218 protein-coding genes, 7 tRNA genes and 3 pseudogenes (2 of these 228 only partly in view) are annotated in these 227,688 nt (G+C 65.6%); 139 read left to right on the top strand and 89 right to left on the bottom strand.

Features of this window, described 5'->3' with window-relative positions:
* Positions 1–109, top strand: the 3' portion of a protein-coding gene (locus tag IWX78_RS01865; RefSeq protein WP_196832093.1) for a DNA-methyltransferase. 758 nt of this gene lie to the left of the window's left edge; only the last 109 of its 867 coding nucleotides appear in the window; its start codon lies beyond the left edge, outside the window; the stop codon is at positions 107–109.
* On the top strand, positions 106–1,032 hold the full coding sequence (locus IWX78_RS01860) for an LLM class F420-dependent oxidoreductase (RefSeq protein WP_196831677.1): 927 nt from the start codon (positions 106–108) through the stop codon (positions 1,030–1,032). Before IWX78_RS01865 ends, IWX78_RS01860 begins: the two co-directional genes overlap by 4 nt.
* A gap of 117 nt (positions 1,033–1,149) precedes the next feature.
* Here the strand turns inward: IWX78_RS01860 and sufU are convergent, their stop codons facing one another.
* The 7 genes from sufU to IWX78_RS01825 form a co-directional block, all read right to left on the bottom strand.
* The gene (gene sufU / locus IWX78_RS01855; RefSeq protein ID WP_196831676.1) at positions 1,150–1,599 is read right to left on the bottom strand and encodes a Fe-S cluster assembly sulfur transfer protein SufU; all 450 of its coding nucleotides are present in this window, start codon (positions 1,597–1,599) and stop codon (positions 1,150–1,152) included.
* The gene (locus IWX78_RS01850; protein WP_196831675.1) at positions 1,599–2,903 is read right to left on the bottom strand and encodes a cysteine desulfurase; all 1,305 of its coding nucleotides are present in this window, start codon (positions 2,901–2,903) and stop codon (positions 1,599–1,601) included. Before IWX78_RS01850 ends, sufU begins: the two co-directional genes overlap by 1 nt.
* 189 nt (positions 2,904–3,092) lie before the next feature.
* The gene (locus tag IWX78_RS01845; RefSeq protein ID WP_196831674.1) at positions 3,093–4,103 is read right to left on the bottom strand and encodes a LacI family DNA-binding transcriptional regulator; all 1,011 of its coding nucleotides are present in this window, start codon (positions 4,101–4,103) and stop codon (positions 3,093–3,095) included.
* A gap of 30 nt (positions 4,104–4,133) precedes the next feature.
* Positions 4,134–5,543, bottom strand: coding sequence for a GH1 family beta-glucosidase (locus IWX78_RS01840; protein ID WP_196831673.1), 1,410 nt, complete (start codon positions 5,541–5,543; stop codon positions 4,134–4,136).
* On the bottom strand, positions 5,543–6,439 hold the full coding sequence (locus IWX78_RS01835; RefSeq protein WP_196831672.1) for a carbohydrate ABC transporter permease: 897 nt from the start codon (positions 6,437–6,439) through the stop codon (positions 5,543–5,545). Before IWX78_RS01835 ends, IWX78_RS01840 begins: the two co-directional genes overlap by 1 nt.
* On the bottom strand, positions 6,436–7,587 hold the full coding sequence (locus IWX78_RS01830) for a carbohydrate ABC transporter permease (protein ID WP_196831671.1): 1,152 nt from the start codon (positions 7,585–7,587) through the stop codon (positions 6,436–6,438). The genes IWX78_RS01835 and IWX78_RS01830 overlap by 4 nt, the downstream gene beginning before the upstream one ends.
* 60 nt (positions 7,588–7,647) lie before the next feature.
* Positions 7,648–8,967 carry an ABC transporter substrate-binding protein gene (locus IWX78_RS01825; protein ID WP_334684501.1) on the bottom strand — a complete coding sequence of 440 codons (1,320 nt, stop codon included), beginning with the start codon at positions 8,965–8,967 and terminating at the stop codon, positions 7,648–7,650.
* 192 nt (positions 8,968–9,159) lie between these two features.
* On the opposite strand from IWX78_RS01825, the gene IWX78_RS01820 reads away from it, so the two are divergent.
* Positions 9,160–10,080 carry an amidase domain-containing protein gene (locus IWX78_RS01820; protein WP_196831669.1) on the top strand — a complete coding sequence of 307 codons (921 nt, stop codon included), beginning with the start codon at positions 9,160–9,162 and terminating at the stop codon, positions 10,078–10,080.
* 41 nt (positions 10,081–10,121) lie between these two features.
* Positions 10,122–10,802 carry an SGNH/GDSL hydrolase family protein gene (locus IWX78_RS01815; RefSeq protein WP_334684500.1) on the top strand — a complete coding sequence of 227 codons (681 nt, stop codon included), beginning with the start codon at positions 10,122–10,124 and terminating at the stop codon, positions 10,800–10,802.
* A gap of 2 nt (positions 10,803–10,804) precedes the next feature.
* Here IWX78_RS01815 and pgm read toward each other — a convergent pair whose 3' ends face one another.
* Positions 10,805–12,424 (bottom strand): phosphoglucomutase (alpha-D-glucose-1,6-bisphosphate-dependent), encoded by a 1,620-nt coding sequence (pgm, locus tag IWX78_RS01810; protein ID WP_196831668.1) that lies wholly within the window; start codon positions 12,422–12,424, stop codon positions 10,805–10,807.
* 41 nt (positions 12,425–12,465) lie between these two features.
* The gene (locus IWX78_RS01805) at positions 12,466–13,803 is read right to left on the bottom strand and encodes an alpha/beta hydrolase (protein ID WP_196831667.1); all 1,338 of its coding nucleotides are present in this window, start codon (positions 13,801–13,803) and stop codon (positions 12,466–12,468) included.
* Positions 13,804–13,994: 191 nt separating this feature from the next.
* Between IWX78_RS01805 and pheA the strand changes: the two genes are divergently transcribed.
* The 4 genes from pheA to gdhA all read left to right on the top strand — a co-directional run bounded on the left by pheA (position 13,995) and on the right by gdhA (position 17,590).
* On the top strand, positions 13,995–14,951 hold the full coding sequence (gene pheA / locus IWX78_RS01800) for a prephenate dehydratase (protein ID WP_196831666.1): 957 nt from the start codon (positions 13,995–13,997) through the stop codon (positions 14,949–14,951).
* 72 nt (positions 14,952–15,023) lie between these two features.
* Positions 15,024–15,605, top strand: a complete 582-nt coding sequence (locus IWX78_RS01795; RefSeq protein ID WP_196831665.1) for a hypothetical protein — start codon at positions 15,024–15,026, stop codon at positions 15,603–15,605.
* Between the two features lie 4 nt (positions 15,606–15,609).
* A complete protein-coding gene (locus IWX78_RS01790) occupies positions 15,610–16,080 on the top strand; it encodes a hypothetical protein (RefSeq protein WP_196831664.1) in 471 nt (156 codons plus the stop codon).
* 181 nt (positions 16,081–16,261) lie between these two features.
* Positions 16,262–17,590 carry an NADP-specific glutamate dehydrogenase gene (gene gdhA / locus IWX78_RS01785; protein ID WP_196832091.1) on the top strand — a complete coding sequence of 443 codons (1,329 nt, stop codon included), beginning with the start codon at positions 16,262–16,264 and terminating at the stop codon, positions 17,588–17,590.
* Positions 17,591–17,874: 284 nt separating this feature from the next.
* Here gdhA and IWX78_RS01780 read toward each other — a convergent pair whose 3' ends face one another.
* Both IWX78_RS01780 and IWX78_RS01775 read right to left on the bottom strand, forming a co-directional pair.
* Complete coding sequence (locus IWX78_RS01780; RefSeq protein WP_196831663.1) at positions 17,875–18,795, bottom strand: hypothetical protein; 921 nt, start codon at positions 18,793–18,795, stop codon at positions 17,875–17,877.
* Between the two features lie 274 nt (positions 18,796–19,069).
* On the bottom strand, positions 19,070–20,041 hold the full coding sequence (locus tag IWX78_RS01775; RefSeq protein WP_196831662.1) for a diacylglycerol/lipid kinase family protein: 972 nt from the start codon (positions 20,039–20,041) through the stop codon (positions 19,070–19,072).
* A 37-nt stretch (positions 20,042–20,078) separates the two neighbouring features.
* On the opposite strand from IWX78_RS01775, the gene serS reads away from it, so the two are divergent.
* The 6 genes from serS to IWX78_RS01745 all read left to right on the top strand — a co-directional run bounded on the left by serS (position 20,079) and on the right by IWX78_RS01745 (position 25,086).
* On the top strand, positions 20,079–21,344 hold the full coding sequence (gene serS / locus IWX78_RS01770) for a serine--tRNA ligase (RefSeq protein ID WP_196831661.1): 1,266 nt from the start codon (positions 20,079–20,081) through the stop codon (positions 21,342–21,344).
* The gene (locus tag IWX78_RS01765) at positions 21,341–22,141 is read left to right on the top strand and encodes an HAD family hydrolase (RefSeq protein WP_196831660.1); all 801 of its coding nucleotides are present in this window, start codon (positions 21,341–21,343) and stop codon (positions 22,139–22,141) included. Before serS ends, IWX78_RS01765 begins: the two co-directional genes overlap by 4 nt.
* 98 nt (positions 22,142–22,239) lie before the next feature.
* A tRNA-Ser gene (locus IWX78_RS01760) sits at positions 22,240–22,327 on the top strand.
* Between the two features lie 50 nt (positions 22,328–22,377).
* A complete protein-coding gene (locus tag IWX78_RS01755) occupies positions 22,378–23,619 on the top strand; it encodes an LCP family protein (protein WP_196831659.1) in 1,242 nt (413 codons plus the stop codon).
* 54 nt (positions 23,620–23,673) lie between these two features.
* Positions 23,674–24,906: an LCP family protein gene (locus tag IWX78_RS01750; RefSeq protein WP_196831658.1), complete on the top strand. Its 1,233-nt coding sequence runs from the start codon at positions 23,674–23,676 to the stop codon at positions 24,904–24,906.
* 88 nt (positions 24,907–24,994) lie between these two features.
* Positions 24,995–25,086, top strand: a tRNA-Ser gene (locus IWX78_RS01745).
* Between the two features lie 56 nt (positions 25,087–25,142).
* On the opposite strand, the gene IWX78_RS01740 is transcribed toward IWX78_RS01745, so the two are convergent.
* Positions 25,143–26,255 (bottom strand): tyrosine-type recombinase/integrase, encoded by a 1,113-nt coding sequence (locus IWX78_RS01740; RefSeq protein ID WP_196831657.1) that lies wholly within the window; start codon positions 26,253–26,255, stop codon positions 25,143–25,145.
* On the bottom strand, positions 26,248–26,871 hold the full coding sequence (locus IWX78_RS01735) for a helix-turn-helix domain-containing protein (protein WP_196831656.1): 624 nt from the start codon (positions 26,869–26,871) through the stop codon (positions 26,248–26,250). Before IWX78_RS01735 ends, IWX78_RS01740 begins: the two co-directional genes overlap by 8 nt.
* Before the next feature lie 104 nt (positions 26,872–26,975).
* Between IWX78_RS01735 and IWX78_RS01730 the strand changes: the two genes are divergently transcribed.
* The 11 genes from IWX78_RS01730 to IWX78_RS01680 all read left to right on the top strand — a co-directional run bounded on the left by IWX78_RS01730 (position 26,976) and on the right by IWX78_RS01680 (position 36,611).
* Positions 26,976–27,215: a helix-turn-helix transcriptional regulator gene (locus IWX78_RS01730; protein ID WP_196832122.1), complete on the top strand. Its 240-nt coding sequence runs from the start codon at positions 26,976–26,978 to the stop codon at positions 27,213–27,215.
* Positions 27,212–27,502, top strand: a complete 291-nt coding sequence (locus IWX78_RS01725) for a hypothetical protein (protein ID WP_196831655.1) — start codon at positions 27,212–27,214, stop codon at positions 27,500–27,502. Before IWX78_RS01730 ends, IWX78_RS01725 begins: the two co-directional genes overlap by 4 nt.
* Before the next feature lie 229 nt (positions 27,503–27,731).
* Complete coding sequence (locus IWX78_RS01720) at positions 27,732–28,514, top strand: helix-turn-helix domain-containing protein (protein WP_196831654.1); 783 nt, start codon at positions 27,732–27,734, stop codon at positions 28,512–28,514.
* A gap of 488 nt (positions 28,515–29,002) precedes the next feature.
* Positions 29,003–30,463, top strand: a complete 1,461-nt coding sequence (locus IWX78_RS01715; RefSeq protein WP_196831653.1) for a terminase large subunit domain-containing protein — start codon at positions 29,003–29,005, stop codon at positions 30,461–30,463.
* A gap of 24 nt (positions 30,464–30,487) precedes the next feature.
* On the top strand, positions 30,488–31,783 hold the full coding sequence (locus tag IWX78_RS01710) for a phage portal protein (protein WP_196831652.1): 1,296 nt from the start codon (positions 30,488–30,490) through the stop codon (positions 31,781–31,783).
* Positions 31,780–32,343 carry a hypothetical protein gene (locus IWX78_RS01705; RefSeq protein WP_196831651.1) on the top strand — a complete coding sequence of 188 codons (564 nt, stop codon included), beginning with the start codon at positions 31,780–31,782 and terminating at the stop codon, positions 32,341–32,343. The genes IWX78_RS01710 and IWX78_RS01705 overlap by 4 nt, the downstream gene beginning before the upstream one ends.
* Positions 32,340–32,735, top strand: a complete 396-nt coding sequence (locus IWX78_RS01700) for a DUF6093 family protein (RefSeq protein ID WP_196831650.1) — start codon at positions 32,340–32,342, stop codon at positions 32,733–32,735. Before IWX78_RS01705 ends, IWX78_RS01700 begins: the two co-directional genes overlap by 4 nt.
* Positions 32,735–33,160, top strand: coding sequence for a hypothetical protein (locus IWX78_RS01695; protein ID WP_196831649.1), 426 nt, complete (start codon positions 32,735–32,737; stop codon positions 33,158–33,160). The genes IWX78_RS01700 and IWX78_RS01695 overlap by 1 nt, the downstream gene beginning before the upstream one ends.
* Before the next feature lie 121 nt (positions 33,161–33,281).
* Positions 33,282–34,154 (top strand): phage major capsid protein, encoded by an 873-nt coding sequence (locus IWX78_RS01690; RefSeq protein WP_196831648.1) that lies wholly within the window; start codon positions 33,282–33,284, stop codon positions 34,152–34,154.
* Between the two features lie 2 nt (positions 34,155–34,156).
* Complete coding sequence (locus tag IWX78_RS01685; protein WP_196831647.1) at positions 34,157–34,477, top strand: hypothetical protein; 321 nt, start codon at positions 34,157–34,159, stop codon at positions 34,475–34,477.
* A gap of 1,378 nt (positions 34,478–35,855) precedes the next feature.
* The gene (locus IWX78_RS01680) at positions 35,856–36,611 is read left to right on the top strand and encodes a DedA family protein (protein ID WP_334684498.1); all 756 of its coding nucleotides are present in this window, start codon (positions 35,856–35,858) and stop codon (positions 36,609–36,611) included.
* Here the strand turns inward: IWX78_RS01680 and IWX78_RS01675 are convergent.
* Positions 36,606–37,166, bottom strand: a complete 561-nt coding sequence (locus IWX78_RS01675; RefSeq protein ID WP_196831646.1) for a TetR family transcriptional regulator — start codon at positions 37,164–37,166, stop codon at positions 36,606–36,608. The two genes, IWX78_RS01680 and IWX78_RS01675, sit on opposite strands and share 6 nt — an antisense overlap.
* Before the next feature lie 57 nt (positions 37,167–37,223).
* Here IWX78_RS01675 and IWX78_RS01670 point away from each other — a divergent pair, with 57 nt between their 5' ends.
* From IWX78_RS01670 to IWX78_RS01650, 5 genes are all read left to right on the top strand, one after another.
* Positions 37,224–38,291, top strand: a complete 1,068-nt coding sequence (locus IWX78_RS01670) for an SDR family NAD(P)-dependent oxidoreductase (protein ID WP_196831645.1) — start codon at positions 37,224–37,226, stop codon at positions 38,289–38,291.
* A 244-nt stretch (positions 38,292–38,535) separates the two neighbouring features.
* Positions 38,536–39,606: an extracellular solute-binding protein gene (locus IWX78_RS01665; protein WP_334684497.1), complete on the top strand. Its 1,071-nt coding sequence runs from the start codon at positions 38,536–38,538 to the stop codon at positions 39,604–39,606.
* A 106-nt stretch (positions 39,607–39,712) separates the two neighbouring features.
* Positions 39,713–40,726: an ABC transporter ATP-binding protein gene (locus tag IWX78_RS01660; RefSeq protein ID WP_196831644.1), complete on the top strand. Its 1,014-nt coding sequence runs from the start codon at positions 39,713–39,715 to the stop codon at positions 40,724–40,726.
* Positions 40,727–40,735: 9 nt separating this feature from the next.
* On the top strand, positions 40,736–42,541 hold the full coding sequence (locus tag IWX78_RS01655; RefSeq protein WP_196831643.1) for an ABC transporter permease: 1,806 nt from the start codon (positions 40,736–40,738) through the stop codon (positions 42,539–42,541).
* Positions 42,542–42,758: 217 nt separating this feature from the next.
* Positions 42,759–43,718: an LPXTG cell wall anchor domain-containing protein gene (locus tag IWX78_RS01650; RefSeq protein ID WP_196831642.1), complete on the top strand. Its 960-nt coding sequence runs from the start codon at positions 42,759–42,761 to the stop codon at positions 43,716–43,718.
* Positions 43,719–43,822: 104 nt separating this feature from the next.
* On the opposite strand, the gene IWX78_RS01645 is transcribed toward IWX78_RS01650, so the two are convergent.
* Complete coding sequence (locus IWX78_RS01645; RefSeq protein ID WP_334684496.1) at positions 43,823–44,221, bottom strand: DUF5997 family protein; 399 nt, start codon at positions 44,219–44,221, stop codon at positions 43,823–43,825.
* Positions 44,222–44,387: 166 nt separating this feature from the next.
* On the opposite strand from IWX78_RS01645, the gene IWX78_RS01640 reads away from it, so the two are divergent.
* From IWX78_RS01640 to IWX78_RS01625, 4 genes are all read left to right on the top strand, one after another.
* On the top strand, positions 44,388–45,497 hold the full coding sequence (locus IWX78_RS01640) for an AI-2E family transporter (protein WP_196831641.1): 1,110 nt from the start codon (positions 44,388–44,390) through the stop codon (positions 45,495–45,497).
* 9 nt (positions 45,498–45,506) lie between these two features.
* Positions 45,507–46,961, top strand: coding sequence for a cardiolipin synthase (cls, locus tag IWX78_RS01635; RefSeq protein ID WP_196831640.1), 1,455 nt, complete (start codon positions 45,507–45,509; stop codon positions 46,959–46,961).
* A 9-nt stretch (positions 46,962–46,970) separates the two neighbouring features.
* Positions 46,971–47,642 carry a GAP family protein gene (locus IWX78_RS01630; protein ID WP_196831639.1) on the top strand — a complete coding sequence of 224 codons (672 nt, stop codon included), beginning with the start codon at positions 46,971–46,973 and terminating at the stop codon, positions 47,640–47,642.
* Between the two features lie 166 nt (positions 47,643–47,808).
* A complete protein-coding gene (locus tag IWX78_RS01625; protein ID WP_196831638.1) occupies positions 47,809–48,573 on the top strand; it encodes a LysR family substrate-binding domain-containing protein in 765 nt (254 codons plus the stop codon).
* Positions 48,574–48,577: 4 nt separating this feature from the next.
* Here the strand turns inward: IWX78_RS01625 and IWX78_RS01620 are convergent, their stop codons facing one another.
* The 3 genes from IWX78_RS01620 to IWX78_RS01610 form a co-directional block, all read right to left on the bottom strand.
* A complete protein-coding gene (locus IWX78_RS01620; RefSeq protein ID WP_196831637.1) occupies positions 48,578–49,672 on the bottom strand; it encodes a VIT1/CCC1 transporter family protein in 1,095 nt (364 codons plus the stop codon).
* Positions 49,673–49,888: 216 nt separating this feature from the next.
* On the bottom strand, positions 49,889–50,422 hold the full coding sequence (locus tag IWX78_RS01615; protein WP_196831636.1) for a DUF5655 domain-containing protein: 534 nt from the start codon (positions 50,420–50,422) through the stop codon (positions 49,889–49,891).
* Positions 50,423–50,463: 41 nt separating this feature from the next.
* On the bottom strand, positions 50,464–50,916 hold the full coding sequence (locus IWX78_RS01610; protein WP_196831635.1) for a MarR family winged helix-turn-helix transcriptional regulator: 453 nt from the start codon (positions 50,914–50,916) through the stop codon (positions 50,464–50,466).
* Positions 50,917–50,964: 48 nt separating this feature from the next.
* Here IWX78_RS01610 and IWX78_RS01605 point away from each other — a divergent pair, with 48 nt between their 5' ends.
* Together IWX78_RS01605 and IWX78_RS01600 are read left to right on the top strand one after the other, a co-directional pair.
* Positions 50,965–51,201, top strand: coding sequence for a hypothetical protein (locus IWX78_RS01605; RefSeq protein ID WP_196831634.1), 237 nt, complete (start codon positions 50,965–50,967; stop codon positions 51,199–51,201).
* A 77-nt stretch (positions 51,202–51,278) separates the two neighbouring features.
* Entirely contained in the window at positions 51,279–51,662 is a 384-nt protein-coding gene (locus tag IWX78_RS01600) for an MmcQ/YjbR family DNA-binding protein (protein WP_196831633.1), read from the top strand.
* A 65-nt stretch (positions 51,663–51,727) separates the two neighbouring features.
* On the opposite strand, the gene mgrA is transcribed toward IWX78_RS01600, so the two are convergent.
* Positions 51,728–52,795, bottom strand: a complete 1,068-nt coding sequence (gene mgrA, locus IWX78_RS01595) for an L-glyceraldehyde 3-phosphate reductase (RefSeq protein WP_196831632.1) — start codon at positions 52,793–52,795, stop codon at positions 51,728–51,730.
* A 166-nt stretch (positions 52,796–52,961) separates the two neighbouring features.
* Between mgrA and IWX78_RS01590 the strand changes: the two genes are divergently transcribed.
* The 3 genes from IWX78_RS01590 to IWX78_RS01580 all read left to right on the top strand — a co-directional run bounded on the left by IWX78_RS01590 (position 52,962) and on the right by IWX78_RS01580 (position 55,158).
* Positions 52,962–53,034: transfer RNA gene (locus tag IWX78_RS01590), tRNA-Arg, on the top strand.
* Positions 53,035–53,213: 179 nt separating this feature from the next.
* Positions 53,214–54,431 (top strand): acetyl-CoA C-acetyltransferase, encoded by a 1,218-nt coding sequence (locus tag IWX78_RS01585; RefSeq protein WP_196831631.1) that lies wholly within the window; start codon positions 53,214–53,216, stop codon positions 54,429–54,431.
* Positions 54,432–54,639: 208 nt separating this feature from the next.
* The gene (locus IWX78_RS01580; protein WP_196831630.1) at positions 54,640–55,158 is read left to right on the top strand and encodes a PGPGW domain-containing protein; all 519 of its coding nucleotides are present in this window, start codon (positions 54,640–54,642) and stop codon (positions 55,156–55,158) included.
* 90 nt (positions 55,159–55,248) lie between these two features.
* On the opposite strand, the gene IWX78_RS01575 is transcribed toward IWX78_RS01580, so the two are convergent.
* The 3 genes from IWX78_RS01575 to IWX78_RS01565 all read right to left on the bottom strand — a co-directional run bounded on the left by IWX78_RS01575 (position 55,249) and on the right by IWX78_RS01565 (position 57,433).
* The gene (locus IWX78_RS01575) at positions 55,249–55,827 is read right to left on the bottom strand and encodes a hypothetical protein (protein ID WP_196831629.1); all 579 of its coding nucleotides are present in this window, start codon (positions 55,825–55,827) and stop codon (positions 55,249–55,251) included.
* A gap of 98 nt (positions 55,828–55,925) precedes the next feature.
* A complete protein-coding gene (locus IWX78_RS01570; protein ID WP_196831628.1) occupies positions 55,926–56,648 on the bottom strand; it encodes a FadR/GntR family transcriptional regulator in 723 nt (240 codons plus the stop codon).
* A 5-nt stretch (positions 56,649–56,653) separates the two neighbouring features.
* Positions 56,654–57,433 (bottom strand): SDR family oxidoreductase, encoded by a 780-nt coding sequence (locus IWX78_RS01565; protein ID WP_334684495.1) that lies wholly within the window; start codon positions 57,431–57,433, stop codon positions 56,654–56,656.
* 112 nt (positions 57,434–57,545) lie between these two features.
* Between IWX78_RS01565 and IWX78_RS01560 the strand changes: the two genes are divergently transcribed.
* The 3 genes from IWX78_RS01560 (at position 57,546) to IWX78_RS01550 (ending at position 59,782) form a co-directional block, all read left to right on the top strand.
* On the top strand, positions 57,546–58,364 hold the full coding sequence (locus IWX78_RS01560) for an SDR family oxidoreductase (protein ID WP_196831627.1): 819 nt from the start codon (positions 57,546–57,548) through the stop codon (positions 58,362–58,364).
* A 380-nt stretch (positions 58,365–58,744) separates the two neighbouring features.
* Entirely contained in the window at positions 58,745–59,167 is a 423-nt protein-coding gene (gene arfB, locus IWX78_RS01555; protein WP_196831626.1) for an alternative ribosome rescue aminoacyl-tRNA hydrolase ArfB, read from the top strand.
* Between the two features lie 120 nt (positions 59,168–59,287).
* Positions 59,288–59,782, top strand: a complete 495-nt coding sequence (locus IWX78_RS01550) for a MarR family winged helix-turn-helix transcriptional regulator (protein WP_334684494.1) — start codon at positions 59,288–59,290, stop codon at positions 59,780–59,782.
* A 57-nt stretch (positions 59,783–59,839) separates the two neighbouring features.
* On the opposite strand, the gene IWX78_RS01545 is transcribed toward IWX78_RS01550, so the two are convergent.
* Positions 59,840–60,622 (bottom strand): MBL fold metallo-hydrolase, encoded by a 783-nt coding sequence (locus IWX78_RS01545; protein WP_334684493.1) that lies wholly within the window; start codon positions 60,620–60,622, stop codon positions 59,840–59,842.
* Positions 60,623–60,788: 166 nt separating this feature from the next.
* On the opposite strand from IWX78_RS01545, the gene IWX78_RS01540 reads away from it, so the two are divergent.
* Together IWX78_RS01540 and IWX78_RS01535 are read left to right on the top strand one after the other, a co-directional pair.
* Positions 60,789–61,976, top strand: a complete 1,188-nt coding sequence (locus IWX78_RS01540; RefSeq protein ID WP_196831625.1) for a TerC family protein — start codon at positions 60,789–60,791, stop codon at positions 61,974–61,976.
* A gap of 103 nt (positions 61,977–62,079) precedes the next feature.
* Positions 62,080–63,060: an NAD-dependent epimerase/dehydratase family protein gene (locus IWX78_RS01535; RefSeq protein ID WP_196831624.1), complete on the top strand. Its 981-nt coding sequence runs from the start codon at positions 62,080–62,082 to the stop codon at positions 63,058–63,060.
* Positions 63,061–63,064: 4 nt separating this feature from the next.
* Here IWX78_RS01535 and IWX78_RS01530 read toward each other — a convergent pair whose 3' ends face one another.
* The gene (locus tag IWX78_RS01530; RefSeq protein WP_196831623.1) at positions 63,065–63,724 is read right to left on the bottom strand and encodes a histidine phosphatase family protein; all 660 of its coding nucleotides are present in this window, start codon (positions 63,722–63,724) and stop codon (positions 63,065–63,067) included.
* Between the two features lie 143 nt (positions 63,725–63,867).
* Between IWX78_RS01530 and IWX78_RS01525 the strand changes: the two genes are divergently transcribed.
* Positions 63,868–64,056 (top strand): hypothetical protein, encoded by a 189-nt coding sequence (locus IWX78_RS01525; RefSeq protein WP_334684492.1) that lies wholly within the window; start codon positions 63,868–63,870, stop codon positions 64,054–64,056.
* A 199-nt stretch (positions 64,057–64,255) separates the two neighbouring features.
* Positions 64,256–65,158: a DUF1206 domain-containing protein gene (locus IWX78_RS01520; protein ID WP_196831622.1), complete on the top strand. Its 903-nt coding sequence runs from the start codon at positions 64,256–64,258 to the stop codon at positions 65,156–65,158.
* Between the two features lie 90 nt (positions 65,159–65,248).
* Here IWX78_RS01520 and IWX78_RS01515 read toward each other — a convergent pair whose 3' ends face one another.
* The 3 genes from IWX78_RS01515 to IWX78_RS01505 all read right to left on the bottom strand — a co-directional run bounded on the left by IWX78_RS01515 (position 65,249) and on the right by IWX78_RS01505 (position 66,519).
* A complete protein-coding gene (locus IWX78_RS01515; protein ID WP_196831621.1) occupies positions 65,249–65,803 on the bottom strand; it encodes a hypothetical protein in 555 nt (184 codons plus the stop codon).
* A gap of 211 nt (positions 65,804–66,014) precedes the next feature.
* Entirely contained in the window at positions 66,015–66,191 is a 177-nt protein-coding gene (locus IWX78_RS01510) for a CsbD family protein (protein ID WP_196831620.1), read from the bottom strand.
* Positions 66,192–66,318: 127 nt separating this feature from the next.
* Positions 66,319–66,519, bottom strand: a complete 201-nt coding sequence (locus IWX78_RS01505) for a hypothetical protein (protein ID WP_196831619.1) — start codon at positions 66,517–66,519, stop codon at positions 66,319–66,321.
* 121 nt (positions 66,520–66,640) lie between these two features.
* Between IWX78_RS01505 and IWX78_RS01500 the strand changes: the two genes are divergently transcribed.
* Positions 66,641–67,258 carry a flavodoxin family protein gene (locus IWX78_RS01500; protein ID WP_196831618.1) on the top strand — a complete coding sequence of 206 codons (618 nt, stop codon included), beginning with the start codon at positions 66,641–66,643 and terminating at the stop codon, positions 67,256–67,258.
* Here the strand turns inward: IWX78_RS01500 and IWX78_RS01495 are convergent.
* Positions 67,227–67,994 (bottom strand): glycosyltransferase family 2 protein, encoded by a 768-nt coding sequence (locus IWX78_RS01495; RefSeq protein WP_196831617.1) that lies wholly within the window; start codon positions 67,992–67,994, stop codon positions 67,227–67,229. The genes IWX78_RS01500 and IWX78_RS01495 overlap by 32 nt on opposite strands.
* Positions 67,995–68,111: 117 nt before the next feature.
* On the opposite strand from IWX78_RS01495, the gene IWX78_RS01490 reads away from it, so the two are divergent.
* Together IWX78_RS01490 and IWX78_RS01485 are read left to right on the top strand one after the other, a co-directional pair.
* The gene (locus IWX78_RS01490; protein WP_196831616.1) at positions 68,112–68,354 is read left to right on the top strand and encodes a hypothetical protein; all 243 of its coding nucleotides are present in this window, start codon (positions 68,112–68,114) and stop codon (positions 68,352–68,354) included.
* On the top strand, positions 68,341–69,438 hold the full coding sequence (locus IWX78_RS01485; protein WP_196831615.1) for a YihY/virulence factor BrkB family protein: 1,098 nt from the start codon (positions 68,341–68,343) through the stop codon (positions 69,436–69,438). Before IWX78_RS01490 ends, IWX78_RS01485 begins: the two co-directional genes overlap by 14 nt.
* Positions 69,439–69,647: 209 nt before the next feature.
* Here the strand turns inward: IWX78_RS01485 and IWX78_RS01480 are convergent, their stop codons facing one another.
* From IWX78_RS01480 to IWX78_RS01455, 6 genes are all read right to left on the bottom strand, one after another.
* On the bottom strand, positions 69,648–70,169 hold the full coding sequence (locus tag IWX78_RS01480; RefSeq protein ID WP_196831614.1) for a methylated-DNA--[protein]-cysteine S-methyltransferase: 522 nt from the start codon (positions 70,167–70,169) through the stop codon (positions 69,648–69,650).
* Complete coding sequence (locus IWX78_RS01475; RefSeq protein ID WP_196831613.1) at positions 70,166–71,659, bottom strand: AlkA N-terminal domain-containing protein; 1,494 nt, start codon at positions 71,657–71,659, stop codon at positions 70,166–70,168. The genes IWX78_RS01480 and IWX78_RS01475 overlap by 4 nt, the downstream gene beginning before the upstream one ends.
* Positions 71,660–71,761: 102 nt before the next feature.
* Positions 71,762–72,208 carry a MarR family winged helix-turn-helix transcriptional regulator gene (locus IWX78_RS01470; RefSeq protein WP_196831612.1) on the bottom strand — a complete coding sequence of 149 codons (447 nt, stop codon included), beginning with the start codon at positions 72,206–72,208 and terminating at the stop codon, positions 71,762–71,764.
* The gene (locus tag IWX78_RS01465) at positions 72,195–72,518 is read right to left on the bottom strand and encodes a hypothetical protein (RefSeq protein WP_196831611.1); all 324 of its coding nucleotides are present in this window, start codon (positions 72,516–72,518) and stop codon (positions 72,195–72,197) included. Before IWX78_RS01465 ends, IWX78_RS01470 begins: the two co-directional genes overlap by 14 nt.
* A 179-nt stretch (positions 72,519–72,697) precedes the next feature.
* Entirely contained in the window at positions 72,698–73,723 is a 1,026-nt protein-coding gene (locus IWX78_RS01460) for an NAD(P)-dependent alcohol dehydrogenase (protein ID WP_196831610.1), read from the bottom strand.
* Entirely contained in the window at positions 73,720–74,466 is a 747-nt protein-coding gene (locus IWX78_RS01455; RefSeq protein ID WP_196831609.1) for a DUF4386 domain-containing protein, read from the bottom strand. Before IWX78_RS01455 ends, IWX78_RS01460 begins: the two co-directional genes overlap by 4 nt.
* 70 nt (positions 74,467–74,536) lie before the next feature.
* Here IWX78_RS01455 and IWX78_RS01450 point away from each other — a divergent pair, with 70 nt between their 5' ends.
* Positions 74,537–75,286, top strand: a complete 750-nt coding sequence (locus tag IWX78_RS01450; RefSeq protein WP_334684491.1) for a TetR/AcrR family transcriptional regulator — start codon at positions 74,537–74,539, stop codon at positions 75,284–75,286.
* 19 nt (positions 75,287–75,305) lie between these two features.
* On the opposite strand, the gene IWX78_RS01445 is transcribed toward IWX78_RS01450, so the two are convergent.
* Positions 75,306–76,151 (bottom strand): SMP-30/gluconolactonase/LRE family protein, encoded by an 846-nt coding sequence (locus tag IWX78_RS01445; protein WP_196831608.1) that lies wholly within the window; start codon positions 76,149–76,151, stop codon positions 75,306–75,308.
* A gap of 133 nt (positions 76,152–76,284) precedes the next feature.
* Here IWX78_RS01445 and IWX78_RS01440 point away from each other — a divergent pair, with 133 nt between their 5' ends.
* Positions 76,285–78,876, top strand: a complete 2,592-nt coding sequence (locus IWX78_RS01440; protein ID WP_196832083.1) for an excinuclease ABC subunit UvrA — start codon at positions 76,285–76,287, stop codon at positions 78,874–78,876.
* Positions 78,877–79,046: 170 nt separating this feature from the next.
* Here the strand turns inward: IWX78_RS01440 and IWX78_RS01435 are convergent, their stop codons facing one another.
* Both IWX78_RS01435 and upp read right to left on the bottom strand, forming a co-directional pair.
* The gene (locus IWX78_RS01435) at positions 79,047–79,751 is read right to left on the bottom strand and encodes a winged helix-turn-helix domain-containing protein (protein ID WP_196831607.1); all 705 of its coding nucleotides are present in this window, start codon (positions 79,749–79,751) and stop codon (positions 79,047–79,049) included.
* A gap of 545 nt (positions 79,752–80,296) precedes the next feature.
* Positions 80,297–80,929: a uracil phosphoribosyltransferase gene (gene upp, locus IWX78_RS01430; RefSeq protein ID WP_196831606.1), complete on the bottom strand. Its 633-nt coding sequence runs from the start codon at positions 80,927–80,929 to the stop codon at positions 80,297–80,299.
* A 113-nt stretch (positions 80,930–81,042) separates the two neighbouring features.
* Between upp and murQ the strand changes: the two genes are divergently transcribed.
* Both murQ and tadA read left to right on the top strand, forming a co-directional pair.
* Entirely contained in the window at positions 81,043–81,975 is a 933-nt protein-coding gene (murQ, locus tag IWX78_RS01425) for an N-acetylmuramic acid 6-phosphate etherase (protein WP_196831605.1), read from the top strand.
* 47 nt (positions 81,976–82,022) lie between these two features.
* The gene (tadA, locus tag IWX78_RS01420) at positions 82,023–82,508 is read left to right on the top strand and encodes a tRNA adenosine(34) deaminase TadA (RefSeq protein ID WP_196831604.1); all 486 of its coding nucleotides are present in this window, start codon (positions 82,023–82,025) and stop codon (positions 82,506–82,508) included.
* Positions 82,509–82,532: 24 nt separating this feature from the next.
* Here tadA and IWX78_RS01415 read toward each other — a convergent pair whose 3' ends face one another.
* From IWX78_RS01415 to IWX78_RS01390, 6 genes are all read right to left on the bottom strand, one after another.
* Entirely contained in the window at positions 82,533–83,378 is an 846-nt protein-coding gene (locus IWX78_RS01415) for a universal stress protein (protein WP_196831603.1), read from the bottom strand.
* Positions 83,379–83,401: 23 nt separating this feature from the next.
* Positions 83,402–83,980, bottom strand: a complete 579-nt coding sequence (locus IWX78_RS01410; protein ID WP_196831602.1) for an HhH-GPD-type base excision DNA repair protein — start codon at positions 83,978–83,980, stop codon at positions 83,402–83,404.
* Positions 83,981–84,046: 66 nt separating this feature from the next.
* Positions 84,047–85,000: an N-acetylglucosamine kinase gene (locus tag IWX78_RS01405; RefSeq protein WP_196831601.1), complete on the bottom strand. Its 954-nt coding sequence runs from the start codon at positions 84,998–85,000 to the stop codon at positions 84,047–84,049.
* A gap of 16 nt (positions 85,001–85,016) precedes the next feature.
* A complete protein-coding gene (locus IWX78_RS01400) occupies positions 85,017–86,231 on the bottom strand; it encodes an ROK family transcriptional regulator (RefSeq protein WP_196831600.1) in 1,215 nt (404 codons plus the stop codon).
* A 134-nt stretch (positions 86,232–86,365) separates the two neighbouring features.
* Positions 86,366–87,472, bottom strand: a complete 1,107-nt coding sequence (locus IWX78_RS01395; protein ID WP_196831599.1) for a Gfo/Idh/MocA family protein — start codon at positions 87,470–87,472, stop codon at positions 86,366–86,368.
* A complete protein-coding gene (locus IWX78_RS01390; protein ID WP_196831598.1) occupies positions 87,469–88,224 on the bottom strand; it encodes a sugar phosphate isomerase/epimerase family protein in 756 nt (251 codons plus the stop codon). Before IWX78_RS01390 ends, IWX78_RS01395 begins: the two co-directional genes overlap by 4 nt.
* A gap of 439 nt (positions 88,225–88,663) precedes the next feature.
* Here IWX78_RS01390 and IWX78_RS01385 point away from each other — a divergent pair, with 439 nt between their 5' ends.
* The 8 genes from IWX78_RS01385 (at position 88,664) to proC (ending at position 98,246) form a co-directional block, all read left to right on the top strand.
* Entirely contained in the window at positions 88,664–90,349 is a 1,686-nt protein-coding gene (locus IWX78_RS01385) for an ABC transporter substrate-binding protein (RefSeq protein WP_334684489.1), read from the top strand.
* An 88-nt stretch (positions 90,350–90,437) separates the two neighbouring features.
* Positions 90,438–91,427 carry an ABC transporter permease gene (locus tag IWX78_RS01380; RefSeq protein ID WP_196831596.1) on the top strand — a complete coding sequence of 330 codons (990 nt, stop codon included), beginning with the start codon at positions 90,438–90,440 and terminating at the stop codon, positions 91,425–91,427.
* Positions 91,428–91,436: 9 nt separating this feature from the next.
* Complete coding sequence (locus IWX78_RS01375; protein ID WP_334684488.1) at positions 91,437–92,396, top strand: ABC transporter permease; 960 nt, start codon at positions 91,437–91,439, stop codon at positions 92,394–92,396.
* A gap of 2 nt (positions 92,397–92,398) precedes the next feature.
* Positions 92,399–93,301 (top strand): ABC transporter ATP-binding protein, encoded by a 903-nt coding sequence (locus tag IWX78_RS01370; RefSeq protein WP_196832081.1) that lies wholly within the window; start codon positions 92,399–92,401, stop codon positions 93,299–93,301.
* Complete coding sequence (locus IWX78_RS01365) at positions 93,298–94,089, top strand: ABC transporter ATP-binding protein (RefSeq protein WP_196831595.1); 792 nt, start codon at positions 93,298–93,300, stop codon at positions 94,087–94,089. The genes IWX78_RS01370 and IWX78_RS01365 overlap by 4 nt, the downstream gene beginning before the upstream one ends.
* Positions 94,086–96,527 (top strand): glycoside hydrolase family 2 protein, encoded by a 2,442-nt coding sequence (locus IWX78_RS01360; RefSeq protein WP_196831594.1) that lies wholly within the window; start codon positions 94,086–94,088, stop codon positions 96,525–96,527. Before IWX78_RS01365 ends, IWX78_RS01360 begins: the two co-directional genes overlap by 4 nt.
* Positions 96,508–97,383 carry a LacI family DNA-binding transcriptional regulator gene (locus IWX78_RS01355; protein ID WP_196831593.1) on the top strand — a complete coding sequence of 292 codons (876 nt, stop codon included), beginning with the start codon at positions 96,508–96,510 and terminating at the stop codon, positions 97,381–97,383. Before IWX78_RS01360 ends, IWX78_RS01355 begins: the two co-directional genes overlap by 20 nt.
* A gap of 17 nt (positions 97,384–97,400) precedes the next feature.
* Positions 97,401–98,246, top strand: a complete 846-nt coding sequence (proC, locus tag IWX78_RS01350) for a pyrroline-5-carboxylate reductase (RefSeq protein WP_334684487.1) — start codon at positions 97,401–97,403, stop codon at positions 98,244–98,246.
* Between the two features lie 84 nt (positions 98,247–98,330).
* On the opposite strand, the gene IWX78_RS01345 is transcribed toward proC, so the two are convergent.
* Positions 98,331–99,002: a potassium channel family protein gene (locus tag IWX78_RS01345; protein ID WP_196831592.1), complete on the bottom strand. Its 672-nt coding sequence runs from the start codon at positions 99,000–99,002 to the stop codon at positions 98,331–98,333.
* The gene (locus tag IWX78_RS01340; RefSeq protein ID WP_442929199.1) at positions 98,995–100,437 is read right to left on the bottom strand and encodes a TrkH family potassium uptake protein; all 1,443 of its coding nucleotides are present in this window, start codon (positions 100,435–100,437) and stop codon (positions 98,995–98,997) included. The genes IWX78_RS01345 and IWX78_RS01340 overlap by 8 nt, the downstream gene beginning before the upstream one ends.
* Positions 100,438–100,508: 71 nt before the next feature.
* Between IWX78_RS01340 and IWX78_RS01335 the strand changes: the two genes are divergently transcribed.
* The 3 genes from IWX78_RS01335 to IWX78_RS01325 all read left to right on the top strand — a co-directional run bounded on the left by IWX78_RS01335 (position 100,509) and on the right by IWX78_RS01325 (position 101,431).
* Positions 100,509–100,946, top strand: coding sequence for an ArsR/SmtB family transcription factor (locus IWX78_RS01335; RefSeq protein WP_196831591.1), 438 nt, complete (start codon positions 100,509–100,511; stop codon positions 100,944–100,946).
* 84 nt (positions 100,947–101,030) lie between these two features.
* Positions 101,031–101,225 carry a helix-turn-helix domain-containing protein gene (locus IWX78_RS01330; RefSeq protein ID WP_196831590.1) on the top strand — a complete coding sequence of 65 codons (195 nt, stop codon included), beginning with the start codon at positions 101,031–101,033 and terminating at the stop codon, positions 101,223–101,225.
* 107 nt (positions 101,226–101,332) lie between these two features.
* A complete protein-coding gene (locus IWX78_RS01325; protein ID WP_003792170.1) occupies positions 101,333–101,431 on the top strand; it encodes a 30S ribosomal protein bS22 in 99 nt (32 codons plus the stop codon).
* A gap of 186 nt (positions 101,432–101,617) precedes the next feature.
* Here the strand turns inward: IWX78_RS01325 and IWX78_RS01320 are convergent, their stop codons facing one another.
* From IWX78_RS01320 to IWX78_RS01310, 3 genes are all read right to left on the bottom strand, one after another.
* Positions 101,618–102,379 carry a YidC/Oxa1 family membrane protein insertase gene (locus IWX78_RS01320; protein WP_196831589.1) on the bottom strand — a complete coding sequence of 254 codons (762 nt, stop codon included), beginning with the start codon at positions 102,377–102,379 and terminating at the stop codon, positions 101,618–101,620.
* Positions 102,380–102,447: 68 nt separating this feature from the next.
* Entirely contained in the window at positions 102,448–102,741 is a 294-nt protein-coding gene (locus IWX78_RS01315) for a DUF6412 domain-containing protein (RefSeq protein ID WP_196831588.1), read from the bottom strand.
* A gap of 58 nt (positions 102,742–102,799) precedes the next feature.
* Positions 102,800–103,231, bottom strand: coding sequence for a RidA family protein (locus IWX78_RS01310; RefSeq protein ID WP_196831587.1), 432 nt, complete (start codon positions 103,229–103,231; stop codon positions 102,800–102,802).
* 56 nt (positions 103,232–103,287) lie between these two features.
* On the opposite strand from IWX78_RS01310, the gene IWX78_RS01305 reads away from it, so the two are divergent.
* The 3 genes from IWX78_RS01305 to IWX78_RS01295 are packed head-to-tail and all read left to right on the top strand — an operon-like array spanning position 103,288 to position 104,308.
* A complete protein-coding gene (locus IWX78_RS01305) occupies positions 103,288–103,701 on the top strand; it encodes an SRPBCC domain-containing protein (protein WP_196831586.1) in 414 nt (137 codons plus the stop codon).
* Positions 103,702–103,742: 41 nt separating this feature from the next.
* Entirely contained in the window at positions 103,743–104,012 is a 270-nt protein-coding gene (locus IWX78_RS01300; protein WP_196831585.1) for a glutaredoxin family protein, read from the top strand.
* Entirely contained in the window at positions 104,009–104,308 is a 300-nt protein-coding gene (locus IWX78_RS01295; RefSeq protein ID WP_196831584.1) for a Dabb family protein, read from the top strand. Before IWX78_RS01300 ends, IWX78_RS01295 begins: the two co-directional genes overlap by 4 nt.
* Positions 104,309–104,344: 36 nt before the next feature.
* Here the strand turns inward: IWX78_RS01295 and aspS are convergent, their stop codons facing one another.
* Entirely contained in the window at positions 104,345–105,685 is a 1,341-nt protein-coding gene (gene aspS / locus IWX78_RS01290; protein WP_334684486.1) for an aspartate--tRNA(Asn) ligase, read from the bottom strand.
* Between the two features lie 105 nt (positions 105,686–105,790).
* Here aspS and IWX78_RS01285 point away from each other — a divergent pair, with 105 nt between their 5' ends.
* From IWX78_RS01285 to ccsB, 6 genes are read left to right on the top strand one after another with little or no spacing between them, the layout of a single operon-like run.
* Complete coding sequence (locus IWX78_RS01285; protein ID WP_196831583.1) at positions 105,791–106,426, top strand: histidine phosphatase family protein; 636 nt, start codon at positions 105,791–105,793, stop codon at positions 106,424–106,426.
* Between the two features lie 8 nt (positions 106,427–106,434).
* Positions 106,435–107,010: a TlpA family protein disulfide reductase gene (locus IWX78_RS01280; RefSeq protein WP_334684485.1), complete on the top strand. Its 576-nt coding sequence runs from the start codon at positions 106,435–106,437 to the stop codon at positions 107,008–107,010.
* Positions 107,011–107,018: 8 nt separating this feature from the next.
* Entirely contained in the window at positions 107,019–107,765 is a 747-nt protein-coding gene (locus IWX78_RS01275) for a cytochrome c biogenesis CcdA family protein (protein WP_196831581.1), read from the top strand.
* The gene (gene resB, locus IWX78_RS01270; RefSeq protein WP_196831580.1) at positions 107,749–109,431 is read left to right on the top strand and encodes a cytochrome c biogenesis protein ResB; all 1,683 of its coding nucleotides are present in this window, start codon (positions 107,749–107,751) and stop codon (positions 109,429–109,431) included. Before IWX78_RS01275 ends, resB begins: the two co-directional genes overlap by 17 nt.
* Positions 109,428–109,841 (top strand): DUF3054 domain-containing protein, encoded by a 414-nt coding sequence (locus IWX78_RS01265; protein WP_196831579.1) that lies wholly within the window; start codon positions 109,428–109,430, stop codon positions 109,839–109,841. Before resB ends, IWX78_RS01265 begins: the two co-directional genes overlap by 4 nt.
* 45 nt (positions 109,842–109,886) lie before the next feature.
* Positions 109,887–110,834 (top strand): c-type cytochrome biogenesis protein CcsB, encoded by a 948-nt coding sequence (ccsB, locus tag IWX78_RS01260; protein ID WP_196832077.1) that lies wholly within the window; start codon positions 109,887–109,889, stop codon positions 110,832–110,834.
* Positions 110,835–110,847: 13 nt separating this feature from the next.
* On the opposite strand, the gene IWX78_RS01255 is transcribed toward ccsB, so the two are convergent.
* On the bottom strand, positions 110,848–111,867 hold the full coding sequence (locus IWX78_RS01255; RefSeq protein ID WP_196831578.1) for an o-succinylbenzoate synthase: 1,020 nt from the start codon (positions 111,865–111,867) through the stop codon (positions 110,848–110,850).
* Positions 111,868–111,941: 74 nt separating this feature from the next.
* Here IWX78_RS01255 and IWX78_RS01250 point away from each other — a divergent pair, with 74 nt between their 5' ends.
* Complete coding sequence (locus IWX78_RS01250) at positions 111,942–112,847, top strand: 1,4-dihydroxy-2-naphthoyl-CoA synthase (protein ID WP_196831577.1); 906 nt, start codon at positions 111,942–111,944, stop codon at positions 112,845–112,847.
* A gap of 112 nt (positions 112,848–112,959) precedes the next feature.
* Positions 112,960–114,126 carry an AMP-binding protein gene (locus IWX78_RS01245; RefSeq protein WP_196831576.1) on the top strand — a complete coding sequence of 389 codons (1,167 nt, stop codon included), beginning with the start codon at positions 112,960–112,962 and terminating at the stop codon, positions 114,124–114,126.
* Between the two features lie 66 nt (positions 114,127–114,192).
* Here the strand turns inward: IWX78_RS01245 and IWX78_RS01240 are convergent, their stop codons facing one another.
* Positions 114,193–114,642, bottom strand: coding sequence for an Hsp20/alpha crystallin family protein (locus IWX78_RS01240; protein ID WP_196831575.1), 450 nt, complete (start codon positions 114,640–114,642; stop codon positions 114,193–114,195).
* Between the two features lie 181 nt (positions 114,643–114,823).
* On the opposite strand from IWX78_RS01240, the gene IWX78_RS01235 reads away from it, so the two are divergent.
* Complete coding sequence (locus tag IWX78_RS01235) at positions 114,824–115,813, top strand: 1,4-dihydroxy-2-naphthoate polyprenyltransferase (protein WP_196831574.1); 990 nt, start codon at positions 114,824–114,826, stop codon at positions 115,811–115,813.
* A 7-nt stretch (positions 115,814–115,820) separates the two neighbouring features.
* Here IWX78_RS01235 and IWX78_RS01230 read toward each other — a convergent pair whose 3' ends face one another.
* Positions 115,821–116,114, bottom strand: a complete 294-nt coding sequence (locus IWX78_RS01230; RefSeq protein WP_196831573.1) for a DUF4229 domain-containing protein — start codon at positions 116,112–116,114, stop codon at positions 115,821–115,823.
* Between the two features lie 88 nt (positions 116,115–116,202).
* Between IWX78_RS01230 and IWX78_RS01225 the strand changes: the two genes are divergently transcribed.
* From IWX78_RS01225 to IWX78_RS01215, 3 genes and pseudogenes are all read left to right on the top strand, one after another.
* Positions 116,203–116,619, top strand: coding sequence for a PLDc N-terminal domain-containing protein (locus IWX78_RS01225; protein ID WP_196831572.1), 417 nt, complete (start codon positions 116,203–116,205; stop codon positions 116,617–116,619).
* Positions 116,612–118,303 (top strand): 2-succinyl-5-enolpyruvyl-6-hydroxy-3-cyclohexene-1-carboxylic-acid synthase, encoded by a 1,692-nt coding sequence (gene menD, locus IWX78_RS01220; protein ID WP_196831571.1) that lies wholly within the window; start codon positions 116,612–116,614, stop codon positions 118,301–118,303. Before IWX78_RS01225 ends, menD begins: the two co-directional genes overlap by 8 nt.
* 45 nt (positions 118,304–118,348) lie before the next feature.
* Positions 118,349–119,050: pseudogene (locus tag IWX78_RS01215) on the top strand (PPK2 family polyphosphate kinase); the annotation flags it as partial.
* Between the two features lie 37 nt (positions 119,051–119,087).
* On the opposite strand, the gene IWX78_RS01210 reads toward IWX78_RS01215, so the two are convergent.
* Positions 119,088–120,371: an IS256 family transposase gene (locus IWX78_RS01210; RefSeq protein WP_196831569.1), complete on the bottom strand. Its 1,284-nt coding sequence runs from the start codon at positions 120,369–120,371 to the stop codon at positions 119,088–119,090.
* 68 nt (positions 120,372–120,439) lie between these two features.
* On the opposite strand from IWX78_RS01210, the pseudogene IWX78_RS16315 reads away from it, so the two are divergent.
* A pseudogene (locus IWX78_RS16315) lies at positions 120,440–120,610 on the top strand (polyphosphate kinase 2 family protein); the annotation flags it as partial.
* Between the two features lie 467 nt (positions 120,611–121,077).
* Here IWX78_RS16315 and IWX78_RS01200 read toward each other — a convergent pair.
* The gene (locus IWX78_RS01200; RefSeq protein WP_334684484.1) at positions 121,078–122,337 is read right to left on the bottom strand and encodes an isochorismate synthase; all 1,260 of its coding nucleotides are present in this window, start codon (positions 122,335–122,337) and stop codon (positions 121,078–121,080) included.
* Between the two features lie 111 nt (positions 122,338–122,448).
* Here IWX78_RS01200 and IWX78_RS01195 point away from each other — a divergent pair, with 111 nt between their 5' ends.
* Entirely contained in the window at positions 122,449–123,156 is a 708-nt protein-coding gene (locus IWX78_RS01195; RefSeq protein ID WP_196831567.1) for a demethylmenaquinone methyltransferase, read from the top strand.
* Positions 123,157–123,294: 138 nt separating this feature from the next.
* Positions 123,295–124,137: a pentapeptide repeat-containing protein gene (locus IWX78_RS01190; RefSeq protein ID WP_196831566.1), complete on the top strand. Its 843-nt coding sequence runs from the start codon at positions 123,295–123,297 to the stop codon at positions 124,135–124,137.
* A gap of 92 nt (positions 124,138–124,229) precedes the next feature.
* On the opposite strand, the gene IWX78_RS01185 is transcribed toward IWX78_RS01190, so the two are convergent.
* Genes IWX78_RS01185 through IWX78_RS01175 form a run of 3 tightly spaced genes read right to left on the bottom strand, consistent with a single transcriptional unit; the run spans position 124,230 to position 126,078 of the window.
* Entirely contained in the window at positions 124,230–125,081 is an 852-nt protein-coding gene (locus IWX78_RS01185; RefSeq protein WP_334684483.1) for a putative protein N(5)-glutamine methyltransferase, read from the bottom strand.
* The gene (locus IWX78_RS01180) at positions 125,078–125,656 is read right to left on the bottom strand and encodes a YdeI/OmpD-associated family protein (protein WP_334684482.1); all 579 of its coding nucleotides are present in this window, start codon (positions 125,654–125,656) and stop codon (positions 125,078–125,080) included. The genes IWX78_RS01185 and IWX78_RS01180 overlap by 4 nt, the downstream gene beginning before the upstream one ends.
* A complete protein-coding gene (locus IWX78_RS01175; protein ID WP_196831565.1) occupies positions 125,653–126,078 on the bottom strand; it encodes a VOC family protein in 426 nt (141 codons plus the stop codon). The genes IWX78_RS01180 and IWX78_RS01175 overlap by 4 nt, the downstream gene beginning before the upstream one ends.
* A 137-nt stretch (positions 126,079–126,215) precedes the next feature.
* On the opposite strand from IWX78_RS01175, the gene IWX78_RS01170 reads away from it, so the two are divergent.
* The 6 genes from IWX78_RS01170 to IWX78_RS01145 all read left to right on the top strand — a co-directional run bounded on the left by IWX78_RS01170 (position 126,216) and on the right by IWX78_RS01145 (position 133,348).
* Positions 126,216–127,775, top strand: coding sequence for an APC family permease (locus IWX78_RS01170; RefSeq protein ID WP_196831564.1), 1,560 nt, complete (start codon positions 126,216–126,218; stop codon positions 127,773–127,775).
* Positions 127,776–127,794: 19 nt separating this feature from the next.
* Positions 127,795–129,015 (top strand): saccharopine dehydrogenase family protein, encoded by a 1,221-nt coding sequence (locus IWX78_RS01165; protein ID WP_196831563.1) that lies wholly within the window; start codon positions 127,795–127,797, stop codon positions 129,013–129,015.
* A 32-nt stretch (positions 129,016–129,047) separates the two neighbouring features.
* Positions 129,048–130,115 carry a polyprenyl synthetase family protein gene (locus IWX78_RS01160; RefSeq protein WP_196831562.1) on the top strand — a complete coding sequence of 356 codons (1,068 nt, stop codon included), beginning with the start codon at positions 129,048–129,050 and terminating at the stop codon, positions 130,113–130,115.
* Positions 130,116–130,129: 14 nt separating this feature from the next.
* Positions 130,130–131,509, top strand: a complete 1,380-nt coding sequence (locus IWX78_RS01155; RefSeq protein ID WP_196831561.1) for an FAD-dependent oxidoreductase — start codon at positions 130,130–130,132, stop codon at positions 131,507–131,509.
* A 72-nt stretch (positions 131,510–131,581) separates the two neighbouring features.
* Positions 131,582–132,328, top strand: coding sequence for a hypothetical protein (locus IWX78_RS01150; protein ID WP_196831560.1), 747 nt, complete (start codon positions 131,582–131,584; stop codon positions 132,326–132,328).
* 6 nt (positions 132,329–132,334) lie between these two features.
* The gene (locus IWX78_RS01145) at positions 132,335–133,348 is read left to right on the top strand and encodes an alpha/beta hydrolase (protein WP_196831559.1); all 1,014 of its coding nucleotides are present in this window, start codon (positions 132,335–132,337) and stop codon (positions 133,346–133,348) included.
* 29 nt (positions 133,349–133,377) lie between these two features.
* Here the strand turns inward: IWX78_RS01145 and IWX78_RS01140 are convergent, their stop codons facing one another.
* Entirely contained in the window at positions 133,378–134,943 is a 1,566-nt protein-coding gene (locus IWX78_RS01140; RefSeq protein ID WP_196831558.1) for a PucR family transcriptional regulator, read from the bottom strand.
* 127 nt (positions 134,944–135,070) lie between these two features.
* On the opposite strand from IWX78_RS01140, the gene gabT reads away from it, so the two are divergent.
* The 7 genes from gabT to IWX78_RS01105 all read left to right on the top strand — a co-directional run bounded on the left by gabT (position 135,071) and on the right by IWX78_RS01105 (position 144,594).
* On the top strand, positions 135,071–136,417 hold the full coding sequence (gabT, locus tag IWX78_RS01135) for a 4-aminobutyrate--2-oxoglutarate transaminase (protein ID WP_196831557.1): 1,347 nt from the start codon (positions 135,071–135,073) through the stop codon (positions 136,415–136,417).
* Positions 136,417–137,868, top strand: a complete 1,452-nt coding sequence (locus IWX78_RS01130; protein ID WP_196832073.1) for an NAD-dependent succinate-semialdehyde dehydrogenase — start codon at positions 136,417–136,419, stop codon at positions 137,866–137,868. The genes gabT and IWX78_RS01130 overlap by 1 nt, the downstream gene beginning before the upstream one ends.
* An 8-nt stretch (positions 137,869–137,876) precedes the next feature.
* Positions 137,877–139,316: a gamma-aminobutyraldehyde dehydrogenase gene (locus tag IWX78_RS01125; RefSeq protein ID WP_196831556.1), complete on the top strand. Its 1,440-nt coding sequence runs from the start codon at positions 137,877–137,879 to the stop codon at positions 139,314–139,316.
* A 20-nt stretch (positions 139,317–139,336) separates the two neighbouring features.
* Positions 139,337–140,695 carry a flavin monoamine oxidase family protein gene (locus IWX78_RS01120; protein ID WP_196831555.1) on the top strand — a complete coding sequence of 453 codons (1,359 nt, stop codon included), beginning with the start codon at positions 139,337–139,339 and terminating at the stop codon, positions 140,693–140,695.
* Positions 140,696–140,802: 107 nt separating this feature from the next.
* Entirely contained in the window at positions 140,803–141,681 is an 879-nt protein-coding gene (locus IWX78_RS01115; RefSeq protein WP_196831554.1) for a universal stress protein, read from the top strand.
* 4 nt (positions 141,682–141,685) lie between these two features.
* Positions 141,686–143,227, top strand: coding sequence for an APC family permease (locus IWX78_RS01110; protein ID WP_196831553.1), 1,542 nt, complete (start codon positions 141,686–141,688; stop codon positions 143,225–143,227).
* 149 nt (positions 143,228–143,376) lie between these two features.
* Entirely contained in the window at positions 143,377–144,594 is a 1,218-nt protein-coding gene (locus IWX78_RS01105) for an APC family permease (RefSeq protein ID WP_196832072.1), read from the top strand.
* A 193-nt stretch (positions 144,595–144,787) separates the two neighbouring features.
* Here the strand turns inward: IWX78_RS01105 and IWX78_RS01100 are convergent, their stop codons facing one another.
* From IWX78_RS01100 to IWX78_RS01090, 3 genes are all read right to left on the bottom strand, one after another.
* Positions 144,788–145,714, bottom strand: a complete 927-nt coding sequence (locus IWX78_RS01100; protein ID WP_196831552.1) for an NAD-dependent epimerase/dehydratase family protein — start codon at positions 145,712–145,714, stop codon at positions 144,788–144,790.
* A 15-nt stretch (positions 145,715–145,729) separates the two neighbouring features.
* Positions 145,730–146,218: a YajQ family cyclic di-GMP-binding protein gene (locus IWX78_RS01095; RefSeq protein WP_196831551.1), complete on the bottom strand. Its 489-nt coding sequence runs from the start codon at positions 146,216–146,218 to the stop codon at positions 145,730–145,732.
* A 93-nt stretch (positions 146,219–146,311) separates the two neighbouring features.
* Complete coding sequence (locus tag IWX78_RS01090; protein ID WP_196831550.1) at positions 146,312–147,328, bottom strand: LacI family DNA-binding transcriptional regulator; 1,017 nt, start codon at positions 147,326–147,328, stop codon at positions 146,312–146,314.
* A 117-nt stretch (positions 147,329–147,445) separates the two neighbouring features.
* On the opposite strand from IWX78_RS01090, the gene IWX78_RS01085 reads away from it, so the two are divergent.
* From IWX78_RS01085 to IWX78_RS01015, 15 genes and pseudogenes are all read left to right on the top strand, one after another.
* The gene (locus IWX78_RS01085) at positions 147,446–148,348 is read left to right on the top strand and encodes a PfkB family carbohydrate kinase (protein ID WP_196831549.1); all 903 of its coding nucleotides are present in this window, start codon (positions 147,446–147,448) and stop codon (positions 148,346–148,348) included.
* Positions 148,349–148,433: 85 nt separating this feature from the next.
* A tRNA-Tyr gene (locus IWX78_RS01080) sits at positions 148,434–148,515 on the top strand.
* Positions 148,516–148,735: 220 nt separating this feature from the next.
* Entirely contained in the window at positions 148,736–150,199 is a 1,464-nt protein-coding gene (locus IWX78_RS01075; RefSeq protein WP_334684479.1) for a polysaccharide biosynthesis tyrosine autokinase, read from the top strand.
* Positions 150,196–151,398 (top strand): glycosyltransferase, encoded by a 1,203-nt coding sequence (locus IWX78_RS01070; RefSeq protein WP_196831548.1) that lies wholly within the window; start codon positions 150,196–150,198, stop codon positions 151,396–151,398. Before IWX78_RS01075 ends, IWX78_RS01070 begins: the two co-directional genes overlap by 4 nt.
* Positions 151,391–152,227, top strand: a complete 837-nt coding sequence (locus IWX78_RS01065) for a WecB/TagA/CpsF family glycosyltransferase (protein WP_196831547.1) — start codon at positions 151,391–151,393, stop codon at positions 152,225–152,227. The genes IWX78_RS01070 and IWX78_RS01065 overlap by 8 nt, the downstream gene beginning before the upstream one ends.
* Positions 152,224–153,330: a glycosyltransferase gene (locus tag IWX78_RS01060; RefSeq protein ID WP_196831546.1), complete on the top strand. Its 1,107-nt coding sequence runs from the start codon at positions 152,224–152,226 to the stop codon at positions 153,328–153,330. The genes IWX78_RS01065 and IWX78_RS01060 overlap by 4 nt, the downstream gene beginning before the upstream one ends.
* Complete coding sequence (locus IWX78_RS01055; protein WP_196831545.1) at positions 153,327–154,643, top strand: hypothetical protein; 1,317 nt, start codon at positions 153,327–153,329, stop codon at positions 154,641–154,643. The genes IWX78_RS01060 and IWX78_RS01055 overlap by 4 nt, the downstream gene beginning before the upstream one ends.
* A complete protein-coding gene (locus IWX78_RS01050) occupies positions 154,640–155,440 on the top strand; it encodes a glycosyltransferase family 2 protein (RefSeq protein WP_196831544.1) in 801 nt (266 codons plus the stop codon). The genes IWX78_RS01055 and IWX78_RS01050 overlap by 4 nt, the downstream gene beginning before the upstream one ends.
* 2 nt (positions 155,441–155,442) lie before the next feature.
* Positions 155,443–156,807: a lipopolysaccharide biosynthesis protein gene (locus tag IWX78_RS01045; protein ID WP_196831543.1), complete on the top strand. Its 1,365-nt coding sequence runs from the start codon at positions 155,443–155,445 to the stop codon at positions 156,805–156,807.
* A complete protein-coding gene (locus IWX78_RS01040; protein WP_196831542.1) occupies positions 156,804–157,769 on the top strand; it encodes a glycosyltransferase family protein in 966 nt (321 codons plus the stop codon). Before IWX78_RS01045 ends, IWX78_RS01040 begins: the two co-directional genes overlap by 4 nt.
* Positions 157,770–157,773: 4 nt before the next feature.
* Positions 157,774–158,418, top strand: a pseudogene (locus tag IWX78_RS01035) (acyltransferase family protein); the annotation flags it as partial.
* Positions 158,419–158,551: 133 nt separating this feature from the next.
* Entirely contained in the window at positions 158,552–158,992 is a 441-nt protein-coding gene (locus tag IWX78_RS01030) for an acyltransferase family protein (protein WP_334684478.1), read from the top strand.
* A 386-nt stretch (positions 158,993–159,378) separates the two neighbouring features.
* Positions 159,379–170,712 (top strand): PA14 domain-containing protein, encoded by an 11,334-nt coding sequence (locus tag IWX78_RS01025; RefSeq protein WP_196831539.1) that lies wholly within the window; start codon positions 159,379–159,381, stop codon positions 170,710–170,712.
* Positions 170,713–170,863: 151 nt separating this feature from the next.
* Positions 170,864–171,679: an inositol monophosphatase family protein gene (locus IWX78_RS01020; RefSeq protein ID WP_196831538.1), complete on the top strand. Its 816-nt coding sequence runs from the start codon at positions 170,864–170,866 to the stop codon at positions 171,677–171,679.
* Between the two features lie 96 nt (positions 171,680–171,775).
* Positions 171,776–173,113 (top strand): APC family permease, encoded by a 1,338-nt coding sequence (locus IWX78_RS01015; RefSeq protein ID WP_196831537.1) that lies wholly within the window; start codon positions 171,776–171,778, stop codon positions 173,111–173,113.
* A gap of 95 nt (positions 173,114–173,208) precedes the next feature.
* Here IWX78_RS01015 and IWX78_RS01010 read toward each other — a convergent pair whose 3' ends face one another.
* A complete protein-coding gene (locus IWX78_RS01010) occupies positions 173,209–174,075 on the bottom strand; it encodes an SDR family oxidoreductase (RefSeq protein WP_196831536.1) in 867 nt (288 codons plus the stop codon).
* 107 nt (positions 174,076–174,182) lie between these two features.
* Here IWX78_RS01010 and IWX78_RS01005 point away from each other — a divergent pair, with 107 nt between their 5' ends.
* Positions 174,183–174,587 (top strand): winged helix-turn-helix transcriptional regulator, encoded by a 405-nt coding sequence (locus tag IWX78_RS01005; protein ID WP_196831535.1) that lies wholly within the window; start codon positions 174,183–174,185, stop codon positions 174,585–174,587.
* A 6-nt stretch (positions 174,588–174,593) separates the two neighbouring features.
* On the opposite strand, the gene IWX78_RS01000 is transcribed toward IWX78_RS01005, so the two are convergent.
* The 4 genes from IWX78_RS01000 to IWX78_RS00985 form a co-directional block, all read right to left on the bottom strand.
* Positions 174,594–175,325 (bottom strand): VIT1/CCC1 transporter family protein, encoded by a 732-nt coding sequence (locus IWX78_RS01000; RefSeq protein ID WP_196831534.1) that lies wholly within the window; start codon positions 175,323–175,325, stop codon positions 174,594–174,596.
* 83 nt (positions 175,326–175,408) lie between these two features.
* Entirely contained in the window at positions 175,409–176,020 is a 612-nt protein-coding gene (locus tag IWX78_RS00995) for a TetR/AcrR family transcriptional regulator (protein WP_196831533.1), read from the bottom strand.
* Positions 176,013–176,846, bottom strand: coding sequence for an alpha/beta fold hydrolase (locus tag IWX78_RS00990; RefSeq protein WP_196831532.1), 834 nt, complete (start codon positions 176,844–176,846; stop codon positions 176,013–176,015). Before IWX78_RS00990 ends, IWX78_RS00995 begins: the two co-directional genes overlap by 8 nt.
* A gap of 431 nt (positions 176,847–177,277) precedes the next feature.
* Positions 177,278–178,978 carry a glycoside hydrolase family 13 protein gene (locus IWX78_RS00985; protein ID WP_196831531.1) on the bottom strand — a complete coding sequence of 567 codons (1,701 nt, stop codon included), beginning with the start codon at positions 178,976–178,978 and terminating at the stop codon, positions 177,278–177,280.
* Between the two features lie 279 nt (positions 178,979–179,257).
* Between IWX78_RS00985 and IWX78_RS00980 the strand changes: the two genes are divergently transcribed.
* The 4 genes from IWX78_RS00980 to IWX78_RS00965 all read left to right on the top strand — a co-directional run bounded on the left by IWX78_RS00980 (position 179,258) and on the right by IWX78_RS00965 (position 185,016).
* Positions 179,258–180,484, top strand: coding sequence for a sugar ABC transporter substrate-binding protein (locus tag IWX78_RS00980; RefSeq protein WP_196831530.1), 1,227 nt, complete (start codon positions 179,258–179,260; stop codon positions 180,482–180,484).
* 155 nt (positions 180,485–180,639) lie between these two features.
* Entirely contained in the window at positions 180,640–182,265 is a 1,626-nt protein-coding gene (locus IWX78_RS00975; protein ID WP_196831529.1) for an ABC transporter permease subunit, read from the top strand.
* Complete coding sequence (locus tag IWX78_RS00970; RefSeq protein WP_196831528.1) at positions 182,265–183,188, top strand: sugar ABC transporter permease; 924 nt, start codon at positions 182,265–182,267, stop codon at positions 183,186–183,188. The genes IWX78_RS00975 and IWX78_RS00970 overlap by 1 nt, the downstream gene beginning before the upstream one ends.
* A gap of 1 nt (position 183,189) precedes the next feature.
* Positions 183,190–185,016 (top strand): glycoside hydrolase family 13 protein, encoded by a 1,827-nt coding sequence (locus IWX78_RS00965; RefSeq protein WP_334684477.1) that lies wholly within the window; start codon positions 183,190–183,192, stop codon positions 185,014–185,016.
* Positions 185,017–185,082: 66 nt separating this feature from the next.
* Here IWX78_RS00965 and IWX78_RS00960 read toward each other — a convergent pair whose 3' ends face one another.
* Both IWX78_RS00960 and IWX78_RS00955 read right to left on the bottom strand, forming a co-directional pair.
* A complete protein-coding gene (locus IWX78_RS00960) occupies positions 185,083–185,634 on the bottom strand; it encodes a hypothetical protein (RefSeq protein ID WP_196831526.1) in 552 nt (183 codons plus the stop codon).
* On the bottom strand, positions 185,631–186,920 hold the full coding sequence (locus IWX78_RS00955) for a serine/threonine-protein kinase (RefSeq protein ID WP_196831525.1): 1,290 nt from the start codon (positions 186,918–186,920) through the stop codon (positions 185,631–185,633). Before IWX78_RS00955 ends, IWX78_RS00960 begins: the two co-directional genes overlap by 4 nt.
* A 107-nt stretch (positions 186,921–187,027) precedes the next feature.
* Here IWX78_RS00955 and IWX78_RS00950 point away from each other — a divergent pair.
* The 6 genes from IWX78_RS00950 (at position 187,028) to IWX78_RS00925 (ending at position 192,589) form a co-directional block, all read left to right on the top strand.
* Positions 187,028–187,099, top strand: a tRNA-Thr gene (locus IWX78_RS00950).
* Positions 187,100–187,133: 34 nt separating this feature from the next.
* Positions 187,134–187,207, top strand: a tRNA-Met gene (locus tag IWX78_RS00945).
* A 183-nt stretch (positions 187,208–187,390) separates the two neighbouring features.
* Positions 187,391–187,789 (top strand): TIGR03618 family F420-dependent PPOX class oxidoreductase, encoded by a 399-nt coding sequence (locus IWX78_RS00940; protein WP_196831524.1) that lies wholly within the window; start codon positions 187,391–187,393, stop codon positions 187,787–187,789.
* A 149-nt stretch (positions 187,790–187,938) separates the two neighbouring features.
* A complete protein-coding gene (locus IWX78_RS00935; RefSeq protein WP_334684476.1) occupies positions 187,939–188,961 on the top strand; it encodes a 3-oxoacyl-ACP synthase III in 1,023 nt (340 codons plus the stop codon).
* Between the two features lie 20 nt (positions 188,962–188,981).
* Positions 188,982–191,621 (top strand): alpha/beta fold hydrolase, encoded by a 2,640-nt coding sequence (locus IWX78_RS00930; RefSeq protein ID WP_196832070.1) that lies wholly within the window; start codon positions 188,982–188,984, stop codon positions 191,619–191,621.
* Positions 191,618–192,589, top strand: a complete 972-nt coding sequence (locus IWX78_RS00925; protein WP_196831522.1) for an NAD-dependent epimerase/dehydratase family protein — start codon at positions 191,618–191,620, stop codon at positions 192,587–192,589. Before IWX78_RS00930 ends, IWX78_RS00925 begins: the two co-directional genes overlap by 4 nt.
* Positions 192,590–192,708: 119 nt before the next feature.
* On the opposite strand, the gene IWX78_RS00920 is transcribed toward IWX78_RS00925, so the two are convergent.
* From IWX78_RS00920 to IWX78_RS00910, 3 genes are all read right to left on the bottom strand, one after another.
* Positions 192,709–193,941, bottom strand: coding sequence for an NAD(P)/FAD-dependent oxidoreductase (locus IWX78_RS00920; protein WP_196831521.1), 1,233 nt, complete (start codon positions 193,939–193,941; stop codon positions 192,709–192,711).
* Positions 193,938–194,138: a ferredoxin gene (locus IWX78_RS00915; RefSeq protein ID WP_196831520.1), complete on the bottom strand. Its 201-nt coding sequence runs from the start codon at positions 194,136–194,138 to the stop codon at positions 193,938–193,940. The genes IWX78_RS00920 and IWX78_RS00915 overlap by 4 nt, the downstream gene beginning before the upstream one ends.
* 73 nt (positions 194,139–194,211) lie before the next feature.
* Positions 194,212–194,715 (bottom strand): GNAT family N-acetyltransferase, encoded by a 504-nt coding sequence (locus IWX78_RS00910; RefSeq protein WP_196831519.1) that lies wholly within the window; start codon positions 194,713–194,715, stop codon positions 194,212–194,214.
* A 72-nt stretch (positions 194,716–194,787) separates the two neighbouring features.
* On the opposite strand from IWX78_RS00910, the gene IWX78_RS00905 reads away from it, so the two are divergent.
* From IWX78_RS00905 to IWX78_RS00885, 5 genes are all read left to right on the top strand, one after another.
* Positions 194,788–195,567 carry a sulfite exporter TauE/SafE family protein gene (locus tag IWX78_RS00905; protein WP_196831518.1) on the top strand — a complete coding sequence of 260 codons (780 nt, stop codon included), beginning with the start codon at positions 194,788–194,790 and terminating at the stop codon, positions 195,565–195,567.
* A gap of 82 nt (positions 195,568–195,649) precedes the next feature.
* On the top strand, positions 195,650–196,333 hold the full coding sequence (locus IWX78_RS00900) for a DUF937 domain-containing protein (protein WP_196831517.1): 684 nt from the start codon (positions 195,650–195,652) through the stop codon (positions 196,331–196,333).
* A gap of 60 nt (positions 196,334–196,393) precedes the next feature.
* Positions 196,394–196,840 carry an FAS1-like dehydratase domain-containing protein gene (locus IWX78_RS00895; protein WP_196831516.1) on the top strand — a complete coding sequence of 149 codons (447 nt, stop codon included), beginning with the start codon at positions 196,394–196,396 and terminating at the stop codon, positions 196,838–196,840.
* The gene (locus IWX78_RS00890; RefSeq protein ID WP_196831515.1) at positions 196,837–197,256 is read left to right on the top strand and encodes a MaoC family dehydratase; all 420 of its coding nucleotides are present in this window, start codon (positions 196,837–196,839) and stop codon (positions 197,254–197,256) included. Before IWX78_RS00895 ends, IWX78_RS00890 begins: the two co-directional genes overlap by 4 nt.
* Positions 197,257–197,261: 5 nt before the next feature.
* Complete coding sequence (locus IWX78_RS00885; RefSeq protein WP_196831514.1) at positions 197,262–198,386, top strand: UDP-N-acetylmuramate dehydrogenase; 1,125 nt, start codon at positions 197,262–197,264, stop codon at positions 198,384–198,386.
* Between the two features lie 226 nt (positions 198,387–198,612).
* Here the strand turns inward: IWX78_RS00885 and IWX78_RS00880 are convergent, their stop codons facing one another.
* From IWX78_RS00880 to aceA, 6 genes are all read right to left on the bottom strand, one after another.
* On the bottom strand, positions 198,613–199,812 hold the full coding sequence (locus IWX78_RS00880; RefSeq protein WP_196831513.1) for a pyridoxal phosphate-dependent aminotransferase: 1,200 nt from the start codon (positions 199,810–199,812) through the stop codon (positions 198,613–198,615).
* 2 nt (positions 199,813–199,814) lie between these two features.
* Positions 199,815–200,477 (bottom strand): winged helix-turn-helix transcriptional regulator, encoded by a 663-nt coding sequence (locus IWX78_RS00875; protein WP_196831512.1) that lies wholly within the window; start codon positions 200,475–200,477, stop codon positions 199,815–199,817.
* A 13-nt stretch (positions 200,478–200,490) separates the two neighbouring features.
* A complete protein-coding gene (locus tag IWX78_RS00870) occupies positions 200,491–200,931 on the bottom strand; it encodes a VOC family protein (protein ID WP_196831511.1) in 441 nt (146 codons plus the stop codon).
* Between the two features lie 75 nt (positions 200,932–201,006).
* Positions 201,007–201,963, bottom strand: a complete 957-nt coding sequence (locus tag IWX78_RS00865; protein WP_196831510.1) for a hypothetical protein — start codon at positions 201,961–201,963, stop codon at positions 201,007–201,009.
* Between the two features lie 116 nt (positions 201,964–202,079).
* On the bottom strand, positions 202,080–203,750 hold the full coding sequence (gene aceB / locus IWX78_RS00860) for a malate synthase A (protein WP_196831509.1): 1,671 nt from the start codon (positions 203,748–203,750) through the stop codon (positions 202,080–202,082).
* A gap of 50 nt (positions 203,751–203,800) precedes the next feature.
* A complete protein-coding gene (gene aceA / locus IWX78_RS00855; protein WP_196831508.1) occupies positions 203,801–205,126 on the bottom strand; it encodes an isocitrate lyase in 1,326 nt (441 codons plus the stop codon).
* Between the two features lie 134 nt (positions 205,127–205,260).
* On the opposite strand from aceA, the gene IWX78_RS00850 reads away from it, so the two are divergent.
* The gene (locus tag IWX78_RS00850; RefSeq protein ID WP_196831507.1) at positions 205,261–206,745 is read left to right on the top strand and encodes a helix-turn-helix domain-containing protein; all 1,485 of its coding nucleotides are present in this window, start codon (positions 205,261–205,263) and stop codon (positions 206,743–206,745) included.
* A 10-nt stretch (positions 206,746–206,755) separates the two neighbouring features.
* Here the strand turns inward: IWX78_RS00850 and IWX78_RS00845 are convergent, their stop codons facing one another.
* Positions 206,756–208,228 carry a four-carbon acid sugar kinase family protein gene (locus IWX78_RS00845; RefSeq protein WP_196831506.1) on the bottom strand — a complete coding sequence of 491 codons (1,473 nt, stop codon included), beginning with the start codon at positions 208,226–208,228 and terminating at the stop codon, positions 206,756–206,758.
* A 164-nt stretch (positions 208,229–208,392) separates the two neighbouring features.
* On the opposite strand from IWX78_RS00845, the gene IWX78_RS00840 reads away from it, so the two are divergent.
* The 4 genes from IWX78_RS00840 to IWX78_RS00825 are packed head-to-tail and all read left to right on the top strand — an operon-like array spanning position 208,393 to position 212,178.
* On the top strand, positions 208,393–210,132 hold the full coding sequence (locus tag IWX78_RS00840) for a dihydroxyacetone kinase family protein (protein WP_196831505.1): 1,740 nt from the start codon (positions 208,393–208,395) through the stop codon (positions 210,130–210,132).
* Positions 210,133–210,159: 27 nt separating this feature from the next.
* On the top strand, positions 210,160–210,618 hold the full coding sequence (locus tag IWX78_RS00835; RefSeq protein ID WP_196831504.1) for a ribose-5-phosphate isomerase: 459 nt from the start codon (positions 210,160–210,162) through the stop codon (positions 210,616–210,618).
* Entirely contained in the window at positions 210,618–211,427 is an 810-nt protein-coding gene (locus IWX78_RS00830) for a triose-phosphate isomerase family protein (protein ID WP_196831503.1), read from the top strand. The genes IWX78_RS00835 and IWX78_RS00830 overlap by 1 nt, the downstream gene beginning before the upstream one ends.
* Positions 211,428–211,443: 16 nt before the next feature.
* A complete protein-coding gene (locus IWX78_RS00825; protein WP_196831502.1) occupies positions 211,444–212,178 on the top strand; it encodes a GntR family transcriptional regulator in 735 nt (244 codons plus the stop codon).
* A gap of 71 nt (positions 212,179–212,249) precedes the next feature.
* Here the strand turns inward: IWX78_RS00825 and IWX78_RS00820 are convergent, their stop codons facing one another.
* The 4 genes from IWX78_RS00820 to IWX78_RS00805 all read right to left on the bottom strand — a co-directional run bounded on the left by IWX78_RS00820 (position 212,250) and on the right by IWX78_RS00805 (position 216,540).
* Complete coding sequence (locus IWX78_RS00820) at positions 212,250–213,617, bottom strand: MFS transporter (protein ID WP_334684475.1); 1,368 nt, start codon at positions 213,615–213,617, stop codon at positions 212,250–212,252.
* 225 nt (positions 213,618–213,842) lie between these two features.
* Positions 213,843–214,613 (bottom strand): SDR family NAD(P)-dependent oxidoreductase, encoded by a 771-nt coding sequence (locus IWX78_RS00815; protein ID WP_196831501.1) that lies wholly within the window; start codon positions 214,611–214,613, stop codon positions 213,843–213,845.
* 14 nt (positions 214,614–214,627) lie between these two features.
* Entirely contained in the window at positions 214,628–215,587 is a 960-nt protein-coding gene (locus tag IWX78_RS00810) for a 3-hydroxyacyl-CoA dehydrogenase family protein (RefSeq protein ID WP_196831500.1), read from the bottom strand.
* Between the two features lie 11 nt (positions 215,588–215,598).
* Positions 215,599–216,540: a sugar phosphate isomerase/epimerase family protein gene (locus tag IWX78_RS00805; protein WP_196831499.1), complete on the bottom strand. Its 942-nt coding sequence runs from the start codon at positions 216,538–216,540 to the stop codon at positions 215,599–215,601.
* A gap of 302 nt (positions 216,541–216,842) precedes the next feature.
* On the opposite strand from IWX78_RS00805, the gene IWX78_RS00800 reads away from it, so the two are divergent.
* The 6 genes from IWX78_RS00800 (at position 216,843) to IWX78_RS00775 (ending at position 220,325) form a co-directional block, all read left to right on the top strand.
* Positions 216,843–216,915, top strand: a tRNA-Trp gene (locus IWX78_RS00800).
* Positions 216,916–216,965: 50 nt separating this feature from the next.
* Positions 216,966–217,241 carry a preprotein translocase subunit SecE gene (secE, locus tag IWX78_RS00795; RefSeq protein WP_196831498.1) on the top strand — a complete coding sequence of 92 codons (276 nt, stop codon included), beginning with the start codon at positions 216,966–216,968 and terminating at the stop codon, positions 217,239–217,241.
* Between the two features lie 92 nt (positions 217,242–217,333).
* Positions 217,334–218,332 (top strand): transcription termination/antitermination protein NusG, encoded by a 999-nt coding sequence (gene nusG, locus IWX78_RS00790; protein WP_196831497.1) that lies wholly within the window; start codon positions 217,334–217,336, stop codon positions 218,330–218,332.
* A gap of 88 nt (positions 218,333–218,420) precedes the next feature.
* Positions 218,421–218,852: a 50S ribosomal protein L11 gene (gene rplK, locus IWX78_RS00785; RefSeq protein ID WP_121674022.1), complete on the top strand. Its 432-nt coding sequence runs from the start codon at positions 218,421–218,423 to the stop codon at positions 218,850–218,852.
* Between the two features lie 99 nt (positions 218,853–218,951).
* On the top strand, positions 218,952–219,641 hold the full coding sequence (gene rplA, locus IWX78_RS00780; protein ID WP_196831496.1) for a 50S ribosomal protein L1: 690 nt from the start codon (positions 218,952–218,954) through the stop codon (positions 219,639–219,641).
* Positions 219,642–219,794: 153 nt separating this feature from the next.
* Positions 219,795–220,325 carry a GNAT family N-acetyltransferase gene (locus IWX78_RS00775; RefSeq protein WP_196831495.1) on the top strand — a complete coding sequence of 177 codons (531 nt, stop codon included), beginning with the start codon at positions 219,795–219,797 and terminating at the stop codon, positions 220,323–220,325.
* Between the two features lie 18 nt (positions 220,326–220,343).
* Here IWX78_RS00775 and IWX78_RS00770 read toward each other — a convergent pair whose 3' ends face one another.
* Entirely contained in the window at positions 220,344–221,357 is a 1,014-nt protein-coding gene (locus IWX78_RS00770; RefSeq protein ID WP_334684474.1) for an NADP-dependent oxidoreductase, read from the bottom strand.
* Between the two features lie 166 nt (positions 221,358–221,523).
* On the opposite strand from IWX78_RS00770, the gene IWX78_RS00765 reads away from it, so the two are divergent.
* Positions 221,524–222,156, top strand: a complete 633-nt coding sequence (locus IWX78_RS00765; RefSeq protein ID WP_196831494.1) for a Pr6Pr family membrane protein — start codon at positions 221,524–221,526, stop codon at positions 222,154–222,156.
* 1 nt (position 222,157) lies between these two features.
* Here the strand turns inward: IWX78_RS00765 and IWX78_RS00760 are convergent, their stop codons facing one another.
* Positions 222,158–222,787: a YqaJ viral recombinase family protein gene (locus IWX78_RS00760; RefSeq protein WP_196831493.1), complete on the bottom strand. Its 630-nt coding sequence runs from the start codon at positions 222,785–222,787 to the stop codon at positions 222,158–222,160.
* A gap of 62 nt (positions 222,788–222,849) precedes the next feature.
* Positions 222,850–223,110, bottom strand: a complete 261-nt coding sequence (locus IWX78_RS00755) for a thioredoxin family protein (protein ID WP_196831492.1) — start codon at positions 223,108–223,110, stop codon at positions 222,850–222,852.
* Positions 223,111–223,177: 67 nt separating this feature from the next.
* Here IWX78_RS00755 and IWX78_RS00750 point away from each other — a divergent pair, with 67 nt between their 5' ends.
* Positions 223,178–224,020 carry an NAD-dependent epimerase/dehydratase family protein gene (locus tag IWX78_RS00750; RefSeq protein WP_196831491.1) on the top strand — a complete coding sequence of 281 codons (843 nt, stop codon included), beginning with the start codon at positions 223,178–223,180 and terminating at the stop codon, positions 224,018–224,020.
* 11 nt (positions 224,021–224,031) lie between these two features.
* On the opposite strand, the gene IWX78_RS00745 is transcribed toward IWX78_RS00750, so the two are convergent.
* From IWX78_RS00745 to IWX78_RS00730, 4 genes are all read right to left on the bottom strand, one after another.
* On the bottom strand, positions 224,032–224,481 hold the full coding sequence (locus tag IWX78_RS00745) for a MarR family winged helix-turn-helix transcriptional regulator (RefSeq protein WP_196831490.1): 450 nt from the start codon (positions 224,479–224,481) through the stop codon (positions 224,032–224,034).
* Complete coding sequence (locus tag IWX78_RS00740) at positions 224,478–226,193, bottom strand: MDR family MFS transporter (protein WP_334684473.1); 1,716 nt, start codon at positions 226,191–226,193, stop codon at positions 224,478–224,480. The genes IWX78_RS00745 and IWX78_RS00740 overlap by 4 nt, the downstream gene beginning before the upstream one ends.
* A gap of 162 nt (positions 226,194–226,355) precedes the next feature.
* Positions 226,356–227,027: an ABC transporter ATP-binding protein gene (locus IWX78_RS00735; RefSeq protein WP_196831489.1), complete on the bottom strand. Its 672-nt coding sequence runs from the start codon at positions 227,025–227,027 to the stop codon at positions 226,356–226,358.
* 26 nt (positions 227,028–227,053) lie between these two features.
* Positions 227,054–227,688 carry the final stretch of an ABC transporter permease gene (locus tag IWX78_RS00730; protein ID WP_196832066.1) on the bottom strand. The gene runs 808 nt beyond the window's last position, so the window shows 635 of its 1,443 coding nt (coding positions 809–1,443); the start codon falls outside the window, past its right edge; its stop codon occupies positions 227,054–227,056.

Raw genomic sequence — 227,688 nt, 5'->3', positions numbered from 1 at the left:
GCTGATCGACCAGAACCCCGAAGCGATCGCTGTCATGCAGAAGCGATTCGCCGACCTCCCCGTGGAGTGGCGAGAGATCCCACCCGCCGAGAAAGGATCCCCCGCATGAAGTTCCGCATCTTCACCGAGCCCCAGCAGGGCGCGAGCTACGACGACCTGCTCGCTGTCGCCCGGACCGCCGAGCGGCTGGGCTTCGACGCCTTCTTCCGGAGCGACCATTACATGCTCATGGGCGACCACTTCTCCGGGCTGCCAGGCCCCACCGACGCATGGACGACGCTTGCGGGACTCGCGCGCGAGACCACGAGCATCCGTCTCGGAACCCTCGTATCGAGCGTGACCTACCGCCCGCCGGGCATCCTGGCCATCCAGGTCGCGCAGGTCGACCAGATGTCAGGAGGCCGCGTCGAACTCGGCCTCGGCACCGGCTGGTTCGAAGAGGAGCATGCCGCGTACGGCATACCGTTCCCGCCGAAGCGATTCGGGATGCTCGAGGAGCAGCTCGAGATCGTCACCGGGCTCTTCGAAACGCCGGTCGGCGACGCCTACTCCTTCGAGGGGAGACACTATTCGCTCACCGATTCGCCCGCGCTGCCGAAGCCGGTGCAGTCACGCCTCCCGATCATCGTCGGCGGTGGCGGAGCGAAACGCACACCGGCTCTTGCGGCCCGTTTCGCCACGGAATTCAACCTGCCGTTCGTGCCGTTCGACGACGTCGCGGGCAAGTTCGCCGGCGTCCGTGCGGCGTGTGAAGAGATCGGACGAGACCCGCACCACCTCGTGTATTCGGCGGCGTTCGTCGCCGCTGCCGGCGCCGATGAGGACGAGTATGTGCGTCGTGCTGCCGCGATCGGTCGTGAGCCGGGAGAGCTCAGGCAGAACGGCCTCGGTGGCACGCCGTCTGAGATCGTCGACCGGATCGGAGCACTGCAGAACGATGGTGTCGAGACGGTGTACCTGCAGATCCTGGACCTCGCCGACCTCGAGCATCTGGAGTTGCTGGCTGCCGAGGTCGTGCCGCACTTCGCTTAGTCGCACAGCGCACGCTCGACAGGAGGTCGCGCTCAAACAACGCTGTTTTCTCCTGTCGAGCGTGTCTCTGAGTCGTTCGTTCCTGTTGAGCGTGACGACAGGGCGGGCGTCGTACCCTCAGCGAGGGTCGACCTGAGCCAGGTCGGCCTCGAGGGCAACCCACGCGAGCATCGCGCACTTCACGCGAGCCACGTACTTCGAGACGCCCTCGAGCACGATGGCGTCGCCGAGCAACTCGTCTTCGTCGTCGATCCCAGCCCCACGGGAGTGCATGAGCTCACGGAAGAGGGCGATTCGTTCCCGCGCCTCAGCCAGGGTGAGCCCTGGTGCCAGATCGTGCAACAGCGACGCGGATGCCATCGAGATGGAGCATCCCGCCCCCTCCCAGGTCACCGAGCTCACGACGCCGCCTGCCACGTGCAGCTGAAGCGTGATCTCGTCTCCGCAGGTCGGGTTCAGCTGGTGACTCGATGCGTCGGCCTGCTCCGCGAGCCCGAAGCCGTGTTTCTCCCGCGAGTGATCGAGGATCACCTGCTGGTACAGCCCCGCGAGATCTCCGGATGCCATTACTTCACCCCGAAGAACGAGCGGACGGCACCCATTCCGTCGATGACCGCATCGATCTCTGCCGTCGTGTTGTAGAGGTAGGCGCTCGCTCGGGTCGAGGCGGTGACGCCGAACCGGCGGTGCAGCGGTTGCGCGCAGTGGTGTCCGACGCGCACGGCGATGCCGCGGTCGTCGAGGAACTGGCCGACGTCGTGCGCATGGACCCCGTCGACGTCGACGCTGGCGAGGCCCGCGCGGTGTTCGCCCGCGGCAGGACCGAGCACGCGCACACCGGGGATGGCGCTGAAGCCGTCGACCAGGCGGGCGCCGAGCTCGGTCTCCCACGCTTCGATGCGATCGACCCCGACCGCGGTGAGATAGTCGACGGCTGCGGCGAGAGCGATCGCCTGCGACACCTTTTGTGTGCCCGCTTCGAACCGCTGGGGGGCGGGCAGATAGCCGGATGCTTCGAGCGTCACTGTCGTGATCATCGAGCCGCCGGTGAGGAAGGGCGGCAGTGCGTCGAGCAGTTCGGCCCGGCCGTAGAGCACACCGATGCCCGTCGGAGCGAGCATCTTGTGGCCGGAGAACACGGCGAAGTCCACGTCGAGTGTGGTGAGGTCGAGCACGCGGTGCGGTGCGGACTGGCACGCGTCGAGCACGACGAGCGCACCGACGTCGTGCGCCATCCGGACCAGATCTTCGACCGGGTTGATCACGCCGGTGACGTTGGAGATGTGGGTGAACGCCACGAGTTTGGTCTGTGGCCCGATCAGGCGCTCGGCGTCGTCCATCCGCAGCGTGCCGTCGTCGTTCACCGGGATGTGACGCAGCGTTGCTCCCGTGCGCGCAGCGAGTTCCTGCCACGGGACGAGGTTTGCGTGGTGCTCGCCCTCTGTGGTGACGATCTCGTCGCCTTCGCGGAGGACGAAGCGCGCGGCATCCGACCCGCCTCGACCGAGGCTGGCATTCGACATGCCATAGGCGAGAAGGTTGATGCCTTCGGTGGCGTTCGAGGTCCAGACGATCTCGTTCTCGCGCACCCCAACGAAACGGGCGACAGTGGCCCTCGCGTTCTCGAACAGTTCGGTGGCGTTCGCCGCGAGGGTGTGGGCGCCGCGGTGCACAGCGGAGTTGTCGTGCTCGTAGAAGGCACGTTCGGCGTCGAGCACGCTCGCAGGCTTCTGCGAGGTCGCGCCTGAGTCGAGGTACACGAGATCCCGGCCGTTGACCTGCTGCTGGAGTGCGGGGAAGTCGCGGCGGAGAACCAGGACCTCGTCGTCGGTCAGCGCGGTCCCGAGTTCGGTCGCATTCGGGTGGGGCATTGAGAACTCACGATCTGATCTGGCATGTGCGGCGATGTCTGACGGCCGATGCGCGTCAGCGTCCCCTTCGTTCAAGCAGGGGTCGCCGCCGGGTATTCCTCCCATTGTCCTCCGTCAACCTCGCGAGTTGCTGACTTTGGGGTGGTTCGGTGGTGCGAGGACCACCGCAAACCCAGCATCTCGCGAGGGTCAGGCCGACTCCCGCAGCACGAGCTTCGTCGGCATGATCGTCGCCTGATCGACGTGCTCCCCGTCGATCAGCCGAACGACGATCTCGGCCATCTTCGCGCCCATCTCGACCGGTGCCTGATTGACGGTGGTCAGGCTCGGCGAGACCGTCGCCGCGTAGGCATCGTCGTCGTACCCCACAACGGCGATGTCGCCGGGGATCGAGAGACCGGCTTCGCGGATCACCGCGTATGCACCGGCGGCGAGCTGATCGCTGAACGCGAAGAGTCCGTCGATCGGCACCCCGCGCGCGAGCAGGCGACGCATCGCCGCTGCCCCGTCGTCTGGCGAGTAGTCGCCATACTCGACGAGACCGTCGTCCAGACCGGCCGCCGTGACGGCATCCCGCCAGCCGACGAGTCGGTCGACACCCGGCGGCATGTCCTGCGGCCCGGCGATCGTCGCGATCGAACGGCAGCCGCGGTCGACGAGCCTCTGGGTGGCCAGCCGTGCCCCGCTCACGTTGTCGACGTCGACGTAGTGTCCGGCTGACGCATCCGGACTGATCGGGCGACCACCGAAGACGATCGGCAGCGCCTGGCCCAGGTGTGTGTACGAATGGTCGCCGGAGTGGTGCGAGACGACGAGCGCGCCGTCGACGTTGCCTCCGAGCAGGTATCGCCTTGTCTTGTCTGACTTGGTTTCGGATGCGATGAGCAGGTTGAGTGTGTAATCCGTGTCTGCGAGATAGATCGCAACGCCCTGCACGACCGAAGCGAAGAACGGGTCGGCGAAGACCTTGGCCGTCGATTCGGGAACGACGAGCGCGATTGCCTGCGTCTTGCGGCTCGCCAGCGAACGGGCGGCGCGATTCGGCACGTAGTTGAGCTCGGCGATCGCCGTGTTGACGAGCGCGACCACCTCGGCGGTGACCTTGGGGGAGGCGTTGACGACGCGCGATACCGTCGCCCGTGAAACGCCGGCACGTGCAGCGACCATCTCCAGGGTCGGAGACCCGGCCTGTGGTGTCATCGTCTCCACTCTCCCCTCAATGGCACCACTCTAATGTGCAGGAATCCCGAGCCTGGCGTCGGCGATGATTTCCGCGTACGCCAGCGCGGAATCCTTCGGGATCCGTTCCTGGGTGTCGTAGTCGACCCGGACGATGCCGAACCGCTTGTCGTAGCCCCACGACCATTCGAAGTTGTCGAGAAGCGACCACACGAAGTAGCCGCGGACGTCCGCGCCGTCGGCGAGAGCATCCGACACCGCCTGCAGGTGGTTGACCACGTACTGGGTGCGGTCGGCGTCATGGACGTGGCCGTCGTCGGAGACGACGTCATTCCACGCCGAACCGTTCTCGGTGACGAACAGCGGAGGCATGGTCGGGTATTCGCGCCCCAGCCTGACGAGGAGTTTGTGCAGCCCTGACGGGTTGACCTCCCAGTTCATCGCCGTGCGGGGCAGGCCCCTGCTCGGGAAGGTGATGTACTCCGAGCCGATCCAGCACGACGAGAGCTTGCGCTCGGTGGCGCCGGAGTGACCGTCGGTTCCGCTGTCGTCCGGATGTCCGGAGACCTGGTCGTCGTGGTAGTGGTTGACACCGAGGAAGTCGATCGGCGTGCCGATGATCTCCATGTCGCCCGGCTGGATGACCTCGCGGAGGCCGAACTGCTCCAGGTCGGCCAGGGTGTCGTCTGGGTATGCGCCTGTGACGATCGGGTCGAGGAACACCCGGTTCTGCAGCACGTCGAACCGGCGGGCTGCTTCGACGTCGACCGGGTCGTTCTCATCGAGCGGGATCGCGTTCGACAGGTTGAGCGTGATGCCGATCTGTTCTGCACCGAGCTCACGCAACCGGTTCACGGCGAGACCGTGCCCGAGATGCTGGTGGTGGATGGCCGCGACGGCCGCAACGGGATCCTGCCGACCTGGTGCGTGGACGCCTGCAGCGTAGCCGAGCAGCGACGAGCAGAACGGTTCGTTGAACGTCGTCCAGTTCTGCACCCGGTCGCCGAGCGTGCCGTAGACGGTTTCGGCATAGTCGGCGAAGCGGAGCGCGGTGTCGCGGTTGGCCCAGCCGCCCTTCTCCTCGAGCGCCTGCGGCAGGTCCCAGTGGTACAGGGTCAGCCATGGCAGGATGCCTGCGGCGAGGAGTTCGTCGACGAGACGCGAGTAGAAGTCGAGTCCTGCGGCGTTGGGTTCGCGGTCACCGGGAACGATGCGCGCCCAGCTCGTCGAGAACCGGTAGGAATCGAGTCCGAGTTTCTTCATCAGTGCGACGTCGTCGCGGTAACGGTGGTAGTGGTCGACGGCGACATCGAGGTTCTCGCCGTTCGCGATCGCACCGGGAACGCGAGCGAAAGCATCCCAGATCGAGTCTTCCTTACCGTCTTCGTGAGCTGCGCCTTCGACCTGGGCCGCAGCGGTAGCCGACCCCCAGATGAATGTGGGGGGAAAGTTGAACGTCATTAGCCCTTCACTGCTCCTTGCATGATGCCTGAGATGAGTTGTTTGCCTGCCACGATGAAGAGGACGAGCAGGGGGAGTGTTGCCATGATGGCCCCAGCGAGCACGATCGAGTAATCGACGTACCGTGCTGACTGCAATTGGCTGAGAGCCGTCTGCAGCGTGGGGTTGCCGGCGTTGAGCACCAGCAGGGGCCAGAGGAAGTCGGTCCACGCCGTCATGAACGTGAACAGGCCGAGGATCGCCATGGCAGGGCGAGCGGCAGGAACCGCGACGTGCCAGAACGTCGAGATCATGCTCGCGCCGTCCATGCGAGCTGCCTCGATCAGTTCGTCGGGAATGACGTCGACGAGGTACTGGCGCATGAAGAACACACCGAATGCGGTGACGAGCGTCGGAATGATGACGGCGCCGATCTCTCCGGTCCAGCCAAGAGTGCGCATCACCATAAAGAGCGGGATGATGCCGAGCTGGGTGGGGATCGCCATCGTGGCGATGACGAAGATCATCAGTCCGTCGCGGCCCTTGAAGCGGAGCTTCGCGAACGCGTAGCCGGCCAGGGTCGAGAACGTGATGACCGAGACGGTGATGATGCTCGAGATGAGCAGGCTGTTGCCGAGCGCGAGCCAGAACGGAACGGTATCGAAGACCTCACCCACGTTCTTCCAGAAGTTGCCTCCTGGAAGAAGCGGCGGCCAGGTCGACCCGAATGCCGCGTTGTCGCGCGTTCCCATGACGAAGGACCACCACAACGGGTAGGCAGAACAGAGGAAGAAGACGCCGAGCAGTGAGTAGGTCAGCCAGCCCGGCCGCTTGTCGATACCGAAGAACTTCGCCTTGCGCCGAGTCGGGAGGCTCTCGGGAGTCTCCGTCGGACGGGTGAGGGTGTTCGCGCTCATCGGGTGCTCCTTTCTTCTGTCGATTCGGTCGGCGCTGGTGGATCGGTCGGTCCGGGAAGGGGGACCGTTTCGGTGAGAACGGATGCCGCGGTGCCGGCACGCAGGCCGTCCCGCGCTTCGCGCTGCCGCATCCTGAGCAGGCGGCGCTGCGAGCGGGCCTTCGCCCCTCGACCTTCCGCTGTGGCGATGCTCCGGGAGAGCAGGAAGTTGATCAGCCCGAAGGCCACGATGAGAAGGAACAACAGCCAGGCGATGGCTGACGCTTTGCCGAAGTTCTGGCGGAAGAACGCCATCTCCCACAGGTACAGCACCGTCGTCTGGAACTGGCGCTGCGATCCACCCGCGGTCACCGGGTCGAACAGTCGCGGCTCGGTGAAGATCTGCAGTCCGCCGATCGTTGCCGTGATGATGACGAAAATCATCGTCGGGCGGATCGACGGGAGCGTGATGCTGAAGAACCGGCGAGTTGCGCCTGCGCCGTCGAGGGCGGCAGATTCGTGGATGTCGCGGGGCACCGATTGCATCGCTGCCAGAAGGATGAGGGCGTTGTACCCGGTCCAGCGCCAGTTGACCATGGTCGCGATAGCGATGTGGCTCGGCAGCGTCTCGTTGCGCCACATGATCGGGTCGATGCCGAAGCTCTCGAGGATGTTGTTGATGAGGCCGTAGTCCTCCCCGAACACGTTCGAGAAAATCATGGCGACCGCGACGGGCGTGACGACGTATGGCAAAAGGATGCTCATGCGCCAGAACGTCCTAGCTCGCAGGTTCTGGTCGAGGACGGCAGCGATGACGACAGCGGCGATGAGCTGCGGGATGGTCGAGAGGAAGAAGATGCTGACCGTGTTGAACAGCGAGTTCCAGAAGTACCGGTCGCCAAGGACTGCCGTGAAGTTGGCCAGGCCGACGAACTCGCCCTGACCCTTGAGCGTGTGCCAGTCATAGAGGGAGACGACAAAGGTGTAGACGAGGGGGAAGAGCCCGACGATGGCGAAAAGGATGAAGAAGGGGGCGACGTAGAAGTAGGGCGAGGCCTTGTAGTCGAATGCACTCAAGCGATGCTTCAGTGGGATCGGAGCCTTGGCTGTCGTTCGGGGGGTGCGGGGAGATGGGCTCTCGACCGGCGGCCTGTTCAGTGTGCTTGTCATGTGCTCACGTCCAGGTGGAGGCCCCCGGGATCTCGCCCGGGGGCCTCACGGTTGGTTTTCCTAGTTGTTGACGACCAGGTCGTTGAGGAGCTGGATGGCCTGCTCCCAGGCCTTGTCAGCGCTCTTCGTCTTGCCGGTGTCGAGGCTCTTCAGCGCGGGGCCGAAGACGTTCTCCTGGATGAGCGAGTCGTGCGGTCCCTTGAACTGGGCGACGACGCCTTCGGCGCGGGAAGCGAGGATCGCTCCGGTCGGGGCGTTGTTGAACAGTTCGTTCGGTGTTGCATCTTCTGCGAGCTTCTTCTGCGCGTCGAGCGTGCTCGGGAAGTTGCCGGCTGCTGCAGACTGCTTGATCTGCTGCTCGGGGTCGGTCAGCCACTTGGCCAGAGCCGCTGCCTCTTCCGGGTGCTCCGACGTGGTCGGCACCGAGAGGAAGGCACCACCCCAGTTGGATGCGCCGCCGGGGAAGACATCGGCGAAGTCCCAGCCGGTGGAAGCGTCGCCTCCGCCGGACTCGAGGGATCCCTTGATGGTTCCCAGCATCCAGCCCGGGCAGACGAAGGTGGCGAAGGATCCATCGACAAAGGCCTTGCCCTTGCCCCAGTCCCATGCCGTCTGGTTGGCGGAGAGGCCTGCGGCGGTTCCTGCTGCGAGCTGGTCGAAGCGCTCACGCATTTCGGTGTTGCCCTCGACGTTCAGCTCGCCGTCTTTGGTGTAATAGCCTTCGTCCATCTGGTTGACCATGGAGTTCCAGACGAAGCCGGAGTGGTCGTACCAGGCCTTGCCCGTGGCTTCCTTGTACTGCTCGCCGAGCTCGAAGTAGGTTTCCCAGCTCGCATCGTCTCCGCCGAAGAGTTCGGCGACCGACTCGCGGTCGCTCGGCAGGCCGGCTGCTTCGAAGAGCTTGCCGTTGTAGCAGAGACCCTGCGGGCCGATGTCCGTGCCGAATCCGATGACGCGCCCGTCCGCGTCTGTTCCCTGCTCGTACTTCCAGGGAACCCAGTTGTCCTTCACATCTTCTGCGCCGTACTCGTTGAGGTCGACGAACTGGTCGGAGACCTCCATGATTTGTCCGAGCCATCCTTCTTCGATGGCGACGACGTCGGTGAGGCCTGAGCCGGCTGAGATCTTGGTGAAGGCATCGGTGCGGGCGTTTCCACCCGTGTCGATGTTGTCGGCCTTGATCGTGATGTTCGGGTTGGCCTTCTCGTACTCCTTGTAGAGGTCGTCGTAGCCGAAGGTTCCGAACGTGGTGATCGAGAGTTCGATCTTCTCGTCTCCGGAGGAGCTGGCGCCTTCTGAGGCGCATCCGGTGGCGAGGAGGGCAAAAGCTGCAGCGCCGGCGATGCCGGTCGCGAGCTTGGTGCGGCGTGAGAGGTTCACGGTCACTCCTTTGTGTGTGCGTGGACGGTGCGGTGGCTTCGTGAGAGCGCTCTCATTTCGAAGCATGAGAGCGCTCTCACGAATTAGTGGACAAGCTACGTGGTGAAAGGGCATGTTGTCAAGCGCGTCATCAGAAACTGTTCACCACTGTGATCTACCATGGAGGATTCCCCGCTACATCGAAGGGCCACCATGTCGAGCACCGCAAGCAGGCGCCCCAGCGAGCGCGTTGCGACGCGTCGGCTCTCAGCCGTAGTGGTGGTCGTCGCTTCCGCGCTGTTGTGGACCGGGTGCGCCGTGCCGGCAGAACCGACATCGACCCGCGCGCAACCGACAGCGACCTCCACGCCCGAGGTGGTGAGTTCCGCTTCCTCGGTCTCTCCGGCGTCAGGGTCGGTCACCGGCGGCACTGTACTCACGATCACGGGAACCGGACTGGCGGATGTGACTGAGGTCACCGTCGGTGACGCCCCGGCCACTGACGTCACCGTCACTGATGACGGCACGGTGACCGCGACCGCTCCTGCCGCGCTCGACTTCCAGCCCGCGGACGCCGACATCGTCGTTTCGGCCGGTGATGAAGACGTGTCCCAGGCCGCCCCGCTCACATACACGTATGCGGTCGTGTCCGGCGTCGACGCGCAAATGCAGTACGCCCTCGCACACTGGGAGAACTACAACGAGGCCGAGTGGGGCAACCTCAACTCCGTCGGAGGTGACTGCGCGAACTTCGTGAGCCAGACACTGATCCAGCGGGGCTGGTCGCAGAACGCGACCTGGTTCAACAAGAACGCTGCGGCAGACTGGAGCCCGGCCTGGGGCTACGTTCCGGCGATGAACAATTGGTTCGCCAGCGACACCGGCCCCGATGTCACGCGGCTCAGCCTCGACCAGCGCGACCAGGTCAAGGTCGGCGACATCGGCATGTTCGACTGGAATCTCAACGACATGCCCGATCACGTGATGCTCGTGTCGAGCGTGACGGTCGTCGACGGTGTCACCGAGATCGCCTTCGCGAGCCACAACCTCGATGGCGACTACCGGGACCTCGACACGGTTCTCACCGATGAGCACCCGGGTGGCACAGCGTGGTTCTGGAGCGTTCCCGCATAATTCTCGCCAATCCGCGAGAGGAAGGGCGACGAAGAACTCCCGTGACCTCGACGACAACGACACGACTCCTCGCGACGATCGGGGTCCTCCTCGGCGTCACCGCACTGGCCGGCTGCGCGTCGGCCGGGCAGGTGCCTGACGGAGTCGACCCGACGTCATCGGATCAACCGGTCGTCGCCTTCTACGGCGATTCGTACACGCTCGGAACCGGGGCGAGCGACCCGGCCGAGCGCTGGTCGACGCGCATCTGTCTCGACCGCGGCTGGGCCGAGTTCAACCCGAGCGTGAACGGTCTCGGCTTCGTGAACAACCGTGCCGGAATCCACGACGATCTCATCAGCCGGGTCATCGACACCGACCCGGACATCGTGTTCGTGACCATGGGCCTCAACGACAACTTCTCGATGCCGGGGCGGGCCGCCGAGATCGAGGCGGCGATCTCAGACGACCTCGATACCCTCGCGGCAGAACTCCCCGATGCGCGGCTCGTCGTCGTCGAGCCGTTCTGGTACACCGACGAACGCCCGGAATCCGTCGACACGATCATCTCGTGGGTGAAGGATGCCGCCGGTGGAGTCGGCGCGGATTACATCGCCGGCGCCTCCCGCTGGATCGAAGGGCATCCGGAATGGATGGCCGGCGACGGCCTCCACCCCAACGACGCCGGGTACGCGGCCATGACGGAACGCATGGACGAGGAGCTCACGAAACTCGGGTTATAGCGCTAGCCCCCGAGCGCCTCGTCGACGATGAGCTTCGCCTCTGCCTGCACCAGCTTGAGATGCTCGGCGCCCTTGAACGACTCGGCGTAGATCTTGTAGACGTCCTCGGTGCCGCTCGGGCGGGCAGCGAACCAGGCGTTCTCGGTCACGACTTTCACTCCACCGACAGCAGCCCCGTTGCCCGGAGCCGTACTGAGTTTCGCGAGGATCGGATCGCCCGCCAGTTCTGTCGCGGTGATCGCCGCACCGTCCAGCTTGCCGAGCGCCGCCTTCTGCGCCGGAGTGGCCGTCGCGTCGACGCGCTCGTAAACCGGGTCGCCGTATTTCTCCGTGAGTTCGCGGTAGAGAACAGAGGGTGTCTTGCCGGTGACCGCGAGGATCTCTGAAGCGAGGAGGCACAGCAGGATGCCGTCTTTGTCTGTCGTCCAGACGGTGCCGTCCATGCGCAGGAAGCTGGCGCCGGCGCTCTCCTCGCCGCCGAACGCGACGGATCCATCGATGAGGCCGGGCACGAACCACTTGAAGCCCACGGGGACTTCCCACAGGGTACGGTCGAGCGACGCTGCCACCTTGTCGATGATCGAGCTGGAGACGAGCGTCTTGCCGATCGCGGCATCCGCTCCCCAGCCCGACCGATTGCGATAGAGGTAGTCGATCGCGACGGCCAGGAAGTGGTTCGGGTTCATCAGCCCGCCGTCCGGCGTGACGATACCGTGACGGTCGGCATCCGCGTCGTTCCCGGTGAGGATGTCGTAGTCGTCTTTGTGGGCGAGAACGGATGCCATCGCAGACGGCGACGACGGATCCATACGGATCTTGCCGTCCCAGTCGAGCGTCATGAACCGCCAGGTCGGGTCGACGTGCGGGTTCACAACGGTCAGGTCGAGCTCGTAACGGTCCGCGATGGCCTGCCAGTAGTGAACGCTCGCGCCGCCAAGCGGGTCAGCGCCGATCCGGATGCCGGAGCGTTTGATGGCGTCCATGTCGATGATGCTGGCGAGATCGTCGACATAATTGCCGCGGAAGTCGTATGTTTCGACGGCGCTCGGCTCCGCCATGGTGACGTCGAGAAGGCCGGCTTCGATGATCTCGTTTGCGCGGTTCGCGATCCAGCTCGTTGCGTCACTGTCTGCAGGTCCACCGTGCGGAGGGTTGTACTTGAAGCCGCCGTCCGACGGCGGGTTGTGGCTTGGTGTCACGACGATCCCGTCGGCCTGTTCCTCTGCGCCCGAATTGTTGTACTTCAGGATGGCGTGGCTGAGGGCCGGCGTCGGCACGAAGTCGTCGAACTCGTCGACAAGCACGCGCACGCCGTTTCCGACGAGCACCTTGAGGGCCGTGGTCTGCGCCGGGTGGCTCAGCGCGTGCGAGTCCGACCCGATGAAGAGCGGTCCGGTGATGCCCTTGTCGGTGCGGTATTCGACGATCGCCTGCGTGGTCGCGGCGATGTGATGCTCGTTGAACGCGGTGTTGAGCGAGGATCCACGGTGCCCTGAGGTGCCGAAGACGACGCGTTGCGCTGGGATCGAGACGTCGGGCTTCAGTTCGAAGTACGCCTCGAGGAGGGCCTGGACGTCGACGAGGTCGGACTCAGCTGCTGGGGTTCCTGCACGGTCGGTCATGCCCCCATTGTGGCATCAAGCCACTGTCGTCTGTCAGGGATTTACTTCGCACCGTCGGCGAGGATAGGGGCATCCGTCGACGGGGTCCTGCCGCCGGGAGTGATCTCATGCCGCTGGCCGGTGACGATCATCCGGATGTCGTAGAGGCTCTCGGTTCCATCGCCCAGATACTTGTCGTGATCGGCGTCCGTGTCCGGCCCGACGACATCGTGGGCGGTGACGGCAGCGAGCACCGTGCCGTCGTCGAGCGTCGCTCCGTTGCTTCCGAAGAGCTGGGCGCCCCAGTCGACGGATGCCGGATTGACCCGGCCAGACCAGAACTGGCCCTTGCCCGCCATCACGTCGGCCATCGCCTCGGACGCGTACACCCGGTCGGGGCGCACCTGCAGGTCGTCCAGTTCGATATCGGCGGGCACCCCGGCCGACCCGATCATCACGAACGAACTCACTCCGTAGTTCCCTGACGACAGGGCGATCGCTGCGGTCGTCGAACCGTAGGAGTGGGCCAGGACTGAAAGCTCCGATGGCAGCCCGACGGTATCGCGGTAGGAGTCGTAGCCCTCGAGAGCTGCGGCCAGCCGCACGGCCCCGGCCTCTGCCCGCAGGGTCGACACCGTCTCGACCGGTCCGGGGCTCTCGTAGCCGAGCCACAACACTGCAGCGCTGTCTTCCGATGCCTGCTGGATGCGGGTGACCCCGCGGAGGTAGTCCTCCGCTTCGAGCAGGCTGCTGTTCATGCCCGGAACGAAGAAGGTCGAGTAGAGGGCGACGTCGAGGTCGCCGACGGCGATGGCGGCCAGCGGCGGACCGTCGACGGAGTCGTCGAGGCTGATCAGAAAACGGTCGGGCGAGCTGGGAGCCCGGTGGCGGTCATCGAGAACGTCGACCAGGGTGTCGATCGCTGCGACCCTCGCCTCTGCTTCGGCCAGCTGGATCGCGGCCGCCGCCTGCGACACCACCGACCGGAACCGAGACAGTGCCTCCTGCTGGGCATCCTGGGCCTGTTCCTGCACGATGGCCAGCCGGTACACGTTCGCCCGGTCGCGGTCCGCGTAGTCGGCCCCTTCGAGGTTGCCGACGGCATCCGGTCGTTCGTCGATGAGACGGTCGACGAACGAATCAGGAAGGTCGCGCCACAGGGCCGCCACCTGCAGCGGAGTGAGCGTGTGCAGAACGTCGGCCGCCGTCGGAATGCGATCGGCGAACTGCGCCGCGAAATCCTGACCATCCAACGGAACAGGCTCGAGCGAGACGACGCCGGAGAACGGGGTGTCAGGCAGACCGACATCGGTCACGAAACCGACTGCGGCGGCCCCGACCGCGAGGGCCGTTGCTGCGCCCCCGAAGGCATGCAGAAGAGGAGAGACACGACGTGACATCGAGCCCCGTGCTTCCCCCCAGAATCCCACGCGTTCCTACCCTCTGTCCCACGACGCACGAAGTCGCTCCCACCGGCGAAGACGCAGTCGGGCAGACTCCCCAACTGTACCGGGAGGACCCCGGATTGGAGAGTCCCAGTTCGGGGCGATCTGCCGCTCCGGTCCGGGCGACGCGCACTAGGCTCGGTGCCATGGCAGACACCCCAGACGGCCCAGCACTCCGGACCTACAGCTACCTCGGGCCGCGAGGGACATTCACCGAGGCGGCGCTCGCCCAGGTGGCCGAGGCTGTCGGCCAGAACTGGCACTCGGTGAACAACGTCGGCGAAGCCCTTGATGACGTACTCGAGGGGCGCAGCGATGCGGCTGTGATCGCGATCGAGAATTCGATCGAGGGCGGGGTCTCGGTGGCACAGGACGCCCTCGCCACCATCCCCGGGCTGCGGATCATCGGTGAGTACCTCGTTCCGGTGAACTTCGTGCTCGTCGCCCGGCCCGGCACAAATCTCGCCGACGTCCGGGTCATCAATGCTCATCCCGTCGCCTACGCCCAGTGCCACCTCTGGATGGATGCTGCCCTCCCCGAGCACGGGCACATCCCGGCGACGAGCAACGTGGCGGCGGCATCCGCCCTTCTCGACAACGACCTCGCAGACGCAGCCATCGCCCCACCTGGCATCGTCGACCAGTACGACGTCGAGGTGCTCGCCGAGAACATCGGAGACAACCCCAATGCCGTGACCCGGTTTCTTCTCGTCAGTCGCACCACCGTGCTGCCCGAGCCGACCGGGGCGGACAAGACCAGCCTGATCGCCGAGCTCCCCGTCGACCGCGCCGGCGCCTTGCTCGAACTGCTGGAGCAGTTCTCGACCAGGGGAGTGAACATGAGCCTGCTCGAGTCGCGCCCGATCGGCGACGCGCTCGGCCGGTACCGGTTCATCATCGACGCTGACGGTCATATCCGAGACGAACGCGTGGCAGACGCCCTGCTCGGCGTGCGGCGGTTCAGCCCGAGCGTGCGATTCCTCGGCTCATATCCCCGTGCAGATCAGGCATCGATCGAGTTCGACGGGCGATACGCAGACGACGTCTTCGTCGAGGCGCGTGACTGGCTGCGCGGGCTGATCTCGGGGGAACCGCAGGACTGATGGCGCCGACCGGCTGAGAGTGGTTGGCTAGGCTCCAGACACCGATATCGGCGTCGGCGAAGGAGCATCGACATGGATCGCGCAGGATTCGACCCCCGATACAGCCCGGAGTACCAGCGCGGATTCGACCCGGCGGTGCACGACGGTCCCGCCGCGAGCCCGCTCACCCATGAGCGCATTCCTGTCGTGGAGGAGCGTCGTCGGGTGCGTCCTACCCCGATTCCTCCTGTTCCTGCGCCGGCGCCTGCGGCGTCGACGATGCCGGGTGCCGGGTTCTTTGGCGAGCTCGATATCGACTATCCGACGACGGGGAATGACGACGTGACGGATGCCGTGGCCGAGACGCCGGTGTCACCGTGGCGCAATCCCTATCTGGTCGCCCTCACGGTCATCGGCGTCGTTCTGCTCGCTGCCGGGATCGGGGCGTTTCGCTGGTCGGTCGAGCAGGTGTACGGAGCGCAGTTCGGGTTCGTGAGCGAGCCAGATGAGAACGCAGAACAGACCTATCTGACCGCGCAGATCGTGTGGGGGCTGTCGCCGCTTCTCGCCCTCGCGGGCGTGCTCACCCTGCTCGGCGTGGTCTTCTTCGTCGCTCTGCACTGGGCACCACGGAGTGCGCGCGACGACGACGACGGCGACGCACTGGTCGAGTGACGTCGTGACGCTTCCCGCTGGCCCGCGCGCGGCATCCGTTCGGTCGAAACGGTGGATGCTGCGCGCAGCGCTCGCCGGCGTGCTGCTTCTGGTGTCTGGCATCGGGTTCGCAGCCGTCGATGCTCAGCTGCGGATCGACGCCGCGAAGGCTTCGATCGCGTTCACTCCCGAGGAACGCGAGCAGCTCGACGAGGCGGGAATGCCGGATATCGGCCAGGACTCGGCGCTGGGCTGGCTGGTGACCTCCAGCCTGCTTCACGGAACACCGGTACTCGATCTCGCGCTCGACATCGAAAACGTCGACGAGTCCTATTCCGTGTCGTGGGGGCCGAGCGAGACCCCCGTCGTGCGGTCGATCGGGGGCTGGCAGTTCAAGCCGCTCGGTCTGCTCAGCGTCGCTGGGCTCGGGATGCTGCTCGGTTCAGGGTTCGTGGCGGCCGCGCGGTGGCGGCCGGCGTCGCATCCGTCGGTCTGAATTGACGGATGCTGCCCGCCGACGACAGACTGGCGAGGGCCGCACAACGGCCCTTCTTCGCGAGCAGCGCCCGGCAGATCCTCGAATCGGGCGTTCGCCGCGTTTCCCCGCGCGCAGCGTCGTTCGCGAATCTCCACCCTCAGAAAGACCCTCAGTGCCCTCAGCTTCCACTCCGTCCGAGATCACCCGCGCCGTTTACGCGACCGCCGTCGCCCGCAACCAGGGAGAGCCCGAGTTTCATCAGGCTCTGCACGAGGTGCTCGAGTCGATCGAGCCGGCGCTCGCCGAGCATCCGGAGTTCGGCGAGGCCGGCATCCTCGAGCGGCTGGTGGAGCCGGAACGCCAGGTGATCTTCCGAGTGCCGTGGACCGACGACCGCAACCGAGTGCAGGTCAACCGCGGTTTCCGGGTGCAGTTCAATTCGGCGCTCGGGCCGTACAAGGGCGGGTTGCGCTTCCACCCCACGGTCAACCTGTCGATCATCAAGTTTCTCGGCTTTGAGCAGATCTTCAAGAACGCCCTGACCGCGCAGGGCATCGGCGGTGCCAAGGGCGGCAGCGACTTCGACCCGCACGGCAAGAGCGATGCAGAGGTGATGCGGTTCTGCCAGAGCTTCATGAACGAGCTCTACAGGCACCTCGGCGAGCACACGGACGTTCCCGCCGGCGACATCGGGGTCGGCGCCCGCGAGATCGGCTACCTCTTCGGGCAGTACCGCAAGGTCACCAACCGCCACGAGTCCGGCATGTTCACCGGTAAGGGGACAGGCTGGGGCGGCGCAGAGGTGCGCACCGAAGCCACCGGATACGGTGCCGTCTTCTTCACCGAGGAGATGCTCGCTACGAAAGGGGAGTCGATCGACGGCAAGACGGCGGTCGTCTCCGGATCGGGCAACGTCGCGACGTATGCCATCGAAAAAGTGCACCAGCTCGGGGGTCGTGCGATCACGGCATCCGATTCGTCCGGCTACATCGTCGACGAAAAGGGTATCGACCTCGACCTACTCAAGCAGATCAAAGAGGTCGAACGGCTGCGCATCTCGGAGTACGCCGCGCGACGCCGCTCTGCGCGCTTCGTCTCGAGCGGAAGCGTCTGGGATGTGCCCGGCCAGATCGCCCTGCCGAGCGCCACCCAGAACGAACTCACCGGTGCAGACGCGGCGTCGCTGATCGCGAACGGCGTTGAAGCGGTCAGCGAGGGTGCCAACATGCCGTGCTACCCGGATGCCGTGCACGCGTTCCAGCAGGCCGGGGTTCTTTTCGGGCCGGGAAAGGCTGCTAACGCCGGTGGTGTCGCGACAAGTGCGCTCGAGATGAGCCAGAACGCGTCGCGCCAGCGCTGGAGCTTCAGCGACAGTGAAGACCGGCTGCATCACATCATGCGCGGCGTGCACGCGGCTGCGTTCGAGGCGGCCGACCGCTACGGTCGCCCGGGCGACTACGTCGTGGGCGCCAATACAGCGGCCTTCGTGAAGGTCGCGGATGCGATGCTTGCGCAGGGCGTTATCTAGGGGCGCTAGCGGGCCGGCGAGCTGCAACGACACCGCGCTGCAACGACACCGTTCTGCAACGAGACCGCTCTGCAACGACACCGTTCTGCAACGACACCGCGCTTCAACGACACCGCGCTGCAACGACACAAAGGGTCGTTGGTCGCAGAATTTCGCAGCCTTTTGTGTCGTTGCTCGTTCCCGTGGATGCGTGGGCCACAGGAATGGTTGCTGGTCGTGTGATTCCGCAGCCTTTTGTGTCGTTGCTCGTTCCCGCGGATGCGCGTCCGGATGCTCCGGCGCGTCTAACCGTCCCAGCCCAGCGACCGCAGGCGTCGCTCGACCCGACGCCTCAGCGATGGCAGATCCGCGAGGTCGTCGCCGGTGAACTGCAGCGTCTGCCACCCCTCGTCGCCGATGTCGTTGGCCCGCCGCACGTCGCTGCGCCACTGCCGCACATCGGTGCGGTGCTGGTCGCCGTGATACTCGAGCTCGAGTTTGTACTCCGGGTACGCAAGATCCAGATGCACCACACGCCTCGTGATCACCAGGTGCAACTCGAGGTTCGCCACCGGCGTTGGAAGGTCGCTCAGTGCCAGGTCGACGCGCACGAGCGACTCTGGACGCGATTGGGAATGGTCCGATGCCAGGGTCAGCGCAGAGCGAAGTGCGGGGCGGCCCGAGCGGCTGGGGTGGCGCCCGACGGCAGTGGTCAGCCGAGCGATCGTCGTCCGCGGGTTCCTGTGCCAGAGGAGGAAATCGGCGACAGCGACCAGGTCGGGGAGCGAAAGCATCGTCGCCAGATCGCACCACGTCCGTTCGACTGTGGTTACCGGGATCCCCGCGAGCGTGCCCACGCAGTCTGGCGCCAGAAAACTGCAGTGTCCGTCGACGCCGCGTCGACGTATGGCGCGGCCAGGCGCGGGAACTGTTACCTCGAAATGCTGGTTGGTCTGCTGGCCGGGCAACGGCATCTGGTGCAGGATCGCGGCGGTACGGTGGCTGAACGCCGCGCCGGACGGCATCCGTGTCGCGAGCGCTCGACATCGCATCTTGAACTCGGCCTGCGGTTCCCCCGATGTCGGAAGCGCCAGCGCCCGTGTTCCATGGAACGGAACGAGGAGCGACCGGTTGCGCAGCTGCGCCCGGCTGAACCCGTGCGCGTAGGCGTCGGCCACGGAGAAGGCGGTCGGCAGCGGCTGCGGGATCGGTTTGCGAAAGACCACCCCTCGAGGGTGCTGCATCTCGGCACCCCTGCGCCGTTTCCCCCGGGAATGACGAAACTCCGGCACAAGTCCTCAACGCTGTGGAGAGCCGTCGCGCGTCGACGCCGTGCGCCGCAGCCGCGCGTCGCGACACGACAGAACTGGCTGCAGTTGTGCGCGAGATACGACGCTTTCTGTCGTCCCAGGCCGTATCCCCGAACCGGAACACCCGAACCGGAACACCCGAATCGGAACACCCGAACGGAACGCCCGAACCGACACGGATGCCGCCGCGCTACCGCACCCGCACAGCCAGCGCGCCCGCATCGGCCGCGAAGCGCACCCCTGCCACGATGCCGAACTCGTCGCCGTCGAGCTCCACGTGCCGCGGCTTGTCGAGCGAGACCGTGATGCCCGAACTCCGCAGGTAGGTGATCGTCGATGCACTGCCCGAGGTCGCCTTGATGATCTTGCGCCCGATGCTCGACCGACGCAGGAACCCGTTCTCCCAGCGCAGCTTGCGCCACAACTCGAACCACCCCAGCGTGCCCTTCGGCTGCAGTACGGCCACGTCGAGGAGCCCGTCGTCGACGATGGCGTCCGGCATCATCTCGAGCCCGCCGGTCAACGTGCCGCAATTGCCGAACAGGATGGTGCTCACGTGGGCACTGTGCTGCGGCTTGTCGTCGAGCTGGTAACGGATCCGGAACGGTCGCGCGTCCGGAATCACCCGGATGCCTGCATCGACGTACGCGAGCCAGCCAACGGTCTTCTTGAGGGTCTCGTTCGTGTTCGCCATGATGTCTGCGTCGATTCCCATGCCGGCCATGACCAGAAAACCGTGCTCCTCGATGCTCCCGTCGACCCGGCTGAGCGTCGCAATGCCGAGGTCGATGTTGCGGGTGCGACCGGTGAAGGCGATGGCGATCGCGTCGGCCATGTTGGTGATCGGCAAGCGCAGGTTGCGTGCGAGCAGATTGCCGGTGCCATAGGGCAGCAGGGCGAGGGCGGCCCCCGAATCGCGGATGCCCTCGGCAACGGCGCGCACCGTTCCGTCGCCCCCGGCAGCAAACACCATCGCGGCACCGTCGGCGACGGCGGCCCGGGTGAGCTCCTTGCCCGAGTCGTCAAGAGTTGTCTCGTACCAGCGGGTCTCGCCCCAGCCGGCCTCAGCCGCAGCGGGTTCGATGAGCGCCCGGAGGGCGGCGACGGTGACCCTTGTCGGGTTGTAGACGACTGCCGCGCGCTGGAGTCGGGCATCACTCATACCTGCAACCGTACCGCGCCCGGTTAGACTTGCACCCGTGATTGATCCAGTGCTCCTCCGCGAAAACCCAGACCTCATCAGGCGTTCGCAGGAGGCGCGGCGATCGCCCGTCGACCTCGTCGACCAGGCCCTCGACGCCGACCGCGACCGTCGTACCGCGATCACGACGTTCGACGAACTCCGGGCCGAGCAGAACGCCTTCGGCAAGCGCGTCGCGAAGGCCACGAAGGAGGAGAAGCCGGCTCTCCTCGCCGAGGTCAAGGGACTCTCCGAGCAGGTCAAGCTCGCCCAGCAGCGCGTGACGGATGCCGACGCCCGCTTCACCGAGATCGTCGGCGCCATCCAGAACCCGATCCTCGACGGCGTGCCAGCCGGAGGCGAAGACGACTTCGTCACCCTGCGCGAAGTGGGAGAGAAACCGAGCTTCGACTTCGAGGCCAAGGACCACCTCGAGCTCGGCGAACTGCTCGGTGCCATCGACATGCAGCGCGGCACCAAAGTGTCCGGCGCGCGGTTCTACTACCTCCGCGGCATCGGCGCGCGCCTCGAGCTCGCCATCATGAACATGGCGCTCGATCGTGCACTCGCCGAGGGATTCATCCCGCTCATCACGCCGACCCTCGTGAAGCCCGAGATCATGGCGGGAACCGGTTTTCTCGGCGCCCACGCCGACGAGGTCTATCACCTGCCCGCAGACGACCTGTACCTCACGGGAACGAGCGAGGTCGCGCTCGCCGGTTACCACTCAGACGAAATCATCGACGTCGCTGAGGCGCCGCTCCGGTACGCCGGCTGGTCGACCTGTTACCGCCGCGAAGCCGGCTCGTACGGTCGCGATACCCGCGGGATCATCCGCGTGCACCAGTTCAACAAGCTCGAGATGTTCGTCTACACGACGCCAGAAGAGGCTGAAGCCGAACACCTCCGCCTGCTCGGCTGGCAGGAGGGCATGCTGCAGGCCCTCGGGCTGAGTTACCGCGTCATCGACACGGCAGCAGGCGACCTCGGCTCGAGCGCCGCGCGCAAGTACGACGTCGAGGCGTGGGTGCCGACCCAGGGCGCGTTCCGCGAACTCACCTCCACCTCGAACTGCACCACCTACCAGTCGCGACGTCTCAACATCCGTTACCGTGCTGGCGAAGACGGCAAGACCACGCCGGTCGCGACCCTCAACGGAACCCTGGCCACCACCCGCTGGCTCGTCGCCCTGCTCGAGACACACCAGCAGGCGGACGGTTCCGTGGTCATTCCCGAAGCGCTGCGGCCGTACCTCGGCGGGCTCGACGTCGCGCTGCCCCTGTGAGCGAGTCCGGACTCCTCGTCGCGCTCGACGTCGACGGCACCATCCTCCACGAGGATGGAACGATGTCGGATGCCGTCGTCGAGGCCGCACGCGCGGCATCCGATCGTGGGCATCACCTCATGCTCGCCACCGGGCGCAGCTGGGAGACGACGCACCAGATCATCGACCAGCTGGGCATCGACCCGGCATACGTGGTCTGTGCCAACGGCGCGCTCGTGATGCGCAGGGACCCGACCGAACCCACCGGATACAACCGCCATCTCATCGAGACCTTCGACCCGAGTGAGGTGTTGCGGACGATCCGCTCGCACCTCGACGACGGCCGGTACATGGTCGAATACCCGAGCGGATACCGCCGGTACACCGAGGGCATGAGCGACTGGAACCTCGAAAACGCCGAAGAGGTCGAGTTCGAGCACCTGTTGTCCGAGCCGGTCACCCGCGTCGTCGTCGTCTCACCGGAGCATGACGAACTCGACTTTCTCTCCGTCGTCGAGAAGATGGGGCTGCACCAGGTCACCTACGCCATCGGCTGGACCGCCTGGCTCGACATCGCCCCGCTCGGCGTCAACAAGTCGACCGCACTCGAGCGGGTGCGGCAGTGGCTCGACATGCCGGAAGAACGGATCGTCGCAGTCGGAGACGGTCGCAACGACATCGAGATGTTCCAGTGGGCGGGCCGATCTGGGCGTGCGGTCGCAATGGGCCAGGCCCCAGACGAGGTGAAGGCCGCGGCGACCGAGGTCACAGGAGGCATCGACGACGACGGTCTCGTCGCCGTACTCACGTCGCTCTGACCGGCCCTTTCAGGGTCCTGTCAGGAGCTCCTGTCACTCTGGAGAAGCCCTCATCGGCTACAATCGAGCGTTGCACGCTGTTCTCGGACGGCGGGCATGGAGGGCTGTCCGAGCGGCCGATGGAGCCAGTCTTGAAAACTGGTGGGCAGAAATGTCTCGTGGGTTCGAATCCCACGCCCTCCGCCACCGCTCGATTCCCACCCCCTGGCATCCGCCTGTCGTGAAAGGAACGTTGCGTGAGCGAACCCGACCGCCGTTCCCGGCGCTCCCCAGTGGCGACCAGACACGGTCGACTGAAAACGTCGACCGCGGCGAAGACCATTGCGAAGGTCGTCTCCGCCGTACTCGCCGTCGTACTCGTCAGCGGTTCTGCCATCGCCGCATACGCGGTATGGGACATCGCATCGAGCGTGGCCCCACCCGTCGCCCTCGCGAATGAGACCCCAGGAGCCGACGCGCCGAACATCGACGCCATCGAAGGTGGAGTGAACCTGCTCCTCGTCGGGAGCGACAGTCGCACCGGGCAGGATGCCGTCTTCGGCGACGTCGACAAGGATTCGGCGACCCTCAACGATGTGACGATGCTCATGCACATCTCGGAGGATCACACGTCGGCGACCGTGGTCAGTTTCCCGCGCGACATGTTCGTTCCGATCCCGTCCTGCCCCAAGGAAGGCGGCGGAACCTACGACGAGATGGCTGCCCAGAAGATCAACACGACACTCTCATACGGAGGCCTGGCCTGCACCGTACTCACCGTCGAGAAGCTGACCGGACTCAGCATCCCGTTCGCTGCCGAGGTCGAATTCGGCGGAGTGATCGAACTCTCGAACGCCGTCGGAGGGGTCGACGTCTGTGTCGCCGAGCCGATCGACGACTGGCGCACCGAAACCTACCTCGACGCCGGAACCCACACCCTGCAGGGGATGGCCGCGCTGCAGTTCCTCCGCACCCGCCACGGTGTCGGCGACGGGTCCGACCTCGGCCGGATCAGCAACCAACAGGTGTTCCTGTCGTCACTGGTGCGCACCCTGAAGAGCAGCGAGACGCTGACCGATCCGAGCAAACTCTTCGGAATCGCGAAAGCCGCCGCGAGCAACATGACATTGTCGACCAGTCTCTCGAACCTCAACACGATGGTGTCGATCGCCATGGCGCTCAAGGACATCCCGCTCGACCAGGTCGTCTTCGCCCAATACCCCACCGAGTACGGCGACATCAACGGTTATGAGGGAGTGCTCCCGCTCGAAGGACCGGCGACGGAGCTCTTCGACGCGCTTGCTGCCGATCAGCCGCTGACCCTCACCGGCGAGACCGGCCCGGGCTCGGTCGTCGATCCGAGTGCGCCGACCCCGTCGACGCCGGATCCCTCGGCCCCGTCGACGGGGGAGCCGACTCCTCCGAGCGGAGTCGTGCTCGATGAATCGGTGCCGGGGCAGACCGCCGCCGACTACACCTGCTCGAAGGGTAACGATTAGGCCACCCGCCTTCCGGGGGATTCCTGCGGTCGCCGATCGCCCTAGAGTTGCTCTGTGAGCAGGTCGAGTCGCAGTCGGAACGGTGTCAAACATGGACGCCAGCCGCGCCGTGGTGCTGTCGCCACGTTTTTCCGTGGCCTCGCGATCGCGCTGACCGTCGTGCTCGTGAGCGGAGCATCCGTCGCCGCCTGGATCGTCTGGGACCTCGCATCCAATGTCAGCTCGAACGCGATCGACATCAGCCAGCCGAACGACACCACCACCCCGCTCCCCGAGGTGCCGAACATCGATGCATTCGAGGGTGGTTTCAACCTGCTCGTCGTCGGCGCGGACAACGATCCGGCGCAGGGCAACGCGTTCGGGCGGCGTGACGTCACCCTCAACGACGTCAACATGCTGCTGCACGTCTCCGAGGACCACTCCACCGCCGTCGTCGTGAGCTTCCCCCGTGACCTGATCATCCCGCATCCGGAGTGCACCGACCCCGAGACCGGCGAGGCCAGCGGCGCCATGCGTGCCCAGCCGCTCAACGCCGCATTCGAGCGAGGCGGCCTCAGCTGTGTCGTTGCCACGATCTCAGAGCTGACCGGGCTCGAGATCGAGTACGCGGCGCTGATGTCGTTTGCGTCGGTCGTGAAGATGACGGATGCCGTCGGCGGCGTGCCCGTCTGCCTCACCGCCCCGATCAAGGACCGGCGCTCCGACCTCGACCTTCCTGCAGGCACCAGCGTGATCTCGGGTGAGACGGCGTTGGCGTTCCTGCGCACCAGGCACGGCGTCGGCGACGGCAGCGACCTCTCGCGAATCGCCAGCCAGCAGCAGTACATCTCGTCGCTCGTGCGTACGATCAAGAGCAACGACACGTTGACGGATGTGACGAAGCTCTACTCGCTCGCGCAGGTCGCGGCGAAGAACGTGAACCTGTCGACGTCGCTCGCCAACCTGACCCGCATGGTTGCGATGGCGCGCACGCTGCAGACGATCGATCTCGACGCGCTCAATCTCATCCAGTATCCGGTGATGGACGACCCCAACGACCGCAACAGGGTCGTGCCGCTGTCGAGCCTGGCAGACGAGTTGTTCGAACGGATCGCCGCCGACCTGCCGTTCTCCCCAGACCCGGACGCCAACCGCACCGGTGTCGAAGCCGACCCGAACGCTCCGGTGCCGACGACCCCGCCGGCAACGCCGGGCGCGACGCCGCCGGCGACGACGGCTCCGGACGTGATCGAAGGCCTGCAGGGCCAGACGGCGCTGCAGCAGACCTGCTCGGTGGCCAACAACTGATCGGATGCCGCCCGTTCAGCGGCGAATTCGGCGGGCGACGGTTTGCCCGTTATGATTAACCCCGTGCGTCCGCCAGACGGTCGCGCATGGAGACGTCGCATAGTTCGGCCTAGTGCACCACCCTGCTAAGGTGGAGTCCTCGTAAGGGGACCGCGGGTTCAAATCCCGCCGTCTCCGCCACTGACAAAACCCTCTGATCCCTTATAAACACTGGGATGCAGGGGGTTTCTGTTTGCTCAAGAATCAGCGCGTGCCCACACTTTGCCCACAATGGTATTTCTAACTACCTCGTCAAGACGTGCCGAAACAGAGTCAAGGTCATCGTCAAACAGATCCGCGTAAGTGTCGAGCGTCATCGTCGCGGAGGCGTGGCCAAGCATCCGCTGCACAGCTTTCACGTTCGCCCCCGAGCTGATAGCGAGTGATGCAGCCGTGTGTCTTAGGTCGTGAAGCGTCATCGGCTCGAGCTTGCTGGCGACCAGCGCCGTCTTGAACCACGACTTCGAACCCGACGAAACACGCGTGCGCTTCATATGCTCACCGTCCTGACCTGGGAGCAACAGATCGTCCCCAGCCTTGCAGTCCATCTGTTCGAGAAGTTGCGGAATCAGGAAGGAGGGGAACGGCACCGACCGGACCTTGTGATTCTTGGGAGTGCCAACGTGGATGACCCCCGCGACCTCGACCGCGTTCTGAGACACCTTCAGCCGACCCCTGGCCACGTCAACAGAGCTCACCGTCAACCCGGCAAGCTCACCCCAGCGAAGGCCGGTATAAGCCAGCAGCAGGACCACCAGCGAATGATCCCGACTGTTATCTGCCAGCGTGTGCACTTCCTGGTGGCTCAGGTAAACGTGCTTCCGTTTCGGCTTCCTGGGAAGGTCGATATCCTTGGCCGGATTAGACAGAATCCGCCTATCCTTCACCGCCGATTCGAGGATCGCCGACAGGACCCCGTAGGTACGGATAACCACGGTGGCGCTTCGTTCATTGCTCAGTTCGGAAACCCATTCCTGGATCTCGGTGTGCCTGATAGCGCTGACCTGGTGTGTGCCCCAGCGTGGCTGTACCCGCAGCCGCCAAGCGTCAGCTACCGGCTGGAACGAAGACGGCTTCAGGTGGGTTTGGGAGGCCAACCAGCGCGGCCCCAGAGAGCCAACCGTGGCGCGCGCCGCCGATACGTCGATGAACTCCCCTCGAGCCTTCGACACTTCGACCGACGCAAGGAATAGCTCAGCTTCCCGCTTCGTTTTGAACCCGCGCTTATCCGTCTGGGCATGGTCAGGCTTCCGATACCGGACTCTATACCGTTTGCCGGATGCTGTCTCATACGCGGTGACGCTAGCCATCGTGGGCAGATTCTTTTTCCGCACGCTGCAATGTCTCGCGCCGCAATGCCGCATATTCACGTTTGCCGAGTCGAAGCGAGGTGCCATCATCCTGCATGTTCCTAAGTAGTTGTCGCGTGTATTCCCCAGAGGCCGCGAGACCTTCCCGCGCGATAGCCGCCTCGACATACATCAGCGCGTCGGTCGTGAGCTGGGCCGGAGTTTGATTCGCCAGCTCCGTGCTCAGCCATGCCCGGTCACTATCCCTCAGGCGCGCGCTATCGGCCGTCAACGCGACATCAAGAAGAGCCCGAGCGTAGACCTCGATCTGTCTCCTCAGCGCTTCACTCTCGCGCGAATGGACGGCATACACACTCAAGAGATTGCCTTGGTCACCGATCAGCGCATCGAGAGTGAAGCCAAGAGCATCCGCCAGTGCAGCCGCTTCGCCCACGGTAACGCGGCGCTCCCCACGCTCGATCTTTCCAACCGCAGTGAGGTGGAGCGGATAGCCACGTTTCGCAAGCGCTGTGACGATGGCTTCCTGGCTCAAGCCCTTGCCTTTACGTGCTTCCGCAAACCGCTTCCCGAAGATGCCGTCGATGGTCGCAATATCCGGGATTACATCCGTACTCATGTTGACGACAGTATCCGTTTTAGGGCGAAAACGCTACCGGTGATCGAAAGTCTGCTAGGATCGGCTTAGAAGACGCCCGATTATCGCAACTGAACGGAGTAAACGTGACAAAAGTTCAACACCCCGAGGTGACGCCGGAAGCGCGGGCACGCTACTTGAGCCCTGATCAGGTTATGGAGCTCATCCCTGGCATGACGAAGGCCAACCTCGCGCAACTGCGATTCACCGGTAAGGGTCCCCGCTACCGGAAGCCCACTCCGAAGACGGTTCTCTACGTCGAATCGGAAGTCATCGACTGGATTGAGAACAGCGCACGATACGGAACCGCGCTGGAGGCCGTATGACCCAGCTCAAAGAAAAATCCCCCGACCTGGTGAGCGTTGGAGCGCATAACCATACCGAGGGGATCGACCGAAACACCTACCAAGGAGAAACGATCATGAAGACAGTACCAATCGTACCAGCCACCCGCGACATTGACTGGAACGGGCACACCGTCACCAGCCCGTTCGGACGCACCATCCGCCCCAATGACCTCGACATGCAAATTCTCGCAAATGGCGACCAACACGCCGTAGGGGGCAGCCTGAACCGCGCCGATTACTTCATCGTCACGGCTGTGGCCCGATGACCGGCGTTACAACAGGCAGAGTCGGGGATCTCCCTCACGTTGTCCTGTACGACGAAGACGAGACTGACGTGGCTCTTGACTTCCTCACCCCCGACCAGGCGCGCCGGTTGGCCGTCAAGTTGATCGAGACAGCACACCAGATCGACAAGCCGAATACCGCTCCCGAATGGCCGTGATCGAGAAGGGGCTGGCCTACGGGTCGGCCCCGCTTCGTTAGGAAGGAGGCGAAATGGCTAATGAGAGTTTCACGATGATCCCGAACTGGGTAATCCGCGACTACGACTTCGACGCAAACGAATTGCTTGTCTACCTCGCGTTATTGAACCACCGCGACCACACGACCGGCACCGCTTATCCCTCGATATCGACCATCGCAAAAGAATCCCGAACGTCACCTAGGACAGTTCGCCGGACCCTGCCGATGCTCGAGCAGCGCGGCATTATCAAGGTCACACGGCGACCACTCGGCAACGGCAACAATGACCGAAACCTGTACTCAGTGGGCACGTTCAGCCGTCAGCCGCCTGTGGATAACTCCCGACGTAAGAAGGGTCCACGCTTCGAAAGTGCGTCGGAAGATCCGATACCCCCGGGCACAGTGCCACCACCTACTGGCAGCGTGCCACCACCCCCTGGTGGCAGCGTGGCACCCAAAGAAGAACCACCTACAAGTAGAACCAATGAAGAAGATCTCAGGTCGGAACTTTCGTCCCAACGTGCAATTTCTTTTGACGTGCATTCGCCATTAGCTACACAGCAACAGCTCGATTACCTGAATGATCTCTTCATCCACTTCAGCAGCGAGATCCCCAGCGAACACAACGTCAAGCAGTGGCAGCGAATGTCCACCGGTGAAGCCGCAATCCTCATTGACGCCTACCACAAGCAGATGCCCCGCTACGACGAGTACGAAGGCCCTGACTACGGTGACGACGCTTACAGCGCCCTCTCACCCAAGGGCCAGGAATGGGCAGACACAGGCTTCATCCCCGAACTAAGACAGGTCAGCTAATGACACAAAGGAATCAGAACAGCATGAATATCAAGATCCTCCGCGTACAAGGCAACCGCTCCAAAGGCCCCGTAGTCCTCAAGCGACGGGCGACAGTCCTATGACTCTCAAGCTCTGCGTCGTCTGCGCTGAACCAAGCGAAGGCAGCAGATGCAGCGACCACCCCGCACCAACCCAACCCAAAGCGTCAGCCTCACGACGCGGCTACGACTCCGCATGGTTCAGGCTCAGCCGACGAGCGCGACAGATCCAGCCCTGGTGCTCCGCCTGTGGCACCAAGGACGACCTCACAGGCGACCACCTCAGATGGCCAGCTAAGTCACTCGCAGACGTAGACGTGCTCTGTAGGTCATGCAACAGCGCGAAGGGCGCACCCGACGACACAGCGACACCCACGGGGATAGGGGCACTCGACCGCTCTAAGGGCCCCCGGGTGATGGCAAATATCCCGACTCTTATCGAGAACGGTTCTCATTTGTATCGGGGTGATGATGCCTAGGCCCGGTCCTAAGGCTCAGATCACCGCTGACGAGCTGGATTGGAGCGAGTATCCGGCGCGTGGCTGGGAGCGTGTCAGGGACTTCAGCAGCGACTTCCTGAAGGTGCCGAAGGGTGAGGGAGCTAAGCAGCCCTTCCTGTTGCGTGACTGGCAACTCGAGGTTGTCGAATCCTTGTATCCGTCAAACCGACCACGACCACGGCAGGCACTTCTGAGCATCCCGCGTGGCAACGGCAAGACAGGTCTGGCCGCTGTGCTGGGACTCTATGGCTTGTTCGCTGACGAAGTGGAGTCGCCGCAAGTCCTCGTTGTCGCGTCTACCGAGTTGCAGGCGAAGCACGTGTTCAACGCCGCTAAACGGATGATCGAACTCGATGAACGGTTGGCCGAGCGTGCGCACATCTTCAAGGACCGGATCGAGACGCCGCATAACGCTGGCGTGTTCCTGGCTCTGCCGGCTACCGAGTCGGCGCTTCAGGGTTACGACCCGACGTTGCAGATTGTGGACGAATTGCACGTTGTCACCCGCGAGGTTTGGGAAGCCGTCACGTCTGCCGCTGGCAAGCGCAAGGAATCGCTGACGCTGGCGATCTCGACCCCTTCAGATTCGCAAGAGTCCGTCATGTTCGACCTGGTGAAATATGGCCGCACCGGTCAAGATCCGTCTTTCGTGTTCCGCGAATGGGCTGCACCTGACGGTTGCGCGGTCGATGACGAAGCAGCGTGGCATATCGCTAACCCGGCGCTTGGCGACTTCCTGCACGTTGACGCTTTCCGTTCGACGGTGAAGACCACTCGTGAGGCAGCGTTCAGGCGTTACAGGCTGGGCCAGTGGGTCGGCTCGAATGACTCATGGTTGCCGTTCGGCGTCTGGGATAAACAGGCCGTGGATCGTGAACTGGTGCCGGGTGAACGTATCGTCCTTGGCTTCGACGGTTCAGCATCCGGCGACTCGACAGCACTGGTGGCGTGCACGATGGACGGCTTCATTGCACCTATCAATATCTGGAACAAACCGGACCATGCAGGATGGCGCGTGCCGCGTTCGGAAGTGACGAAGGCAGTCGATGACGCTTTCGACAAGTTCGACGTTGTGGAGCTGGCCTGTGACCCCTGGGGCTGGCGTTCCGAGATCGAAGACTGGGCCAAACGTCACGGCGAACGAAAAGTAGTCGAGTACAACACCGGCTTTCGTAACCGCATGGGACCGGCGACGGATCGACTTTATGCCGCTGTGCTCGACGGCTCGATGACCCACGACGGGGACAAGACCCTGAGCTTGCACGTCTCCCAGACTGTCGCTGTGCAGACCGCGATAGGCGCCATCGTCCAGAAAGACAAACGCAACAGCCCCCGAAAGATTGACGGCGCTGTAGCGGCCATTGTCGCGTTCGACCGCATGAGCTGGCACACCCGGAAGAAGTCCGGTCGTGTCGTCAGTTTCCGTTAGACCCTCAACAGAAAGCAGTTCCGAATGACCACGAATGACACGCTCGAAATCCTCACCGCGAAGCTCGACGAGTCACAGGCACCCCTGTCCCAGCTCGACCAGTACTTCGAGGGCCGTCAGCCTGCCGCGTTCCTGTCGCCTAAGTCTCAGGAAGCCCTGGGAAACAAGCTCCGTGTGCTGGGGGTGAACTTCCCCAAGCTTCTCGTGAACTCAGTGGCTGAACGGATGCAGGTCACCGGCTTCAGGGCTATCGGTGACAGCGCCGCCGACGAAACACTGTGGAAGGTCTGGCAGGCCAACGATCTTGAGTCTCAGGCGCACCTGGCGCACGTTGACAGCCTCACCTACGGGCGATCTTTCGTCACTGTTTGGTCCGGCCCTGAGATGCCCCGCGTGACTGTGGAGAGCGCTCGACAGATGACAGCCATCTTCGACCCGGCTTCTGGTGTCGTCCGGGCTGCACTGAAGAAATGGACCGACGGGAAGCAGCACTATGCGGTCCTGTACGAAGCCGAGCAGATCACCCGCTATGCCGGGAAGGAAAACGCGCTGAAGGTGACAGATGTTATCCCTAACCCGTTGCTGGAAGTGCCTGTCGTCCCCATCGTGAACCGGGCACGTCTGCTCGACTTTGACGGGTCCAGTGAGATGGCCGACATTCTCGACCTGACAGACGGACTGGCGAAGATCATGTCGGATGCCATGGTGTCGAGTGAGTATTACGCACGACCGCGCCGCTGGGTCACTGGGCTGGAAATTGTGGAAGACGACGAAGGCAACCCGGTCAACCCTTTCAGTGACGAGCTGGGCCGGTTGTGGCAGTCGGAGTCACCCGAGACGAAGTTCGGACAGTTCGACGGTTCAGGGCTGAATGGCTACGGTGACCTGTCCGCCGTTCTCACTCAGCAGATCGGTGCTGTGTCGGGTCTGCCGCCTCACTACCTGGGTTTGAACGGTGACCAGCCGCCGAGCGCTGACGCGATCCGTTCCGCTGAAGCGTCCCTTGTGGCGAAGGTCATTGGCAAGCAGCGCACCTATGGCCGGTCCTGGGCGAAGGTTGCCGACCTGGTGCTGAAGGTGGCGAACGGGCAGAACACCCGCGACTACGAAACCTTGTGGGCTGCACCTGACACCCGCACCCCGGCACAGGTAGCGGACGCCGCCGCGAAGCTCGCCGGTATCGGTGTGCCGCTCGCGTCAGTACTGGCAGACCCCATGGGTTACAGCCCGTCACAGATCGAACAGGTGATGCAGGCACAGCGCGCCGCGCAACTCTCCCAGGCTGGCACTGACCTGTCCGCCTTCCTGGTGACCGAATGAGTTACCAGGGCAGCCTCACCCGAATCAGGGAATCGACCAGCACGGACGTGATGAACGCATGGCACGCCTACGGTCTGGGCCGGATCTCGAAACCACAGTTTGTGCAGCTCGCGTCCGCTCTGATTCTGCAAGCGAAGGGACGCGCCGCGACCGTGGCAGACCTGGCCGTTTCGACCGAGCTGACCAGACTGTCTGGGTCCGTCCAGTTGCCGACAGGCGCACTCCCGAAGGTCTACAACCAGCCTGTGCTGGCCAAGGGTGTGCAGACGCTCCTGGACGCAGCAGAGGCCGGAGAAGACGTGACTGAACGCCTGTCCCGTTTCGCCCTGAACGCGCCCCTGGATGCCGCTGTGGACGTGTATGGGCAAGGCGTGGCCGCGTCCCAGCTTGTGGAGGGCTGGGTGAGGCAGATGGACGGTGACCCCTGCCAGCTCTGCCGCTACTGGTGGCGTGAAGGGCAAGTCTGGCCGAAGGGTCACAAGCTTCAGCATCACAAGGGCTGCGAATGCGTGCAGCGCCCCGTCCTGTACGAAAAACCCAGTAGGAGGAAACCAGTATGACCGCAACACAGGCCACCCTGAACGGGCGACGTGAAGCCGAGAAGCTCATGGTCACCCGCTGCGAGATCACCCGCGACACAGGCGAAGTCATCACCGACCCGATAACCGGCATCGATATGCCAGCCGTGTCTGTCGTCTACGAAGGAAAGTGCAAGATCCGGCTGAAGGGCGGCGTGAAGGATGCCGCAATTCCCGGAATGGTCCTCGCCGTGCAGCAGCTCGAGCTGTCACTTCCTGTCGATCAGTCCGCCGATGTTCGGAACCTCGACGTGATGACCGTCACCACCAACCCGCTCGACCTCGCGCTTGTGGGAAAAAAGTTCAACATCAAGGGCCAGCAGGCCCAAAGCTACGCAACCGCACGACGATTCGAAATCGAAGGGACAAACTAATGACCGACCAGATTACCGCCGAGGAAACCACCGAAGACCAGACAGACGAGATCCAGCCCGAAGCACAGCCCGAACAGGTGGACACGGCACAGGGCGACGCTGAAACGTTCCCACGTGAGTACGTCGAAGACCTCCGCAAAGAGAACGGGAAGTACCGTCAGCGTGCACAACAGGCCGACGAGCTGGCAACACGGCTGCACTCCGCTCTGGTGGCCGCTACAGGCCGTTTGGCTGACCCGTCCGACCTTCCCTTTGATGAAGCACACCTGAGCGACCCTGACACGCTCACAGCCGCCGTCGATGCTCTTGTGACTGCGAAGCCTCACCTTGCCAGCCGTAAACCGTTCGGTGACATTGGGCAGGGTGCGCGACCAGCCAGCGACGGCTTCAACCTGGCCGGGCTACTCCGCTCGACCGCAGGCTAAACACGTCAACGCAGGTTGACACCGTACCCCCTGGGGCGTATCGTAATTGATACCCCTGGGGGGTATTCCGCGTTAGTGGGTCTGGCATCCAAACGAACACACACAATCGTTTGGAGAAACCATGGCCGTATCAACCGCCACCGCCCCGGAACTGACTCACGAGCAGGTCCAGTCCATCCTCGTCAAGCCGCTCGAAGCTGTCTCACAGTTCCTTGCCGCCGGCCCCCGGATCTTCGACACGGACGGTAACGCCATCCGTCTTCCGAAGCTCGGTGGAGCGACCAGCCCCGCCTGGTACGGCGAGAATGAGCAGATCACCAACAGCGACGTGGACTTCGATGAAATCACGCTCCTTCCGTCCACCATCAAGAGCGTCAAGACCCTCACCCGCTTCAGCAACGAGCTGGCACGTCAGTCTGTCGTCTCCCTCGATGCAGCGATCAAGGATCGACTCGTCAAGGACGTAGCTGACAAGCTCGACACCGCCTTCATTGCCGGAACCGGCGACGCTGGCACTACCCCCGTTGGAATCCTCAACTACGCCGGTACTCAGTCCGTTGCCACCGTTGGCGCTATCAGCTTCGATGCCCTTCTGGATGGCTGGGCACTCGCACTGGGCGCAAACGTCAACCTCGATGCCGTCAAGTGGATGATGCGCCCCGAAACCTTCGTCGCACTCCGCAAGGCCAAGGACACGCAGGAGCGTTACCAGCTCACCCCTGACCCGACACAGGACGGCGTGTTCCGTCTGTTCGGTGCCCCGGTCATCATCACTAACCGCATTCCGGTTGTCGGCACCACGACGAAGACCACTCAGGCAGTCCTGGCCGACTTCAGCCAGATCGCCGTGGCACGCGATCAGGCACCGTCCGTCAAGATCCTCGACCAGACTTTCGGAGACTACGACCAGCAGGCCATCCGCGTCACCGCACGTTACGACGCGGCCCCGCTGAACCCCGAAGCTGTCGTCATCCTCAAGGGCATCACCGCGTAACCATGGCTGCACCTACCGCAACCGATGTTGCCAACTACCTCGACCGGGGTGACGACTTCGAACTCGTCACCCTGGCCGGGGTGCACCTGCCGCTGATAACGCAACTGGTCAAGGCGTACACGCGGGGCAACGGCTTCACCGCCGACGTGCCTGACGACATTGTGCGCGCTGTCATCATCTCCGCTACCGCGAGACTGACGCAGAACCCTGACGGAACGATCACGGTGAACATTGACGACTTCCAGACACGTAAGACCGTGTTTGAAGGATTCAGCCTCATTGAGCGGGTAGTCCTCGACGGCTACCGGCGTAAGGCTGCATAGACCAGCGTGAACCTCACCTGCCTATTGGAGTACAGCCGTAGGATGACCGGGATGGATGGTTAGCGAGGGCTCCCTTTCGCCCGATGACCTGCCAGCGCTGCACACGCAATGCCCCTAGATTAGATTCCCAGCTAGGGGCATTGCCATGCGCCAACGAATGACGTGTCAGGCGACCAGTAGTCGGCCGGTTCAGGATCCGGCTGGTTGGAGAAGAACTGGCTCGGGCGTTCCAGGCTTTGCGAAATCAGTTACCCGAGCCAGGTCAAGGTTTGACCGTGATCTGGCTCCAGGAGGTCCCTTACGTTGACCAAGTTGCTGTCTACAACTCGGTCAAGATCAAGTCGGGTGTCATCTCCGGATCGAGGAAGCCGTGTCGCCAATTGGCGACACTCCTATTCATATTTCCGAGTTCGAGGCGCGCGACATTGAGCAACTTTCCCACCTGGGAAAGTTGACGCCGCCCGACACGATCATCGCGTTGGTCGCGAAGTCATAAGGCGAAGGCTTCGTAATCACCTCTGCACCCGAGGTGATTTTCTGGGGACGCCCAGCGCCCTCTCCTCTGGCCCGGATGTCGATTCGCAATGACCTGGATCGGTCCCGATTCGACCAAGGTCTCAACCAAGTGCCCGCTCGGAGCGGCGCATCGGCGGGACAGGGGGAGACAGGTGTCTCCCCCTGACGGAAGTCACGCTGCACGGTCCCGGCTCAGGTGTAGTGATTCACTACACCTGCGTGGTCGCGAAGTCATAAGGCGAGTCTCACCGATGTGTTGATAACACATCGGTGCTCCCCAGCCCTTCTACATTCGCCCGGGGCGACTACCGCCGCGGCGAGACCATCGTCCGCGTAGACCCTCGTCCCGATTCGACCAAGGTCTCAACTAAGGGATTCTTTCCCCAGCGCAAGCGACCGGGCGTTGACGCTAACTATCGACAAAGTCGAGATGCGACTTTGTCGTCTCCCAGCTAGGGGCATTGTTCTGCCCACATTTTGCCCACATTCGCCCGCAAAACCACCTGATTGAAGCCGGAGTAATGTGACCGAAAAGCCGCGTAAAGACAGGGGAGTTAGGCAACTTCCGCATGGTTACGGCGGTCGAAATAGAGTTCAAATCCCGCCGTCTCCGCCACAAACGCTTGAAACCCTCACTGTTCAGTGAGGGTTTTTGCGTTGGTCGCGGCGTTGCGTGGACAAAAAGGGTCGCGGTTCGCGTCGGGGTGCAGCCGTTTGTGTCGTATGAGGGCGCTGGGGCGGGTCGGCGGCATCCGACGCGCTCAGGGGTTTCAGAGCATCGCCTGTGAAGCTGGCCGTGTCCGCCCAGGCATCGTCGGAGTTGTCGTTGCCGCAGTCCCATCCACTGTGGAGAACAACACCCATGCATCTGGCACCAGGCACAGCACTCGCCGCCGCGTCCGACTCGACCTCGGCCGGCGTCGCAGACGGCATCGCCCAGTGGGCCATCGACATCATGGAGGCGCTCGGTCCGGTCGGGGCCGGCCTCATCGTGTTTCTCGAGAACGTGTTCCCTCCGATCCCGAGTGAGATCATCCTTCCGCTCGCCGGCTTCACCGCCAGCCAGGGGTCGTTCTCGGTCGCCGCGGCCATCTTCTGGACCACCATCGGCTCGATCGTCGGCGCGTTCGTGCTCTACGGTCTCGGCCGCTGGCTCGGCCACGACCGCACCGTCCGGCTGGCCGCACGCATCCCGTTCGTCGACCCGGACGACATCGTGCGCACCGTGGCCTGGTTCGGCCGTCACGGCAAAAAAGCGGTCTTCTTCGGCCGGATGCTGCCCATTTTCCGCAGTCTCATCTCCATCCCGGCCGGCATCGAGAAGATGAGCATCGTCACCTTCGGTCTGCTCACCGCGGCCGGGTCGCTCATCTGGAACAGCATCTTCGTTCTCGCGGGGTTCCTGCTCGGCGAGAAGTGGGCCGTTGTGCTCGAGTACGCGGACGCCCTCAAATACCTGGTGATCGCCGGTGTGGCCGTGCTCGTTGTGTGGTGGGTCGTGCGGATGGTCCTCCGTCGCCGGGCTCGCCGGCGCATGGAGCTCAGTACCGCGGATGGCGCCTCCGACTCGGATGAGTTCGATGACGAGCCAGTGGACACCAGCCGTCGGAGCCTATGAGCCCGCGCTGAATGCAGCGTGAAACAACGCCCAGGCTCGTCGCCCGACGTCGGCTCGGTCGCCGGGTTCGCTCCGCGCAAGCACCCCGGCCATCATCGAGATGGCGAGAACGACATCGTCGACATCGACGTGCGCGCCGAGTCGCCCAGCTGACTTCTCGCGCTCGACGACACGCTCCACCAGCGCGCGCAAGCGTTCACCGAGGTGGGCCACCCGCTCGTCGTGTGGGTGCGCGGTGATCGTGTCGATGAGCGCAGTCGAAACGAGCGCCTGTTCGACCACCAGCTCCAGAAGGTCGTCGAGCGTGCGCGCCTGGTCGTTCAGCGCGACCTCGAGTTCCCCGATGTTCTCTTCGAAGACCGCAGCGGCGAGGGCGATGCGATCGGGGAAGTGGCGGTAGAGGCTGCCCTGGCCGACACCAGCCTTCCGCGCAACGGAACTGAGCGGAGCCGAGATCCCCTCCGACGCGAAGACCTCGCGTGCGGCATCGATGAGCGCACGGCGATTCTCTGGCCCTGCGCTGGGGCCACGATTCGCTTTCGCAGGGGACGGCATCCGTGTAGCCTACAACCGGACAGTGTTGTCCGGTACCCGACAAGAAAGAGGCACTCCATGGCATCCTCCTCCACCCTCTCCGGCGATTCCTCGGTCGGCACCTGGCTCGATCACCCCGTCGGCGGGCCCATCCTGCGTGACCTGCTCGCCCAGGCCGGGCAGACCGCAGACACGCTTCGGCCCGTCCGCCGCCTCGCGATCAAGCGACTGGTCAAGCTCAGCAAAGGCTCCTTCCCGCCTGAGCTCATCGACGAACTCGTCCGCCGCGTCGACGCGGGCGATGTGCCTGCGAACGCTCCGTCCGCAGGCACCGAGACGGATGCCGCACCCGCCACGCAGGAAGCATCTGCTGTCGAGCGCCCCGAGTGGGTCGAGCGCATCAGCGACGGCCGCTTCACCGGTAAGACCGTCATTGTCACCGGCGCAGGGTCAGGCATCGGCCGCGCCACCGCGTCACGGGTCGCTCGTGAGGGTGGCCGCGTGATCGCCGTCGACATCTCGCGCGAGCGCCTCGACGACCTCGTCGGCGAGTTCGCGTCTGCAGACATCGTCGCCGTCACCGGAGACATCACCGACGACGCGGCGATCGCGTCGATCGTGGCAGCGGCCGGTGACCGGATCGACGCCCTCGCGAACGTCGCCGGAATCATGGACGACATGACGCCGGTCCACGAGGTGACAGACGCCGTCTGGAACCGCGTCTTTGCGATCAACGTCACAGGCACGATGAAGCTCATACGCGCGGTCGTTCCGTCGATGCTGGCGCGCGAGAGCGGGTCGATCGTCAACGTCGCATCCGAAGCAGCGCTTCGCGGGTCGGCAGCCGGTGCGGCGTACACGGCATCGAAGCACGCCGTTGCCGGACTGACCAAGTCGAGCGCGTTCATGTACGGGCCGAGCGGCATCCGCGTGAATGCTGTCGCCCCCGGCCCCACCATCACGAACATCGAAGCGAAATTCGCCTCCGCCCTGGGCGCCGAGCGGGTGCGCGCGGGCATGGCGGTCATGCCTGAGGCGGTGGAGGGTGATGCCCTCGCCGCCTCGATCACCTTCCTGCTCAGCGACGACGGAGTGAATGTCAACGGTGTGATCCTCGCCAGCGACGGCGGCTGGTCAGCCGCCTGACCCCTCGCGAGTTGCCGGGTTTGAGGGGGTCCTGAGCGCCGCACACCCGTCAAAGTCGGCAACTCGCGGAGAGATCGTGCCCTAGCAGACGTTGTCAACTGGCAGGCGAATAACGGGCGAAGTTTGTCGATTGACGTGGAATCGACCGGTCGATCCCTACTTCGTGGGTAGGTTGAGGAGCACTGTATTTCACATGCTCAGCATGGGGCGACCAGGGGGTTGTCGCTGCTCGAAAGGACTGAACGTGAACAAGCGTCATTGGGGGGCAGCGCTTGCTGTTCTCACGATCTCAACCGTCGGACTTGCCGGCTGCTCGGCAGACCCGGCAGGGTCCGGCTCCGGCGGAGGCGACGAGGGCGGCACCCTCATCGTCTACACCAACTCGAACTCGGACGGCCGTGGTGAGTGGATCACCGAAAAGGCCGCTGACGAGGGCATCGACATCGAAATCGTCGGCCTCGGTGGCGCCGACCTCGCCAACCGCATCGTCGCGGAGAAGAACAACCCCGTCGGCGACGTGGTGTTCGGCCTCAACAACATGTATTTCGAGACGCTGAAGTCCGAAGAGGCCATCACTGCGTACGAGCCGTCGTGGGCCGGTGAGGTCGACCAGGAGTCGGGCGACCCGGACGACGGGGCTTTCTGGCCGCTCGTCGAGCAGGCGATCGTCACCGTCTACGACACGAATACCGTCTCGGAATCGGATGCTCCTGACGACACGAGCGACCTCTGGACCGACGACCAGTACGACGGTCGTTACGAGGTCAACACCCTCCTCGGCCAGGCGACGACGCAGCTCGTCCTCGCCGGACTGCTCACACAGCACCTCGACGAGGACGGCGACCTCGGTGTCTCCGACGAGGGCTGGGAAGAGGTCGAGGCTTACTTCGCTCACGGCTCGCCGGCCACGGAAGGGACCGACCTGTACGTGCGCCTCACCAACGGTGAAGTCGACTACGGCGTACTCCCGTCGAGCGGCATCACCGCTCGCGACGCTAAGTACGGGACCGTGACCGGTGTCATCTCTCCCGAGGTCGGAGTACCGTACGTCACCGAGCAGATCTCGGTGATCGCCGGCACGCCCAGGCAGGCCCAGGCAGAAAAGTTCATCGACTGGTTCGGCAGCGCAGAGGTCCAGGGCGAGTTTGCGCAGGAGTTCTCCGCATACCCCGTCAACGAACAGGCCCGTGAGCAGGCGCTGCCTGAGGTCATCGAACTGATCGACTCCCTCGAGAAGCAGGACATCGACTACGGCTTCGTGCGCGAGAACATCGCCGCCTGGGTTGAGAAGACCGAACTCGAGTACCTGCCCTGATCCGATAGTTCCCCTCGGGGAGAGGCGGTCGCGGAGCATCCTGTTCCGCGACCGCCACCAGACATTGCCCGGTCGTTCACTGCTGAACGGGCCGGTTGGAGCACAGATGATCACCTACGAGAACGTCGAAGTCCGATTCGGTGAGCAGGTCGCCATCCCCGACCTCAACCTCCACGTCGATGAGGGCGAGTTCTTCACCCTGCTCGGTCCATCGGGCTGTGGCAAGACGACGGCACTGCGCACGCTCGCCGGCTTCATCGAGCCGAGCCGTGGCACGGTTCTCATCGACGGGAAGGATGCCACCCGGCTGCCGAGCGAGAAACGTCGCGTGGGCATGGTGTTCCAGAACTATGCGCTCTTTCCGAGCATGAGCGTCGGCGCGAATATCGCCTTCGGTCTCGACGTGCGTAGAACGAAGAAGGCCGAGTCAGAGCGGCTGGTCAACGAGATCGCCGACCAGGTCGAACTCACCCGTGACCAACTCGACAAGAACGTCTCCGAGCTGTCGGGTGGTCAGCAGCAGCGGGTCGCCATCGCTCGGGCGCTCGTGTTGAAGCCACGCATCCTTCTGCTCGACGAACCGCTCTCCAACCTCGACGCGAAGCTGCGCGTGCAGTTGCGGGAGCAGCTCAAGAACCTGCAGAGCGAGCTCGGCATCACGACGGTATACGTCACGCACGATCAGGAAGAGGCGCTCACGATGAGCGACCGGATCGCCGTGTTCAACAAGGGCGTCGTCGAACAGGTCGGCTCGCCTGAAGACATCTACGATCGGTCGGCGACCGAGTTCGTCTCCACCTTCGTCGGTGCAATCAATGCGCTGTCGCCGGACTTCGTCCAGCGCCTCGTCGACGCGGGGGCCACCGGCATCGACCCGGCGAAACCCTCGTACCTTCGGCGCGAGAAGGTGTCGTTGCATCCACCGCGAACGGGCACCGCCGGCATCCGTCTCGACGGCATCGTCGCCGGCCGCACCTATCACGGGGCGTACAGCACCTATGTTGTCGAATCCGCAGGGACGACGCTCATCGCCATGGTCACCGAGAACGGTGAGGCGGTGCTGCCGCCCGGCTCGACGGCCGATCTGTACATCGACCCCGCCTCGATCCTGCAGTACTGAGGCGCCGACATGCGAGGTTCGTCACTCCGGGCAATGCTCCGGTCGCCGCTGGTCCTGGTCGTCTCGGTGATCCTGCTCTGGTTCATCGCCACCTTCCTGCTGTTCCCCAACATCAACCTGCTCGTCTCGACGTTCTTCCCCGGCGGAGAGTTCAGCGCGCGCGCTGTCGAGAAATTGTTCAGTTCCGAACGTGCGATGACGAGCCTGTGGCACAGCTTTCTTCTTGCCATTACGCTCTCGGTGACGGTCAATGTCGTCGGCATCTTCATCGTGCTCGTCACGAAATACTTCCAGATCCGCGGGTCCCGGGTGCTCTTTCTCGGCTACGCGACGACCCTGATCTACGGCGGCATCGTCCTCGCCGCAGGCTACAACTTCATTTACGGCCGTTACGGCTTCATCACGAACGCGGTGCGCAACGTGTGGCCTGAGGTCGACCCGAACTGGTTCTCCGGCTTCTTCGCCGTGCTGCTGGTGATGACGTTCGCCACAACGACCAACCACATGCTGTTCCTGTCGTCGTCACTCGCGAAGATCGACTACCAGACCATCGAAGCAGCGCGCAACATGGGGGCCTCGACCTGGCGCATCCTGTGGAAGATCGTGCTCCCGGCCCTGCGGCCGATGATCTTCGCCGTCACCGTGCTGACCTTCCTCACCGGATTGGGAGCGCTGACGGCGCCCATCGTGCTCGGTGGCGCCGACTTCCAGACCATCGCGCCGATGATCGTCACCTTCTCGAAGAGCGCAAGCTCACGCGACCTCGCGGCGCTGCTCGCAATCATCCTGGGCCTTGCCACGATCCTCCTGCTCGCCATCATGAACCGGGTCGAGAAATCCGGCGTGTACTTCTCGGTCGCGAAGGTCGCCACCCCGCTGCAGAAACAGCGGATTCCGAACCGGGCCGCGAACGGTATCGTGCACGTTGTCGCCTACGCCCTCTTCCTCGTCTATGTCACACCGGTGCTTCTCATCGTGCTGTTCTCCTTCCTCGATTCGACGGCCATCCTCACGGGCACGATCACCTGGGATGCCTTCACGCTCGGCAACTACGCCACGGTCTTCAGCTCTGCAGACGCGTTGCGGCCGTTCATTGTGAGCCTCGTCTACAGCGCGCTTGCCGCCCTCATCGTCGTCGGCGGGCTGCTCTTCGTGGCGCGGGTGATCCAGAAGTACCGCAACACCGTGACATCCACTCTCGAATACCTGCTGCACATCCCGTGGATCCTACCGACGATCCTCATCGCGCTGGCCCTGGTGATGACCTTCGACCGGCCCAATCCGCTGATCGGCGGCCAGGTGCTGACCGGAACCACGGTGCTGCTGCTCGTGGCTTACGTGATCGTCAAGGTGCCGTTCACACTGCGCCTGCTCAAGGCCGCTTTCGCCTCGGTGCCCGACTCGCTCGAGGATGCCGCCCGCATCCTCGGGGCGAAATCGTTCTTCACGTTCCGGCGCGTGCTGTTTCCCCTGGTGATCCCGACAGCGGCAGCAATCACGGCACTGAACTTCAACAGCCTCCTCGACGACTACGACGCCGCGGTCTTCCTGTACCACCCGCTGTTCGAACCGCTCGGCATCGCGATCAAACAGAGCACCGAGGGTGAGAACAACCTCGACTCGATGTCGATCACGTTCGTCTACACCGTGCTGCTGATGATCATCATGGGCCTCACGATGTACCTCGTCTACGGTCGCTCGGGTCGTCCGAAAAAGCGGCGCGGGCAGAAGACAGTGTCAGCAGGCATCAGCCCGACAACGGATTCCGACCCGGCGGATGCCACGACGGCGGCGGTGTCGAACGCTCGCTCGTGAGACTGCGGAAATCCTGCGCTTACACGCGGGGCTAACCTGATCTTCGCTCGACAGAGTGTTCATGTGGGAGAAAGTCTCCTGCATGTGCCCGGTCCTCGTGACTGGTGCACGCCCAGCCCGGGGGTCGGGCGCTGTGCGTGTCTGTTGTTCGATGTGTTCCAGTTCCGCTCTCCGGCCGGGCTGAACGACGCGTGTCTTTGCCCCGGACACGCTGGAAATGGACATTGTGAAGACTCGTACCAAACTGCTGGCCGGATTCAACGCCAGCATTCTTTTCGGCGCAGCACTCGTGCTTGCTGCCGGTGCAGCTCCCGCCTCGGCGCACACGCCGGAGGTCGACGCGACCTGTGAGAGTGTCACCCTCACCCTCGAGAACTACGGTCACACCCCGGAAGCTCCGACGCCGAACACCGTCACTGTCACCATCGACGGTGTCGAGCAGGAGAACACCGCGTTCGGCGCCGGGTTCGCCGCCAGCTACGACTTCGACGACGTCGCCGTCGGCCACGAATGGGCCGTTGTGGTTGACGCCGCCGACGACACCTACGACCGGTCGTTCGACGGCACCACGGAGCCCTGCGCTCCTGCAGTTCCGGCCGATGCTTCGGCGACCGTGACCGTGGAACCGCCGACCTGCGACATCCCGGCTCGGCTCGTCCTCGGCGACGTGGTGAATGCCACCTGGTCGACTCCGACGGCGACGACGGGACCCGCAGATTACTCGGTCGTCGCGACGGCAGACGAGGGTCACCTCTTCGCGTCGGGTGAGACGACCGAGACGTTCTCGGGACGACTCGACGGTCAGCTCGACTCGGTCGAAGCCGGCTGCGCCACCCTTCCCGGGACCGTGCCGCCGATGCCTGAACCCGTCGTGACAACCGACGCGGTCGAGGCTGAGGACTGCACGACAGACACGATCACGACGACCACCACAACGGTCACCACCGGTCATGTCTTCGATGAGGTTTCGAACACGTGGGTGACGGCTGAACCCGTGACCACCGTCACCTCGACCGATCGGGCCGCTACCCAGGTCGAGTGCCCGACCCCCGCACAGACGGTGGCCTCCGAGCTTCCGTCGACGGGCGCTGACAGCTCGTGGCTGGTCGCGGTCGCCGGACTGCTGGTCGCTGCCGGTGTCGCGCTGATGGCAACCCGCCGCATCCGCCGCGCCTAAGGCTGACGAAAAGAACGGGCCGGAGAGCATACGCTCTCCGGCCCGTTCTTTTTGGGGTGCACCCCTGGTGTCGTCCAGGTCGGGTTCCCCCAGATTTCCTGAGTTTAGGGCTGCAGCCTTTCGCGACGCTCCGCGTCGCGGGCGTTGATCCGCGTGTTCTCGGAACGCACCTCGGCCTGGGTGGCGCGCTCGGTCACGAGCCAGGCGGGAGGGGCCTCGAGCAGCGCAGTTATCTCGGCGGTGGTGAGTGCAGCGTCATTCATGTCGGCACGGGCGAGTCCTGATACCGAGACGCCCAGCTTGCGAGCGACCTCGTTGCGGGGGTGCGGCCCGTTCTTGCGAAGTTCGACGAGCCATTCGGGTGGAGATGAGAGCAGCTCATTGAGCTGCTCTCGGGTCACCGGCTGGTTCTTGAAATCGTCAGGAGTCGCGGGCAGGTAGACGTTGAGCTTTTTCGCTGCCGTCTCCGGCTTCATCGTCTGGGGGGTCTTGTGGGAAGCCATGATCCCAGAGTATCCCGTCGTCCGCCGGATGCCGTCGCGTTCGCCAGATCGCAGCTGGTGGATTCCGCGCACGATCGAGTGGAAGAACGCGCCACCGCCCGGCCTGCAGCACGGGCCCGGTCATATGGTGACACCACACGCAGCGTCGATCACGGGAGCGCTTTCCATGGCAGCACGAGCGCAGCCGGGCCGCCCACTCGCGCCGGAGGACTCCGGTCGGTCGGGTCCGATAAGTGTGTTTTCCGGTGGACCGTTCCGGTTCGGATTCGTCGCCACCCTCGGCGTTCTTCTCGCGCTACTGCTGGGGGCGGCGATCGTCTCGCTGAGCACGGCGCTGACCCTGATCTTCGTCGCCTTCTTCATCTGCCTGGGGCTCTACCCCACCGTGCAGCTCCTCGAATCGCGCGGATTCTCACGCAGCGGAGCCGTTCTCGCGGTGCTTGCCGCTTTCGTGCTCATCGTGGCGCTGCTGGGCTGGTTGATCATTCCGATCGTCGTCACACAGTCATCCGAATTGGTGAAGTACCTGCCGTCCGGTGTCGATCAGATTGCCGATCAGACCTGGTTCCAGTCGGTCGACGATGCGCTGGGTGGTGCACTCACTCCCGGGGTGGAGTGGCTCGAACGTACCGTCGCCGACCCCAATGTTTGGCTCGTGATCGGGGGCGGGGCGCTGCGTGTTGGCGCCGGATTCCTCAACGGGGTCGCCGGGACCATCTTTGTGATCGTACTCACGTTGTACTTCGTCGCGGGGCTCGAGGGCATCAAACAGGCAGGCTATGCCCTCGTCCCGGCGTCGAAGCGGGCGTCGTTCATCGACCTTTCCGAGACCATAACGGCATCCGTCGGCAAGTACCTCGGCGGCATGGTCATCCTTGCAGCCATGAACTCGCTTGTCACCTTCATTCTCCTCACCGCATGCGGGGTTCGGTTTGCCCCGGTACTCGCCGTCCTGGCGTTCCCCATCACCCTCATCCCCCTGATCGGTAGCGTCATCAACCTGGCGATCATCACCGTTGTCTCGCTGTTCACCTCACCGACGACCGCTCTGATCGTCTTTCTCGTCATGCTCGTCTATGTGCAGGTGGAGGCCTACGTGCTCACCCCACGTATCGTGGGCAAGGCGATCAACATCCCGGGATCACTGGTGCTCATCGGTGCCCTCATCGGGGGAACGCTTCTCGGGCTGCTCGGTGCGCTGATCGCCTGCCCGACGACGGCATCCGTTCTCTTGATCCTCAAGAAAGTGGTCGTTCCGGCCCAGAACTCGCGTTGAGGCTCAGCGATGAAGGATGCCGAGATCGTCGCCTCTCTTCTGCTGGCGATTCATGTGATCGTGGGTTTCGTCGCAGCCGTGCTGATTGCAGCCAACCGCCGTCCATCAGCAGCCATTGCCTGGGTGCTGATGATCATCTTCGTTCCGTTTCTCGGAGCTCTCGCTTTTGTTCTCGTCGGCATCGGGCGGTTACCGCTGGCGCGACGCGAGAAACAACTCGAGATCAATGCGCTGGTGATCGAACGAACTCCGGGCCTGGCGCAGGTGGCACACCGTGACGAGTGGCCGTCGTGGCTGGGCTCTGCTGTCGAGCTGAACCGCTCGCTCGGCGCATTGCCGATGGTCGGCGGCAACCATGCAGACCTGATCGATGACTACGAAGGCTCGATCCTGGCCATGGCGCGCGACATCGATGATGCGGCCGACCACGTGCACGTCGAGTTCTACATCCTGGTGCTCGACGACATCACCGAGCCATTTTTCGCCGCGCTCCGGCGTGCCACGGCCAGAGGGGTCACGGTGCGTGTGCTCTCCGATCACCTCTCCGGGCTGATGAACGCCCGACGGCGGGAGACCATTTCAGCCCTGAAGGAGATGGGTGCCGAATGGAGGCCGATGCTGCCACTGCGGCCATTCGCCGGCCAGTGGCAGCGGCCCGACCTGCGCAATCATCGCAAGCTGCTCGTCGTCGACGGCAGCGTGGGATACACCGGGTCGCAGAACCTGATCGACTCGAGCTACCTCAAGCCGAAGAACATCGCCCGCGGATTGCACTGGCACGAACTCATGGTGCGCATCGAAGGCCCTGCGGTCCGTGAACTCAACGCAGTGTTCGTGACCGACTGGTACAGCGAGACCGACGAGCGGCTGCCTCTCGACACCTCGCCGGTGATTCTTTCCCCCGGCCACGACCGTCTCGATGCACAGGTGCTGCCCAGCGGGCCGAGCTTTGAGAACGACAACAACCTCAAGCTGTATACGCTCCTCATCCACAACGCCGTCTCCCGCGTGAGTATCACGAGTCCGTACTTCGTCCCGGACGAGTCGGTGTTGCTCGCGATCCTCACCGCAGCATCCCGCGGCGTCGAGGTCGAACTTTTCGTGTCTGCAATCGGCGATCAGTTTCTCGTCTATCACGCGCAGCGTTCCTACTACGAGGCCCTGCTCAGGGCCGGAGTGGCTGTCTACCTCTACCGGGCTCCGACCGTTCTCCACTCCAAGCATTTCACCATCGACGACGACGTCGCGGTGATCGGGTCGAGCAACATGGACTACCGCTCGTTCAGCCTCAACATGGAGGTCTCGCTCCTTGTGCACGGCGCCGGTTTCGTCGACCGGATGCGCAGCATCCAGGATGGTTATCGAGAGAACAGCGACAGCCTCGACCTCGCGGACTGGGTGTCGCGGCCGATCGGCCAGAAGATTCGCGATAACCTCGCCCGGCTGACCTCGGCTCTGCAGTGAGCTGCCGTCATGTTCGCTGACTACCTGGAACTGGTCGCACTGGGGCTTGCGATCGCAATCAGCCCGATCCCCGTCGCTGGCCTGCTGCTCAAACTGATGTCGCCAGATGGTTTTCGATCGACGGTCGGAATGGCTGTCGGCTGGAGCGCGGGCGTCGGTGCGTCGGCGACCGGGCTGTCTTTTCTCTCGACACTGCTTCCTGCGCCGAACGTCGATGTCGCCGGGCCGACGGTGGCCGTCGGCTCTCTCGGGGTCGGAGCCCTGCTCGTGACCGCCGGAGTGTTCCAGATCCGCGGGAGGCCGGCAGCCGATGCTCCACCGACACTGCCTCGGTGGATGGGTGTACTCGACCGTCTTCCGCCGTTGCGCGCTGCTGCGATCGGCTTCGGCTATGCAGCCTTCCGCCCGAAGAACCTCATCTTCACGGCCGCGGCTGGAGTCATCATCTGGCGAAGCAACCCGGAGCCCGCATCGGTGATCATTTCGGTTCTCATCTTCACTGCGGTCGCATCGAGCACGATGCTCGCCCCGGTTCTCGCATACGGTTCCGGCTCGACCTCCGTGCGAAGGAGTCTTGTGCGGTTGCGGGAGTGGCTGTTGCTCCACGTCGCTGTCATCACCGGGTCGACGTTCGCCCTTCTCGGCGTTGTGCTCGTCGTCTTCGGGCTGATTCAGCTCTGACCCGGGAGGATGCCGTCCTCATCCTGCCGTCGCGAGGGCATCCGTTCCGCCGAAAACACCCGGCGGACCCGATGCCCTCGACCGCAGCGGATGCCCTCGGTCCGCGGCATCCGTAATACCCTGTGACTCGACCCTTCACGCAGCGCGGAAGGAGCTAAGGGACACCATGGATGCCGAATCGACGCCCGACCGTCTCTTCACCGTTGCCTTCGTGCCCGGTGTGACGCTCGCCAAATGGTCGAAGGTGTGGGCGGAGCGGCGCCCCGACCTGCCGATGGGGTTCGTGCAGACGCCCGAGGGCGACCAGACCCGTGTTCTGCATGACGGTGAAGCCGAGGTGAGCTTCGTCCGGCTGCCGGTCGACTCCACCGACCTGAGCGTGATCCCGCTGTACCTCGAGATTCCCGTCGTCGTTCTGCCCAAGGAGCACGTGCTCGCCGATGCCGAGTCCGTCACCGTCGCGGACCTGGCCGGGGAGCACCTGCTGCAGGACCCGGACTCGGTGCCGGAGTGGCGCGACGTCGCCGAGGAGATCCGTGACGGGAGCAGACGAGAGTTGCCGAGCATCCGCACCGGGGATGACGCTGCCGAGCTCGTCGCCGCCGGCGTCGGCATCGTGATCTGGCCGCAGTCGGTCGCCCGGCTCTATGGTCGCAAGGATGTCGTCGCCCGCCCGGTCGCGGATGCCGCCGAGTCGCAGATCGCCCTCGCCTGGCTCGAAGAGAACACCACGGCAGACGTGGAAGAGTTCATCGGTGTTGTGCGTGGGCGCACGGCACGCAGTTCCCGCGCGCCGCAGGAAGAGCCCGAGAAGGCTCCTCCCAAGGAGCGCAAGCCGCAGCAGAAGCCAAAGGCCAAGCCGTTCACGCCCCGTCAGGGCCGTGCCCCGAAGAAGCTCGGCAAGGGCCGTAACCGAGGTCGCGGGCGCTGAGACCCTACGCCACCGTCGTTCCGAACAGGAGCCCGAGCAGGTAGGTGATCGCCGCGGCCCCGTACCCGATCGCCAGCTGTCGCAGTGCCCGCTTGACCGGTGACGCGCCAGACAGCACTCCAACGACGGCGCCGGTGAGCAGCAGCGCGATCCCGACCAGAACGGATGCCACGGCGACGGCAGCGAGTCCGGTGAGGCCGAACAGGTAGGGGAGCACCGGCACGATGGCGCCGGAAGAGAAGAAGAGGAAGCTCGACACCGCTGCACCGCGAGCAGAGCCGATCTTCTCGTGTTCGTCCTGCGCCGAGATGCTGCCGGTGTCAAGGCCGACGTGCACGCAGTCGAGGTCGTTGAGCACTTCGTTCGCGTGTTCGGCCGCCTGCTTCGGGGCCATTCCCCGCACCCGGTAGACGAGTTCCAGTTCGTTGGCGTTGACGTCGAGCTGCGGCAGCACCCGGCGCGCGCTCGGGTCAGGGGTGGTCGACTCGAGCAACTCGCGTTGTGATCGCACGGAGACGAACTCCCCTGCTCCCATCGACAGCGCGCCGGCGAGGAGCCCGGCGACACCTGCGGCGAGTACGACGCCGTTGCCGACGCCGGTCGCGCTCATGCCGAGCACGAGGGCGAGGTTCGAGACGAGACCGTCGTTCGCGCCGAACACGGCGGCGCGAAAGGTACCCGAAATGCTGTTTCGACCGCGGGCGGCGAGTCCGCGGACGATCTCTTCGTGCAGTCGTTCGTCTGCCGCCATCGCGTCGGTGGCGTCGGCATCCGCTTCATACGGCGACCGTGATTCGGTGCGCTGCATGAGGGCGAGCACGAAGACGGAACCGAATCTGCGGGCGAAGAAGGCGAGCAGTCGGGTGCGCAGGGCGGTGCGGGTCGGGCCGTCGGCGTGCGACCCCAGGAGCGCGATCCAGTGGGCTTCGTGGCGACGCTCGGCTTCAACGAGCCCGAGCAGGATCGCCCGTTCTTCGCCGGTGCGCCGGCTGGCGAGTTCGCCGTACACGGATGCCTCGGCGCGTTCGTCTGCGAGGTACCTGCGCCACCGTTTGATCTCGGCGGGAGCGGGTGCCCCGCGGGTGGATGACTCGGTCATGGCATTCTCCTGATGCGGAATGGCCGGAGAAAGAATCGTCTTCGGCCATCGTCGAACGTCTGGCCGAAGGTCTCGCTCGCCCGCCGGAGCGGGTGGGCTGCCGGGTTGAAACAACCAGTATGTCGACAGACCGCGTCGCCGTTTCTGGAGTGAAAGCGGCGGTGGGAACTACTCCCCTTCGTGTCAACGATTCTATCGCAGGCTGGCGAGGATCGCTCAGGCGCGGTCGTACGCCTCACGCAGCCAGCCCAGAAGTTCGTCATCGACCTCGTCTGTGCTCGCGACGCCGACGTTGTGCGTGCACATTCCTCCAGTCGCCCTCAAGCGCTCGCCGCCAGGCTCACCCTTCAGATTGATGCCGATGTCGACGCGGGTCTTCGTCGTCGGGCTGATGAGGGCGAACTGCTTCGAGCGGCGCAGGGAGACGGATGCCTGCTTCGGCACGATCTCGACGTCGGTGCCGAATCCGAGAGCGGCAGCAGCGACGGCATCGTAGATCGGTCGCAGGGTCGGCTTCGCCTCGTACTGCTTGTCGATCAGATCGTCGCCCTCCGCGCCGCCCTGGTTTCGGTACATCAGGGCGATGAAATTGGCGAAGCCGTGCGAGACGCCGTGCTCCGATTTGAGAAGCGCCATCATCTGTCCGTGCTTGTCGAGGGCGGCTGCCTCAAGAATGACGAACCACTCGGGCAGGGATTTTCCGGTGCTGGCTGGCAGGCCGTCGACTCGTTTCTGGGTTTCCGCGTCCATGCCTCGAATGCTAGCCCGCTGTCGGCATCGAAGACGAGGGGTCAGGATGCCGTCGCGGCGTCGATCACGGCGTGGAGGGTCTCGCGCAGTCGGGCGAGTTCGTCGACCGACATGCCCAGTTCGCTCACGATCCGGGGCGGGATCACCTCGGCTTGCGTGCGCAGTGAACGGCCGGCATCCGTCAGTGTGATGTCGAGCACGCGTTCGTCGACGGAGCTGCGCCGGCGGCTGACAAAGCCGCTGGATTCGAGACGTTTGAGGAGTGGGGAAAGCGTCGCCGGGTCGAGCTGGAGCGCGGCGCCGAGCTCCTTCACCGACCGTGGACTCTGGCCCCAGAGCGCAAGCATCACGAGGTACTGCGGGTGGGTGAGGCCGAGAGGTTCGAGGATCGGGCGGTAGAGGGCGAGCACACTTCTGCTCGCGACGGCGAGCGCGAAGCAGACCTGATTCTCGAGAGCGAGAAGGTCGTCGCCGTCTGTTGCCGTGCTGGTCATTCTGCTCCTCCGGCCGCGCCCATCACCTTATCCTCTACACTAATGATTATGGCACGAAGTAAAAAGCCGCGCGAGAGCATCTCGGACGCCGGCGGGTTCACCAACTGGCTGAACAACCGGCTGCGACCGTACATCGGCCCGCCGCCGCTCGGGCCCTATGGCGAGGAGCCTCTTCCGCCCAGTTCGGAATCCGCCTGCCCGCTCTGTGGCCAGGCCATGTCACTGCACTCGGTGGATCGCACCGGGGTGAAGACGCAACTGGACTGTCCGTCGCCGTTGGGTTGAGGGATGGCGGAGCGTCGAGTCACCTGAGCGGCGCTGACATCTCCCCGTCGCGGGCACCTCGGCGTATGATCGCGGCCATGGAGCATCCGAAGCTGTTCGATCCTTCAGAACGGGTCGTGGACCGGGTTCGGGCGATCTGTGCCGATTATCCGGAGTTCGCCGAGAGAGAGGCGTGGGGCCGGCCCACCTTTCGCGCAGGCAAGAAGCTCTTCGTCGTGATGGGCTCGTCGATGGACCGGCCGCACACGATGGTGTTCAAGCCCGACCCCGATGAACGTCCAGCGTTGCTGGACGACGATCGGTTCTTCGTACCGCCCTACTTCGGCCCGGCGGGCTGGCTCGGGATGGACCTGTCGACGGATGCCGACTGGACGTTCGTCGCCGAGCTCATCGACACCTCGTATCGCCAGGTCGCACTCAAGCGGCAACTGGCCGCGCTCGACGAGCGGCACCTGCGCTGACGGCCAGGCGTCGGGGAGGCTGGCGCTGAGGGGGCCCGGCGAGGCGACCCCTCAGCATCCGCTCGTTACAGTTCGCTCGACTGGGCCCACAGGTTGACGCCGGCGTCGCCGGCGAACTCGTCGATTCGCGCCAGCTCGTCGTCGGTGAACGAGGTGTTCTGGAGCGCAGCGAGGTTCTCGTCGAGCTGCTCGACCCGTGAAACGCCGATGAGCGCGCTCGTCGCTCCACCCGGGCGGAGCACCCAGGCGATGGCGAGCTGGGCGAGGGTCTGGCCGCGCGACGCCGCGATGTCGTTGAGTCCGCGCAGTCGGGCGAGGTTGTCTTCAGACAGGAAGCTGTCGTTGAACGAGCCGCGCTCGGTTGCGTGTGTGGCGTTCGGGTCGTCAAGGAACTTGCTGGTGAGCAGTCCCTGGGCGAGAGGGGTGAACGCGATCGATCCCATTCCGTTCTCACGGAGGGTGTCGAGCAGCCCGTCCTCGACCCACCGGTTCACCAGCGAGTACGACGGCTGGTGAATGACGAGGGGGGTGCCGAGACGCTGGGCGATCTCGACAGCGGCGGCGGTGCGCTCCGGCGAGTACGACGAGATGCCGGCGTAGAGCGCCTTGCCCTGCCGCACGGCGGTATCGAGGGCGCCGATGGTCTCCTCGAGCGGGGTGTCTGCGTCGACGCGGTGCGAGTAGAAGATGTCGACGTAGTCGGTGCGCAAGCGCTCGAGTGACTCGTCGAGGCTGTTGAGCAGGTACTTGCGCGAGCCGAGGCGCCCGTACGGGCCCGGCCAGTGCGGCCAGCCGGCCTTCGTCGACACGATGAGTTCGCTCCGGTACGGCCGGAAGTCGCGAGACAGCATCCGCCCGAAGTTCTCTTCGGCGCTGCCGTTGGGTGGCCCGTAGTTGTTGGCGAGGTCGAAGTGCGTGATGCCTTTGTCGAAGGCGTGGCGCAGGATCTCACGCTGGGTGTCGAACGGGCGGTTGTCGCCGAAGTTGTACCAGAGCCCGAGCGAAATCGGGGGGAGCAGCAGCCCGCTGTCACCGACGCGGCGGTAGCCGAGGTGGGTGTAGCGGTTGGATGCGGCGCAGTACGGCGCGTGGATGTCGGGAACGGATGCGTCGAAGCGCACGTCGTCGGGCACGGGAGTCTCCTCGGGGTGGGGCAGGCGGTGGGTCGCCCTGTAGGTACAGGCTAGGTGATCGCCGATGGCTGGTCACAGTGCTCGCCGTCAATTGGCGCAGCGCCGCGCGGTCATGTAGTCTCTACTACGGCCTGCGAGCAGTTCTGTTCTGTCAGGCCAAGCCCATGCGCCCGTAGCTCAACGGATAGAGCATCTGACTACGGATCAGAAGGTTGGGGGTTCGAATCCCTTCGGGCGCACGGAATATAGCCTCGGAGAGACGCCAGATTATGGCTGTCTCTCCGAGGCTTCTTCGTTTGTTGACTGACCGCGCAGCCGGTCGCTGTAATGTCGGAAACGTGCAACAGACCTCCGAAGGTACAGCGCTGACGCTGGCTTGTGACCGCATCCGGGTTGCGGGGCAGTTACGGGAGCGATCATGACGGATCTTCGTGACGTGGTCATTTGCTCTCCTCTGCGAACCCCTGTCGGTCGGATGGGAGGCTCCCTCGCGCCGCTCTCCGCCCTCGACCTCGCCACGACCGTACTCCGTGCTCTCGTCGAACGCACCGGTATCGATCCGGCTGTTGTCGATGGCGTGATCGGTGCGCAGGGCTACCCGACCATGGAAGCGCCTGCCCTGGGGCGGGTCGCCGCGCTCGATGCCGGTTTTCCGATCACCGCAACCGGATATCAGCTCGACAGGCGGTGCGGAAGCGGACTGCAAGCTGTGCTCAACGCGGCCATGGAGGTCCAGACCGGGATCAGCGACGTGGTCGTCGCGCTCGGGGTCGAGTCCATGTCGAACGCTCCTCTCTACACCGAGGAAGTCCGGCGGGGGGTTCCCACCGGGGGGATGCTGTTCCGCGACGCCCTCACGCGCGGTCGGGAGACGGTCGGCGGGCGGAATCACCCGACGCCCGACGGAAACGTCGGCACAGCAGAGACCCTCCGCGCGGAGTACGGCATCAGCCGTGAAGAACAGGATGCTCTTGCCCTCCGGTCACACCAGAGAGCGGTTACTGCGCACGACTCCGGATCATTCGATGCCGAGATCGTGCCCGTCGAGGTGGCCACACGACGTGGCTCGGTCGTGATCGATCGCGACGAGCATCCGCGTGCTGATTCGACGCCAGAGGCGCTCGCCGCGCTCAGGCCCATCCTGCTGGGGAAGGATGCCCGCTCGACGGTGACCGCAGGCAACTCCAGCGGGCAGAATGACGCGGCAGCGGCGTGCATCGTGACGACATCCAAGCACGCGGCAGCGTACGGGCTCACGCCGATGCTCTCGCTTCGGTCGTGGGCCGTTGCCGGCGTCGACCCCCGTCGGTTCGGCGTTGCCCCGGTTCCCGCATCGCGGATCGCTCTGGAGCGGGCGGGCATCGGTCTGAACGATCTCGATGTGATCGAACTCAACGAGGCCTTCGCCGTTCAGGTCCTCGCCTGCCTGGCCGACTGGCGGATCGACGCTGAGGATCCCCGGCTCAATCCCCGGGGCAGCGGAATCTCGATCGGTCATCCGATCGCGGCAACAGGCATCCGGATGCTGGCGACGCTCGCCCACGAGCTGCCGGACCTCGATGGAACCCTCGCTCTCGAAACGATGTGCATCGGTGGCGGGCAGGCGCTTGCCGCCGTCTTCGAACGGGCTTCTTAGCGACCGAGCAGTGGCGAAGTCCGTCATCGATCGCGAACAACAGCACCCGGCGATTTCGCCGGGAGATTCACCCGAACACAGCCGTTCACAGGATAAGAGCGCATACTGGGCCCACGAGCCCCGATCGCCCCTGGCCCGACTTGTCCGAATGGCTAGCGATAGCAGCGAACGGTACTGAGGGTGAATGGGTCAACGAGTGGGTACCACAATGAGTGACCAGGCCAAAGCACCGCGCACATTTCTTCCGCCGTGGCTGAAACGCAGAGTCATCGAAATAGCGGGCTGGGTGCTGCTGATCACGGGCGTCGCCGCATTGGTGCTGCCAGGGCCGGGCCTTCTGTGCCTGGCTGCCGGACTCGCGCTGCTCGCGATGCGGTACGAGTGGGCCAAACGGCTCCTCCTCCCCGTGAAAGCTCGGGCATTCCTGCTTGCGTCCGACGGCGTGCAGACGTGGCCCCGGGTCGCTTCCAGCATCCTGGGCGGACTCGTTCTGGTCGCCATCGGCGTTGCGTGGGGAGTGGGCACCCCGGAACCGGGCTGGTGGCCGGCGGCGGGGAGTTGGTGGCTGGCCGGCGGCTGGGGAACTGGCATCACGCTCATCGCGTCCGGTGGCATCGCACTAGGGATGATCGTCTACAGTTTTCACCGCTTCCATGGTCATCCGCTCGTCGTCCCGGTCCGCAAGACACCGATGACTCCGCGGCCGTTGCGCGAGCGCGCTCTCTGAGCGTTGGGCGCAGCTGTTGGGCAACGGACGGATGCCGCCGCAAAATCCGGTGGCTCCCCAGGCTCCCCGGGCTCCCCAGGCTCCCCGAACTCACCGAGCGAGCAGGCGACCCGCAGTGAAGGCTGCTGTGGCGTCGGCGATCGTCTGAATCGGCGTGTCGATGCCGGCGGAGCCGAGCTGGAAACCTCTCTTATTCAGGAGCGCGAAACCGCCGGGTGCGAGCGTCGTCTCGACCCCTGCCGTCTCAGGACTCACCCCCGCTGCGATCCGGTAGGTGAGCACGCGGTGACGGCCGCGCTTCTTCAGGCTCACGGATTCAATCGTGTGCCAGGGGAGCGACACTGTGCCCTGGGCAAGGGTGGAGCTCAGCCCGAACGCATCGAGCGACACCAACGACCCCGCGGTGATCCGCTCGGCGGCGGTGTTCGCCGTCTGCGCTGCCGAGAGTGACGCGAATACCACGATCACGAGGAACGGAAGAGAAGCCGCGAACCCGGCCGCGAATCCCGCCACCGACGCCATCAGTGCCGCGCTTGCCGCCGCAGCGATCGCCGCGCCGACAGCGAGGGAGGTCAAGAGGACGATATTCGGCTGAAACAGCTTGCGCATCGCCACCGGGTCGGATTTCACAGTCAGCGGCGGGAATGGAGCAATGAGGGCGTCGGTCATGACCTCAGTATGGGGCTGCGCGCGACGCCGGGCCCGAACTGCCCACGATCGGCGACCCAACCTCCGGAGCGCGCATACTCTGCCAGAATGCCGCAGAGCTACGAGGGTTGCGTCCGGCGAATGATTTCGCGCATGGTCGCCCCGGCTTCATTCCCGCGCCGACGCTGAATCTGTCCGGCCAGGTCGACATGCAGCTGCACGTCACTGAGACTGATCGGCCGGATCGTCAGCTCATGGAGGGTGCGCTCGCGGAGTGCTTCATGGATGACGTCGGACAGTTGCGCGAACATCGGATTGCCGGACGCGCGAAGGATCAGGCGGTGGAGGCTCGCGTCGTCGCGCAGGAACTGGTCGTGTTCACCGTCGACCCCCGCTGACCACAACCGACCCGCCGCGCTGATGATCTCACCCGCCTGTTCCGGGGTGCCGTTCTCCGCGGCGAGTCGGGCGGCCTCCGGCTCGATGGCGATACGCAACTGGTGAAGCGACGCGAGCTGCGTCTGTCGTTGAGGAGAATCGAGCCGCCACCGGATCACCTGAGCATCGAAAAGGCTCCACTCGCCTTCGCCGAGAATCTCCAGGCCTACCCTCTTCCGGGCTCGCAGAAGTCCCTTGGAGGCCAGAACCCGCGCGGCTTCGCGCACGACACTGCGCGACGCACCAGTCACGACCTCGAGTTCCTCAACGGTGAGCACGGTTCCGGGCGGGTAGGTGCCGTCGCAGATCGCTCCGCCGATCCGCTCGGTGACCTGGGTGAAGGCGCTCGGCCGCGAGGAGGCGGCGCTCCCGGCGTGCGCGCCCCTGCCGGCGCCGGGACTCACCGAGGTCAACCCAACCCGCCGGTCGAGGTGCGTCCGGCAGGACCATTCTTCTTCGTCGGGCTGATGACCAGTTCATTGATGCACACATGGGAAGGACTCTCCATCACGAACAGGACCGCCCGCGCGATGTCGTCAGCGCTGAGCATCTCCCGACGATCGGATGTGCCAGGCACGGTCGGGCGCATGGTGAGGAACTCGGTGTCGACGTCGCCAGGGCACAGATGACAGGCCCGGATGCCGTTGGCATTCTCCTGCGCGTTGAGCGACTCCGCCAGCGAGGCGAGTGCGGTCTTGCTCGCGCTGTATGCCACCCCGGCGTCGGGCGAAAACCGCCACCCCGAATATGACGAGATTAAGACGACCACGCCGTCGCCGGCATCCCGCATGCCGGGCAGGACGTGATCCACGACCCGGGCTGCCGCGATGAGATTCGTCTGGACGATCTCGGCGAAAGTCGAGACGGACTGGTCGCGCCAGTAGCGATAGGGAGTGTTGAGCCCGGCAGACAGCACGGTCCGAGTCACCGGCCCCCACCTGCCGAGTATTGTGTCGTGCGCGGCGCGAACGTCGTCGTCGTCCGTGGCATCCATGGCCTGAACCAGGCTCCGCCCTCCCGCCTCGGCGACGAGTTCTGCCGTTCGATCCAGGGCGTCCGCGCGGCGGCCCGTGAGCGCCACCCGGTACCCCAGTCGTGCGGCGGCGACCGAGGTCGCCCGGCCCATTCCGCTGCCGGCACCCGTCACCCACATCACGGGTCCTGATGTGTCTTCGGTGCTTCTCGTCATGATGTCTCCACTCAGGACGGCGATCCCGTCATTCATAAAAGAATATCTGATGGGTACTATAGGTCTATATAGTATGTTTTATCGACCTGTCCGATGCGACGAAGTGGAATCCATGCTGATCGATCTGGAACGAAAAGTCGTCGTGGTGACCGGCGCCGCTCGGGGTATCGGGCTCGAGATCACGGAGACCTTCGCGCGAGAGGGTGCCACCGTCATCGCTCTCGACATCACCGAAGCGGACCTCGATGCGCTGGGTGATGTGTTCGAAGAGAACGGTTGGTCAGGCGAGCAGTCCGTGTGCGACGTCCGGGACTTTGCCGTGGTGAAGACGCTCATCGATGACGTGGCGACGCGGCACGGTCGCATTGACGTCTTGATCAACAACGCCGGGATCAATGCCGTCGGTTTGGTCGATGATCTCGATGTCGACCTGTGGGATCGTTGCTTCGAGGTCAACACCCGTGGCACGTTCAACACCTGCAAGGCGGTGTCTCCGCACATGAAGCGCCAGGGGGCCGGGCGCATCCTCAACGCGGCCTCCTTTGCCGTCCTCATCCCGAGCGTCGGAGCCTCGGCATACGCGGCTTCCAAGGCGGCGGTGGTGCAATTCACGCGCACCCTGGCCGGAGAGCTGGGCCCGTGGGGCATCACGGCCAATTCCTATGCCCCAGGAATGATCCCGACCAGCATCAACGGCTTCGCCGAGATGAACGAGATCGAGCAGGCGGAGCGCCTCGACATGCTGTCCTTGCGTCGATGGGGCCGGGCGGCAGATGTCGCTCACCTGCTGTGCTTCCTGGCCAGCGACCTGGCGTCCTACATCACCGGAACCCTCATCGACGTCAGCGGCGGCAAGTTCGCTACCCAGGAACCGAGAAAGGCGTACGCCACGATCGACCAGGGCGCACAACCGCGGACGGCGGTAGCCTGATCGCTGCGTCACAATCAGCGCACATCGAGGCTTTTACCACTTTCGACATGGGGAGAGATACCCATGTTCCGGCAGTTATCACAGAACTAGGCTCAGAAGCTCTGGCCAAGGGGCATTGGCCGGAGCCGGAGCGGAATGCACCTGTGTGATCTGCACCGGTTTGTGTAAAGAAGACCCCCTGTGAACCGTCCCTATGGCGGTTCAGAGGGGGTCTTTCAGCTGGGGGCACAGCTGGGGGATTGTGCGATTCCGGAACCCGACTCCCTCGGAGGATTCCCGCAGTCTGACCTTAGCTGCGGGTGCGGGTGCGGGATAGTCCACCCTTTGGAGGACAGCTGTCGCCGGTGTACTCGGTGATGTCGGCGTGCGACGCTTGGACAATGGATCTCGACGTGTCTCCGGCGCTGACGATCCCTGCGTCCGAACTGCGTTGGAGATTTTCGCGATCGTCCGGCCCGGGCGGGCAGCACGTGAACACGTCAGACACCCGGGTCGAGTTGTCGTGGAGCGTGGCCGAGTCGTCCGCCCTGTCCGACGCTCAGCGGGAGTTGCTCCTGGCACGCCTGGCGCAACGCCTCGTCGCCGGAGTGATCACGGTGGCCTCATCGGAGCAGCGCTCCCAGCTCCGCAATCGTGAGACCTCGCTGCTCAAACTGGCCGATCTCATCCGGAACGGGCTCGCCCCTGCACCGGTCAGCCGTCGTCCGACGAAGGCCACGCGGGGTTCGAACCGTCGACGGCTCGCCGCAAAGGGTCAACGGTCGGAGACGAAGCGTCAGCGCAGGCGACCGCCGCCCGAGTGATCCCGGCCGGTGGGAGACTACACAGCAGAAGCGGTCGCTGATGATTTCGACGTGCCGCCGGAATTTTGCGGAGGAGCACCCGATCGTGCGGCAGGATGTCAGTGAGGGGCAGGAGAGACCGTGAGGGATGACGACGAGGTGGACCTGCTGGTCGATGCCTGGGCCGATCGCATTCCTGGTGTGGACTTCACCCCGCTGGATGTCATGTCGCGGCTTCGACGCGTCGCCCTCAGACTCAGTGAACTGCGAGCGGCTGCTTTCCGAAGTGCAGAGCTGAGCAGCTGGGAGTTCGACGTCCTCGCGGCGCTGCGCCGGGCAGAGCCGCCGCACGAGATGAGCCCGATGGAACTTTCGCGGGCCACGATGATCGGCACGGCGGCGATGTCGAACCGCCTCGAGAACCTCGCCGCCCGTGGCCTGCTCGCCCGCAAGGCGAACCCCAGCGACGGGCGGAGCAACCTTGCCAGGCTGACCCCTGCCGGGATGGAGCGGGTGGACGCAGCCATGGTTGCCCTCGTTCAGCTCGAGGCCGATGAACTTCAACTGCTGACCACCCAGCAGCAGGCACAACTCGCGGGTCTTCTGAGGATCCTCGGCGGTTCACCCGGGCAGTAAGCGGCCGCGGGGAGTGTCGATGGGTGCGTCATCCGCACATCTGACGACGCTGCGGGTTCAGGAAGCACCGACGGCTTTGGCGGCCTGCACCGCCGCGCGGATCCCGGCGAGCCAGGGTTCACCGTGCCCAGGCAGCACGATCATCGCTCCGGTCTCTGCCAGTGCGGTCAGAGACTCGAGGGCTCGCGCGGAATCAGCGGTGGCGGCGCCGGCGATGATCTGAGCGCCGCGCGCACCCTTGTACGGGTCGAGGGTGACGAGTGCGTCGCCGGTGATCAGAGTGTCGCGGTCGGCGAAATGCAGCGCGCAGTGGCCGTTCGTGTGGCCAGGTGTGTACACCACTGTTGGATGCCCCGGCACGTCGAGCACTCCGCTGGACGGCAACTCGCGCACGTCGCTGACGCCCTTTACCGTCAAGGCTCCCGCAGCAGTCATGGCTGCGAGGACGTTCACGGCCCGCGGGTAGGCGAATGGGTAGAGGAAGGGCGTCCGCTCACGCCTGTATCGATACGGATGAGCGGCCAGTCGACGGTCCTCCGGGTGAACCCAGACCGGTGCGTGGGTTTCTGCGACGGCCCTCGCGGCGAACCCGACGTGGTCGAAGTGTGCGTGGGTGAGAACGAGCGCCTTGACGTCGACGAGTGACCGCCCGATCTCACCGAGCGCCGTGAGAACGTGCGACCAGGTCGACGGGAACGCAGCGTCGATGATCGTGATCGACCCGGCATCCTCGATCAGGTAACAGTTGACGTAGGCGTGTTCCAGTCGATGGATGCCGGGAGCAACATCTCGCGTGAGTGTCGCTCCGCGTCCGGATTTGGTTCGGGGCTTCATAGCCATTCGTTGCTCCTCTGTTCGGCGCCCCACAGTAGGCAGCGCGAAGAAGTGCAGACAAGGGCTTGCATCCTCACAGCAGATCGGCAGCCCCGTTTCGATACGCTGGATTCGCCGCATTTCCGATCGCTGGCCAGCACCCGCCGGCCAGCCACCTGTGAATGGACCACCGATGGATGTCTCCCCGCTGATCTGGACCCTGACCATCGCGTTCATCGTCGCGCTGCTCGTCTTCGACTTCTTCTTCCATGTGCGCAAGGCACACATCCCCACGCTGAAGGAAGCGGCGATCTGGTCGTCGATCTACGTGGGAATCGCGATCCTCTTCGGGTTCGGCATCCTCATCTTCGGTGGGGTCGACCCCGGATCGGAGTACTTCGCCGGTTACGTCACCGAGAAGGCGCTGTCGGTCGACAACCTGTTCGTCTTCCTCATCATCATGTCGAGCTTCCGGGTTCCGCGTGAAGACCAGCAGAAGGTGCTCCTCTTCGGCATCGTGTTCTCGCTCATCGCCCGCACCGGCTTCATCCTGCTCGGCGCAGCGCTCATCAACATGTTCGCGTGGGTGTTCTACTTCTTCGGCCTCATCCTGCTGCTCACCGCGGGAAACCTGCTCAAACCCAAGGGTGACGAGGGGCACTCGGCTGACAACATCATGGTGAAGATCGCCCGCAAGATCCTGCCCACCTCACAGCATTACGACGGCGACAAGCTCTTCACGATGGAGAATGGCCGTCGGGTGCTCACCCCGATGCTGCTCGTGATGGTGGCGATCGGTGGAACAGACATCCTCTTCGCCCTCGACTCGATTCCCGCGATCTTCGGACTGACGCAGGACATTTTCATCGTCTTCACGGCAACGGCGTTCTCCCTTCTCGGACTGCGCCAGCTCTACTTCCTTATCGACGGTCTGCTCGACCGCCTCGTCTACCTCTCATACGGCCTCGCCGCCATCCTCGGCTTCATCGGCGTGAAACTCATCCTTCACGCGCTGCACGAGAACAACGTGCCGTTCATCAACGACGGCCAGCCCGTTCCGGTCATCGAGATCAGCACCGGTCTCTCGCTCACGGTGATCATCGGGGTCCTGGTCGTCACGGTGATCGCCTCCGTCGTCAGCCCGCGCGGCAAGGCGCAGTCCGCGATCTCCGGCGCACGCCGTCACGCCACCGAGTACATCGACCTCGAATACACGACGGATGCCGCCGAACGTGCGCGCGTCTTCAACCGGCTGGTCGACGAGGAAAACGCGATCCGGGCGCTTCCGCCCAAGTACCGTGCGCTGGCCCGCGACGAAGCGAAGCTGATGGAACTGGTCGAACGCGCACACCGGGAACACGACGAGTCGCTCCAGCGCTGAGGCTCGCCGCCTACACTCCTGAGTTCGCGTCTACAAGAGGGGGCGCCAACACCGAACCGCTGCCGTAGGCTCGCTACCTCAGCCAACGCATCGGAGGATCCCCATGTCGCGCATCGTCGTCATCGGAGCAACAGGACATGTCGGGGGGTACCTCGTTCCGAGACTCGTCCGGGCCGGCCATGACGTCGTCGCGGTGAGTCGAGGCATCCGGTCGCCGTACCGGGATGATGCTGCCTGGAAGCAGGTCACCCGGGTCGCGCTCGACCGAGATGCCGGCGACGCCGATGGCTCGTTCGCCGGCGCGATTGCCGACCTCGATGCCGAGATCGTCATCGACATGATGTGCTTCACCGAGGACTCGGCCAGCCAATTGGTCGAGGCTTTGCGCGGGCGGGTCGATCACCTGGTCAGCTGCGGCACGATCTGGGTGCATGGCCACGGTGTCGCGGTGCCGACGACGGAGTCCGATCCGCGTCGGCCGTTCGGTGACTACGGCGTGGGCAAGGCCGCCATCGAGTCGCTCCTGCTGGCGGAGTCGTCACGTCCGGGTGGGCTGCGGTCGACCGTGCTGCACCCCGGGCACATCACCGGACCTGGCTGGCCGATGGTCAACGCCGCTGCCAACTTCGACGTCGAAGTGTGGGAGAAGCTCGCTGCAGGCGCGACGGTGACGGTGCCCAACCTGGGCCTCGAGACCGTGCACCACGTGCACGCCGACGACGTGGCCCAGTGCTTCGAGCGTGCCGTCGCCCGACCGGATGTCGCGGCAGGCAAGAGCTACCACGTCGTGTCGGAGCGGTCGATGACCCTGCGCGGGATCGCTGAGACCGCCGCCGGCTGGTTCGGCCAGGAGGCCGCACTCGAATACCTGCCGCTCGACGCGTTCCTGGAGACACTGTCGGAGGAGGACGCCGCCGCAACCAGCGATCACGTCACCCGGAGCCCGTCGATGAGTATCGCCGCGGCGGTCTCGGATCTCGGCTATTCCCCGGAGTACACCTCTGCCGAAGCGATCGCCGACGGACTCCGCTGGCTCATCGACAACGGTCAGCTGGATGCCGGCGGGCGGGAGCTGCGGGCCTGAGCCGTCAGCCGAGGGTGTCGCCGGTGGGGTCGTCTGCCGACGGGTCGCGCAGGGTCGACCCGCCGATCGGCTCGCCGTCCCACTCCTCGACGGTCCAGCCGCCGAGCACGGTGCCGCTGACGATGACGACCCCCGTGTTCGACAGGGCGTGCTCGGCCGCGTAATCGACGTCGACGTTGCCTGCCCGCGCAGCGGCCCAGGTGCGGATCGCGGCGCCGTGACTGACCACCGCGACCGTGCCGTCGTGCCCGGAGGCGATCGAGGAGATCGCTGCATCGAACCGTCCGAAGAAATCGTGCCCGTTCGGGCCGCCGGGCATCGGCCGGTCGAGGTCCCCTGACGCCCAGGAGAAGACCGTCTCCATGTACTGCATCGCGGCCGCGTGGCTGCTCAGACCCTCGAGGTCGCTCGCTTCGATCTCGTGGATGCCGTCGATCACCTGCCGCTCCAGGCCGAGGTCCGCTGAGAGCGGTGCGGCCGTCAGCTGGGTACGAAGAAGCGTCGAGACGACGATGCCGTCGATCCGTTCGTCGCGGAGAGCTCCTGGAATAGCTGCAGCCTGCCGGTGACCGAGCTCGGTCAGTCCTGGACCGGGGTGACGGGTGTCGAGGGCGCCGAGCACATTGGCTGGCGTCTGGCCGTGGCGGATGAGAAGGAGACGCATAGGAGACCAGCCTACGAGAGCGGCCTGACAGAGTTCTCGGCGTCGCATCCGCCCTGTGATCGACCCGCCAATTCGTGCTTGGCGTGTCGCAGAGATGCGTCTATGCTTCATTAACATTCGAACATATCTACGAATGAGGCATCATGGACACCCTGACGGATCGCACTGCAACGATCTGGACCGACGGTACCCGACCGCTCCGGATGTACTGGCGTGACCGACGCTGGCGGGTGTCTGACACCCCGACCGGGATCTTCGGCGAGCCGGAGTATGTGCACCCGCTCCTGACCCATGCGCCCCTCGTCCGCATTGGCCCTGGCGGTTTCAGGTGACCGATGATTCCGGGGAATCCATCGTCGTCGACGCCGTTCACGCCGAGTCGGAATGGCTGATCGTCCGAACCTACCAATGACACTGTGGCCGGGGTTGCCGCGATCCGGTGTTGAGGAGGTGAAGAATCTTTCTAGGATGAGAGCGTGACCCACCGCCCAGAACATTCCGCCGTGCCGATGTCGCCGGCGGTGACGCGTGGTGCACACAACTGACGAAGAGCCGACCGGGCCCGGCCCCGATGCCGGCAGCGACAACGCGCGCAGAATCGCCGAGATGAAGGCCGCCGCCCAGCGAGCCAACCGCGACCCGCGCGTCAGGGGGTTCGGCCGGGCCGGGCTCATCGCCAACGGGATCATCCACGTGCTGATCGGAACGATCGCCATCGGAGTCGCCTGGGGAGCGAGCGGTGACGCCGACCAGTCCGGGGCTCTCCGTAGCGTCTCCGGCGGGCCCGGCGGCGTGTTCCTGCTCTGGGCAGCCACGATTGCGCTCTTCGGACTGGCTCTGCTTCAGTGGACCGAAGCGGCGCAGGTGGTCTCCACCAAGCCGCGGCTCGTCGTCATGCGCCGCATCACCAACCTCGGCAAGGCCCTCGGCTACGCGGCGATCGGCGTAGTGGTCGGCTTCTATGCGCTCGGCGGTCGATCGGATGCGTCGGAGACGTGGCAGTCCCTCAGCGCCACCCTGCTCGGCATGCCCGGCGGAGTCTTCGTGCTCGCGATCGTCGGCGTCCTGGTGGGGACGATCGGCGGCACCCTCGTGTTTCGCGGGGTCACACGGAACTTCCGAGAAGAGCTCCGGCCGCTCGACGGCGCCGTGTCCTGGTTCGTCGGAGCCCTCGGCGTGGTCGGTCACACGGCCAAGGGGCTGGCGCTCGTGATCACAGGCGTCCTGTTTCTCGTTGCCGCCGCGTTCACCGAGCCTGGCGCCGCTCGCGGCCTGGACGGGGCATTGAAGTGGGTGGCCACGCTCCCGCTGGGCGGCGGTCTGCTTCTGGTGCTGATGGCGGCTGGCTTCATCGCCTACGGGTTGTATCTGTTCGCCCGCGCTCGCTACCTGCGCAAGGGGCCGATGGTAGTGACATCCGTCAACGAGCGCTGACCGTCTGAACCGACGAATGCTCGCCAGGCACGGGTGCCTGACGAGCATTCGCTCGACTGATGAGTCGCTGAATCCGACTCGTGCCGCTACTTAGTCGCCGAGTCCGAGACCCAGGCCACCGAGAACGTCGTCGACCAGGTTGTCGACCTCTGCGTCGATTCCATCGACCGAGCCGCCGCCGACGCTGGAGTCTGTCTCGGTTCCGTTGCCGACCGGTGCGTCGACCGGGGCTTCGACTGGAGCTTCGACCGGTACCTCTACCGGAGCCTCAACCGAGGTGTCATTGCCACTTCCCACCGGCACGTCGTTGCCACTGCCGACAGGGACGTCGTTGCCGTTACCGACGCTGTTGCCGCTGCCCACGTTGTCGACGGGCACGTCGACGATCGGGCCGTTCACGACTCCGCCTTCGACGAGGGAGACGTCGTTGCCGAGCACCCCGTTGCCGGTGTTGCCGGCGAGGGTGCCGTTGAGGATGTCCGTCAGGCCATCGATGGTGCCCTGGAAGCTGTCCGCACTGCTCGTGCTCGTCTCGGTGTAGTCGAGCTCGGATGCCTGTGCCGGTGCCGCGATAGCGACGGTGGCGAGTGCTGCTGCAGCGCCGAAAGCGCCGATGGTTCCCATGCGAGTGGTGATCTTGTTCATAGTGATGAACTCCTCTTTCTCGTTGTGTTCCGGCCTCAGAAATTTCCCGGGCCGCAACGAGACATTCGGAAGCACTCGCACGGTGGATTGGATGGATGTGCCCTGTTCAGGGGGCTTTCAGGTTCGGGCCCGGCAACACGCCCAGCCATTAACGAGAAAGTGGCCCGGTCTCCGCAAAGGCAGCGGAGCCGGGCCACAATGGCTAGGAGCTTCACTTGTCGGTGAATGCATCCTTTACGTTTTCGCCGGCCTGCTTGAGGTTGGCCTTGGACTGGTCGCCCTGACCTTCCGCCTTGAGGCGGTCGTTGTCAGTAGCGTCGCCAAAGCCTTCTTTGGCCTTTCCAGCAGCTTCTTGAGCGGCGTTGCCGATCTTATCTCCGAGTCCCATATAGTTCCTCGCTTTCTGTGGTTGGCGATCCGCGAGAATCCGCGGCCTAACGTCATACAGGCTAGGCAACAGCTCGACCGGGGCTCAAGGCCTTGACAAGATCAGAGCACGGGATCACTCGCCCCGGCTAAAGATCCGGGTGCCTGAACCGGTCGTCGGCGAGCTGCGTCGAGTCGGATGATTCGGGATCGAGCGCCGGAACGTGCGTGTCTGAGTCACGTTCCTCTTCGACGGTTTCCTCGCTCGTTCCGCCTCCGGTCGCTGTGCTGCCCGGTCCGAGCAGTGCGCCGTCCGGGGCGTTCTCGTTGTGGTCGAGCGGGTCGCTCATGACTTCTCCTCTGGTCGGATGGCCCAGTCTGCCGGGAGGCTCTCCGACCGTCAAGCTGCGACCGGGTGACCGTGAATGCAAGGCCTTGACGGAGGCATCCCGACCTCGTTTCACTGGCCTGATGACTACTTCACCACTGTCCGCGTTCGCCCTTGTCTGCACCCTGACCCCGTCGCCGGAACCGTCGAGCAGCGACCTGCTCGCCGACCAGTTCCTCGAGGCGCTGGCCGGTCACGGAGTGAGTGTCGACAAGGTGAGGGTCGTCGACCACGACGTGAAGCCCGGGGTGCAGACCGACATGGGTGACGGCGACGCATGGCCCGCGATCCGGGCGAAAATTCTCGCCGCAGATATCCTCCTCATCAGCACGCCGACCTGGGCAGGACACATGTCGAGCATTGCGTCTCGAGTGGTCGAGCGGCTCGACGCCGAGCTCTCGGAGACGGATGCCGCTGGTCGGCCGATTCTCTACGACAAGGTTGCCCTCGTCGCCGTCGTCGGCAATGAAGACGGTGCGCACAAGATCAGTGCCGACCTGTTCCAGGCCCTGAACGACTACGGGTACACGATCCCGGCACAGGGCGTGTCCTACTGGAACGGCGAAGCCATGCACACCACCGACTACCAGGACCTCGACAGCACTCCCGAGGTCACGGCATCCGCCCTCTCGGGCGCCGCGGCGAACGCCGTGCACCTGGCAACGGCGCTCAAGGGCGACGGATACCCGAAACCGGAGTGAGCTGGCGCGGGGCGGCCGCACGTCGGGCCGCCCGCCTCCGCCACGGGGATTCGGCGAGGGTGTTCACCGCGACGGTGCCGACACCCCACGACACCCGGCGCGCGAAGCTGCTCCAGTCCGCGAACGGTCTGGCAGAGATGGCGACGCTGAGGTCAGGGGCGAAATGCACCGTCATGCCTGGGCGGAACTGAAAGCTCAGGTCGAGGTCGTCGTGCACGTCGGCCCTGCCGCGGTGAGCGGTCTGCCGGAGCACTTGCCACGCGTCAGCCCGGATGGCGCAATTCGATCCGAAGAGGGGCGGATGCCCGAGCAGACGCTCCATCGACCAGAAGTAGCTCGGCAGGTAGCAGGAGCGACCGAACCAGCGATCGAACGCGCTCCCACCATAGAATTCGGCCGGGCCGGTCGCTGCTGAAATCTCCGGGCGGTCGAGAAACACGGACTCGAGGTTCTCCAGCCAGTCCTCGGCAGGTATCGAGTCCGCGTCGATCCGGGCGAAGATCTCCCCGGTCGCCGCATCGAAGCCGGCACTCGTCGCCGCCGGGATGCCGCGCTGCGGTTCGAACACGACGCGCGCGCCGGCCGACCGTGCGACCAGCGCCGAAGCATCCGTGCTCGCATTGTCGACGACGACGATCTCGTCTGCGAGACGCGTCTGATTCGCGAGAGCGGTAAGGCAGGTCTCGAGAAGGTCGGCGTCGTTGTAGACGGGGATGATCACGGAAATGCGAGGCACGGATTCACCTTACGGAGATCGGCGGGATTGCGCCGCGGGGTTGCGTATTGCTGCCAGTTCTGCCGCCGGTGGGCAAGCCCCCTGTCGGAACCGCGCGCGGGGAATATGGTGAGTGGCATGGCTGATGAGAATGACATCACGATGACGCTCCCCACCGACCGTCGCGACCGCGACAGCAGCATGGGCGAGCAGGTACGGATCCTCAATCTCGAGGAGCTCCGGGAGGACCTCGCGTCGACGATCGCCGAGGTCCGCCGTCGGGTGTCCGCCGGCATGGTGGTCGCGGTGTCCGCTGCCTTCGTCGGCATCATCGTTGCAGCCGTGCTTGCGATCACGAGGGGCGACCATGGCTCGGAGTAACGACGACGAGCGCGACGAGCGGGCACGCGACGACGACGACACGGCTCTCGCCGCGGCGCCGTCGGATTCGGAGCTGGCGCGAGAAGCGGCATCCGACGCTGTCGTCCGCACGCCGGTCAAGCTGACGCTCGGTTCCTTGCCTCCGATCTTCCGGCGCGCTCTGCAGCAGTTCGGAAAAGATCAGGTCGGCGACATCGCCGCTGCTCTGACCTACTTCGCCGTGCTCGCGATCTTCCCCGCAATCCTCGCGATCGTGTCGCTGTTGTCGCTGGTGAACCAGGGCTCCAACGTCACCGATCAGTTGTTGTCGATTTTCGGTTCGATAGCGCCGGAGGACACGATGAAGACGATCGAGGGGCCGATCACCGACCTTACGGCGACGCCTGCGGCCGGTCTGGGTTTCGTCGTCGGTCTCGTTGGCGCGATCTTCTCGGCATCCGGTTACGTTCGTGCATTCTCTCGTGGGATGAACCGCATCTACGCAGTTGAAGAGGGGCGCACGTTCCTCAAGCTGCAGCCCGTGATCCTGCTGGTCACCATCGTTTCGCTGGTGGTGCTGACAGCGATGGCGCTGATCCTGGTCATCAGCGGAGATATCGCCGAAGCGATCGGCGGGTTCATCGGCCTGGGCGACACCGCGCTGCTCGTCTGGAACATCGCGAAGTGGCCAGTGCTCGCCGTGCTCGCCATGCTCATTCTGGCGATGCTCTACTACGCCACGCCCAATGTGAAGCAGCACAAGTTCCGGTGGCTCACCATCGGGTCGGTCACGGCGATTCTGGTGTGGGCGGCGGCCACCCTCGGGTTCTTCTTCTATGTCTCGAACTTCGGCAACTACGACGCGACCTACGGCACCCTCGGTGGCATCATCGTGTTCCTGCTCTGGCTCTACATCAGCAACATGGCGCTGCTCTACGGAGCCGAGGTCGACTCGGAGGTCGAGCGCGTGCGTGAACTTCACGCGGGCATCAAGGCTGAGTACGCCATCCAGCTGCCGCTGCGCAGCACCGCGATGATCGACAAAGCCATCGAGGCTGAGGCGAAGTCTGTGCTCGAGGCGAAGAAGCTGCGCCAGGAGAGCTGAGCCGCTGAGCGCCGCCTTCAGCTTCGGGTCCCTTGCCCCGGCCATGCTCCAAATTCAGGAGATTCTGCTTCCTGAGACCGCAAATTCAGGAGATTCTGGCGACGCGCCGTACTGAGAGCGCGACCATACGGCGTGTCGCACCAGATCTCCTGAATTTGGAGTTCCCGCCTGGGGCTGCGAGGCGTGCGCAGGCGGTGCCGCGCATCCGCTCAGCTGGCGGCGGCAGCCTCGCGCGCGAGCAGCGAGCGTTTGACGTCGAGCCCCCAGGCGAATCCGCCGAGCGAACCATCGGTGCGGAGCACCCGATGGCACGGCACGAAGAGGGCGGGCGCGTTGGTGGCGCAGGCGCTCGCCGCAGCACGCACTGCACGCGGATTGCCGATGGCCGCAGCGAACTCCGTGTACGTCTGCGGGTGTCCGGGGCGGATGCGACGCAGCTGCGCCCACCCGCGCATCCGGAATTCGCCTCCACGCTGAGCGACGACGACGTCATCGATCGCCGCGACGTCTCCGGCGTAGTAGGCGGTGACGGCATCCGTCGCGGCGAGGTGACCGTCGACGAGCGATGCTGGGCGGAGTTCGGGGGCGATGCGGGAGACGAGAGCGTCGACGGATGCCATCCAGCCTGACGCGAGCACAGCACCGTCGGCGCGCGCCACCACCGTGAACGGTCCGTCGGGGGTCTCGACGGTCTCGTGGGTGGCTGGTTCGGTGTGAAGTGGGGTGCTCATGAGATCTCCGTGCGGATCGGGACGGGAAGCGGGGCAGGAATCGGAGCCGGTAGTCCGGCGGCGCGCCAGAGGTGCAGGCAGAGGTACGACCGCCAGGGTGAATGGTGGGCAGCGTATGCGGCGAGGGGGCGGGCGTCGCCTGGCAGCCCGAGGGCCCGAGCGCCGGATCGTACGGCGACGTCGCCCGACAGAAAAATGTCGGGGTTTCCGAGGACCCGCATGCCGACGTAGCCTGCGGTCCAGTCGCCGATTCCGGCGAAGGCGGTCAGCCTGGTGTGCTGCTCGACAGGGTCGTCTCCGAGGCCGAGGGTGAGAGCTCCGGAGGCCAGCGCATCCGCGATGCGCATGACTGTCTCGATCTTGGCGCGGGGGCCGACGAGTGCCGAACGCCCGTCTGCGGCGATCTGGGCGGCGGTCGGAAAAAGTCGGGTGATCGTGTCGGGTTCGTCGACCGGTGCGAGGTCTGTGCTGCAGGCGTCCGCCAGCCGGTTGAGCTGAGTGCGGGCCGCAGCGACCGTGATCTGCTGGCCGATGATCGCGCGAAACAGCATCTCCTCCGCGTCGACAGCACCAGGAAGACGGATGCCGGGAATCGCCGCCACCCGTGGTGCGAGCGCAGGGTCGGTGCTCAGGGCGCTGTCCACGGCGATCGGGTCGGCGTCGAGGTCGAACAGCCGGCGCACCCGTGCGACGAGTGTGGGCAGGTCGCCAAGTTGAGTGAGGCGGGCATCGAGTCGCAGCGAGGTGCCGTCGAAGCTGACCTCGAACCGGCCAGGACCGCCAGGCAGTTGCAGGGCGCGGGCATACGAGGTCGGCGTGGCGAGCTCGACGCCGGTCACGGCGCGTGGGGCGAGCCAGGCGAAGACGCCCGCAGCGTCGAACGGCGCTCGGAACGGCAGCGTCAGCGACAGGGTGCCCGGGGTCGCGGAGTGCGGAGCCCGCTTCGCGCGGATCTCGCCGGGCGTCAACTCGAAGACCTCCGAGATGGTGTCATTGAACTGACGAATGCTGGCGAAACCGGCCGCGAAGGCGACATCGGCGACGGGCAGATCCGTGGCTGTGAGCAGCGTGCGGGCGGTCTGCGCCCGGTGAGCGCGAGAGAGGGCGAGCGGCCCTGCGCCGAGCTCGGAGTGCAGTACGCGGGTGAGGTGACGTGACGAGTAGCCGAGCCGGCCGGCCAGGCCGGGGACACCCTCACGCTCGATGATCCCATCGCCGATGAGGCGCATGGCGCGGGAGGCGAGGTCGTTGCGGAGGTTCCACGCCGGAGTGCCGGGAACCGCCTCGGGGAGGCAGCGCTTGCAGGCTCGGTAGCCGGCTTCGTGGGCGGCTGCGCTCGTGGCGTAGAAGGTGACGTTCTCGGCCCTGGGTGTGCGTGCCGGGCACGACGGGCGGCAGTAGATACCGGTCGTGCGCACCGCCGAGATGAACTGCCCGTCGAATCGGGGGTCCTTCGCCTGGATGACGCGGTACCGTTCGGTGAAGTCCATTGCTTCAGACTGTCACAGCGGATGCCGCGTCGCTAGCGGAAATCGGACATCGCCATTGGGGCGTGGTGGCCCGCGCGATCTCCTGACCTGCGACTCATGCGGTCAGGCCTCTTCGGGCTCCGGGCACCGCAGCTTGGCGGTGAGGCCGGCGAGTTGCACGAGTTCGGCGTCCGTGAGCGCCGACCCCATCAGCTGAGTGATCGTCTGCATGTGCAACCGGGCGACCTCGCGGTACTGTTCGAAACCGGCATCCGTGATGGCCACGATCGTGCCGCGCTTGTCGGTCGGGTCAGGATGCTTCGACACGTATCCACGCGCGACCAACCGGTCGACGAGGCGGCTCACGCTGGGCTGGCTCAGCAGCACGAGCTCGTTGATGTCGCGCAGGCGGGCGCGGCGCTCGGGCTGCAGAGACAGGTTGAAGAGCACGTCGTACTCGTTGAGTGACATCGTGCGTGTGGGGAACTCGGATGCGAGCGCGCGAATGACGCCGACCTGTGCCCGGAACAGCGACTCCCAGGCGGACACAGCCAGATCACGATCCGTCATTCGAGCCTCCCTGACCGTCAAGCCTAGGGCTTTCGCCCGTCGCGTTCAGCCCCTGTTTCGGGGCGATCGCCCCGCGGTAGAGCAGCACGAGGCCGGTCACGTTGAGGGCGGCGCCGAGGACGGCGATGAGGATGCCGAAGACGATCGACAGCGGATTCGATGTGAGCACGAATGACAGCGCGAGCAGGATGCCGGTGGCCAGGATGAGCAGGCCGAGACCGAAACACGCGATGCCGAGGACGACACGGGATGAGAACAGGCGTGGATGCTCCGTCGGAGGGACGGTCGGATCCGGGTCGGCTGCGCTCATGCTCTCAGGGTATCCGCCCGGTCGATGTCGCCCGTTAACGGATTGAAGGCCGGTCGTAGAGGCTTACGACCGGCCTTCCCCTTGCACCAAGAGTGTCCTGCAATCACATTCCGCGGGAGCTGCCACAGCAAAACAACTTCCGCTCTCTGAATATATAACGGAAAGGTAACAGCGTCTAGTTATCGAAACGTTATTTTTCTGGGAGTTGTCCGACGAGCGGTCGAATCCGGTGTGGAACCGCCGATTCTCACGACGACGGCGCCCTTCTTTCTTCCGGTGTCGACATAACGGTGCGCGTCAGCGATGTCGGCCAGGTCGACGATCCGGTCGAAGGAGGGTGTGATGCGCCCGGAGGCAGCATGTTCCATAACCGAGGCGAGGTCGCTACTCGTGACAGTGACACCGGTCACCATGCGTTTCCCTGTGCGTCGGCGCCGACGGCGCGCGGCGATGAGATCGTGGAGATCGGTGACGACGGAGAGGAGTGTTCCCCCGGCGGAGAGGCGCTTCTCCAGTTCGTCGAACGGAACGTTGCCGACACAGTCGACGATGACGTCGTACGTGGTTGCCTCGTCTGCGAACCGGGTGCGTGTGTAGTCGATGACGCGCTCGGCGCCGCAGGAGCTCACCAGCTCTGCGTTCGCGCCGCTGCAGACAGCAGTCACCCGCGCGCCCGCGCGGCTGGCAAGCTGCACGACGGCTGTTCCCACGGCACCCGACGCGCCATTCACGAGCACCGTTGTGCCGGTCTCAAGATCGGCCTGCCGCAGAAAGGCCGTCGCGGTGATCCCGCCGAAGACGAGGGCTGCGGCCTCCTCGAAAGTCAATCCGGCGGGCTTTGTCGTTATGGCGGCATCGGCTGTCACGAGCGCATATTCGGCATGCCCGCCGAAGTGGCTCCCGAGCCATGCGACGACTTCGTCTCCTGGCGAGAACGTCGTCACATCCGAACCCACGGATTCGACGATCCCGGCGATGTCCATCCCGAGCACGCGGCGTCTGGGCCTGAAGAAGCCGAGCGTCAACGAACTCAGCACGCTCAGCCCGCGGGGAACGCGCTTGGCTCGGGACCGGCTGTCAGCGGCGCTGACCGTGCTGGCTGTGACTCTGACGAGTATTTCATCGCGGCGGGGAGTGGGCTTCTGGAGGTCGACGATACGGACGACATCTGGCCCTCCGAATCGGCGATAGACGGCCGCTCTCATCGCTCTGCTCCTGCCGTCAGCTCGGCACGGGCGTGCGGTGAGACGAGCCTCGCGATCGCATCGCGCCGAAAGCCCCTGGTGAGCAGGTAGGCACCCATCCCGAACTCCCACACCGTCAACCCCAGCGCGCCAATCGCGGAGACGGGGGATGCCGGCCCCCAGAGTCCGAAAAGCACGCCGACCGCCCCGACGAGGAGAAATGGCGCCCCGATGAATCCGAACACGGGCAGAACGCGAGGAATGAGGCGCGAGCGATACATCAGCGGGCCGAGAAGCAGAGCGTTGATCGCGGGAATCATCCCCTGACCGAGAAGCGTCGTCCACGTGTTCTGGGCCAGAAGCGCGTCACCGATGAGGCCGGCATCCTCACCGGTGCCGACCTGTCGAATCGTGACGATGGACATGAGCGCTACAACGCCGGCGAAGATGGCGGCCGCCTCGAGGATCCGCATGCCGACGAATCCGAGGGCGAGACCCTCGTTCTGACGCTTGACGACCGGAAACAGCGCTACCGCCGTACCGATGCACGCGAGGGCGACGATGACCTCGAGAACACCCCCGACGATGACGGGCGTTTCCGCCCCGCCGCCTGCGATGAAGCCCGGATCGCTCTTCACCTGGTTGTAGAGAACGACGGTCGGGATGGACGCGAATGTGAGCAGATAGAGCGCTCCTGCGGCCACCGAGTTTCCTCGGAACGAGGCAACCCGGCGCGACGCTGGTGGGCGAGTGGATGTCTTCATGGCTGTTCCTTAATCGAGAGAAGTGTACGTTGTACACCTTGGTTGAGACCGTAGAGTGTACTTTGTACACTTGTCAAGGAGTGGAGCCGAACCCGGCGGAAAGAAGTGGATGAGTCAGCAGGCGGATGCCACTCGGCGAGTTCGATTGAACCGGGATCGCGTGCTCGATGCCGCCGTCGCCCTCGCCGACCAGATCGGCATCGATGCGCTGAGCATGCGCCGCCTCGCCCAGGAGTTGGCCGTCGTTCCGATGGCGCTCTATAAGCACGTCGGAGACAAGGAGGATCTGCTCGACGGGATGGTCGAGCAGATCATCCGGGAGATCGATGATCCCGTTCAGGACATCGACTGGAAAAGTGCGCTGCGGTTACGGGTTCTCTCAGCGCGAAGCGCCCTCCAGCGCCACCCCTGGGCGAGGCAGGCCATCGAATCGCGACGAAACCCCACGCCGGCGGTGCTCGAGTACCAGGATTCGATCGCCGAGATCTTTCTCACCGGCGGCATCACCCCTGACCTCGCCCATCACGCCATGCACACTCTCGGGGGACGGATGTGGGGATTCACCCAGGAGCTCTTCGACGGATCTGCAGGCCCTGAGGACGAGACAGTACCGGGTATTGAAGCCCAAGCCGCCACGATCGCCCACATGGTGGAGCGCTATCCCCATGTCGTGACCATCGCTACGGCCACGCAGCATGACGAGGGCTCCGTCGTTGGTCATGGCTGCGACGACCAGTTCGAGTTCGAATTCGCCCTCGACCTGCTCCTCGACGGGTTCGAGCAACGCCACCTCAGGGGATGGACATCGGCGAGGACCTGACCAGCGGTCGAGGAGCGGTTCAGCCTGCGAACTCGCGCACCGGCATCCCGGTCACTCCGACCTTCACATGGAAGAGCGAGCCGGCGAGCGGGTCATCACCCGGGTTGAGGTTCTCCCTCGACGTGGTGATGAACAATTCGTCGAGCGCTGCCCCGCCGAGCGTGCACGCCGTGACCTGGCGGGCACCGACCTCGATGACCTCATCGAGTCGGCCGTCGTCTCGGTACCGCCTCACCTCTCCCGAGCCGTTCATCGCGACCCAGACCCCGCCCTCGGCGTCGACCGTGAGCCCGTCGGGGTTGTCGTCGTCCGCCATCGTGACGAAGTGGCGCCGACCGGTCAATCCGCCTGCTGCGTCATAGTCGAAGAGCTGGATGCTGTGGGTCGCGGTGTCGTTGTAATAGGCGAGCGATCCGTCCGGGCTCCAGTCGATACCGTTCGACACGGTGGCTCCGTCGAGTACCGGCCGCACGGACAGATCGGAGTCGAGCCGGTACACACTGGCTGCTCCCGGCCGCTGGTCGTAGGCCATCGAGCCGGCATAGAACCGTCCGTCGGGATCGCATCCGCCCTCATTCATCCGGATGCCGGGGTCGGCCCAGATCTCGTCGAGGGCCGTGACGGTTCCGTCGGCGCCTTCGATGGCGAGGCCGCGCTCGACGGCGATCACCGCTCCGCCGCCCTCGCGAGGGCGGACAGCCGCCGCGATCGCGCCGACGTGGCGGCGGTTGATCGTGCCGGACTCCGTCAGCGACAGGATGTCACCGGCCAGCATGTCGACCCAGCGCAGGCCACCCCAGCCCGGCGACCAGACGGGACCCTCAGCATGGTAGGCGACCGGATCGGTGAGCTGCTCTGCCCGCATGGGTTCAGTCCTTCCGTGATCGCCGGAGATCCGGCGCGCTGGTCTGCGATGCTACCGCGCGCCTGTCCGAACGGTCCGGCGGTTGTCGTCGTGCGCGAACCGGTGTGCCGCGCGACTCGAAGTGCGGATGTCAATGCCCCCGCAACGCTCAGACGCGACACCTAGTGTTGAGCCAGTGTCGACCCTGCTGCAGAACTCCGCCCTCGATCTCCCCGACGCGGACGACAACGGATTCGTTCGGGTGCGCGGTGCCCGCGAGAACAACCTGAAGGACGTCGACGTCGACGTTCCGCGCGGCAGCATCGTCGCCTTCACCGGTGTCTCCGGCTCGGGCAAATCGTCGCTCGCGTTCGGCACGATCTTCGCCGAAGCCCAGCGCCGTTTTCTCGAGTCCGTCGCCCCGTACGCGCGCCGTCTGATCGCGCAGGGACACACGCCGCACGTCGATGCGATCACCGGGCTTCCCCCCGCAGTCGCGCTGCAGCAACGCCGCGGAGCCCCGAGCTCCCGTTCGACGGTCGGCACGCTGACGACGCTCTCCAATTCGATGCGGATGCTGTTCTCGCGGGCCGGCTCCTACCCGTCGGGAATGGCGCGTCTCGAGTCCGATTCATTCTCACCGAACACCGCCACCGGTGCGTGCCCGCGTTGTCACGGACTGGGCATCGCGCACACCGTGACCGAGGCATCCGCCGTTCATGATCCGACGCTGAGCATTCGCGACGGTGCGATCACCGCGTGGCCCGGCGCGTGGCAGGGCAAGAACCTGCGCGATGTCGTCGTCAACCTCGGTTATGACATCGAGTCACCGTGGCAGGACCTGCCGCGCGGCGACCGGGACTTCCTGCTGTTCAGCGACGAGCAGCCGGTTGTCGAGATCATCCCGCAGCGGGACCGGGTGGCGAAGCCGTACAAGGGCCGATTCTGGAGCGCCAAAAGCCACATCATGCACACGCTCGCCGACTCGAAGAGCGAGTCGCAGCGCGCTCGCGCTGCGCGGTTCGTCGAGACCGGCCCGTGCGACCTCTGCGGAGGAAGCGGGCTCACCCGGGCCGCGCTCTCGGTCACCTTCGCCGGGTCCACGATCGCCGACCTCAATGCTCTCCCGCTGTCGCAGCTGGCCGAGGTGCTCCGGCCGACGACGCTGTTGAGCACCGCGGATGCCGCCACCTCAGACGCCTCGTCAGGGGAGACCACCGAGGTCGCCGTCGCGATCGCGATCGATCTGCTCGGCCGCATCGAAGTGCTCGACAGCCTGGGCCTCGGCTACCTCGGTCTTGGCCGCAGAACCCCGACGCTGTCGCCGGGTGAAATGCAGCGACTTCGGATCGCGACACAGCTGCGCTCCGGCCTGTTCGGTGTCGTCTACGTGCTCGACGAGCCCTCCGCCGGCCTGCACCCCGCCGACGCCGAACCGCTCATGGTCGTCCTCGAAAAACTCAAGGAATCAGGCAACTCGGTCTTCGTCGTCGAGCACAACATGGATGTCGTCCGCCGGGCGGACTGGCTCGTCGACGTCGGCCCGGGCGCGGGCACAGGCGGTGGCTCGGTTCTCTACAGCGGCCCGGTCGCCGGACTCGCCGACATCGAGGCATCCCTCACCCGGGAGTTCCTCCACCGCGACGCGACATCCGTTGTTCCTCGACCGGCTCGGCGGAGGCCTGAGGGCACCCTGGGGCTGTGCGGAATCACCCGGCACAACCTCGTCGACCTCGATGTCGAGGTTCCGCTCGGCGTGCTGACCGTCGTCACCGGGGTCTCCGGTTCGGGCAAGTCCACCCTCGTCAGCCGCGTGCTTGCCGATGCCGTGCGCGACGGCCTGCGCAAGAGGGGCGGGAGGGCCGCGCCGGTCGACGAGCCCACCGACGTTCCTGATGACCTCGACGCCGAGCCGGCCGCCGTCACCGCTCTCGATGCCGTGACCGGGCTCGACGCGATCGACCGGCTCGTGCGGGTCGATCAGCGCCCCATCGGCCGCACCCCACGGTCGAACCTCGCCACGTACACCGGGCTCTTCGACGCCGTCAGGGCGACATTCGCAGCCACACCGGATGCCGTCGCGCGCGGCTATGACGCCGGCCGGTTCTCGTTCAACGTCGCCGGTGGTCGCTGCGAGACCTGTCTCGGTGAAGGGTTCGTCGAGGTCGAGCTCCTTTTTCTTCCCGGCAGCTATTCGCCGTGCCCGACCTGCGGCGGTTCACGGTACAACGCAGACACGCTCGAGATCCTCTATCACAGCAAGCACGTGGCCGACGTGCTGCGGATGACCGTCGACGAGGCGGCCGGCTTCCTGGCCGGGGTCCCGGCTGCGGCGCGAAGCCTCGCGACCCTGCGCGATGTCGGCCTGGGCTACCTGCGACTGGGTCAGCCGGCAACGGAACTGTCGGGAGGGGAAGCCCAGCGCATCAAGCTCGCCACCGAACTGCAGCGCGCCAGGCGCGGACACACGCTGTACGTGCTCGACGAACCGACGACCGGGCTGCACCCCGCCGATGTGCGGCTGCTGATGACGCAGCTCAACCGTCTCGTCGATGCGGGCAATACCGTCGTGCTCGTCGAGCACGACATGGATGTCGCCGCCGACGCGGACTGGGTCATCGACATGGGCCCGTCCGGCGGAGAGGCCGGCGGTCGCATCGTCGTCGCCGGCGTTCCGTCGACCGTCGCGGAGCATCCCGAGAGCAGGACAGCCCCGTACCTGGCAGATCGCCTGCCGAAGAGGTAGCGACGACGGGTGGCGTTCGCCAGGCAGTCACCGCAGAAAGATGTGGTTTTCGCCTGTTGAGCGTGCCCGCTGATCGTTTGCGCCTGTCGAGCGTCACGGGATTCGCAGCTCCGACGCCGAGCGTCACGGGATTCGCAGCTCCGACGCCGAGCGTGGGGAGCTCCCTGGTTCTAGAACAGGTCGGGCGACGGCGTCGATGAGTGGCGGATCGATACGTCTGCGTGGCGGTCGAACCGGTACCCGACGCCGCGCACGGTGCGCACGATGTCTTCGTAGCGGGCGAGCTTGGCACGCAGACGACGAACGTGCACGTCGATGGTGCGTTCGTTCGGAACCTCGTCTTCGTCTCCGCCCTTCCAGAGGGAGGCGATGAGCTCGGCGCGCTCGATCGTCCGGCCCTCGCGGAGCACGAGGTACTGGAGCAGCTCGAACTCCTTGTATGTGAGTCCGACCGGCTCGTTGTCGAGTACGAGGCGCTTGCGTGAGATGTCGATGACGACGCCGGAGTGAGCGCGGTCGAGCTCTTCGTCTTCCTCGGCCTGACGGTGCCTGGCAAGTGCTGACGGGTCCTGAAGTGCGAGGCGCACGACGTCGACGTCCCGTCCTCCTGCGCCCTCGGGGGCAAGGGCGACGGCGGCGTAGGTTTCAGACGTCGGAGCGAGTTCTGCTGTGAGGGCCTTGAGGGCCTGCACGATCGCACCGAGGTTGGTGCCTGCGGCGGCGGCCTTGGCGTCGTCGATTCCGACGTAGAGAACGAAGCCGCGTGCTTCGGTGCCCTCAGGGACGGCACGGAGGCGGGGAGCCGCCGACGGAGCGGATGCCTCGACGGGAGCAGTTGTGGACGGTGCGAATGAGGTGGCGTGTACGAGAGACATGAGGGGAATCCTTTGTGGAGAAGAACGTTGCGTCGAACCGCGGTCCCGTGAGCGGGTACGACGGATGCCGTGTGGACGGCGGTTCGGAATGTGGCCTGTGCGGCGGCCGGAGCGGATGCGAGGTGTGGCATCCGGGACGCGAGCGTGACGAGATCTGTCAGCGAGCGTGGCGACGGGTTACGCGGTTAGCGACACATTCGACAACACATGACTGCGCTGCCGGCCATCATCAGGCGGGCAGTTCCACGAGGCTCGACGGAGCTCAGGGAAGGGGCGTTATCAGTCATGTCGATGAGTTAACCCCACGGTGTCGCGGTGTGTCAAATCTTTGCACCGCATGACGAATAAACGAGAAATACAGAAGCTTCTCCGCGCGAAGCGCGCTTCATGCGAAGAAACTTCGAAGTACCTCCAGTCAACAACCACGTGTCGCAAGGACCTGCGTCGCCGATTTTGAGGGAGCGGGGCGCAGGCATCGTGTGCAGAGGGTGTGGTCGAGCGCCCATGGGCGCCGGTGCAGGATGCCGTCGCGGGGAAGAGGAACTCTAGACCAGCCCGTAGAGCCGGTCGCCCGCATCGCCGAGGCCAGGCACGATGTACCCGTTCTCGTTGAGCCGTTCGTCGAGCGCGCCGAGCACGATCGTGACGTCGCGCCCCTGGGTGGCTTTTTCGAGTGCAGCGACACCCTCGGGGGCGGCGAGCAGACAGATGGCGGTGACGTCGACAGCGCCACGGTCGAAGAGGAAGTCGATCGCAGCACCGAGGGATCCACCCGTGGCCAGCATCGGGTCGAGCACGAAGCACTGGCGGTCGGAGAGGTCGTCGGGCAGGCGCTCGGCGTATGTGGTCGGTTCGAGGGTCTCCTCGTTGCGCACCATGCCCAGGAAGCCGACCTCAGCGGTCGGCAGCAGCTTCACCATGCCCTCGAGCATGCCGAGACCCGCGCGCAGGATCGGAACGACGAGGGGACGTGGCTGGCTGATCGCCAGGCCGGTCGTCGTCGTCACCGGGGTCTCGATCTGCACCGTCTCGGTGCGCACGTTGCGGGTGGCCTCGTAGGCCAGCAGCGTGACCAGTTCTTCGGTCAGTGCCCGGAACACCGGCGACGGCGTCGTCTTGTCACGAAGCACCGTGAGCTTGTGGGTGATCAGGGGGTGGTCCGCTACGTGCACTCGCATGGGTTAAACCTACCCGGTGTGCACCTCCTCGCGGGCGGCGGCCGTTTCGGGCCACCGTGAGGCTACGCGGGTCAGTACGGTGGAGTCACGCTCACCGATGAATCGAGGACACAGTGGCTGACGCAGATCCCCCCGAACTCCATGCCGTCCTCGCCGAACTCTCGACGGAGCGGGTGAACGATCGATATGCCGACCTCGACCTCCTGTCGACCCGGAACCTCGTCTCCGCGATGAATGCCGAAGACGCCGGTGTCGCCCCCGCGGTCGCCGAGAACACGGATGCCATCGCCACAGCGGTCGACGCCATCTCTGAACGGATGCTCCGCGGCGGTCGCCTGATCTACATCGGTGCGGGCACACCCGGCCGCCTCGGCGTGCTCGACGCGAGTGAGGCTCCGCCCACGTTCGGAACCGACCCTGATCGCATCGTCGGAGTCATCGCCGGTGGTCGGACGGCACTGGTCACCGCCGTGGAGGGCGCTGAGGACGACGGGGCAGCCGGCATCCGAGACGTCGCAGATCTCGACGTCCGCGAAGGCGACTCGCTCGTCGGGATATCGGCATCCGGTCGCACGCCCTACGTCCTCTCCGCTGTCGCCGAGGCCCGCCGTCGCGGCGCGTTCACCGTCGGGGTGGCGTGCAACGCAGCATCCGACCTGGGGGCAGCAGCAGACGTTGCCATCGACGTCGTCGTCGGCCCCGAGCTCCTCACCGGCTCGACCAGGCTGAAGGCCGGCACCGCGCAGAAGATGGTGCTCAACATGCTGAGCACGCTGACGATGGTGCGGCTCGGCAAGACCTACGGCAACCTCATGGTCGACCTCAAGGCCAGCAACGAAAAGCTGGTCGCACGCTCGGAACGCACCGTGATGCTGGCCACCGGCGTGGATGCGGCCACCGCCGCTCGGACCCTGGCCGCTGTGGGCGGCTCGGTCAAGGCCGCCATCCTCGTGCATCTCGGCGACGTGACACCTGAAACCGCTGTCGCTCTCCTCGGCGAGCACGACGGGTTCCTGCGACGGGCGCTCGCCGAAGCGGCACGCTGAGGAGTGGCGACCCTCGAATAGGCTTCTCGGCAAGACAGGAGGCCCGGATGCCGTTACCCGTCGACCCGGTCGACCAGGAGTGGATGCGTCGTGCCCTCGACGAGGCCCGCTCCGCCCTGACCACGGCCGACGTACCTGTCGGCGCCGTGATCGTCACCGCAGACGGCCGAATACTCGGCGCCGGTCGCAACGAGCGGGAAGCCCGTCAGGATCCCACCGCTCACGCCGAGTTGGAGGCGATCCGCGCTGCGGCGACAGCATCAGGCGACTGGCACCTGACGGATGTCACGCTCTACGTCACCCTCGAACCGTGCGTGATGTGTGCTGGCGCGATTCTCGCCGCCCGGATTCCTCGTGTGGTCTTCGGTGCGTGGGATGACAAGGCCGGGGCAGCGGGCAGCGTCTACGACGTGCTGCGCGACCGTCGCCTCAACCATCGGGTGGAGGTCGTGCCAGGCGTCGATGCCGACGCCTGCTCAGCCCTGCTCACCGAGTTCTTTCGCGGCGACGGGTCTGAGCGGCGGCCGGGCTGACCGGCGACCTCGTGCCGGGGCGACTCAGCGCACGATCACTGTCGGCGCTGCCAGCCGCGCGAGCACTCCGTGGCTGACCGATCCGAGCAGGAACCGGGCGACAGCACCACGGCCGTGGCTTCCGACGACGACGAGAGACGCTGTCGACGCCTCCTCGGTCAGAACGGACGTCGGGTCTCCCTCGGCGACGACACGACGAACCCGCACGCTCGGATGCCCACCCATCACGCCCTCGAGGGCGCGGGTCAGCGTCTCGTTCCCGATCTCGGTGAGGTCCTCGACGTATTCGACGGGGAAAGCCAGGTCGTACCCGTAGACGACCGGGTTCGGCCAGGCATTCACGGCGACGAGCGCCTCACCCAGCCGGTCCGCTTCGTCCACCGCGAATGCGAGGGCATGTTCCGACGTCGGCGAGCCGTCGACACCGACGACGACGCCGTGGCGACCGACGAGACTCACGTTCGGGATCACGGCGACCGGGGTGGTGCTTGCCGCTGCAATCCGGAAACCGCGGGTACCGTGCCTGCGCGACCCGTCGTCTCCGTCGGAGTCGCTGCCGACGACGACCATCTCGGCATCCTGCGACAGCCGCACGAGCTCGTTGAGCGGATCGCCCTCCTGCACGCTCGTCGTCACATCGGATCCCGGTGAACCCTCCCTGGCCAGGTCGGCTGCAGCGGAGAGCATGGCGTCGACGTCTGCCCGGGCCGCCTCGAGCAGTCCTGCGCTCCCTGCTCGCCGCATCCCGGCGTCGACGACGTGAACGAGGTGAAGCCCGAGTCCGCGAGAACTCGCGCGTGACGCCGCCCATCGCACCGCCGCCCTGCTCGTGTCGAGATTTTTGACACCGACCAGCATCCTTGTCGCCATGGGGTCCTCGCTTTCGCCGGGGTTCAGCCCGTCTTCTTTGCGGCGGCTTTTGCCGCACGTTTGGTCTCGCGCACTCTCGTCAGCGAATCGGCGTCGACGATGTCTGCGACCGACCGGTGGCTGCCGTCCTCGCCATACGCTCCGGCCGCGTCCCGCCAGCCGGTGCCGGTGAAGCCGTACTGTTTGCCGAGCAGTGCGACGAAGATCCGCGCTTTCTGGTCGCCGAAGCCCGGGAGGGCCTTCAGCCGACGGTAGACCTCGGCGCCATCCGGGTCTCCCCGAGTCCAGAGAGCGGATGCCTCTCCGCCCCAGTCATCGACAAGGGCGTGGCACAGCGCCTGGATCCGTGCGGCCATGTTTCCGGGGTAGCGGTGCACAGCTGGAGGGGTCCTGCAGAGTTCGACGAACGTCTCGGGGTCGGTGCCGGCGATCGCCTCGGCCGTGAACGCGCCGAGGCGGTCGCGGATTTTCGACGGCCCGGCGAACGCGGATTCCATCGGAACCTGCTGATCGAGCAGCATCCCGATGAGCAGCGCGAGCGGGTCTGTCGAGAGCAACTCGTCGGCGGCATTATCCCCGGTGATCGTCAGGTTCGGCGTCATGACTCATGCTTACCACTCGGGGGCATCCCACACGAGCCCGCCGCGGCGTCCGTCGAGAAACGGACCTTACTGCGATGCCAACGCCGGGAGCCCGGCGGTGTGAATGAAGCTCCGGAGCGGATGGCCGTCTGCGACGTCGAGAAGCGCCTGGACTCCATCGAGCGGCAGACCGAGCGGGTGTTCGAGGCTGGCGCCAGGGGCGTGCTCGGCCAGCGCGGCCGCGAGGGCATCCCGCATCGTCACCGAGTGCGTGGCGAGCGCGCCGACGGCACCGACCCTGGCGTACGCGCCGGGCTGCCAGCCCACCCGGCGGAGTGCACTCGTCGCCGAATGCGCGAGCTCAGCGGCGGCGGCGGCGACGATCGCTCGCGCTGTCTCGTCACCCGCCGTTGCCGCATCGACGACCGGGCGGCAGAACGAGGCGATGCGGGAGACCCGCTTGGGATCGGCCTGCACCACCATGTACACCTCGTCGAGCGGCCCGAACAGCTCGACTGCTGTCGCCTCGAGTGTCGTGTGGGGTGCCCGTCCGTCGAAGGCGCGCAGCGCGGCATCCAGCCCGGCGCGACCCACCCAGTACCCGCTGCCGGCGTCACCGAGCAGGAATCCCCAGCCGTCCACCTTGGCGACCGCCGTCTCGGAGAGAGCGAGGACGACGACGCCGGTTCCGACCGCGAGCATCACGCCTGGCGCTGTGCCGTTCGCGGCCAGATAGCCCGTGATCGAGTCGTGGGCCAGAGCCACGCGGCGTACTCCGAGATGTTGGGTCGCCTGGAGCAGGCCGCTCGGGTTTGCGGCGGCAGGGGTGAGCCCCGATGTACCGACCGCGAGTTCATCGATGCGATGGCCGGTCGACGTGGAGAGGCCGACAGCGAGGTCGGCGATCTGGTCGACGACGGGACGATCGGTGAGAACGCCCGGCCCTTCGACCTCGGTGAGCACGCCGCCGGCGTCTGAGAGACGCAGCCGGGTGCCGGTCTGACCACCGTCGATGGACAGGCGAAGGGTGGGAGGTGTCATGACGATTCCGGGGAGATCAGGCGAACGTGACCGAGCGCAGTGAGCGGGGGGAGAGGCGGTCCTGCAGCATGAGCGTCGCAGCGCCGAGGGCGGCCGCGTCGTTGCCGTTCACTGACATCCGCACCTCGACGCCGTGGATGCCGCGGGCGAGAGCCCGTTCAGACAGGACGCGGGCGATGGTCTGGACATAGATCGACCCGGCCGTGGAGAAGGCGCTCCCTGCCAGGACGATGAGCTGCAGGTCGAGAAGGTTCACCATCGAGACCAGCGCGACCGCCAGGTAGTCTGCCGACTCCTCGATCAGCGCACGCGCGGCTGCATCGCCCCTGGCCGCTGCGCTGCCGATGGCGGCGAAGTCGACTGAGATCCGCCCGGTGAGCGGGAGATCGAGCGTGCCGTTCGCGACGGCATCCCGCGCCTTCTCGACGATCGCCCGTGGGCCGGCATACAGTTCGAGGCAGCCGATGTTGCCGCACGGGCAGACAAGTCCATTCGCGTCGACGCTGATGTGGCCGATCTCGCCGACGTTGGAGGAGACGCCGTGATAGATGGTGCCATCGATGACGATTCCAGAGCCGATTCCCGACCCCATGTACACCGAGGCGTAACTGCCATAGCCCTCGGTCGCGCCGAGCCAGTACTCGCCGATCGCTGCTGCCGTCGCGTCGTTGTCGAACTCGCACTGGAGCCCGGTCGTCGTCGCCAGAGCCTTGCGGATCGGGAAGTCGCTCCAGCCGGCGAGCGAGGGCACGCCGCGCACTGTGCCGTTCTCACGGTCGACCGGGCCGGGGATGGCCAGCCCCATTCCGACGATGGATGAGCGGTCGAGGTCGAGTCCGACGATGAGGGATTCGATGTCATCGGTCATGCGAGAGACGACCGCGACGGGTGAAGCGTCGCCTGGGCCGTCGACACGCGTGCGGCCGACCACGGTGCCGCTGAGGTCGGCCACGACGTAGGTGATGTAGTCCTGCCCCACGTGCACGCCGAGCGCGAGCCGCGATGCCGGATTGATCTCGAGACGCATCCGGGGCTTGCCGCCGGTGGATTCGCCGCGCCCGGTCTCGCTGATCACGCCGTCGGCGAGCAACTCGCGCACGACGGTGGAGATGGTCGCCTGGGTCAGCCCGGTGAGCTCGGCCAGTTCGACACGGCTGATCGGTCCGGCTGAGCGGATGAGATCGAGCGTCTTTCCTTTGGACGACGCTCGACGGCGGGGTTTTTCGGTCACATCGCCCATGCTAACTTACTTTGCTTTATAAAGTCGATAAAGAAAGTGGTGCGGACTTAAGGGTAGTGAAACCGAATTCTACCGCCGAATCCGGCGCCGCGAGGAGCCGGATTCAGCGGTAGATGTCGACCGTTCTAGAGAGTCGCGGCCCTGGGGTCCCAGTCAGCGGGAAGCGGTGACACCGACGGCGCCGTGCTCCCGATCGTCACGAACTCGCCGGACTCGGCCGACTCGGCGATCGAGACCATGGTGTCGACGACGTGGTAGGCGAGCTCGCCAGACGCGCGGTGCGGCCGATCTTCGCGGATGGCCCTCGCGAGATCGAGAACTCCGGTGCCACGGGTCGATGACGCGACGGTGGACGCGAGGACCTCGGAACCCTCGCCGCCCCTGCGGTGGATGACCAGGTCGCCGTCGAAGTTGTTCGGGTCGGGGAGCACGAGCGTGCCCTCCGTTCCGGCGATCTCGACGAAGCCGTGACGGGTCAGCGCGGAGTCGAAGCTCCAGATGCTCTGGCCGGATCCGCCCGACGCGAACTGCAGCAGTGCTCCGACGTGCGACGGCACGGTGACGTCGAACGTCTCGCCGGCTTTCGGTCCCGATCCGATCGTGCGTTGAGCGCGGGCGGTGGACCCGGATGCCGCGACCCGCGCGATCGAACCGAACGCCTGCACGAGTGCCGTGAGGTAGTACGGGCCGATGTCGAACAGCGGACCAGCGCCCTCCTGGAAGAGGAAGGCGGGGTTCGGATGCCACGACTCGGGGCCGGGAGACTGCATGAGGGTGAGCGCGGTCAGCGGTGTGCCGATCTGCCCCTCCTCGATCGCCCGGAACGCGGCCTGCAGACCGGCACCGAGGAAGGTGTCAGGCGCGCAGCCGACGCGCACGCCGGCATCCGCTGCCGCGGCGAGAAGTCGCTGGCCGCTCTCGCGATCGAGCGAGAAGGGTTTCTCGCTCACGACGTGCTTACCTGCGGCCACCGCATCGAGGGCGATCGGCACGTGCGCGGTCGGGATGGTCAGGTTGACGACGATCTCGACGTCAGGATGGCTGAGCACGGCATCGACTCCGCCGCTCGACTCGATGCCGAACTGTGCGGCACGTCTGGACGCCGAATCCTCGAAGAGGTCGCCGACCGCGTGGACGACGACATCCGGGAACGTTGTGAGGTTCTCGAGATAGGTCTCGCTGATGACACCGGCACCGATGATGCCGACGCCGACGGGTCCGCTGCCGCTCATGCCGTCGCCTCTCCAGTGGTGAGGTAGCTGTAACTGTCTTCGACGGCCTCGAAGACATCGCCATCGAAGTCGTCGAGTTCGACGACACCGATCTTCAGATCGGGGACGGCGTCGATGATCGACCAGATCGGCAGGGATCCAGAGCCGACCGCGACCTGCTTCTTGGTGTCGAGGCTTCCGTCGCCGTCCTTGATGTGGATCGCGACGACCCTGCGGTCGAGACGACGGAGCAGTTCGACGGGGTCGACTCCTCCGGCCTGGGCCCAGTAGGTGTCGACCTCGAGCACGACGGCGGGGTCGAGTCCATCGACGAGGACCTCGAGAGCGGGCCGGCCGTCGATGCGGTTCTCCAGCTCGAAGTGGTGGTTGTGGTAGCCGACGGTGAGCCCGAACTCGGCGGCGAGCTTGGCCGCGGCGTTGAGCTTGTCCGCCGTTGCAGCGATGTCATCTGCGGTCGTCCACCTGGCGCGGTCGACGTGCGGGTCGATCACGATGCCGATGCCGAGGCGCACGGCCGTTTCGAACACGGCGCGCTGGTCGGGCACCGAGAGGAGGCCGACGTGGGTGGACGGCGCGACGAGGCCGGTCTCAGCGAATGCCGCCTCGAGTTCGTCGGCTTTCGCGACGAAGTTGAACGGTTCGACCTGGCGGTAACCGATGTCGGCGACCCGCCGCATGGTGCCGGCGAAATCGGCTTCGAGAGCATCCCGCAGTGTGTAGAGCTGCAGGGAGGGGTTCGGAAATTCAGCCATGGACTCCATCATCCTTCGAATTGTCGTGCACTTACTTAACTCACCTAAGATACTAGTACCACGCCGGCGAAGCCGACGAAAAGGATGCCACCGCTCCCCGACTGCCGCCGTCCGTGCCTGTGTCTACGCTCCCACGGTGTGAGTGCCGCTGTCGACCATGAGGCGACCCACTCCTCGGCGATCCGCACGATCCGGCCGGCACGTCCGCGCGGCCTTCCTCAGCCACGGGTGCCGCGGCTGACCCCTCGTCTGTCGGTCCTAGGACCAGCCGTCGCCATCGCCTCGGCGACCTCCATCAATTACTTGACTTACATAATAAAGTGGCCTAAGAAAGTATCCAACGGTTCTTCGTTCTCGCATCCCGCGCAGCAGACAGCGGTTGAGTACTGCCCGTGACCCCCGCCACTCCGGTGGCATTTCACTGATGAAAGGTCCAACGATGTCCCTGAAATCACACGGCACGAGGCGGGTAGGCCTGACGGTCACCGCACTCGCGGCCGCTGCGGCGCTGACACTCACCGGCTGCAGTGCCAGCTCGACTCCCACGAGTGACACCTCCAGCATCACCGTCTTCAATGGCGCCACCGGCACCATCACGGAGAACTTCAACCCCTTCTCGTCCACCGCCCTCCAGCCCACCCTCGGCGTCATCTTCGAGCCGCTGTACTGGTACAACGCCGCCGCCGACCAGGATCCGGTTCCCCAGCTCGCGACGGCATTCGAGTGGAACGAAGACGGCACCGCTCTCACCATCACCACTCGCGAGGGTGTGAAATGGACCGACGGCGAAGACTTCAGTGCGGAGGACGTCGCCTTCACCTTCAACCTCGTCAACGAAACCCCCGAGCTGAACACCACGGGCCTCTCGGCCACCGCTGAGGCCACAGACGAGAACACCGTCGTCCTTAGCTTCACCGAGCCGTCGTTCATGCAGGAGCCGAGCGTTCTCGGCAACCGCGGCATCGTGCCCGAGCACATCTGGGCCGAGGTCAGCGACCCGGTCACCGACGTCAACAGCAACCCCGTCGGCACCGGCCCATTCAAGGTCAAGGATTTCAACGCCCAGAGCTACGTGCTCGAGAAGAACACCGACTACTGGGAAGAGGGCAAACCGGCGATCGACGAGGTCAGGTACATCTCGCTCGAAACGGCGGATGCCGCGAGTGCGGCCCTGCTCGCCGGTCAGGTCGACTGGATGAGCTCGTTCCTCCCCGGTCTCGACCAGATCCTCAAGGACAACCAGAACCTCACCTACGTGAACACGCCCGCCATGACGGCGTCGATCTTCACCTGTTCGAACGCTGAGCTGGGCTGCACCGGCCCGCAGACCGACCCGGCTGTGCGCCAGGCGATCTACCACGGCATCGATCGCGAGCAGCTCAACACCCTCGCCGGCGGCGGCTTCGCCGAAACCGCGTCCCCGACGATCATCCTGCCCGAGCGTGACAAGAAATGGATCGCAGACGAGGCGAACGTCGAGGTGCCGTCCAACGCCGACGTCGACACCGCCGCCGAGATCCTCGACGAGGCCGGCTGGGTCGAAGGCAGCGACGGCATCCGTGAGAAAGACGGCGAGCGCCTCAGCCTCACCATCCAGACGGTGTCTGGCTGGAGCGACTTCATCTCGCTCAACGACGCGATGACCCAGCAGCTCGCCGAGGTCGGCATCGAGCTCAAGCCCACGCAGCTGTCGTGGAACGAGTGGAACGCCAATCAGACCCTCGGGCAGTACCAGTTGTCGCTCGACTCGATCGGCCTTCAGCCGTCGAACAACCCGTACTTCACGTACGACAAGTGGTACAACTCGGCCAACACCACCCCGGTCGGTGAGTCCGCGATCGCGGGCAACGCTGCCAGGTACGCCGACGACACGGTCGACGCCGCCATCGCGACGGCTCGCGCCACGAACGACGAGGCAGTCCAGGCCGAGCAGTACGCGATCATCCAGGAGCAGATCGTCACAGACATGCCGTACATCCCGATCTACATCAACTCGATGCTGACCGAGTTCAACACCGACCGGGCGACCGGATGGCCGTCGAACGACGACAAGTACGCGCTTCCCGTTTCATGGAAGTCCTGGGACAACGGCATCGTCCTGAAGACGATCACCGCAGCCAGGTAGTCCCACCCGTGTCGGCCGGGCGTGCCAGGATCCTGTCCTCCGCAGGGTGCTGTGCGCCCGGCCGGCCCACACCAGAGAGTTGCCTTCCGTGAGATTTCTCCTTCAAAAGGTTGCGTTCTACGTGGTCGCCCTGTGGGCTGCGCTCACCCTGAACTTCTTCCTTCCCCGATGGATGCCGGGAAACCCGGTGGACATGATGCTCTCGAAGCTCGCGCAGAAGGGCCCGGTCTCGCCCGAAGCCCGCAGCGCCATCGAATTGCTGCTCGGCACGAACAGCTCGGCTCCGATCTGGGAACAGTATTTCGACTACCTCGGCAAGGTCTTTGCCGGAGACTTCGGCGTTTCCGTCGCCTACTTCCCCGCGAGCGTCGGCGACGTGATCGGCCGTACGCTTCCGTGGACCATCGGCCTCATCGGCATCGCCACCGTGATCTCGTTCGTGCTGGGCATCGTCCTCGGTCAGCTCGCCGGCTGGAAGCGAGGATCCTGGCTCGACAACTTCATCCCGGTGACGACGATGTTCCAGTCGGTCCCGTACTTCTGGCTCGCCCTCATCCTGCTCTTCTTCTTCGGCAGCATGTGGCGACTGTTCCCGCTCAACGGCGGTTACGACGTGTACACGACCTCGCCGGGCCTCGACTGGGACTTCATCGGGAGCGTGCTCTACTACGGCGCGCTGCCCGCACTCACGATCGTGATCTCCTCCGTCGGAGGGTGGATGCTCGGAATGCGCAACATGATGGTGTCGACGCTGAGCGAGGACTACATCCTGACCGCGGAAGCCAAGGGTCTCAAACCCCGCCGCATCATGACCACGTACGCGGCTCGAAACGCTGTGCTTCCCTCCGTTGCCGGCTTCGCCATCTCGCTCGGCTTCGTGGTCGCCGGCTCGATCGTCACGGAGGTGGTCTTCTCCTACCCCGGCATCGGGTCTGCACTGCTGCAGGCGGTCTCGAGCAACGACTACTCGCTCATGCAGGGCATCTTTCTCGTGATCACCCTCTCAGTGCTCGGCGCGAACCTTCTCGTCGACCTGCTTTACACCCTCATCGACCCGCGCACCCGCGCCCGTGCATAGGAGCCGACCGTGACGACAACAACGCAAGACCCAGCGCTCGCCGCGGGGGCAGCCACAGCGGTCAGCCGTCGGGTGACGCTTCCTCCGATGACGCCCAAGCTCGCCGCCGGCCTTCTTCTCGGCGGAGCGATCACGCTCTTCGGGCTTCTCGGCCCGCTTTTCGTCGGGAACCCGTCGACGGTGAACAACATCGGGCTCAGCGGACCAGGGAACGGTTTCATCCTCGGCACGACCCAGACCGGGCAGGATGTCTTCGCCCAACTCGCCTACGCCACTCGCGGCTCGCTGACCATCGGCCTCATCGTCGGCGTGCTCACGCTGTTCCTGTCGGCGTTCTTCGGCATCGTCGGGGCGTACGCTGGCGGCTGGCTGGACGAGTCGTTCTCGCTCTTCAGCAACGTCATGCTCGTGATCCCCGGCCTCCCGCTCATCATCATCATCTCGAGCTACGTGCCAGACAAGAGCATCCTGCTCGTCGCACTCGTTCTGGCGATCACCGGCTGGGCGGGCTCTGCGCGCGTGCTTCGCGGGTTCACCCTCAGTCTGCGCAACCGGGACTACGTCGCGGCTGCGCGGGTCTCCGGCGAGAAACCGTGGCGAGTCCTCGGCGTCGAAATCCTCCCCAACCTCATCCCGCTGCTCGCCTCACAGGCGGTGTTCGCGGTGATCTTCGCCATCCTCGGCGAAGCAGGGCTGTCGTTCCTCGGCCTGGGAGCGTCCGGTTCGTTCACCTGGGGCACGATGCTCTACTACGCCCAGAACGGGCTCGCCCTGAGGCTCGGTGCGTGGTGGTGGTTCGTTCCGCCTGGGCTGCTCATCGCCCTGTTCGGTGCGGCGCTCTCGCTCATCAACTTCTCGATCGACGAGATCATCAACCCCAAGCTGCGCAACCAGACCCGCGCCACCCGCAAGAAGTGGAACCTGTCGAAGTCCCAGCTCAAGCAGGTCGTGAAGGAGGACGAGCTGTGACGATCAGCGAAGAGACCCAGGCCCGCGCCGATCGCGCGACGACGGCGCGAGCGCACCCCGTTCTCACCGTCGACGACTTCAGCGTCGAATACCGCGGAGAGCGCGTGGTCCAGGCCGTCAGAAACGTGTCGCTCGAACTGGGGCGAGGCGAAATCCTCGGTCTCGCCGGCGAGAGCGGATGCGGCAAATCGACCCTCGCGTACGGCATCAACCGCTTGCTCAAACCGCCGGCGATGATCACGTCGGGGGGTGCGCATTTCCACTCCCGCGAGGGCTACTCGATCGACCTCGGCGAGTTGCACGGTGAAGACCTCCGCGCGTTCCGCTGGGACAAGATTTCCATGGTGTTCCAGGGCGCGATGAACTCGCTCAACCCCGTCATCAACATCCGGGCCCAACTTGAGGACATCTTCACCACCCACCGTCCGGAGATGAGCAAAAAGGAGCGACGCGAAAAATGCGCCGAACTGCTCGAACGGGTCGGCGTCGACCGTTCTCGACTGCTCTCGTACCCGCACGAACTCTCCGGTGGAATGCGGCAGCGAGTGATGATCGCCATGGCGATGGCCCTCGACCCGCAGATCATGATCATGGACGAGCCGACGACGGCGCTCGACGTGGTCGTTCAGCGGGAGATCCTGCGCGAGATCACCCGGCTTCGTGCCGAACTCGGTTTCGCGGTCATCTTCATCACCCATGACCTGCCGCTGCTGCTCGAGATCAGCGACCGCATCGCCATCATGCGCGAGGGGGAGATCGTGGAACTGAGGGATGCCGTCGACCTCTACACCGACCCGCAGCATCCGTACACGAAGAAGCTCCTGGCATCATTCCCGAGCCTCACCGGCGCGCGGGGAAGCTTTGTGCGCGGACACGCGCAGGACCGGAACGAGGAAGTGTCATGAGTGTTCTCGAAGTGAAGAACCTGGTCAAGCAGTACCGCATGCGCGACGGCTGGAAGGGACGCACACTCACCGCGGTGAAGGACGTCAGCTTCACGATCGAATCAGGGCGCACCGTCGCCCTCGTCGGGCAGTCCGGCAGCGGCAAGTCCACCCTCGCGAAGTTGCTCATGCAGCTCGAGACGCCGACGTCCGGAGTGATCGAACTCGACGGCAAGCCGGTGGTTCGGCGGGGAGCAGGACTTCGGCAGTACCGCAGCGACGTGCAGATGGTTTTCCAGGACCCGTTCGCCTCGCTGAATCCGTACCACACCATCGCCCACCACCTGGCCCGGCCGCTGATCCTCCACGGCAAGGCGAAAGGCAGGGACGAGATCGACGCCGGAGTCGCCCGGCTGCTCGAGCGGGTGCGTCTCGAACCTGACATGGCGAATCGCCGGCCGCACGAACTCTCGGGTGGCCAGCGTCAGCGGATCGCGATCGCGCGGGCGCTGGCGCCCGAGCCGAAGATCCTCGTCGCGGACGAACCCGTGTCGATGCTCGACGTCTCCATCCGGCTCGGAGTGCTCAATCTCCTGGCCGACCTCCAGCGGGAGGAGAATCTCGGTGTGTTCTACATCACCCATGACCTCGCCACCGCGCGTCACTTCTCCGACGACATCCTGGTGATGTTCACGGGTGAGATCGTGGAGCGTGGCCCGGCAGATGATGTCATCCTCAACCCCCAGCACGAATACACCAGGCTGCTCGCAGAAGCGGCACCGAACCCAGAGAAAAGAATCTCCGCGTGACCCTCACCTCACTCACCACATCCGACGGCGCCGACTGGGTGCTCCGTGCGACGGCCGGGCCGATCGACGACAGCATCACCGGGCGAGACATTCCCGCGACGGTGCCAGGCGAAGTGCAGCTCGACCTGCTCGCCGATGGTCTGATCGCCGACCCGTTCGACGGTGCCAACGAGGGCGTCCAGGCGTGGATCGGGTACTGCGACTGGCAGTACAGCACCACCTTCACCTGGACGCCGAACGGTGCTGTCCGCCACGACCTCGTCGCGGACGGTCTTGACACCGCGGCTACGCTCACCCTCAACGGCGTCGAGGTGGGACGCACCCAGAACCAGCACCGCGGGTACCGTTTCGACGTCGCGGAGCTCCTGCGCGACGGGGAAAACCAGCTCGTCGTCGACTTCCGGTCTCCGATCGAGTTCGCCCGCGAACAGGAAGCCCTGCTCGGTCCACGCCCGACGGTGATGCACCACCCGTTCAACGCGATCCGCAAAGTCGCGTCCAACTTCGGCTGGGACTGGGGCATCGACGTCTCGAGCTCCGGTATCTGGAAATCGATCGGCATCGAATCCTGGTCGGGGGTGCGGATCGCTTCGGTCCGACCGCTCGTCTCGGTAACCGGTACAGACGGCATCCTCACCGCCCACGTCACGCTTGAATGGGCGAACGACGCCGCAGCCGCCGATCTCACCGTGTCGATCGCCGGCCGCTCCGTATCGGTGCAGGTCGCCCCGGGACAGGCGGATGCCGTTGTGCCGGTCGACGCCGGACCGGTCGAACTCTGGTGGCCGCGCGGGTACGGCGGCCAGCCGCTTTACGACGTCGAGGTCTCGGTCGCAGACGCCGCATGGTCTGGCCGGGTCGGATTCCGCACCGTCGTTCTCGACACGGCGCCAGACGAACACGGGTCGCCGTTCCACCTCACGGTGAACGGCCGCATCATCGGCATCCGCGGCGCCAACTGGGTGCCTGACGACGCTTTCGTCACGCGGGTGACCCGTGAACGGTATCGCGGTCGGATCCAGGATGCCGTCGACGCGAACATGAACCTGCTGCGGGTCTGGGGTGGCGGGCTTTACGAATCCGACGACTTCTACGATGCGTGCGACGAACTCGGCGTGCTGGTCTGGCAGGATTTCCTCTTCGCCTGCGCCGCCTACGCAGAGGAGGATCCGCTGAGGAGCGAGGTCGAGGCGGAAGCACGCCAGGCCATCACCCGACTTTCCACCCACCCGAGCCTCGCCCTGTGGAACGGCTGCAACGAGAACATCTGGGGCTACCTCGAGTGGGACTGGCGCCGCCAACTCGGCGACAAGACCTGGGGGGAGGGGTACTACTTCGAGTTGCTCCCGTCATTGGTGGCCGAGCTCGACCCGACGACCCCGTACTCTCCCGGCAGCCCCTTCTCGTACACGCGGTACGCCCACCCGAACGATCCCCGCCACGGCACGACCCACATCTGGGATGTCTGGAACGACAGGGACTACACCGTCTACGGCGACTACCGTCCACGTTTCGCCAGTGAATTCGGGTTCCAGGGCCCCCCGGCCTGGTCGACGCTCACGGCATCCGTCCACGACGAACCACTCGCACCGTACGGCAACCAGATGCTCGTGCACCAGAAGGCCGATCAGGGCAACCGCAAGCTCGAACGCGGGCTCGGAGAGCACCTGCCGCAGCCCCGGTCGATCGAGGAGTGGCACTGGGCCAGCCAGCTCAACCAGGCTCGAGCCCTTCGTTTCGGCATCGAGCACTTCCGGTCGCTGAGCCCTCTCAACACCGGCTCCGTCGTGTGGCAGCTCAACGACGTCTGGCCGGTCATCTCGTGGGCAGCCGTCGACTACGCCGGTCACCGCAAGCCGCTGTGGCACGCGCTCAAGCATGCGTTCACCGACCGGCTACTCACCCTCCAGCCGCGTGACGGCAAGCCCGCGCTCGTCGCGCACAACGATTCGGATGTCGCGTGGACCGGCACGGTCAGCGTGAGTCGGCAGGCGCTGGACGGCACCGAACTCGGCAGCCAGTCCGTCGCCCTCGACGTCGCACCCCGCGGCATCGTCACGGTCGAGCTCGACGACGCCGTCACCTCAGCAGGGGATGCGACCGGCGAGTTCGTCTCGGCGACCACCGCCGAGGCCGAGCCCGCGTTCTGGTATTTCGTCGAAGACCCGCAGCTCGCGCTTCTGCCGACAGCTGAGGCGCTCGACGTGGTTCCCGAGACGGTGCCTGGCGGGGTGCGCCTCACAGTGACAGCCACGTCTCTCGTCAAGGACATCGTGATCCAGGCCGACCGGCTCGATGCCGCGGCATCCGTCGATCGTGGACTCGTCACGCTTCCGGCAGGAGCGACCGCCGTCTTCACCATTACTGGGGACATCCGGGGGGCGGTTCTTCCGGCGTTCCCGGTGTTATGTTCAGTCAATGACCTCGTCACCGGATGAGCGGGTCGTACCGGCGTCTGTGGGGCTCTGCCTGCACCAGCCTCGACGCCGTGTTCCGCTCGAGCCGTTTTGGATGCAGTTCCTCCGAGGCGCGGAGGATGTGCTCGCTGAGCGCGGCATCACCCTGCTGCTGAAAGTGGTCGGCGACCTGGCAGACGAGGTGGCGACGTTGCGGCGGTGGCACGACACCGACCAGGTGGCCGGCGTCATCGTCGTCGACCTCGCCGCCGAGGACGAGCGCCTCGACGTGCTGCGGCAGCTGGGCATGCCGGCTGTCGTGATGGCATCCCCGTTGCTCGCCCCGGATTTTGCAACCATCTCGACCGACAACGCGTCGACGATGCGCGAGGCGATGGACTTCCTCGCCGCGGCCGGGCACCGTCGGATCGGCCGCGTGTCCGGTCCACGCGGGTTCATGCACACGGTCGTGCGCGATGACGCCTTCAGCGAGGCGGGCGAGCGACTCGGCATCCGCACGTCCGTGGTCGAGGCCGACTACACGGCGGCAGGCGGTGCCGTGGCAACGTCGGAACTGCTTCTCGCTGACCCCCGCCCGACTGCCCTGATCTACGACAACGATGTGATGGCGCTCGCCGGTCTCGACGTCGTGCTCAAGGCCGAGCTCCGGGTGCCAGAGGACATCGCCATTCTGGCCTGGGACGATTCGGTGCACTGCCAACTCGCGACGCCGCCGCTTTCCGCCCTCATGCACGACCTCATCGACTATGGGGCGCAGACCGCGCGGGTGCTCCTCGACGTGCTCGACGGCGCACCAAAGGCCAGCCGGGTGAGCGAGTCCCCTCATCTCATCGAGCGGGCCTCGACGCAGACCGTCCGAGAGGCCGCGATCGGCTGACGCTTTACACTGACAGGGTGAGCGACGACGTGACGATCCCCGGTATTGCGATTCTCGGCAGCGGTTCGATGGGGTCTGCGATCCTCTCCGGCCTGCTCCAGCCCGGAGTGACGGTGAGCGGCGGCATCCGCGTCACCAACCGCACCCGCGCGAAGGCCGACGAACTCGCGCGACTCGACGGAGTGACATCCCTCTCCCTCGACGACGACCCGGATGCCAACCGCACCGCTGTTCGCGGAGCGCGTGTCGTTCTCGTTGCGGTGAAACCAGCGATGGTGCCCGACCTGCTCCGGACGATCGCCGATGCTCTCGAACCCGGCACGCTCGTGATCAGCGTCGCAGCCGGGGTGACGGTGGCGACCTTCGAATCCCTGCTCCCGTCGAGCATCCCGGTGCTGCGGTCGATGCCCAACACGCCGTCTGTCGTCGGCCGCGGGGTGACCGGGCTCTCGGCCGGCACCCGGTCGAGCGCCGACGACCTCGCCCTGGCGCGTGCCGTGTTCGAGACCGTCGGCACCGTCGTCGAGGTGCCCGAGGACCAGCTCGACGCGCTCAGTACGATCTCGGGCTCCGGCCCCGCCTACGTCTTCCTCCTCATCGAGGAGCTGACGAAGACCGCCGTAGCCAAGGGCTTCACACCCGAGCAGGCGGCTGTGCTCGTGAACGGAACGTTCCGTGGAGCTGCCGAGCTGCTGGCGCAGTCGGATAAGACCCCTGAACAGCTGAGGATCCAGGTCACGAGCCCCAAGGGCACAACCGAACGCGCCATCGAGGTGCTGCAGAGGGCGCAGCTCAGCGGCGTGTTCGACGAGGCGACGGATGCCGCTCTCGCGCGGTCGAAGGAACTCGCGGCGGGCGCCTGATCACACGCCATCTCGCGAGTTGCCAGGCTTGAGGGGTTATCGGGCCGTTCGACCCCCGCAAGGTCAGCAACTCGCGGTGGTGTGTCAGCTGCCGAGCGAGGCGAACTTCTCGATGTCCGCCGTCGTGCCTGACACGATGATGAGATCGTGATCGGAGACCACCGTCTCAGCCGTCGCATAGGTGAACGGCTTGCCGGGGGATTTCACTCCGACGACGGTGATGTGGTGCTTCGACCGCACCCCACTCTCGGTGAGGTTGAGTCCGCGGATCGGCTTCGGTGGGTACATCTTCACGAGAGCGAAGTCATCGTCGAACTGGATGAAGTCGAGCATCCGACCGCTCACGAGGTGGGCGACGCGCTCCCCGGCCTCTGCCTCGGGGTAGATGACGTGGTTGGCGCCGACCCTGGCGAGAATTTTGCCGTGTGACTGCGACACGGCTTTTGCCCAGATCTGCGGAATCTTGAGGTCGACAAGGTTCGCGGTGATGAGAACGCTCGCTTCGATCGACGAGCCGACGGCGACGACGGCGATGGAGAAGTCCTGCGCGCCGATCTGCTTGAGGGCTTCGATGTTGCGGGCGTCGGCCTGCACGGTGTGGGTGATCCGCTCCGACCACTTCTGTACGAGCTCCGCACCCTCGTCGATCGCGAGCACCTCACGGTCGAGGCGGTCCAGTTCGCCGGCGCACGCCGCACCGAAACGGCCCAGCCCGATGACGAGCACTGGGGCGTCGTGCTTGATCCGATCAACCAACGATGGGCCTTTCTTCCGGTCTGCGGTAGAGCTTCGAACTCGTCGTCGCGGCAACCGCCGCAGCGAGTGTCACTGTACCAACACGACCGAGAAACATCGTCATGGCCAGCACATACTTCGCCGGGCCGTCGAGATCTGCTGTGAGACCGGTGGAGAGCCCGACGGTCCCGAACGCCGAGATCACGTCGAAAAGCACGTGGTCGAGTGGAGCTTTGGTCATCTGCAGAAGGAGGATGCACGACAGAGCGACGATCGTCGCTCCCCAGAGCACGACGCTCAGGGCGACGCGCAGGACATCCGGCGGCACCCGGCGGCCGAACGCCTCCATGTCGGGGCTGCCCTTGGCCTCTGCAGCGGCTGCGAGGAAGATGACCGCAAGGGTCGTGACCTTGATGCCACCGCCGGTGGAGGCCGAACCGCCACCGATGAACATGAGCATGTCAGCGACGAGCAGGCTGGAGCCGTTGAGGTCGGAGATCTCGATCGATGCGAAACCACCCGACCGCGTCATCATCGAGAGGAACAGTGACTGGAAGACGGTGTCGCTGAAATTCAGCTCGCCGAACGTCTTGGGGTTGTTGAATTCGAGCAGCGCGAACACGCCAGCACCGAGGAAGAGCAGGATGAGCGTCGTCAGCACGGTGAGTTTGACGTGCAGCGACCAGAACCGGGTTCGGAAGAGGTGGCGTTTGAGCGCGTAGATGACGGGAAAACCGAGGGCACCCAGGAACACGCCGAGCATCAGCGTCGAGAGGAACCAGTAGTCGTTCGCGAAGGTGCCGAGGCCTTCGGCGTTCGGGGTGAAGCCGGTGTTTGTGAACGCCATCGCCGAGTAGTAGACGCTGTGCCAGATCGCGTCACCGAGCGGGATGCCGTCGATGAGCATCCGGGGGAACAGCAGGATCGCGATGGCCAGTTCGATGACAACAAGGCTCAGCGCCACCGTTGCGAGCATGCTGCCGATCTCGCCGAGCCGCACCGCCTGGCCTTCTGCCACTGGTCCGCGGTGGCCGCGCATCGGGTTGGAGTCGCTCGCGGCCATGAGCTTCGCCCGCAGTCCCAGCCGGCGGGAGATCACCATGCCGAGGATGGAGGCGAGGGTCAGGACGCCGACGGCACCGATCTGAACGCCGATGTAGACGAGCACGTGCCCGATGACGGACCAGTGCGTGGCCATGTCGACCGTCGACAGCCCAGTGACACAGATCACCGATACCGCCGTGAAGAAGGAATCGGCGAGCGGCGTCGATGTGCCGGAAGCCGAGGCGAACGGCAGCGAGAACAGCAGCGTGAAGAGCAGGATCAGCGCCGAAAAGATGAGGATGGCGAAGCGTGACGGTGAGCGTCCGGTGAAGTCGTCGATGGCCTCGCGCACGCGCGCGAAACCGGAGAGGACAAGGATGTGGGGTCGTGCCTCTGTGGTGCTGCCTGCCACGGTTCCCCCGTTCTGGCTCAGTTGGGACCGTTGTCATGGTACTCCGCGCTGAGAGTCACTAACCTTGGGTCATGGCTGACATCTTTGACGTGATTGCCGACGCCACCAGGCGCGACATTCTGCAGATCCTTCTCGACCGCTACGAGAGCGATTCGACGATCTCGCACGGCGGCACGAGCGTCTCGGAGATCGTGTCTGCACTCGGCCTCAGCCAGCCGACGGTTTCGAAGCACCTCAAGGTGCTCCGTGAGGCCGGACTCGTCGTCGTACGCGAAGAAGGCCAGCACCGCTACTACCGTCTCGAATACACGCCGCTCGAGACGATCGAAGACTGGCTCATCCCGTTCCTCAGTGTCGACTTCGACATCGCCGAAGCGGTCGGGCTCGGAGAACCCGCGCTGACCGGACAGGCCAGGCAGATGGCGGATGCCATCGGTCATGCGGTCGCGGACACCACGCACCGAGTCTCATCCGCGGTGCACGCCGTCAGCAAGAAACTCAGCAAATAACTCCCTCGACACGGTCGGGCCGCTGAGGCTACAGTGGGCGGACGATCACCGCAACACCAGCCACACACCGCATCAGGAGACGATATGGCCGCCGGAATGGAAGACATTCGTTTTCTCACGGTCGCCGAGGTTGCCGACATGATGCGGGTATCGAAGATGACGGTGTACCGCATGGTGCACGCAGGAGATCTGCCGGCCATCCGGTTCGGTCGCTCCTTCCGCGTACCGGAGTCCGCGGTCGCCCAGGTGATCTCGACGCACGTCGCCGACACCGCCTGACAGCGGCGTGGGAGCTCGCGCCTCGGGGATCAGCTAGACTGTTCCGAGGCATTTTTTTCTGCCGGCCGTGGCATCCGCGGCCACAGCCAAACTTTGTGAGGTAATTAGTGGGTTCTGTAATCAAGAAGCGCCGCAAGCGTATGGCGAAGAAGAAGCACCGCAAGTTGCTTCGTAAGACTCGTCACCAGCGTCGCAACAAGAAGTAAGTAGCAACGCACCAGACAAGCGTCAGGCCTCAGGGGCTGGCGCTTTTTGGCGTTCCGCGGCGCTGCGCGAGTAGGGACAGTCTGGACTGGTTCGCTCGACAGGCGCACACGTACGAAACGCACGCGCAACAGGTGCAGACGGCACGTTTTTCGGGGCGCCACCTGTTGAACGGAACGGCGCACGTTTTATTCGCCCAGGCTGGCCCGCTCGCGCGCCTCGAAACGCCTCCGCAGCACAGCGCGCTCCACGAATGTCCACGTGGTGGTCACCGCGAGGTAGATCGTCGCTGCAAGAGGAACGAGAGCCGCGAAGATCACCGTGAGAAACGGCATCCAGCTCAGGATGCCGGTGAGGTTCTGCATGGCGGGCGGAACCGCATCTTGTGTGATCGGTGCGTTTCTCAGTGCGGCGAGCCGGGAGAGCCAGGCGACCGACGCGATGGCGGCCAGCAGGGCGAGATAGACGAGGACTCCCGGCCAGGCGGCGCCGCTGAGAAAGCCGACGAGCGGGGTGCCGAGGGGCACCCCGAAGACCTCCTCGGTCAGCAGAGCGTTGGGATGCCCGTTGATCCCCTGCAGGATGAACAGTCCGTAGACGGTCGAGATGACGGGCGCCTGGAGCAGGGTAGGGAAGCAGCCGGCGAGAGGGGAGGCCTTCTCTGCGGCGTACAACTCCATGGTCTTCTGTTGCAGAAGTTCGGGTTTCTTCCGATAGCGGCGCTGCAACGCCTGCAGTTTCGGCGCGAGCCGGCGTCTGGTGAATTCGGCGCGCACCTGCGAGCGGCCGACCGGAATGAGGGCCGTGCGTACGACCATGGTGATGGCGACGATGGCGATGGCGGTGCTGAGCGCCCCGGCGATCGGGGTGAACAGTGCCGCGAGGGCGGTGACGAGTGAATAGGCGAAGTCGAGCACGATCGCGACGGGCGCGAACGAATAGATGTCCACGAGTGTGGTCCTGTCAGTCAGAGGGAAGAGGAACGCGTCTGGCCGCGAGCCCGTTCAGTGCTGAAGGACTACGCGACCGCCTCTGACCGTGACGGCGCCCGTGGTCGGGGGCGACCTGCCGTGTTGGGGTGGTTCGGAGCAGGAAGATAGGCGAGAGCCTCACGATGTTCGCGCGACCGCGACCCGACCTGCAGGCGCAGTGCCACGATGATCACCGCAAGGTAGCGGGCCCCGAGCAGAGCGGATGCCGCGAGCACGGCCACGCCCGCCACGAGCATCGTGGACGGTTCGCCCTGGGCAACCGCGAGCACCAGGAACGACACGGTCAGGATCATGACCAGCCTGGCGTGAAGTGGGCGCACGGTGTCCTCGGGGATCGGGTGGTTCGAGAGTAGCAGCGGGGGAGGGCTGGAGGAGGAACTATCCGATCACCGAGCTCGGGAGCTCGTGGTCGACGGCATCGATCGCCGGGAGGTTTACGACCGCTTCGATTCCGACAAGGGCTCCTGCCCGGCCGAGCGCGTGGACCTGCAGCACGGTGATCGCTGTCGGGTGGGGTCCCCAGCTCTGCATGGCCGGCCCGATGATGTCGTCGAGTTCCACGTCGCGAGCGAAATACACCGTCAGTTTGGCGACAGCCGAGGTGTCTGCACCTACGTCAGCGAGCACGAGTTTCACCTGCTCGATCGCCTGAGCCGCCTGCGCGGCCGCACCTCCTGCGACGATCTCGCCCGAGGCATCCACCCCGTTCTGTTCACCGATGAAGAGCAATCTGCCGCCCTCGACCAGGATGGCCTGCGAGAAGTGCGGGTTGTGGTGCATCGACCCGGGGTTGATGTGTGTCAGTGCCATGATGCCTCCAGTGCCATCGGTCCCTCGCGGGAATTGTACCCATTAAGCTCGGCTGTATGAGCGAATCGAAGAACACCGCAGGTCCGGGCGCGGACGCGGGCTGGGATGTCGGCGTTCGCAAGACCGTCGCAGCACCGGTGGACACGGTCTGGTCGTACCTTCTCGGCGCGGGGCTCCCGATGTGGCTCGGCGAGATCCGCGAACTCCCGACGAAGAAAGGTGTTCGCTACAGCACCACCGACGGTGTGCGCGGCACCATCCGTGGCTACGACCAGAAAAAACTCGTTCGACTCACCTGGCAGCCGGACGACTGGCCCCATGACACCACCCTCGAACTCACGCTGACGAAGGCCGGAGACGGCACCACCCTCGGCATCCACCACGAGGCCCTCGCCGACCGCGACGAGCGCCGCATGATGGTCGGGCACTGGCACCGGGTCGCCGACTCGATCGTCGCCCACTTCGCGTAACCGGCCGCGACCGGTCGGTGCCGGACGATTAGGCTGGGTGCGTGACCACGGCATCTCTCACCCTCCTCGGAAAACCGGGCTGTCACCTCTGTGACGACGCCCGCACTGTCGTCATCGGTGTGATCGAGGAGCTCGGAAGTCGAAACGACGCCCCCGAGCTGACGTTCGACGAGGTCTCGATCCTCGACGACGCCGAGCTGAACGACCGCTACGCCGAAGAAATCCCCGTTCTGCTCATCAACGGACGGGTCCACAATTACTGGCGCATCGACCCGGTCCGCCTCACAACCGCACTCCTGGAGCTCACATGATCCGCCACATCGTCTGCTGGAAGCTCGCTGCAACGGATGCTGCAACCAAGGCGGAACACGCCGCCGAGATCACTCGCCAGATGGATGAGCTGCCCGCGCTCATCCCCGAGATCCGCTCGCTGCAGGTCGGCACAAACGTACTCTTCCCCGAGGTCAACTGGGATGTCGTGCTCGTCGCCGACTTCGACGACGCTGACGCGCTCGAGCGGTACTCGGTGCATCCGGAGCACCAGCGGGTCGGAGCATATATCGGCACCGTGCGCGAAGACCGGGTCGCCGTCGACTTCGAGGTCTGACGCAGGCCGTCCCTCGGCGCGTGCGGGACGCGTCGCTTACGGGAGCAGGCGGGTGGGCCCACGGAAGAGGTAGGTCACCTCACGGATCGACGTCTCGTGCAGCATGAGCATGAGAACCCGGGCGAGGCCCATACCGAATCCGCCGTGCGGGGGCACGCCGTAACGGAAGAAGTCGAGGTAGAAATCGAGCTCTTCCGGCTCGAGCCCCTTCTCCTTCGCCTGCGCGATCAGCACGTCGACGCGGTGCTCGCGCTGGGCGCCCGTCGAGATCTCGACACCGTTGAAGATGAGGTCGTAGCTCTTCGTGAGCGACGGGTCTTCGTCGTTCCGCATGTGATAGAACGGGCGGATGCTCGACGCGTAGTCGGTGAGGAACACGAACTCGTGACCGAACGTCTCGGCGACGTATGCGGCGATCTGCCGTTCGCCTTCCGGGTCCATGTCATCATCCGCGCGCGGAACCTCGTAGCCGCGCTCGGCGACGATGCGCTTCGCCTCGGCCAGCGGGATGCGTGGGAACGGAGTCGACGGCACCGTGACGTCGAGGTCGAACAGCGCCTTGATCTCCTCGCCGTGCTTCTCCTTCACCGCGCTGAAACCGGCGACGATCAGGTCTTCGTGCAGCTGCATGACATCGTCGTGCGAGTCGATCCAGCTGATCTCCGAGTCGATCGAGGTGAACTCGGTCGCATGGCGCGAGGTGAACGACGGGTCGGCGCGGAACGCCGGTCCGACTTCGAAGACCTTGCCGAAGCCGGCGGGCTGCGCCATCTGCTTGAAGAACTGGGGGCTCTGCGCGAGGTAGGCCTTCGTGTCGAAGTATTCGACCTCGAACAGTTCCGCGCGTGACTCGCTCGCAGACGCCATGAGCTTCGGGGTGTGGATTTCGATGAAGTCGTTGTCGATCCAGTAGGTGCGGAGCGCGTGCTCGAACGTCGTCTGGATCCGGAAGATGAGGTTCTGCTTCGGGTTGCGCAGGTCGAGGAAGCGCCAGTCCATGCGTTTGTCGAGGCTCGAGTCCGCAGCGATCGGCGTCTCGGGGTTCGCTTCGCCAACGACGACGAGGCTGTCGAGCTTGATCTCGAGGCCGCCGAGCTTGACCCGCTCGTCCTTCTTCAGCGCTCCGGTGACGGTGACGAATGAGCCGTGAGCGAGCGCCGAGATCGACTCGGTGATCTCCAGTCGAGCCGCAGAAGACTCGTCGTCCGGGTTGAGCTCGCGCACAGCCGGATTGACCAGCTGTGCAGCACCTGACTCATCGCGCAGCACGATGAACTGGACCTTCTTCTGGTCGCGGACGGTCTCGACCCAGCCGGAGACGGTCACGGGACCCTCGGGCAGGGCGGCCAGGTTCTTGATCAATACTCGTGTAGTCACGAGGGACAAGCTTACGCGAGCGTGCAACTGCCGCGATTTCCCGCTCCAACCGGGCAGGAGAGCTCTCGGTACTTTCCAAGTTCTACGATACGTAGACTGGGAGGTGTGGTAGCCAGCCAGATCCATCTCGTCCGTCACGGTGAGGTGCATAATCCCCTTCGCGTCCTGTACGGACGCCTCCCCGGCTACCGCCTGTCCGAACTCGGCCAGCAGATGGCCAGCGCAGCGGCAGACGATCTCGCCGACCGCGACCGGGAGATCACGAGAATCGTGGCATCCCCGTTGCAGCGCGCTCAGGAGTCGGCTGCTCCGCTCGCCGACCGGTTCGCGCTCGACGTCGTCACCGATGACCGGATCATCGAACCGACCAACCACTTCGAGGGCACCATCATGCGCCTCGCCCTGCGGAATCCGGCGAACTGGTACGCCCTGCGCAACCCCAACAGGCCCAGCTGGGGCGAACCGTACGTTTCGATCGTCGCCCGGATGCTCGATGCGGTCCGCGACGCCTGGGAGTCGACGCCGTCGGGCGATGTCGTGCTGGTGAGCCATCAGCTCCCGATCTGGATGGTGCACTCGGCTCTCGGTGACGGCCGCCTGCCGCACGATCCTCGCCAGCGCCGATGTGCGCTCTCGAGCATCACGACCTTCGAGCACCGCGACGGCGTCTTCGTCGAGGTCGGCTACACCGATCCTGCTGCCTCCCTCGCCGCGGACGCCACCGACGTGGGTGCCGTATGAGTCGACGGATGCGCGTGGCCGCGACCCTTCTCGCCGCCGCGGTTGTTCTCACGGGTTGCGCCAGTGATCCGCTGGCCGAGCAGTACACCGAGGGCAGCAACAAAGGCTACATCGCCGGTGACGGCACCGTGACCGAAATCGCCGAGTCCGAACGCGGCGAATCGATCAGCTTCGCTGGAACGACCGAGACCGGTGACGAACTCTCGTCTGCGGACTTCGACGGCGACGTGCTCGTCGTCAACTTCTGGTACGCCGCCTGTGCTCCGTGCCGGGCCGAAGCGCCGGCGCTGCAGGAGCTGAGCGCCGAGTACGACGGGAAGGGTGCGCAGTTCGTCGGCGTGAACGTGTACGACCAGGCCGATACGGCGATCTCGTTCAACGAGACCTACGACATCACTTACCCGTCGATCATGGATGTCGCCGACGGCGCCGTGAAACTCGCCTTCACCGGGACCGTTCCACCCAAGGCCGTGCCAACCACGCTCGTGCTCGACAAGGATGGCCGGGTCGCCGCGCGCATCCTCGGCCAGCTGAAGGATGCCTCCATCCTCGACACCCTCATCCGCGACGCGATCGCGGAATAGGGCCCGCCATGAACCCGGGTGAGATCGTCCTCAACGGCCAGCTTGCTGCGGCCATCCCCATTGCGCTGCTCGCCGGACTCGTCTCGTTCGCTTCTCCGTGCGTTCTACCCCTCGTGCCCGGGTACCTCGGCTATGTGAGCGGAATGTCGAACGGGCCGCGCTCGAAGACCGCGCCTGCCCGTTCGCGCGTGATGCTCGGCGCGCTGCTGTTCGTTCTGGGGTTCAGCCTCGTCTTCGTGTTGATCGGGGCATTCGCCGGTACCATCGGCGCGTTCGTCGTGCAGTGGCAGGATGTCATCACTCGCGTGCTCGGGGTCGTCGTCATCATCATGGGCCTCGTGTTCGTCGGCCAGTTCTCCTTCCTTCAGCGCACGGTGAAATCGAGCTTCAGGCCTGCAACCGGACTTGCTGGAGCGCCGATCCTCGGCATCGTCTTCGCGATCGGCTGGGCGCCCTGCCTCGGCCCGACCCTCATCGCCATCCAGGCACTGAGCCTCAGTTCCGGATCGACCGGCCGTGGCGCGGTTCTGGGACTCTTCTACTGCCTCGGGCTCGGCATCCCCTTCCTCCTCGTCGCAGCCGGACTCGACTGGGTCACCGGTTCTGTCGCATTCCTGAAGCGGCATATCCGCGCTATCAACGTCGGAGGCGGCATCCTGCTTCTCATCATCGGAATCCTGATGGTGTCTGGTCTGTGGGGAGTTCTCATGTCACGAGTCGGAGTACTGATCGAGGGCTATGTCACGACCATCTGATTACGTCGATGCAGGAGCACCGCAGCGCGAGGAGTCCCCCCGGGGCGACATCACGCAGCCGAAGCTCGGCTTCGTCGGCACCCTGCGGTTCGTCTGGCGTCAGCTCACGAGCATGCGCACGGCGCTGCTTCTGCTGCTGTTGCTGGCGATCGCTGCCGTCCCTGGTTCGCTCGTTCCTCAACGGAGCTCCGACCCGAACGGCGTCATCCAGTACTTCTCCGACAACCCGAGCCTCGCGCCGGTTCTCGACAACATCCAGATGTTCGACGTCTACGGCTCGGTGTGGTTCTCGAGCATCTACCTGCTGCTCTTCGTCTCGCTGATCGGCTGCGTGATCCCGCGCACCAAACACCACTTCCAGGCCATGCGCGCCCGCCCACCCCGCACCCCGGCACGGCTGGAGCGTCTCGGTGTTCACCGCGACATCACGCTCGAGGGCGGGGACGCAGGAACGGCGATCGAGTCGGCGCATGCCCTGCTCAAGAAGTCCGGCTATCGCACCGAGCTGTACCAGGGCAGGAACGGCGATGTCTCGGTCTCGGCCGAGCGCGGCTACCTGCGTGAAACCGGCAACCTGGTCTTCCACTCGGCGCTCGTCGGGATGCTCGTCACCGTCGCCGTCGGCGGCGGTCTGGGCTACGCCGGCCAGCGTGTCGTGGTCGAGGGCCAGACCTTCGTCAACACTCTTCTCGACTACAACTCGTTCAACCCCGGCCGCTTCTTCAACCCGGACACCCTCGCCCCGTACGCGCTGTCACTGGACTCCTTCGACGTGGAGTATGAGCAGCAGAACCTCGAGGCATACGGACAGCCCGTCGACTTCACGGCCAACGTCACCACCCGCCTGCCGGGCGGAGAAACCGAAGAACGGTCGATCAAGGTCAACGATCCGCTCCGCTTCGAGGGCACCGATGTCTTCCTGCTCGGCAACGGGTATGCACCAACGATCACCGTGCGCGACCCAGACGGCAACGTCGTCTTCACCGACTCCGTCCCGTTCCTCCCGCAGGATGCCAACCTCACCTCCCTCGGCGTCATCAAGATCCCGGACGGCCTCGAACAACAGATCGGCATGATCGGGTTCCTGTACCCGACGGCATATGAACTGGAGACCGGAGCGTACACGTCGACGTATCCCGACCTCGTCTTCCCTGTTCTCACGCTCAACGTGTACTCCGGCGACCTCGGCATCAACGACGGCGCCCCGAAATCGGTGTACTCGCTCACGATCGATGACATGACCCAGCTCACCGGTGGTGATACCGGCGTCGACTCGATCGAACTGCTGCCAGGCCAGAGTCAGGACCTGCCCGGTGGTCAGGGCACGATCACCTTCGAAAACGCCGATCCGGATGCCGCCACGACGGCCGACGACGACGTGGCGACCGCCGACTATGCCGACTCCGTACCCCGGTTCGCCTCGTTCGACGTGCACCACGACCCCACCCAGGGCTGGGTGCTGACCTTCGCGATCCTCATCCTCGGCGGACTGCTCACCTCGTTGTTCGTGCCGAGGCGTCGGGTCTGGATCAAGGCGACGGACACCGCAGAAGGAACGGTCCGCGTCGAATACGCCGGTCTCGCCCGTGGCGAGGACCCGGGTCTCGCCGAAGCGGTCGACGCGATCGCCTACCGGCACGGAACCGCACTCGGCCTGCCGCGATGAGCGCGAGCCCGACCTGGGTCGTGCGCGTTCTCGGCATCGACCTGCTCGCCACCCTGGTCTTCGCGATCATCGGTCGGGCCAGTCACCACAAAGGCTTCACGATCGTCGGCCTGCTCGAAACCTGGTGGCCGTTCGCCGCAGCGCTCACGCTCGGCTGGCTCGTCACCCTCGCGTGGCGCCAGCCCTTCGGCACGGTCTGGCCCGGCCTCGGGCTCTGGGTCGTCGCCGTCGTCGGCGGGATGCTGCTTCGCACGTTCTCCGGGCAGGGCACCGCCGTGCCGTTCGTCGTCGTGGCGGCACTCTCCCTGGCACTTATGCTCCTGGGCTGGCGGGTGATCCTGGCCATCGTGCTTCGGCGTCGCGCCACGGCTCGCTCCGACCGCCGCCGCGAAACCGAGAGGTACTCTTAGACCGTGGACTTGAACGAACTTTCAGTGCTGTCCCTCTGGTCAGCCATGGCGATGTACGCACTGGCCTTCATTGCGTTCGCGCTCGACCTCGCCAAGCGCTCGGCCGAGGTCTCAGCCGTCGGAAACGAAGCAGCATCCGCAGACGCGGCATCCGTCTCGGCTACAGCGACGTCGGGTGGAGGCATCGCCACTCTCGCGCGAGCCGATATCGACGCACCCCAGGTGGAGCCGAAGCGTTCCGCCGTGCTTCGCGTTGCCGTCGCCCTCACCGTCCTCGGATTCCTGCTCCAGTTGACCGCGACGGTCACCCGAGGTGTCGCCGCCGAACGCGTTCCGTGGGCGAACATGTACGAGTTCGCGATGACAGGGACCCTCCTCATCATCGCCGTGTACCTCGCCGTCCTCGTGCGCGTCGACCTCCGGTTCCTCGGCACATTCATCACCGGGCTGGTGCTCGTGCTCCTCGGCATCGCCGCGGTGAACTTCTACGTCGAGGTCGTTCCGCTGCCGCCGGCGCTGCAGTCGGCGTGGCTCATCATCCACGTCTTCGTCGCGTCGCTCGCGACCGCGTTCTTCGCTCTGGGTTTCGCGCTCTCTGTCCTGCAACTCGTGCAGCACCGCCGCCAGCTCATCGGGATGGACCTGCAGCGCCTGAAGCTCAAGTTCCTCGCCACCCTGCCGTCAGCCGAGCGACTCGAGAACCTCGCATACCGCACCAACATCGTGGCGTTCATCCTCTGGACGTTCACCCTCATCGCCGGAGCCATCTGGGCCGAGCGTGCCTGGGGCCGGTACTGGGGCTGGGACACCAAAGAGGTGTGGACGTTCATCATCTGGGTGATCTACGCCGGATACATCCACGCGCGGGCTACCCGCGGCTGGCGCGGTTCACGGTCGGCCTGGCTGTCGATCATCGGCTTCACGGCCGTGATGTTCAACTTCTCGGTCGTGAACCTGTTCTTCAAGGGCCTGCACGCCTACTCGGGACTGTAGTCGGCCAACCGGGTCAGGCAGACGGGTCAGCCGACAGCAGCGCGAAGCAGCGTCGCAGCCGGTCACGCCACCAGTCGCGGCGTTCCGCTGACGCCGCGTAACCGTCGAGCAGGCGCGGCGACGGGATGACCCGACGCACGTCGATCGCTCCGTTCACGGCGCGCAGCGGGTCATCCGTCACGTCTGCAGAGAGCAGCGACGCAGTGCCCAGGCCGCAGTCGTACTCGAGTTGAGGAACCGCGGCGGCCAGCCAGGCACCCATCGACAGCCCGACAGAGGTGTCGAGTGCGCTCGACACGACGACGGGAAGCCGCGCCTCGGCGATGATCTCGAGCGAACGACGGATGCCGCCGAGCGGCTGCGCCTTCAGCACGAGGATGTCTGCGGCTCCGGCCCGAGCGACGACGAGCGGGTCAGCGGCCTTGCGCACGCTCTCGTCTGCGGCGATCGGCACGCCCATGTACTTGGTCCTCCGCCGGATCTCGACGAGCTCAGGCACCGTGTCGCACGGCTGCTCGACGTACTCGAGATCGAATTCGGCCAGGGCGTGGATGGCGTGCTCGGCTTCGTCGACGTTCCAGCCACCGTTGGCGTCGACGCGGATGCGGCCTTCAGGACCCATCAGGTCCCGAACCGCCCGCACCCGGGCTACGTCCTCGACGAGGGTCTGCCCGCGTTCGGCGACCTTGACCTTGGCCGTGCGGCATCCGTCGAAGCGTTCGAGAATCGCGGCGACGCGGTCGACGTGCACGGCGGGCACCGTCGCATTGACCGGGATGCTGCGGCGCACGGGGGAGGGCAGGTCGCCCTGGGCGAACTCGATGGCTGCCCGCAGCCAGGTGGCGCTCTCCGCGTCGTCGTACTCGGTAAACGGGGAGAACTCGGCCCACCCGTTCTCGCCCTCGAGGAGCAGGGCCTCCCGAACCTCGATACCGCGGAACCGGGCGGCGAGCGGAAGTGCCACGACGCGTGCAGACGCGAGCAGATCAGGGAGCTCCGGCAGCGGCCGGCCGAACGACGGTGTGTCAGGCATGCTTTCATTCTGCCGTGCGCGGCGGGAAGGAGTGCACGCACCGCCCAACGCGCAATGCAGCATAGGCTGAAATCATGACGGTGTCTGAGATCTTCGACGAGAACGAGTGGGCCGAGGTCGCCGGGTTCGGTGCCCTGACCGATATCACCTACCACCACGATGTTTCCGGGCGGATCGCCCGGGTGGCGTTCAACCGCCCCGAGGTGCGGAACGCCTTCCGTCCGCACACCGTCGACGAGTTGTACCGCGCTCTCGACGACGCCAGGACGAACCCACGCATCGGCGTCGTGCTCCTGACCGGTAACGGCCCGAGCCCGAAGGACGGCGGGTGGGCGTTCTGCTCGGGCGGCGATCAGCGCATCCGCGGTCGTGACGGTTATAAGTACTCCGAGAGCGACGAGGCATCCGGCGTCGACACCGCACGCAGCGGTCGCCTGCACATCCTCGAGGTGCAGCGACTCATCCGGTTCATGCCGAAGGTCGTCATCGCCGTCGTTCCCGGCTGGGCGGCGGGCGGCGGGCACTCGCTGCACGTCGTCTGCGACCTGACGATCGCCAGCCGTGAGCACGGCAGGTTCAAACAGACGGATGCCGACGTCGGCTCCTTCGACGCCGGCTACGGCAGCGCGTACTTCGCTCGCCAGATCGGGCAGAAGTTCGCGCGCGAGATCTTCTTCCTTGCCGAGGAGTATTCCGCCCAGCGTGCCTACGAGATGGGTGCCGTCAACGCCGTCGTCGAGCACGCCCAGCTGGAGTCGACCGCCCTGGACTGGGCTCGCACCATCCTCACCAAGTCGCCGACGGCGATCCGCATGCTCAAGTTCGCGTTCAACGCCGTCGACGATGGGCTGGTCGGGCAGCAGGTGTTCGCGGGGGAGGCCACCCGTCTGGCCTACGGCACAGACGAGGCCGTCGAGGGGCGAGACTCGTTCCTCGAGAAGCGGGAACCGGACTGGTCGCCGTACCCCTGGCAGTTCTGAGCCGGCACCCGGTGGTCGGGTGCCGCGGAGCGAGGCGACGCCGCGTATCGAGGCCAGACGACCACGCTCGTTCGCCGGTTGGCCGTCGGGTCGACGGTCGTACACTGAAACCATGACGCGGATGCTCGTTCGGGTGCCGGCGACGAGGCCACTCGACCTCATGGTCGAACTGCGGCGCGCTCTCGACCGTTCAGGGCCCGCGATCACCCCGACACCGTTCGACGAAGCGGGGGCGACTCCGGTCGAGCAGGTTCCTCAGCCGATCGGCATCGTGGTCGAGACCTCCGGGTCGACAGGCGTGCCGAAACGGGTCGCCCTCAGCTGCGACGCACTCCTGGCCAGCGCGGCCGCCAGCGCGACCGTGCTCGACGGGCAGGGGCAGTGGCTTCTCGCACTTCCCGCTCACTACATCGCCGGGGTGCAGGTGCTCGTGCGCTCGATCGCCGCCGGCACGATTCCTGTGGTGCTCGACCCCGGCCCGTTCGACCCGTCATCGTTCGTCGACGCATCTCGTTCGATGAGCGGAGAGCGGCACTACACCTCGCTGGTCCCACTCCAGCTGGCCCGCCTTCTCGACAGCCGGTCGGGGGTGATGGCTCTTCGCCGCTTCGATGGGATCCTCGTCGGCGGCCAGGCCACGCCGCCACAACTCCTGCAGCGCACCGAACAGCTCGGGCTGCCGATCTTCCGGACCTACGGATCGAGCGAGACATCCGGCGGTTGCGTGTACAACGGTGCGCCGCTCCCCGGGGTCCACGTCAGGGTCGTCGACGGTCAGATTGAACTCGCCGGACCCATGCTCGCCGAGGGGTACCTCGGTGATGCGGAACTCACCGACCGTGTGTTCACGGTCGCAGAGGGACAGCGCTGGTACCGCACGGGCGACCTCGGCGCATTCGAGGACGGCCACCTGCTGGTCACCGGTCGCGCAGACAACGTCATCATCTCTGGAGGCGTGAACGTCTCACTTGACCGGGTGGAACGGGTCGTGCGCGGCCTCCCGGACCTGACCGAATCGGTCGTCGTCGGCGTTTCTGACGAGAAGTGGGGCCAGGTGCCTGTTGTCGTCACCGCGGCAGGCTGGCATCCGACCCTGCGTGAGATCGCGGATGCCGTCGCCGACGCGCTCGGTAAGCCCGCACGCCCTGCTCACGTGGTGAGGCTCGACGAACTGCCGACGCTGCCATCGGGCAAACCCGATCGGCTGGCGATCGTGGCGATCGTCGCCGTCACCCTGCGCGGTCGGGATCCGGATGCCGTCAGCCCCCCCGGGCGTTAACGCTCGCGTGCAGACAGAACGACCGGCCGAGGCTGGTGCCCCGGCCGGTCGTCGGTCACGACGTGATCAGGCGTCGACGGATGCGGGTGATTCCTGCACCGTGAGGTTGCCTTGCTCGTTGCCGGCCGCGACCTCGATCTTGCGGGGCTTCGCGCGCTCGGTGACGGGGATGGTGACGCTCAGCACGCCGTTGGTGTAGTTGGCGGCGATGCGTTCGATGTCGATGCCCTGGCCGAGGTTGAGCTGGCGAAGGAACGACCCCGACATCCGCTCGCGGGCGATCCACTTGGCTCCTTCGGCGGCTCCGAGGGTGCGTTCGGCGCGGATCGTGAGCAGCTGGCCGTCCACATCGATGTCGACGGAGCCCGGGTCGATACCGGGAAGGTCGGCAGCGAGTACGTAGTGATCGCCGTCGCGGTACAGGTCCATCGGCATGAGTCGTGGCCCCTGGCGCGAGCCGAGCATGGCCTCCGTGACGCGGTCGAGGTCGCGGAACGGGTCGAAGTTCAGTGCCATCTGAAGTGTCCTCCTGGTTCGTTGTCTCTCTGAAATTGAGTGGGGTTGAGTCGATGTGACTCAACCTGAAAAATATATTAATCACCGGCGTCACAATCTCAAGTCGGATGCCGTTTGCCGTGAGCGAACGGACGACGCGGCCAGCCCGGTAAACTGCTCGCGGAACAGAGGAGGTTGCCCGGTGGCAGCTCGACAGCAAAGACTCACACCCCCGCACGCCCCGAACGGCCCCCGGCCGAAGGGACGCGGCAAGAGCGGCAACCCCGCTGCGAAGCCGTTCGAGAAGATCCGGCCGGCCACGTTCAGGGACTGGGTCGCAGGGGCACGCGTCTTCACGCTGTCGATGTCGGTCTCACCGGTGCTCGCGGGAACGGGAGCAGCAGCCGTCGCCAACGACCCGGGTGAGTTCCACTGGGTGCGCGCACTGCTCTGCCTCGTCGTGGCTGTCAGCCTGCAGATCGCCGTCAACTACGCGAACGACTACTCAGACGGCATCCGCGGAACGGACCGCCACCGCGTCGGGCCCTTCCGCCTCGTCGGCAGCGGCAAGGCGCGGCCGAGAACGGTCCTTCTCGTTGCGTGCGTCTTCTTCGGCATCGCCGCGGTCGCCGGGCTCGTACTCACCGTTATCACCGGGCTGTGGTGGCTCATCGCCGTCGGCGCCATCGCGATCCTCGCCGCCTGGTTCTACACCGGCGGCCGTCGCCCCTACGGCTACAACGCCCTCGGCGAGCTCTTCGTCTTCGTGTTCTTCGGTCTCGTCGCCACGCTCGGAACCGCTTATGTGCAATCGTTCACCCTCAACCAGGAGGCGTGGCTCGGCGCAATCGGAGTCGGTCTGATCGCGGTTGCGACGCTCATCGTCAACAACATCCGCGACATCGCGCAGGACAAGGAGGCGGGCAAGCGGACGCTCACCGTTCTGCTCGGACAGACCGCCAGCCGGGCGCTCTACATCGTCTGCCTGCTCGTCCCGTTCGGCATCGCCGTCTGGCTTGCGGTGTTCTACCCGATCGCCTGGTTCGCTCTGTTCGGGCTGCTGGCTGCGATCCCCGCAGCGGTGATCGTTGCGACGGCGCGCACCGCCAGGGAGTTCGTGGTCGCCCTCAAGATCACCGGGCTGGTTCAGTTGCTCTTCGGTGCGGCCCTGCTCTGGGCGTTCTGGAAGTAACCGCGGGTCAGCGGTCGGTGCGGGAACCGGGGTCGGATGCCGCAGCATCCGTCACCGAGTCTTCGGCGTCTTCGTCGCCCGCCGGCGTCTTCGAACCGTGGCGAAGCTCGTAGAGGTCGCGAGACACCGCCTCGCGGGGCGTGCGGAGCGCGATGTACGAGATGCTCAGCCCGATCAGGGCGGCGAGCACCGTCGCGATCCACGGCTCGATCCCCAGCAGCAGAAGAAGCGTCAGCGGGAGCGCGAACGCGAGCAGGCGGAGCACCGTGTAGTACACGACGGGTGGGATGCTTTTCACCATTCCAGTGTAAGCCGCCCGCCCGGGAGCACCCTCGCTGGTCGCCGTCGACAGGGGGCAAGTTCCCAGAACTCCCGGCTACGATGGGGGCATGCGTTGGTGGATCATTCTGATAGTCGGTCTCGTAGTTGCGACGATCTATTCGGTGATCGATTGCGCCCTGATCCCGGCCAACCGGGTCCGCGGGTTGAAGAAGCCGGCGTGGATCGTCATTATTCTGCTGCTCCCCGTTCTCGGTGTCGTGTTGTGGTTCACCATCGGTCGCGCTCGCGCCGGTCGTGAAGCCCGGCCGCGTCTCGCTCCGGACGACGACCCGGCGTTCATCGGAACGCTCGGCCGCGACAAGGAACAGGACGAGCGCATCCGCCGTCTCGAAGAGGAGCTGGCCGCTCTCGACTCCGACTCGGCCGACCCTGATGTGACGGGCAAGGCCACCCCCACTCCAGACAACAGTCCAGACGGAACAGGCGGACACACGCCAGACGACTCTGGCCGAACGGATGCCTGAGGCCGGTCCGGCCACGACGTACTCCGTCGCCCTCCTCGAAGAGCTGGTGCGCCTCGGCGTTCGTGACGTCGTCGTCTGCCCCGGCTCGAGGTCGCAGGCCCTCTCCCTGGCCGCCGCTGCACTCGAGCGTGCCGGTTCGCTCCGTCTGCACGTGCGAATCGACGAGCGGGTTGCGGGGTTCCTCGCGCTCGGGCTCGCCGTCGAGAGCGGTGTCCCCGCCGCGGTGATCGTGACGAGTGGCACCGCCGTCGCGAATCTGCACCCCGCCGTGCTCGAAGCGCACCACTCCGGGGTGCCCCTTCTGCTGCTCACCGCCGACCGCCCTGACGAACTCCGCGGCATCCGTTCGAATCAGACCACGCACCAGGCCGGCATCTTCGGGGTGGCTGTGCGCTTCACCCGTGATGTGTCAGCACCGACAGGTTCCGGCGATGAACGGGCAGCGGCGCGCACCCTCGCCGGGCTTGCCGTCGACGCTGCTGTGGGAGTCGGGCCGGCCGGCCCCGGCCCCGTGCATCTCAACCTCGCGCTGCGCGAACCGCTCTCCACACCGCTCGCCGACCTGGAACGGGTCGAACCCGCCGGAACTCCAGCGGCCGTCACCGCGAAGAAGATCACCCGTCCAGGCATTCTGCTCGACCGGGCGAAGCGCACCGTCGTCATCGCCGGGCACGGATCGGGGCCGGTGGCCGAGGCCGTTGCGCATGCCGGAGGCTGGCCCCTCCTGTCCGAGGTCTCGAGTGGTGCTCGGTTCGGCCGCAACCTCGTCGTCGCCTACCGTGAACTGCTCTCGGATCCCGAGTTCGGCGGCAGGGTGGAGCGCGCAGTTGTCTACGGACACCCCACCCTCAGCAGGCAGGTTCCCGCGCTTCTGGCCCGTGAGGGCGTCGAGGTGATCGTCGTCGCACCCACCGGAGACGAGGTCTACAACCCCGGGCGACGGGCTGCGCACATCGTCGGCGCCGTCACCGTCGCAGACGGCAGCATCGACCGGGCCTGGATCGGTTCGTGGGTGCAGGCATCCAGGCAGATCTCCGAGGACAAGTCCGTCGATGTCGCCCCTGACCTCGAAGCGGCGCATTCCTCCGACCCCGCGACGAGACTCGGCTACGTGAAGGGTGAGTTCGACGCCATCCGAGCCCCGATCGACCGGCGGATGCTCGCGCTCGCCGTCTGGGGCGCCACCTGGCCGCATGACCGGCTCGTGCTCGGGGCATCCCGTCTCATCCGCGACGTCGACGCAGCGGTGCCAGGCAAGAAGATCCACGTGCACTCGAATCGCGGGCTCGCCGGGATCGACGGAACCGTCTCGACTGCTCTCGGCATCGCGCTCGCCAGCCAGGTCGAGGGCGCCGGGATCACCCGGGTTCTCCTCGGCGACCTCACGCTCCTCCACGATGCGGGGGCCCTGCTCGGCGGTGAAGGCGAGCGGATGCCGCGGATCCAGGTCATCGTCGGAAACGACGGAGGCGGAACCATCTTCGACGGGCTCGAGGTGGCTGAATCCACCGAGCACGCCGACTTCGACCGGGTGCTGTACACACCGCAGCGGGTGGATCTCGCCGCGCTCGCCGCCGCATACGGCTGGACCTATCTCACGGCGACCACACGGGGAGAGCTCGACCAGGCGCTCACCACACCCGTGACATCCGGGGTTCTCATCGAGGTTCCGCTGGAGCGTTGACCGCACGCTCTTGAGCACGGCGACGCCGACGGCCACAATGAGCAGATGAGCTCATCGACGCGCGCCACCAGCTGGGAAACGGACCCTTCGACTCTTCTCCGGGTCGGGCCCGGCTTCTCGCTCGCCGACGTCGATGCTGACGCCACGCCGGGTTTCGGCGGAGGCAAATCGGAGGGCAAACACGAACTGGCGAAGGCAGCGGACCACCTGAGCGAGACGCAGGAGCGCCTCTTCGCGGCGTCGAAGGGCGGGGCGACGGATGCCGTTCTGCTTGTTCTGCAGGCTATGGACACGGCGGGCAAGGGCGGGATCGTGCGTCACGTCGTCGGCGCGGTCGACCCGCAAGGTGTTGCGCTCGCAGCGTTCAAGGCGCCGACCGAAGAGGAACTCTCGCACGACTTCCTGTGGCGGATCGCCCGGCGCACTCCCGAGCCGGGATACATCGGGGTGTTCGACCGGTCGCACTACGAGGATGTGCTCATCGCGCGGGTGCGCGGACTGGCTGATGACCCCGAGATCGAACGTCGCTTCGGGGCGATCGCCGAGTTCGAGCAGGGTCTCAGCGATCGGGGCATCCGTATCGTGAAAGTGATGTTGCACATCAGTGCCGACGAACAGAAAGCGCGGCTCGGCGAGCGGCTGGACCGCGCAGACAAACACTGGAAGTTCAACCCGGGCGACATCGACGAACGCCGGCGGTGGGGCGACTATCAGGCCGCCTACCAGACCGTGTTCGACCGGACGTCGGGACTATCTCATTAACGGTGTTTCCGGCGGTTTTCATTTAGTAGGTCTCCGCGGCCGGCCAGCGGTCTGCGAAGGTGATGGCGAACGCGTTCAGTGCAGGCTTCCAGCGCATTGTCCATCGGGTGCGGCCACGACCGGTGGGGTCGAGGCTACGAGTGACAAGATACAGGCACTTCAGTGCTGCCTGCTCGGTTGGGAAGTGACCCCGGGCGCGAACCGCGCGCCGGTATCTTGCGTTGAGGGATTCGATCGCGTTTGTGGAGCAGATCACGGTGCGGATCTCGAGGTCGTAGTCCAGGAACGGGATGAACTCTTCCCACGCTGATTTCCAGAGCCGGATGATCGCCGCGTACTTCTTCCCCCATTTCTCGTCCATGTCCTCCAAGGCTGCTCTCGCGGCGTTCGGGTTCGGGGCGGTATAGATCGGCTTCACGTCGCGTTTCAGAGCGTCCCAGTCCTTCTTCGACGCAAGTTTGAAGGTGTTGCGGATCAGGTGGATGATGCACGTTTGCACCGTCGTGAGTGGCCACACGTTTGCCACAACATCGGGCAGTCCCTTGAGCCCGTCACAGACGAGGAAGAACGTGTCCTTGACGCCACGGTTCTTGATGTCGGTCAGGACGCTCATCCAGAACTTCGCCCCCTCACCACCGGTTCCCACCCACAGCCCGAGGACGTCTTTCTCCCCAGCCAGGGTCACGCCGATTGCCGCATAGACGGGCCGGTTGGCGACTTGCCCGTCACGGATCTTCACGACGATCGCGTCAATGAAGATCGCCGCATACACCTCGTCGAGGGGTCTCGCGGACCATTCGTTCATCTCCTCGATGACTTTGTCGGTGATCCTCGAGATCGTTTCCTTCGAGACCGAGGCACCATAGATCTGGGCGAAGTGCGCACTGATCTCACCGGTGGTGAGCCCGTTCGCATACAGCGACAGCACGATCTCATCGACCCCGTTCAGGCGCCGCTGGCGCTTCTTTACGATGACCGGCTCGAACGAGCCGTCACGGTCTCGGGGGACCTCGATCTGGACATGCCCGGTCGCCTCCGTCAGGACAGTTTTGGGTCGTGAACCGTTTCTCACGTTCGCTGACTCTCGGCCGGGATCGGCGTGATGCTTCTCGTGGCCGAGGTGTCCGGTCATTTCCTCGTTCAGTGCCGCTTCCAGCACAGATTTCGTGAACTGCTTCAACAAGCCGTTAGGACCCGTCAATGACAGGCCCTGTTCTTGGGCCAGTCGGACTAGTTCCCGGGCCGCGTCGGCCTCAGCCGACGGCTCCATTTTCTTCTTCGAACTCACAACATCCAGTGTCGTCATCACGGCACCTTCCCGCCGAATTTCACTTCAGCGATTCAGGCCGGAAACACCGTTTAATGCACAGTCCCCGGACGTCGACCGCTGCGGCGCCGTGGTTCGTTGTGCCTGCGAACAAGAAGTGGTACGCACGGATCGCTGTGCAGAATCTGTTGCTCGAGGCGCTGACGGCGATCGATCCGCAGTGGCCTGCGGCGGATTTCGACGTCGAGGAGCAGAGGGCGCGGCTCGCGGCATCCTGAGGTTGCGCGGCCGGTGGCGTTCGTTCGTCCGTCGTTAGTGGCGGGTTTGGGGGCGGGAGGTGCGCGTAAGTGACGGATGAAGCGTTGCGGTCGTGGTGGCGTCCGTTCGTCCGTCGTTAGTGGCGGGTTTGGGGGCGGGAGGTGCGCGTAAGTGACGGATGAAGCGTTGCGGTCGGGGTGGCGTCCGTTCGTCCGTCGTTAGTGGCGGGTTTGGGGGGCGGGAGGTGCGCGTAAGTGACGGATGAAGCGGTCCGGTCGGGGTCGGGAGGCATCCGTTCGTCCGTCGTTAGGGGCGGGTTTGGGGGTGGGAGGTGCGCGTACGTGACGTGAAGCGCTGCGATCGGGGGGCATCCGTTCGTCCGTCGTTAGGGGCGGGTTTGGGGGTGGGAGGTGCGCGTAAGTGACGGATGAAGCGTTGCGGTCGTGGTGGCATCCGTTCCCAGGTGCGGTGACCCGAGGACCCCTACTCAGCCGAACGCGTCGATAATCGGTCGAAACTTCATGCGGGTTTCGGTCAGTTCCTTCTCCGGAACCGATTCGCCGACGATCCCGCCACCCGCATAGGCCGTGACGTCCCCGCCCGGTTCGACCTGAGCGCACCGCAACGCGATCGCCCATTCGCCGTCGCCGTCGGCGCCGACCCAGCCGACGGGTCCCGCGTAGCGCCCGCGATCGAACGGTTCCAGCTCGGCGATGAGGGCAACCGCAGCCGGCGTCGGCGACCCGGCGACCGCCGCAGTCGGATGCAGCGCGTCGATCAGGTCGAGGGATGTCGCGTCGTCGGTGAGCGTGCCCTCGATGTCGGTCGCGAGGTGCCACAGGTTCGGCAGCTTGAGGGTGAACGGCATCTCGCTCGTCAGCACGTGCGAGGTGTGAGGACGCAGCGAAGACAGCACGCTCTGCACCGCGAACTGGTGCTCGTCCTGGTCTTTCGAACTGGTGACGAGGTTTACCGCTGCCTGCTGGTCGGATTCGGCATCCGCCCCGCGCGACGCCGTTCCGGCCAGAACCCGCGCGGTGACGGAACCGTCCTGTACCCCGACGAGAGTTTCAGGGCTGGACCCGATGAGGCCATCGACGGCGAAGGTCCAGCAGTCCGGGTAGCCGAGCGCGAGGTCAGACACGACGCGACGCAGGTCGGCATCCGCCGGGATGTGACCGGCGAGGTCGCGCGAGAGCACCACCTTGCTGAGGTCGCCTTCGAGGATCCGCCCGACGGCCTCGGCGACGTGCGCCTGGAATCCCGCCGCCGTTTCCACCCCCGGAGTGAGCGTGACGCGGTACTCGGGGCCGAGCGCCGTCGCGGTCGGCTGCCGCGGGGCATCCGTCCGGCCGTCGTCGAGACGGATGCTTGTCAGCCAGGTCACACCGTCGCGTCGCCCGATCACCGCCTGAGGAACGATCAGCACACTGGACTGGTCGGACTGGTCGGCGAACGTGAACGTGCCGAAAGCGACGAGACCGGTGCCGGGCATCCGCAGGGCATCGTGCACGGTCGCGGCTGCAGCGACCTCGCGCCAGGCGGCTGCGGCATCCTGCATGCGGTTCGGCCCGGAGAACTCGAGTCGGAGTGCCTCGCCGATCCCGGCGAGTCCGCAGCCCTTGCGCAGCCACAGCAGCGGCGCGAGGGGGTCGACGAGGGCGATCAGTGAGCGGATGTCGTCGACCTGGTGGGTTTCGACGATGAGGTGCTGCACGGTGGACGAGAGTGTGCCGGGTTGAGTCACCCTCTCAGCGTACGCCTCGGTCCGGGAGCTCCAGCCGCACGGCGACTGACGGATGCTGCCTGGCACCGCAACCCACCGGCCGCCTTCGGGTCGCGGTCGTACACTGGGGAGATGAACAAGGCAGATCTTTCCAAGCAGCCCGCGCAGGTATCGGCCATGTTCGATCAGGTGTCCACGCACTACGACCGCACCAACACCGTGATGAGCGTCGGCAACGACCAGCTCTGGCGGGTGGCGACGACGCGGGCCGTCGATCCGCACCCCGGCGACCGCATCCTCGACCTTGCAGCCGGCACAGGCACGTCGAGTGCCTCTCTCGCCAAGTCGGGCGCCACGGTCATCGCCGCGGACTTCTCGCCCGGCATGATCGAAGTCGGTCGCAAGAAATTCGGTCGCGTGCGCAACCTGCAGTTCGTCGAGGCGGATGCCACGAATCTCCCGTTCGCCGACGACGAGTTCGATGCAACGACGATCTCGTTCGGGCTGCGGAACGTCGTCGAGCCGAAGAAGGCGATCGCCGAGATGTTCCGGGTGACCAAACCGGGTGGCCGTATCGTGATCTGCGAGTTCTCGACCCCGCCGCACCCTGTGATGAAGGGGCTGTACGACTTCTACCTCAAGCGGGTCACACCTGTGCTGGTGAAGTTCTCGAGCTCGAATCCCGATGCGTACGACTATCTCAACGACTCGATCAAGGCGTGGCCGGTGCAGGCCGACCTCGCGTCCTGGATGCGAGGCGCCGGCTGGACCGAGGTCAAGTACAAGAACCTCACCGGCGGCATCGTCGCCCTGCACAGAGGAACCAAGCCGCGCATCTGAGCCGCGACCGGCGTCCCAGCCGAAACACCGAAACAGGGTTCTCTGCCCGGCCACAGCCGGCGCATGCAACCCTGTTCGGTATTTTGCGAGGGTGTCGCGCCCGGATGGCAGACTGAAGGTGACCGAAGGAGGCTAGCCATGGATCTGATCCCGCTGACCCCGGTCGATCGCCGCGGCGGCCTCCGCGCCGACTGTTCCCGCTGCGTCGGACTCTGTTGCGTTGCCCTCGCCTTCGCCCGCTCGGCAGACTTTGCGTTCACGAAGGATGCCGGCGACCCGTGCGTCAACCTCGCCGAGGACTACCTCTGTGTGATCCATCCCGAACTGAGGCAGCGCGGTTTCAAGGGCTGCACGGTCTTCGACTGTTTCGGGGCCGGGCAAAAGGTGACCCAGCACACGTTCGGAGGCACGAGCTGGCGCGACGACCCCGACGTGCGCCGGGAGATGTTCGGCATGTTCCCGCTCGTCCGTCAGCTTCAGGAACTGCTCTGGTACCTCGACGGAGCCGCCGGGATGCCGCAGACGGCTCCGATCCGCGACGACCTGGAACGGGCGTACGAGAAGACGGAGGCGCTGACCAGGGCCTCCGCCGACGACATCCTCTCGCTCGATCTCGACGAGTACCGAGGCGCGATCGCGCCAATCCTCCACCGGGCGAGTGAACTGGTGCGGGCAGGGGTGACCCTCTCGACAGCCGCAGCGGGCATCCAGCCGGGAGCCGACCTCATGGGGGCGCTCCTCGCGGGTCAGGACCTGCGAGGAGCCACCCTGCGCGGCGCCTGGCTCATCGGCGCCGATCTCCGATCCTGCGACCTGTCGCTCGCCGACGTCATCGGGGCTGACTTCCGCGACACCGAGCTCGGGGGAGCGGATCTCGGATCGACACTGTTCCTCACCCAGTTCCAGGTCAATGCCGCGCACGGTGATGCCTCGACAGTCCTGCCGCCATCCGTCTCTCGTCCCTCGCACTGGCGGCGCTAAGTCGTTCCGAACCGCGAGGGAGCAGTTTCGACCTCAAAACGGCCGTTCCCCAGGATTTTGGGTGCGCAACTGCACTCTCGAATGCTCGACGGTCAGGAAAGCGTCCCGGTCACGACCGTGGCGTCGAATCGCTCCGAGCGTTCGATCACAGCAGTGAAACCCGCGCGCGAAACGAGGTCGGCGGTGCGAGCCGCCTGCACATCGCTCGTCTCGAGAAGGAGCGAACCGCTCGCTCGCAGCCAGTCGGATGCCTCGGCGGCAATCCGGCGGTGGAGGTCGAGTCCGTCCTGTCCTCCGTCGAGTGTCGCGCGAGCTTCGTGCAGCCTGGCTTCCCTCGGCATCGTCTCGATCGCAGCCGTCGGTACGTAGGGAGCGTTCGCGACGAGAAGATCGACCCGTCCACGCAACCCGGCCGGCAGCGCTGAAAAGAGGTCGCCGAGCATCACCGCGCCGGCGCCAGCGAGGTTCTCGCGCGCACACGCGACAGCAGCAGCGTCGATATCGGTCGCGTACAGCTCGGCCTCCGGTACGCGTGTGGCAAGCGCGGCCGCGATCGCGCCGCTTCCGCAGCACACGTCGACGACAACCGGATGCCCGCGTCCGGCCACGAGCGACGCCCCGAGCGCCACGAGAAAGGCGGTGCGTCGCCGCGGGACGAAGACCCCTGGCCCCACGCGCACGCGAAGACCGCAGAACTCAGCCCAGCCGAGGATGTACTCGAGCGGTTCCCCGCCGATACGACGGACGATGAGCGCGTTCAGTTCGACCCGGTCCGCTGCCGCCTCGGCGAGCAGTCCGGCCTCGTCCTCGGCGAACACGCATCCGGCTTCCCGGAGCTGATCGACGACCTCCTGAAGCGAGATCCCGAAAAGCGCCCCGTGATCGCCGGAGCCGGACACCGGTTGAGCACGTTCTGGTGTCTCGTGACCGAAAACTCCCGTCACCCGTAGAACTTCTCACCGCGAGCGAGCTGCTCGACGAACGCGGCGATCCGCCTGGCTCGTGTTTCCGGTCTCTTGGCATCCTGGATCCGGTAGTACACGGCAAATCGGTTCTGGCTGTTGAGGGTCTCGAAGAATGCGGCGGCATCGGCGTTCTCAGCCAGCGCTGCCAGAAAGTCCGGGTGCGGCTCCGCGGTTTTCGGGCCCGCATACGCCCGTTCCCAGCGACCGTCTGCGCGAGCCCGCTCGACCTCCGCCAACCCACGCGGTTGCATCCGCCCGTCGGCGATCATCGCCTCAGCCGTGCCCACATTGCGAAGCGACCAGGGGCTCCGCGCTCGCCGGGGCGTGAACCTCTGCACGTAGGTGGCGTCGTCGACGCGTTTGGCCTGTCCGTCGATCCACCCGAAGGCGAGGGCGACGTCGAGTGCTTCCGCGTAGGTGATGGTGGTCTGCCCCGACCCTTTTTTGGCCATCACCAGCCAGATTCCGTTGGAGGTCTCCTGATTCTCCTCGATCCAGGCACGAAAGTCGTCAGGCCCATCGAAGCGCAGTGTCGGCTGTTCGACCGCCATCATCCGCCCAGCGTCGATCCGCTTCGTAACTCGAGGATCTCGAGGTAATGCGCGTTGTACATGACCCCGAGGATGTTGCCGAACGGGTCGATGACCGACCCGGTGACGAAGCCGGGCCCTCTCGTCGTGACGTCCTCGTGCAGCGTCGCACCGAGCGACAGCAGCCGCGTCATGGCAGCCTCGACGTCGTCAACGTGCCAATAGGCGATCAGGCCACCAACCTCGGTCGACGAATGCGGCGAGTACCGTCGATCGAGCAGACCCAGCTCGTGCTGGTAGTCGCCGATCCGGAACTCGAGGTACCCGGGCGGGCCGGTCTCAGGGCGGGCGAAGTACGGGCCGATGCCGAGGACCTCGGTGTACCACTCACCGGCCTTCTCCACGTCGTCAGCGAACAGAACCGTTGTCGTCAGCCCCCGAAGCATCCGAGCTCCTCTCGTCGCGCACTGGCTCCCATCTTCCTCGGAACAACCGATTGGGTCTATGGCCGGGCAATAAATCTCGTGAGCATCCCTCAAAGCGGGCATTGACAGCCGAATCGGGCTGGCAGTAGCTTTCGGGCATGACTACCCCGTCGACGGATGCCACGCGTCCGGCCGCTTCCGGCGGCGAAGGAAAAGGCCTGGCAACGGGCACCCTCGGCCTGTGGGGATCGGTGGTGATCGGCCTCGCGTCGACTGCTCCCGTCTACTCGCTCGTCGCCACCCTCGGGTTCGTGGTGCTCGCCGTCGGCGCCCAGGCGCCCATCGCCTTCATCGTCGCGTTCATCCCGATGCTCTTCATCGCCTTCGCCTACCGTGAACTCAACCGCGCGGTGCCGGACTGCGGAACGGCGTTCACCTGGGGGACGAAAGCCTTCGGTCCGTTCGTGGGCTGGATGGCCGGCTGGGGCGTCGCCGTCGCCGGCATGGTCGTCCTTGCGAACCTCGCCCAGATCGGCGGACAGTACCTTTGGTTGCTCGTCGGGGATGGGTCTCTGGCCTCGAATGTGCCCCTCGTCACGTCGACGGGGGTCGTGTTCATCGCCCTGATGACGTGGGTGAGCTACCGCGGAGTCGAACTCGGCGAACGCATCCAGAACATCCTGCTGGCCGTGCAATATCTCGCCCTGGCGCTCTTTGCCGTCGTCGCGTTCATCCACGTCGCCAACGGCACGGCACCCAACGCCACCCCGATCTCGCTCGAGTGGTTCAACCCGTTCGCCTTCACCGACTACTCCGGCTTCATCGAAGCCGTGCTCCTTGCGCTCTTCATCTACTGGGGCTGGGACACCTGCCTGTCCCTCAACGAGGAGACGAAAGACCCGAAGCGGATCCCGGGGCGGGCAGCACTCGTCACCACCGTCATCCTGCTCGTCACCTACGTCACCGTCGCGGTCGCGGCGATGTCGTATGCCGGTCTCGGCACGGACGGCGCCGGGCTCGGCAACGAAGACAACGCCAACGACGTCTTCCTCGCCCTCAAGGACCTCGTGCTCGGGCCGTGGGCCTGGATCCTCGTTGTGGCCGTGCTCGTCTCCGCCGTGTCGTCCACCCAGACGACCATCCTCCCCACCGCCCGTGGCACACTGTCCATGGCCGCGTACAAGGCACTGCCGCATCGATTCTCCGTCGTGCACCCGAAGTACCGGACCCCGTCGTTCTCCACCCTGGTGATGGGGATCGTCGCCATCGTCTACTACGTCGGGATGACCTTCATCTCCGAAAACATCCTCGCCGACTCGATCCTCTCGCTCGGCCTCGCGATCGCCTTCTACTACGGCATCACCGGCTTCGCCTGTGTCTGGTACTTCCGCAAGGAGCTGTTCAACTCGGCGAGGGACTTCTTCTTCAAAGGCCTGTTCCCGCTTCTTGGCGGGTTGATGCTCGCATACGCCTTCATCCAGTCCTGCATCGACATGTACGACGTGGACTACGGCTACTCGGTGCTGCTCGGCATCGGAGGAACCTTCGTCATCGGTGTCGGGGCCCTCGCGTTCGGCGTGGTGCTCATGCTTCTCTGGTGGGCGTATCCCGGCTCGAAGCCGTTCTTCCGGGGAGAGAGCCTCAACCGTGACACCGCCGTGCTCGTGCCGGACACCCCTGAGGTCTACGGGCGTTCCATCGACGGCGGATTGACCTAGACACCGAAAGAGAACCGACATGCGCATTCTGATCATCGGAACAGGGGGCGTCGGGTCCGCGGCCGTGCGGATCGCGGTCCGCCGCTCCTTCTTCGACACGCTCGTGATCGCCGACTACGACCCGGCCAGACCCGAGGCGCTCGTCGCCGATGTCGGAGACGACCGTCTTCTCGCCGCCCAGGTCGACGCGTCGAACGCCGACGCCGTCGCCGACCTGATCCGGGCCCACGACATCACCCACGTGCTCAACGCGGTCGACCCGCGTTTCGTGATGCCGATCTTCACCGGCTGTTTCGACGGCGGTGCCGCGTACCTCGACATGGCGATGAGCCTGTCCCGTCCGCATCCCGAGAAACCTCACGAGCTTCCCGGCGTGAAGCTCGGCGACGAGCAGTTCGCGCAGGCAGAGAGGTGGGCGGATGCCGGTCGGCTCGCGCTCGTCGGGATCGGGGTCGAGCCCGGGCTCTCTGACGTGTTCGCCCGCTATGCGGAAGACGAGCTGTTCTCCGAGATCGACGAGCTCGGCGTACGGGACGGCGCCAACCTCACCGTCGACGGTTACGACTTCGCTCCGTCGTTCTCGATCTGGACCACCATCGAGGAGTGCCTCAATCCTCCGGTGATCTTCGAGAAGGACCGCGGCTGGTACACGACCCCGCCGTTCAGCGAACCGGAGGTCTTCGACTTTCCTGAGGGCATCGGCCCGGTCGAATGCGTCAACGTCGAGCACGAGGAAGTGCTCCTCATGCCGCGGTGGACGAGAGCCAGACGGGTCACGTTCAAGTACGGCCTCGGCGACGAGTTCATCAATGTGCTCAAGGTCCTGCACACCCTCGGGCTCGACAAGACCGAGCCCCTGACGGTGAAGGGTGTGCAGGTGGCCCCCCGCGATGTGGTCGCGGCTGGTCTGCCGGACCCGGCTACCCTCGGCGACCGGATGCACGGCAAAACCTGCGCGGGGGTGTGGGTCCGCGGCACAGGTACAGACGGCCAACCGAGGTCCACCTACCTTTATCACGTGGTCGACAACGAGGAGTCTATGGCGGAGTACGGGTCGCAGGCCGTGGTCTGGCAGACCGCGATCAACCCGGTCATCGCCCTCGAACTCCTCGCCACCGGGGTCTGGAGCGGGGCCGGAGTGCTCGGCCCCGAGGCATTCGACGCCCGCCCGTTCCTCGACCTGCTCGCTGCGGATGCTCCACGCGGCTACGGTTCACCCTGGGGAATGCAAGAGAAATAATCGATCGCCCGGGCACGGGTAGGCTAGACCTCGTGAATCCGAGTGCCACGCGGCGTGCCACCAGTCTGTCCAGTCATCTGGGACATACCGACCGCATCTTCGCCTCGCCGAAAACCAGGCAACTGCTCGCCGCCGTCGATGACGGCCTCGAGCGGATCGAGCGCGGGCTCGACTCCGAGCTGATCTTCGCAGACACCATCGCGGACGCGTCGACGCGCTACCTGCTCGAGGCGGGAGGCAAGCGGGTACGGCCGATGCTCATCCTGCTCACCGCCCAGCTCGGCGCCGGCAACACCGTCGACGTGATCACCGCAGCCGAGGCGATCGAGATCACCCACCTCGCCTCGCTCTACCACGACGACGTCATGGATGACGCCGACCGCAGGCGCGGCGTTCCGAGCGCCCACGCCGTCTTCGGCAACTCGGTCGCCATCCTCACCGGGGACCTGCTCTTCGCCCGGGCGAGCCAGCTCATGGCCGGTCTCGGCGAACGGGCCATCCGACTGCAGTCGAAGACGTTCGAGCGGCTCGTGCTCGGGCAGCTTCACGAGACCGTCGGTCCTCGCGACGACGAAGATGCCGAAGCCCACTACATCCAGGTCCTCGCAGACAAGACCGGTTCGCTCATCGCCGCCGCCGCTCAGGCCGGAGTGATCTTCTCGGGCGCAGACGAAGCTTTCGAGCCCGCGGTCGTCGAGTACGGCGAGAAGATCGGCATCGCCTTCCAGCTCATCGACGACGTCATCGACCTGTCACCTCAACCCGAAGAGACCGGCAAGGTTCCGGGTACGGATCTCCGCGCCGGCGTCGCCACCCTGCCGCTCATCCACCTGCGCGTTCTCGCCGAGACGGATCAGGATGCCGCCGCGTTGCTCGCCCGCATCGAGGCGGAAGCCGCCGAGGGAACCGACGGTGCAGCATCCGCCGACTTCACCGCAGCGATCACCGAACTTCGCCAGCATCCCGTAACCACGCGAACCCTCGCCGAAGCCCACCGCTGGGCACACGAGGCCGTCGCCGCGCTCGACCCGCTGCCGGACGGCCCCGTGAAACAGGCTCTCATGCGATTCGCGGAAACGATCGTCGACCGCAGCAAGTAAGGAACCAGACGCAGATGACCAAGCTGAGACTCGCGATTGTCGGCGCCGGACCCGCAGGGATCTACGCTGCTGACATCCTCCTCAAGGCCGAACGCAAATTCGATGTGTCGATCGACCTCTTCGATCGTCTCCCCGCCCCGTATGGGCTCGTGCGATACGGAGTCGCGCCGGACCACCCGCGCATCAAGGGCATCATCAACGCGCTCCGCGAGGTTCTCGACCGCGGCGACATCCGGGTCTTCGGTAACGTCGACTTCGGCACCGACATCGCCCTCGAAGACCTCAAGAAGCACTACCACGCCGTGATCTTCGCCACAGGTGCCGTGCGCGACGCCGACCTCGATATCCCCGGGATCGACCTCGAAGGCTCCTACGGCGCCGCCGACTTCGTCAGCTGGTTCGACGGCCATCCCGACGTGCCACGCGAGTGGCCGCTCACCGCGCAATCTGTGGCTGTGATCGGCAACGGCAACGTCGCTCTCGACGTGTCGCGCATGCTCGCGAAGCACGCAGACGACCTGCTCTCGACCGAGATTCCCGAGAACGTCTATGCGGGGCTGGCAACCTCTCCGGTGACCGACGTGCACGTCTTCGGTCGTCGAGGGCCCGCTCAGGTGAAGTTCACCCCTCTCGAGCTGCGCGAACTCGGCGAGCTCCACGACGTCGACATGGTGCTCCATGACGAGGACTTCGACTACGACGAGGCGTCGAAGACCGCGATCGCCAGCAACAAACAGGTCATGGTCATCGACAAGATCCTGCAGAAGTGGCGTGAACGTCCGGCCGGTACCGCATCCCGTCGGCTGCACCTTCACTTCTACGCCAAACCGCTCGAGGTCGTCGGTGACGAGAACGGCCACGTGGCCGCGTTCCGGTACGAGCGAACCCGCCCGGATGCCGAGGGCGGCGTCGTCGGGACCGGCGAGATCCGCGAGGTGCCCATCCAGGCGCTCTACCGGGCTGTCGGCTATTTCGGGTCGCCGCTCGATGGCATCCCGTTCGACAAGAAACACGGCGTGATTCCCAACCGCGAGGGCGTCGCCCTCAAGAAGGGCAGCAACGACGTCGTCCCGGGCGTCTACGCCACCGGCTGGATCAAGCGTGGACCCGTCGGCCTCATCGGCCACACCAAATCGGATGCCATGGAGACGATCAAGCACCTCGTCAACGGTGAGGGCAGCTGGTGGACCCCGGAGTCGCCAGACGAACAGTCCGTCATCGACCTGCTCGAGGCCCGCGGCGTGAAGTACACCGACCTCGATGGCTGGCACAACCTCGATCAGCACGAGATCGCGCTCGGCGAGCCGCACGGTCGCGCCCGGGTGAAGGTCGTTCCGCGCGAAGACATGGTCGCGATCTCCCGGTCCGAAGTCCGGGTCAGTCCGGCAGGCTAGCGCGGTCGGGAAGCGCAGTTCAGGGCAGCGCTCCCCATGGGCCGACGTGTACCTGCCCGATAGGGTGGTGGCATGTCGAACCCCGGAAGTCCCCAGAACCCGTACGGCCAGCCCACGCAGGGTGCGCCCGCGGGCTACCAGCCGCAGAAACCGTCAGCGACTGCCGATCGCTCGGTGGTGCGTCAGATCATTTTCGGTGGGGCAGTCGTCATCGGTATCGCGGTCGTCACCAACATCCTGGGCCTGATCGGCAACTCCGTCTTCGGCTTCCGGGTCGAGCAGATCCTCGGGATGATCTGGGCCATCTTCGTTGCTCTCGTCTTCGTCGCCGGCGCGGGACTCAGCGCGCTGTACATCGCTCCGTTCGCGAAGGCGAGTTCGGTCAGCGACCTGATCAAGCGCCTCGCGATCGCCGCTGGGGTCGGCGCCGCGGCTCTGCTGGTTCTCAACTTCATCTGGTCGGTGATCAACGGCGGTCAGTACCTGGCGCAGCTGATCATCAGCTCCGGCATCGTCGGGTCGATCTCGACGGGCGTCGCGTACGGCGCGTTCTTCGCTCTCGGTGTCTTCGTTGCTCGGGCTCTGCCAGCGGGCCAGCGTTCGCAGCCCGCTGCACCGCAGCAGGGGAACGCCGGTCAGTCATACCAGGGCCAGCCCTACCAGGGCCAGCCTCAGGGTTCTGCAGCGCAGCCTCAGCAGGGTCAGCCTGCGCAGGTCTACGCGCCGCCCGCACCCGGCTACGTCGCACCTCAGGTGCCGGCACCCGGTCAGGGTCAGCCGCCCGTTCCGCCGCAGCCGACGGTTCCTCCGCAGGGATAGCCTGCGGTGGCCGACGCGGACGGAGCACCGCGGAACCGCTGGGTCCCCGACGTCCTCGGTGAACCGTTCGAACAGTTGACCCTGTCCCTGAACGATGATTTCGAGGGCGAGGTCGTCGCCACTCTCGTGCGGAGACGTGAAGCGCCGATCGACGGCATCCGTTCGCTGTTCGCCGCAGACCGGGGCTGGGACGTGCTCTACCTGCATGGCTGGTCGGATTACTTCTTTCAGACCGAGCTGGCGCAGTTCTGGCATGACCGGGGTGCGCGGTTTCATGCATTGGACCTGCGCAAGTATGGTCGCAGCCTGCGTGAGCACCAGACTCCCGGCTATGTCACGAGTCTGGGAATCTACGACGAAGATATCGAGGCAGCCCTGTCGGTGTTGGGGCACGGGGCAGCGGATGCCCGATCGTCGCGGCGGCTGCTCGTGATGGGTCACTCGACCGGTGGATTGACGGCGAGTCTTTGGGCCGACCGGCATCCGGGGCGGGTCGATGCGCTCGTGCTCAACAGTCCGTGGCTCGAGTTCCAGGCCGGGGCGATCGGTCGGCGGGCGATCGCGCCGCTTGCGAACATCGGGGCGCGAATCGACCCGAGGGGGCAGTTGCCGAACGTCGACCTCGGTTTCTACACCCGGGCGGTATCACGGGCGATGGAAGGTGAGTGGGAATACAACACCGAGTGGCGCCCTGCGCGGGGATTCCCGGCACACCCGGCATGGCTCGCCGCCGTGCTCGCCGGGCACAACCGGGTCGACGCCGGGCTGTCGATCACCGCTCCAGTGCTCACGCTCATCTCCGCGCGTTCGACGTTGTCGACAGCGTGGTCGCCCGAGATGCTGGCGTCGGACATCGTGCTCGTCGTCGACGAGATCGCCGAGCAGTCGCTCAAACTCGCGCCGACCGTCACCGTCGCGCGCATCGATGGGGCGCTGCACGACGTGCTCCTCTCGAGGCCGGCCGTGCGGGCGACGGCGTATGCCGAGCTGGGGCGCTGGGCGTCCGCGTACCTGGACTGACAGCGTCCCTTGAACCGCCGCAGGCGCGCTCAGCCCAACCGCAGCGCCAGCCACAGGTTCGTGCGCGCATCGACGGTCGCCAGCGACCGCCCGGTGAGGCGCTCGACGAGGGCCACCCGGTTCTTGAGGGTATGGCGATGGATGCCGAGGGAACGCGCGGCCGGATCCCATTGACCGTGGTGCTCCAGCCAGATGTGCACGTCATCGATCAACGCCGTTCCGTTCGCCTCGTCGTGGTCGCGGACGGGCTTGAGCAGCGCCCGCGCGACCTCCGCTGCATCCGCTTCCGGAAGCAGCGCAGCGAGACCCCCTTCACTCACGTCTGAGAACTGCGCGACGGATGCCCGCGGTTCCGCGCCTGCATGAGCCTCCTGTTCGCGAACCGCCCTGTCGAGAGCCTGCGCAGCCTGACGGGACCCGCTCGCCGTTTCACTCCAGGCCAGCGGATCAGACAATCCGGCGGGCAACCGGTGCACCCGGCTGAGCTCGGCGGCCAGGTCCTGGGCACGCTCCGCAGCAACGCCGACGACCACCCGGCTCTCACTCGCCGCGAAGAAGAGGTCTCCGGCGAACTCGGCATCGCGGGCTTCAAGGTCGCCGAACAACGCATCTCCAGTCGCCCCACTGGGCTCGAACGCGATGAACCTCACCGGTTCGGCCGGAAGTTCACCACCCATCTGGCGCACGATCCTGCGCACGAGTTCGACATTTCCCTCGAGCAGTGTCTGGAACAGGCCGCTGCGCAGGCGACCGCGCGCCCGGCCGAGTTCGCGGTTCTGTTCGAGCGCCAGGCCGGTCAGCGCGATGACGCTCGTCACAACGGTCTGGTCGGCAGCATCGAGCGGCTGGGCCCCCGCGGTGATGAGGGCGCCGAGGAGCGCCCCTCGACGGCCCAGGGTCTGCAACGTCGCTTGCCCGGCCTCGTCGCTGATGGTCGAACTGGACCGTTGACCGCGCCCGATCAGCCGCTCGGCCTCGAGCACGAGTCTGGCCCGTGCGCTCTCCGAAGCAAGCGCAGGAACGGCGGATGCTTCGTCGAAGACCCGGGTGAGTCGCCCGCGAGCGTCGACCAGCCCGACCCAGCGGTGCAGCTGCCGCGAAAGCTCCCGCAAAACCGCTGCTGTCGGATCCGGCCGCAGCGCTGCGAAAGAGATGGCCCGCTGTGCGTTGAGAGCCCAAGTGTCCCGCGCGTGGGCGGCCTCAGCGAGAAGGTCGGCGGCGGTGCGGATGACGGCGATGAACGGCACCCGGTACGGCACTTCGAAGAGCGGCATCCCGAACCGCTCGCAGGCAGCAACAAGATCCGCCGGTGTGCCCTCGCGAATCACTTCGGTGCCGAAGCCGATACCGACGAGGCCGTGCCCGCTCAGTCGCTCGACATACGCGGCGACGTCGCCGGGGGTCGTCGTCGCCGGGTCGAACTGGGTTCCGGTGGTCAGCACGACCTGGCCGGCGTCGAGGAACGGGGTGGGATCGTCGAGATCGGAGCTGTGGATCCACGAAATCGGTGCATCCAGTCGGCCGGAGGAGCGCCCCGCGAGTAATCGGAGGTCGAGCGTCCGAGTCTCGAGCAAGCGGAGGATGGTGGGCTGCATGTGCTCACCGTACGCGAAATGACAGTTTGGCAGAAGCGAGGGGATCGGATGGCCATTCCGGCAGTTCCGGTCGGGGAGGGGCACTCCTAGTCTGGCAAGCACGCGACCAGCGAAGGAGACCGCGACGATGACCCTGACCTCGACCCCGACCGGCGGGCCGGCCCTGACCCAGGAACGCAGGATCGTGACGGCGATCCCCGGTCCGCGCTCCGAGGCTCTGATGGCTCGCAAGAACCGTGCCGTCGCCTCAGCGGTCGGCACGACGATGCCGGTGTTCGCTGAATCGGCAGGCGGTGGAGTGGTTGTGGACGTCGACGGGAACTCGTTCATCGACCTCGGTTCCGGCATCGCCGTCACCGGCGTCGGCAACAGCGCCCCTCGGGTGGTCGACGCCGTGCAGGCGCAGGTCGCCGCGTTCACCCACACCTGCTTCATGATCACCCCGTACGACTCGTACGTGGAGGTCGCCGAGAAACTCAACGAACTCACGCCGGGAAGCCACGAGAAACGCAGCGCCCTGTTCAACTCCGGCGCTGAAGCCGTCGAGAACGCCATCAAGGTGGCGCGCAGCTACACCGGCAAGCAGGCCGTTGTCGCCTTCGACCACGCGTATCACGGCCGCACCAACCTGACGATGGCACTCACCGCCAAGTCGATGCCATACAAGAGCGGCTTCGGCCCGTTCGCTTCCGAGATCTATCGCGCCCCGATGTCATACCCCTTCCGCGACGGACTGAGCGGGGCGGATGCCGCGAAGCGCGCGATCTCGATGATCGAGAAGCAGGTCGGGGCGACCAACCTCGCGGCGATCATCGTCGAGCCGATCCAGGGGGAGGGCGGCTTCATCGTTCCCGCCGACGGATTCCTCCCCGCACTCGTCGACTGGGCCAGCACGAATGGCGTCGTCTTCATCGCCGACGAGGTGCAGACCGGTTTCGCGCGCACCGGCACCATGTTCGCCAGCGAACACGAGAACATCGTCCCTGACATCGTCGTCACTGCGAAGGGCATCGCAGGCGGCCTGCCGCTGTCGGCGATCACCGGTCGCGCCGAGATCCTCGACGCGACACACACCGGTGGGCTCGGTGGCACGTACGGCGGCAACCCGATCGCCTGCGCAGCAGCTCTCGCCGCGATCGAGACCTACATCGAAGACGACCTGGCCGGCGCGGCGCGGCGCATCGAGGCGACACTCGTCGAGCGTTTCGCCCTCGCCCAGGCGATCGACCCGCGCATCGGCGACATCCGCGGTCGCGGCGCGATGATCGCCGTCGAGTTCGTCGACCCCGAAACGAACGAACCGGATGCCGCGCTGACCAGCGCCGTCGCTCGGGCCTGCCATCAGGCCGGTGTGATCGTGCTGACCTGCGGAACGTACGGCAACGTCATCCGTTTCCTGCCACCCCTGTCCATCCCAGACGCCCTCCTTGCCGAAGGCATCGACGTCGTCCTGACCGCATTGGAGAACGCGTGATTTCCGAGAAAGACCTGTTGGCTCACGTTCCGACCGGACTGTTCATCGGGGGGAAGTGGCGCCCGACCGCATCGACGATCGACGTCCTCGATCCGTCGACCGGCGTCGTGCTCGCGTCGATCGCCGACGCCAGCGCCGCCGACGCGACCGCAGCGCTCGATGCCGCTGTCGCCGTGCAGGATGACTGGGCGGCGACAGCGCCGCGGGTTCGATCGGACATCCTGAGAAAAGCGTTCGACCTCCTGCAGGAACGCCGAGACGAATTCGCTCTGCTGATGACGCTCGAAATGGGCAAGCCGCTCGCCGAATCGAACGGCGAGGTCACCTACGGCGGCGAGTTCCTGCGCTGGTTCAGCGAAGAAGCCGTGCGGATCACCGGCCGGTACGGCGTCAACCCAGAGGGCACCGGCCGCATGATCGTCTCGCAGCATCCTGTCGGTCCGTGCTACCTGATCACACCGTGGAACTTCCCGCTCGCGATGGCCACCCGCAAGATCGCACCGGCGCTCGCCGCCGGCTGCACCGTGGTGATCAAACCCGCGTCGCTCACCCCGCTGACCACGCTCTACTTCGCGAAGCTCCTCGACGACGCCGGCCTCCCCGCCGGAGTCGTCAACGTTCTCACCACCTCGTCGTCGAGCGCCGTCACCGAACCGCTCCTTCACGACTCACGGCTGCGCAAACTCAGCTTCACCGGGTCGACCCCTGTGGGGCAGAAGCTCATCCAGCAGTCGGCGACGAACGTACTGCGCACGTCGATGGAACTCGGCGGCAACGCCCCGTTCGTCGTCTTCGATGACGCCGACCTCGACGCAGCCGTCGACGGTGCGATCGCCGCCAAATTCCGCAACATCGGGCAGGCATGCACCGCAGCGAACCGGTTCATCGTGCACGCATCGGTCGTCGACGAGTTCGCTCGTCGCGTCACCGAACGGGTGAAGGGTTTCGGCATCGGCCGTGGCACCGAAGAGGGCGTCACCATCGGTCCGCTCATCGACGACCGGGCGGTGGCGAAGGCCGGCAAGCTCGTCGACGACGCCGTGTCGAAAGGCGCGACCCTCCTCACCGGAGGCGCCCCCGTCGACCGCGATGGAACCTTCTTCGCTCCAACGGTGCTCACCGACGTCCAGCCCGGTTCAGACATCCTCCGTGAAGAGATCTTCGGCCCGGTTCTCGCGATCGTCCCGTTCACCGACGAGGCGGATGCCGTGCGGCTCGCCAATGACACCGAGTACGGTCTCGTCAGCTACGTCTTCACGAAGGACCTCGCACGGGGCCAGCGCATGATCGACAAGCTGCAGACCGGCATGATGGGGCTCAACGTCGGCGTGATCTCGAACGCCGCCGCCCCGTTCGGCGGCGTCAAACAGTCCGGCATCGGCAGGGAAGGCGGATTCGAAGGAATCCACGAATACCTGTCGACCAAGTACACGATGACTCCGGTTCCCTGAAAGGACAGATGAGAACGATGACGACTCCGAGCACTCTGCAGAACTACGTCGGCGGCCGGTTCGTCGACGCATCCGCTGTCGATACGATCGATGTGATCAACCCCGCCTCAGGAGAGGTCGTCGCGCGCTCGCCGATTTCGACACTCGACGATGTGAACACGGCATTCGACGCCGCGAAGACGGCATTCGCCACCTGGAAGCGCACCACGCCCGGCCAGCGCCAGGCAATGCTGTTGCAGATCGCGGATGCCATGGAGGCGAACGCAGACGAACTCGTCGAGGCGCAGCATCGCAACACCGGCCAGCCGCGCGAAGCGATCAGGGCTGAAGAGGTGATCGCCGGGGCGGACCACCTGCGGTTCTTCGCCGGTGCCGCTCGCGTACTCGAGGGAAAGAGCGCCGGGGAGTACCTGGAGGGACACACCTCGTTCGTGCGCCGCGAACCGATCGGAGTCGTCGCCCAGGTCACCCCGTGGAACTATCCGATCATGATGGCGATCTGGAAGATCGCACCGGCGCTCGCCGCTGGGAACACCGTCGTGCTCAAACCCAGTGACACCACCCCCGAATCGACGCTCGTTCTCGCCCGCCTGACCCAGGGCATCCTGCCTGACGGTGTTCTCAACGTGATCCTCGGCAACGGGGCGACCGGTCAGGCGATGACCGAGCATCCCGTGCCCGGCCTCGTCTCGATCACCGGGTCGGTCCGCGCCGGAATGGCCGTTGCGGCATCCGCTGCGAAGAACCTGCACCGGGCGCACCTCGAACTCGGCGGCAAGGCTCCTGCGATCGTGTTCGCCGACGCCGACATCGCGGCCACCGCCGAAGGGGTGGCCGGTGCCGGCTACTTCAACGCCGGCCAGGACTGCACCGCAGTGACCCGTGTTCTCGTGCACGAGTCGATCCACGACGCGTTCGTCGCCGAACTGGTGAAGGCGGCCGAGGCCACGAAGACCGGCGACGCCGAGGATCCGGATGCCTACTACGGCCCGCTCAACAACGCGTCGCACTTCGCGAAGGTATCGAGCGTGATCGACTCCCTGCCAGCGCACGCCACCGTCGCGACCGGCGGCCATCGGGTCGGAGAGACCGGGTTCTACTACGCCCCGACCGTCATCACCGGGGTGAGCCAGGTGGACACCTGCGTGCAGGAGGAGACCTTCGGCCCCGTGCTCACCGTGCAGAGCTTCTCGACCGAAGAAGAGGCCGTCGAGATGGCCAACGACGTGCAGTACGCACTCGCATCGAGCGTCTGGACGAAAGACCATGGCACGGCGATGCGCGTCTCACGCGATCTCGACTTCGGTGCCGTGTGGATCAACACCCACATCCTGCTCGCCGCCGAGATGCCACACGGCGGCTTCAAGATGTCCGGCTACGGCAAGGATCTCTCGTCCTACGGGCTCGAGGACTACACCCGCATCAAGCACGTGATGAGCGCGTTGTGACAACCGAAAGTGAGAACACCATGACAGACCTGCAGCGGGACGTCGTCATCGTCGGCGCCGGAGCATCCGGACTCACCGCGGCTACCCGGCTGCGCGCCGCCGGACTGAGTGTCGCCGTGCTCGAGGCGCGAGACCGCGTCGGTGGGCGACTCTGGACAGACGACGTCGACGGGGCGATGCTCGAACTCGGCGGCCAGTGGGTCTCCCCCGACCAGGATGCCCTCATCGAGACGCTCGACGAGCTCGGCCTGCAGACCTACTCGCGCTACCGCGAGGGAGACAGCGTCTACATCAACGCGATCGGCGAGCAGACCCGGTTCACGGGCGAGATCTTCCCGGTCGCCGCATCGACGCAGCGCGAGATGGAACGCCTCATCAACGTGCTCGACGCGCTCGTCGCCGACATCGGACCCCGTGAACCGTGGGCGCACCCGCTTGCGAAGGAGCTCGACTCGGTCACCTGGATCGAGTGGCTCACGACTCAGACCGACGACATCGAAGCACGCGACAACATCGCCCTCTTCATCGCCGAGGCGATGATCACCAAGCCCGCCCACGCGTTCTCGGCGTTGCAGGCGATTCTGATGGCGGCATCCGCCGGGAGCTTCTCGCACCTCGTCGACGCGGACTTCATCCTCGACAAGCGGGTGATCGGCGGGCTGCAGCAGGTTCCGCTGCTTCTCGCCGAGAAGCTCGGAGACGACGTCTTCCTCGGTCAGCCCGTGCGCCGACTGGAGTGGACGGATGCCGGCGTCACCGCGGTCGCAGACGGCATGACGGTCAGCGCCCGCCACGCGATCGTTGCCGTGCCACCGAACCTGTACTCGCGCATCGACTTCCAGCCCCCGCTTCCGCGCCGGCAGCAGCAGATGCACCAGCACCTGTCGCTCGGCTTCGTGATCAAGGTGCATGCCGTCTACGAGACGCCATTCTGGCGCGATGCCGGTCTCTCCGGTACGGCCTTCAGCCCGTACGAGCTCGTGCACGAGGCATACGACAACACCAACCATGACGACCCCCGAGGTACCCTCGTCGGCTTCGTCTCGGACAAGAAGGCCGACCACGTCTTCACGCTCAGCGCCGAAGAACGCAAACAGGTCATCCTCACCTCGCTGTCGCACTACTACGGCGAACAGGCTCTGAACCCCGTCGTGTACTACGAGAGCGACTGGGGCTCCGAGGAGTGGACCAGAGGCGCATACGCTGCGAGCTTCGACATGGGCGGACTGCACCGATACGGTGCCGATCTCCGTACCCCGGTCGGTCCGATCCACTGGTCGTGCAGCGATCTCGCCGCCGAGGGCTACCAGCACGTCGACGGAGCCATCCGGGTCGGTCGTGAGACCGCAGACGCCATCCTGCTCCGCCACACCACCTGACCACCGCCCACACCCCATCACCCGCACCGCCCGACCCGCACCACGCCCGACCCGCACCACCCTGGCTTTTCCCTGCAGTACCCGACCGCAAAGGAGCACCCTCACCCATGCGTTACATCGTTGGCTACACAGACACCCCCGCCGGCGCCGACGCGCTCGCGCTCGGGGTGAGACTGGCCCGGTCGATGGCCGCCAGCCTCGACATCGTGATCGTCCTCCGCAGTGAGGCTCGACCGACTCTCGTCCCGTCCGACACGGGGTATGAACGATTCCTGCATGAGACCGCCCAGGGGTGGCTGAAGGATGCCGCTGCGGCCGTGCCTCGAGACGTCCCGACCCAGACCCACATCGTCTACGCCGAGTCGTTCGCCCGGGGGCTGCTCGACACCAGCCGCGACCTCGAAGGGTCGATGATCATCGTCGGTGCCGCACGGGGAGGTCTCCTCGGCCGCGCGACGGTCGGGAGCGTGGCCGGCGCCCTGCTGCACTCCGCCGTCGTGCCGGTCGCCCTGGCCCCCGAAGGGTCGAGCTCCACCGTCGGTCTGAACACCGTGACACGGGTCACCTGCGCCGTCGGCACCCGACCAGGGGCCTCCGAACTGCTCGACGCCGCCGTGCTAGCGGCTCGGGCCGCCCATGTTCCGATGCGGCTGATCTCACTGGTCACCCTCGACATGGACGACATGGCCACCCCACCCGCTGTCGCCGAGCGCGCTGCTACGCACGCCGAACAGGTGCTGGCTTACGCTGCGGAGCACCTGCCGGAGGACATCGACGTTTCGGTACTCACAGCATCCGGAAACCGGGTCGAGGATGCCGTCAACCAGGTCGACTGGGAACCGGAAGAAGTGGTCTTCGTCGGTTCCAGCCGCCTCGCCAAGCCGAGGCACATCTTTCTGGGCTCGACCGCGGCGAAGATGCTGCGCGAACTGCCCGTCCCCATGGTCGTGGTCCCCCGCGACTCCGTTCTGACCCTCGAGGACTGAGAACATGAGCACAACGAAGTCCGAACACGGACTCTCCAAGAAAGGCCTGAGCGCCGGATCCGTCGGACTCATCGGCGCCATCGTCATCGGCATCTCGTGCATCGCCCCGGCGTACACGATGACAGCTGCCCTCGGCCCGACCGTCTCCGAGGTGGGACTGCAGGTGCCAGCCATCATCCTCGTCGGCTTCATCCCGATGCTGCTCGTCGCATTCGGCTACCGGGAACTCAACCGGTCGATGCCGGACAGTGGCACATCGTTCACCTGGGCGACGCGGGCGTTCGGGCCGTGGATCGGCTGGATGGCCGGCTGGGGGCTGATCGCAGCCACGATCCTCGTCCTGTCGAACCTCGCGGGCATCGCCGTGGACTTCTTTTACCTGATGCTCGCGCAGATCTTCAACAATCCTGACATCGCCGACCTCGCCCTCAACCCGGTCATCAACGTTCTCACCTGTCTGGCGTTCATGCTCGGGGCGACGGCGATCTCGTACCGCGACATGCAGACCACTCAGAAGGTGCAGTACGTGCTCGTCGGGTTCCAGCTGATCGTGCTCGTACTGTTCGGCGTGGTCGCGTTCGTGCACGTCGCCAACGGTTCCGCATTCGATGCGACACCGGTCAGTCTCGAGTGGTTCAATCCGTTCGCCGTCGAGTCGTTCAGCTCATTCGCCGCCGGACTCTCGCTCTCGATCTTCATCTTCTGGGGTTGGGATGTCACACTGACGATGAACGAGGAGACCAAGGGATCACGCTCCACTCCCGGTCGCGCCGCCACCCTCACCGTGTTCATCATCGTCGTCCTGTACCTGCTCATCGCCACGGCATCCATCAGTTTCGCCGGGATCGGGACCGGGGAGTTCGGCCTCGGCAACGAAGACATCCAGGGCAACGTGTTCTTCGCGCTCGCCGGGCCCGTTCTCGGACCGCTCGCGATCCTCGTCTCGATCGCTGTGCTGTCGAGCTCGGCCGCTTCACTGCAGTCGACCTTCGTATCGCCGGCTCGAACGCTGCTCGCCATGGGGCACTACGGCGCGCTCCCCGAGAAATTCTCGCGGGTCTCCCCGCGGTTCCTCACCCCGGGGTACGCGACGATCGTGTCGGCCGTCGTGGCATCCGCGTTCTACGCCATCATGCGATTCATCTCCGAAGACGTGCTCTGGGACACGATCACCGCGCTCGGCATGATGATCTGCTTCTACTACGGGATCACCGCTTTCGCGGCGGTCTGGTACTTCCGCACGCAGTTCTTCAACTCGTTCAGGAACTTCGTCTTCCAGCTGTTGTTCCCGCTCGTCGGCGGAATCATCCTGGCCGTGCTGTTCTTCACGACCATCATCGACAGCATGGACCCGGACTACGGCAGCGGATCGAATATCGCCGGCGTCGGACTGGTCTTCATCCTCGGCATGGTCGTGATCGTGTCGGGCATCGTCATCATGATCATCCAGGCGATCCGTCGGCCGGCCTTCTTCCGTGGGGAGACACTCACGGTCGGTCGCTCCGACGGCACAGAAGACGAAGAGCTCGACGAGCTGCCGGTGTGACCTTTCTCCACGCGAGATGCTGGGTTTGAGGTGGTCGGCCGGTGCCGACACCCCTGCAAACCCAGCAACTCGCGTAGCGTGTGGGTGTGAATACACGGCTTGCACGGCGACTCGGGCTTGGCGATGCCATCTTCATCGGCCTCGGTTCCATGGTGGGGGCTGGAGTGTTCGCCGCCTTCGCGCCTGCCGCTTCGGCTGCAGGCTGGGGTTTGCTCGTCGGGCTCGCGATCGCGGCCGTCATCGCATATTGCAACGCGACGGCATCCGCCCAGCTGGCCGCGCAATACCCGTCATCCGGTGGCACCTACCTCTACGGCCGTGAGCGACTCGGTGCGGGGTGGGGCTTCGCCGCCGGCTGGAGCTTCGTGATCGGCAAAACCGCGAGTTGCGCAGCGATGGCCCTGACGTTCGCGGCATACGCGGCGCCGGCAGGCTGGGAGCGCCCCGTCGCTGCCCTCGCGGTGGCCGCGCTCGTTGCGGTGAACTACTTCGGTGTGACGCGCACCGCGCTCCTCACCCGTGTGCTCGTCGTGATCTGCCTTCTGGTTCTCGCTGTCGTCGTCGCTGCAGGGCTCTCCGCTCCGGCCGCCCCGATCTCCTTCGCGTTCGTCGGCGGCAATCCGGTCACGGCCTGGCTGGCGATGAACGCCCCGATGGATGCCGACGCGTACGCCGTTCTGCAATCGGCAGGACTCCTGTTCTTCGCCTTCGCCGGGTATGCCCGCATCGCGACCATGGGGGAGGAGGTGCGTGATCCTGCCCGCACCATCCCGCGAGCCATCCTCGGTGCCCTGGCGATCGCCGTCGCGGTCTACGTCGTGGTTGCGGTCGTGTCGCTGCGCACGCTCGGACCTGAGGCCCTCGGGAACTCCGCCGCCCCGCTGGTCGACGTCGCGGTCGCTGGTGGCTGGGACTGGGCAGCACCGGTCGTGCGATTCGGTGCCGCAGCCGCGTCGCTGGGGGCGCTGCTCGCCCTGATCTCGGGTATCGGGCGAACGAGCCTGGCGATGGCCCGCGAAGGTGACCTTCCCCGTGCACTTGCGGCGGTGCATCCGCGTTACCGGGTGCCGCACCGTGCTGAGCTCGTGCTCGGTGCCGTTGTGATCGCCGTCGTGCTTGTCGCCGATCTGCGCGGTGCGATCGCTTTCTCATCGTTCGGGGTGTTGCTGTACTACTTCATCGCTAACCTGTCGGCTTTCACGCAAAAGAGCCCTGACCGGCGGTTCCCGCGCTGGCTGCAGATCCTCGGCATGGTCGGATGCCTCGTTCTCGTCGTCACGCTGCCCCCGCTCGGGATCGCGGCCGGCGTCGCGGTGCTCGCCGTCGGCATCGGCGGACGGATGCTGCTCCGGCGAGTGCGCGCGTAGCTGTTGTGGTTGGCGGCGCTGCGGGCGAGGGCTGCAGTTCCGTTCGATCGTCGCAGTATCGTGCGCGTGCTGCACTTTCCGACATCCATGCTGCACTTTCCTGCCGATGCTGCAACTGCAACTGCAGCAGCGGCACACAACTGCAGCACAGCCAGCCTCGGGCGGCGCCGGTCGCGCGCACGGGGCCCAACCGTCAGCGGTTCGACAGGCCCCGGTAGTAGCCGACAGTCGCGTCGAGCGCCTCGTCCCAGCCCGTTGCCCGCACGCCGAGTTCGCGTTCGGTCTGAGCGGCATCCGACACGAACGGCGACCGGAACTGGTAGCTCGACGCTGCCACCTCGCGCAGCATCGGGCTGAACGCGCCGACACCGCCGAGTACCCACGACGGGATCGCCGAAACCGACCCGTGAACGCCATACCGCGCGTTCACCTGCCTGCAGATGGCGGTGCGACTGAGATCGGATGCGGCAGGCACGTGCCACACGCGACCCCACGCGCCCGCATACGTGCTTGCCGCCACGACGGTGGCCGCGAGGTCGGGCAGGTAGGCCCAGCTGTGGTCGAGAGAGGGGTTGCCGACCGCCCAGGACCGTTTGCCGGCCAGGATCGGTTCGAAGAACCGGGTACCGAGGTGTGCGTCACCGGTCGCGTCCGGGCCGAAGTAGTCGCTCGCCCGGACTTCGACAGCACGGATGTCGCCGCGCTCGGTCGCCAGGCGGAGGGAACCCCAGAGTTCGCGCCGCACCTCCCCCTTCGACTCAGCCGGATCCTCGGGAGAGCGCTCGGTCATCGGCATCGACGCGTGTCCGTATGAGTACAGGTTGCCGACCATGACGACGTCGGCGCCTGTGGCGCGGGCCGCCTGGATCACGGCATCCACGATCGGCGGCCAGTCGGAACGCCAGCGGTGGTACGGCGGATTGGTGCACACCACGATCGTCGCGTGATCTGATGCCGCGCGACTCAGCGCCGGAGCATCCGCAGCGTCGAGGTGAGCGGTGGCCGCACCATCCACCGTCGTGCCCGACCGTGTCGCCACGGTCACCTCGTCACCGCGAGCGAGGAACGCGCGGGTGACGTTCGACCCGACAGGGCCGGCACCGAGAACCAGCACGCTCATGATGAGTGGTCGGAACTAGCGGAAGTTGATGAACTGCAGGTCGATGTCGAGATCCTTGCCCTTGAGCAGAGCGATCGTTTCCTGCAGGTCGTCGCGGCTCTTCGACTGCACACGCAGTTCGTCGCCCTGGATCTGGCTCTTGACACCCTTGGGTGCCTCGTCCCGGATGATCTTGTTGATCTTCTTCGCGTTCTCCTGCGTGATGCCGTCTTTCAGTTCCGCCTCGATGCGGTACTCCTTGCCACTCGCGTACGGGTCGCCGGAGTCCAGGCTCTTCAGCGAGATGCCGCGCTTGATGAGCTTGGTCTGGAAGACGTCGAGGATCGCCTTGACGCGCTCCTCGCTGTTCGCCTTCATCAGGATCTTGTCACCGGACGGCGCGATCGATGCCCCGGTGCCCTTGAAGTCGTAGCGCTGCTCGATCTCCTTGTGCGCCTGGTGGAGGGCGTTGTCCGCCTCCATCTTGTCGACCTTGCTGACCACGTCAAACGATGAATCTGCCATGGCCTCATGCTACGCGATCCGCGCGGGGGAGCGGATGCCGGTGGTCGGCGCTCGCCCCAACGGGCTTGAGTAGCTCGCTGCGGGTTCGCTCGCCTACGGGGCTGGGCGCGCAGTCGACGAGCGCACGATGAGCTCGTACGGCAGAGGTACGTCGGCGTTTTCAGACACCTCGGGGTTCGGCTCGAGCAGTTGCATGAGCGCTTCGACAGCCTGCTCGCCCTGCCGCTTCGGGAACTGTGCCACCGTCGTGAGCCCGAAGAAGGTCGAGAGCTGGTGGTCGTCGATGCCGACCACCGACAGGTCCTGCGGAACCGAGAGACCGAGGTCGCGGGCGGCGAGGATGCTGCCGATCGCCATCTCATCAGACGATGCCACGATCGCGGTCGGCCGGTTGCGCGGGCTGCCGAGCAGCTGCTTGGCGGCTTCGTAGCCGCCGGGGAGGGTGAAGTCGGCCGGGCGGAAGAGTGACCCGTCGACCTCGACACCGGCATCCTGCAGCGCCTGTTCGTAGCCGATCCGCCGGTTGGACGGCAGATGGAAGTCCAGGTCGAACTCCTTGCCTCCACCGATGTGGGCGATGCGGGTGTGGCCGAGTTCGATCAGGTGCTCGGTGGCCAGGCGGGCGACGGCGACGTCGTCCATGGTAAGACTGAACACACCGGTGATCGGGCCGCCGACACCGATGAGCGGCTTGCCCATGGCGTGCAGGCTCGACACCTCCGCTTCGGTGAGTTCGAGACCGATAGCGATCACGGCATCCACGCGCTGGCGGAGCAGGAAATGGTCGAACACACTCTTGCGTTCCTCGCCGCCTCCGCTGAGGTTGTAGAGGGTGAGATCGTAACCCTGGCGGAGTAGAGCGCTCTCAGCGCCCTCGATGACCGACGCGAAAAACCAGTGGTTGAGGAAGGGCACGACCACACCGACGTTGCGGGTGCGGCCCGAGGCGAGGCTTGAGGCGTTGGACGACACGACGTAGTCGAGCTCACCGGCGGCCTGGGCGACCTTCAGCCGGGTGCTCTCAGACACGTAGCCGCGCCCGCTCAGCGCGCGCGACACCGTCGCCGTTGAAACGCCGGCGAGACGCGCGACCTCTTCGATGCCCGCCATAGGACTCCTCTTGTGCGCGTGAATGCCAGTGGCCAGCATATCGACGGGTGAGGGGCATGCTCGCAGTGGCGGATGTTTAGCGGGTATGGGACGCTCGGTTCTGACGAAAGGGTACGCATGCACAGGGACGACGGCCGGGTGATCGTGATCGGTGATGCGCTCATCGACGAACTCCGGGATGCTGACGGGAGTCGTGACTTCGTCGGCGGCGCCGCGCTCAACGTGGCGGTCGGCCTGGCTCGGCTGGGTGTGCCGACGACGCTTCTCGCCATGGTCGGGGATGACGCAGACGGGCAGAGCATCCGGTTGTTCCTCGACCAGTATGGGGTCGAGCTGCTGGCGACGCCCGGCCCGCTCGGGTCGTCGCGGGCGACCAGCGACCGCAGCGCAGGCGAACCCCGGTACATCTTCAATGCCGCCGCCCAGGGGCGACGCATCGTCTTCGGCGACGACGAGCGGCTGGCGATCGCGGATGCCCGCCTCGTCGTCGTGAGCTGCTTCCCCTTCGACGACGACGAACAGTCCGCGGCGCTGGAGGATGCCGTCGCGAACCCGCAGCGACGCCTCGTGATCGATCCGAATCCCCGGGCGGGCATGCTGCACGATGCCGGGCGATTCGTCTCCAACTTCGAACGACTCGGCGCTACGAGCCTGCTCTGCAAGGTCGGAGATGAGGATGCCGACCTGCTGTACGGCATCGACCTGGCTCAGCTCGTCGACCGGCTGCGTTCGGCCGGAACCGCGAACGTGCTCGCGACGGCCGGTCGCGCCGGGGCATCCGTCTCGACAGTCACCGGAACGGTTTCTCGCCCGATCGTCGACCTGCCGGGGCCGGTCATCGACACCATGGGAGCCGGGGATGCGACGCTGGCGGCTGCGGTGCATGCCATCCTCACCGGAGGGGTGCCGGCGGGAGACGCAGAGTGGGGGCGTTTGCTCGACGAGGCGATGCTCATCGCGGCGCTGACCTGCCGGAGCGACGGCGCACTGCTGCAACTGCCTCCGGTCGTTGGGGCCTGACCGGCGCCGATTTCCGGAAGACGACGGGCAAGGGTACTATTTTCACGCGCCTTCGGTTGTCTGTTCAAGTCGGTCGAGTGCGTCTGGCGAGTTACCCAAGCGGCCAAAGGGATCTGACTGTAAATCAGACTGCTCAGCATTCGGGGGTTCGAATCCCTCACTCGCCACATTCTTTGTGAAAAGCGGAGTCCATCGAGGGCTCCCTTTTTCGTGCCAGCGTTGTGTGCGTCGAGACCGCAGTAGCGGCCTGAAGAATGCGGGCTTTCTGGCCTCTGCTGCGGGCTCGATTTGCCGCATACGAGGCGTGCATACGGCCTTCGAAAAGTGCCTCGATCGGGCACTACCCCCCGGGTTGGGGGAGAAGCGCTGACCCTCACCTGTGGCACCATGACTGATACTTCGCGCATCACCCCGATTATTGCGCGTGAGATTGGCCGAGCCTTGGATCTTCGCGACTATTTCCGCGTCTTGCGCAAAGGCTGGTGGGTCATCGCATCCGTCACGCTCTTAGGCGTCGGAGCCGCAGCTGCGTTCTCGGCGCTGCAGACTCCCTCGTACAGCGCGACCGCGAAGGTCTTCGTGTCGACACAATCCGCCGGCACCGTTTCCGACCTGGTACAGGGCAACGCGTTCAGCGTGCAGCGGGTGAGAACCTATTCCGACCTCGTGCTGACACCCCTCGTTCTGTTACCGGTGATCCGCCAGCTCGACCTCGATATCACGCCAGAACTTCTGGCGACGCAGATCGTGGCATCCGCACCGCTGGATACGTCGATCATCGCCATCACGGTGAACGATACGGATCCTGGACGTGCCGCCGCCATCGCCAACTCCGCATCAGACAATCTGGCTGCCGTGGTCGAGGATGTCGAAAGCCCGGCGCTGGATGAAGCGATCTCACCGGTCAAGCTCACGCGCGCCCAGGAGGCGATGGTGCCGGTGTTGCCGGCGAGTCCGCGGATTCCGCTCAACCTTGCCCTGGGTGCGGCAGCCGGGCTGATCCTCGGGCTCGCAACCGCCGTGCTGCGTGAGACGCTCGAAACACGCATTCGGAACGAGAGCGACCTCAAACAGGTGACCGATGTTGCCGTACTCGGTGGCATCGGATTCGACCCCAACGCGAAGGAAAGCCCGCTCACCGTGCACGCCGACCCGCGAAGTCGTCGTGCCGAATCGTTCCGGACCCTGCGGACAAACCTGTCCTTCCTCGAAGTAGCTCGATCCGACCGCAGTTTCGTCATCACCTCCTCCATCCAGAGCGAGGGAAAAAGCACGACAAGCGCGAACCTCGCCATCGCACTCGCCGACGCCGGATCCCGAGTCCTCCTCGTCGATGCTGACCTGCGTCGGCCGACGGTCGCCGACTACATGGGGCTGGAGGGCGTCGTCGGTCTCACCGATGTGCTGATCGGCCGGGCCGAGCTGAGTGACGTCATGCAACCGTGGGGGATGGCCGGACTCTACGTCCTTCCTGCCGGACACGTCCCACCCAACCCCAGCGAGCTGCTGGGCTCCGCACGGATGTCGCAACTCATCACCGAACTCAACGGCATCTTCGACGTTGTCATCTTCGATTCACCGCCGCTGTTGCCGGTCACCGACGCGGCGATCCTCGCCAAGAAGGTGGGCGGCACGATCATGGTGGTCGCAGCCGGCCGCACCCACAAGAACCAGCTCCGGGGCGCGCTCGCCGCGCTGGCGAACGTCGGCGCACCGGTCTCGGGCGTCGTTCTCACGATGTTGCCGACCAAGGGGTCGAGCGCGGTCTCGTACGGCTACGAACTGGGGTACGGCACCTACGGGTACGAACCGGACACCGCAACTGCCAAACGCGTGAAACTCAAAAAATGAAGCGCCCAGCCGACCTCGGAGCGCGGGCGCCTGAGGATCTGTCCGAGCCCCGCACGGTCGATCGGATCGTTGTTCATCAGTTCGATCCCGCGCGGCCATCGCCCGGAGGAATCGACACCATCCTGCGCGGCATCTGCCGGTACGCGCCGGAGGGACTGCAGCTCGCGATCGTCGGCGTGGACACCGGCTCCGGCCCTGCAACCCGCCGCCTCGGCAGGTGGGAGCGACACCGGTTCGGCGAGCGTCACGTCTGGTTTCTGCCGGTCGTTCGTCTGGACCCGGCTGACCTGTCGAGGCGGATTCCGCACTCGGTTCGACTGATCGCCGGTCTCCTTCGGTATCGACACCGTCTTCCTCAACGACGGATGGTCGAGGCGCACCGAATGGATGTCGCGCTCGCATTGCGTTTCCTCCTGCGGGAACCTCAGGGTTACTTCATCCACACCCAGAGGAACGGACTCACCGGCGACACGTCGGACTCGTTCTGGCGACTGTTCCGTGACGCACACGGACGGCTCGAGAAGAGCGTCGTGCGCACGGCAAAGTCCGTCACCGTCTTCAATGAGGACTTCGCGGTCACCGTTCGCCGCTGGAATCCACGAACGCGCTTCTCACCGACCTGGTTCGATCCCGATCTGGTCGTCGCTGGCCGTCACGACCGCGACCCGCACAAGATCGTGTGGGTCGGCCGGCTCGAATCCCCGAAAGACCCCGCCCTGGCGATCGACGCGTTCGAACAGCTCAGCGCCGACCATCCCGAACGAGACTGGTCTCTAGAAATTCTGGGATCCGGCACACGCCTTGCCGGTCTGCACGATCGTGTCGCGCAGATGCCCCCCAAGCTCCGGAACCGGGTGCTGATCCGTGGCAGGGTCGAACCGGCTGAGGTCGCGAAGACCCTGGCGCGTGGCGGCGTCTTTCTCATGACGTCGCATCCCGGGTACGAGGGCTTCCCCTGTGTGCTGGTCGAAGCCATGGTCGCCGGACTCGTGCCGGTCGTGACACAGGGTTCGGATACCGGCCGGCTCGTGGTGAACGGGAACACCGGTTACGTGACCGGCCGGGAGCCGAGCGAGATCGCCGGCCGCGTCGCATCCTCCGAAACGATCAGCAGATCCGTCGTCCGGGAGAGGGTGGCTTCACTCGGGGCGCCCGATGTGATCGGTCGGATCTACGACGGCTGGTTGTCCGATGGGTGACCTCAGACTGCGAACCGACTCCGCCACCACGCTCCGTGTGCACCCGGATGGCCGCCTGACTTTGGCGGGAGAGCCGCTGTTCTGGCGATCACCTGCTGTCCTCCTGGAACGCATCCGTGCCATGCGCACGCTGGCTGAGCCCGTGCTGGTCGTCACACCGAACGTGGACCAGACAATCGATCTCGACAGGGATCCGGAGTTCCGTGGGGCCTATCAGGACGCGGCTCTTCGACTCATCGACGGGGCCCCGCTGACGATGCTTGCGCGGCTTCTCGGAGCGACGGGCGTTCATCGGCACACCGGCGCCGACCTCCTGCCATTTCTTGTCGGCGAGTCCGAGCGTGAAGGGTGGACGATTGCGATCGCCGGCGGCGACGCGGGTGTGAGCCGGCTGGCTGTCGCGCGACTGCAGGAGGCGCATCCGGGGGCGAACGTGGTGAGCGTGCCATTTCCGCACCTCGCCGTCGTGGACGATCCGCGCTCGACAGAGGTCATCGACGACCTGCGCGCCCTGTCTGCGGACATCGTCTTCCTGTGTCTCGGGGCACCGAAGCAGGAGATGTGGTTCATGCACTGGCGCTCGATGCTTCCGCCCGGCGTGTACATCGGCGCCGGCGCCGCGGTCGATTTCGCCGCTGGAACGGCGCGCCGTGCGCCGAGTGTTCTTCGACGCCTCGGAGCGGAATGGCTGTGGCGGCTCGTCCAGGAGCCGAAGCGGCTGAAAACGCGATATCTCGTGAAAGGACCCGCGTTCCTCGCCATCGCCTGGCGGTCGATCCTGATGCACGATCGGTGGGGCGTGCATCTCGCACGTGAGGATCTGCAGTGAAGACCGCAGAGCCGGGCACCGTCGCGATCCTGGCCCCCAGTCTGTCCGGTGGTGGCGCCGAGCATGTGGCGTCGCTGTGGGCATCCGCTCTGCAGGCGAGGGGTTACCGGGTGCGCGTTCTGCTCACCAACCCCTCGGAAGCTGACCTGGCCACGACACATCTCGAGGTCGTGGATGTGAGCAGCCGCCTGCGCAGCTTCGTGGGTGCAGTACCCATGGTGCGGCGAGCAGTCCGTGCCACCCCGGTCGACGCGGTCCTGTCGGTGATGCCGTACTGGAACCTCATCGCGCTGATCGTCGCGGCCTCCCTTCCGACGCGAGTCCGGCCCAGTGTGACGATCAGCGATCACACACTGCATGTTCCCCAGCGGGCGACGGCAAGTCGGTCGACGAAGTTCCAGCTGGCGCTCGCCAAACTGCTCTACAGGCGCGCGGGATCGTGGATCGCCGTCTCGCACCCGGTCGCCGCAGAGATGGCTGCCCTGTACGGCCTCGACTCGTCGCGACTCTGGGTGGTCGTCAACCCGGTCGCTGACAGCAGCGGTACGCGCCGCCCGCCGCCGGCATCCGCTGAAACGGATCCGACGTTGAGGCTGGTTTTCGCCGGTCGGCTCTCTCCTGAGAAGAGACCGTTGACCGCGGTTCAGGTCGCGGCCACGCTCGCCCGCGATCACTCGATTCCGGTCGCACTCGATGTCTTCGGGGTGGGCCCGCTCGAGGACGAGATGCGAACACTGGCCGGATCGTTGGGCGTGCCGATCACGTTCCACGGATGGGCGGATCGTTGGTTCGACCGCGTCACGCGGCATTCCGTGTTGTTGATGCCGTCGAAGGTGGAGGGTTTCGGCAACGTGCTCGTCGAAGCCGCCGCCGCCTCCATTCCCGCAGTCGTCTCTTCACGAGCGCTCGGAGTGGCGGATGCCTGCATTCCGGGGATCACCGCCGTGCTCGCGTCCACGGATTCGGTTCCGGCTTATGCACTCGCGGTATTGGAGGCGCGTTCGCTCCCGTTCGCCGTGATCGACGAATGGTTACGACGTTTCTCGAGCGAGACCGGCGGCGATCTTGTTGCCGAAGCGGTGTCCAGGGCGGCGAGCCGATGAGCGCCGTGATCGGATCTCAGGGCAGCGCTGCACCCGCCACCGGTTTCGCGGTTCCCGGCGCGGCCGGGAGGCCGTCGACTGTTGCATTCGTCTTTGCCGTCGCCGTGACTCTGCTTCTCGCCTTCCGTACGCCGTTCTCTGCCAACATCTCCTTCGGTGTCGCTCTGGCATTTCTCGCTTTTCCCGTGACTCTTCGACCGTGGTTCTCGTCGCGGTCCGGCATCGCGGTGACCGCCATCGCCGGTCTTGCCCTGATCGGCGGTGCTCTCCTGATCGAGCCCGGTCTGAACGCGGACCCCGGGCGATACTTCAACCCGGGAATCGCGACGTACCAGGCGTCGATCCTGGTAGGCCTTGTGCTGTCGGCCGCGGCTGCGGCGTGGGCGCTCACCGTTCTCGGACTCAATCGGTTCCTGATCCTGTGGGCGGTCGGGCTCATTGGTTCTGCCCCGCTGATGAGCGATGGCTTCGCGGAGAATCCCTGGAAGTACGGTCTCGCCCTGCCCGTGAGTGTGCTCGTGCTGAGCCTCGTCAGCCGCGGCGGGCCTGTGCTCAATATGACCGCGCTTGCCGTCCTCGTGGTCATATCGACACTGTTCTCGTATCGGTCGTGGGTTCAGGTGCTGGTCGCGGGAGCTGTGGTCATCTACGTCCTGCGCACATCCAGGGAAAGGCCCGGAAGACCCAGACGTTCACGTGTGCTCGTAGGTATCGCCCTCGGTGCCGGGGTGCTGGCATTCTCCTGGCTGCTGTCGACGCTCGCCACAGAGGGAGTCCTGGGCGAGGCGGTGCAACGACGCACCGTTGAACAATCCAACGTGACCGGGAATCTCCTCCTCGGCGCACGGCCGGAGTGGGCAGCGGCCTGGTCGCTCGCCGAGCGGCATCCGTTCGGACTCGGATTGGGTGTGTCGCCCTCGTCGACAGACTGGTCGACAGCCGTGCGGGCCATGCCCTTCTCGAACAGCGCCCTGCAGGACTCTGGCACGGTATCCGGATACTTCCGATCGGGAGAGGTGTCGTTCCATTCGGTGCTGTGGACCTTCTGGGGCACGTACGGCGTTCTGGGTTTCGCGCTGGTGGTCGTTGTCGTTCTTCTCATCGGGAAGACGCTGCTGTCGCTCGACTCCCTCCGGTTGAGCACACCGTTCATGGCGGCTGTCGCTGTGCTGATGATCGGCGCCGCATGGGATCTGCTCTTCAGCCCGCTCACCCTCGCGCCGCTGGCCGCCACCCTCGCGGTGATCGCGTGGTTGCCTCGCGAGGCGGAACGACGACGCAATTCGGAGTTCGAATGGAGCGAGTACACGTGAACACGCGATCCCGGCCGACGATCACGGTGATCACCGTGACCCTCAACGATCGTGAGGGGCTCACGAAGACGCTGTCGAGCGTGCAGGCGCAGGTAGGCGGCGGCTATGAACACTGGGTGATCGACGGCGGGTCGACCGATGGTTCCCGCGAGGTGTTGGCCGACTATGTCGCGTCGAGTCCCGGCGCCCGCTTCGTGTCTGAGCCCGACCGGGGGATCTTCGACGCCATGAACAAGGGCATCGATCGGTCAACGGGGGAACTGCTGGTGTTCCTCAATTCCGGTGATTGCTTCACCGACCCCGGCGTCTTGGATTTCGTGTCGCAGGAATGGGCGCGCGGGGACTGGGAGTGGGGATACGGCGCGGTCCGGTACGTCGCCGAGCACGGCGAGGTGATTTCCGGCTCGCTTCAGTCGCCGTTCCGCCGCCGGCGTCTGCACCTCGGATTTCGGTTCGCGCCATGGCCCGCAACGTACCTCAGCCGCGACCTGCTCCGACGCGTGGGCGGCTTCGACGATCGATTCGGCTTCGCCGCCGACCAGGAGCTCGCGATTCGTGCCGCCGCCGTTGCAGAACCGGTCACCTGGGTCCGGTTCATGGCTGATTTCCTGCTCGGTGGCGTCCACTCGCAGAGCAGCTTCCTTGCTCGGGAACGGTTGTGGCACCGCATGCGTGTGCACAACGGCGTGCCGGTGCTCGGTTCGCGGGCTGTCGATCTCGCGGCGGCGTTCTCGATCGCCTGCTTCCGCGAACTGCGGCGACGCGGTGCAGCGTTCGCCGGTCGGGGAAGGCGCTGACAGTGACCATCGACGGGTCGACGGGAAAGGCGACGGCCCTGCCCATCGACAGGACGGCAAAGGGAAGCAGTGCTGCGCAGGCGATCCTCTCGTCCGCAGGAGCACGGGTGGCGGTGTTGCCGCTCACCGGGGTCTGCTCGATTCTCACGGCCCGCCTGGTCACGGATGCCTATGGTGTCGATGGCTACGCGATCTTCTCGCTGATTGCCGCCCTGCCCTTCCTTTTCCCCTTCATCGATCTGGGCGTGGGAGCCGCGGTCGCCAACGCGGCGGGAGCGCTGCCCGCTCGCGCGCAGGAGTACCGGGAGACCCTCACCAGGGCTCGTCGTGTTCTCCTTCTGGTCGGTGCAAGCGTGCTCCTCGCCGTCTTCGGAATCGCGGTCCTCGGCGCCTGGCCGACCCTGACCGGCCTCCCGGACTCGGCAACCGTCAACTGGGGGATCGCAGGCGCGATGGTGCTCTTCGCCGTAGCTGTTCCGGGGTCGCTTGGGCATTCGATGTTGTTCGGCATGCGCAAGAACAGCTGGTCCGTCTGGATTCAGGGGCTCGGACCGCCCATCACCCTGCTGCTGGTCTTCGCAGCCACGATCTGGGCGCCGACGATCTTCGCCGCTCTCGTCGCGACGACCGCCGGCATCCTCGTCTCGCATTGGGTGGCGACCGCGGTCGCCTCGCGTGTCGGGGTCGCTCGGGATGCTCGCCGTGCAGCGCAGGCAACACCACGAGGGACCACGCGAGTGGTCCTGTGGGCAACCGCCTGGCCGATGCTGATCGTCTCACTCTCGCTTCCGGTGAGTTTTCAGACGGGCAGGCTTGTGCTCAGCTGGCAGGCCACGCTCGGGGATGTCGCCGTCTATTCAGCCGCCATGGTCGCTTTCCTTCCGGTGTTCTCCATTGCCCAGGTCGCGGGTCAATCGCTGTGGGGTGAGTTCGCCGGTGCACGCGCTCGTTCGGAGAGCGGCGCCGCCGAATACCTGACCGGCCTCAAGATAGTCGCGCTCGTTGGCCTGACCGGTGCTGCCGGTCTGGTCGTATTCGGTCCCTGGCTCTCCGGGCTGGCGGTCAACAACGCGGTGCAGTTTCCGCCCGAGCTCTTCTGGATTCTCGGCGCCACCGTGCTGATTCAGGCGCTGTACATTCCGTCCGGAATGTACCTGACCGATGCGCCGGGGTTGCGCTTTCAGGCGTTGTTCGCCGTGCTCATGGGGGTGTTCGTGTTGTCCGCGTCTGCGCTGACCGCTGGTCCGCTCGGGGTGACCGGCGTTGCGCTGAGCCTGCTCTGCGGCATCGTCGTGTTTCAGCTCGTGCCAGGCACGATCCGGGTGCTGGTGTTCATCGGCCGCCACGACGGAAACGACCCCGCATGACAGGGTTCCTGGTGGCCAGTCCCCGACCCTGGCCGCACCCGTCGTTCTATCCCGTCGAGGCGGTCGTCGACGCGTTGACGGCCCAGGGTGGCGTGACCGTCGGAGTGGGCGGCCTCTACGGAAAAGTGGTGAGCAGGCTGGGACTCAGCCCCTCCGCCCGCGGGATCCGCCCGATCGTGGTGCCGCTCATGGGCCCTCGCCGACACCAGCTCGCGGATGCCGCGATACGGGGCCGTCCTGTCGTTCTGGCGTGGGACGTGTGGGAGGACTCCGTCGCGGATTGGATCGAGCTCCTGCAGGACTTCAGGGTGCCGGTCGTGCTCTGTACCTCCACAGCGGCGCGGGATCTGTTGCGGGCACGCGGATTCGAGGGCCGGCTGCTCTATCTGCCAGAGGCGACCACGGTCAGCCACTACCGCCCCGGTGTTCCCCTGATCGACCGTCCGATCGGGGTGCTCGAGCTCGGGCGGAGGTGGGACGCGTGGCATGACCCTGTGCAGCAGTCCGGCCTGCTCGACCAGCTCGAGGCGAAGTATGAGGCGGTGAGCGGGAGTGTCATCTTCGACAGTCGGGCTGAACTCATCGACGGGTTCGCCTCGTCGGCGATTTCGGTCTGTTTTCCGCGAAGCATGACGCACCCGGCAGAAGCCGGGGCAGTGGAGACGTTCACGCACCGCTATCTGGAGTCCATGGCATCTGGATGCCTCGTGCTGGGTCACGCTCCGGCAGACCTCGTCGATCTCTTCGGCTACAACCCGGTCATCGAAGCGGATGTGCGCGATGCCCCGAGTCAACTGAGGTCGATCGCCGAGGATCTCGACGCCCACCAGGCTCTCGTCGACAGGAATCTTGAGACGGTGCGGCGCGTCGGGGACTGGAAGCAGCGGGCGAAATACATTGCTGAGGTTGTGGCTCCCTCGACGAGGGGCGACAGGCGCCGACTGGTGCCGGGAACGGAATGAAGCGGTGAGCCGATCGATTGAGCAGGGAAGCGGCGGCGTGCAGCTGCCGTCTGCGGTACCGGTCGGTGCTCGTCGAGTGGGTTATCTCGACGGCGCTCGTGCTATTGCGGCGCTGTTCGTTCTGGTGCATCACACGTACTGCATGGCGTACCCGATACGTGATGGGATCGAACCCACCGGAATCCTGGGATACGCCGTGGGTTGGATGGTTTACGGACACTTCGGGGTCACGGTGTTCATCGTTCTCGCAGGATATTCGCTCTTTATCGCGCTCGCGCATGGATCAGGTCGCCTTCCTGGAAGTGTCTTCGGCTTCGTGAAGCGCCGCGCGTGGCGGATCCTCCCACCGTTCTGGGCCGCATTGTTGATCACGATCGTCCTCGTCCTCGTCCTCATCGGCTCTCCTACCGGAACCCACTGGGACCAGTCGGTCCCGACGAGCCCGAAGGGATGGGTGGTCGATGCCCTGCTCTTGCAAGACATCATCCCGGTGCAGGACGCGGCGTATACGTTTTGGTCCATCTCCGTCGAATGGCACATCTACTTCCTCGTGCCTGTGACCCTGTTCATCCGGACCCGGTCCACCTGGGTCGTCGCTATCGCGTTCGGCGCGGGTCTAGGCGTGCTCGGCATGGTGCTCACCGCCTGGAGCGAAAAGTTCGGCCGCCTCCACCCGGAGTACTACGTGGTCTTCGCAATTGCTGCCGGCGGATGCCTCATCGTCGCCCACGCGCCGACCTGCACGGCGCGTGCCCTGGACAGCGATCTCTGCACTCGCAATCATGACCGTGGTCGGCCTGTGCCTGACCCACGATTTCGCCTGGGCGGTCTCGAACTTCCCTTGGCTCGACCTTGTGCTAGGGCTGGGTGTCGTGTCGCTTCTGGTCGCAATCGGACTCGGCAGGGCTGACCGCCTGGCGGGAACACTCGGATGGCGCCCCCTCGCGAGCGTCGGCGCTTTTTCGTACAGCATGTACCTCGTGCACGCGCAACTGCTTCAGGTGTTCTGGCAGACGGTGGTCGACCCGCTGTCGCTCGACAGGCCAGCCCAGCTTGTCCTCGGGTGGGCGCTCGGCGTCCCGTTGATCATCGCAGCCAGCTACGGGTTCTCACTCCTGGCGGAACGGCCCTTCGTGCGCAGGGAGACCCGCATGAAGGCCCGAATGAGGGCCGGAATGAAGCCGATGGGCGGCTCCCTCGACCCCGACCCGATCTCCCGCTGACCGACATCCCGCCGACTTCGCGCTGGATGCGACCCGCGGTATGCCTCACGGAACCAAAGGCTCAGGATGTTTGACGATGTCCTGACGACCGAGCATCCGGATCAAATACTGCCCTGATGAGACGTTTACCCCCAGAGCGGGGGTGAAATCCTCATCACGATAGCGGAACGTGAGGATTCTTCGCTAATTTCAGGACCGTGGCCATCGCTTCCTGGGAGCGATGAGCCCGACCCGATCTACCCGATCCATCACCGAAGATGCATGTAACTGGTTCTGCCGGTTGCGGCAGTCAAAGATGCCCGAACATCGCTACCCGAACCTGCACCAGCCGTCTCACAAGCTGGCCGCTGACTCGCGACGCTATGCGCTGGCAGAGAAGGATAACCATGTTGCGCATTTCGTCCTCCGAGTCTCGCTCCTCCGGTTGGCTTCGTGCCGGAGCCTCTGTCGCGATTTCCGCGCTGGCGATCACGCTTCTCAGCGCGACTCCGGCCTTCGCACTTCCGATCGCCGAGGTCCCGGCCAATACGGCCGACTGGGCATCGACGCCATACTCGCCGTTGCAGCCAGGTGAAATCGCCGCGACGGGCAACACGAAGGCGCTGACCTTCGACGGCACCGAGGGTGGGCTGAACGCCAGCGGCGACGTCGGCACCGGGTTCACCATGGTCCAGCCATCGACCGCTGATCCGCAGTGGTATCTGCCGGACAACCTCTCGGTGAGTGGCGGCACGCTCAACATCACAGCCACCAAGGGCATCGCATACCTCAACAACGACCCCGCTGCGGGCAACGGCGCCACGCGCAACCAGCAGGACAACACCCTGGGGGTCGGGCTGAACGCTGAGGGCAAGATACTCCGGCTCAGCACCGTCGTCGCCAGCCCGACCGGAGCGTACAACTCGGCTCAGGCCGGCCTCTGGTTCGGCGCCAATGACGACAACTTCGTCAAATTCGTCGTGGCAGCCCCCGGCACCACCGTCGGAGCCAACACACGTCAGATCCAGCTGGCCCGCGAGGTCGCGGCGGTATCCGCCAGCACCGCCGCATACCAGGTGAACGTCGACACGACCACGGCGACCATCCCCAACGGAACCGCGGTCACCCTCCAGCTCGACATCAACACACTCACGGGCAAGGCCAACGCCAGCTACCGGCTGGGAACCGGGGCCGTAATCCCGTTGGCGGCAGGACTCGACGTCCCCGCCAGCTTCTTCAACGGGTCTCTCCTCACCGGAACGGAACTGCCAGGAGTCGACTCGTTCGGCGGTATCTTCACCACGAAGCGCAACATGCCGGTGGCAACACCGCTGGTCTATTCCTTCGACTCGTTCGCCGTGTCAGAACTGGACACCACCGCCCCAGCTGCCCCCACGAACCTGATCGGCCAGGCGACGCCGAGCGGAATCAACCTGGGCTGGGCTGCGTCAGCAGATGCTGATGTCGCCGGCTACCGGGTCTACCGGTCGACGACCACCCCGGTGAGCACCACGGGAACCCCGATCTCGGGTGCCAGCCCCGTCACGAGCACCACGTTCGCGGACTCCACCACCTTCATCGGCGTCGGGTACCACTACGCCGTCACTGCGGTCGACACCAGCGGGAACGTCTCACCGGCAGCCCAGTCCGCCGCACTTACGTCCCCGTCGCCCCAGGGCGCGCTCGTCGAGAAGGTGAACTTCTCGACCGCGACAGGTCCGACGGTCAACGGCTACTCCACGGACTCCGGCCTTGCCTATGACGCAACCCGCGGGTACGGCTGGATCACGGCCGACGATGGAACCCCCTTCGACTTCTCGCTCAACGCCCGCGTACGCACCAACACCGGTGTGACGACGGATGCCCGACTCGCCTCGCTCGTGCACATGCAGTACGGCGACACCACGAACGCCAACCCAGCCACCGGCATCACAACCGAAAAGGGAGTCTGGGAGTACCAACTGCCCAACGGCACCTACAACGTCGTTGCGGCTGTCGGCGACTCATCTGCGGGTAACTACGACAGCACGCATGCGCTCCGCGCTGAGGGCGTCCAGTTCCTGGCTCCGTTCCCCGGCACGGCAGCTCGCGAATACGACGAGTCAGTGGCGACAGTCGAGGTGACCGACGGAAAGCTCACCATCGACGCGCAGGGTGGCACGAACAGCAAGATCACCTACGTCGAGATCTTCCGGGTCGCTGCTGCAGCTCTCCCCACCCCGACTGACGTTTCTGCCGTGCTGAACGACGACGATGGTGTCGACCTCACCTGGCAGGCTGTCGAGGGAGCAACCGGCTACAACGTCTTCCGTGGGCCGTCGGCCGACGTCGACACCACGGGCACCCCGGTCAACGCTGAGCCGCTGTCCGAGACGAACTTCACCGACGACACCGTCGAAGCCGGAACGACGTACCACTACGTCGTTGTCGCCCTCGGCGAAACGGACTCGGCAGCCTCGCAGCCCGCGAGCGTGTCGATCCCCGACGCACCGACCGGTCCGGCCACCCCGACGAACGTCGCCGGTGCCCTCGACGACGGTGATCACGCGGTCATTTCCTGGGATGCTGTCGCTGCTGCGGCAGGATACAACGTCTTCCGCGGCGAATCCGCGACCGTTGCGGTCGACGGGTCCCCGGTGAACACGAGCCCGATCACCGCGACGACGTTCACCGACTTCACTGCGGAAGCCGGCGAAACGTACTACTACGTCGTCGTCGCCGTCGGCGCAGACGATCTGACATCAGCGCCGTCGTCGCCCGCCGTTCAGGTGGCGATCCCCGATGAGCCGGTCGTGCCCGGAGAATGCGTGAGCACCGAATGGTCGGTGGACTACTTCGCGGGAACTGAGCTCAACGGCTCCGCGATTGCCACCGAATGCGTCACGGACATCGATCAGACCTCTGCACCAGCGGGCGTCGGTGCTGACCAGTACTCCGCCCGATTCACGAAGGTGATCGACGACGGTGCAGGCACGTACCGGTTCTCCGCACTGAGTGATGACGGTATCCGGGTTCTGGTCGATGGCGCTGTCGTGATCGACGAGTGGTACGGCCAGGCCGGCACGGACGAGCACGTCGGTTCGATCACTCTGACCGATGGCCCCCACGTCGTCGTGGTCGAGTACTTCCAGGGTTATGGCGGAGCGAAGCTCATCGTCGACTACGAGAAGCTCGTCACGGGATGCATCGACTCCGAATGGTCTGTCGAGTACTTCTCCGGCACCGACCTGGCAGGCTCCGCGCTCGCGGCTGAGTGTGTGGCCGACATCGACCAGACCTCGGCACCCGCCGGCGTCGGGCCGGACCAGTATTCCGCCCGGTTCACCCGGACGATCGACGAAGGTGCAGGCACATACGATTTCACCGCGCTGAGCGATGACGGTGTGCGAGTCTTCGTCGACGGCGCTGTCGTCATCGACGAGTGGTACGGCCAGGGCGGCACGGAACTCCACGTCGGCTCCGTCACACTGACCGACGGCCCGCACATTGTGACGGTCGAGTACTACCAGGCTTACGGCGGTGCGAAGCTGCAGGTGGGCTATGCGCCGGCCGTCACGGAATGCATCACGGCCGAATGGTCGGTGAACTACTTCGCCGGCACCGATCTCGACGGTTCCGCGATCAAGTCCGAGTGCGTGACCGAGATCAACCAGACCTTCAACGCGGGCAATGGCCCGGTGGGTGTTGGTGCTGACCAGTACTCTGCCCGATTCACGAAAGTGATCGACGAAGGTGCAGGCACCTACCGGTTCTCCGCACTGAGCGACGACGGCATCCGGGTCACGGTCGACGGCGTAGACGTCATCGACGAGTGGTACGGCCAGGCCGGCACGGACGAGCACGTCGGTTCGGTCACGCTGACCGAGGGCGAGCACGTCGTGGTCGTCGAGTACTTCCAGGGATACGGTGGCGCGAAGCTCATCGTCGACTACGAGAAGCTCACGACCGGGTGCACGGCATCCGAGTGGTCGGTGAACTACTTCTCCGGTACCGCACTTGCAGGTGCGGCCATCGAGACGGACTGTGTGACCGACATCGACCAGACCTCCGCCCCCGCAGGTGTCGGACCTGACCAGTACTCCGCACGCTTCACCAAGATCGTCAACGAGGGCGCCGGAACCTACGAGTTCTCGGTCTTCAGCGATGACGGTGTCAGGGTGTTCGTCGATGGCGTCGCCATCATCGACTCGTGGGTGCCCCAGGGCGGGACAGAGGAGCACATCGGCTCGGCTGCCCTGACCGAGGGCGAACACATCGTGGTCGTCGAGTACTTCCAGGCCTTCGGTGGAGCCAAGCTCGTCGTCGACTACGAGAAGACCGGTGCAGACACCGAGGCCCCGAACGCTCCGAGCGAGCTCGTGACCTCCCAGGCCGATGATTCGATCCGCCTCGACTGGGCGACGAGTTCCTCCAGCGACACCGTCGGCTACCGCATCTACCGCGGGACCGCTGCCGGAGTCGACGGGTCGGGTACGCCGCTCAGTGGCACGACGCCACTACCGACGGCCTGGTACTTCGACTCGACGATCGTCACCGGAACGACCTACTACTACGTCGTAACCGCTGTGGACGCGTCCGGCAACGAGTCGGTCGTTTCCAACGAGGCGATGGGACTGTACTCCGAGGAGCCGGACACGGAAGCACCGGCAGCGCCCAGCGCTCTCGTGGCTGACGGGGGCGATGACATCGTCACGCTCACCTGGAGCGCCTCCTCCTCGACCGACACCATCGGCTACCTGGTCTACCGCGGACTCGAGCCCTCCGTGCTGAACGAGGGCGAGATCGTTTCCGGTGCCGCTCCTCTCACCGGACTGACCTACACGGACACCACGGTGTCGAACGGCACAACGTACTTCTACGCTGTTGTCGCTGTCGACCTGGCCGGCAACGAATCCGAAGCCTCGAATGAGGTCTTCGCTGTGCCTGTGGTACCGAACACCACCGACGTCAAGGTGGACTTCACCGCCACCAACGGTGTGCCGGCAGCCGGCTACGTCGCCGACTGGGGCCAGTCCTACGGCGCTCGCACCAGCACCAACCAGGGCACCGGTCTCAGCTACGGCTGGATCGATGCAGACGGCAACGTCCTGAACCTGGTCAGCAACGGCCGCGATCGCGGCCGTGTCGGAGTGGAAGAACGTGTCGACTCGATCATTCACATGCAGTACGGCGACGTCAACGGCGGCACCGGAACCAACGGGGTGAAGAACGAGGGCCAGTGGGAGCTGGCCGTGCCGCAAGGCCTCTACGAGGTAACGGTGGCCGTCGGTGACGAACCGGGCGCCGAAGGCGTCTACGACTCGAACCACGTCATCAACATCGAGGGTTCGGTTGGCATCGAATCGTACGTGGCCACCGCGGCGGCCGAGTACAGGACCGTGACCACAACCGTCGGTGTCTGGGACGGAAAACTGACGGTGGACGCCCTGGGCGGCACCAACACCAAGCTCGGCTACGTCGACGTGAAGGGGATCGAACGTGAACCCCACGTAGACACCGTGCTTCCGGAGAACCGCTCGTCGAACCACGACGTCAACGCCGGAGTCTCCGCAACGATCCGTATTCCGTACGCTGGCGTCGGAGTCGACCCCCTCTCTCTGCCCAACAACGTTCAGCTTTTCGAGCTCCCGAGCGGAACCCAGGTGCCGACCACTGTGGGAACGTCCGGCGGAAACGACGTCATCTCGCTTGCGCCGACCGACCCGCTGAAGCCCAGCACGCGCTACCGGTTCGTCGTGACGAGCGGAGTGCTCGACAACTACGGCGCCCCGTTCGTTCCCTTCACCTCGGTGTTCACAACCGGAACCGGTGAGATCGTCGAGAGCGACGACTTCACCCCGGCCACCAATATCGCGTTCGAGAAGGTGGAGCTGCCGATCGGTGCAGGAACGTACTGGTCTTCATTCACCTTCGGCCCGGACAACAAGCTCTACGCCGCCTCGGTCGGTGAAGGACTGTACCGATTCACGGTGAACGCCGACGGCACGCTGTCGAACAAGGAAGACCTGGGCTACCAGGGAATGGCCATGATCGGTCTCGTCTTCGACAAGAGCGCAACCGCAGGAAACCTCAAGCTGTGGGTCACGACGACGACGGCGAACTTCAACGAGCAGGGCCAGTGGGTCAGCGGCATCAGCATGCTGACCGGGCCGAACCTCGCAACGCGCAACCAGGTGTTCAGCGAGCTGCCTCGGTCGCTGTCTGACCACCTCACCAACTCGATGGCCTACGGACCCGACGGACGCATCTACTTCCAGCAGGGCTCCAACCAGGCGTCGGGCGACCTCGACAACTCATGGGGTCAGCGCGGCGAACAGCTGCTCACAGCGGCGACGCTCGTCTTCGATCCGGCCAACAGCCAGGTGGCGTCCGCCGCAGCCGGCGGTGGGGCCATCAGCGTCAAGACCGCGCAGGGTGGAACGTACAACCCCTACACCCCGACCGCACCGCTGAAGATCTACGCGTCCGGTATCCGCAACGCGTACGACCTCGTGTGGCACTCCAACGGGCACCTCTACGTGGCGACGAACGGCACCGCTGGCGGCGCCAACACGCCTGGTGTCACGGCCAACGCTGACGGTACCTTCACTCGTGAAGCCGCCGCGGGAATCCCCGGGTTCTCGACGGTCGACGGCACGGATGTGACGCCCCAGTGTGTCCGTCGTGGCTACACCGGTGGTTCGGTCCAGCCGATCGCCAACCAGCCCACGCAGCGTGACCTTCTGTTCGACGTCGTCGAGGGTGGCTACTACGGACACCCGAACCCGACCAGGTGCGAGTTCGTGCTCAATGAGGGCAACGACCCGGCGAACCCGCCGAAGTCGGCCGGACAGGGCGGGTCCAAGTACCCGCTCGGCACGAAAGCCGACCCGAACTACCGCGGCATCGCGTACGACTTCGAGTTCAACAAGTCGCCGAACGGTTCGATCGAATACCAGAGCGCGACATTCGGCGGCCAGCTCAAGGGCCGCCTTGTCATCACCCGCTTCTCGAACAACAACGACCTGATCTTCCTGCAGCCGGATGCCTCCACCGGCGAGATCCTCGGCGCACAGACCGAGGTCGGCATCACCGGAGTGGCCAACACCACCATGCAGGGTGTCGGAGGGTTCAATGACCCGCTCGAGGTCGTCGAGGACACACGGAACGGAAACCTGTACGTCAACCAGTACGACCGAAGTGGGAGCAGCCAGAAGCTGTACCTGCTGCGGGTGCCGGCGAGCCAGCAGGCCTCCACGATCAGCTCCTCTGCTGACGAGATGATCTTCTCGGCCGTCAAGAGCACGACGTCGGCGACCAAGAACATCACGGTCACCAACAGCAGCACCTCAGCGGTCACGCTGTCCGCGACGGTCAGCGGGGCCAACGCAACCGAGTTCGCGGTGGTCTCCGGCAACGGAGCATCCCTCGCCCCGGGCGCCAGCACCACTGTCGGGCTGCAGTTCAAGCCAGGCACCACAGTGGGCCAGCGGTCGACGCAGCTCACCCTGAGTGCCGGAACATCGACGGTCACCGTCGGCGTCTACGGCCTCACAATGAACGGCATCGAAGGGAGCAACGAGCCGACCCTGCAGAACGTGCTGGGAACGCTCGGACACGACCTGGATGTCGGATGGACGAACCTCGAGGGAGGCGTACAGCCGACCGCCAAGGGTGACGAAGTCCTCGAACCGCTCTTCGTGAAGAGCGGAACCGGTACGGTCTCGATCACTCCGCTTGCTCACTACGCGCCGCGAGAGAACATCCCGTTCGGCTGGTACACCGGTGACGGTGCGCAGGCTGATCGACGCGAGGTCGGCGCCATCTCCTCAGCGGGCTACCAGTCCCTACTTCCCCCGGTGACGTCGGGAAGCGGAACGAGCTTCGATCCGGGCAGTGCGACCTTCGGTCTGTACTACTACTCCGGAGTGTTCCAGCGGTTCGGCTACACCGAAGATCGGCTGAACACCGGCATCGCCCACCGTGCGCGCATCTACCCGGCCACGAACCGGTCGGGTGTGCTGATGCCCAACTCCTACATCGTGGCCTTCGAGGACGCCAGCAACGGCGACTACCAGGACTACATGTTCCTTGTGAAGGGCATCAAGCCGGTCACGGACACGGGATCGATCGACGGTGCCGTCCGAGTGGACTTCACGACAGCGGCCGGTGACCTCGCAGCGGGATACCTCCGTGACTACGGACAGGCGTACGCGCCTCGCACCGGAGTCGGCCAGGGCAGCGGACTCACCTACGGCTGGAAGGATCAGGTCACAGAGAACGATCTCGATCTCTCCGTCGGTGGAACCACCCCGGGCAACGGTCGCGACCGTGCCACCAGCCAGCCGGACACGAGGCTCGACAGCTTCATGCACATGCAGTCCGCCGACGTCGCAGGAACCTTCAACGGAACGGTCGCCCGAGCGTTCTGGGAGCTAGCGCTCCCGAATGGTGAGTACACCGTGACGGTTGGGGTCGGCGACCCCGCCCCGCAGGCATCCGATCCGGAAATCCACCAGATCAACCTGGAGAACACGTCACTCATCAACCTGTTCACCCCGACCGGAGCCGCCGGCGCCGCGACCCGTCACACCACCGCGACGAAGACCGTCTCGGTGACGGACGGCGCGCTGACCGTCGACGCCATCGGCGGGCAGAACACGAAGATCAGTTACATCGACGTCGTTCCAGTGGAAGACACCGGCGGCGACGACCCGACGGATGGCGCCCAGGTGAAGGTGGCCTTCCAGACAGCCGGAGCAACCACTCCTGCGGGATGGACGGCAGAGACCGGAGCGGCATACTCCGACGCTCGGAACTTCGGCTGGCTGAACGCCGCAAACGGGCAGCCAGTCGACCGCACGGTCGCGACCCGCACCCGTACGGCCCCCATGTCGGGAATCGCCTTCCCCACTGACCCGCTGCTGCGGAGCTTCGCCTTCCTCGACAACGAGTCGCAGCCGACCTACACCGACGGCATCTGGGAATACGAGGTTCCGAACGGCACCTACGAGGTCGCGGTCTCGGTCGGTGATGCGAACTACATCGACTCGACCCACGGCGTCAGCGTCGAGGGCCAGCCGGTCATCGCGAACTTCCTTCCGACCGAAACCACTCCATTCCAGACCGGAGTGAGAGACGTGACCGTGACAGATGGAAAGGTGACGATCGCCAACACCGGTTCGAACACGAAGATCAACTGGGTGTCGATCAAGGGAGACGGACTGGACGCACCTGCTCAGCCCCTGACCAAGATCAACTTCCAGCCGTCGGCAACGACGGTGCCGAGCGGATGGCTCGCTGACACCGGTGCTGCCTATGCCGCAACGCCTGGATTCGGATGGCTCGTCAACGGCCAGCCCGCCGACCGGTCGGCGAACACACGCCACCGCACCGCGGCATCCTCTGGGATCACCTTCCCGGCCGGTGACGTGACGCGCCAGACGCTGATCCTGACGCAGGCTTCATCCACAGCAGGTACCTCAGACGGCGTGTGGGAATACGCCCTGGCGAACGGCACATACACGGTGTCGGTATCCGTCGGGGATGCAGGATTCCTCGACTCCGTGCATGGGGTGTCGGCTGAGGGATCTGCCCTCATCACCGGCTTCACCCCGACGAACGGCACACCGTTCGCCACTGGAACGGCCACCGTCATCGTCGCTGACGGCAAGCTCACACTCAACCCGACAGGCACGAACACGAAGTTCAACTGGGTGACCATCCAGGGAGCAGCTCTTGCCGCTCCCACGGTGGGAATCAAGGCGAACGGCGCCGACGTCGGCGCAGCGTGGACGGGTGGAACCGCCAACGTGACCGTTCAGGCGGCCGCGGGCAACGGTGAAGCGCTCGAGTCGCTCGTCTACACCGTGAACGGTGGCGCACAGACGCCGTACACCGCTCCGATCGTGCTGGATGCCGTCGGCAATTACGTGCTGACGGTGACCGCCACAGACAGTGAAGGTCGCCAGACCGTGCGAGAGGTGACGTTCGAAATCCTCAACATCGGCGGCACCCTGACACTGCGCAACCAGCAGGCGACACGAGTAGGCGGCGCCACCACCCCTGTGATCCCCGGGTTCTCCGAGAACACGCTGATCATGCACCGCATCAACGGTGGAACCACCACGCACACGACGACGGAATCCGCCACGGTGAACGTCACGAACACCGGCACGAAGGATCTGCGAATCTCCGCCATCACACTCGGCGGAGCCAGCCCGACGCAGTTCGAACTCGTGAACCCGCCGGCGCTTCCGCTCCTGGTGGCTCCGGGTGCCAGCGTGCCGATCACAACGAAGTTCATTTCGACCTCAGGCAGCAAGGGAGTTCGAACCGCGACGGTGAACATCGCGTCGAGCGACCCGGCTGCAGGCAGCACGATCGTGAACCTGCGCGGTGGTTACATGGCGGTTCCGGAAGGCAACAGCGAGCTGACTCTGCCGCAGATCATCAGCCTCTTCGGCTGGACAACAGATGTCGGCCCGCTCACCGATGGTGGACTGGGCAACGGATCCGAGAACCCCGGTGCCGCGATGAACGGTGAAGAAGTCAGGTCCAACCTGTGGAAGAGGTTCGACACGGCGAAGCCTGTTCAGGTCCGGCAGCTGGCGGCATTCCACGGATGCTGCGGTCAAACGGAGACGGTGAGCGTGAACGGCACATCGGTCACCCACAACGCCATCTACGGTCAGAGCATCCTTCCGCTCAACAACGCGCTGAACGGCCCGACCCAGCTGTCGACGAACCCGGGTGCCACGAGCACATTCGGGATCGTCGTTGCAGGTCAGACCACGAACAACAACAACTACCGGGCCGTGAAGACCTGGCCGGTACGCGATGCGGCCGGCAAGATCGTCCCGGGCGCGTGGATCGTGGGGCATGACTACATCAGCTCCCCGAGCCAGTGCGGTATCTCGCCGACGAACTGTGACTTCCAGGACAACGTCTATCTCATCACCAACGTTCTCCCGGTCGCCTCGTCCGACACGCAGGCTCCTGCCCAACTGAGCGGACTCGTCGGAGCGGTTTCGGGTTCTGGAGTCGACCTGGCCTGGGGTGCTGGTCCAGCCACTGACGTGGCCGGATACCGCGTCGAGCGGGCGACGTCTGCAACAGGACCGTGGACGAACGTGAGCGGTGCAGTACCGCTCACCGCCGCGAGCTTCCGCGACGCGGCCCTGCCGTTCGCCAACACGGTTCACTACCGCGTGCTCGCGATCGATGCCTCCGGAAACGTGTCGGCACCGTCGTCAAGTGTGGCCGTCGACATCTCGACCGTCGGTAGCCAGTCGATCCGGATCAATGCGGGTGGCGGCGCGGTGACGACGAACGGCACCAGCTGGCTCGCCGACACCTACTTCGTCGGAGGAAAGACCTACTCCAACCCATCCGTCACCCAGATCTCAGGGACCACCGATGACGCCATCTACCTGAGTGAACGAAGCGCAACGACCGACCTCGGCACGTTCGGCTACGACATCCCGGTACCTGACGGCACCTACACCGTCAAGCTGCACTTCGCCGAACTGTACTGGGGCGCGACAGGTGGCGGGACCGGAGGGAACGGCAAGCGAGTGTTCAACGCCAACTTCGAAGGCGGAACGGCTGAGATCACCGGTCTCGACCTGAACGCTCGGGTAGGTTCGATGGCTGCCTACGTCACCACCAACACCGTCACAGTGACGGGCGGAGTTCTCGACATCGACTTCTCGGCCACGGTGAACCAGCCGAAGGTGTCTGCCATCGAGGTCATCCGCTAGCGCCGTCGGAGCTGTCGGGCGAGAGCTGCCCGCAACGAGATGACGATCACGAGCCCCGGCCTTCGGAAGAAGGGCGGGGCTCGTGCGTGTGCGATGCGGGCCGTCTGGCCGGTGGTCTAGCGTTGGGAGGACGAAGCGAGAGGATTCCCCTGTGAGTTCAGACCTGCAGTTGCTGGCCACCGACATCGCCACCCGCGCCGGGGAACTCATCCTCCGCCGCAGGCACGAAGGGGTCACGGTCGCTGCGACGAAGTCCTCAGCGGTCGACGTCGTCACCCTCGCCGATCGGGAGTCCGAAGACCTCATCCGGTCCCTGATCGCCGATGCGCGACCCGGGGACGGATTTTTCGGGGAAGAATCGGATGCCACGTCGAGCTCCACCGGCATCACCTGGGTCGTCGACCCCATCGACGGCACGGTGAACTACCTCTACGACATCCCCAACTACGCGGTGAGTATCGGCGTGATCGAGGGTGACCCCGATCCGCAGACCTGGACGGCGCTCGCCGCGACCGTCGTTAACCCGGCGACCGGGGAGACCTTCAGCGCCGCACGCGGAGCCGGAGCTACGCTCAACGGCTCGCCGATCCACGCCAACCCTGCTGTCGATGCCGCGCTCGCGATGGTGGGCACCGGTTTTTCCTACAATGCCGAGCGACGGATCTGGCAGGCCGGGATCGTCCAGCAGCTGATCGGGCAGGTGCGCGATATCCGTCGCGTCGGGTCCGCGGCACTCGACCTCTGCTGGGTCGCCTGCGGTCGACTCGACGCCTATTACGAACGCGGGCTGAATCCGTGGGATCACGCCGCTGGAGCCCTTATCGCCCAGGAGGCCGGCGCGCGCGTCGGCGGGCTGAATGGTGTGGCCGCCAGTCGCGACTTCACCCTGGCTGCTGAGCCACGGCTCTTCGACGAACTGCACGAGATGCTTCTCGACGCTGGCGCGGAGGCATCCGTTCTCGGCTGACCCCTATGCCTCGTCGACGCGCGAAATGCAAGCCTTTGGCCGGAAATTGGGGGCAATTGACCGTGCTTCTAGGGTTGCATCCCGGGAGGCAACACCATGACAGCCGCAACAGCACCACAGACTCCGACGACGGATGCCGCACCGGCGTCGAAACTGAAGCAGAAGATCACCGGTCCACTGCTCTTTCTCTTCATCCTCGGTGATGTGCTCGGGGCCGGTATCTATGCCCTCATGGGCGTCCTCTCCGAAAATGTCGGCGGGGCACTGTGGGCGCCGCTCGTCGTTGCGCTTCTCCTCGCGCTGCTGACCGCCGGGTCGTACGCCGAACTGGTGACGAAGTATCCGCGAGCCGGAGGCGCGGCCGTCTTTGCCGAGCGCGCGTTCAAACAGCCGATCATCTCGTTCCTCGTCGGGTTCAGCATGCTCGCCGCCGGAGTGACGAGTGCGGCCGGTCTGTCGCTCGCGTTCTCGGGGCAGTATCTCTCGACGTTCATCGATGTGCCTGCGATCCCGGCCGCGATGGTGTTCCTCGTACTCGTCGCGTGCCTCAACGCCCGGGGGATCAGCGAATCGCTGAAGAGCAACGTGGTCATGACGATCATCGAGCTCAGCGGTCTCGTGATCGTGATCGTGGTCGTCGCCGTGATGCTCGGCAACGGCGGCGGGGAAGTCTCGCGGGTCGGCCAGTTCCCTGAAGGCTCCGTGCCCGCGTTGGCCACCCTCAGCGCAGCGATCATCGCGTACTACTCATTCGTCGGATTCGAGACCTCCGCGAATGTGGCCGAGGAGATCCGTAACCCCAGCAAGGTCTACCCGCTTGCCCTGTTCGGCTCGCTCGCCACGGCCGGAATCGTCTACATCCTCGTCGCCCTGGCCAGCGCGATCGCGCTGCCGGCCGAGGAACTGTCCGAGTCGTCCGGTCCGCTGCTGGCGGTCGTCGCGGCATCCGGTGTCGGAGTCCCCGACTGGCTGTTCAGCCTCATCGCCCTCGTCGCTGTCGCGAACGGCGCGCTGCTCACGATGATCATGTCGAGCCGTCTCACCTACGGAATGGCCGAGCACGGGCTGCTTCCCAGTGCACTCGGCAAGGTGCTGCCGAACCGACGCACGCCGTGGGCCGCGATCGTCGCCACCACTGTCGTTGCGATGCTGCTCACCCTGGTCGGCGACCTGTCGACGCTCGCCGAAACCGTGGTGCTTCTGCTGCTGTTCGTCTTCATCTCGACGAACATCGCTGTGCTGGTGCTGCGCAAAGACAAGGTCGCGCACAAGCACTTCCGCGTCTGGACCATCGTCCCCGTGCTGGGTGTCGCCTCGTGCGTGCTGCTTCTGACCCAGCAGAGCGGGATCGTGTGGCTCTTCGGCGGCGCGCTGCTCGCCCTCGGCGTCGTCCTGTACTTCGTCGCCAGGCTGATTCGCCGCCGGACTGCTTGAGCCGCTGGGCTGTCACGCTCAACAGGTGGATCGGCCGGAAAACAGCCGAATCCTCCTGTTGAGCGTGCGTGTTGCACGAATGTTCCTGTCGAGCGTTACGCGGTTGCCCTGCGCCCGACAGCGAGACCCGCGACGAGCGGCGTCGTCGGTCGTCCGATCAGCCGGCTGAGGTCGCCAGACGTCTCGGCGAGCAGCCCATCGCGGATGTTCTCATCGAGCGCAACGACGAACCCGGCCGTGCCCTCGTCGAGGCCGGCTTCGAGGAGAACCGTGGTGTGCTCCTCCGGGCTCACCGGCGTGTAGATCACGTTTCGGCCGGTGATCACGCTGAGCGCTGCGGCGAACTCGGTGCCGTCCCACGCGACGTCGCCGGAGAGTTCGTAGACGGTGTTCTCGTGTCCGTTCTCCAGCAGAACGGCGGCGGCAGCTTCGGCGTAGTCGGTGCGGGAGGCGCTCGCGACGCGTCCTTCGCCGGTGCTCGCGAGGTACACACCGGTGGCACGAGCCTGCTCGACGGTCTCGAGATAGTTCTCGGTGTACCAGTTGTTCCGGAGGATCGTGAATGGGGTGCCCGATCCGCGCAGAAGCTCCTCGGTCGCCTTGTGCTCGGGGGCGAGGATCAGAGCGGTCGCGTCTGCGTGAGGTGCGCTGGTGTAGACGATCCGTGAGATTCCGGCTGCGGTTGCGGCGTCGATGGCGTTCGAGTGCTGTTCGACGCGCTGGCCGACCTCGCTGCCAGACACGAGCATCAGGGTGCTGGCGCCGGCGAATGCGGCATCCAGGGTCGACCGGTCGGCGTAGTCGACGACGGCGGTGCGGATGCCGGTGGCGGCCAGCTCCGCAAGCCGATCGGCGTTGCGACCGACGCCGACGATCGACGCCGGGTCGGCGCCGCGGGTGAGAAGGTGGTCGATGATGAGGCGGCCCAGAGATCCGGTTGCCCCGGTGACGACGAATGACATGGTTTCCTTTCGATGGCCCGCATCTGCGCGCCTGTCCTCGAGTGAACCGTGGGAAGGCAGAAGTACTTCCCTATTCGCAGTACCCACTTTTAGGTAAGCTACTTACCATGGCAGACACGACGGCATCCAACACCCGGGAGCGGCTCGCTGAGCTCGTCGGTTCACGCGAGGCCGGTGGAGCGACGGTCTTCGCCGCCAACTGCGCCAGCCGTGTCGTGCTCGACCACGTCACAAGCAAGTGGGGCGTGCTCATCCTCGTCGCGCTCTCGGGCGAGACGCTGCGCTGGGGAGAGCTCCGGCGGAGCATCGAGGGCATCAGCGAGAAGATGCTCGCACAGACCCTGCGCACGCTCGAGGGCGACGGCTTCGTCCTGCGGGACGCCCACCCGAGCATCCCGCCCCACGTGGAGTACAGCCTCACCGATCGAGGACGCGAGTTGGCTGACCACCTGATCCCGCTCGTGCGCTGGGTCGGCGCGAACGCCGGCGAGATCGTCGGTCGCGGCAACTGATCGTTGTTACGCGATCGTCGTGCCCAGCAGGGAGCCGATCGCGAAGGTGGCCGCGAGGGCGAGCGCGCCGCCGACCACCACCCGGATCGTCGGCCGTAGGAGCGGACTGCCGCCGAGGCGTGCCCCGAGCGCGCCGGTGAGGGCGAGGGCGAGAAGGACCGAAACGAACGTCACGGGGATGCGCCACTCGGCCGGTGGCAACAGCACAGCGAGCATCGGCAGGATTGCGCCGACGGTGAAAGCGATGGCGGATGCCAGTGCGGCGTGCCACGGGTTCGCCACCTGCTCCTCGTCGATGTTGAGCTCGAGCGACAAGTGGGCGGCGACAGGATCGTGTGCGGTGAGTTCGACGGCGACCTGCCTGGCCGTGGCATCCGACAGCCCGCGGGCGGCGAGCAGGCCGGTCAGTTCGTCGAGTTCCTGCTCGGGCATGTCACGGAGCTCGGCGCGCTCCTTGGCGATGAGGGCGCGTTCGCTGTCGCGCTGGCTCGACACGGACACGTACTCCCCGAGTGCCATGGAGATGGCACCGCCGACAAGTCCGGCCATGCCTGCGGTGACGATCGGAAAGAAGGCGCTCGTCGCTCCTGCGACACCGACGACGATGGCGGCGACAGACACGATGCCGTCGTTCGCACCGAGCACGCCGGCGCGGAGCCAGTTGAGCCGTGAGGCGATCGCATCGGAGTGCGGTTCGTCCGCGTGGGAACCGGGTGGTGTCGACTCAGTCGCGCTCATGGGCCCAGCTAAGCATGGACCGGCGGGTCATGCTCCGCTGCGAGTCTGGCGTGCGGTCACGGCAATCGAGCGATCGATGGGTTTCACGCTTTGTCAGCGAGCGGGAGCTCAGTCGCATCGGGCATGTCCTGGTCGGTCCACTGGGTGAGGGCGACGGTGAAGCCGTGGACGAGTCGCCCGAAGCTGCGGTCGATGCTCGCGCTCATGGCGAACGATCCTGCTGTTTCGAAGGAGATGAACCCATGGAGGGTGGAGCGGAGAGCCCGGATCGCGTCGATCGCGTCGTCACCAGCCAGGTCGTACGCGGCAAGCACATCTGCGATGACCTGGATTCCGGCGAGCGAAACCGCCTCGTCCTCGATGTCGCCGGCGGTCGGCATCCGCTGGGATGCTTCATACCGAGCGGGGTGTGCGCGCGCCCAGTCGCGGTAGGCGTGTGACATCGAGCTGATGGCTGCAGCTCCTGATCGACCGACCGCTGCCCGGGCGAGCACGTCGCCCAGCTCGCGTTTGGCCTGGACGGAGATGTCGCGGTGCAGGCCGGCCAGCGAGTCGATGTGCTTGTAGATCGAAGGCTGGCGGATGCCGAGGCGTTCGGCCAAAGCGGCGAGCGTCAACCGGTGGAGACCGACCTCATCGACCATCGCCGCTGCCGCCTCGACGACCCGATCGCGGGTGAGGCCGGCCCTAGGCACGCTGCACGGTCTTCAGGAACGTGAGTACCGCGTTGGCGGTCACGTCAGGCTGTTGCGACTGCGGGTAGTGCCCGGCCTCAGCGACCATGATGACCTCGGCATCGAGTGCGCTTCCGATGAACGCCGCCTCGGCGGCTGGGTCCTTGAAATCCGGGTCTTTCTCGCCCATGAGAACGATCGTCGGTGCGGTCACGGCACTGAGCTTAGCCTCGGCGGGGTCGTGGTCGGTCTGCTGGGTGGTGAGAGAGAACGCCGTGCCGTACGCCTTGCGCCTGAGGCTGCTCACGACCGCCGTGCGGTATTCGTCGAAGTCGACGGGCTTGCGGCCGGCGTAGAGAGTGGGCATGTAGCTCTTCCATACGCTGGCGATCCAGAGTGGGGCCATCATTGCCCGGAACATCCCGCGAATGAAGACGTTCGACGGAGGGTTCCGCACGAACGGGCCAACGAGCACCAGACCGTCGACCTGGTCGGGGTGGTCGGCGGCGACGATGACCGCTGCACCGGCGGCCAGCGAGTTGCCGACGACCACGGCGGATCCGCCGAGTTCGGTGATCAGTGCCTGCACGTCGCCGGCAGTTTCGACGTCTCCGTACGAGGTGAAGGTGGCGTCGCTGTCTCCGTGACCGCGGAGGTCGGTCGTCGCGACGGAGTAGCCCCCGGCGACGAGGGCCGGGGTGAGGAACCGGTACGAGGACCGCAACTCTCCCATACCCGGAACGAGGATGACGAGGGGGCCGGAACCCTGGAGGTCGTAGGCGACTCGCCCCTCGGGGCGAGTGATGAACTGCGTCGAAGCGGCAGGAGCCGGGGTGGGGGAGGTCATTTAGTTAGTATGCATAGCCGTTTAGCTATAGTCAATAGCCAAATAGGATCCGTCGCGAAAGATCGTGTTCGGGCGCGATTTTCCGCACAAGCGACGGACGAACGAATGACACCGGCCAGCCGCGTGGTTCAGCCGTCGCCAATGCCGACTCTCCGGTCAGGAGACCGACATAAGCGACGGGTGAATGGACGCCGCTGCCGCCTGGGTTCGTTTGGTCGCAAGCTGCGGCTGGGCGCATGCCCGCACCGGGTCGCAGACGAACGGATGCCACATCGTCGTCGCGGGTCCATCGGCGGTTCGCGGTCGTTGTGAGCACCAGAACCGCGGTTCGTGACACTGACGGGGCGCGACACGATCCCGATATTCCCTCGCCGATCGACCGAAGAAGAAGGGCAGGCAGCCGCAGCCACCCGCCCCACGCCACACGCGGGTTACGGCGTCAGCACCCACACGGTCGTGTCTGCACCGATCGTCGATCCGTCGACCGCGCCGCTCGAGAGGAGCACCTCTGCCGAAGCGAACGGCTCGGGTATGGCGGCGATCGTGGACCCGGTGTTCGCGATCACGGTGACGGCACCGTTGCTGAACGCGACAACGGATTCCTCGAAGCCGTCGACCCAGCTCAGCGAGCCGAGCCCGAGCCCGTGCTCACGGCGGATGCGCAGGGCTTCGCGGTACAGCTCGAGTGTCGAGCCCTCGACACCGACCTGACTGGCGCGGGCGTAGCCGTCCCAGTCCGCCGGCTGCGGCAACCAGGCGGCCCCGGTGGTGTTGAAACCGTACGCCGGGGTACCGGCTTCCCACGGAATCGGCACACGGCATCCGTCGCGGCCATACCGCTCGCGGTCGGTACGGAACCAGGTCGGATCCTGGCGAGCCTCGTCCGGCAGGTCGATGACCTCGGGCAGGCCGAGCTCCTCGCCCTGGTAGAGGTAGGCTCCGCCGGGGAGTGCGAGCATGAGGGCGGTGGCCGCCCGCGCACGGCGCAGTCCCGTCTCACGGATCGGCTGCCCCGGGCTCTTCGGCCCGATGCCGTGACCCTGGGGGTTCTCGGCCGTGACGGCGAGGCGCGACGCGTGACGCACGACGTCGTGGTTCGACAGCACCCAGGTGCTCGGTGCGTCGACGGCGCTGAACGCTTCGAGCGATTCATCGATGACGGCACGCAGGGCGGATGCCTGCCACGGCGTCTCGAGGTACGGGAAATTGAATGCCTGCTGCATCTCGTCCGGCCGCACCCACTTCGCCATCTTCGACAGCGGCTCGACCCACGCCTCAGCGCAGAGGACACGGTCGCCCTCGTACTCCTCGAGGAGCGTGTGCCAGTCGCGGTAGATGTCGTGCACGCCCTCCTGGCCCCAGTACGGAGCCCCGTCTTCACCGATGTCATCGATCGCAGGCTCGAGGCCGAGCGGTGTGCCGCTTCCGCCCATGCTGCCGCCCTCCGCAGGCGGCGTGTAGTCGGGCAGGCCGTCGGCCTTGATCATGCCGTGGGCGACGTCGACCCGGAAACCGTCGACTCCGCGGTCGAGCCAGAACCGGAGCACGCCGCGGAACATCTCCCGAACCTCGTCGTTGGTCCAGTCGAAGTCGGGCTGGCTGGTGTCGAAGATGTGCAGGTACCACTGGCCAGGGGTGCCGTCGGCGTCGGTGGTGCGGGTCCAGGCCGGTCCACCGAAGACGCTCTGCCAGTTGTTCGGCTCGATCTCGCCGTTCTCACCCGTGCCGTCGCGGAAGATGTACCGCCCGCGTTCCGGCGACCCGGGCGCAGCAGCCAGCGCGGCCTGGAACCAGGGGTGGGCGTCTGATGAGTGGTTCGGAACGAGGTCGACGATGACCCGGATGCCGTAATCGTGGGCCTTGGTCGTCATCGCGTCGAAATCCGAGAGGCTCCCGAAGATCGGATCGACGTCGCAGTAGTCGGCGACGTCGTAGCCGGCATCCTTCTGCGGGCTCGTCATGAAGGGGGAGAGCCAGATGGCGTCGATCCCGAGCGACTTCAATGCCGAAAGCCTCGACGTGATGCCGGGGAGGTCGCCGATACCGTCACCGTTCGCATCCGCGAAGGAGCGGGGGTAGATCTGGTAGATGACGGCCGAACGCCACCACTCTGAGCTGTTGCGCGAATTCATGCGGCTTACTCTATGGCATCCCCTCCAGAGTGTGGAAGCGCTTGCTTACTCCAGCCCGTACACCAGGTCACGATCGCACAAAGATAGAGCCGGGTCAGCTTGTCTTTTACCATCCAAGCAGGTATATCTGGAAACGCTTGCAGTAATTGCGGCACCGAGAGAACGGCCTTTCACTCACGAGGAGCTCCCACTGGGAGACGGGACACAGCACCCGGAATCCGAGAGAGCGGCGATGGGGCCACACTCACTCGAACAGATCCTGATGAAAGGCACACACCAATGAGGGTGAAAAACTCTTCACTTCTGAAGGCCGGCGCTGTCGCGACGATCGCGACGCTCGCGCTCGCCGGATGCGCAGGCGGCAACGACACCGCTGGAGACGACACCGCGTCAGACGCGACGCTGACCGTGTGGGTCGATGCAGACCGCGCGCCCGTACTGAAGGATGCCGCGGCCGACTTCACCGAGGAATCCGGTGTCGAGGTCAAACTCGTCCAGAAGGACTTCGCGAAGATCCAGGACGAGTTCATCGCCCAGGTGCCGTCGGGCAAGGGTCCGGACATCACCATCGGCGCACACGACTGGCTCGGCAACTTCGTCACCAACGGTGTCGTTCAGCCGATCGAACTCGGAGACAAGGCCGCCGACTTCGAAGACGTCGCCGTCCAGGCAATGAGCTACGAGGGCAAGACCTACGGTCTGCCGTACGCCATCGAGAACATCGCGCTGCTGCGCAACACCGCACTCGCGCCCGAAGCTCCGACCGACTACGCCGACATGGTGGCAGACGGCACCGCAGCGGGCACCGAGTTCCCCTTCCTGGTCCAGGTCGGACCCGAGAGCGACCCGTACCACCTGTACCCGTTCCAGACCTCGTTCGGCGCCCCCGTCTTCGGCACCAACGACGACGGAAGCTACAACCCCGAAGACCTGCAGATCGGCGAGGGCACCGAGTTCGCGTCGTGGCTCGCCGAGCAGGGCGCTGCCGGCCTGCTGAGCACCTCGGTCACCGGTGACATCGCCAAGGAGAAGTTCAACGCAGGCGCAAGCCCGTACTTCATCACCGGCCCGTGGAACGTCGGAGCGGCACAGGATGCCGGTATCGACGTCGCCGTCGACCCGATCCCCTCCGCTGGTGGAGAGGTCGCACAGCCGTTCGTCGGTGTTCAGGGCTTCTTCGTCTCGGCCAAGAGCGAGAACACCCTCGCAGCCAACGAGTTCCTCACGAACTTCATCGGAACCGAAGAAGTCCAGACGGCTCTCTTCGAAAAGGGCCAGCGTCCGCCGGCACTGACCGCCTCGTTCGAGAAGGCCGCAGCAGACCCGATCGTCGCCGCATTCGGTGAGGTCGGCGCCAACGGCGTTCCCCAGCCGTCCATCCCTCAGATGGGCAAGGTCTGGCAGTTCTGGGGCGTCACCCAGGCCGCGATCATCGCGGGCGAGGGCGACCCGGCTGCTCTGTGGGAGAAGATGACCGCAGACATCCAGGCTGCGATCGCCGAATAGCGACACCGGCGCCGGCCGGGAGGCATCCGCTTCCCGGCCGGCGCTGTCGTCGGCGCGCACCATGCCGACGACGCAGTCCCAGCCGGACCACCGGCTGACCAACGAAGCACCCTGCGGGCAGAACCCCACTGCGGCAGCGACACACTGAGGCGACAATGAGCACTGGCACCCAGCCCACGCGCACCGGAGGATCTCCCTCGAGCGCCGAATCGAAACGGTCGAAGCGCGCCGGCCGCATTGCCGAGCAGGCCTCCGGCGGCATCGTCGCCCTGCTGATCAAGATCGCACTCCTCGCCGTCGTCGACGCGATCGCGGTCTACGCGCTCTTCATCCTCTTCCTGAAACAGGATTGGGTGATCTTCGCGATCGTGCTGGTCATCACCGCAGCCGTCAACATCATCTACTTCACGCGCGGGCTCCTGCCGCTGAAGTACCTGGCTCCCGGCCTGGTCTTCCTGCTCATCTTCCAGGTCTTCGTGATCGGCTACACCGCCTACATCTCGTTCACCAACTACGGCACCGGCCACAACAGCACCAAAGAGGATGCCGTCACCGCGCTGATCCAGTCGGCCCAGTACCGCGTTCCCGATTCGCCCACCTACGGGCTCACGATCGTCGAGCAGCTCGGCGCATTCAGCTTCCTCGTCACCGACCCGGAGGGCGACGTCTCGATCGGGAACACCGAGTCGCCACTCAGCGACGTGTCGGATGCCGAGATGTCCGGTGGCAAGGCCGTCGGCCTCTCTGGCTACAACACCCTCGACTTCACCGACATCATCACCAACCAGGACGCGATCGCAGCCATGACGGTGCAGATCTCTGACGACCCGAACGACGGCGCACTTCGCACCCCGGATGGTTCGAGTGCGTACCTCTATCTCTCCACGCTGAGCTTCGATGAAGCCGCAGACACAATGACGAACACCGACACCGGTGTGGTCTACGCCGACACCGGCAACGGCGCGTTCACGTCGGAGAGCGGAGACGAGCTGCTGCCCGGCTGGAGCGTCGTCGTCGGCTGGGACAACTACGCCAAGGCATTCACCGACCAGAGCATCCGCGGACCGCTCCTCAGCGTCACCGCGTGGACCTTCGCCTTCGCCCTGCTCAGCGTTGCGACGACCTTCGTTCTCGGACTGTTCCTCGCCATCGTCTTCAACGACATGCGGATGCGTGGACGCAAGTTCTATCGCGTGCTGATGATCCTTCCGTACGCGTTCCCCGGGTTCCTCGGAGCGCTGGTCTGGGCCGGAATGCTCAACAAGGACTTCGGTTTCGTCAACCTCGCGCTCCTCGGCGGTGCGGAGATACCGTGGCTCACCGATGAGTGGCTCGCGAAGTTCAGCATCCTCTTCGTGAACCTCTGGCTCGGATTCCCCTACATGTTCCTCGTCTGCACCGGTGCGCTGCAGTCCATCCCGGACGAGTTGCAGGAGGCCGCGAAGATGGACGGCGCGAACCCATGGCAGGTGTTCAGGCGCATCAAATTTCCACTCCTTCTCGTATCGATCGCTCCGCTGCTGATCGCCTCGTTCGCGTTCAACTTCAACAACTTCAACCTGATCTACATGCTCACCAACGGTGGGCCTCGAGACGCGGCTGCCAGTATCAACGTCGGAGCATCCGACATCCTGATCTCGATGGTCTACAAGGTGGCGTTCGTCGGGGCGAACCGTGACTACGGTCTCGCCAGCGCCTTCTCGATCATCATCTTCCTCATCGTCGCGATCATCTCCATTGTGAGTTTCCGGCAGACCAAGGCCCTGGAGGATCTGAACTAATGAGCACAACGGCACCCGCGGTCTCGACCACAGCGACGACCGCTCCTCCGACCCCGGTGAAGCGTCCCTTCAACTTCTCCCGGTGGTTCGCGGCCACCGGCTGGCGTCACCTCGTCGGCATCGTCATGATCGTCTTCTCGGTGTTCCCACTGCTGTACGTGCTCTCGGCATCGCTCAACCCGGGCGGAACGCTCCTGCAGTCCAACGGCCTGTTCTCGTCGATCGGCATCGACAGCTACGTCGCGCTGTTCACCAACCCTCAGCGTCCATACGCCGCCTGGTTCGCGAACACCCTCGTCATCGGCATCACGACGGCGGTCGGCACCGTCTTCCTCGGAGCGCTCGCCGCGTACTGCTTCAGCAGGATGCGGTTCACCGGCAGACGGATGGGACTGCTGTCACTTCTCATCGTGCAGATCTTCCCGCAGCTGCTCGCCGTCGTTGCCATCTTCCTGCTTCTCACGACCCTCGGCGACGTCTTCCCGATCCTCGGACTCGACAACCAGATCGCGCTGATCATGGTCTACCTCGGCGGCGCGCTCGGCGTGAACACCTACCTGATGTACGGCTTCTTCAACACGGTGCCGTCGTCGCTCGACGAAGCCGCGAAGCTCGACGGGGCAGGGCACGCCCGGATCTTCTTCACGATCATCCTGCGTCTCGTCGCTCCGATCCTCGCCGTCGTCGGTCTGCTGAGCTTCATTGCCACCACCAACGACTTCGTGATCTCCAGTGTCGTGCTGGTGACCCCGGAGAAGCAGACGCTCGCGGTCGGTCTGTACCAGTTCGTCTCGGATGAGTTCACGAGCAACTGGGGTGTCTTCGCGGCGGGCGCCGTGCTTGCCGCCCTGCCGGTGATGGCCCTGTTCCTCTACCTCCAGAAGTACATCGTCAGTGGTCTCACCGCCGGCGCGGTCAAGTAGCGTGCTCGAACCCCACCACGACGGGTCACCGCTCTACGTCTCGAACCCGTCGCCCCGGCTGGGTGAGACGGTGCGGGTCCGTCTTCGGGTGCCCGAGTCGCTCGGCGCCGTGCGCGCCGTCCGGGTGCGCTCCAACCCCGACCGTGAACCGCGGCTCTCCACCGCCGACCGGCTGCACGCCGCGAACGGGTGGGTGTGGTGGGAGGCCGGGATCCTCATCGAGAATCCCGTGCACGGTTACCGCTTTCTGGTGCGACTGGAGGACGGCACCGACTTCTGGGTGAACGCGCGGGGCGTCTTCACGATCGAGACGCTCGACAGCGAAGACTTCAAGCTGAGCACCCACTCCCCGGCACCGGACTGGGCGGCGTCGACGGTGATGTACCAGATCTTCCCCGACCGCTTCGCGCGTTCAGCAGCGGCCGACGACCGGGAGATTCCCGGCTGGGCGATCCCCGCCGGGTGGTCGGATGCCGTCGACCTCGTTCCACCCGCGCGGTCCGGCCAGTTCTACGGCGGAGACCTCGACGGCATCGTCGACCGACTCGACCACCTCGACCGCCTCGGCGTCACCATGATCTACCTGACCCCGGTGTTCCCCGGTCGGTCCAACCACCGCTATGACGCCTCCAACTTCGACGCCGTCGACCCGCTCCTCGGCGGAGACGATGCTTTGGCGAGGCTCACTGCCGCAGCGCATGCCCGCGGATTCACGATCATCGGCGATCTCACCAGCAACCACTCCGGAGACGCCCACGACTGGTTCGTTGCCGCACACCGGCATCCCGAAGCCGTCGAGAGCGAGTTCTACTACTGGCTCGACGACGACCAGGAGACGTATGCCTCGTGGCTCGGCGTGCCCAGCCTGCCGAAGTTCAACTGGAACTCACGCGAACTGCGTCGTCGATTCATCGACGGCGAGGACTCGGTGGTCGCCGAGTGGCTGAAGCCCCCGTTCTCGCTCGACGGCTGGCGCATCGACGTGGCGAACATGACCGGGCGTTTCGGTGACGAAGACCTCAACGCCGACGTGCGCCGAACGATCAGGAACACCATGATCGCGGTGAACCCCGACACCATCCTTCTGGCCGAGTCGACCAACGACGCGGCCGGTGATTTCCAGGGCGACGGCTGGCACGGCGCGATGACCTATGCCAATTTCACCCGCCCGCTCTGGGGCTGGCTGTCTGAGCCGGCGAGCGCAGCAGGTGGCGGCCTCGGCATGACCATGGATGCGATCCCCGCGTACACCGGACACCAGTTCTACGCGGCGCACCGCCAGTTCTCGGCCGGGTTCCCCTGGCGGACACGGCTCGCGAACATGAACGCACTCGACACCCATGACACCCCCCGGTTCGCGACGCGGGCGCTGGCCGGGGTCGTCCCTGTCGCCGTCGGCCTGTCGATGACCCTGCCCGGTATCCCCGTGGTGTTCGCCGGTGACGAGTTCGGCCTCACCGGTGTCGACGGTGAGCACTCGAGGACGCCGATGCCCTGGGACGACATCGACGCCGCCGCTGGCACGATCGAGCTCTACGCGACGCTGATCGGTCTTCGGAGGGAGCATCCGGCTCTCAACGGCGGCGGGATGCGGTGGCTGTTCGTCGGCGACGACGTGCTCGTGTTCATCCGCGAGAACGCCGAGGAGAGCATTCTCGTCGCTGCAGCACGGGCGGACGTCGACGTTCTGCTTCCGACGGATGCCGTCGCAGGTGTCAGTGAGTCGATCGCGGTCTTCGGTGATGGAGAACTGTCCACAGAGCCCGGCGGCATCCGGATCTCGGCGACAGGACCGGTCTTTCTCGCCTGGCAGCTGCCCGGGGTCTGACCTCGGCCACGGCCAGGTGATGACGTTCTCGCGAGGGCGACGACTAACCGATGACGACCGGGAACGCTACGGCGTCGGTGTCGGCGTTGTCTCGGCGTCCTTCTTGGCGTCTTCTTCGGCTTTTTTCCGAACGTCTTCGGCCTTCTTCTTGGCGTCCTCAGCGGCTTTCTCGGCCGCCTTCTCTGCCTTCTCCCGCGCCTTCTTCTCGGCCTCGGTTTCGGTGCCAGGTTCTGATTCGTTCTCGTCGGCCTCGTCCTCGTCCGCCTCGTCGTCGTCGTCGGGCGCTGTGGTCGGCTCAACGGGTTCCGCTGGCGTCGCCGCGTCGATCGCCGCCTGGATGTCTGCCCGCACAGCCACCAGCGCTGCTTCGATGCGCTGGTGACGTGAGAACGTCACGGTGCCGGCGGATGCCGCTGCGTTCAGTTCGGTTTCGAGGGCGGTCAGTTCTTCGAGAGCGGCGGCATATCCGCCGTCAGCCACCGACGTGCTGACGGCGAGAACGCGCGACTGGAATGCTTCCGCCTGGGCAGCAGCGATGTCCGGCGCGGCCTGGCAGCCGGTGGTGAGACCCACGATGAGGGCGGCGGTGGCGCAGACCTGAATGAATCGTCGGCTCATGGTGTCACGCTCTCCTGCAACTCTTCGAGGTGGTCGCCGATCGTGCCGGGGACGGCCGGGTACTCGACAGCGGGGCCGGGGTCGGCCGCTGGGGTGAAAACGGTGAATGCAAGAGTCAGGGCGAGGAGCACGGCGGCGAGGGCGGCGACGGTGATGAGGGCGCGGCGTCGGGTGCGGGCGGAGTTTTCCGCTCCTGCACCGGATGTGCGGCTGACGTCGTCCGCCGCTGAGGGGAGTGGCGGCGGGCCCTGTTCGAGAACGGCAGTGAGGGCGGAGGTGTCTGCCGTGTCGGAGGGAGCTGCGCTGTCTGCGGCGACCGGGAGGATCTTCGTTGCCTCCGGTGCGTGCATTGCCGGCATGGCCATCGGGGCGGTCATCGCCGCCGTCATCGCGGCCGTGGCATCCGATTCGGCGTCAGCGCTGCTGCGAAACCCGTGCACGGGCTGGATGCCGCGCAGCGCCAATGCGACCTCGTGTGCGTTCGGCCGTGAATCGGGGACCCGCGAGGTCATCGCGGCGATCGTCTCGGCGAGGACGGGGTCGAGGTCATCGGGGATCTGCGGATCCCTGGTGATCGGGGCGAGCGCTGCCTCCTGGCCGACTCCGCCGAACACCCTCTCGCCGGTCACACACTCGAGAAGCACAAGACCGAGCGAGTACACGTCTGTCGCAGGTCCCACATAGTCGCCTCTGGCCTGCTCAGGGCTGAGGTAGCCCGCCGACCCGACGGTGAAATGGGTAGCGGTGAGACGGGCGCCGTCGACGAGGCGGGCGATGCCGAAGTCGCTGAGTTTGGGATGTGCGCGGGTGTCCGTGCCCTGGGTGTGCGCGAGCAGGACGTTGGCGGGCTTCACATCACGGTGGATGACGTTCCTGCCGTGGATGTAATGGAGCGCGTCTGCGAGGTCGGCACCGATGTGTTTGACGTCGTCGGATGGCAGAGGGCCGGAGTCGAGCGCGTTTCGGAGATCGGACCCGGAGATGAGTTCCATCACCAGGTACGAGCGGGGGTTGTGCGGATCGGACTCATCGTTGCCGGTGTCGAACAGGGTGACGAGGCCGGGGTGACTGAGACTCGCGAGCATCGCGACCTCGCCCTGCTGGCGGCGGAAATCCGAGGGGTTGGTCGATGCGACGCGGAAGAGTTTGATGGCGACATCCCGCCCGAGGGTCTCGTCACGGGCGCGGTAAACCGCCGCCATGCCTCCGGTGCCGATGAGGTTGAGCAGGCGGTATCGGCCACCGAGGAGGATGTCGAGAGCCGGGGCGTTCGGGTTCTGGTTCATGGATCGTCCTCGTCCCATGGTACGGCGAACGTCCTCCGGCGTGCGAGCTGTTCAAGGGGCGCCTCGAGTGGTGCTATTCTCTACTGGTGCCATTTTGTGATGGTTGCGCCCCGATAGCTCAGTGGTAGAGCACTTCCATGGTAAGGAAGGGGTCGTCGGTTCAAACCCGACTCGGGGCTCGTTACTTTCTCGGTCTGCCGGGCGAAGTTTCGCGGCAGGGTAGCTCAGTTGGTGAGAGCGCACGACTCATAATCGTGAGGTCGCGGGTTCGAATCCCGCTCCTGCTACGGGAAAAGCTCTCAAAGCTTTTCCTATGTGGCCCCGAGGTCTCGCCACCTCGGGGCTTTCTCATGCCCACAAGCGTTCCTTTCGGTCGAAACCACAGCCGTCCCGGAATGATGCCGGCCGTATCGCGTTAGCTCATTCAGAAGAGCCCGGCGTGCGTCGGGCTCGCCGATGAGGGAGAAACCGTGCCGAAAAGCTGGTCAGACGTGCGTCCGTACTTCGAGCGTGCGAGTGTCGCCCACGTGGCGACACTGATGCCTGACGGTGCGCCCCACTCGGTTCCCGTGTGGGTGGGTGTCGAGGGCGATCTCATCGCGTTCTTCATGGAGACCGGCTCGCGCAAGGACAAGAACCTCTCGGCCGACCCGCGCATCGCCTTCTCATTGACGAATCCCTCGAATCCCCTCGATATGGCGTTCATCAGGGGGCGGGCAGTGCGCCGGCTCGAAGGCGACGAGGTGTGGCCGATCATCGACCGGATCTCCGAACGCTACACCGGCGGTCCGTATGAGCTTCGATCAGGCATGGTGGTCTACCTCGTCGAGGCCGAGACGAGTTGGGCCCGCGACCACTCCGGGGAGTGATGCTTCGACGGGTCACTCGAGAGGGACGTTTCCCTGGCGGTATCACCCACCGCTCGAGCAAGGGAAATCAACCCGGTAAACCATCAGGGTTCAGAGACGTAAAATCGGGAGGCAGCATCAAGCCCGATGACAGTTCGACAGGGAGTCCCGTGGACGGAAACGCAACGACAACGCACCAGAACGTCGCGTTGCTCTCCGTCGCGAGCACGCTCGCCGGGCGGGTGACCACGTCCGAGGAGATCGACGCACGGCTGAGCCCCGTGCTCACCCGGCTCAAGCTGCCGACGGGCCTGCTTCAGCGCGTCGCCGGAGTGCACGAGCGACGCAACTGGGACGACACCGAGTCCTTCGACCGCGCGGCGGTGGATGCCGGCAAGCGCGCGCTGTCGTCTGCCGGCGTATCGGCTGACAGGATCGGCCTGCTGATCAACACCTCAGTCACCCGCAAGCATCTCGAGCCCTCTGTCGCCGTCAAACTGCACCACGGCCTCGGCCTGCCGTCGTCTGCCATCAACTTCGACATCGCCAACGCCTGCCTGGGCTTCGTGAACGGCATGAGCCTCGCCGCTCAGTTGATCGATTCCGGGCAGATCGAGTACGCGATGATCATCGATGGCGAAGACGCCGACGACATCCAGAACAACACCATCGAGCGGCTCGGACGCGACGGCATCGGCCGCAAGGACTTCATGAGTGAGTTCGCCAGTCTCACGCTCGGCTCTGGCGCCGCTGCCGCCGTTCTCGGGCGAGCGGATGCCAACCCGAACGGACACCGCATCCTCGGTGGCGTCACCCGCGCGGCCACCCAGTTCAACGAGCTCTGCGTCGGCAGCGTCGACGGCATGTTCACCGACGCCAAGGCACTGCTCAAGGGTGGAATGCAGCTCGTGGTCTCGGCGTGGAAGGAAGCACGGAGGGACTGGACCTGGTCTGCGATGGACCGATACATCATGCATCAGGTATCCGACGTGCACACCAACGCCATCATCAAGGCGGTCGGCATCGATCGCAGCCGTGTGCCGCTGACCTACCCCACTCTCGGCAACGTCGGCCCGGCGTCGATCCCGATCACTCTCGAACGTGAATCGACAAGCCTCAATCGCGGAGACCGCGTGCTGCTGATGGGTGTCGGTTCCGGCCTCAACACCGCCATGATGGAAATCGCCTGGTGAGCGTGCTGCCGACCGGGAGCATGGCGCCGGCCGAACTGCCCCCTGACGGCCTCGACGGCCTCGATCCGTCCTTCTCCCGCCTCGTGCGCGTGCCCGAAGCGGGAGCATCCGTTTCGCGGGACTGGCACCTGCTCGACAACGCGGACCGTCTGGTCGAACTCGGTGTCACCCCTGTGGGCACCATTCTCTGCGTGCACGGCAACCCGACCTGGTCGTACCTGTGGCGCCGCCTCGTCGATGCCGCGACGACCGCGGCCGCGAACGGCGGTGCCGCCTGGCGGGTGATCGCCGTCGACCAGCTCGACATGGGGTTCTCGGAGCGCACCGGCACGCTCCGGCCCCTGGCCCGACGCGTCGCCGACCTCGGCAGCCTGACCGACACGCTCGGACTCGATGGACCTGTGATCACGCTCGGGCACGACTGGGGCGGTGTCGTCTCGCTCGGCTGGGCCCTCGATCACCCTGACCTTCTCGCCGGCGTCCTGCTGCTCAACACGGCCGTGCACCAGCCGGAGAACCGGCCGATCCCCGCACCCCTCCGCCTCGCCCTCCGCCCTGCCCTGCTCGGCCGGTCCACGGTGTCGACCCCAGCCTTTCTCGAGACCACCCTCGCGCTCGCTCACCCGCCGCTGCCCGCCGCGGTGAAAGACGGCTACCGGGCGCCATACAGGGGCTCGGACAGACGCGCAGGGATCGGCGGCTTCGTCGCCGACATCCCGCTCGACGGCCATCAGAGCCGCGCGGAGCTCGATCGCATCGCCGACGGCGTCACGACGCTGCGGGTTCCTGCTCTCCTGCTGTGGGGGCCCCGCGACCCGATCTTCAGCGATCGCTACCTCGACGACCTCATCGACCGGATGCCGCACGCCGACGTGCACCGGTTCGAGGGCGCCGGTCATCTCCTCGCCGAAGACGTCGACTATGCGTCCGCCATCCTGACCTGGCTCGACGACACGATTCCCGCCGACGAGACGCTCCCGTCAGCGCCGATCGACGAGCCCGTCCGCGATCCGCTCTGGCACTACCTCGACGTGTTGCGTGACAGCAGCGACGCCGCGGTGATCGACATGGTCCCGTCAAACGGGGCCGCCCCACGCGTCGTCAGCTGGCGGCTGCTCTCCCGGCGGGTGCGGCAGCTGGCATCCGGTCTCCAGCACGCCGGCGTCCGCAAGGGCGATCAAGTCTCGCTGCTGATCCCGCCGAGCGCCGACCTCGTCGCCGTGCTCTACGCCTGCCTACGGATCGGCGCGATCGTCGTCGTCGCTGACGCCGGACTCGGCCTGACAGGGCTCACCCGTGCCGTCCGCGGTGCCTGCCCCGACCATGTCATCGGTGCGGCCCCCGGCCTGGCCGCCGCCCGTGTACTCGGCTGGCCCGGGCAAAAGATCTCGACCGTCGGTTTCCCCACCCCCGTGCGTCGTGCCCTCGGGGTCTCACACACCCTCGCCGAGCTGATCACGCGCGGAGCGGACGAACGGATGCCGTCGCCGCCGTCTCCGGAAGACACCGCCGCCATCCTCTTCACTTCCGGGTCGACCGGACCGGCGAAGGGTGTCGTCTACACCCACGCGCAGCTCTCGGCGGTTCGTGACGCACTGTCTGCCCAGTACGGGGTGGGCGTCGGCACCGGCCTTGTTGCGGGTTTTGCCCCGTTCGCGTTGCTCGGCCCGGCTCTCGGCGCCCGCTCGGTCACTCCGGACATGGATGTCACCTCGCCGAAGACGCTGACGGCATCCGCTGTCGCCGCTGCCGTCGCTGCCGTGGACGCCACCGTGGTGTTCCTGTCGCCTGCGGCCGTCGCGAACGTCGTCGCCACCGCTGGCGCGCTCACGGCAGACGACCACCGTGCCCTCGCCGGGGTCGAGCAGTTCCTGTCAGCAGGAGCGCCGGTCTCCGAGCCCCTGCTGTCGGCGATCGCCGCCCTGATGCCCGGAGCGACAGCACATACTCCGTACGGCATGACCGAAGGTCTGCTCATGACCGACATCACGCTCGACGGCATCCGCGAGGCCGCTGCCGCTCCGGCGACCGAGACCGGTGCTGGGGGCGTGTGTGTCGGAACACCCGCCGGTCCGAGCCGGGTCCGGATTTCGCCGCTCGACGCCGCTGGAGCAGCGACCGGCGAACCCACTGAGGACGCCATCGTCACCGGCGAGATCCTTGTCTCGGCACCGCACGTCGAAGACCACTACGACCGGCTGTGGCTGACCCACCGCGCGAGTCGGCGCGTCGGCATCCCCGGCGAACGCTGGCACCGGACCGGCGACGTCGGTCACCTCGACCGCGCGGGCCGGCTCTGGGTCGAGGGACGGATGCCGCACATCCTCACCACCCCGGACGGCGTCGTCACCCCGGTCGGACCGGAGCAGCGCATCGAGTCCGTCGACACGGTGTCGCGCGCGGCCGTCGTCGGTGTCGGACCGGCCGGTGTGCAGCAGGTCGTTGCTGTCGTCGAGACGCGCCCGGCGGCGCGCAGGGTCGGGCTCGCCGGCCCGGAACTCGCCGCGGACATCCGTGCCGTTGCCGGGGTGCCCGTTGCCGCCGTGCTCGTGGTACCGCACCTGCCCACAGACATCCGTCACAATTCGAAGATCAACCGGTCGGCGCTGGCCGGGTGGGCATCCGGCATTCTCGCCGGCGGTCGGAGAACCGCACCATGAGAGTCCTCGTCACCGGCGCCAGCGGACTGCTCGGTCGTGCCGTTGCCGTCGAGGTGCTTGCGGCCGGTCACACGGTGAGCTGCTTCCAGAGGCGCCCGTCGCAGGTGCCCGGCGCAACGGACGTGCTCGGCTCGGTCACCGATCCGGATACCGTCGCGGCCGCGGTCGCCGGACATGATGCGATCGTGCACCTCGCAGCGAAAGTCTCCCTCGCGGGAGACCCGGCGGAGTTCGACCGCGTGAACGTCGACGGCACCCGCACCCTCCTCGAGGCGGCCAAAGAGCAGGGTGTCGCCCGGTTCGTGCAGGTCTCGTCGCCATCTGTCGCTCATGCGGGGCGGTCGATCAGCGGCGACGATGCGTCGCCCGCCGACCCGGCTTCTGCGCGCGGCGATTATGCGCGAACCAAGGCCGAGGCCGAACTGCTGGCGCTCGCCGCGGACTCCCCGGCTCTCCGTGTTGTCGCGGTGCGGCCGCACCTGGTGTGGGGGCCGGGGGACACCCAGCTCGTCGAACGGGTGATCGAGCGGGCACGAGCCGGTCGGCTGCCGCTGCTCGGTGACGGTGCTGCGCTCATCGACTCGACCTACATCGACAACGCCGCGTCCGCGATCGCTGCTGCCCTGCGTCGAATCGACGTCGTCCATGGGCGCTCCTACGTGGTGACCAACGGGGAGCCGCGGCCGGTGGCCGAACTCCTCGCCGGGATCTGTGGTGCTGCCGGGGTGGATGCGCCGGGGTGGAGCGTTCCGGCATCCGTCGCCCGCGCTGCCGGCTCGCTCATCGAGGCGGCCTGGCGCATCAAGCCGGGAGCCGACGAGCCGCCGATGACGCGGTTCCTTGCCGAGCAGCTGTCGACGGCGCACTGGTTCGACCAGCGGCGCACGCGGGCGGATCTCGACTGGACTCCCGCCGTCTCCCTCGACGAAGGCTTCCGGCGCCTGGCCGCGCACTACGGTGCTCGCTGAGACGTCGGCTCTACCCCGCTCCCGCCGATGAATTGCCACACTTCGTCGTCTGTGAAGCGGGTCGGCGACAAAGTGTGGCAACTCGAGCCCAGATGGCCGCTGTTCGGCGTCCCGTGCTGTCAGGAGTCGACGACGGACGCCCACGGCTGGCCGTCAAGGACATGCTGGCGCCACTGGCGCACCGCCTTGGCCGCCCCGATGCCGAGAACGCCGGTGAGGCGATCGCCACGCCTGAACACTGCGATCATCCGGCGTTCCTCGAACGAACCCTCAATGACGCGGACCTCGTCGAACCCACGCAGCCAGCCGTGCACCTGAAGCTTGAGGTCGTACTGGTCGGTCCAGAAGTACGGCACAGAAGCGAACGCCGTCTGCTCGCCGTCGAGGAGGCGTTTGGCGACGTGCATCCCCTGCTCGGTCGCATTCGTGCGGTGTTCCACCCGCATCGAGCGCCCGAAGAGCGGGTTCTCCCAGCGCGCCACATCGCCGGCCGCATAAACTCCCGGCGCTGCCGAGAGGTCGGGGCCGCACTCGATGCCGTCACCGATCGACAGCCCGCTCGAGCCCAGCCAGCCCAGCCGCGGAGCCGCACCGATTGCCAGGAACACCACGTCTGCGTGGAGCACTGATCCGTCGAGCAACGTGACGCCGCTGACGCGTCCGCCGATCTCGTCGACCGACGTGACGACCGATGCCGGCCCGATGTGCAGCTTCACGCCGTTGGCGCGATGCAGGTGGGCGACCTGCTCACCGACGAGGACCCCGAGACTACGCTCGAGCAGTGTCGCCGTTCCAGCGACGATTGTGACATCGACGCCGAGCCTCACGGCTGTTGCGGCGACTTCGGTGCCGAGGAATCCGCCGCCGACGACCACGAGCCGCCGTCCCGGCTGCAGTTCCGCGCTGAGGGTGGTCGCATCGTCGAGCGTGCGGAGTGTGTGAACCCCGGCGACCCCGGAACTGTGGGGGAGCCTGCGCGGGGTCACACCGGTGGCCAGAACCAGCCGGTCGAACGCGATGTCGTCGCCGTGACCGAGGGTGAGACGCCGGCCGGGCAGGTCGACATCCGTCACCGTCGTCCCGGGGCGGATGCCGACGGCCATCTCGTCAAGGTCGGCCTCCGACTTGAGCAGCAGACGCTCGGCGTCCCACTCTCCTGACAGCAGATGCTTCGACAGGGGCGGACGATCGTATGGTCGATGTGTTTCGGCGTCGACGAGCGTGAGCTCCCGGTCGTAGCCGTTTCGTCGCAGTGCAGCAGCTGTCGTGATCCCTGCAGCGGATGCTCCGACGATGACGATGTTCGACGGCCCAGCGCCAGAGGGCCCGGTGCCAGAGAACTCAGCGGTCATTCATCGTCCACGAGCCGCAGCGCCGCAGACGGGCAGCTGAGCACGGCGTCGCGGACGGCTTCATAGTCGTCGGCGTCTGGGTTCGGGTTCAGCAGGATGACCTTGCCGACTTCGTCATCCTGATCGAAAACGGCGGGAGCGAGTGTCAAGCAGACGCCGGCAGCAACACACACCTCGGTATCGGCAAGTACCTTCATCTTCAGACCTCGTTCTCCGGCGGCATGGTCGCGCGCCCTGCTCCAATTCTGCCAGTCGCCATATGCCGTCGCGTCACTCGACCGGGCGATCCAGCATTCTGTGCATGATGTGCATGCCGACGAGCCCGGCAGTCGGGTGGTCGAATGCCTCGGGTACGGTCGCCACGATGTCGAAGCCGAGAGAAAGCCAGAGGCCGACAGCGGCGGTGTTGGTTTCGACGACGGCGTTGAACTGCATGGCACGGTAGCCGTCGCGGGCGGCGCGATCGAGGATGAACTCGGCGAGCGCGCGGCCGACCCCGCGCCCCGCCGCGCTCGACGCGACCATGAAGCCGGCGTTCGCCACGTGTGAACCTGCCGCGGGCTGGTTCGGATGCATCTCGGCCGTCCCGAGAACAATCCCACTGTCGTCGACGGCGACGAACACCCGACCGCCGGGCTTCTCGAGCCACCAGGCCCGTGCTGCTTCCTCGGTGGTGTCGGTTGGCCAGCAGTAGGTCTCGCCTGCAGCGACGATCTCCCAGAGAATCGGCCACAGTTCGGCCCAGTCTTCGGCGTGCGCCTCGCGAATCAGCATGCTTCAACGCTAGCGGGTGGTCATCGGCGGCGGTGGTAGCGTCGAACCCGGCCGATCACAGCAGGGAGACGGATGCCGCACCATCGTCACAAGGCGCACTGGCTCGGGCTTGTCGCCATCGGTCTCATCGCCGGGTTCCTGTCCGGCCTCTTCGGCGTCGGCGGCGGCGTGCTCATCGTTCCCGCCCTGACTCTGCTGCTGGCGTTCGACCAGAGAACGGCAGCGGGCACCTCGCTCGCGGCGATCGTCCCGGTCGGAATAGTCGGGGTGCTCAGCTACGCGCTCAATGGCTCAGTCGACTGGATCGCCGCCGGCCTGCTGGCGCTCGCCGCCATCGTCGGAGCGCAGATCGGGAGCCATCTGCTCAACCGTCTTCCTCTGCAGGTGCTGCGGTGGGGTTTCATCGGGTTCCTCGTCGTTGTCATCGTGAGCCTGTTTCTCGTGACCCCGACCAGGGATGCGGTCATCGACCTGACGGTCTGGTCCGTTCTCGGACTGCTCGCACTGGGCCTCGTCGTCGGCATCCTGTCCGGTCTCCTGGGCATCGGCGGTGGTGTCGTCGTCGTGCCGATGCTCATCGTGTTGTTCGGGGCGAGCGACCTCGTCGCCCGCGGAACGTCGCTGCTGATGATCATCCCGACGGCGATTTCCGGCACGATCGGCAACGTCATCCGCCGCAACGTCGATCTCCCTGCAGCGGCGGTGATCGGCGTCACGGCGTGCACCACGACGGCGCTCGGTGCGCTCGCTGCCGTCGCGATCGATCCCGCAGTCGCGAACCTGCTCTTCGCGATCTTCGTTGCCGCCATCGCCGTGCAGCTCACTGTGAAAGCATGGCGGTCACCCCGCTGACAAGGCCCTGTCTGAGCACGGATGCCGTGGCTAACCTGAGAGCGACTTGCCGCCGTCCGGTGGCCCGAACGAAAGGCATCCGATGGCATCGCTGGACGAACTGATGAGGCAGATCCCGATCGGCGACGTCGCCCTGCGGCTGGGCGTCGACGAGTCGACAGCGCGGGCAGCCGTCGAACAGGCGCTCCCGGCGCTCGTCAGCGGTCTCGAGGCGAACGCGAGCGATCCGAGCGGAGCCGCGTCGATCGAGAAGGCCGTGTCGAAGCACTCACCGGCGCTCGTCGACGGCGGTGTGCGCCTTGATGAGGTCGACACCGACGATGGAGACAGGATCGTCAGCCACATCTTCGGACCCAACCGGGAACAGGTCGTCGCGACCCTCGGAGCGCGGTCGGCGACAGAAGATCCGGCGTCGCAGGGTTCGGCGCTGAGCGGCATCGTCGCGAAGGTTCTGCCGATCCTCGCGCCGATCGTTCTCAGCTACCTGGCGAAGCAATTCCTCGAGCGCAAACAGTCGGTTGAGACGGCTCAGCCGACCGAGCCGATGCAGCCGAAAACGCCGCCGACAGAGCCGCGCGGCGGCGGGCTGGGCGATCTTCTCGGCGGACTGCTCGGTGGCGGATCGACGGGCGCGGCCGACTCCTCGGGTGAATCGGCCGCGTCAGGAGGCATCCGCGACATTCTCGGAGGGCTTCTCGGCGGCGGATCGGCCGGTGGGGGAGTCGGTGATCTTCTCGGCGGGCTCCTCGGTGCCGGTCGCCGGTGAGCTTCGGGGACGTGCGAGGCTTCCAACCGGGCGCCCGACCGGCGCGGGTAGGCTGGAGGCGTGTCAGTGAACCCCGAACTCCAGGGCCGCGTGTTCCCGCCCGCCCCGCCTTACCTGGTCGGCCGTGAGAAGGTCCGCGACTTCGCTCGTGCCGTCTTCGCCACCCACCCGATCAACACCGACCCGGATGCCGCCGTGGCAGCTGGTCACGCCGACGTCGTCGCACCGCCGACCTTTCCCGTCGTCATCCAGGAGCACACCCTCGCGCAGCTGCTCGGTGAACCGGATGCCGGGATCGACTTCTCCCGCGTCGTGCACGGCGATCAGCGGTTCAGCTATTCGCGCCCGATCGTGGCCGGCGACGAGCTCACCGCGACGCTCACCGTGACGAGCGTGAAGACGCTCGGCCCGCACGCGATGGTCACGGCGTCGTCTGAAATGCTCGACGCTTCCGGTGCGCACGTCGTCACCGCGATCTCCACCCTCGTCGTTCGGGGCGGCGAATGAGCGCGCCTCGCCTCGACGGCCTGACCGTCGGGGACATCGTGGCCGAGGGGGAGTTCCCGCTGTCACGCGACTCCCTCGTGCGGTACGCCGGAGCATCCGGTGACTTCAACCCGATTCACTACCGTGACGACGTTGCGGCATCCGTCGGTCTTCCTGGCGTGCTCGCCCACGGAATGCTCACCATGGGCTTCGCCGTGCAGCCGGTCGTCGACTGGGCGGGCGACCCGGCGCGGATCAGCGACTACCAGGTCAAGTTCACCCGGCCCGTCGTGGTCGACGCCGCGTCAGGAGCCACCGTCTCGGTCGTTGCCAGGGTCGGCGCGCTGACCGGGACCACGGCTCGCATCGACCTCACAGTGACGTTCGACGGGGCGACGGTGCTCGGCAAGGCCCAGGTCGTCGTGGCGCTGGACTAGCGCCGATGACCGAGTCTCTCTCGAGCCTGACCACCCTGCGCGTCGGCGGTAACGCGCGATCGTTGCTGCGCGCGGAAACCCGCGACGGGTTGATCGCCGCGGTGATCGATGACTGGGCGAACGGTGAAGAGCCGCTCGTTCTCGGCGGTGGCTCCAACACCCTCGTCGGCGATGAGGGCTACGACGGTTCCGTCGTGGTCGTCGCGACACGCGGGATCGAGCGTCTCGACGCGTCGGCAGGAACGGTTCGGCTTCGGGTCGAAGCCGGAGAACCGTGGGACGGACTCGTCGCGACCGTCGTCGAGAACGGCTGGAGCGGGATCGAGGCGCTCAGCGGCATCCCGGGGTCGACCGGTGCTGCGCCCATTCAGAACATCGGTGCGTACGGGCAGGAGCTCGAGGCCGCCCTCGTGTCGATCGACCTTCTCGACCGCGACCTGCACGAGGTCGTGCGGGTTCCTGCGGCCGACCTCGGGCTCGGCTACCGTACTTCTGTCCTCAAGCGACACGGTGGTTCGGTGCCCGAACGTGACGGTGTCGTCGTGGCGATCGAGCTGGAACTGACCGACGATGCGGGGCTCAGTGCCCCGATCGCATACCCGCAGCTGGCGTCGGCGCTCGGCGTCGAGCTCGGGTCGCGGCTCCCAGTCGCCGATGTGCGCAGCACCGTTCTCGCCCTGCGCTCTTCGAAGGGGATGGTCCTCGACGACTCCGACTCCGACACCTACAGTGCCGGATCGTTCTTCACGAACCCGATCGTCTCCGAGGCGTTCGCCCGGTCACTTCCGGCGGACGCTCCCCGATGGCCGATCGCGGAACCCGCCGACGACACCGTCGTGATTCCGCTCGGCGAATGGGACGGGACCGTGCCCGCCCCGTCGTTCGTGCACGACGCGCAGGTAAAGCTCAGCGCTGCGTGGCTGATCGAGCGCGCAGGCATCCGTCGTGGGTTCCGGCTGCCGGGATCGCGGGCGGGAATCTCGACGAAGCACACCCTGGCGCTGACCAACACGGGTGGCGCGAGTGCGGAGGAGATCGCCGCCCTGGCGCGCTTCGTGCAGGCGCGGGTGGCGGCGGAGTTCGGCGTGGTGCTGCAGCCGGAGCCCGTGTTCGTGGGTATCTCCATGTAGATGTAGATGTAGCTGCTGCAGCTGCTCCCCGTGGCAACTCCACATTCAGGATGTTGCTCCATATTCAGGAGAACGGCCGCGACACGCCGCGTGGGAGCGCTCTCGTGCGGCGTGTCGGGCAGAAACTCCTGAATGTGGAAAGTCGTCATCGATGGATGCGACGGGGGCCCGCGCCCGGCAGCGCGCCGTTCGCGCCGGTGAGCGCGCTGCACGAGCTCCGGTGGCGTCAGCCGAACAGCTTCTGCAGTCGCTGCACGCCTTCGAGGAGCGCGTCGTCACCGAGCGCATAGCTGAAGCGCAGGTAGCCGGACGGCCCGAACGCCTCACCGGGCACCGCGGCGACCTCGGCCTGGTCGAGCATGAGATCGGCGAGCTCCAGCGATGTCGTCGGCGTGACGCCTCCCCATTCGCGGCCGAGAAGCGCCGAGACATCCGGGTAGACGTAGAACGCGCCCTGCGGCGTCGGGGTCGTGAAGCCGTCGATCCTGTTCAGCTCGGCGACGATCACGGAACGACGCCGGTCGAATGCCTGGCGCATCGCCTCGACCTCGTCCTGCGGCCCGGTCAGCGCCGCGAGCGCTGCCCGCTGCGCGACGTTGTTCACGTTCCCCGACAGGTGCGACTGCAGGTTCGACAGCGCCTTGATCGCGGATGCCGGCCCGACGGTCCACCCGACACGCCACCCGGTCATGGCATACGTCTTCGCCACGCCGTTGACGAGCAGGGTCTGCTGGGCGAGTTCGGGCACCGCCTCGACGATGGAGACCGCCTTCACGCCGTCGTATGTGAGGTTCTGGTAGATCTCATCGGTGATGACCCACAGGTTGTTCTCGAGCGCCCACCGACCGATCTCGGCGGTCTGCTCGGGGGAGTACACGGATCCGGTGGGGTTCGACGGTGACACGAAGAGCAGCACCTTGGTGCGGTCGGTGCGGGCAGCCTCGAGCTGCTCCACCGTGACCTGGTAGTTCTGCGAGGCGTCGGCGAAGACCTCGACGGCGACGCCGTCTGCCAGGGCGATGACCTCGGGGTATGTGGTCCAGAACGGCGTCGGCACGATGACCTCGTCGCCCGGGTTGAGCAGCACTTGGAACGCCTCGTACACCGACTGCTTGCCGCCGTTGGTGACGAGGACCTGGCTGGCGGATGCCGTGAGGCCGGAGTCGCGCAGCGTCTTGTGGGCGATGGCCTCGCGGAGGTCGGGAAGCCCGGCCGCCGGCGTGTACCGGTGGTTCTTCGGGTCGCGGGTCGCAGCAGCGGCCGCCTCCACGATGTGTGCCGGTGTCGCGAAATCAGGCTCGCCTGCCGCGTAGCTGATGACGGGACGCCCCTGCGCCTGTAGCGCCTTAGCCTTGGCGTCGACCTTCAGCGTCGCTGACTCGGCGATGGCGGAGATCTTGTTCGAGAGGATCGGTGGTGTGCTCACATCTAGAAGGCTACCGCCTGCTGTGCGTGTGTGAAGGTGGACGTGAATCGGTCGAGAAGAGGCGGATTTCCGGCGATGATACGCACAATGCCGTCGTCGATCGCCTCTTCGGGCGACAGGGCTCCGGAGAGGATGCGGTAGATCTCCGGTCCGGTGGAGAACTCGAGGTCGACGGCAGGGAGATCGCTCCGGGGTGCGATGGACAGCGTGCTTCCGTCGACGTCGAGAGCGAGAGTGACGTCGTCGATGTGCACGAGGTATGACGTCGCCGGGAGCGAGCCGGCGGCATCCGGGTGGAACGCCGCTCGCAGGTCGACGGTCAGTGATTCAGCGGAGATGATGTCGTCGTCCGCGGCCTCCCCCATCGACTGAAGGCCCCAGCGCCCGAGCGCGAGAATGATCGGCTCGAGTTCGCGGCCGACGGCGGTGAGTTCGTAGACGATGGAACGGAGGAGAGGGGCACGTCTGATCACCCCGCCCTCCTGCAGCTCTTTCAGTCTGCTGCTGAGGATGTTGGTGGGGATGCGCGGCAGCCCGGCTTTGAGATCGGTGTACCGCCGGGGGCCGACGAGCAGGTCGCGAACGATGAGCAGCGCCCACCGCTCGCCGACCAGCTCGAGAGCGTGAACCACACCGGAGTGCTGACCGTAATTCCGTGCTGCCATGGGTCGGCCCGGTTCAGGCCTGAACCCCCTGCTCGGCCATGAACGCTTCCGGCCCCTTCTCAGCAGCGACGGGGTCCATGTAGAGGAACCCGAGGATGTTGCCGTCCGGGTCCTCGAGGTCACGCGAATACATGAAGCCGTAGTCCTGCGCCGGGCGGGGTTCGGTTCCTCCGGCGGCGAGGCCCTTCTCCATCATCTCGTCGACCGCGTCACGGTTCTCGCGGCTGAAGGCCGTCGAGGCCTGGGCCGACGTCTTCGTATCGATGATTTGCTTGTCAGTGAAGGTGGCGAAGAATTCATGTGTCAGGAACATGAAGTAGATGTTCGTGTCGACGACGACGCACGCGGCGTTCTCATCGGTGAACAGCGGATTGATCTCCCAGCCGATGGCGGTGTAGAACGCCTTGGTGCGTTCGAGGTCCGTGGTGGGGAGGTTGACGAAGATGTCGGTCATGAGGGTCTCCTTAGACGACGTCGGGCGGTGCCCTTCACCGCTCGGAAGTCATACTTGCAAAAAGCAAGTAACCAGTCAAGCGGTCTGACCGACTTCTTCCCGATCGCGATCCCGGACTCGCTCAGAGTCACGTTTCCGACGCGTGAGAAAACGGATGCCGGCGAGAACGACGCCGATGACGAACGCGAGCAGCACGGGAAGGGTGCCGATGCCGAGCGCAAGCGGGAAGACCTGGGTCGCTGCCTCGGCCATCGCCCAGAGGTCGCCATCGAGGACCCGCATGCCGAGCGCGTACGACACGGCGGTGAGAAAAGCAGGCGTGATCCACAGGACGGCGAGCGACACCGCCCAGACGGCGAGGCGTCGGAGCGGTCGGATCCCGCACCAACCGAGCACGACCCCCACGAGAACGGCGGGCAGCCAGCGCGACACATACGAGAGGAGCGCAGGGGCGTCGGCCGGTCCGCTGAGCCCCGACACGGCGTCGGTGACCCACGAGGTGACGAGAACCGCTGACAGGGTGAGACCGAGCGACGCCGGGCCAATGGCGCGACGGGATGCCAGCCAGAACGCCGCCTGCGCGAGTACCCCAGCGAGCACGGTGCCGCCGAGCATCCCTCCGAGGTACAGCAGCGCCCTCGTGTCTGCTGTCTGTCGCCCGAGCCCCAGCCCATCGGCGACGACGATGAAGCTCTGCACGACGGCGACCGCGTGCACGAGGAGGACGCCGACGGCTGCCGCCAACGATGCCGCCCCGACCGACGACCTGAGCAGCCGCGTCGCGAGCCCTGCGATCACCCCGCCGGTCACGAGCAGGGCAACGATCCGCACCGCGGAGTACTGGCTCACCGGCAGCAGCGCGAGCGGCATGTTCTCGGGCAGGACGTTCGACTCCCAGAGGTTCTGCAGCGGCAACGCTGCTCCGGTGGCCAGCCACGGCAGCAGCCCCAGCAGAGCCGCCGCGATTCCGATCGCGAGCCCGGAGAGAATGCGGGAGCTTCTTCGGGTGGACATGTCGACGGCCTCGGTCATGGTCGCCATCGTAGGTGCCACGGAGTGCCCACGCCACATTCTGCCGGTCAGAGCGCACAAACGGTCCCCGATACGGAGGTCGGGGACCGTTTGCGCGCATCGAACGGGCGGATGCCTCACGCAGGGTCGACGAGAAACCGTGAGTACGCTCCCACCGTGAGGAACGTCGGGAACTCGTCTCGCAGCGCCACGTCGCGGAAGACGTCGGCCGCGTCGTCGAAACGGTCGCCGTCGGATCGCGGGACGGTCGACAGGAGGTCGGAGAGGATGCCCTCGACGCGGTCCCGGGTGATCAAGACCCCGTCGTCTGTGCGGACGTCCTGGTGGATCCACTGCCAGATCTGCGACCGGCTGATCTCGGCCGTCGCGGCATCCTCCATCAGATTGTCGATCGCAGCAGCTCCGACCCCGCGCAGCCACGACTCGAGATAGCGGACCCCGATCGACACGTTGTCGCGCAGCCCGGCCGCCGTCACCGCACGACCGATGTGCACGTCGAGCAGTTGCGCAGCACTGACCTCGACGTCGTCTCGCTGCCGGTCGAGCTGGTTCGGCCGGTCGCCGAGCACCGCATCGAACTCCGCTCTGGCCGTGTCGATGAGGTCGGGGTGGGCGACCCAGGTGCCGTCGAAGCCGTCTCCGGCCTCCCGTTTCTTGTCTGCAGAGACCTTCTCGATCGCTAGGGCGGTCACCCCGGGGTCTCGCCGGTTGGGGATGAAAGCGCTCATCCCGCCGATGGCGTGGGCACCCCTTGCGTGGCAGGTCTTCACGAGCAGCTCGGTGTACGCCCGCATGAACGGAACAGTCATCGTCACCTCGCTGCGGTCCGGCAGCACGAATCGCGCTCCGCGTCCGCGATAGTTCTTGATGATCGAGAAGATGTAGTCCCAGCGGCCGGCGTTCAGCCCGGCGCAGTGCTCGCGCAGCTCGTAGAGGATCTCGTCCATCTCGAACGCCGCTGGCAGGGTTTCGATGAGAACGGTGGCGCGAATCGTTCCGTGCGGGATGCCGCGCCGCTGTTCCGAGAACGAGAAGACGTCGTTCCAGAGCCGGGCCTCTTCGCTCGACTCGAGCTTGGCGAGGTAGAAGTAGGGACCACGGCCTGCGTCGATCAGGGCCTGGGCGTTGTGGAAGAAGTACAGACCGAAGTCGACCAGACTCCCGGATGCCGCCATCGCCTGTCCGGAGGAATCGACGAAGCGCAGGTGTTTCTCGACGAGGTGCCAGCCGCGCGGCCGCATCACGATCGTCGGCGTCTCGCCCGTCGTGAGGCGGTACTCCTTGCCGTCCTTGCTGGTGAAATCGATCTGGTGCCGGATCGCATCGAACAGAGAGAGCTGGCCGCCGATCACGTTCGACCAGGTCGGGCTCGTGGCATCCTCCTGATCGGCCAGCCAGACCTTCGCACCCGAGTTGAGCGCGTTGATGGTCATCCTGCGGTCGGTCGGTCCGGTGATCTCCACGCGACGATCGTCGAGCCCAGGGCCGGCCCCGGCGACGCGCCAGGAGGCATCCGCCCGGATCGCGGCGGTGTCGTCGCGGAACTTCGGGTCGCGGCCGTTGCCGATCTCGAAACGGCGGCGCATCCGGTCGGCGAGCCTGTCGTGTCTGCGACCGGCGAAACGCTGGTGCAGATCGGCGAGGAACCGCAACGCATCGGGCGTGAGGATCTCGTCGAAACGGTCGTGCATGCGACCGATGATCTCGATGCGGGGTCCGGCCGGCTGCCCGGTCGCGAGTGGGGAGGTGATCGGTGCCGAGCTGTGCTCGGCGAGGAGTGTGTTCATCAGAGAGGTCCTTTGTCGTATGCCCGCTGGTCGATCAACGGGGGAGGGGGTCAGTGGAACTGGTCTTCTTCTGTCGAACCGACGAGCGCGAGGGTGGCGCTTGTCGGGTTCAACGCGGTGGCGATGCGGTCGAAGTAGCCGGTGCCGACTTCGCGCTGATGCCTGGTGGCGGTGTAGCCGTCGGCTTCTGAGGCGAATTCCGCCTCCTGAAGCTCGACGTATGCGCTCATGGCGCGGCTCTTGTAGTCGCGGGCCAGCGTGAACATGGAGTGGTTCAGCGCGTGGAAACCGGCCAGGGTGATGAACTGGAAGGCATAACCCATGGCGGCGAGTTCCTTCTGGAACGTCGCGATCTGTGCGTCATCGAGGTGGGATTTCCAGTTGAACGACGGCGAGCAGTTGTAGGCGAGTTTCTTGCCGGGGAAGTCCTGGTGGATGCGCTCCGCGAAGCGGCGGGCGAGGTCGAGGTCGGGCTCGGCTGACTCGACCCAGAGCAGGTCGGCGTATTCGGCATACGCCAGTCCGCGCGCGATCACGGTGTCGATCCCGTTCGAGACCTCGTAGAAGCCTTCGGCGGTGCGGGTGCCGGTGAGGAACGGACGGTCACGCTCGTCGACGTCACTCGTCAGCAGGGTAGCGGCGAGGGCATCCGTTCGAGCGATGATCACGCTCGGCACCCCGGCGACGTCTGCGGCGAGGCGGGCGGCATTGAGTGTGCGGATGTGCTGGCTGGTCGGAACAAGGACCTTGCCTCCCATGTGGCCGCACTTCTTCTCGCTCGCGAGCTGGTCCTCCCAGTGCACCCCTGCTGCTCCGGCCGTGATCATGGATGCCATCAGCTCGTAGGCATTCAGCGGTCCGCCGAATCCGGCCTCGGCATCGGCGACGATCGGGGCGACCCAGTCAACGGCGTCGTCCTGAGCCTGCCGACGGCCGGTGGAGCCGATCTCGGCGAACTCGATCTGGTCGGCGCGGAGCAACGCGTTGTTGATCCGTCGAACGACGGCTGGAACCGAGTTCGCCGGGTACAGCGACTGGTCCGGGTAGGTCTGGCCGGACAGGTTCGCGTCGGCAGCGACCTGCCACCCGGACAGGTAGATGGCCTTGAGCCCTGCGCGTACCTGCTGCACGGCCTGGTTGCCCGTGAGCGCCCCGAGCGCCGGCACCCACTCCTCGGTGTGGAGAAGATTCCACAGGTTCTCGGCTCCGCGTCTGGCTAGCGTGGCGTCCTCCCGAACGTTCCCGCGGAGGGCGATGACCTCTGCGGCCGTGTAGTTCCGGCGGACTCCGCTCCAGCGGGGGTCGGCATCCCATTCGAGTTGCAGCTCGGCCGCGGTCTGGACCTGGTCTCCCGGGCGGATGGTGTCGGTGTTCATCGTCGTGCTCCTTGTCTGTTGGTGCTTCTGAACCGAGTCTGCGGCGAGGCGCGACGGCCTGGATCGGATTGATTCGTAGAAATACCGCTGTTCTTCTGTTAGGTGAAAAGACCGGCCAATGGCACGATGACAGCATGAACAGCACCGCAGCCGATGCCGTCTTCGTCGCGACTGACGCCGACGAGACGGGTGTCCTCGACGCGCTGACGCTGGGAAGACGGATCCGCGAGCTGCGTGTGGCCCGCGGAATGACGCTCGAGCAGCTCGGCACCGCCATCGACCGCGCCCCGTCGCAGGTGTCGACGATCGAGAACGGCCGACGGGAACCCCGGCTGTCGATGCTGCGGCAGATCGCTGCGGCCCTCAGCACAACAACGGAGAATCTTCTGCGTGAGGAAGCGCCGTCGGAACGGGCCGCACTCGAGATCGCGGTGGAGCGGGCGCAGCGGGGTCCGGTTTTCCCGGCACTCGGCATCCGGCCGGTGAGGGTGTCGAAGGGGCACAGCGACGACACCCTGAGAACCATCCTCGCGCTGCACCAGGAGGTCGAGCGGCTGCACCGGGAACGTGCCGCGACGCCGGAAGAGGCCAGGAGGGCGAACGCCCAGCTGCGCGCAACGATGCGGGCCCGCGACAATTACTTTCCAGAACTCGAAGCCGAAGCTTCGAGGCTGCTCGCGGCGGTCGGTCACACCGGGGGACCGGTCTCTCAACAGCTCGTCGGCGACATGGCGAACCATCTCGGATTCACCCTCCACTACGTCGGCGACCTGCCCCATTCGACCCGGTCGGTGACCGACTCCAGAAACGGCCGCATCTACCTGCCCACCCAGCAGTCTGCGTCCCGTGATTCGCGGTCGCCGGTGGTACAGGCACTCGCGAGCCTCGTGCTCGGGCACCAGGAGCCCACAAGCTATGCCGACTTCCTGCGCCAGCGGGTGGAGACCAACTACCTCACCGCGGCCATCCTGCTTCCGGAGGCGGATGCGGTTCGTCACCTCACCGAGGCGAAGAACTTCCGGCGCATCTCACTCGAGGACCTCAGGGATGCGTTTGCGGTCTCATACGAGACCGCAGCACACCGCTTCACGAATCTCGCGACCGCGCGGCTCGGCATCCCGGTGCATTTCACGAAGGTGCACGAGTCAGGCACGATCGTGAAGGCGTACTCCAACGACGGGGTGGTGCACCCGACGGATGCCCTCGGCGCTGTCGAAGGAACGACGGTCTGCCGCAGATGGACCGCGTTCACCGTCTTTGCGGCTGAGGACCGGTTCAGCCCGTGGTACCAGTACACGGACAATCCGAACGGAACCTACTGGTGCACGTCACGGATCGAAAAGGCCAAGGAAGGCGACTACTCGGTCACGGTCGGCGTGCCGTTCGAGCACGTCAAGTGGTTCAGGGGGCGCGAGACGACCACCAGATCCCGCTCGAGTTGTCCTGACCCTGACTGCTGCCGGAACGCGCCGAGCGAGCTGGCAGACAAGTGGGCACACCAGTCGTGGCCGGCGGCGCGGACGCCGACGAGCCTGCTCGCCGCACTGCCGACCGGCGCATTCCCCGGGGTCGATGAGGTCGAGGTCTACTCGTTCCTCGAGGCCCACGAGCCGCGCTGAGTCGATCGCGTCAGCCGTTCGAATCGCCGCGCAGGATCCGGACCGCAGCGGCGAGCGTCGCATCGTCGCCGACGTTCCCGGCGAACACGACGTATGGCAGGCCGTCGAGCTCCTGGCTGTCTTCGCCCTCGTTCAGCCAGAGCGAGACGATTCCGGGGAAGAGTTGGCCTGCGACCGTGGCCCGCCGAATTCTGAGTCCGTCCGTTGCCACGTCGCTCGACGTGATTCCGCCTTTGGCGAGCACCCATGCTGGCGGTGTTTCCTGAACCGCCCGGGAGGTGAGGCTGATCAGCGCCGACGACACGGTCTGGGCGATCACCAGGCTGGAATGCCCTGTCTCACCGACGATCTGTTCGCGGCTCGAGGCGAGCAGCGCATCAGAGCGACCGAGGGCAGCGACCAGAGCAGTGCCGCATCGATCCAGCTCCTCGGCCGATGTCGCCTGGTCGAGCAGTTTCGGCACGTCGAGTTCGACGGTCTCGATGTCCGGCAGATCGGAGCGTAGCCGGGCCACCTGCCTCGTGGTCAGCTCGACGTGCGAGCCGACGACGATGAGGCCGTTTCCCGGCCTGTTCCTGGCAGAGAAGATCTCGTCATGGGTCAGCGGAGCACGGCCGGAGACACCGAGGCGCGCGGCGGCGAACGACGGCCCGCTGCGCGTGAGAATTCGGGCACCCGCCTCTTCGGCGGCGAGGATGCCCAAAACGACGACGTCGAGATCGCTGTCGTCGAGCGCGTTCACCACCACGGGGGCCGCGTCGGTACAGCCGAGAATGATGTCGCGGACCCGGTGGATTCCTCCGCTGCGGATGTCGTCGAGACCGATACTGGTCACATCCCCTGCGTGCCGCGTTCCTGCGGTCTTCTCCTCGACGTAGTCCCTGAGGTTCGATGACGTGAACCCGAACGTCGCATCGCGGGCATAACTCGACTGCCCCACCGGGGTGAAGGTGTCGCCCGAGCCGACATAGTGGACGTCGTCGACGGTGATCCGTCCGGCCGCGAGGTAGGCGGGCGCGAGAAGCAGAGCGTCGTACGGTGTGCCGGCCGATCGAGCTTCGTCGATGAGCAGGTCGGTTTCGAGCGGGTAGTGTCCGCGCAGTGTCGAGTCGCCCCGTGCGATGAGCGTGTAGTTCGCGCCCCGCTCGAGTGCCGCGCTGCGGATCTGCTCCGAGACATCCGTCATTCTCGCGCGCGCTTCGTCGTCGTTGAGACCACGCGTGTTCGTGAGGATGAAGAATCCGTTGCCCGGCTGGTCGAAGGCCCAGAGCAGGTCGTCTCGCTGCCAGCGTGTGAGAACGGGGGTGTCGTGCACCGACTGGCTTCCGGTGGGATCGTCGTCGAGGACGATCACCCATCTCCGGGCGGATGCATTCGCATCGCGGATGCGCGCGCGAGCGCCGGCGATCTCCCTGGCGTCGGGAACGGCGGCCCTCAACTGGTCCGCGCTTCGGGTGGGAAGTGGTTCTGTGCTGTCGCTCATGCTGCTCCGTCTGCGTTCGCCGACCCGGTCGGCATCCATCGTCACTGTGGCAGTCCGCCGCGTGCACGACCCCGTGCACTCATCGAAAATATCCTATAGGATTAGCTGCAGATCGGACAGGTGCCGACCGCCCCATATACGGCTCAACGATGAGGAAGCACGCGATGACCAGGCTGTGGAACGAACCCGAGAACTTCGCCGACGAAATGATCGATGGTTTCGTTCGCGCCAACGGACGCTGGGTCCGCAAGGTCTCGGGCGGTGTCACCCGCTCGACCCGATCCGAGGAACCCACGGTGTCTCTCGTCATCGGTGGCGGCTCAGGACACTACCCGGCGTTCGGCGGGCTCGTCGGTCACGGGCTCGCGCACGGCGCAGCGATGGGCAACCTGTTCGCGTCGCCGTCTGCCCAGCAGGTGGAATCCGTCGCTCGGACGAGCGACCAGGGCCGCGGCATCCTGCTCAGCTACGGCAACTATGCCGGCGACGTGCTGCACTTCACCGAAGCCCAGGACAAGCTCCGCGCCGAGGGCATCGACTGCCGCACGGTCACCGTCACCGATGACATCTTCAGCGCCCCTGCCGACGAGAAGGAGAGGCGTCGGGGCATCGCCGGCGACCTCACCGTCTTCAAGGTCGCCGGCGCAGCTGCGGCTGCCGGGTACGACATCGACGGCGTCGAACGCGCCGCGATCCTCGCCAACGACCGCACACGCTCGATGGGTGTCGCGTTCACCGGCTGCACGCTCCCCGGCGCAGACGAACCGCTGTTCTCCGTGCCGGAGGGGCGCATGGCGATCGGACTCGGCATCCACGGAGAACCGGGCATCGACGAGGTCGACATTCCGACGGCAGACGGCCTGGCCGAACTGTTCATCGAGCGCCTGCTGACCGACGCGGAGATCCCGGCGGGGGTGTCCGTCGACGGCGCCCGCGTGGTTCCCATTCTCAACGGCCTCGGCTCGGTCAAGAACGAAGAGCTCTACCTCGTCTTCTCGCGGGTCGCTGGGCTGCTCGAAGCAGCCGGCGCGGAGATCGTCGACCCGCAGGTCGGCGAGTTCTGCACGAGCTTCGACATGGCAGGGGTGTCGCTGACGCTGCTCTGGCTCGACGACGAACTGGAGACGCTCTGGAGCGCCCCGGCAGACACCCCGGCGTTCCGCACCGGATCCGTCGACACCGGCTCGCTCGTCCAGCGCGGCGACATCGATGACTCCGTGGCCGACGAGGTCATCCCCGAGTCGAGCGACGAGTCGCGCCGTGCAGCAACGATCATCGTGAGCGCACTCGAGGCGATCGTCACCGTGATCGACGAGAACGCCGACGAACTCGGCCGGATCGATGCGATCGCCGGCGACGGCGACCACGGCATCGGGATGAAGCGCGGGTCGCACGCCGCGATTGTCGCTGCGCGGGAGTCCCTGGGCAAGGATGCCGGTGCTCAGAGCGTTCTGGCCTCAGCCGCCGATGCCTGGTCCAATCGCGGCGGTGGAACCTCCGGAGCCATCTGGGGTGTCATCCTGCGCACCGTCGGCGAGAACCTCGGCAACACGACGCCCGTCGAGGCCGCCGCTGTTGCGACGGGTGTCAGCGCGGCACGACAGGCCGTCATGGACTTCGGCAAAGCCAGCGTCGGAGACAAGACGATGGTCGACGCACTCGTCCCCTTCGCAGCGACCCTTGACGATCATGTGGCATCCGGCGACACGCTGGTCGACGCCTGGTCGACCGCGAGCGCGGCAGCTCAGAACGCCGCAGACGCCACCGCAGACATGATGCCGGGCATGGGCCGCGCGCGTTCGCACGGTGAGAAGGCGCTTGGCGTCGCCGACCCAGGCGCCGTCTCGCTCGCGATGATCACTGCGGCCGTCCTCGAGGTGCTCCGCGGAGCATCCAACCACTGACCCACCTCACGAAAAAGGAGCACCACCATGAGCGCACTTCGCATTGTCGTCGGCTGTGACGACGCAGGATTCGAGTACAAGGAACGCTTGAAGGCCGACCTCGAGGCTCACGACCTCGTCGCCTCCGTCACCGACGTCGGTGTGAACGCCGATGGTCACACCAACTACCCGACCATCGCCATCGCCGCAGCCGAGATGGTGGCACGGGGAGACGCGGACCGTGCTCTCCTCATTTGCGGAACCGGCCTCGGCGTCGCCATCGCCGCCAACAAGGTCGCCGGTGTTCGCGCCGTCACCGCGCACGACGGGTTCTCGGTCGAACGTGCCGTTCTGTCGAACAACGCGCAGGTGCTCTGCATGGGCCAGCGTGTCGTCGGCATCGAACTCGCCCGCCGCCTCGTTCGCGAGTGGCTCACCTACACGTTCGACGAATCGAGCGCATCGAACGACAAGGTGCAGGAGATCCGCAGCTACGAAGGCGTCTGATGCCGCTCGCCGGTTCGCCCCGGTTGGTAATCGGGGTGAGCCACAAGATGTACTTCTCTCATGCTCGCACCGTCGAGTGGTGCAGCGATGTCGCCCGGATCGCCGCGGAGCACCCCGCGATCGTGAGCGGAAACGTCGAACTCTTCGTCATCCCCACCTACCTGTCGGTTCCCGCTGCGATCGACCTGCTCGGCTCTCTCGCCCTCGTCGGTGCTCAGGACCTCAGCACCGAAGACACCGGAGCCTTCACCGGTGAAGTCAGCGGGGCCGAGATCGCCGAACTCGGCTGCAGGGTGGTCGAAGTCGGGCACGCTGAACGAAGGAGGATGTTCGGGGAGACCGACGAGATCGTCGGTCTGAAGACGGCTGCCGCGCTCCGCAACGGCCTCGACCCGGTGCTCTGCGTCGGTGAGGTCGAGCAGGGACGGGCTGAGGAGGCGGTCGCCGAGTGCATCCGCCAGATCGAATCGGCGCTCGCGCCCAGTCGCAGGGCAGGCAACGGCGGTCGCGTCCTCGTCGCCTACGAACCGCACTGGGCGATCGGAGCATCTGAACCCGCATCGGCCGGTCACATTCGGACCGTGTGCTCGGCACTCCGTGATCACCTGCGAACCCTCCCCGACTTTCCCGCGTCAGCGGTCATCTACGGCGGCAGCGCCGGCCCCGGTCTTCTGAGCGAAATCGCGGACGGAGTCGACGGTCTCTTCCTCGGGCGGTTCGCGCACGACGTCGAATCGTTGACGGCCATCCTCGACGAAGCCGGCGATGCGGCATCCGGCCAGGGACACATTGATAGTCTCGGTACCTGAAGCCCGAGGAGAACGCATGTCAGAATCCACGTATCCCCTGGGTGATTCGGTTCTGATCGAACGCAAGGGGCTGCGCGATCGGGTGTACGACCTCGTTCTCGACATGCTCGTCGGGCAGGCGATCGCGCCGGGCACCCGGCTCTCGATCGACGCGATCGCCCGCGACCTGAAGGTGTCACCGACTCCCGTGCGCGAAGCACTCGTGCAGCTGGAACGCACGGGGCTCGTCACACGCGAACCGCTGAAGGGGTACCGGGTCGCGCCGCAGATCACCGATGGTCAGCTCGAATCGCTGTTCGACACCCGCATCGTGCTCGAGGGTGGAGCTGCGGCTCTCGCCGCCCGGCACGCCGACGCTCTCGTTCCCCGGCTCGAAGCCGCTCTCGCCGAGCACCGCACGGTCACCGCAACGGTGAGGGCCGCTGCTGCGACCGACGGTCTCACCGTTGCCCTGCTGCGCCAGTACTTCACCGTCGACTGGAACTTCCACCACCTCATCTTCGAGGGCACAGACAACCCTTTTCTGATCGACATGTCTGAGGCCATCTCGACGAGGGTCCACCGCATGCGCCAGACCGTCCTCAGCGGGGTGACCGACGCCGACGACGCTGTCGCCGAACACGCGCTCATCCTCGACGCTTTCCGCACCGGCAAGCCCGATGCCGCGGCAGCCTCGATGCGGGATCACATCGAGAAGGTGCGCTTCCGGTCACGCACGGATGCCCACACGCCTGACGTTCACGTTCACTGAGCCGTTCGCAGTTCCACAAAAAACCGGGCCGGGTCTCTGCAGACCCGGCCCGGTTCGTGTGCGATCGTCGATCAGTGACCCGGAGGTGCCTCTTCGAGCAGCGCATCTGACCGAGCCTTGAAGAACCGGGTGCAGTAGAGCATCGCTGCGGCGAGGAACGCGAAGACGCCGAGCGAGACGACTCCCCACACGCCGCTGTCGGTGGGGACGTTCTCGTTGATGCCTGTGCGCATGATCGGAGCGACGAAGCCGCCGAGGTTACCGAGCGAGTTGATGAGACCGATTCCCGCTGCTGCAGCCGTTCCGGTGAGGAACGCCGTGGGGTATGACCAGGTGATCGGTCCGACAGACAGGAAGCTGGCGACGGCGATCGTGATGAACAGGATCCCGACGACCGGCAGGTTGTTCGCACCAGCCCAGGCGGATCCGAGGATCGCGAGCCCGGTGAGGATGTAGAACGTCGTTCCCCAATTGCGGCGGCGGATGATCGTCGATGCGTGCTTTCCGAAGTAGTAGCAGGCAAACAGTCCGACGAGCCACGGGATGGCCGAGATGAGTCCGACCTGCCAGCCGACGTCCTGGCCGATCAGGCCGGCAACCTGCTGCGGGAGGTAGAACGTCGTGCCGTAGACGGCGATCTGGAGGCAGAAGTAGATGATGGTGAAGTACCAGACCTTCCAGCTCGCCATCGCGCGCCAGATGCCGGATGGGCCGTCTTCGGTCCGGACGGCATCCTCCTTCGCCATCACCTGGGTCAATGCGTCTTTTTCGTCCTGATTGAGGAACTTCGCCTTCTGCGGACTGTTGACGAGGAAGAAGAGTGCGGCAATACCGGCTATCACCGCCAGCATGCCCTCGACGAAGAACATCACCTGCCAGCCGTGCCACGGCGTCAGGGTGTCACCGAAGCTGATCAGGCCACCGCTGAGCGGCGCTCCGAGCATCTGCGAGAACGGCTGTGCCAGGTAGAAGATGGCGAACATCTGCACACGCACCTTGTTGGGGAACCACTCGGCGAGGAACATGATCACACCAGGGAAGAGCCCGGCCTCGGTGACGCCGAGGAGGAACCGCAGGATGATGAACATCGTGTCGTTCGTGGTGAACGCGAACGCGGCGGCGACGATTCCCCAGGTGATCGCGATGCGGGCGAGCCAGAAACGGGCGCCGAACTTCTTCAGCAGCAGGTTGCTCGGGATCTCGAAGATCGCGTAGCCGATGAAGAAGATCCCGGCACCGAGCGCGAACGCGCCCTGAGAGATGCCGCGATCCATCGACAACGCTTCTTCGGCGAAGCCGATGTTCGTTCGGTCGAGGAAGGCGACGAAGTACAGGATGACGAGCATCGGCATGAGATGCCGTGCCGCCTTCGAAATAGCCGACTTGAGAGCCGGGCTGTGGGCATTGTCGGTGCCGACAGCTGGAGTGGTAGCGGACACGGGATCTCTCCTTTGAGGGTGTTCTCAGGGTGAGGCCTTCACGCTGGGCGCGCGAGAGGCCGGTGAAACGGACAGAGGTGAATGAAAAGCGGTGTGGTGAATCAGCCGAGGAAGCTTGGGGCGATCAACCAGATTCCGACGCCGACGAGAATGATGCCGAGAGCGAGAAAGAGGATGCGCCCTTTGGACCAGGGACCTGTTGTGCCAGTCATGATCGACGCCGCCTCAGTGCATGTAGAGGCCGCCGTCAACGTTCAGGGTCTGGCCCGTCACGAATCCGGCGTCCTCGCTGATGAGGTAGGCGATGGCGGCAGCGATGTCGCGTGGTGTGCCGATCCGGGGGAGAACGCCGTCGGCCGCCATGGCTTTCTTGCGTTCCTCGGTCAGCGTTCCACCCATGATGTCGGTGTCGATCGGGCCTGGGGAGATGACGTTGACCGTGATCCCGTCCGTGCCGAGCTCGCGGGCGACGCTTCGCGAGAACCCGATCACGCCGGCCTTCGCAGCGGAGTACACCGTCTTGCTGAAGGTGCCGCCACCGCGCTGGGCAGACACGGAGGACAGGTTGACGACGCGGCCGACGCCGTTCTTCACCATCGACTCGACGGCGCGACGGGTGGCGAAGTGCACGCCGTTCATGTTGATGCCCATCACCCGGTTCCACTCCTCTGCCGTCACTTCGAGGTAGGGAACGGGTGAGGACACACCGGCGAGGTTCACGAGCGCGACCACCTGGGGCAGCGCGGCCTCGAGCGTGTCGAATGCGGCGCGCACCTGGCCGTCGTCCGCGACGTTCGCGCCTGCACCCGCGGCGAGGACGCCGTGTTCGCTGGCGATCTCAGCGGCGACAGACGCAGCGGCATCCGCATCGAGGTCGATGATGCCGATGTTCCAGCCACGCTCGGCGAGGTAATGGGCCGAAGCGCGGCCGATGCCCCTCGGCGATGCGGCGCCGGTGAGGATGGCTGTCCGGGATTCCGGGAATGGTGACGTCATGAGTGTTCTCCGAGTCAGTTCGAGTGGATGGGTGCAGGGCCGAGCTCGTCCATGAGCTTCTTGATGGCCACATACGCCTTGTTGCGGTAGGCGACGAGTTCGGCGGTGCGTTCGGCGGGAACGTCGAGGTAGCCCGCGCCGGTCTTGGTGCCGAACTTGCCGGCGTCGACGAGTTCCGCGAGCGAGTTCGGCGTCGCGAAACGCTCCGGCCAGCGGGTCTGGAGCGATTCGTAGCAGAATGCGTAGACATCGAGGCCGGCCATGTCTGCGATCGCGAACGGTCCGAAGACCGGCAGACGGAATCCGAAGGTCGTGCGTACGATCGTGTCGATGTCTTCTGCGGTGGCGACACCCTCCTCGACGAGCTGCGTCGCCTCGCTGAACAGGGCGTACTGCAGCCGGTTGAGCACGAAGCCGGTCGAGTCCTTGACCCGGGCCGTCTCCTTGCCGGTCGCAGCGACGATCTCCTCGACGACCGAGATCACTGCTGAATCGGTCGTACCGTGCGGGATGAGCTCGACACCGGGGATGAACGGAGCCGGGTTGGAGAAGTGCACGCCGAGGAAGCGCTCGGGGTGCGTCACCGCTTCGGCGAGCGAGCCGATGAGGATCGTCGATGTGTTGGAGCCGATGATGGCGTCCGCCCGCGCTGCCTCGCTGATACGGCGCAGGGTGGCGTGCTTGATCTCGATCTTCTCTGGCACCGCTTCTTCGATGAAATCGGCGTCTGCGACAGCGTCTTCGATGGAGGCGGACGGCGAGAGATTCGCCTGGATGCGTTCGACGGCATCCGCGGGGAAGAGTCCGTCTGCAACGAACTGACGGGCCTCCTCGATAAGCCGCTCGTAGTTGCTGGTCGCGATCTCCTCGGAGATGTCGGCGATGCGGACGGTCGCGCCTGAGAGAGCGAGCACCTGTGCGATGCCTCCGCCCATGTATCCCGAGCCGACGACGGCGATGATGCGGTTGGTCATGATGTTTTCTCCTATGCCTGGGGAAGAAGTGAGCGGATGTACTTCTGGTTGGTTGCGCACATGCCGAGGCTGTCCCCGCCGTAGTGCTCGGCGAGGATGATGCCGTTGTACCCGAGCGCGAGCGCGTCGCGGAAGACCTGGCGGTAGTTGATGAGCCCGGCTTCCATCGTGGAGGGAACCGAGGTGAACCAGCTGCCGTCGGCGGCCTCGTCGCGGGTGTAGTTCTTCACGTGCCAGTAGTTGGCGTACGGGAGTGTCTTCGCGAAGAGTTCGCGCCAGTCCTCCACCGGGCGGTGGAGGCGGATGAGGTTGGCGACGTCGGGGTTGATGCCGACGTTGTCGAGACCGACGGCCTCGACGAACCGCACGGCGCTGTCAGCGGTGCCGACGTAGGTGTCCTCGTACATCTCGAGCGACAGCGGCAGGCCGACGGATGCCGCGTGCTCGCCGAGTTCGCGGATGCGCTTCACCGCTGCGTCCCAGACGTCACGGTCATCGGGGTCCTGGGGGCCTTCGGCCGTCCAGAACCACAGGGCCTTCTTCTGGGCCTCGCTGAAGGGCTGGTGAAGGCCGGTCGAGAAGACCTCCATGCCCCACTCGGCGGCTGCGTCGATGGTGCGGTGCGCGTAGGCGAGGTTCTTCTCCTCGGAGCCTGGCATGATCACACTCTGGCGCTGGAGGTGCACCGACGGGATGCCGACACCGTGCGACTTCGCGATCGAGAGGAACTCATCGCGACGTGACGGCTCGAGGTCAGCGGGGCGGACGTGGCTGTCGGCCAGTTCGGCCAGGTTGAATCCGATGTCGGCAACCTGGCTGAACATGTCGTCCCAGACCTCGGCCGGAGCGTCGTGCATGGCGAGACCCTGTTTGTCGACCGGCGAAAACGCGTGGAGACACGTGGCGATGGGCCAGGTCTCTGCCGTGTACGTGGGTGTGTCAGTCGGCATCATTGCTCCGTTGCAGTTCGAGGGTGTGCGCTGCGGTGTGGTCGGGAAGCCCAACTCCGGCAGCAAGAAAAGATCCTATAGGAAATAGTAGTCGGGGGCGACGGGGCTGTAAAGGTTGCGTGCCGGGCGGAGCATCGGTGTGAGGTTTTTGCTGAGTCCGGATCGTCGCGTACACTTGGTCGAGGTAGTTGAAATCTGCCAAGCTTCTTTGCGCCTATTTTCCCGATCAGCCTTCGTGCTTTCGGGAGAGCCAGCCAGGTGGGTTCGACAGATTTCGTCCTCCTGACCGGGACTTATCCGGGTCTAGGGCGGTGGCTCAATTGGTAGAGCAGCGGTCTCCAAAACCGCAGGTTGCAGGTTCGAGTCCTGTCCGCCCTGCGCGTCGGTGCTGAATTTACGAAGTTCCGACACATGAAAGGTGTAACCAGGTGGCCCGAAAAGTTATCGACGAACCGAGCGAGGAGATCGTCGCAGCCGCGAAGAAGGATCGCGCGGCCAAGCGTGGACCCTTCGCTGGGATCATCCTGTTCCTCAAGCAGGTCATCGCTGAACTCAAGAAGGTCGTCACCCCGACCCGTAAAGAGCTGTTCAGCTACACCGGCGTCGTGCTCGTGTTCGTCGTGATCATGATGGCCCTCGTGTACGGCCTCGACCAGCTGTTTGGCTGGCTCGTGGTCTTCGTGTTCGGAACGCCGGGCGCCTGAGCCGTCAGGCCGCATCCGGTCGAACGCGATCGACAACGAATGGTGGCAGCGAAGCTCGCCACCGAAGTAAAGCAAACAGGAATGAGATTTAGGTGTCTGAGCGAAAACTGGACGACGTCGACTGGGCGACTGCCGCTGAGCAGTCCAGTGAGGACGACGAAGCGCAGGAGGGCAACGTGCTCGCCTCGCAGGAGCAGTCCGTCGAACCCGCTGAGCACGAAGCACTGCACGTCGAAGACCCGAACGCCGCTGTCGATCTCGACGCCGTGCTCGACGCGCTCGCCGAGGCCAACGACCCCGAAGCCGATGCCGTTGTCGACGACGCTCTCGAGATCGACGAAGCCGCTGAAGCCGAAGCCGCCTCGCTGGCGATCGGCGACGAGGTCGAGGTCGAACTTGAGGAAGAAGCCGCAGAGGAGCCCGAGGTCGAGCCGTACACCGGTGAAGAGCCTGACGCCGAGGACGCTGCAGACGTCGACCCGTACGACGCCTTCCGCGCCGAGCTTCGCAGCCTTCCTGGCAAGTGGTTCGTCATTCACTCCTACGCAGGCTTCGAGCGCAAGGTGAAGGCCAACATCGAGCAGCGCAAGGGTTCGCTCGATGTCGCCGACTACATCTACCAGGTCGAAGTTCCGATGGAAGATGTCGTCGAGATCAAGAACGGCCAGCGCAAGATGGTCACCCGCGTGCGCATCCCGGGCTACGTGCTCGTGCGCATGGATCTCAATGAAGACTCCTGGTCTGTTGTCCGTCACACCCCCGGTGTGACCGGGTTCGTGGGCAACGCCCACAACCCGACACCTCTCCGCTTCGAAGAGTCCTTCACCATGTTGAAGAGCCTCGTCGAGGTGAAGGAGACCGCACCGGCGAAGTCCACAGGCGGCAAGGGCGGCCAGACCGCTCGTGCCATTCCGGCGGAGGTCGACTTCGAGATCGGCGAGACCATCACGATCAAGGAAGGCTCGTTCGCAGGCCTTCCCGGCTCGATCAGCGAGATCAAGCCGGAGAGCGGCAAGCTCACCGTGCTCGTCTCCCTCTTCGAGCGCGAGACCCCGGTCGAGCTCAGCTTCGACCAGGTCACCAAACTTTAGATTTCCCTATCCACCGCGGCCCAACCGGGCCGGCGGGAGAGCATCCGTCAGCTGACGGGAGCTCGAAACCCAATAAGAAGGAAGAAACATGGCACCGAAGAAGAAGGTTACTGGTCTGATCAAGCTTCAGATCAAGGCCGGCGCCGCCAACCCGGCCCCGCCCATCGGCCCGGCCCTGGGTCAGCACGGCGTGAACATCATGGAATTCTGCAAGGCGTACAACGCCCAGACGGAAGCACAGCGCGGAAACGTCATCCCGGTGGAGATCACCGTCTACGAGGACCGTTCGTTCACGTTCATCCTCAAGACCCCGCCGGCGGCTGAGCTGATCAAGAAGGCTGCAGGCGTTGCCAAGGGTTCAGGAACCCCGCACACCGTCAAGGTCGCGAAGCTCACCAAGGATCAGGTCCGCGAAATCGCCGAGGTCAAGATGGCCGACCTCAACGCGAACGACATCGAGGCCGCCTCGAAGATCATCGCAGGCACCGCCCGCTCGATGGGTATCACCACCGAGGCGTAAAGCCTCTTTCGGCCTCGAGCTCCGCCCGCGGCCTTCAGATTTATCGTGGCAGCGCCGGCCAGGCGCAAATGACCACATTCTCGAATTGGAGAAATTCACATGGCACAGAAGTCAAAGGCCTACCGGGCCGCAGCCGACAAAATCGGCACAGACAAGGTTTACACGGCAGAAGAGGCCGTCGCTCTCGCCAAGGAGACCGGCTCAGCCAAGTTCGACTCGACCGTCGAGGTCGCCCTCAAGTTGGGTGTCGACCCCCGCAAGGCCGACCAGATGGTTCGCGGTACCGTGATCCTTCCTCACGGCACCGGTAAGACCGCCCGCGTCATCGTCTTCGCAACGGGCCCGGCAGCAGAGGCCGCTCTCGCGGCCGGCGCTGACGAGGTCGGTGGCGACGAGCTCATCGAGAAGGTGGCCGCTGGCTACACCTCGTTCGACTCCGCTGTCTCGACCCCCGAGCTCATGGGCAAGGTCGGTCGTCTCGGTAAGGTCCTCGGACCCCGCGGCCTCATGCCGAACCCGAAGACCGGAACAGTGACGCCGGACGTCGCCAAGGCCGTCAACGAGATCAAGGGCGGAAAGATCGAGTTCCGCGTCGACAAGCACTCCAACGTGCACTTCGTCGTCGGCAAGGCCTCGTTCGCCTCCGAGCAGCTCAACGAGAACATCCAGTCGGCTCTCGAAGAGGTCAACCGCCTCAAGCCGTCCTCCTCGAAGGGCCGTTACATCCTCAAGGGCACCGTCTCGACCACCTTCGGTCCTGGCATCCCGATGGACATCAACAGCATCTAGTCCTTCCCAGGACGACCAGAAGGGCCCCGCGGCTGCCGCGGGGCCCTTCTGCGTGTGCGATGCCGGTGCCGGCGGACCGGACACCAGCCGACGGCGACCGCACCGGGGAGCCCTCGCGCCAGACTGCCGCAGGTTTCGCTCTAAAATGGCGAGGTGGATCTGAGAATACGACGGGCGACGACGACGGATGCCGCCGGGCTGGCCGAGCTGGCGAGACTCACCTTTCCGCTCGCCTGCCCGCCGAACAGCGCACCGGAAGATATCCAGGATTTCATCGCCACCCAGTTGAGTTCCGAGCGTTTTGCCGACTACCTCGCCGACCACGGCCGAGTGCTGGTGGTCGCCGAGGACGACGCAGGATTATGCGGCTACACGATGCTCGTACGCGGTGAACCCGCCGATCCCGATGTTGCCGCTGCCATCACGGTGCGACCGACGATCGAGTTGAGCAAGGTCTACGTGCTCGCCGGCTCACACGGTCGAGGTGTTTCGGCTCCGCTGATCGCCGCAACGCTCGATGCCGCGCGATCGACCGATTCGGCGGGCATCTGGCTGGGCGTCAACCAGCTGAACGGCCGAGCCCTCCGTTTTTACGAGAAGAACGGTTTCAGCGTTGTCGGGGAGAAGACGTTCCAGCTCGGCGAGAATTTCGAGAGTGACTTCGTGATGGAGCGGTCGCTCTGACCGGGTCGCCCCGAAGCGTCAGTGCGACGGAATGGTGAGGACGATCTTGCCGCGGGTGTGCCCGGACTCGAGTGCCCGGTGGGCGTCAGCGGCATCCGCAAGGTCGAAGACCTGGTCGACGAACACTCGCACGTCGCCTGACTCGAGCAGCCGGGTGATCGTGGACAGGGTGCCTCCGTCCGGAGCGACCTTGTATGTCGTTGCGCGGACACCTGCAGCCGCGGCCTCGTCGAGGAACGTCGGCCAGCTCCCGGTCGGAGCGTTCACGATGAGCCCGCCCGGGTTGAGAACGCGAAGTGACCGACTGCCGGTGTCGTCGTGCACGTTGCCGATGAGATCGATGACGACGTCGATGTGGGTGAGCACCTCGTCGAAGCGGGTGGTCGTGTAGTCGAGAACTTCGGCGGCGCCGAGCTCGCGCAGCCAATCCTGGTTGCGCCCTGAACCGGTGGCGATGACGTGGGCACCGAAGTACCGGGCGAACTGCACCGCGAAGTGCCCGACCCCGCCACTGCCGGCGTGGATGAGCATCCGTTGCCCCTGATGCGCCTTCGCGACCTCGACCACCATGCCCCAGGCGGTGAGGGCGGCCAACGGCACCCCTGCAGCTTCGACGTGTGAGAGACTCGGCGGTTTGCGCGCGACCGAAAGGCTGGAGACCGCCAGGTACTGCGCGTACGTGCCCGGAAGTCGCGGCACAGTGGCCATGCCGTATACCTCGGTGCCGGGGGAGAGCGGGTGGGCCTCATACGGTGATTTCACGACGACGCCACTGAAGTCGTTGCCGAGGATCGCCGGATAGCTGAGTCCGGCCGAGACGCCGCCGCCAGCGCGCGTCTTGGCATCCGTCGGGTTGATCCCCGCCGCGAGTACGCGCACGACGAACTCGGAGACGAAGGATGCCGGGGCGGGCACGCTGGCGAGGTGAAGTGCATCAGGGTCGCCAGGGGCGTCGATCACAGCGGCGAGCATCGTTTCAGGAATGCTGCTGTCTCCGCCGGTCGCCGGAAGGTCATCGGTTGTGGCCGTCATGCCCCGAGTCTGCCACGTCATTCCCACACCTTCACGCACGTGAGCCCCCAGTCGTCGTTGCCATGCGCCCAGTCAACCCGGGCAATGAGTCGTCGGTGTTACGGCGCCGTTCCCACACGACTAACAGTTGCCCGGTGAATGCTGGGCGAGTCGGTAGGGTGTGGCCATGCGCACAGTCTTCGGGGTTCTCCGTATCGTCGCTGCCGGTGTCATCCTCACCGCGATCATCGCCCAGTTGCTGCACAGTCTCACCTTCGATCTGCCAGACGTTTCGTTCTTCTTCGCGAATTTCTTCAGCTTCTTCACGATCCAGTCCAACGTGCTCGCCGCGGTCAGCCTGCTCGTCGGTGCCTGGTACTGCTTCACCCAGCCGAAGGACCCGCCCTGGTTCAGTCTCGCCCTGGCCGCAACGGTGACCTACATGGCGACGACGGGGGTGGTCTACAACCTGCTGCTCAGGCAGGTGTCGCTCGATCAGGTCTCGACACTGGGCTGGTCAAACGAGATCCTGCATCTCGTCGCCCCGATCTACCTCATGCTCGTCTGGCTGTTCTCACCTGGCAGGACTCCGGTGCCGTGGAATCGGCTCGGGGTGATCGTCGTGTACCCGGTCGTGTGGTCGATCTACACGATGCTGCGGGGTGCCCTCACCGGCTGGTACCCGTATCCGTTCCTCAACCCGGCGCAGCCGGGTAGCTACGGGGCCGTGGTCGTGTATATCCTCGCCATCGCCTCGGTCATCCTGCTCACCGGGGCGGGAGTCGTCTGGCTCAGCCGTCGGCGGATGCCGGCAACCTGAACTACGGGACGTCGTACGGGTCGTCGTGAACCAGGTAGCGCGAAACCCGCGTCGTACGACGGTGGAGTTCATCGATGAGGTTGTTGGCGAGCCCGACGAGTGTGGCGATCTCGCGGTCGTCGCGGTCGATCCACCGGCAGTTGGGCTCCTCGCCGACCGGAACGAAGTTCGCGTGCTCTTCCCACACGACGAGCGTGCGCTCCGCGCCGAGGACGTATTGCTGCCACCAGATCTGGCGCAGGTAGTTGCGGGGAACTGAGCGCCACGGCTTCGTCGTCGTCTTGATCTCGGCGAGAACGAGAGCCCCCGATGCCGTCACGGCGAGTCCGTCGGGCGTCGCCAGGTGGCGTCGCTCGATCTCGGCGTGGAAAAGCGCTGACGACGGGGTGATGCCGTGGGTTGCGGCCACCCAGCGCGCGATCTCCGGCTCACGTGCCCGGCCGTGATCGGTGTACGCGTTGCCCGAGAAGCCCGGACCACCGCCCAGTTTCTCGGTCGCGACGGCCGAGATGGCCGCGGGGCCGGAGAGACGGGCGACATCGGTCGCGGTGATTCCGCGAGAGCGGGCACGCAGCCACGCCACCCGGTCCGTCGAGTCAGCGACGAGGCGATCGAGGTAGGTGGTTGGCACCCCTCTATTCTGCCTGCCGGATGCCGACACGCCGGACAGTTCCTCTTCCCCGGCGCGTCCGCCTACAGGGCCTTCGCGGCGGCGGCCAGGACCTGGTTGAGGGTGGGGACTCCGGTGGCGCGGAACACCTCGGTGTCACTGTCGTCGAGCACGACGACGGTCGGTGTCATACGGATGCCGTCGTCGGCGGCGATCGCGTTGTCACGGGCCACGTCTCGTTCGACGATCCGAGCCTGGGGAACGAGCCTGGCGGCATCCGCGAGGACGGCGCGGGCCTGAGCGCACGGCGCACAGAACGCGGAGGTGTAGAGGACGAGCTGCATACCACCAGCAAACCACGCCGGGCGCAATCCCATTCCCGGTATCCGCCCGATACACCAGACTGGTCGCATGAGAATTGCTGTCACCGGAGGATCAGGAAAACTGGGCGCGACCGTCGTACGGGAGCTGAGGAACGCGGGACTCGAGGTGATCAACCTCGACACGAACGGCGAGCGGGGTCCGGGGTTCGTGCGGGTCGACCTCACCGATTACGGTCAGACCGTCGACGCGATCATGGGGGTCGACGACCAGCACAGCGGATTCGACGCCATCGTGCACCTCGCCGCCATCCCGGCTCCTGGGCTGACCAGCGATGTCGCGACGTTCCACAACAACATCCTCGCCAGCTACAACGTCTTCCACGGCGCCATCAGGGCCGGGATCCGCAACGTGGTCTACGCGTCGAGCGAGACCGTGCTCGGCCTGCCGTTCGACGTTCCGCCGCCATACATCCCGGTGGACGAGGAATACCCGGCTCGCCCTGAGAGCACCTACTCCCTCGTCAAGCACCTCGAGGAACAGATGGCGATCGAACTCTGCCGCTGGCACCAGGACCTCAAGATCATCGGCTTGCGCTTCTCCAACGTGATGTACCCCGAGGACTACGCGGCTTTCCCGTCATACGACGACGACGCGAAGAACCGCAAGTGGAACGTGTGGGGGTACATCGACGCCCGTGACGGCGCTCAGGCGATCCAGCGAGCGCTCGAACTGGAGAGCGTCGGTTTCGACCGGTTCATCATCGCCGCAGCCGACACGGTGTCGTCGCGGCCGAACGCCGAACTTCTCGCCGAGGTATTCCCGGACGTGCCACTGAAGCGCGAGGTCTCCGAGCACGAAACACTGCTGTCGATCGACAAAGCTCGGAGGATTCTCGACTACGCGCCGAAGCACTCCTGGCGCGACAGCTAAGCACGGACGGGTCAGATCGACTCGTTGAGCTTCGCGAGCAACTCGGCGAGCCTGGTGAGGTCGGCGGTCTCCCACTCACCGAGACGGGACCGCCACCTCTCCATGCCGTCGGCCCTGATCCACTCCACCCGCCTGGCGCCATCCTCCGACGCCGCCAGGTAGGTCGCTCGGCCATCGGCCGGATCCGCCTCGCGCACGACGAGCCCGAGTTCCTCGAGTTGCTTCACCGTGCGACTGATGGTGCTCTTGTCCGTCATCAGCAGTTCACCGATCGCGCCGGCGTGCAGGCGTCCGGATCGCACGAGTGTGGTGAGGACCTTGTACCCGAGCGGCTGGAGATCCGGGTGGACCTGTTCCGCCCGGTCGCGCATGAGGCCGCGCACCCGGTTGAAGATCAGGCCGAACTCATGCTCGACGTCGCCGATCGCCGTGTGGGCATCCGACGCGGTGCCTGTGGTCATCGTGGGTTCCGATCTGTGCCTGACACGGCATCCGAATCGATCCGCGTGTCACGCCCAGTCTCGCGCACCACGGCGACGGATGCCGTCGAGACATCGACGAGGATCTCCTCCGCCTCCTGCGCTGCCGTGGTCTTCTCGGCCATTCGTTCGACGGCCGTCTTCGTGCCGAGGCTGAGGTTGGGCAGGAAGATGATCGCGACGAGGGTCACGATGGCGAGCGGAGCGGCGACGAGGAAGATGTCTGCCACTGCCTGGCCGTATACCGATTCGATGATCGTCCGCACACCGACCGGGAGCTCGTTGACCCGGGGGATCGTGCCGCTCTGCAACGACTCGGCGATCGCCGCGCCCGGTGCACCGAGCTTGACGATCTCGGCCTGGAGGGCATCCGCTTTGTCGGAAAGGAGGCCGGTGACCTGGCTGGCGAGGATCGCGCCCATCACCGAGACCCCGATCGTGCCACCGAGGCTGCGGAAGAAGGCGATCCCGGAGCTGGCCACACCGAGCTGCTTGATCTCGACGGCGTTCTGGACGATGAGGACGAGGTTCTGCATGACCATGCCCACGCCGGATCCGAGGATGAACATGTAGACGGAGACGAGCACGTAGTTGGTGTCGTACTGGATCGTGCCCATGAGGAACATGCCGGCGGCCAGGGCGATCGACCCACCGATCATGTACGGCTTCCAGACGCCGAACCGGCTGATCAGGTTGCCGACCACTGTCGAGGTGATCAGGAGACCGCCGATCATCGGCAGGGTCAGCAGGCCGGACTCGGTCGGTGTCGCGCCGCGGGCGAGCTGCATGTACTGGCCGAGGAAGACGGAGGTCCCGAACATGGCGACGCCGACGGCGATGGAGGCGATGACCGAGAGCGTGAACGTGCGGTTCTTGAACAACGACATCGGGATGATCGGGTCGGCCACGTTGAGTTCGACGATCACAGCGGCGACGAGGAGGAGAACCGAGAGGGCGACCATCCATGCGGTGTTCCAGCTGGCCCACTCGAACTGGTTCCCGGCCATGGTGACCCAGATGAGCAGCAGTGAGACGCCGCCGGCGATGAGCGCAGCGCCGAGGTAGTCGATGCGGACCCTGGCCTGTCTCTCACGCTTGGGCAGGTGCAGGGTCTTCTGCAGCAGGAAGATCGCGGCGATGGCGAACGGCAGCGCGACGAAGAAGTTCCAGCGCCAGCCGAGGGTGTCGGTGATGATGCCGCCGATCAGGGGTCCCCCGATCGTTCCGACAGCCATGACTGCACCGAACAGACCCATATAGCGGCCGCGTTCACGCGGGCTGATGATGTCGGCCATGATGATCTGGCTCAGCGCGGTGAGTCCACCGGCACCGAGGCCCTGGAACACGCGGAAGGTGATGAGCGTGGCGGTGTCCTGGGAGAACCCGGCGAGGGCAGAGCCCACGACGAAGAGGATGAGCGAGAGCTGGATGAGCAGCTTGCGGTTGAACAGGTCGGCGAACTTGCCCCAGATCGGCGTGGACACCGTGGTGGCCAGGAGCGTCGACGTGACGACCCAGGTGAATGCGGCCTGGTCGCCGTTGAGGTCGGAGATGATGCGCGGAAGCGAGGTGGAGACGACGGTGCCGGCGAGGATCGACACGAACATGCCGAGCAGGAGGCCGGACAGCGCCTCGAGCACCTGGCGGTGGCTCATGACGGGCGCTGCGGCGCTGGTGGACAGGGAAGAAGACATGGTGCTCCAGAGGGGATGAGGGAGGCCCGTCGTTGCGCCTGAAAAGTTGACCGGAATCAACTATAAGTTGATAGTAGATCCAAGTCAACTATCGCTGTCGGTATTCCCCGTCGCGCGGGGTGGATGCCGATCGGCGGCGGAATCCACCCCTGGTCCTGCGATCTAGGTGATGTCTTTCAGCTGACCGTTCGCGATGTGGAGGCGCCGCTGCGCCCTCCTGGCGACGGCGGAATCGTGGGTGACGAGAACGAGGGTGAGCCCGAGATCTGCCCACAGCTTCTCGAGCAACGCCATGATGTCGTCCCTCGTGTTTTCGTCGAGCGCCCCGGTGGGTTCGTCTGCGAGCAGGACGGACGGATTCTTCACGATCGCCCGGGCGATGGCCACCCGCTGTTGCTGGCCGCCGGAGAGTTCAGGTGGGCGATGCCCGCCCCGGTCGCCGAGCCCGACGGACGCCAACGCCGCAGCTGCCCGGTCGGAACGTTCCGCCGATGGCACGCCGAGGGGGACGAGCGCCATCTCGACGTTCTGCTGCGCGGTGAGGGTGGGGATGAGATTGAAGCTCTGGAAAACGATTCCGACGTGCTCGGCCCTCACCGTCGTGAGTGTCGATTCTGGGAGGGAGGTGAGGTCGCTCTCCCGGAACCGGATGGAACCGGAACTCGGCCGGTCGAGCGCGCCGAGCATCTGCAGAAGCGTCGATTTGCCCCCTCCCGTCGGGCCCTGGATGGCGATCATCTGACCGTCGGGAATGGTGAGGTCGACCCGGTTCAGTGCAGTGATGGTGTTCTTGCCCTGGCTGTAGGTCTTGGAGAGTGCGTGAAGCGTGTACATCGTGTTGTCCTTTCGGGGGGTGATGATCAGGAGACCGAGCGGAGTGCCTCGGCGGGACGCAGCCGGGCCGCGCGCCAGCCTCCGACCGCACCGGCGAGGAGCCCACCGGCGATGGCGATGCCGGCGGCGAGGAGGATGACCAGCGGGGAGAAGGGAGCGTTGAGTACGACATCGGTCGTCGCGGCGACGGCGTCTGCCTGCCGACCGAACCCGCCTGGTGCTCCGTCCATCGGCCCTGCAGTGGTCGCGGCCGTCGACGCGCCGAGCGTGATGCCTGCGAGGTTGAGGGCCAGAACGGCTCCGAGTCCGACGACGACGCCGATGGCACCACCGATCAGGGCCTGGACGGTGGATTCGCCGGCGACCTGTCCGACGATCCGGCTGTTGGACCAGCCGATGGCCTTGAGCGTTCCGAACTCCTGGGTGCGTCGAGTCACGCCGGAGATCGTGAAGAGGACGGCGATGAGGAACGCGGCGAGCAGGACGAGAAGCGAGAGCCAGAAGCCGAGACCGGAAACCACCCCGGATGCCGACGCCAGTGATCCTGAGACGCTCGACGCGAGGTCGTCCTGGGTGCTCACTGTGGCCTCCGGCAGTTCGGATTCGATGTCAGCCTGCACCTGGGCGATGTCGGTGGATGACGCGGCCTGCACGGAGATGG

This window comes from Mycetocola sp. CAN_C7, from assembly GCF_015752285.1.
Taxonomy (GTDB): Bacteria; Actinomycetota; Actinomycetes; order Actinomycetales; family Microbacteriaceae; genus Mycetocola_A.
This window is presented reverse-complemented; position numbering and strand designations above follow the sequence as displayed.

Coding starts and splice junctions, on each gene's coding strand:
- IWX78_RS01490 (WP_196831616.1), top strand. CDS start 68,112: ATGGCTGATGAGAATGACATCACGATGACGCTCCCCACCGACCGTCGC.
- IWX78_RS01195 (WP_196831567.1), top strand. CDS start 122,449: ATGAACAAGGCAGATCTTTCCAAGCAGCCCGCGCAGGTATCGGCCATG.
- ccsB (WP_196832077.1), top strand. CDS start 109,887: ATGGCGATGTACGCACTGGCCTTCATTGCGTTCGCGCTCGACCTCGCC.
- IWX78_RS01630 (WP_196831639.1), top strand. CDS start 46,971: ATGTTCGCTGACTACCTGGAACTGGTCGCACTGGGGCTTGCGATCGCA.
- rplA (WP_196831496.1), top strand. CDS start 218,952: ATGGCACAGAAGTCAAAGGCCTACCGGGCCGCAGCCGACAAAATCGGC.
- IWX78_RS01795 (WP_196831665.1), top strand. CDS start 15,024: ATGGATCGCGCAGGATTCGACCCCCGATACAGCCCGGAGTACCAGCGC.
- IWX78_RS01100 (WP_196831552.1), bottom strand. CDS start 145,714: ATGAGCGTGCTGGTTCTCGGTGCCGGCCCTGTCGGGTCGAACGTCACC.
- IWX78_RS01650 (WP_196831642.1), top strand. CDS start 42,759: ATGGACATTGTGAAGACTCGTACCAAACTGCTGGCCGGATTCAACGCC.
- IWX78_RS01030 (WP_334684478.1), top strand. CDS start 158,552: ATGACCGTGGTCGGCCTGTGCCTGACCCACGATTTCGCCTGGGCGGTC.
- IWX78_RS00810 (WP_196831500.1), bottom strand. CDS start 215,587: ATGACCAACCGCATCATCGCCGTCGTCGGCTCGGGATACATGGGCGGA.
- IWX78_RS01835 (WP_196831672.1), bottom strand. CDS start 6,439: ATGAGCGCGAACACCCTCACCCGTCCGACGGAGACTCCCGAGAGCCTC.
- IWX78_RS00890 (WP_196831515.1), top strand. CDS start 196,837: ATGAGCGCGCCTCGCCTCGACGGCCTGACCGTCGGGGACATCGTGGCC.
- IWX78_RS01850 (WP_196831675.1), bottom strand. CDS start 2,903: ATGCCCCACCCGAATGCGACCGAACTCGGGACCGCGCTGACCGACGAC.
- IWX78_RS01625 (WP_196831638.1), top strand. CDS start 47,809: ATGGATGCCGAATCGACGCCCGACCGTCTCTTCACCGTTGCCTTCGTG.
- IWX78_RS00920 (WP_196831521.1), bottom strand. CDS start 193,941: ATGACCGCTGAGTTCTCTGGCACCGGGCCCTCTGGCGCTGGGCCGTCG.
- IWX78_RS01530 (WP_196831623.1), bottom strand. CDS start 63,724: ATGCGTCTCCTTCTCATCCGCCACGGCCAGACGCCAGCCAATGTGCTC.
- IWX78_RS00970 (WP_196831528.1), top strand. CDS start 182,265: ATGAGCACAACGGCACCCGCGGTCTCGACCACAGCGACGACCGCTCCT.
- IWX78_RS01250 (WP_196831577.1), top strand. CDS start 111,942: ATGACGGTGTCTGAGATCTTCGACGAGAACGAGTGGGCCGAGGTCGCC.
- IWX78_RS01740 (WP_196831657.1), bottom strand. CDS start 26,255: ATGGCTAGCGTCACCGCGTATGAGACAGCATCCGGCAAACGGTATAGA.
- IWX78_RS01435 (WP_196831607.1), bottom strand. CDS start 79,751: ATGTCTCTCGTACACGCCACCTCATTCGCACCGTCCACAACTGCTCCC.
- IWX78_RS01110 (WP_196831553.1), top strand. CDS start 141,686: ATGAGCACAACGAAGTCCGAACACGGACTCTCCAAGAAAGGCCTGAGC.
- IWX78_RS00910 (WP_196831519.1), bottom strand. CDS start 194,715: ATGCTGATTCGCGAGGCGCACGCCGAAGACTGGGCCGAACTGTGGCCG.
- IWX78_RS01305 (WP_196831586.1), top strand. CDS start 103,288: ATGAGCGAATCGAAGAACACCGCAGGTCCGGGCGCGGACGCGGGCTGG.
- IWX78_RS01265 (WP_196831579.1), top strand. CDS start 109,428: ATGAGCGCGAGCCCGACCTGGGTCGTGCGCGTTCTCGGCATCGACCTG.
- IWX78_RS01610 (WP_196831635.1), bottom strand. CDS start 50,916: ATGACCAGCACGGCAACAGACGGCGACGACCTTCTCGCTCTCGAGAAT.
- IWX78_RS01465 (WP_196831611.1), bottom strand. CDS start 72,518: ATGAGCGCAGCCGACCCGGATCCGACCGTCCCTCCGACGGAGCATCCA.
- IWX78_RS00770 (WP_334684474.1), bottom strand. CDS start 221,357: ATGACGGCCACAACCGATGACCTTCCGGCGACCGGCGGAGACAGCAGC.
- resB (WP_196831580.1), top strand. CDS start 107,749: ATGTCACGACCATCTGATTACGTCGATGCAGGAGCACCGCAGCGCGAG.
- IWX78_RS01230 (WP_196831573.1), bottom strand. CDS start 116,114: ATGGTGAAAAGCATCCCACCCGTCGTGTACTACACGGTGCTCCGCCTG.
- IWX78_RS01125 (WP_196831556.1), top strand. CDS start 137,877: ATGAGAACGATGACGACTCCGAGCACTCTGCAGAACTACGTCGGCGGC.
- upp (WP_196831606.1), bottom strand. CDS start 80,929: ATGCGAGTGCACGTAGCGGACCACCCCCTGATCACCCACAAGCTCACG.
- IWX78_RS00805 (WP_196831499.1), bottom strand. CDS start 216,540: ATGATGCCGACTGACACACCCACGTACACGGCAGAGACCTGGCCCATC.
- IWX78_RS01585 (WP_196831631.1), top strand. CDS start 53,214: ATGACGGATCTTCGTGACGTGGTCATTTGCTCTCCTCTGCGAACCCCT.
- IWX78_RS01660 (WP_196831644.1), top strand. CDS start 39,713: ATGATCACCTACGAGAACGTCGAAGTCCGATTCGGTGAGCAGGTCGCC.
- IWX78_RS01240 (WP_196831575.1), bottom strand. CDS start 114,642: ATGGCACTGAACTTCGACCCGTTCCGCGACCTCGACCGCGTCACGGAG.
- IWX78_RS01440 (WP_196832083.1), top strand. CDS start 76,285: ATGCCCCCGCAACGCTCAGACGCGACACCTAGTGTTGAGCCAGTGTCG.
- IWX78_RS01705 (WP_196831651.1), top strand. CDS start 31,780: ATGAGTTACCAGGGCAGCCTCACCCGAATCAGGGAATCGACCAGCACG.
- IWX78_RS01090 (WP_196831550.1), bottom strand. CDS start 147,328: ATGGCGGGCATCGAAGAGGTCGCGCGTCTCGCCGGCGTTTCAACGGCG.
- IWX78_RS01390 (WP_196831598.1), bottom strand. CDS start 88,224: ATGGCTGAATTTCCGAACCCCTCCCTGCAGCTCTACACACTGCGGGAT.
- IWX78_RS01540 (WP_196831625.1), top strand. CDS start 60,789: ATGGATGTCTCCCCGCTGATCTGGACCCTGACCATCGCGTTCATCGTC.
- IWX78_RS01165 (WP_196831563.1), top strand. CDS start 127,795: ATGCGCATTCTGATCATCGGAACAGGGGGCGTCGGGTCCGCGGCCGTG.
- IWX78_RS01460 (WP_196831610.1), bottom strand. CDS start 73,723: ATGAGAGCGGCCGTCTATCGCCGATTCGGAGGGCCAGATGTCGTCCGT.
- IWX78_RS00850 (WP_196831507.1), top strand. CDS start 205,261: ATGAACAGCACCGCAGCCGATGCCGTCTTCGTCGCGACTGACGCCGAC.
- IWX78_RS00835 (WP_196831504.1), top strand. CDS start 210,160: ATGAGCGCACTTCGCATTGTCGTCGGCTGTGACGACGCAGGATTCGAG.
- IWX78_RS01505 (WP_196831619.1), bottom strand. CDS start 66,519: ATGAGCGACCCGCTCGACCACAACGAGAACGCCCCGGACGGCGCACTG.
- IWX78_RS01055 (WP_196831545.1), top strand. CDS start 153,327: ATGAGCGCCGTGATCGGATCTCAGGGCAGCGCTGCACCCGCCACCGGT.
- IWX78_RS01245 (WP_196831576.1), top strand. CDS start 112,960: ATGACGCGGATGCTCGTTCGGGTGCCGGCGACGAGGCCACTCGACCTC.
- IWX78_RS01070 (WP_196831548.1), top strand. CDS start 150,196: ATGAAGCGCCCAGCCGACCTCGGAGCGCGGGCGCCTGAGGATCTGTCC.
- IWX78_RS00825 (WP_196831502.1), top strand. CDS start 211,444: ATGTCAGAATCCACGTATCCCCTGGGTGATTCGGTTCTGATCGAACGC.
- IWX78_RS01150 (WP_196831560.1), top strand. CDS start 131,582: ATGTCGAACCCCGGAAGTCCCCAGAACCCGTACGGCCAGCCCACGCAG.
- IWX78_RS01025 (WP_196831539.1), top strand. CDS start 159,379: ATGTTGCGCATTTCGTCCTCCGAGTCTCGCTCCTCCGGTTGGCTTCGT.
- IWX78_RS01120 (WP_196831555.1), top strand. CDS start 139,337: ATGACAGACCTGCAGCGGGACGTCGTCATCGTCGGCGCCGGAGCATCC.
- IWX78_RS01415 (WP_196831603.1), bottom strand. CDS start 83,378: ATGGCGACAAGGATGCTGGTCGGTGTCAAAAATCTCGACACGAGCAGG.
- IWX78_RS00875 (WP_196831512.1), bottom strand. CDS start 200,477: ATGGCAGCACGGAATTACGGTCAGCACTCCGGTGTGGTTCACGCTCTC.
- IWX78_RS01190 (WP_196831566.1), top strand. CDS start 123,295: ATGGATCTGATCCCGCTGACCCCGGTCGATCGCCGCGGCGGCCTCCGC.
- IWX78_RS01065 (WP_196831547.1), top strand. CDS start 151,391: ATGGGTGACCTCAGACTGCGAACCGACTCCGCCACCACGCTCCGTGTG.
- IWX78_RS01725 (WP_196831655.1), top strand. CDS start 27,212: ATGACCCAGCTCAAAGAAAAATCCCCCGACCTGGTGAGCGTTGGAGCG.
- IWX78_RS01485 (WP_196831615.1), top strand. CDS start 68,341: ATGGCTCGGAGTAACGACGACGAGCGCGACGAGCGGGCACGCGACGAC.
- IWX78_RS01365 (WP_196831595.1), top strand. CDS start 93,298: ATGAGTGTTCTCGAAGTGAAGAACCTGGTCAAGCAGTACCGCATGCGC.
- IWX78_RS01155 (WP_196831561.1), top strand. CDS start 130,130: ATGACCAAGCTGAGACTCGCGATTGTCGGCGCCGGACCCGCAGGGATC.
- IWX78_RS01275 (WP_196831581.1), top strand. CDS start 107,019: ATGAACCCGGGTGAGATCGTCCTCAACGGCCAGCTTGCTGCGGCCATC.
- IWX78_RS01085 (WP_196831549.1), top strand. CDS start 147,446: ATGCACAGGGACGACGGCCGGGTGATCGTGATCGGTGATGCGCTCATC.
- IWX78_RS00930 (WP_196832070.1), top strand. CDS start 188,982: ATGGCGCCGGCCGAACTGCCCCCTGACGGCCTCGACGGCCTCGATCCG.
- IWX78_RS00830 (WP_196831503.1), top strand. CDS start 210,618: ATGCCGCTCGCCGGTTCGCCCCGGTTGGTAATCGGGGTGAGCCACAAG.
- IWX78_RS01445 (WP_196831608.1), bottom strand. CDS start 76,151: ATGCGGGCAGAGCAGCTCACCGATCCGGTCGCCTACCATGCTGAGGGT.
- IWX78_RS01355 (WP_196831593.1), top strand. CDS start 96,508: ATGACCTCGTCACCGGATGAGCGGGTCGTACCGGCGTCTGTGGGGCTC.
- IWX78_RS01710 (WP_196831652.1), top strand. CDS start 30,488: ATGACCACGAATGACACGCTCGAAATCCTCACCGCGAAGCTCGACGAG.
- IWX78_RS00865 (WP_196831510.1), bottom strand. CDS start 201,963: ATGACCGAGGCCGTCGACATGTCCACCCGAAGAAGCTCCCGCATTCTC.
- IWX78_RS01105 (WP_196832072.1), top strand. CDS start 143,377: ATGGTGGGGGCTGGAGTGTTCGCCGCCTTCGCGCCTGCCGCTTCGGCT.
- IWX78_RS01280 (WP_334684485.1), top strand. CDS start 106,435: ATGCGCGTGGCCGCGACCCTTCTCGCCGCCGCGGTTGTTCTCACGGGT.
- IWX78_RS01565 (WP_334684495.1), bottom strand. CDS start 57,433: ATGACGAGAAGCACCGAAGACACATCAGGACCCGTGATGTGGGTGACG.
- IWX78_RS01715 (WP_196831653.1), top strand. CDS start 29,003: ATGATGCCTAGGCCCGGTCCTAAGGCTCAGATCACCGCTGACGAGCTG.
- IWX78_RS01675 (WP_196831646.1), bottom strand. CDS start 37,166: ATGCCGTCCCCTGCGAAAGCGAATCGTGGCCCCAGCGCAGGGCCAGAG.
- IWX78_RS00840 (WP_196831505.1), top strand. CDS start 208,393: ATGACCAGGCTGTGGAACGAACCCGAGAACTTCGCCGACGAAATGATC.
- rplK (WP_121674022.1), top strand. CDS start 218,421: ATGGCACCGAAGAAGAAGGTTACTGGTCTGATCAAGCTTCAGATCAAG.
- IWX78_RS00845 (WP_196831506.1), bottom strand. CDS start 208,228: ATGAGCGACAGCACAGAACCACTTCCCACCCGAAGCGCGGACCAGTTG.
- IWX78_RS01180 (WP_334684482.1), bottom strand. CDS start 125,656: ATGATGGCGGTCGAACAGCCGACACTGCGCTTCGATGGGCCTGACGAC.
- IWX78_RS01335 (WP_196831591.1), top strand. CDS start 100,509: ATGGCTGACATCTTTGACGTGATTGCCGACGCCACCAGGCGCGACATT.
- tadA (WP_196831604.1), top strand. CDS start 82,023: ATGCCGTTACCCGTCGACCCGGTCGACCAGGAGTGGATGCGTCGTGCC.
- IWX78_RS01690 (WP_196831648.1), top strand. CDS start 33,282: ATGGCCGTATCAACCGCCACCGCCCCGGAACTGACTCACGAGCAGGTC.
- IWX78_RS01575 (WP_196831629.1), bottom strand. CDS start 55,827: ATGACCGACGCCCTCATTGCTCCATTCCCGCCGCTGACTGTGAAATCC.
- IWX78_RS01515 (WP_196831621.1), bottom strand. CDS start 65,803: ATGAACAAGATCACCACTCGCATGGGAACCATCGGCGCTTTCGGCGCT.
- IWX78_RS00985 (WP_196831531.1), bottom strand. CDS start 178,978: ATGAATTCGCGCAACAGCTCAGAGTGGTGGCGTTCGGCCGTCATCTAC.
- IWX78_RS00815 (WP_196831501.1), bottom strand. CDS start 214,613: ATGACGTCACCATTCCCGGAATCCCGGACAGCCATCCTCACCGGCGCC.
- IWX78_RS00975 (WP_196831529.1), top strand. CDS start 180,640: ATGAGCACTGGCACCCAGCCCACGCGCACCGGAGGATCTCCCTCGAGC.
- IWX78_RS01775 (WP_196831662.1), bottom strand. CDS start 20,041: ATGAGTGATGCCCGACTCCAGCGCGCGGCAGTCGTCTACAACCCGACA.
- IWX78_RS01210 (WP_196831569.1), bottom strand. CDS start 120,371: ATGACGACACTGGATGTTGTGAGTTCGAAGAAGAAAATGGAGCCGTCG.
- IWX78_RS00755 (WP_196831492.1), bottom strand. CDS start 223,110: ATGCAGCTCGTCCTCTACACCTCCGCGTTCTGTGCGCCGTGCGCTCAG.
- IWX78_RS01500 (WP_196831618.1), top strand. CDS start 66,641: ATGACTACTTCACCACTGTCCGCGTTCGCCCTTGTCTGCACCCTGACC.
- IWX78_RS00960 (WP_196831526.1), bottom strand. CDS start 185,634: ATGAGCCGACGATTCATTCAGGTCTGCGCCACCGCCGCCCTCATCGTG.
- IWX78_RS01225 (WP_196831572.1), top strand. CDS start 116,203: ATGCGTTGGTGGATCATTCTGATAGTCGGTCTCGTAGTTGCGACGATC.
- IWX78_RS01805 (WP_196831667.1), bottom strand. CDS start 13,803: ATGTCACGTCGTGTCTCTCCTCTTCTGCATGCCTTCGGGGGCGCAGCA.
- IWX78_RS01600 (WP_196831633.1), top strand. CDS start 51,279: ATGGAGCATCCGAAGCTGTTCGATCCTTCAGAACGGGTCGTGGACCGG.
- IWX78_RS00925 (WP_196831522.1), top strand. CDS start 191,618: ATGAGAGTCCTCGTCACCGGCGCCAGCGGACTGCTCGGTCGTGCCGTT.
- IWX78_RS00915 (WP_196831520.1), bottom strand. CDS start 194,138: ATGAAGGTACTTGCCGATACCGAGGTGTGTGTTGCTGCCGGCGTCTGC.
- IWX78_RS01310 (WP_196831587.1), bottom strand. CDS start 103,231: ATGGCACTGACACACATCAACCCCGGGTCGATGCACCACAACCCGCAC.
- IWX78_RS00750 (WP_196831491.1), top strand. CDS start 223,178: ATGAGAATTGCTGTCACCGGAGGATCAGGAAAACTGGGCGCGACCGTC.
- IWX78_RS01005 (WP_196831535.1), top strand. CDS start 174,183: ATGGCAGACACGACGGCATCCAACACCCGGGAGCGGCTCGCTGAGCTC.
- IWX78_RS00765 (WP_196831494.1), top strand. CDS start 221,524: ATGCGCACAGTCTTCGGGGTTCTCCGTATCGTCGCTGCCGGTGTCATC.
- IWX78_RS01040 (WP_196831542.1), top strand. CDS start 156,804: ATGACAGGGTTCCTGGTGGCCAGTCCCCGACCCTGGCCGCACCCGTCG.
- IWX78_RS00905 (WP_196831518.1), top strand. CDS start 194,788: ATGCCGCACCATCGTCACAAGGCGCACTGGCTCGGGCTTGTCGCCATC.
- IWX78_RS01695 (WP_196831649.1), top strand. CDS start 32,735: ATGACCGACCAGATTACCGCCGAGGAAACCACCGAAGACCAGACAGAC.
- IWX78_RS01395 (WP_196831599.1), bottom strand. CDS start 87,472: ATGAGCGGCAGCGGACCCGTCGGCGTCGGCATCATCGGTGCCGGTGTC.
- IWX78_RS00745 (WP_196831490.1), bottom strand. CDS start 224,481: ATGACCACAGGCACCGCGTCGGATGCCCACACGGCGATCGGCGACGTC.
- aceB (WP_196831509.1), bottom strand. CDS start 203,750: ATGAACACACTCCTCGCCGAGCACAGCTCGGCACCGATCACCTCCCCA.
- IWX78_RS01295 (WP_196831584.1), top strand. CDS start 104,009: ATGATCCGCCACATCGTCTGCTGGAAGCTCGCTGCAACGGATGCTGCA.
- IWX78_RS00990 (WP_196831532.1), bottom strand. CDS start 176,846: ATGACCTCCCCCACCCCGGCTCCTGCCGCTTCGACGCAGTTCATCACT.
- IWX78_RS01605 (WP_196831634.1), top strand. CDS start 50,965: ATGGCACGAAGTAAAAAGCCGCGCGAGAGCATCTCGGACGCCGGCGGG.
- IWX78_RS01580 (WP_196831630.1), top strand. CDS start 54,640: ATGAGTGACCAGGCCAAAGCACCGCGCACATTTCTTCCGCCGTGGCTG.
- IWX78_RS01535 (WP_196831624.1), top strand. CDS start 62,080: ATGTCGCGCATCGTCGTCATCGGAGCAACAGGACATGTCGGGGGGTAC.
- IWX78_RS01075 (WP_334684479.1), top strand. CDS start 148,736: ATGACTGATACTTCGCGCATCACCCCGATTATTGCGCGTGAGATTGGC.
- IWX78_RS01010 (WP_196831536.1), bottom strand. CDS start 174,075: ATGTCATTCGTCGTCACCGGGGCAACCGGATCTCTGGGCCGCCTCATC.
- IWX78_RS01000 (WP_196831534.1), bottom strand. CDS start 175,325: ATGAGCGCGACTGAGTCGACACCACCCGGTTCCCACGCGGACGAACCG.
- IWX78_RS01140 (WP_196831558.1), bottom strand. CDS start 134,943: ATGCAGCCCACCATCCTCCGCTTGCTCGAGACTCGGACGCTCGACCTC.
- IWX78_RS01670 (WP_196831645.1), top strand. CDS start 37,224: ATGGCATCCTCCTCCACCCTCTCCGGCGATTCCTCGGTCGGCACCTGG.
- IWX78_RS01840 (WP_196831673.1), bottom strand. CDS start 5,543: ATGACGTTCAACTTTCCCCCCACATTCATCTGGGGGTCGGCTACCGCT.
- IWX78_RS01410 (WP_196831602.1), bottom strand. CDS start 83,980: ATGACGCCGAACCTGACGATCACCGGGGATAATGCCGCCGACGAGTTG.
- IWX78_RS01385 (WP_334684489.1), top strand. CDS start 88,664: ATGTCCCTGAAATCACACGGCACGAGGCGGGTAGGCCTGACGGTCACC.
- IWX78_RS01475 (WP_196831613.1), bottom strand. CDS start 71,659: ATGGACTTCACCGAACGGTACCGCGTCATCCAGGCGAAGGACCCCCGA.
- IWX78_RS01510 (WP_196831620.1), bottom strand. CDS start 66,191: ATGGGACTCGGAGATAAGATCGGCAACGCCGCTCAAGAAGCTGCTGGA.
- IWX78_RS00740 (WP_334684473.1), bottom strand. CDS start 226,193: ATGTCTTCTTCCCTGTCCACCAGCGCCGCAGCGCCCGTCATGAGCCAC.
- IWX78_RS01820 (WP_196831669.1), top strand. CDS start 9,160: ATGTCGAGCACCGCAAGCAGGCGCCCCAGCGAGCGCGTTGCGACGCGT.
- pgm (WP_196831668.1), bottom strand. CDS start 12,424: ATGACCGACCGTGCAGGAACCCCAGCAGCTGAGTCCGACCTCGTCGAC.
- IWX78_RS01640 (WP_196831641.1), top strand. CDS start 44,388: ATGGCAGCACGAGCGCAGCCGGGCCGCCCACTCGCGCCGGAGGACTCC.
- IWX78_RS01560 (WP_196831627.1), top strand. CDS start 57,546: ATGCTGATCGATCTGGAACGAAAAGTCGTCGTGGTGACCGGCGCCGCT.
- IWX78_RS01700 (WP_196831650.1), top strand. CDS start 32,340: ATGACCGCAACACAGGCCACCCTGAACGGGCGACGTGAAGCCGAGAAG.
- menD (WP_196831571.1), top strand. CDS start 116,612: ATGCCTGAGGCCGGTCCGGCCACGACGTACTCCGTCGCCCTCCTCGAA.
- IWX78_RS01655 (WP_196831643.1), top strand. CDS start 40,736: ATGCGAGGTTCGTCACTCCGGGCAATGCTCCGGTCGCCGCTGGTCCTG.
- IWX78_RS01680 (WP_334684498.1), top strand. CDS start 35,856: ATGCATCTGGCACCAGGCACAGCACTCGCCGCCGCGTCCGACTCGACC.
- pheA (WP_196831666.1), top strand. CDS start 13,995: ATGGCAGACACCCCAGACGGCCCAGCACTCCGGACCTACAGCTACCTC.
- IWX78_RS01525 (WP_334684492.1), top strand. CDS start 63,868: ATGGACACCCTGACGGATCGCACTGCAACGATCTGGACCGACGGTACC.
- IWX78_RS01095 (WP_196831551.1), bottom strand. CDS start 146,218: ATGGCAGATTCATCGTTTGACGTGGTCAGCAAGGTCGACAAGATGGAG.
- arfB (WP_196831626.1), top strand. CDS start 58,745: ATGGATCTCGACGTGTCTCCGGCGCTGACGATCCCTGCGTCCGAACTG.
- IWX78_RS01480 (WP_196831614.1), bottom strand. CDS start 70,169: ATGAGCACCCCACTTCACACCGAACCAGCCACCCACGAGACCGTCGAG.
- IWX78_RS01255 (WP_196831578.1), bottom strand. CDS start 111,867: ATGCCTGACACACCGTCGTTCGGCCGGCCGCTGCCGGAGCTCCCTGAT.
- IWX78_RS01620 (WP_196831637.1), bottom strand. CDS start 49,672: ATGACCGAGTCATCCACCCGCGGGGCACCCGCTCCCGCCGAGATCAAA.
- IWX78_RS00885 (WP_196831514.1), top strand. CDS start 197,262: ATGACCGAGTCTCTCTCGAGCCTGACCACCCTGCGCGTCGGCGGTAAC.
- IWX78_RS00735 (WP_196831489.1), bottom strand. CDS start 227,027: ATGTACACGCTTCACGCACTCTCCAAGACCTACAGCCAGGGCAAGAAC.
- IWX78_RS01405 (WP_196831601.1), bottom strand. CDS start 85,000: ATGACACCTCCCACCCTTCGCCTGTCCATCGACGGTGGTCAGACCGGC.
- gabT (WP_196831557.1), top strand. CDS start 135,071: ATGACCCTGACCTCGACCCCGACCGGCGGGCCGGCCCTGACCCAGGAA.
- IWX78_RS01845 (WP_196831674.1), bottom strand. CDS start 4,103: ATGACACCACAGGCCGGGTCTCCGACCCTGGAGATGGTCGCTGCACGT.
- IWX78_RS01470 (WP_196831612.1), bottom strand. CDS start 72,208: ATGACGGATCGTGATCTGGCTGTGTCCGCCTGGGAGTCGCTGTTCCGG.
- IWX78_RS00870 (WP_196831511.1), bottom strand. CDS start 200,931: ATGACCGACATCTTCGTCAACCTCCCCACCACGGACCTCGAACGCACC.
- IWX78_RS01455 (WP_196831609.1), bottom strand. CDS start 74,466: ATGAAGACATCCACTCGCCCACCAGCGTCGCGCCGGGTTGCCTCGTTC.
- IWX78_RS01830 (WP_196831671.1), bottom strand. CDS start 7,587: ATGACAAGCACACTGAACAGGCCGCCGGTCGAGAGCCCATCTCCCCGC.
- IWX78_RS01115 (WP_196831554.1), top strand. CDS start 140,803: ATGCGTTACATCGTTGGCTACACAGACACCCCCGCCGGCGCCGACGCG.
- IWX78_RS01545 (WP_334684493.1), bottom strand. CDS start 60,622: ATGGCTATGAAGCCCCGAACCAAATCCGGACGCGGAGCGACACTCACG.
- aceA (WP_196831508.1), bottom strand. CDS start 205,126: ATGAACACCGACACCATCCGCCCGGGAGACCAGGTCCAGACCGCGGCC.
- IWX78_RS01615 (WP_196831636.1), bottom strand. CDS start 50,422: ATGGACGCGGAAACCCAGAAACGAGTCGACGGCCTGCCAGCCAGCACC.
- cls (WP_196831640.1), top strand. CDS start 45,507: ATGAAGGATGCCGAGATCGTCGCCTCTCTTCTGCTGGCGATTCATGTG.
- IWX78_RS00900 (WP_196831517.1), top strand. CDS start 195,650: ATGGCATCGCTGGACGAACTGATGAGGCAGATCCCGATCGGCGACGTC.
- IWX78_RS00980 (WP_196831530.1), top strand. CDS start 179,258: ATGAGGGTGAAAAACTCTTCACTTCTGAAGGCCGGCGCTGTCGCGACG.
- IWX78_RS01170 (WP_196831564.1), top strand. CDS start 126,216: ATGACTACCCCGTCGACGGATGCCACGCGTCCGGCCGCTTCCGGCGGC.
- IWX78_RS01645 (WP_334684496.1), bottom strand. CDS start 44,221: ATGGCTTCCCACAAGACCCCCCAGACGATGAAGCCGGAGACGGCAGCG.
- IWX78_RS01685 (WP_196831647.1), top strand. CDS start 34,157: ATGGCTGCACCTACCGCAACCGATGTTGCCAACTACCTCGACCGGGGT.
- IWX78_RS01720 (WP_196831654.1), top strand. CDS start 27,732: ATGGCTAATGAGAGTTTCACGATGATCCCGAACTGGGTAATCCGCGAC.
- IWX78_RS01735 (WP_196831656.1), bottom strand. CDS start 26,871: ATGAGTACGGATGTAATCCCGGATATTGCGACCATCGACGGCATCTTC.
- sufU (WP_196831676.1), bottom strand. CDS start 1,599: ATGGCATCCGGAGATCTCGCGGGGCTGTACCAGCAGGTGATCCTCGAT.
- IWX78_RS01175 (WP_196831565.1), bottom strand. CDS start 126,078: ATGCTTCGGGGGCTGACGACAACGGTTCTGTTCGCTGACGACGTGGAG.
- IWX78_RS00955 (WP_196831525.1), bottom strand. CDS start 186,920: ATGAACCAGAACCCGAACGCCCCGGCTCTCGACATCCTCCTCGGTGGC.
- IWX78_RS01860 (WP_196831677.1), top strand. CDS start 106: ATGAAGTTCCGCATCTTCACCGAGCCCCAGCAGGGCGCGAGCTACGAC.
- IWX78_RS01330 (WP_196831590.1), top strand. CDS start 101,031: ATGGCCGCCGGAATGGAAGACATTCGTTTTCTCACGGTCGCCGAGGTT.
- IWX78_RS01015 (WP_196831537.1), top strand. CDS start 171,776: ATGACAGCCGCAACAGCACCACAGACTCCGACGACGGATGCCGCACCG.